Raw genomic sequence first — 191,204 nt, 5'->3', positions numbered from 1 at the left:
TCCGGTGAAAGAAAAAGCGTTCGACTTGCATGTATTAGGCACGCCGCCAGCGTTCGTCCTGAGCCAGGATCAAACTCTCATAAAAAGTGTTTGAAACAATCTTGCGATTGTTAAGCTCAATTTTAAAAATTGACTTGCTAGCATATTGCTTGCTATGTTTTGTTTGTTTCTATTAAAAGAAACGCTCTACACATTTGGTTTGTTTTATTCGTTCAGTTTTCAAAGGTCTACATTGTTTGTCGCTTTGTTTCAGCAACTTTTATATCTTAACAGATTTAAAAGTTAATGTCAACAATTTTTTAGAACTTTTTTTGAAGAAGTTTTTAAAATTGTCATTACTGCTTAATGCGACTTTGTTATCTTAACTTATAAATATTTTTTTGTCAATATTTATTTTAGGTGTTCCGAAAAGTTTTCAAAATGTTAACTTACTGTTTCAGAACATAGAATAATATATCAGTTTTAAGCTGATTGGTCAACAAAAACAACGCAATTTATTCATTTTTCTCAAACACGATGAATAAATATAATTTATGTTTTTTTGTTCGTTTTTTTTGAAAAATACTAGTGTAAATTAAGTTTAAAATCGAATTTTTTGGTATTTTATTTTTGATTTTTCATTAACTCGTAGCGTTGTTTTTCGCCTTCTATAGATTTCTTTGGTAAAATGAGGCGTAGTACCATTTATTTATACGGACGGAGGAACACCATATGAAAGTATTAGTTGCAGATGACGATAAAGAAATTGTCGAACTATTAAGTATTTACTTGCATAATGAAGGCTATGAGGTTATTAAAGCCTATGATGGAAAAGAGGCTTTGAGTAAACTTAGAACAGCAAATGATATTGACTTACTTCTATTAGATATTATGATGCCAGTTATGGATGGTATGCAAGTCGTTAAAGAACTTAGAAAAGAATCTCAAATCCCGATTATCATGCTAACCGCAAAAACTACCGATATGGACAAAATCAAAGGTCTGGTCGCCGGAGCTGACGATTATGTTACAAAACCGTTTAATCCTTTAGAAGTGATGGCTCGAGTAAAATCTTTGTTGCGTCGTACAAAGATGCAAGTAGCCGAAGATCAACCAGATATTTTAGAGATCCAATCATTGATCATCAATAAGGATTCTCATGAAGTTAAAACAATAGATGGAAAAGAGATCCAATTGACAGCTTTAGAATTTGGAATTTTGTATTTATTAGCCAGCCACCCTAACCGTGTTTTCAGTGCTGATGAAATTTTTGAACGTGTGTGGAAACAAGAAAGTATTGTATCTGCTAAAACAGTTATGGTACATGTAAGTCATCTACGGGATAAAATCGAAGAAGCTACAAATGGAGAAAAAGTGATTCAAACGGTTTGGGGTGTGGGTTATAAGATTGATGCAAAATAAAATCGAGAAAAAAAAAAGAATCACTCTTACATCAAAGGAAGTCAGTGAATTAATTGCGGAAGGAATCGTTACCGTTATCTTGTTGCTTCTATTAAATGTTGCAATTATGGTTCTTTTTAGCCAAATGCTAAATAATTCGCCTGACTTATCCGATGCTATCTACCGATCAAAAAATATTTTTGCTAACAATTTAGGTAGTGATATTTTTTGGAGTGGACGCAATTTTGTTATTCCCTTTTTCATTGTAATTGATGCCTTAATTATTTTTTGGCGGTTGATTCGTCGTTATCGTCAAATGCAGCTACGACATATCATTAACGAATTGCATTACATTGCTAATGGTAACTATGATTACCGGATTCCTTTTGAGCTTCGTGGTGACCTTAGTAAAGTCGTTGATAGCATTAATGGATTAGTTGACAGTACTGTTGCTGCCATTGAAGATGAACGAGCGATTGAAAAATCAAAAGATGAATTAATTACCAATGTCAGTCATGATATACGTACCCCATTGACTTCAATCATTGGCTATTTAGGGCTGATTGAAGATGGACAGTATCAAAACCCTGATGAATTACTTAAATACACTAGCATTGCCTACAATAAGGCTAAACAGATGAAGTCGCTAGTCGAAGATCTTTTTGAATACTCTAAAGTCCGGCAGCCATCTGTCCCTGTGAATACCGTTTCTTTTGATATGGTTCAGTTATTAGAACAGTTAGCGGCTGACTTTGAATTAGAAGCAAAAAAAAAGAATATCCAAATATTAGTTGAGACCCAAGAGCCATATTTAATCATGGATGGTGACACAGAAAAGTTAGTCCGTGTCTTCAATAATTTGATTACAAATGCGTTCAAATACGGAACTGATGCCGATAAAATCTTGATTGAAATCGAAAAAACTAAGAATGAAGCTGTTGTAACAGTTAGAAACAATGGAAAAGAAATCCCCCGTGAAGCGTTAGATCAATTATTTGATCGCTTTTATCGGGTCGACGAATCTCGCTCTCAAGAAATTAGCGGTACCGGGTTAGGTTTGGCTATTGCTCAAAATATTATCAATCTACATGGTGGCTATATCTATGCACAGTCTAATAAAGAGTGGACCTCTTTTATCATTCACTTGCCACTGTATAAAAACCAAGTGAAGACCCTTCCAGATAATCATTGACTTTAATTTTTTGATTGCTTATACTAAGCTTAATAAGAAATGCAGGAAACCAAGTACTTACGTTTGTTTTTTTAGAGAGTTGATGGCTGGTGAGAATCAACAAAACAACCTAAGGAAATCCAGTTTCATAATCTGCGTTTTTCGAAAGAAGAACCGGGTGACGTCGATAATCGTCTTTCAAGTGCAGCTACTATGCTGAATTTGGGTGGTACCGCGAAATTCAACACTGTTTCGTCCCTATTTACGGGATGAGACGGTGTTTTTTTATTTTAAAGGAGGAAAAAATATGCTAGATGTAAAAATGATTCGTAACAATTTTACCGAAGTAAAAGACAAATTAGTCACACGTGGTGTTAAAGAAGAAATTTTAAAACGCTTCTTAGAACTAGACGAACAACGTCGTCAATTATTAGTTAAAACAGAAGAGTTAAAAAAATATCGGAATGATGTATCAAATGAAATTGCACAATTAAAGCGTGAAAAAAATGATGCGGCTGATAAAATTGCTGAAATGAAAGAAGTCGGTGTTAAAATTAAAGATTTTGATGCACAAGTGGCTGCTATCGATGCACAGTTAACTGAAATTGCTACAACTTTACCTAATCTTCCTCATGATTCTGTTCCTGTCGGTGCTGATGAAGATGATAACGTAGAAGTCCGTCGTTGGAGTACACCACGCGATTTTGATTTTGAACCTCGCCCACATTGGGAAGTAGCTGAAGACCTAGATATTCTAGACTTTGAGCGTGGGGCAAAAGTTTCCGGTAGCCGCTTTGTTTATTACAAAGGTTTGGGCGCTCGATTAGAACGCGCTGTTTACAACTTTATGCTAGATGAACATATCTACGAACAAGGTTATACAGAAATGATTACTCCTTATTTGGTAAACAGCAAATCAATGTTTGGCACAGGTCAATTTCCTAAATTTAAAGAAGATGTCTTTCAAATAGAAGGTCGCGATTTAACGTTAATTCCAACTGCTGAAGTGCCATTGACCAATTATTATGCTGATGAAATCTTAGAAGGCAAAGATCTACCAATTTACTTCACTGCCCTTTCACCTTCTTTCCGTTCTGAAGCTGGAAGTGCCGGTCGCGATACTCGTGGCTTGATTCGTCTGCATCAATTCCACAAAGTAGAAATGGTAAAATTCAGCAACAAAGAAAATTCTTATGATGAATTAGAAAAAATGACGAACAACGCTGAAACAATCCTACAAAAATTAGGCTTACCATATCGTGTAATCACTTTATGTACTGGAGATATGGGCTTCTCTGCTGCTAAAACGTATGATATCGAAGTCTGGGTGCCGGCGCAAAATACCTACCGTGAAATCAGTTCATGCTCTAACTGTGAAGATTTCCAAGCACGTCGAGCAATGATTCGTTACCGCGATGAAGATGGAAAAGTACAATACGCCCATACTTTAAATGGCTCTGGTTTAGCTGTTGGCCGTACTGTCACTGCTATTCTAGAAAATTATCAAAACGAAGATGGAACAGTTACAATTCCGGATGCTTTAGTTCCTTATATGGGTAATGAAAAAGTTATTAAAAAGACTAACTAAGAATCACTACTTTTACTTTGATTTATAGTAAAGAAAAAAGACAGTCAAATGACTGTCTTTTTTTACTTTTATTGTTCTACCGAATAGTTTGGTGCTTCTTTCGTGATTTGAACATCATGTGGATGAGATTCTTTCAAACCATTGCCACTCATTTGAACAAATTGTGCATTCTCACGTAAGCTTTCCAAGTTTGCTGCTCCAACATAACCCATACCAGCTTTCAGTCCGCCGATCATTTGGAAAATGATATCTGCCGCAGTCCCTTTATAGGCTACACGACCTTCAATTCCTTCAGGAACTAATTTATTCGCTTCGTTGACCCCACTTTGGAAGTAACGATCACTCGAACCTTTTTCCATCGCGCCTAGTGAACCCATACCTCGGTATGTTTTAAAGCGACGACCTTGATAGATTTCAAACTCACCTGGAGATTCGTCTGTTCCAGCTAACATTGAGCCTAGCATAACTGCATAACCACCTGCTGCTAAAGCTTTAACGATATCGCCAGAATACTTAATCCCACCATCAGCAATAATTGCTTTTCCATATTGACGAGCAACAGAAGCAGCATCATAAATCGCTGTTAATTGAGGAACACCGACCCCTGCAACTACACGTGTCGTACAGATAGATCCTGGTCCAATACCTACTTTAACTACATCGACACCAGCATCGTATAAAGCTTTGGCACCCTCAGCAGTTGCGATATTTCCAGCAATCAAAGTCGCCTCTGGGAAGGTTTCGCGAATTTCACGAATTTTTCGTAAAACACCTGCACTATGACCATGAGCAGTATCGATCACGATTGCGTCAGCCCCAGCTTCTAACAAAGCTTCTGAACGTTCAAAAGTATCACTCGTAACACCAACTGCTGCAGCCACTAACAAACGGCCATGTTCATCTTTCGCAGCATTGGGGAATTCAATCACTTTTTCGATGTCTTTGATCGTAATCAAGCCACTTAAACGGCCTTCTTCATCTACGATCGGTAATTTTTCAATTTTATGTTTTTGAAGAATCTTTTCTGCATCTTTCAGTTTTGTTCCAACGGGAGCAGTTACTAAACCGTCTTTAGTCATTACTTCATCAATCGCCATTTCATAGTCCGTCACAAAACGCATATCGCGATTTGTAATGATGCCTACTAATTTACGATTTTCTAATGTTTCAACGATAGGCACACCACTGATACGGTAGCGGGCCATTAATTTTTCTGCATCTTGGACTTTATGTTCCGGAGTTAAGAAAAATGGATCAATAATGACACCACTTTCTGACCGTTTTACTTTACGAACCTCATCTGCTTGGGCAGCGATACTCATATTTTTATGGATAACTCCAAGACCACCTTGACGGGCCATCGCAATCGCCATTTTACTATCTGTTACAGTATCCATACTTGCACTCATTAACGGAATGTTCAATTTGATATTTTTAGCCAGTTGTACACTCATATCCACATCATTTGGCAATACGTGACTCTCAGCTGGAATCAATAATACATCATCAAACGTCAAACCTTTTTTCGCAAATTTCGTTTCCCAATTAGACATTATTCGTTACCACTCCTCAGAATTATTTTTAATAAAAAACTTAACAGAATGGCTGATTTAAGTCAATAACTTACGTTTAAATCCTCATCTAACCCTTATTTAATTATTAAGGAACCATGTTTTGATAATTGATTCAGATATCTCTGTTTCACTCTCAATAATTTGATAAGTGACATCCTCGGTCTCTATATCTCGAATCAAATAAAATCCTGCTCGATTTTTAAAGTCATCTAAATGAATAACAAGATAGCGATCAGCAATTTTTTCAATACTTTTGAATGTATCGCGCAAAATAAGTTTAGCTTGATGGATATTTTCTTGGCGTTCACAGGCTTTTGTTACTGCTACTGTCAGCGTATACCCTTCATCTAAAAAAAGTTTGATCATTTCTACTTTAACGACCATCGGTAACTTAAATTTACGATTTCCACTTTTTTCACCCGTTGAACGAATGTATCCCTTTTGTTCCCAATAGCGAATCTGACGTGGAGAAACACCCGTCATTTTACTTAATTCACTAATTCCTACTACGAATTCATCACTTTCTATGAGATGTTGGACTTTATTTTTCTTCAAGACAGATCCCTCTCTTCATCAAATAATTATACTTTCGTTGACGTTTATGTCAAGCAAGTTGACAAAAAATAAAAACAGCGGTAAAGTAGCTATCGGACATTCGTTGTTTCAGAAAATTTCAAAAAAAGAAAGAAGGCGTTAGATCGTGAGTAATAAACAAACGGTCGATATTTACGGTAAGCCTTACAACCGTTCCTTACTAGTCGCTGTGCTATTAATCGGAACCTTCTGTACAGTGCTCAACCAAACACTATTAACAACAGCATTTCCAACTCTAATGAAAGCTTTTGATATATCTGCTTCTAGCGTCCAATGGCTGACTACTGGATTTTTATTGGTAAATGGGATCATGATTCCCATCAGTGCCTGGTTAATCAATAAATTCAGTTCAAAACGTCTCTATATTACTGCTATGATCATCTTTTTGATTGGTACGATCACTTGTTTTGTAGCACCAAACTTTTCTACTTTATTAATTGGACGTTTAGTACAAGCAGCAGGTGTTGGGATCTCAATGCCACTTCTACAAAATATTATGCTTTCTATCTTCCCGCCTGAAAAACGCGGAGCAGCTATGGGTATGGCTGGTGTAGTTATCGGATTAGCTCCCGCATTAGGGCCTACTCTTTCAGGTTGGATCATCGACAATTATACTTGGCGTGATCTTTTCGGTATGGTTATTCCGATTGTAGTCCTAGTATTGGTTCTAGCTGCTTTCTTAATGAAAAGCGTTATCCAATTATCTAATCCAAGTATCGATGTACTTTCTGCTTTCTTATCGACTGCAGGTTTCGGTAGCTTGCTTTATGGCTTCTCTTCAGTCGGTAATGACGGTTGGGGTAGCGTGAAAGTAATCAGCTTCCTAATTGTTGGGATCGTCGTAATTGGTTTATTCGTATGGCGCCAACTACATTTAGAACAACCTTTCTTAGAGTTACGCGTATTCAAGTCTCCAGTATTTACAATTGCCGCGATCTTAAGTGGTGTTGTAAACATGGCAATGGTTGGAGCTGAAATGGTTTTACCATTATATATTCAAAACATTCGTGGCGAATCAGCTTTCCATTCTGGCTTAATGTTATTACCAGGTGCTTTAGTTATGGGGCTTATGATGCCGATTACTGGTGCAATTTTTGATAAACATGGGGCAAAACGTTTGGCAATCGGCGGTATGTTGATTTTAACTGCTGCTACTCTACCTTTTGCATTCTTAACAAAAGATACACCAGTAACAATGATCGTTATCCTGTATGCTATTCGTATGTTTGGTATTTCAATGGTCATGATGCCAGTCACAACTTCAGGTATGAACGCTTTACCAATGAACTTAATCAGTCACGGTACTGCTGTAAATAACACTTTCCGTCAAGTTGCTAGTTCTATCGGTACAGCCATTCTAATTAGCGTGTTGACTAATGTTACAAAAGATAATCTACCAAAAGCAAGTTTATTAAAGGAATTACCTTTAACCTATAAAGATCAAGCTATTAATGCTACTCTATCTGGTTACCATGCAGCTTTTTATGTAGCTGTCATCTTTAGTATTATTGGATTCTTTATCACCTTCTTCTTAAAGGCGAATAAAAAAGTTGAAGGAGGCGTTGCAAAATGATTTTTGCCGTAACAATTATTAGTGTTTTAGCATTTGCTTTAACCAATATATTTGCGAAAAAAATGTGGCATACTGCTCTTTCAATTGTTTTTGCGCTACTTTTTATTGTTAGTTTATGTCTAATTACTGCTAATGACCATTACCACTATGGGATGAAAAAAGTAACTGATACAACCACACAAGCTCTAACTTCAAGTGCTGATAATAAAAATATGAATATGTTACTTTATCAACCATTAGGTAATGGTACTGAAAAAGTTTATATCTATAAAACAAATGAAGCTCAGAAAAAAGCAAAAACAACTGGGACTGAACATGTAACAAATGTAGTCAAAGAAAATCAAACAAAATCACAATTAGAAACTAAAAAGACTTATTGGGTTTATACAAATGATACTGCCAAATTATGGTTTAGTCTTTCTAGCAAAGATCGTCAGCTAGTTAAAGAAAAAAATACTTTTAGCGTTGAAAAAGATTGGGTCGTTTTAAGTACGACACAAGCAAAAAAACTCGCTAAATTAGCAGAAGATCAAAAAGCTACGATGGAAACAGAAGCTAAAGCTTATGTTCAAGAACAAGTGAAAGCTGCTATGATGAAAAATCCTAAAATGGATCAAGCCGAACAACAAAAAGTGATCAAACAAGCTACTGCTGAATATCAACAACAAGCAATGGCTAAGATGATTGCCCAAGCAAAAAAATAAAAAAATAAGGGTCTCCTCATAATGAGGAGACCCTTATTTTTTTATTTACGTGGAGCAGTTGCTAAGCTACTGATAATTCCAAAGCGTTTCTTCAAGTAATAACGAGCAGCTAATGCCAATGCCGACAACACTACTAACACCATTGGATCAAGAATCGGGTTTAATGACTGTGGCAACAACGCCGCGCCATTGAAGACTAAGAACCATACGAGTGTCACTGAACCTAACATAACGATCGTTTTCCATGTTTTTGGTTTCTTTGATTTGTCTGCACCTGGTTGTTCATATTGATAAACAAACAAATACATCATATAAAAGACTAGACCACCAACAGCTGAGGCAATAACCAAAGCGGTCAAACCATAAGTTACTGCTTGTGTTCCACGTGGAACAAATAATCCCATAATTCCTGAAACGATCCCTAATAAACCAAACAACAATAAGAAGTTATCTAACCACATTAAAGAAGCAGTAGAAGATTTCTTTTGTTCTACAGGTTTATCGACGATGTATTCTAATCGTTCTGAGACAGTCCCAAATAATTGACGAGCCGTCTTTCCTGTCTTTTGCTCCTCAACTAATGTCGGAAGCATTTCATTTAAAGCAAGCGTCATCTGTTCATTTGATAAATTTGCCGCTCTTAACGCTTTTTTTAAGTCAAAAATATATTGTTCATTTCGTTTAGTCAATTTCTCTTCAAGCTGATCATTCTCTAAACTCAAAGCTTGCAACTTTTCTAACTCCATCTTATTTCCTCCCTAAACGTTGAAACGGAATAACATTACATCGCCGTCTTGAACAACATAATCTTTTCCTTCCAGTCTTACACGTCCAGCTTCTTTTGCTGCGTGCATACTGCCATATTTATTTAAGTCTTCAAAAGAAACAGTTTCTGCACGAATGAATCCGCGCTCAAAATCAGTATGAATGATCCCCGCTGCTTGAGGAGCCTTCATCCCTTTGCGGAATGTCCAAGCACGAACTTCTTGTTCACCTGCAGTGAAGTAAGTAGCCAAACCTAATAGATCATAAGCTGTACGAATCAATTGATCTAAGCCTGATTCTTCAATTCCCATTGCTTCTAAGAATTCAGCTTTGTCCTCTTCTTCTAATTCAGCAATCTCTTCTTCTGCTTCTGCGCACACAACGATCACTTCTGAGTGTTCACTTGCTGCAAAATTACGAACAGTTTGAACATAGTTGTTGCTTTCAGGATCGGCTACAGTATCTTCATCTACATTAGCTACGTATAAAACAGGTTTGCTTGTTAACAGGAACAGACCTTTGACAATTTGTTGTTCATCTTCTGTAAATTCAATCGTGCGAGCAGATTGGCCTTCTTCTAACACAGGTTTTAATTTATCTAAAACTGCTAGTTCAGCGACTGCATTTTTTTCTTTCGTTCTTGCAACTTTTGCCACGCGAGTATAACGTTTATTTACAGAGTCTAAATCAGCTAAAACTAATTCTAAATTGATCGTTTCGATGTCTTCTAACGGGTCCACACGACCTTCTACGTGTGTAATGTTTTCATTATCGAAACAACGAACAACATGACAAATAGCATCAACTTGTCGAATATGACTTAAGAATTGGTTCCCTAAACCTTCACCTTTGCTAGCACCTTTGACGATTCCAGCAATATCAGTAAATTCAAAAGTAGTTGGAACTGTTTTTTTAGGTTGAACTAGCTCTGTCAAACGTTCTAGACGCCAATCTGGAACTTCTACCATTCCTACATTGGGATCGATTGTAGCAAAGGGATAATTAGCAGCTTCTGCCCCCGCTTTAGTAATTGCATTAAACAAAGTTGACTTACCGACGTTTGGTAAGCCTACGATTCCGGCTGTTAAGGCCATAATTTACTTCACTCTTTCTCTATTAATTTAGCTTATTCTTACGGCTAATCCTCTTTTTTAACAAGGACTTTTTTCATTTTTTTATCAAAATCACGACGTGTCATCATTACAATATGTCCGCAATTAACACACTTGATTTTTATATCAGCACCCATGCGAATAATTTCCCAGCGATTTGTCTGACAGGCATGAGGTTTTTTCATTTCTACGATATCACCTAAATCATACATCTGGTAAATCCTCCTCTAGCTCGTTATAGATCACAACAATCGAATTATAACATTGGATTGTATGTGATTAATTATTTTAAGACTCATCGAAATGGATATTTAAGATATCTAGGATACGTGTCAAATCAGAAGGCGACAAATATTCAATTGCAATTTTTCCTTTGCCGTCTTTTTCAACGATTTCGACACCCGTACCAAATTTATCCATTAATCGATCTTCGCTTTCTCTTAAGTAATAAGGTTTTTCCTTAGTCAAACGTGGACCTTTTTTCTTGTCCTTAGCTTTTCCTTCATTGTATTCACTAACGATTTGTTCTAATTGACGAACGGTTAGATTTTCTTTCACTGCTCGATTAGCTAATTTTAGAATTTGATCTTTTTTCTTTAATCCTAATAATGTACGGGCTTGTCCCATCGATAAACGTTCATCTTGGACCATTTCTTTTACCAATTTAGGTAATGTCAATAGGCGTAAATAATTCGCGATATAGGGACGGCTTTTTCCTAGTCGGTTCGCAACATCCGCCTGTGTCAATTTCAGATTTTTCATCAGCATCTCGTAAGCTTCTGCTTCTTCTAACGGATTTAAATCTTCTCGTTGCAAGTTTTCTAATACAGCAATCTGCATCATTGCTTCTTCATCAAATTCACGAATAATAGCTGGAACTGTTTCTTTACCCGCTAATTTAGAAGCTCTGAAACGTCGTTCACCCGCAATAAGCTCGTAACCTTTTACTGCTGATTTTCTAACAATGATCGGCTGAAAGACACCAGATTGTTCAATCGAATTCGCTAATTCTTGTAAGCTGTTTTCGTCAAAAGATTTACGTGGTTGGTACGGGTTAGGACGTAAATCACTCAATGGAAGCTCAACTACTTGATCTCGTTTTACATCAACCTCTTCGATCTCTGAAAGATCTTGAAATAAAGCATCAATTCCACGACCCAAACCTTTATTTTTGCTCACGAACTAACACTTCCTTTGCTAAAGCTTGATAGACTTCAGCACCTTTAGAGCGAGGATCATAATCTATGATCGGCTTGCCATGACTAGGCGCTTCAGATAAACGAACATTTCTAGGAATAATGGTATCATAAACTTTTTCTTGGAAATAACGTCGAACCTCTTCTACTACTTCTGCGCCAAGATTCGTACGCGCATCGAACATGGTCAACAATACGCCTTCAATTTCTAATTCTGGATTAAAATGTTTTTGAACTAAGCGAACGGTATTCAACAATTGGCTCAATCCTTCTAGTGCATAATACTCACACTGAACAGGGATCAAAATAGCATCACTGGCCGTAAAAGCATTGATAGTCAAATGTCCTAACGAAGGTGGACAATCAATCAAAATGAAATCATACTCATCGTTCACATCTTCTAATGCACTTTTTAAACGGGATTCCCTCGCCATCATTGATGTTAGTTCAATCTCAGCACCTGCCAATTGTAATGTTGCCGGTACAATCGATAAATTTTCTCTTGTTGTTTCAAGGATTGTTTCTTTGATAGGAACTTCATTGACTAAAACGTCATAAATATCTTGTTTCACGTCTGGTTTACGTACGCCTAATCCGCTAGTAGCATTTCCTTGCGCGTCACTATCGATCAATAAGACTTTTTTACCGACATAAGCTAAACAAGCACCTAGGTTGACAGTAGTGGTGGTTTTACCTACACCGCCTTTTTGGTTTGCAACAGATATGATCCGTGCCATCTGATTTCCTCCTACTTCTTACTCATAAAATTTCCTTGATTATTTAGTAAAAATGAATAAATTTTCTATTATTTTAATGGTTGCTTATTAGGCAAACCTGGTTTACGAGGATATTTCTTTGGTGTCTCTTTTTTCTTCTGGATGGTGATAATATGACGAGTATCACCATTCGGTAATGAGACGTCTTCAGCTTGAATCAATTTTCCACCTAACAATGCAATTGCTGGCTTGGCTTCGACTAATTCCTCATCACTTTTTGCAGCTTTTAAAGCAAAGAAATAGCCATCTTTTTTTACTAACGGAACACAAAGTTCTGTTAATACATTCAGACGGGCAACAGCGCGAGCTGTCACGAAATCAAATGATTCACGATATTCTTTATTTTGTCCAAATGTTTCCGCACGATCATGATAAAGAGAAACACCTTTTAGTTCTAGTGCCTCAACTAATGTCGATAAAAACGTAATTCGTTTGTTTAAAGAATCAACAATCGTGATTTCCAAATCTGGAAAAACAATCTTTAATGGAATACTAGGGAATCCAGCCCCAGAACCGACATCACATAATTTGCCTTGGGGCTCAAACGTATCTGAAAAAGCCAAAGTAATCGAATCATAGAAGTGTTTCAAATAAACTTCTTGAAGTTCCGTGATAGCTGTAAGATTCATTTTTTGATTCCACTCAACTAATAATTCAAAATAAGTCGCAAATTGTTCCATCTGAAACTCCGAAAGCGGGAGTCCCAATTTCTCTAATTCAACTTGAAATTCTTCTGGTGTCATAAGAAATCCTTTCATTTTTGTGAAACAGAAAAATGTTTCACAGACTATCCTCTACTTTAACGCAAATTAGCGTTTCATGCAATGGCTTACGCATGTTTCACAAAGGGATTAAGAAAGAATTAATGCTAGATATCTTATCATCAAGTTAAAGCAAAAAATCCAATTACATATAGAGGTAATTAAAATATTTATATATACAGGTATTTGAGAATACAAAACTTCTTATCGCACTGCTACTAATCAATTTGCCTAAACTACACCTACCATTTGTGATTAAAGTAATTTAAAAAAAGCTTTTAAATAGACGTTTTTTTTAACAATATGTCTAATTAGTGATTTTTTAACAATCACGGCGTTGGAGAAAACGCTTAGATTGTTACTTTTTGAACAAATTTTATTTTTTGTATTCAGTAATTAATTAGTGTCAAAGATTCATACGTACAGTACAATAATAAAATATTCTATAGCAAATAGTTATAAAACCTAATTTGAAATCAGAGGTGTCTAAATGAATACCCTAACTATAAACGATGTAACTCTTGGAGAAGGATTACCTAAGATAATCGTTCCCTTAATAGCTGCGACTAAAAATCAGTTAATAAGTGATGCAAAAGAAGTTTGTCAGTCAAATTGTGATCTTATAGAATGGCGAATTGATTTTTTTGAAGATGTAAAACAGCCAAAAATCGTTGCTAACGTTTCTCATACTTTACGAAAAATAATCGACAAACCTTTACTTATAACTTTCCGTACCCATAAAGAAGGGGGAGAACTAGAATTAAGTAATGATGCGTATTTTGAGCTTTATCGCGTGTTGATCAATGAGGGGGCAGCAGATTTGATTGATTTAGAGTTATTTATGCCTGCTGAAAACATAAAAAAGACAATAAACTTAGCACACAAAAAAAATATAAAAGTTATTTTATGCAATCATGATTTCGATAGTACCCCTTCAAAAGAAGAAATCATTTCTCGATTAAGACAGATGCAGGATAAAGGAGCAGATATTTGTAAAATAGCTGTTATGCCAAATACTAGAAAAGATGTTTTAACCTTATTAGATGCTACTCGTGACATGTTTGAAAATTATGCAAAATGTCCTTTAATCACTATGTCTATGGGCGATTTAGGAATGATTAGTCGTATTGCTGGGCATACATTTGGATCAGTAGCAACATTTGGTTCTATAAGGACTGCTTCTGCCCCAGGACAGATCCCTGTCACAGAATTGCGTAATCTATTGCAAACACTCGCTTTACCAACTGAAAAATCAGATATATGATTGTATAAAACGATTAAAATGTTTCACATGAAACACCTATTTTTAGTTTTTCCCGCTTGATAAAAATTTTTTCATTTAATTCTCTTAATATGAACTATCAGCTATACTAAAGCAAATCTATAACAAGGAGTGTCAAATGAAAAAAATAGTCATTTTGATTGCTTTTATTTTTCTATTTTTAACAGCTTTCCCTTCGCATTCAACGGCAGTTGCTGGCGGCCATAGTGGAGGAAGTATCAGCCATGGTTCTAGCTCTCATGGTAGCAGAAGTACCAGCTTTGGAGGCTCCCATCGATCAAAAACTTATTATTCAAGCGGCATTAGTTTCCTTTCACCATTCCGAACCTTTTTTTTATATTTCCTTTTTATAGGAACTGTTGGCCTATCGTTAATTGGAAAAAAAGTACAATCTTATCGAGCAGCTACAACTGCTAAACAAGATTTTTTACTCTCTCTGCCTGGTAACAAACAAAAGAAACAACATTTGATTCAAGAAATCAAAAAAAATTTTTTAACCATTCAAAATGCTTGGAATCAGAGTAATTTAGCTATGGCCAAACATTGCTATAGTCCTACTCTTTATCAAAATCATTTAAGTATTTTAGAAACACAACAGAGTCAAGGGATTAGGAATCGAACAGAAAAGATCACATTAAAGAAACTATCTAATTTTCGTCTTATCCACGAGGATAGTTTCTCAGTCCAACTTTATTTCACTTGTTTGGATTATGAAGAATTAGTGGACACAGGTAGAGTAATCTCGGGCAGCAAGCGAAAAAAACAAGCTTTCTTACAAACTTGGTATTTTGATTATGATGCTATTGATGAATGTTGGAAAGCCGATTTTATCCAACCAATTAATTTGAATTAATTTAATAAAAAAAAGCGGTCAGTCCCTAACATTTAATTAGGTACTGGCCGCTTTTTTCACTAAGAATTATACGTTTTCACTATCTACTTTAGCAATCTTTCCTTGTTCAATATAAACCATTAAAATACTGATATCCGCTGGATTTACTCCGCTGATACGACTAGCTTGAGCTATTGTTTCAGGTTGGATTTTTTGTAGTTTTTGTTTTGCTTCTGTTGCTAATCCATTGATAGCTGAATAATCGATCCGATCAGGAATACGTTTTGCTTCCATCCGTTTCAATTTTCCTACCTTTTCCATCGCTTTTTTGATGTAGCCTTCATATTTTATTTGAATCTCTACTTGTTCAATTTCTTTATTATCCAGTTCATTATTTTCAGGGATGAATTGCAGTAATTCTTGATAAGAAATTTCCGGACGCTTCAAGAAATCATTAGCTAAAACACCGTCTTTTAATTCTGCGCTATTTTTAGCTCGTAAGAAGCTTTGAACGTCTTCGTTAGGTTTTATCCTAATTGTTTGTAATCGAGCCATCTCAGCCTCAATATGGCCTTTTTTGATTAGATATGCTTGATATTCTTCTTCTTCCACTAAACCAATCTTATGTCCGGTTTCTGTTAAACGTAAATCCGCATTATCATGACGCAAAATCAACCGGTATTCTGCTCTAGAAGTTAATAGACGATAAGGTTCATTAGTTCCTTTGGTTACTAAGTCATCGATCATAACACCAATATAGCCATCGCTACGTTTCATAATGAATGGTGCTTTTCCTTGGATTTTTAGAGCGGCATTAATTCCGGCCATCAATCCTTGACCTGCAGCTTCTTCATATCCACTAGTTCCGTTTGTTTGTCCCGCAGTATACAAATTTTCAATCACTTTTGTTTCAAGGGTTGGACGTAATTGATGTGGTGCGACCATATCATATTCAATAGCGTAGCCCGTACGCATCATCTCTGCGTTTTCTAGTCCTTCGATTGAGTGCAAAACGTCATTTTGTACATCTTCTGGTAATGATGTAGACAATCCTTGAACATATACTTCTTCTGTATTCCGTCCTTCAGGTTCTAAAAATAATTGATGACGTTCTTTGTCTGCAAAACGAACAATCTTATCTTCGATCGATGGACAATAACGAGCACCCACTCCATCAACAATACCCGTAAACATTGGTGCACGATGAAGGTTATTTTGAATGATTTCATGACTTTTTAGATTTGTATACGTTAGCCAGCAAGGAATTTGATCTTTCAAATACACGCTGTCCGGAGTTTGATAACTAAAGTGATTTGGCTTTTCATCGCCAGGTTGAATTTCTGTTTTATTATAATCAATCGACCCAGATTTTACTCGTGGTGGAGTACCCGTTTTAAAGCGATGAATTTCCAAGCCTAATTCTTGAAGATGATCCGCTAATTTGATTGAAGGTTGAGAGTTATTGGGACCTGATGAATATTTTAATTCTCCGATGATGATTTCACCTCGTAAAGCTGTTCCTGCAGTAATTATCACTGCTTGCGCGGAATAAACGGCTCCAGTTGAAGTGATAACCCCTTTACAAACACCATCCTCTACTACTAGACGATCCACTACACCTTGTTTTAAGGTTAAATTTTCTTCTTTTTCAATCGTATGTTTCATTTCCTCTGCATAAGCATGCTTGTCTGCTTGCGCTCTCAATGCACGGACGGCTGGGCCTTTACCCGTATTCAGCATTCTCATCTGAATATACGTTTTATCGATATTACGTCCCATTTCACCACCCAATGCATCAATTTCTCGTACTACAACGCCTTTAGCTGGCCCACCGATCGAAGGATTACACGGCATAAATGCAACCATGTCTAAATTAATCGTTATTAATAACGTTTTTTGTCCCATCCGCGCAGCTGCAAGAGCAGCTTCTGAACCGGCATGTCCGGCACCAACGACGATTACATCATAATTTCCTGCTTTGTATTCCATATTGTTGCTCCTCTTCTTCTATTTCCCTAGACAGAATTGACTAAATAATTGTGTGATCAATTCATCCTGAACACTATCTCCCACGATTTCTCCTAAATAATCCCAACAACGTGTCATATCAATTTGAACTAAATCGACAGGCATACCTGCTATGATGCCATTTCGAACCTCGCCCAATGATTGACCTGCTTTTTCAAGCAAGGCAATATGACGTGTATTAGAAACATAGGTTGCATCTTTTTCACCTGTTTGACCACCAAAAAATAGTTTCGCAATCGCTTCTTCTAATTGATCTAATCCAGCTTTTTCTAATACTGAGATTGCAAAAACTTCATCTCTGCCTAAATAGGCAGCTAAATCACTTTGAGAAAGCTGGCTTGGTAAATCAGTTTTATTAAGTAAAACAATCCGTTTCAAGCCATTCGTTGCCTCAAGTAATGCTTTGTCTTCTGCAGTCAATGCTTCGCTTTGATTTAAAACTAATAAAATTAAATCCGCTTCACTCAATGCTTTTCGACTACGCTCTACTCCGATTTTTTCAACAACATCATCTGTTTCACGGATTCCCGCTGTATCAATCAATTTTAGAGGCACACCGCGAACGTTCACATATTCCTCGATCACATCACGAGTCGTTCCAGCTATTTCGGTAACGATTGCCTTTTCTTCATGTAGTAGATAGTTCAATAAACTCGATTTCCCAACATTAGGACGACCTATAATCGCAGTGCTCAAACCTTCGCGTAAAATCTTTCCTTGTTTAGCATTCAATAATAAAGCATCGATCTGTTGACCCACTTGCTGCGCTTTTTCCAATAATAATTGAGTCGTTAATTCTTCGACGTCATCATATTCTGGATAGTCAATATTCACTTCGACTTGAGCAAGCGTTTGTAAAATTTCTTGACGCAAACTACGAATTAAGTGTGATAAATTCCCGTCTAATTGATTGATAGCGATATTCATTGCTTTATCTGTTTTTGCTCGAATAAGATCCATTACCGCTTCGGCTTGAGATAAATCTACTCGACCATTTAAAAAAGCACGTTTGGTAAATTCGCCTGGTTCAGCTAGACGTGCCCCCGAACGTAAAACCAATTGTAACAACTGATTGACTACTACGATCCCTCCATGACAGTTTATCTCAACGATGTCTTCACGGGTGAAGGTCTTGGGTGCACGCATTACGCTGACCATAACCTCATCAACAATTTGCTGATCGGAAGGATCAACAATATGTCCATAATGGATCGTATGTGACGAAACATCTACTAAACTTTTTTTTCCGCTGCGGTAAATGCTATCTGCAATTTGTACCGCTTGATCACCACTTAAGCGTACAATACTGATTGCACCCTCACCCGGCGGTGTTGAAATTGCTGCGATCGTATCAAATTCTAATGTGATCTCTGCCACTGTTATTCCTCCTATTAAATCCTTTTTGAACATAAAAAAAGTGCCTACTCCACCCCTTATCCTAAGGAGTAGATTGAGCACTTTGACTGCTTATTCTACAAAATTCTGGTGTTAGATTAGCATACTTTTCTCAACAATTCAAGCACACGTTCTGAAACCCTTGTATTTCCCAAATTTTTATGAAGAAAAAAAGAGTAAGCTTCACCTACTCTTTTCTCTTTCATTAAAAATATTTTTTAGCTGGTTCAACAACTAAATAGCGATAAGGATCTTCTCCTTCAGAATGGGTTTTGATGTAATCATCTTTACTCAAAGCTGCATGGATCATTTTCCGTTCAAAGGCAGGCATCGGCTCTAAAAAGACTGGACGACCTGTTTCTTTCACTTTTTCAGCAGTTCGTTTAGCCAATCGAGTCAATACTTCTTCTCGTTTTTGGCGATAGTTACCAACATTTACCACAACGGATAATTTTTCTTTGGCTACTCGATGCAAAAAAACTTGCGCCAAGTATTGTAAAGCATTTAAAATTTTTCCATGTTTTCCAATCAACATTCCTTGCTTGCTAGTTTCTAAATCCATTATAATCAAACCATTTGATTCATGTCGGATCTTAACAAGTGCGGGTACTCCCATTTCATTCGTAACATTGGTCAAATAAAGTGCTAGCTCTTTCACCGCTGCATCTCCATCCAAATCAACTAATAAATCCGTTGATTCAGCGGAATCAGTAGTTTCCGACACTCCAGCAAGCGGCTCTGGATCTACCGGAGTCTCTTCTGTCAATTCAGAAGTAACAATCGGTTCTTCTATTTCAATGGGTTCAATCGAAACACGTGCATCTTTTTTCCCCATACCTAAAAATCCCTTTTTAGCATCTGTCAAAATATCAATAGTAACTGCTTCTTTTTTCAACCCCAAGTCATTTAAACCTTGAGAAATGGCTTCATCAATTGTTGGCCCTTCATAAATAGGCATTTATTAAACCTCCTTACCTGTATTGAATGATTTTTTTAAATCATATAAATTAATAGTGAAATGTTTGAAAAACGGAGTGCTTTTAATTCTTGCGTTTTTTCTTTGGACGTTTAGCTTTTTCTAGTGCACGTTCTCTATCTCGGATTTGACGCGCTGCTTCCTCACGTTCGCGACGAATCTTAAATGGATTGTTGATCAATAATGTTTGGACAACTTGGAAAGCATTCGAGATCACCCAGTAAAGTGATAACCCACTAGCCAAATTCAAAGCCATTACAAAAATCATAACTGGCATTGCAAAATTCATGACTTTCATTGAAGCGTTTGATTCAATTTGACTCATGCTAGATAGATACGTACTTGCAAAAGTAAATACCGCGGCAAGAATCGGTAAAATAAAGTATGGATCAGATTGACTCAAATTCAACCATAAGAAATGACCTGAACGTAATTCAGGAATTCTTAAAATCGCTTGATACAAAGCCATCATTACTGGCATTTGTACTAACAGCGGCAAACAGCCCGCGTAAGGGTTAACATTATTTTCTGCGTAAAGTTTTTTCGTTTCTGCTTGAAGCTTTTGCTGTGTTTCTTGATCACGGGAACTGTACTGTTGTTGCAATGCCTTTAATTTAGGCTGGAGCTCCTGTGTTTTTCGCATACTTTTGGTCTGGAAATGCATTAAAGGCATCAAAATTACTCGAATGATAATCGTAAATAAGATGATTCCTATTCCGACATTACCAAATGATAAGCCTTTGATTGCTTGACCGAAGTAATAAACGATGTAACGATCCCACACGCCCGTACTGTGTGCACTTACTTGGCTTGTTCCACAAGCAGACAACAAGAAGACTAAACTTAACAATCCTGTCATCAATAATATTCTTTTGTATTTCTTCACGTACTTCTGTTTCCTTCCTAACTCAGTATTTTTGCTAATTTTAAAACATGTAGTAGATTTGAACGCATTTCAGCATGAGGTAAGTCTTTTGTAGCTGGGCGAGCAATCACAATAAAATCAATTGGTGGTAATTCTGTTTTAAATTCTTGTAATACGGCACGTATTTGACGCTTTACGTAATTACGCATCACAGCGTTGCCCACTTTCTTCCCTACAGAAATCCCTACTCGAAAATGTTTTTGACCAGAAGGCTCTAGACGATAAACTACGAATTTTCGATTCGCAAAAGAAACACCTTCTTGAAACACCTTTTGAAACTCTCGTTCTTTTTTGACCCGATATTTTTTCTTCATCTAGTTTCCTTCGTTTCTTTTCAATCTATACCTGACAATAATACCATATTTCAAAATAAGGAATCATCCTTATTAGTAGAAAAATTCTTAAATTCTCTATTATTGGATACAAAAAAAACCACTGACCAGCAGTGGCTTAAGCAGCAAGTACTTTTCTTCCTTTACGACGACGGCTTGCTAATACGCGACGGCCGTTTTTAGTGCTCATACGTTTACGGAATCCATGAACTTTTTGACGTTTACGTTTATTTGGTTGATAAGTTCTTTTCATTTAAAATACACCTCCATAACTAACTTTACATAGACATACCTGAATATTATAACGACTCACACCCTATTTTGTCAATCATCAAATATAAAAAAGAAAATTTTTTATCCACAATTTTTGGGGATAAAGCAGACCTTGTTGTGCATAATAGTTTTCCACAAAAAAATGAACTCTATTTTTCCGCTTGTTTTTCCACAAAAAAAGGGTGGATGGAAAACTTATCAACAAGGTGGATAAGTTTTGTGCATAACTCACCTAAGCCCTCTCATATCAACCCTTCATTTTTTAATATTCTGTGCTTATTTCAGAGAAAATCTCTCCTTTTCAAAATTATACACAAGACTTGCGTGGTGACTTTTCCAGCGTGTGTATATTTTTCTGTATTTTTATACATTATGTGGAAAAGTAATTTATTTATTTTATTCTAAGTTAGGTTGTGGAAAACTTATTGAAAAAATGATAAAGTAAGGCTATCTGAAATTTATTAAATTAGGAGGCGAATTATTTGACCTCATTAGACAATTTCTGGCAGGAATTAAAGGACCGCTATAAAGCCGACCTTAATCCTGCCAGTTATGATGCTTGGGTAGGCACAGCTAAACCATTAGCTTTAACAAATAATCAGTTAACAATTGAAGTAACCAGCGATTTACATAAGCGCTATTGGGAAAAACATTTAGCTGCTAAAATTGTAGAAATAGGGTTTAAAGTCACAGGGGATGAGATCATGCCTGTATTTGTGACACCTGATGAGGCACCTGCAGTTAGTATTACAGAAAAAGAAGAAGCTCCTAAAGTAGAAGTTACCAAGCGAGCAATGCTCAATCCTAAATATACATTTGATACTTTTGTTATCGGAAAAGGTAACCAAATGGCACATGCAGCTGCTTTAGTGGTTGCTGAAGAACCTGGATCTATTTATAATCCACTTTTCTTTTATGGGGGAGTTGGCTTGGGGAAAACTCACTTGATGCACGCGATCGGCCATCAAATGTTAGAGATTAATCCTGATGCTAAAGTAAAATACGTTTCTAGTGAAACATTTGCAAATGATTTTATTAATTCGATCAAAAATAAAACTTCTGAGGAATTTCGTCAAGAATATCGCAAGGTTGATTTGCTTTTAGTCGATGATATTCAATTTTTTGCTGACAAGGAAGCTACACAAGAGGAGTTTTTCCATACATTTGAGAATCTATATAATGATAATAAACAAATCGTTTTAACCAGTGATCGTTTACCGAATGAAATTCCTAAACTTCAAGAACGCTTAGTTTCTCGTTTTGCTTGGGGCTTGTCTGTGGATATTACACCACCGGACCTTGAAACAAGAACAGCTATTTTACGAAAAAAAGCACAAGCAGAAAATTTAGAAATTCCAGACGATACATTGAGTTACATTGCAGGGCAAATTGATTCTAATATCCGAGAATTAGAAGGTGCACTTGTTAGAGTTCAAGCATTTGCTACTATGAATAATGCCGATATTACTACAAGTATTGCTGCAGATGCCTTGAAGAGTTTGAAAGGCACAAGTAACTCACAACTAACGATTACTACGATCCAAGAAGAAGTAGCAAAATTTTATCATATCCAAGTAAAGGACTTAAAAGGGAAGAAGCGTGTCAAAGCAATCGTTGTGCCACGCCAAATCGCTATGTATCTTTCACGCGAAATGACTGAAAATTCGTTACCAAAAATTGGAGCCGAATTTGGCGGTAAAGATCACACGACCGTCATTCATGCTCACGAAAAAATTAGTCATCTAGTTAAAACCGATAGTAGCATGCAACAAGAAATATCAGAAATCAAGAATTTGTTATTAGGTTAGTCTGTGGAAAAAGAGAAAAACAAAACACTATTTTTCCACACTGTTTCCACAAGTGGAAAACTTATGATACCAATATTTACTTTCACTTTTCCACAAGATTAACAGGACCTACTACTTATATTACTTATATTACTTAACTAAATAAAAAGGAGTTTCACTATGAAATTTACAATTAATCGCGCTCGCTTCATTCAAGAATTGCAAACAGTACAACGTGCTATCTCAACTAAAACGACAATTCCAATTCTTACAGGAGTAAAAATTGAATTGAATAACGATGGTTTAAACTTAACAGGAAGTAACGCAGATATATCAATCGAGACTTTTTTAGCCACAGATGACGAAAAAGCCGAACTTCAGATTGCAGAAATAGGAACTATCGTTTTACAAGCTCGCTTCTTTAGTGAAATCATTCGTCGCTTACCAGAATCAACTTTCACATTAGAAGTTCAAGAAAATCATCAAGTTTTGATTTCTTCCGGAGCTGCTCATTTTACGGTTAATGGGTTAGACGCAGATAATTATCCACATTTACCAGTAGTGGAAGAGCAAAATCAATTAAAAATCCCTGTCCACATGTTGACAAAATTGATTAGTGAAACAGTTTTTTCGGTTTCACAACATGAAAGTCGTCCAATCCTTACAGGGGTTCACTTTACAATGAATAACGGACAATTACTTGCAGTGGCGACAGATTCACATCGTTTAAGCCAACGTATTGTCCCAGTAGAGAATGCAAGTAAAGATTTTGATATTGTTATACCTGGTAAAAGTTTGGTTGAATTATCTCGTTCATTGTCTGATGAAGAGGCAGAAGTTGAGATTAGTATCATGGAAAATCAAGTATTGTTTAAAACACCAACGATGTATTTCTACTCTCGCTTACTAGAAGGAAATTATCCGGATACAAATCGTTTGATCCCAACAAGTTTTAACACAGAATTGGTATTTTCAGTTCCAACATTTTTAGCTGCAATTGAACGGGCATCATTATTGTCTCATGAAGGTCGAAATAATATTGTACGCTTAGCTATCAGTGATAATTCTGTTATTTTGTATGGTAATTCACCTGAAATTGGTAAAGTAGAAGAAGAATTAGTCTACGAACAAGTTAGTGGTGATCCTTTAGAAATTTCTTTCAACCCAGATTATATGAAAGATGCCTTACGAGCTTTTGGTGATATGAATATCAAAATTCAATTTATTTCATCAATTCGTCCATTCACTTTGGAACCGAGTGAAGGAGATGTTTCCTTTATTCAATTGATCACACCAGTTCGTACAAATTAGAACGATAATCTATAAGTTTCATGAAAAGAATGAAAAATTATGTAAAAGTTAAATTTGCTGTAAAAGGTCTTAAAATCGATTTTAAGGCCTTTTACTTTTTTTTGAGTAATTTAAATAAAACCAGCTAAAACTTCTTATATCGTAAAATATAACGAGTTAATTTGTTTTATCCTTAAAAAAAAGGTATAATAAAGTAGTGTTTCTAGCATGAAAATGAGGGATGAATGTGAAACAGAAAGTTTTTTTAGAAACGGAGTTCATGACGTTAGGTCAACTGCTTAAAGAGGTCAATGTAATTTCTAGTGGTGGACAAGCGAAATGGTTTTTAGCGGAAGAAACAGTCTTTGTAGATGGTGAGTTAGAAAATCGCCGTGGCCGAAAGCTCTATCCGGGAATGATGATTGAAATTCCTGAGGTAGGAACTTTTTTTATGGTCAAAAATAGGACCGAAAATAATGAAGCTGAATAAGCTTGAACTAAGAAATTATCGCAATTATGAAGAGTTATTTCTGGAATTTCCTAATCGATTAAATATTTTCTTAGGAGAAAATGCTCAAGGAAAAACGAATCTATTGGAAAGTATCTATGTTTTAGCACTAACACGTAGTCATCGGACAAATAGTGAACAAGAATTGATCGGATGGAATGATGATTTTGCCTTAATAAAAGGTAGAATTGATCGGGGAACGAGTGAGTTAGAGTTAGAACTACAGTTAACAAAAAAAGGTCGGAAATCTAAAGTCAATCATATCGAACAGAAAAAATTAAGTAGCTACATAGGACAATTAAATGTCATTTTATTTGCTCCAGAGGATCTATCGTTAGTCAAAGGTAGTCCTCAGACAAGACGCCGCTTCATTGATATGGAATTAGGTCAGATCAATCCTGTTTATTTATACGACTTGGCTCAGTATCAGCAAACATTGAAACAGCGTAATCTTTATTTAAAACAATTATCTGAGAAAAAGCAGACAGATATGATCTACTTAGATATTTTGACAGAACAATTGGTGGAATTCGGAAGTAAGGTGTTAACCAGTCGTTTGCAATTTGTAAAAAAATTAGAGCATTGGTCAAATGAACTTCATGGGAAAATTACGAATCAAATGGAAAATTTGACGATTGAATACGAAGCTAGCCTTCCAATTGAGGACGAAGATGTGGCAGCTATTCGAACAATTTTTATGACGGAACTGCAAAAAAATCGTAAACGAGAAATTTTTAAAGGTAATACCTTTTTAGGGCCACATAGAGATGACCTGATTTTTAAAGTCAATCAAAAAAATGTTCAAACATATGGTTCTCAGGGACAACAACGAACAACTGCTTTGAGTGTTAAATTAGCAGAAATTGATTTGATGAAACAAGAAACCGGTGAATATCCCATTTTACTTTTAGATGATGTGATGAGTGAACTTGATGATAATCGTCAAATTCATTTATTAGAAACGATCGAGAACAAGGTGCAGACTTTTTTAACAACAACAACTTTGAATCATGTAAAAGGAAAAATGACGGTTCATCCAGATGTTTTTTATGTCCATCAAGGACAGATAGAAAGGAAAGAAACTGAATGACAGAAGAGGAAAAGAGTTTACAAGAACGTGCTCAAGAATATGATGCCAGTCAGATCCAGGTACTAGAAGGTTTAGAAGCTGTTCGCAAACGTCCTGGTATGTATATTGGATCTACAAGTACGGAAGGCTTACACCATCTTGTATGGGAAATCGTGGATAATTCGATTGATGAAGCTTTAGCAGGATTTGCTACTCATATTCATGTAGTGATTGAAAAAGACAATAGCATCACTGTCAGTGATGATGGACGCGGGATTCCAGTTGATATTCAAGCAAAAACAGGTCGTCCAGCATTGGAAACAGTATATACGATTTTACATGCCGGAGGGAAATTCGGCGGTGGCGGATACAAGGTATCTGGGGGACTTCACGGCGTTGGAGCCTCTGTTGTAAATGCATTATCTGTTAGCCTAGACGTACGTGTATTTAAAAATGGAAAAGTTTATTTCCAGGAATACCGTCGTGGAGCAATCGTAGATGATTTAAAAGTTATCGGCGATACAGAGCAACATGGGACAACTGTTCACTTTAGTCCTGACCCTGAGATTTTTACCGAAACAACGGTTTTTAGTTTTGATAAATTAGCCACTCGTGTTAGAGAATTAGCCTTCTTAAACCGTGGCTTGAAAATCTCGATTGAAGACAAACGTGAGGAAGAACCTGTTTTACGTGAATTCCATTATGAAGGTGGAATCAAAAGTTATGTAGAACATTTGAATCATAATAAAGCCGTGATTTTTGAAGAACCTGTTTATGTAGAAGGTGAGCAACAAGATATCACTGTAGAAGTAGCAATGCAATATACTGATGGTTACCATACAAACATCTTAAGTTTTGCCAATAATATCCATACCTATGAAGGTGGAACGCATGAATTTGGTTTTAAAACAGCATTGACACGTGTGATCAATGACTATGCTCGTAAACAAAAAATCATGAAAGACAATGATGAAAACCTATCTGGTGAAGATGTTCGTGAAGGTTTGACTGCAGTTATTTCTATCAAACATCCAGAACCGCAATTTGAAGGTCAAACAAAAACTAAATTAGGAAATTCAGAAGTAAGAACAGTAACGGATCGTTTGTTCTCAGAGAATTTCTTGAAATTCCTAATGGAAAATCCTTCTGTTGGTCGTCGAATCGTCGAAAAAGGGATTTTAGCATCAAAAGCACGATTAGCTGCTAAACGTGCACGTGAAGTTACACGTCGTAAAGGAACATTAGAAATCAGTAATTTACCAGGTAAATTAGCTGATTGTTCAAGTAACGATCCTGAAAAATGCGAATTATTCATCGTCGAAGGAGACTCTGCAGGCGGATCTGCTAAACAAGGGCGGAGTCGTGAGTTCCAAGCAATTTTACCGATTCGTGGAAAAATCTTGAATGTAGAAAAAGCTTCAATGGATAAAATTTTAGCTAATGAAGAAATTCGTTCATTATTTACTGCAATGGGAACTGGCTTTGGAGCAGATTTTGATGTATCAAAAGCTCGTTATCATAAATTAGTAATCATGACGGATGCTGACGTCGATGGTGCACATATTCGGACGTTGTTGTTGACCTTGTTCTATCGTTATATGAGACCAATCGTGGAAGCCGGTTATGTTTATATTGCGCAACCACCGCTATATGGAATCAAACAAGGAAAGAATATTACTTATATTCAACCAGGAAAAAATGCAGAAGAAGAATTAGCTCAAAAAATTGCTGAACTACCAGCGACACCAAAACCAAATGTTCAACGTTACAAAGGTTTGGGTGAAATGGATGATCATCAATTATGGGAGACAACGATGGATCCAGAAAATCGTTTAATGCTGCGTGTAAGCGTTGATGACGCGATTGAAGCCGATCAAGTCTTTGAAATGTTAATGGGAGATCGAGTAGAACCACGCCGTGCGTTTATTGAAGAAAATGCACACTACGTTAAGAATTTGGATATTTAGTGAGGAGGATCATTTTGGAAGATCGAAAAGAAAATATACATGACGTCAATCTAAGCAGTGAAATGCGAGAATCCTTCATTGATTATGCAATGAGCGTTATTGTGGCACGGGCATTACCGGATGTAAGAGATGGATTGAAACCTGTACACCGTCGAATTTTATATGGAATGAACGAATTAGGAGTTACACCAGATAAACCACATAAAAAATCTGCTCGGATCGTTGGGGATGTTATGGGTAAATATCATCCTCATGGTGATAGTGCAATTTATGAGTCAATGGTACGGATGGCACAAAGTTTTAGCTATCGCAATATGTTAGTGGATGGACATGGTAACTTTGGTTCCGTGGATGGTGATGGCGCCGCAGCTATGCGTTATACCGAAGCTCGGTTAAGTAAAATTGCGATGGAAATGTTGCGCGATATCAACAAAGATACTGTAGACTTTCATGGAAACTATGATGACAGCGAACGCGAACCTGATGTATTACCAGCTCGTTTTCCTAACCTATTAGTTAATGGTGCAACAGGTATTGCCGTTGGGATGGCCACGAATATCCCGCCGCATAACTTACGTGAAGTAATTGCCGGGATCGAATTGTTAGTGAATAATCCTGAAGCAACGACGCAAGAATTGATGGAAGTAATCCCAGGACCAGATTTTCCAACCGGAGGATTAGTCATGGGGAAATCAGGTATTCGTCGTGCTTATGAAACTGGGAAAGGTTCAATTACAGTACGAGCTAAAATTGAGATTGAAGAGCAAAAAAATGGCAAAGAGCGAATTATCGTGACTGAGTTGCCTTACATGGTAAATAAAGCAAAATTAATTGAACGTATCTCTGAATTACACCGCGACAAACGAGTAGAAGGGATTACCGATCTACGCGATGAATCTTCTCGCGAAGGTATGCGAATTGTTATCGAAGTTCGTCGAGATGTCAGTGCATCAGTGATTTTAAATAATCTATACAAAATGACTTCCCTACAAACGTCATTTAGTTTTAATATGTTAGCAATCGAAAAAGGTGTTCCACGTATCCTTAATTTGAAACAAATTTTAGAAAACTACGTAGAACATCAAAAAATCGTTATTACTCGTCGAACAATTTTTGATAAGAAAAAAGCTGAAGCACGTGCTCATATTCTTGAAGGTTTACGCATTGCTTTGGATCATATTGATGAAATTATTTCAACGATTCGTAGCTCTGCTTCTGACGATATAGCTAAAGCTACTTTGATTGAGCGTTTCGAATTATCAGATCGCCAAGCACAAGCTATCTTGGATATGCGTCTACGCCGTTTAACGGGCTTAGAACGTGAGAAAATTGAAAATGAATATCAAGAGCTCTTAAAAACGATTCGTGACTTAGAAGACATTTTAACACGTCCTGAGTGTGTAATAGAAATCATACTGACTGAATTAGCTGAAATTGCAGCTAAATTTGGTGATGATCGTCGAACAGAATTATTAGTCGGCGAAGTATTGAGTTTAGAAGACGAAGATTTGATTGAAGAAGAAGATGTCGTTATTACCTTAACGAATAATGGTTATATCAAACGGTTGGCTTCAACAGAGTTTCGTTCGCAACGTCGCGGTGGTCGTGGTGTCCAAGGAATGGGCATCCATAATGATGACTTCGTGAAAAAATTAGTATCATGTTCAACACATGACACATTATTATTCTTTACTAATAGTGGTCGTGTATACCGTGCGAAAGGATATGAAATACCTGAGTACGGCCGTACAGCTAAGGGAATACCAATAATTAATTTATTAGGTATTGATTCGAGCGAAACAATTCAAGCTGTAATTGCAGTGAATGGAAAAGCAGAAGATGGACACTTCCTATTCTTTGTTACGAAGAAAGGAACTGTGAAGCGAACAACTGTCACAGCCTTCTCTAATATCCGTGCTAATGGGTTGATTGCGATTGGATTACGTGAGGGTGATGAATTAGTAAACGTTATGTCTACTGAAGGCGATGAAACGATCATTATTGGAACACACGATGGTTATTCTGTTACCTTCAAGGAAGAGGCAGTTCGGGACATGGGCCGTACAGCTAGTGGTGTACGGGGAATTCGATTACGCGATGAAGATTATGTGATTGGATCGGCTGTCTTAAATGAAGAACAAGAAGTGCTAGTAATTACTGAAAAAGGGTATGGAAAACGTACTAAAGCTTCTGAGTACCCAATCAAAGGACGCGGCGGTAAAGGAATCAAAACTGCAAATATTAAAGAAAAAAATGGACCATTAGCTGGATTAACTGCTGTCAATGGAGACGAAGATATCTTATTGATCACAGATAAAGGTGTTATTATTCGATTTAATGTTGCTGGAGTATCTCAAACAGGTCGAGCAACATTGGGTGTCCGTCTAATGAAGATGGAAGAAAATACGAAAGTTGTTACTATGGCAATCGTAGATAAAGAAGATGAAGAAACTAATGTGGAAGAAGCAACAGTCGTTGAAGAAACACAAAATGATTCAGAAGCTTAATAAAAAGTAAAATGATGAAAAAGAGTTGAGAGTAATCTCAGCTCTTTTTCGTAGCTTAAGTAAAGAAATAGTTGATTTTTGAAAGGCGATTGTGTATAATCAGTATTTGTGAGTAGTCTAGAGAAAATTTTAGATCGCTCTCCTTGCTCTTAAGAAATTTGAGAGCCTATAGTCCATAGGGAGGTGAAAATCAATGAGTCAAAATACGAAGTATGAAATCACATACATCATTCGTCCGAACATTGATGAAGAAGCAAAAACTGCTTTAGTAGAACGTTTCGATACAATTTTGAAAGATAATGGCGCTGAAATTATCGATTCAAAAGATTGGGAAAAACGCCGTTTCGCTTACGAAATGAACGGATTCCGTGAAGGCATCTACCACATCGTCAATGTAACTGCGCCAACAACAGCTAGTGCAGTTAACGAATTCGATCGTCTTGCAAAAATCAATGACGGCATTATCCGTCACATGATCGTTAAGATTGAAGAATAATTGTTTCACGTGAAACAATTGACGAGAAAGGAGCTGGCTTTACTTTGATTAATAATGTTGTATTAGTTGGTCGTTTAACAAAGGATCCTGATTTGCGTTATACAGCAAATGGTACTGGAGTAGCTACGTTTACATTAGCTGTGAATCGTAATTTTACGAATCAAAGCGGTAATCGTGAAGCAGACTTTATCAATTGTGTGATTTGGCGTAAATCAGCAGAAACTTTAGCAAATTATGCGCGCAAGGGAACTCTTTTAGGTGTGACTGGCCGTATCCAAACCAGAAATTATGAAAATCAGCAAGGTCAACGTGTCTATGTGACAGAAGTTGTTGCTGAAAACTTCCAGTTATTGGAATCTCGTTCTGCAAACGAACAACGTCAACAGAACCCAAGTTCTAATGATGACAGTTTCCAAAGTGGAGGAAATAATTTTAACAACAATTATAATCAATCCTCTCAGTCAGCTAAGAACACTATGCCTGACTTCGATCGAGATTCAGATCCATTTAGTGGATCCTCAATCGACATTTCAGATGATGATTTACCATTCTAACAATTGAATAGGAGGGAAACGGAATGGCACAACAAAGAAGAGGTCGCAAACGTCGTAAAGTAGACTATATTGCAGCTAACCATATCGAATACATCGATTATAAAGATATCGAATTATTAAAACGTTTCATTAGCGAACGTGGTAAAATTTTACCTCGTCGTGTAACTGGAACTAGCGCTAAAAACCAACGTAAATTAACGATCGCTATCAAACGCGCTCGTATTATGGGCTTATTAGCATTCGTCTCTGAAGAATAAAATATTGTAATCAAAGACTTCATTTTTATGAAGTCTTTTTTTGTTCCACGTGAAACTTACGGAAAGTCGCTTGTAGAAGAAGAGTGTGATAAAATTAATTTGTTAACCAATATATTCTTTTTTATATAGGTATTTGATTAAATATATAAAAATGAGTGGGGAGGTTTTAAATGGAGAAAATTTCGCGAATGAAATGGTCTGCAATTTTTATCGGGCTATTAATTATTCAAGTAGGATCAATCTTTCTTTTGACAGCTAACTATTTGACAGCTGGAATTGTTATCTTAATCGATGTATTATTATGGATATATGTAATAGTCTTACGTAGACATATTGAGATAAGCAATCAACAAAGGATTCAGTATGCATCAAGAAGAGCGCAAGAAGCGCTTAAATATGTTTCTAATGATATGCCAGTAGGAATTATTACGTGGGATAAGGATCATTTATTTACGTGGATGAATCCGGCCATAAGCCAAAAAATTCAAAGCTTATCTGAAGCAGATCAGCAAGACATGGTGAATGAATTATTGCAACGGGCCGAAAAAGGAAAAACAGTTTATAAGATTGAGAGTACTCTTTATCATTTTGAGATAGATATTGAAAAAAAAATTGTCTATTTGATTGATGTAACAAAGGAATATGCTTTGGAGAATCGAGAGAAGCAACAGCAATCAGTAGTAGGGATTCTTTCAGTAGATAATTATGACGATGTTATTGATCGCAGAGATGATAAAGAAATCTCAAATTTAAATTCATTTATTACGACAATTATTTCTGATTGGATGGATTCTTATCAAATTTTTTATAAGCGTGTGAATGCTGAGCGTTTCTATATCTTCGCCCGCTATAATGATTTGGAAAAAATGATCGAGAATAATTTTGATCTCTTAGAACATATTCGAGCTTCTGCTGAAAAACAGGATATGTTAATAACCATTAGTATGGGAATCAGCTACGGTGATGAATCTTTAGAAATAATTGGTGATGAAGCACAAAATAATTTAGATATTGCTTTAGTACGTGGTGGGGATCAAGTTGTTGTAAAAAATGCAGTAAAAGATCAAAAACCTGTTTTTTATGGTGGTAATTCAGCTAGTGCTGCTAAACGGACACGCGTACGCTCTCGTGCAATGTCGACAGCATTAAAAAATGTCTTTAATCAAACAGGAAATGTCTATGTGATGGGTCATCGATTCCCAGATATGGATGCTATCGGTTCAGCTTTTGGCGTTGCCTGTCTTGGTCGCTACTATGATAAAAATGTTCAAGTGGTGATAAATGAAAATGAGACAATTCCTGATGTAGATCGTTGTTTAGCTGAAATTCATGAAAATAGTGAGTTAGAAAATTTAGTGATTTCACCAGACGTAGCTAAGAAGCAGCGTAAAGCTGGTGATTTATTAGTAATGGTAGATTACCATCGACCATCATTATCGATTGATCAAGAGTTATATGAACAATTTGAGAATATTGTAATTATTGACCATCATCGGCGAGGAGAAGAGTTTCCAGAGCAATCTTTATTAACATATATCGAGTCTTCTGCGTCTTCAACCTCAGAGCTTGTAACAGAATTGATTCAGTTTAAGAGCAATGAAGGTCGTCGAATGAGTAAGATGGAAGCGACTCTTTTATTAGCGGGGATCACGGTAGATACCAAAAATTTTGCTGTTCGAACGACGGCACGTACGTTTGATGTTGCTAGTTATTTAAAGACTTGTGGTGCAGATGCTTCTTTAGTACAATATTTACTAAGCACGGATATTCAATCTTATTTAGAAATTAGTAAGTTGATAGGGGCTAGTGATTATGTTAGAGATGATATTGTTGTTACTACAGGGACAGATGATCAAGGATATGATAGTGTAACGGCAGCTAAAACAGCAGATACCTTATTATCTATGGTTGATATAAATGCAGCATTCGTTATCATTAAAAGAACTGATGGTGTCATTGCTATTAGTGCAAGAAGTTCTGGGACGATAAACGTCCAGAGAGTGATGGAGGCATTAGGCGGCGGTGGACATTTTACAAATGCAGCGACACAACTTATGGATACTACGATCACAGAAGCCAAAGAGCAATTATTGCGCGCAATCAACAAACAGTTAACGGAGGGGACAGAAGAATGAAAGTAATTTTCTTGCAAGATGTCAAAGGTAAAGGTAAAAAGGGAGATGTCAAAGAAGTCCCAACAGGCTATGCACAAAACTTTTTATTGAAAAACAATTTAGCAAAAGAAGCTACTAAAAGTAGTATTTCTGAATTAAGCGGACAGAAAAAAGCCCAAGATAAAAAAGCTGCAGAAGTTTTAGCAGAAGCAAAAGAAGTCGCTGCATTCTTAGCAAAAGAAGATACTGTTGTTGAGATCAAAGCTAAAGGTGGCGAAGACGGCCGATTATTTGGGTCAATCCCTTCAAAACAAATTGCTGAAGGATTAAAAAAACAATACGATTTAAAAATAGATAAACGTAAAATTGAATTGGAAAATCCAATTCGTACATTAGGCTATACGAAAGTTCCGGTCAAACTTCATAGTGAAGTAGAAGGAATCATCAATGTACACGTAATTGAAGAATAACTAATGGTCCATCTGATAATTAAAGAGGGCAAGAGCGTTTTTTGAGATTTTCAACTAACACTCTTGCTCTTATTTTTATTGTATTTACTAAGTAGATTTTGTAAAATAGATGGACGAAGAGGAGCGTAAATAGACATGAGCGAAATGTTGCAAGATCGTGTGCCGCCTCAAAGTGTCGAAGCTGAGCAAGCTACATTGGGTTCCATTTTTTTAGACACAGATGCTTTGATTACGGCTATGGAATACATAGTTCCAGAAGATTTTTATCTTCGGGGACATCAATTGATTTTTCGAGGAATGATTCAATTAAATGACCGAAATGAAGCCATTGATGTCATTACAATCAAAGAGTTACTAGAACAGCAGAATCAATTAGAAGATGCTGGCGGTTTAAGTTACTTATCAGAATTAGCGCTAAGCGTTCCTACAGCAGCAAATGTAGGGTATTATGCCAAAATCGTTGAAGAGAAATCATTATTGCGAAATCTTATCCAAACAGCAACGAATATCGTGACGCAAGGTTTTGAGCAAAGAGACGACGTTCAGACGATTTTAGACACTGCTGAACGTAATATCATGGAAGTTTCTGAACGTCGAAATAAGAGTGGTTTTTTGACGATCAGTGAAGTCTTAAATACAGCAATTGAAAATATTGATCAGCTCGCTCGAAATGACGAAGAAATTACTGGATTGCCTACAGGTTACGCAGCATTAGATAAAATGACTGCCGGTCTGCAATCGGAAGAATTAATCATTCTAGCTGCTCGACCTGCAGTAGGTAAGACAGCTTTCGCGTTAAATATTGCTCAAAACGTTGGAACCAAAACAGATAAATCAGTTGCGATCTTTAGTTTGGAAATGGGTGCCGAATCATTAGTAAACCGGATGCTTTGTGCCGAAGGTTCTATAGAAGCTAGTCATTTAAGAACAGGTCAATTATCTGAAGAAGAATGGCAGAACTTGATTGTAGCAATGGGAAGTTTGTCACGTTCAAATATCTATATCGACGATACACCAGGAATAAAAATATCTGAGATCCGGGCAAAATGTCATAAACTTGCAAAAGAAAAGGGCAATTTAGGCTTGATCTTGATTGATTATTTACAGTTGATCGAAGGTACCGGAAGAGAAAATCGTCAACAAGAAGTTTCTGAGATTTCTCGTCAATTAAAGAAACTAGCGAAAGAATTGAAAGTACCGATTATTGCATTGTCACAGCTTTCTCGTGGTGTAGAACAACGACAAGATAAACGACCAGTTTTAAGTGATATTCGAGAATCAGGTTCTATTGAACAAGATGCCGATATCGTCGCTTTCTTGTATCGAGATGATTATTATGAGCGTGAGGGCGAAGAAGAGGAAGATTCTTCTGCTAATCGTAATGTGATTGAAGTGATCATCGAAAAAAACCGGAGTGGAGCTCGTGGGACGGTAGAGTTACTTTTTATCAAAGAATACAATAAATTTTCTTCCTTATCTCCTAGAGAAGAATTTTAGCGCAAGGTTGATCCTAGCGCTTTTTTTCTATTCAAAAAGAATTTTTCAAAAATAATGTTCGTGATTTACCTCTTAAAACACTTATTTTAAATTTAATATTCGAATTTAAGTTGAAAGATAGCGATATTCTTGATACAATAGTTCAGGATTAAAAAAATTAAATGAGGTGTTCAGATGTCATCTGTAGTAGTTGTAGGAACGCAGTGGGGCGATGAAGGTAAAGGAAAAATCACAGATTTTTTAAGTGAAAATGCAGAAGTCATTGCTCGTTACCAGGGTGGAGATAACGCAGGTCATACAATCAAATTTGACAATGAAACATATAAATTACATTTGATTCCTTCTGGGATCTTTTACAAAGAAAAGATAAGCGTTATTGGTAATGGCGTAGTCGTCAATCCTAAATCATTAGTAACCGAGTTAGCTTATTTACATGAACGGGGAGTTGCAACAGATAATTTACGTATTTCCGATCGTGCTCATGTCATTTTGCCATATCACATCAAATTAGATCAATTACAAGAAGATGCAAAAGGTGAAAATAAAATCGGTACAACAATCAAAGGTATCGGACCAGCATATATGGATAAAGCAGCTCGTGTTGGGATCAGAATTGCTGATTTATTAGATAAAGAAATTTTTGAAGAACGTTTGAAAATCAATTTAGAAGAAAAGAATCGTCAATTTGTCAAAATGTTTGATGACGAAGCTATTGATTTTGCTGATATTTTTGAAGAATATTATGAATATGGTCAACAAATCAAGAAATATGTAACAGATACTTCTGTTATCTTGAATGATGCATTAGACGAAGGCAAGCGAGTACTATTTGAAGGAGCACAAGGCGTAATGCTAGATATTGATCAAGGGACATATCCATTTGTCACTTCGTCGAATCCAGTTGCTGGTGGTGTAACTATCGGAAGCGGGGTAGGTCCATCAAAAATTGATAAAGTCGTAGGTGTTTGTAAAGCTTATACTTCCCGTGTCGGTGATGGTCCGTTTCCAACTGAATTATCTGATGCAATCGGCGATCAAATTCGTGAGGTTGGTCGTGAATATGGGACAACAACAGGACGTCCGCGACGTGTCGGTTGGTTTGACACAGTTGTAATGCGCCATTCAAAACGGGTTTCTGGGATCACAAATCTATCTTTGAATTCGATTGATGTATTGAGCGGTTTAGAAACGGTTAAAATTTGTACAGCTTATGAGTTAGATGGAGAATTGATTTACCATTATCCAGCAAGCTTAAAAGAATTGAATCGCTGTAAACCTGTGTATGAAGAATTACCTGGTTGGAGTGAAAATATCACAGGCTGTCGTGATCTAGCTGATCTTCCTGAAAATGCACGTAATTATGTTCGTCGCATCTCTGAGCTAGTCGGTGTTCGGATTTCTACTTTTTCTGTAGGTCCAGATCGTAACCAAACAAATATTATGGAAAGTGTTTGGGCGCAAATCTAACAAATCGTGAGACAAGCACTCAATAATTTAGTAAAATAAAGATACTATGATGTGGGTGTTTGGAGGAAAACAATATGTATCAAATTCTGACAGATTCTTGTTGTGATGTACCTTATGCATTACTAGAAGAAAATAATGTCGATTTTATTTCGATGTATGTTACCGTTGAAGGTAATGAAATCGCAGATGATTTAGGTCGAAATTTTAAGATTGATGATTTTTATCAAAAAATCAAAGAGGGCGCCATGCCAACGACTTCACAAGTCAATGTGGGACGCTATGTGGAATTTTTCCGTAGTTATGCAGAAAAGAATATTCCTATTTTGTATATTTGTTTTTCATCAGGTATGAGTGGCTCGTATCAAAGCGCACTACAAGCTGTTGAAATTTTAAAAGAAGATCTGCCAGATGCCGAAGTATATATCGTTGATTCTTTAGCAGCCAGTGGCGGTGAAGGATTAATGGTTTATGAAGCTGCTCAGAAGCAGCAAGCAGGAATGTCTCTGAACGCTTTATATAACTGGTTAGAAGAAAATAAATTAACCTATCATCATTGGGTAACTGTAGATGATCTACACCATTTACAAAGAGGCGGACGTATTTCCAGAACAAGCGCAGCGATTGGCGGGTTAATGAATATCAAACCAATTATTACTGTAGATGTAGCAGGTAAATTACAAAATGTTGAAAAGATCCGTGGTCGTAAAAAGGCATTGCAGTTAGTAGCCGATAAAATCAGTGCTGCCACAACAGACCCTGAAAATCAAACGATTTTTATTACCACGAGTGCTGATCAGGCGGGTGCCGAAGAAGTAAAACGTCATTTAGAAGAAAGTATTCATCCAAAAGAAATCAAGATCTTTCCATTAGGAACGACGATTTCTAGCCATACTGGATTAGGTTGTATTGCGGTATTTACCCGTGGAAATAAACGAACTTAATAAAAAACGAGGAAATCAGAATAGATTTCCTCGTTTTTTTTTTTTAATTTTTTTGTTGGCTAAATTCACGAATAAGGTCAATTAGTTGCCCTCGAACTACTGTATCTAAAACTTGTTCTCTTTGAACTAATGAAATCATAAAAGTTGGTTGAGGCTGATCTGTGATCGGAATCGTGACTAAATTATCTTCAGGAGATACTGCCAGTTCTGCTAAAAATCCGATACCTACTTTTTCTTGGATCATTCCTTTTAAAATATTCAAATTATTATTTTGGTAGATGATCTGAGGTTCAAAATGAGCTTGTTTAGCCATCATTTTAAAGGCTGTTGGGTGGACGTAATGTTCATTCAACAAAACAAAAGGTTCATCTTTAAGTTCAGCGAAGGAGAGTTCTTTACGTGTAGCTAAGTGATGATCAGGACTCACTACGATCATAAAGTTTTTTTCCACCAGCAATTCGCTAGTTAATTCGTCATCGTGAATTGGTTCGATTGTTCCCAATAAAGCTAAATCAATTTTACCGCGGCGCAATAGGCTGTAGAGATCTCGTGAACCGCCATCTACTAGATGGATATGACGCATAAGATTATTTTGAAAAAGATAAGAAGATAATTTTGGAAAATAAAAATTTCCAATAATCGGAGGTAGCCCAAAATCGAGTGTTTCATCCTTCAAGCGATCAATTTCAGTTACTGCGATCGTTAATTCTTTTAGGATATTAGAGATATGACGAGACAATACCATACCGGATTGAGTAATAACTAATTGTTTATGAGATTGGTCACGATAGACAAGTTCTGTTCCAAGCTCTTCTTCTAAGCGTTTGACTGCGTATGTAATGGTGGGTTGGCTGACATGAAAAGCTTTTGCCACTTTGGTAAAACTCTTTTCACGCACTAAGCGTTGAAAATATTCTAAGTCTTTAAAATTCATTTTAAGCTCCTTTATAGCTATTAGACTATCATATAAATAAAATTTATGCTAATAAAACTAACAATAGAGTAAGAGTGGTACAGCAGTAGTACAGATATGCAAAAATAAAAAAACTGCGCGAAAGACTCGCACAGTTTTTTTATTAGTAGAGAGTACTCATTTGTTTCTGTACTTCTGGATTTTCTAAAAACTCATCATAAGTAGTTTCAGCACGATCCACTACACCGTTACTTGAAACCGCGATGATCCGATTAGCGATTGTTTGAATGAATTGATGATCATGAGAAGCGAATAGGATCGAACCTTTATAAGCAATCAAACCTTCATTCAATGCTGAAATCGATTCTAAATCTAAATGATTTGTTGGATCATCTAATACTAAGACATTGGATTTCGAAAGCATCAATTTAGATAACATACAACGAACTTTTTCTCCACCAGATAAAACATTGACAGATTTCATGACTTCATCGCCTGAGAATAACATACGTCCCAAGAAACTACGTAAAAAGGTATTGTCATCTTCTTCTTTACTTGCATATTGACGCAACCAATCAAGAATTGGCATTGAGCTATCAAATTCTTTGGTCGTGTCTTTTGGCAAGTATGCTTGGCTAGTCGTAACGCCCCAGCGAACAGTACCTGTATCAGGTTTTAAATCACCCATGATTACTTTAAATAGCGTTGTTGTCACTAAGTCATTTTCAGCAACAAAAGCAACTTTATCATCACGATTCAGAGTGAACGAGATATTATCTAAAACTTTTTTGCCATCGATTGTTACGCTGACACCATCTACTTGTAACAAGTCATTTCCAATTTCACGTTCAGGTTTGAATTGAACGAATGGATAACGACGTGAAGATGGTTGAATGTCATCTAAAGTAATTTTGTCTAACATTTTTTTCCGCGAAGTTGCTTGTTTTGATTTTGAGGCATTGGCACTAAAGCGTGCAATAAATTCTTGTAGTTCTTTGATTTGTTCTTCTTTTTTAGCATTTTGTTGAGACTGTAATTTTGTAGCCAGTTGACTAGATTCTAACCAGAAATCATAGTTTCCAACATATAATTTGATTTTTCCGAAATCTAGATCAGCCATGTGGGTACAAACCTTATTCAAGAAATGACGGTCATGGGATACAACGATCACGGTGTTATCAAAATTAATCAAGAATTCTTCTAACCAGTTGATCGATTGGATGTCTAATCCGTTGGTTGGTTCATCTAGAAGCAAAACATCGGGTTTGCCGAAAAGAGATTGCGCTAATAACACTTTTACTTTTTGGCCAGCAGTCAACTCGCTCATTTTTTGTTGGTGTAGATCTTCGGAAATATTTAATCCTTGAAGCAAGACGGCTGCTTCAGGTTCGGCTTCCCAGCCATCAAGTTCAGCAAATTCACCTTCTAGTTCAGCTGCTCGAATGCCATCTTCATCAGAAAAATCTTCTTTCATATAGATAGCATCTTTTTCTTGCATCACTTCGTATAAACGCTCATGCCCCATGATGACTGTTTCCAGAACGGTGTATTCTTCAAAGTCAAAATGATTTTGTTTTAAAACAGCCATTCGTTCGTTCGGTCCTAAAGTAACAGAGCCAGTAGAAGGCTGGATATCGCCTGCTAAAATCTTAAGAAAAGTTGATTTTCCGGCACCATTTGCGCCGATCAACCCGTAACAATTGCCGGGAGTAAATTTAATATTTACGTCATCAAATAATTTACGGTCAGGAAACTGTAAACTAACATCACTTACTGTAATCAATGATTTTCCTCACTTTATCAGTATTGGCACAAGGCCTCTTTGCATTATATCGGGGAACATCTTAAGTTTCAAGCATCCTTAAGAATTTACTTGGGATTTAAAATAGGATAGACTTAGAATCGAAGGGATGTGTCAGAATGATCGGGATTATTATCGCGACCCACGACCATTTAGCAGAGAGTCTATTAAAAACGGCTGAAGCCATTTTAGGCGATCAAAGCTGTGTGGAAACATTAAATATTGAACCAGGAGCCACAGGCATTCAAGTAATGGTTGAAAATGTGGCAGAGCAAGTATTGAAGGAAAATGATGAACTTATTTGGCTAGTCGATATGTTTGGCGGAACACCATTTCGCTATGCTAGCTATTGCATGATGGATGATCCACGCCAAGCACTTGTAACTGGGGTGAATTTACCTATGCTATTGCAAGCATTAGTAAATCGAGAATCTACTGCTAAAGAGTTAGCCCAACAACTTGAATTAGAAGGGAAACAAACAATTCGTAGAATGTAAAAAAGGTGTTCCGATACATCCGGAACACCTTTTTAGTTCTTAATAATTTAATAGTTCACGCAAAGTAGGCATGTCATGAACTTGGTATTTTTCTTTGAAAGTCTGGATTTGTTCTGCTGAGAATTTTCCAGGCTCTAATTCTAACGCTTCAACTGGTAGCGGGCGTTCATCTTTGATTTTTACATCGATCACAACCGGTCGATTGCTGGCTTTCGCAGCAGTAAAGGCTGGTTCGAGTTGGCTATATTCTGTAATAGTAAAACCATCTGCACCAAGAGCTTCACCAACTTTACCAAAGTCAGCACCGTCCAAAAAGACGCCAAATTTTTGCTGTTCTGTATCTTCTTGTTCTGCTTCAATAAAACCAAAGGCATCGTTTGAGAAAACGACATTAATAACTGGTAATTGATATTTCACTTGGGTGATGATATCTTGCATCTGCATAGCAAAACCGCCGTCACCACTTAGAGTAAAGACTTGTTTTTCAGGATAACTTAATTGAGCAGCGATACCTCCTGGGACACCATTACCCATAGTAGCAAACCAGCCAGAAGTCGTAAATTGTTGTTCACCGTTCATTTCCAAATGTCGAATAGCATTTAGTGTGACATTTCCGACATCAGATACAAAGACAGCATCATTTTCAGCAATCCGATTGATTTCTTTAAAAACAGGTTCTGAACGTAAAGGTGTCGCTGAGTCATGATAGAAGCTTTTTCGCCACGCATGCCAATTACGAATGTTTTCTTGGTTTGCTTTTAGCCAATCATCGGCGGGACGTGCTACTCCAAGCTCGACCCAACGGCGCAATGTAGTTACACCATCACCGAGTATAGAATAATCAACTGTATGGCGACGTCCAAATTTAGCGGCATCGATATCTACTTGAATAAATTTGGCTTTAGGATTTAAGAACGAACGTCCAAAGGGAAAATCGCTACCGACAAAAACAATCACATCAGCATCAGCCAACGCTTCATTGGCAGGTTTGGTTGCTACTCGAGCAGCAAAACCTAAGAAATTTTCATACAAGTCTGGAATAATTCCTTTGGCTAATACTGCAGCTGCGATGGGCATAGAGAAATGTTCCGCAAAGGCTTTGATTTCTTCAAAACCACCACGTACACCTTGTCCAATATAAAGAACGGGTTGCTTGGCATTTTCGATCAAAGGCAAAGCCGCTTTTATATCTGTTTCTTCAGGTAATAATCGATTTGTCTTATAGGCATCAGCGGTGGCTTGTTCTGCGTTTTTTATTTCTTCAAATCCAAAATCAACTGGAATAGTAACGATTGCTACACCATGATATTTATAAGCTGCTTTAATTGCTTCATCGACTACGTGTGGAAGACTTTCTGGTGTCATAACGGTTCGGTTATAAACGCTAACATCTGCAAACATAGGATTTTCATTCAATTCTTGGAATGCATCATAATTCATTGAGGTTGAAGCAACTTGTCCTAAGAGAGCTAAAACGGGAACATGATCCATCTGTGCATCGTAGAGTCCGTTGATCAAGTGACTGGCACCAGGACCGGCTGAACCAAAAACAGCTCCTATTTTTCCTGTGAGTTTAGCATCTGCTGCGGCTGCTAATGCCCCGGCTTCTTCATGGCGAACTTGAATATACTTGATCGATTCACGTTCATGGTATAAAGCATCCATGGTTGAATTGAATGAACCCCCTGGTATTCCGTAGATGTGATCAATTTCCCAAGCTTCTAAAACATTGATCATTGATACTCCTGCATTGATTGTTGACATAGTGTTCCCTCGCTTTCTTATCGTAAGTTTCATATGTAAAAAGTATAACTCGGTGAAAAAAATGGAGCAAAGAAAGTGTCTCCAAAATAAGTTTACGAGCTTATATTACTTGTGTTAGAGTTAGTATAGACAAACGCTTTCAGGAGGGATATATGATTGATTGGTTACTAAGTTTAGATGCTTGGCAGCAAGCATTGATTGGGACACTATTTACTTGGGGAATGACGGCACTAGGAGCAGCGTTGGTTTTTTTCTTTAAAAATATCAATCGTAATGTATTGAATCTAATGTTGGGATTTGCTTCTGGTGTGATGATTGCTGCCAGTTTTTGGTCTTTATTAGATCCAGCAATCGCAACAGCAGAAGAAAATGGATCGATTCCATGGTTAGTAGTGAGTATCGGTTTTGGTTTAGGTGGCTTATTTCTATATATAGCAGATAAAACGTTACCTCACATGCATTTCGGACCCAACAAAGAAAAAGAAGGGTTACCTAGTCATTTAAAGCGAACGATACTATTAGTCTTCTCAATTACTTTACATAATATACCAGAAGGATTAGCAGTAGGTGTAGCTTTTGGAGCTGCGAATGAGGCAGCTAATCCAGCAGTTGCTGTGTTAGCTGCTATTTCTGTTTCTTTAGGTATTGGGATTCAAAATTTTCCTGAAGGTGCAGCTGTCTCAATTCCTTTAAGACAAGAAGGACTGAGTCGTACAAAATCCTTCTTCTATGGACAAGCGTCAGGGATCGTTGAACCCATTGCGGCTGTTATCGGGGCATTGTTAGTAACAAGAGTGGAGCCATTACTTCCGTATGCATTATCTTTTGCTGCAGGTGCGATGATCTATGTGGTTGTTGAAGAATTAATTCCTGAAGCGCAAGCAACAACAGATAGTAAACATCACTATGGTGTCTTTGGTGCGATGCTAGGATTTATGATCATGATGATTTTAGATGTTGCTTTAGGATAAAAAATGGTCGCAAGCATAACTGCTTGCGACCATTTTTTATTTAATACGTGCTGCGACGTCGTTTAGTTAACCAATTAACGAAGAAATAAACAAGTGCAACTGGAATCACCAATCTAAAGAACAGACCTACTAGTCCTGAAAGGATCGTTCCGACGATACTTAAAACAAAACCAGCAACTAAGAAGAAGCCGACTAAAGCTAATATGCGAACAATTAAGGGATACTTTTCTAACATTTAAAATTTCTTCTTTCTATGGATTTTTAAGATATATTAAGTGTAACAAATGTATTTTTCATTTACGTCCAACTTAAGATGTATTTAACTGGTAAAATAGAATTATTTTTGGTTAAATGTTAAATAAAAACGCTTATTAATAGTAAGTTTTGAACGGAGAAAATTGTATGCCTAAATCACGAATCGAAGCGTTTACTGATGCTGTTATTGCAATTATAATGACGTTGTTAGTTTTAGAATTACATGAACCCGGTGCACCGACCTGGTCTGCTTTTTTACAGATGGAACATAAATTTATTGTCTATTTAATTAGTTTTATCAGTTTGGCAATCTATTGGAATAATCATCATCATCTTTTTCAACTTGTCAAAAAAGTAGATGGATGGGTATTATGGGCAAATAATTTTTTGATTTTAATGATGACTTTGTTTCCGTATGTTACAGCATGGGTCGGGGATTACCCCTTTGATTGGCCACCACAAGCATTGTACGGTGTAGTCATATTAGGAACCGATATTGCCTATTATTTATTAGTTCGGACTTTGGTTCGAGCCAACGGCAAAAATTCGCAGATTGGACAAATGTTTCGCCACTATCCTAAGTCGTACTTATCAATTGGATTAGCTGTTTTAGCGTTGGTTTTAGGAAAATTGATTGCACCGATTACTGTATTGATTGTTAATGTATTAATATTATTAATGTGGATTATTCCAGAAAAATCAATCGAAAAAACTTTATAAGGACAGCTGATAGCTGTTCTTTTTATCTATCTATTTAGAAAGCGCTATATTGATCTTTGCTTATATGGTAGAGTGTAGTCAATTAGTTTAGGGAGGGTTTAGATGTTAGAAGCAGTATTATTTGATATGGATGGTGTTCTTGTTGACTCAGAGTATACATACTTTCAAAGTAAATCACGAATTCTAAAAGATGCGGGACATGAAGTAGAAGAAAGCTATCATTATCAGTTTATGGGAACAACTAGCGAATATATGTGGGAACAGATGAAACAGGAATTTTCACTTTTAGGTTCTGTTGAAGGGTATGTCCAGCAAATGACTTCATTGCGTCAAGCGATGATCCAGAAGGATGGTATCCGAGCGATTCCAGGTGCACAAGCTTTTGTTAAACGTTTATTTGATTCAGGTTTAACATTAGCAGTCGCTTCATCTTCATCATTAATAGAAATTAAAACGAATTTGATTGAATTAGGATTGTCAGAATATTTTACAGCTATTGTGAGTACAGAAGAGGTCAAACTTTCTAAACCAGCACCGGATGTTTATCTAGAGGCAGCGAAGCGAATCGGTGTAGAACCGCAAAATTGTTTAGGCATCGAAGATACAAAGAATGGTACTGGTGCAGTAAAAAATGCAGGTATGGTTTGTATTGGCTTCGCGAATCCAGCTTTCCCAGCGCAAGACTTATCAGTTGCCGATGAAGTGAAAACATCCTTTTCCCAATTAAGTAAATCAGAGTTGGTTAAGATATACACTGAGGTAAAAGAAAAAAATATTTGAAAGATAGCATTCATAATCACCGAAATTTGCTAAATTAATCAGTTATTTAGTTGAAAAAAGTCTAATCTAAATAAAAAAGTGATCCTGATAAGTGCGCTTATCGGGATTTTTGTTTTAAATCATGAAGAGTATCAGATGATTAAAGAACAGACAAAAAATGAGACTCATGGTAAACTATGAATTTTAATAGAGTATCATATTGCATAATTAGCAATAAAGTTTAGAGATGCAATAAGTAATTAGAGCTTTTAATTAGGTGTTTTATAGAAATAATATAATTTTTTTGCTCAAGTTTGTTTTTTAGAACACCAAGTTGCATAAAAAACACTGAATTAATTGGGAACAAAGAAGGTAGTAATGTAAGCGTTTTTCATTTAAATTAAAGATGTAAAGAGGGATGACAATGAATTTAGAAGAAAGAACCAATCAAATTTTTGTTGAGTTAATCAACAATCCACGAATCACTAGCAAAACGTTGTGTGAAAAATTTGATTTAACTAGAGGACAATTAAATTATGCGCTGAAAAAAATCAATGATTCCTTGCTAGAAGAAAAGATGAGTGAAATCAAACGAACAAAAAATGGGCACTTTCTTATTGCTAATGAAATTCTTTCAAATTTTAAAGGTGGTGGTGAAACGCTTGGAGAAAAAACAGAAAATTATGTTTTTTCGAGTACAGAACGAGCGGCAATCGTCGAATTAATGTTATTAAGTAAAGAAGATTATCTATCATTAAATCATTTTATCGATGAATTGAGAGTCAGTCGTAATACAGTTCTTCGCGATTTAAAAGAAGTCGATCAAGGACTGAAAAGCTATGATCTGCAGTTGAAATATACTCGCCAAAAAGGCTACTTCATCCAAGGCGATGAGTGGAATAAGCGCAACCTGCTGTCAGATGTATTAAATAATTTAGCTAGTATGTATAACGGAGTAAACGTAATTATCCAATTTGCTAATATCGATCATCAACAGGTTGAAACATTCCAGAAACGTGTCGAGTTAGTAGAAGAAGAACTAGAGGTCCAATTTACAGACGAACGGCTAAAAACATTGCCGTTATTGATTTTATTAATGATACGGCGGGCGCAAAAAGGAAAATTAATTTCGTATAGTTTTAAAGTTAATTATCGGGAACTAACAGATACGAAAGAATATTTAGCCGCTGACCGAGTGATTTGGGATGTCGAAGATTTGAGTGAAAATGAACGCGTTTACTTAACGATGCTTTTGTTAACAACAAATCTTTCAAGAGGCGATATTCTCTCTGTTAAAGCAATTAATAAAATGAAAGAAGCGCTAAAGCAAGTTATTGCAAACTTTGAACGAATCGCAGGAGTTAACTTAGAAGATAAAGAAAAATTATTAGATCGTCTACTTGTTCATATGCGACCAGCGTATTACCGAATTAAGTATCATTTAAATTTACAAACTCGATTTTATCAAGAAAATAAAGATGCGAATTTATTTTCACTCTTTTATTTAGTCAAAGAAGCTGCAGGTCCTTTAGAAACGTATTTTGAGCAGTCGGTTCCTGATGCAGAATTATTTTTTATTTCTTTGTTTATCGGCAGTCATATCGTAGAAAGTTCTGAAATCATTCACCCAGAAAACAGAAAAAAAGCTATTATTGTCTGTCCTAATGGTGTTTCTATTGCGGCATTATTAGAAAATACGTTACGCAATTTATTACCAGAAATCGACTTTATTACAACAATGTCTGCGCGTGAATTTTATCGAACTGATTACAAAGTAGATTATATTTTTTCAGCAGTACCATTAAAAACGGAAAAAAAAGTCTTCGTTGTCAATAATTTTCTAAATGAACAAGAAAAACGGCAATTAAGAGAGCGTGTTCTACGAGCTTCAGCAGTTATTCAAACAGAGGCTGTAACGCCAGAAAAAATCTTAGCCGTCGTTAAAAAACATGCAGATAATGTTGATGAAACGAACCTTTATGATGAACTGCTAACTTTATTTGCACCAAAAGAATCAAAAATTTTAGAAAAAAAACGGCCACATTTAATTGATTTATTGAAGGAAGAAACAATCCAAGTTTTTGAAGAAAAGATTAGTTGGACAGAAGTTTTAGAGAACCTAGCTAGACCTTTGGAACAAAAACAAGTGATCACACCTATGTATGTTGAAGCATTGAAAAAGGAAATGCCTCAGCCGCCAGTGTATTCAATTCTACGGCACAAAATCGCCTTGCCACACACAGTGGCAGAAGCTGGAGCTATCGGTGTAGGGATCAGTTTAGGAATCATTAAAAAAGGAATTTTAACAGAAGATGGACGCAAAGTTCATACAGTCATTTTATTAGCATCAAATGATAAAGAAGAACATTTGGATTTGATTTTTGAAATGATGAGTCTAGCTGGCGATGAACAGTTAATCAAAATGGAACAAGCCACAACAAAAAATGAAATTCGAACGGCATTGATGGAATTCAATGAGCAGTATTGGAGGCAGAAATGATGACAGAAGCAACCACGCTGAGTGCGTATGTAAAAGAACCATTAGTTTTTACTCAAGAAAATTATTTTTCGCAAGATGAATTATTTGAACAAGTCACTCAAAAAGCAACCGATCTTGGTTGGGTCAGAGAAGATTTTTTGGAAAGAATCAAAAAAAGAGAAGCAACATTTCCTACAGGTATCCAATTAGTCCATTATGGGGCGGCTATTCCCCACACAGATGCTGAATGTGTGCAGGAAGAATTTGTTGCAATCGTTACTTTACAAGATCCAGTAGTTTTTCAGAGCATGGAAGACAGTAATCAAGAAGTTAAAGCACAAATTATTTTTGTATTAGGATTGAACCAACCTCATGCACAATTAGAAATGCTGCAGTCGTTAATGGGGTTATTGCAAAATGAATCATTATTAGCAGAGTTGCTTTTAGCAACGACCCCATCAGAATTAATTGAAATCATCAAACAAAATAACTTATAAAAGGGAGCCAATTATAATGAAAAAAGTACGAGTATTAGTCGCATGTGGAGCAGGAATCGCAACATCAACAGTGGTAATGAGAAAAGTAGAGGATCTATTTGCAAGAAATGATATCCCAGTAGAAATTAATCAAATTAAAATTTCGGAAGCAGCATCAAAACAAGATGGAGCGGATATGCTGATTTCAACAACAATGTTGCCAACAGAGTATAAAATTCCAGCAATCAAAGCGATGGCATTTTTAACAGGGATCGGTACTGAAAAAGTTGAGAATGAAATTATCGAAGCCGCTAAAAGTATTCAATAATTTTGATTGACATGTATATCTTTCACTAACTAAAAAGAACCACTTAGATCTAATGATCCGTAGTGGAAGATATATGTGTTGAAGAAAGATTTATTTTTTCAAGAGAAAAATTAAATATATCAAAGCAAAACAGGAGGAATAAATTTATGGATGGTTTAACGGACGTAGTACAGAGTATATTAGGCGCCGGTCCAAGTGTGATGTTGCCGATCATTATTTTTATCGTAGGTATTATTTTCAGAGTTCCAGTCAAGAAAGCAATTATTTCGGGTATCACTGTAGGGATCGGGATGATCGGGATCAACCTAGTCATCAATGTATTGACAACGAATGTTGGTCCAGCCGCACAAGCAATGGTCGAGAGATTTGGCTTGAATTTAACAATCATCGATGCAGGATGGCCAGCAGTTTCAGCCGGGACATGGGCGCAACCAATCGCGGCTGTAATGATTCCAGTTATTTTAGTAGTGAATTTAATTATGTTGGCATTAAATCGTACAAAAACACTGAATATCGATATCTGGAACTACTGGCATGTTAGTTCTGTAGCGGCAACTGGTTATATTGTAACAGGAAGTTTCTTCTTTGGCATCTTGTGCGGGATTTTATTCTCAATCATTATTTTAGTGATTGCTGATAAGACTGCACCGAAAGTCCAAGAATATTATGGTCTTGAAGGAATCAGTATTACGACAGGTTCAGCCCAAGGGTATGCAATCTTAGCATTGCCAGTCGGATGGGTATTGGATCGAATTCCAGGACTAAACAAATTAGATGTAAAACCAGAAACGATCCAAAAACGTTTTGGTATCTTTGGCGAGCCGATGATCATGGGAATTATCATTGGTATGTTCTTAGGTTTATTAGGTGGTTATGATCTAATCGGTATTTTACAAATCGGTATGAACATGGGCGCAGTAATGTTCTTAATGCCACGGATGGTAAAAATCTTGATGGAAGGTTTGATCCCAATCCAAGAAGGAGCACAAAAATTGTTACAAAGTCGTTATGGTGACCGCGAAATCTATCTAGGAATGGATGCTGCATTAGCAACTGGCTCACCAGCTGCATTATCAACAGGACTTTTGATGGTCCCGATCACATTATTCTTAGCCGTAATTTTACCAGGAAATCACGTTTTGCCATTCGGAGATTTGGCAACGATTCCATTTTTCGCAGCTTTAGTTGTTCCAAGTCGCAGAGGAAATATCTTAACTTCAGTTATTTCATTAACAGTTGTCATGGCCTTTGCTTTATTGATGGCAACGAACTTTGCACCAGTATTGACTGAGATGGCTCAAGGAATCGTTAAATTCCCAGAAGGTGCTGCTCAAATCACCAATTTAGATACTGGTGGGAATTTCTTGAAATGGATCTTCTTAAAATTATCAGAATTAGTAGCACAAGTAATGTAGGGGGCTTATAAAATGAGTAATAAAATGATGAAGGGTGTTTCAAAGCAAGCACCCGGTTATGATCAAATGGAATTTATTGATTTACCTGTTCCTGAAGCAACTGAAGACAAAGTATTGATCAAAGTAGCTTACACTGGTATTTGCGGCTCGGATATCCATACATTCAAAGGGGAATATAAAAATCCGACAACACCAGTAGTATTAGGACATGAGTTTTCCGGTCAAGTAGTAGCAGTGGGAGAAAAAGTAACTTCAGTTAAAGTGGGCGATCGTGTAACGAGTGAAACAACTTTTTATGTGTGTGGTGAGTGCGATTATTGTCAAAATAAACAATACAATTTGTGCTCAAATCGAAAAGGGATTGGAACTCAACAAAATGGTTCTATGGCCAATTATGTATTAGCTCGCGAAGAAAGTATCCACATTTTGCCCGATCATTTAAGCTACGAGGGAGCAGCGATGAGTGAGCCGCTGGCTTGCTGTGTTCATGCAATGTATCAAAAGAGTCATTTAGAATTGCAAGATACAATTATTATCATGGGACCTGGGCCGATCGGTTTATTCTTACTGCAGATTGCAAAAGAAATTGGTGCTTTCGTCATCATGACGGGCATCACGAAAGATGCACATCGTTTAGATTTAGCTAAAAAATTAGGTGCTGATGTAGTTGTTGATACAATGCAAGAAGACTTAACTGCTATTGTTAATCAACTAACAGAGGGTTATGGAGTAGATAAAGTTTACGATGCGTCAGGTGCTGCTCCTGCCGTCAACGCCAGTTTACCGTTGATTCGGAAGCAAGGTCAGTTTGTTCAGGTAGGACTGTTTGCTAACAAGCTGGTTGAATTAGATACAGAATCGATCATCCAACGAGAAATCGAATATATTGGTAGTCGGTCACAAAATCCATACGATTGGCCAATTGCGATTCATTTATTAGCAAAAGGTGCCATTAATATCGATGAAATGATTACAAAGAAATACCCATTGGATGAGTGGCGAGAAGCCTTTGATAAAGTGATGGAAGGTAATGAAATCAAAGTAATGATCGAATCGAATTTGAACGAATTTTAAACAGAAAGAGGCTGTGCCAAAGCGGGCACAGCCTCTTTTATTAAATTTTTTATTTTATATATTTTGCTAGAAAATCGGTCATTTTTTTCTGATAGTTAGCTGGATCTTTGCTTAATGATTCAGCGTGTCCAGCACCGTGGACGACATATTTTTCTTTTGGTCCATTGGTAGCATTGTAGACTTTATCCAGCATTGAGAAAGGAACAAAATCGTCTTTATCACCATGGATAAAAAGCATCGGCAGCTGGTTCTTCTTTAATTGTTTAATAGCATCAGCCTCACCAAAGAAGTATCCAGCACGAATTTTTGTTACCAGACTAGTAACAGGAATCAATGGAAAAGCTGGTAAATTAAAGAGTTGCTTCAATTGGTAGGTTAATTCGCCATTGACTGAGCTATAGCCGCAATCTTCGATGATCGCTTTAACATTGGTTGGTAATTGCTCGCCGCTGGTCATCATGACCGTAGCTGCGCCCATACTGACACCGTGGAGAACAATTTCTGATTTTGAATCTTGTCCGACTACTCGATCGATCCATTGAACATAGTCTTTTCTTTCGTGCCAACCAAATCCTATGTAATCACCTTCGCTTTTCCCATGCCCTCTAGCATCAGGTATCAAAACATTATAACCAAGATCATGATAGATTTTAGCATATTGAGTCATATCGGTAGCTTGTCCCATATAGCCATGAGCCACGATGGCTGTTTTATGTTGATCTTTTTCTGCCGGTAAATAATAGGCAGATAATCTGAGATCATCTTTAGAGGTTAAGTGCCAAGTGGTACGATTATTTTCGTCATTAAACCAATTTTCGGCAGCAATCAATTCCGTAGACTTTTTATTTGATCCATTAGACAAAAAATCCTTCTTTGATGGGACAACAGCGTATGAATAGAAATAGTTTCCAGCAAAAGCTAAAGCAATAAGGATAATAAAAATAATTCCTAGGATAATTTTTGTTTTTTTATTCATCATTTCACTCCTATAAATATATCATAAGCAGTATAGATAAATTTTGTGATGATAGCAAGTGTGCGATTTGGTTGGTTTACAGGCAAGCCCTTTCGTGAGAGAATAAAACAGAATTTAAAGCAGGAGCGAATTAAATGGAAAATAAAAAAATTACGATCAAAGATGTAGCGAAACGATCAGGGGTCTCGATTGCGACTGTTTCTCAGATTCTAAATGGAAATGCACAAAAATTTAGTCTGAAAACGGTAGAAAAAGTACTGGCAGCCAAAGAGGAATTAAATTACGAACCTGATTATTTTGCTCGTCGAATGATCATGAAGGAAAGCAAGACGATCGGTGTGTTAGTACCGGATATAACCAATCCCTTTTTTAGTACGTTAGTCCGTGGAATTGAGGGTGTGTTATATCGTGAAAATTTTGTGACGATGTTATGTAATGCGGATTTGGATATGGAAAAAGAGACCAATTATCTAGCAGAATTAAGTCGGCGAGGAGTAGATGGATACATTATTGCAAGCTCTGCCATTTCCAACCAAGCGATCAACCAAACTTTGCGGAAAAAGAATTTGCCTTTTATTGTACTAGATCAAAAAAAGGCAAAGGGGTTTAGCGATGCAGTACTAACGGATGATTTTGCAGGAGGGAAAATAGCGGGAGAACATCTGTATGAATTAGGACATCGAAAAGTCGCGGTCGTATTACCCGAAGATGCTACAGAAAATATTCAAAACCGGTTAAAAGGATTTAACGAAATTTTTTCAAATCCTATTTTAATTCATAGCGAGCTTTCAAAAGAAGGTGGACGACAGGCAGTCGAATCAATTATTGCTTCGGAAGTTACAGCTATTTTTGCAATCAATGATGAGATCGCTTTTGGTATCTATCTAGGATTAGCAGAAGCAAGTAAAACAATACCCGATGATTATAGTGTGATCGGCTATGACAATGTAGATATGTGTGAATATATGACGCCGCAACTAACAACTGTAGCACAACCAATCTATGAATTAGGGCAAACAACCGCGGAACTGTTGTTGGAAAGAATTCATCAACCAAAGAAAGATTGGGAAGAAAAAAAACTTTCTGTTCAAATAAAGAAACGTTTTTCAACAGCACACTTGAAATAGCTTTCAAGCTGTGCTATATTTTTGGTGTCGAATTAAAACGTTTTACTAAAACGTTTTAAAAATAGTAACCGCTTAATTTTAAAGAAAACGAAATGGAGTGACTAAAATGAATACGATTACAATTATTGGTAGTATCAACTTGGACCGCACGATTCGTGTAAAACAGATGCCTAAACCAGGTGAGACAATGCATACTAAAGAAATTTTTTCAGCTGGTGGTGGTAAAGGTGCGAATCAAGCAGTTGCAGCGAAGCGTTCAGAAGCTAAAACTAATTTTATTGGTGCGATTGGAAACGATGAAGCCGGTGAAATGATGCATCAACTTCTTTCAGAAGAAGGAATCGATCTTTCAGGCGTTCAAACTCTTGAAAAACAAGCAACTGGACAAGCGTATATCATAGTAGATGATCAAGGTGAAAATAGTATTATGATTCACGCGGGTGCCAACAATGCTTTCACCCCTGAGCAAGTTCAAGCAAATGCCGATGTAATCAAAGCAAGTGATTTTGTAGTAGCACAATTTGAAAGTACTTTAGCAAGTACTGTAGAGGCGTTTAAAATTGCTCGTGAAGCTGGGGTAAAAACAATTTTGAATCCAGCACCTGCATTAGAAAAAGTTCCTGCTGAATTATTAGCCGTTACAGATATGGTCGTACCAAACGAAACAGAAACAGAAATATTAACTGGGATCAAAGTAACAGATGAAGCAAGTTTAAAAGCTGCCGCTGATTCACTACATCAGTTAGGAATTGAAGCAGTAATTATTACCATCGGCAGTAAGGGCGCATTTTATGATGTGAATGGCCGTAGTGGTATTATTCCCGCGTTTAAAGTAAATGCTGTTGATACAACGGCTGCAGGGGACACTTTTATCGGTGCAATGAGCAGTGTATTAGAAAAAGATTTCAGTAATTTAGAAGAAGCCATCAAATACGGGAACAAAGCATCTTCTATCACCGTCCAACGTTTTGGTGCGCAACCATCGATCCCTTATAAAAATGAATTGGATGAAAGAAAGGAAGTAGCAAAATGAAAAAAGGTAAAGTAATTAATTCAGATATTTCACGAGTAATCGCTCAAATGGGTCACTTTGATCAACTAAGTATTGGCGATGCTGGCATGCCAGTACCTGCTACAACAGAAAAAATTGATTTGGCGGTCGATAATGGTATTCCTAGTTTCATGGCCGTATTAAATAATGTACTAGAAGAATTAGAAGTCCAACACATTTATTTAGCTGAAGAAATAAAAACTGAAAATCCAGAGATGTTGAAACAAATCAAAGAACGTCTACCTGAGATGCCGATTACCTTTATCCCACATACAGATATGAAAGCTGCTTTACATGATAGCAAAGCATTTATTCGTACTGGTGAAATGACCCCTTATGCTAATATCTTATTAGAAAGCGGCGTCGTCTTTTAATTTTTTAAAACTCAAGGAGGAAGTATTATATGAATGCAACGGCAATTTTAATTGGATTAGGTCCATTATTAGGTTGGGGGCTTTTTCCAACTATTGCTTCTAAAATCGGTGGCCGGCCAGTTAATCAAATTTTAGGATCTACTTTAGGAACTCTAATCTTCGCTATCGTATTTGCGTTAGTGAATGGGATGAGTTTTCCCACAGGAATGGATTTATTCTTTTCAATTCTTTCAGGGATTGGTTGGGCAACTGCACAAATCATTACATTCCAATCATTTACATTGGTAGGATCATCAAGAGCAATGCCGATCACCACTGCTTTTCAGTTGTTAGGGGCATCCTTATGGGGCGTTTTGGCACTTGGCAACTGGCCTGGAGCTACTGCTAAATTAATCGGAGCTTTTGCTTTGGTATTGATCATCTTAGGTGCTTGGATGACTGTTTGGTCAGAAGAAAAGACACAAGAAAAAGCTAGTGTACTAAAAAAAGCAGTAATCTTATTAGCTTTTGGTGAAATTGGTTATTGGGCATATTCAGCCGCACCTCAAGCTACAAGCATTGACGGCATGCATGCCTTTTTACCGCAAGCAATTGGGATGGTCATTGTTGCTGTGGTTTATTCTGTGATTTTGACAGTGAAAGATAAAGAAAAATCACCTTTCGCAGAAGTTGTATCATATAAACATATTTTCTCAGGTTTCTTCTTTGCTTTTGCAGCATTGACATACTTGATCTCAGCTCAACCTGATATGAACGGATTAGCTACTGGCTTTATCTTGTCGCAAACGTCAGTTGTCTTAGCCACATTGACTGGAATTTGGTTCTTAGGACAAAAGAAAACCAAAAAAGAAATGACGATTACTATCATCGGATTAGTTTTGATATTAGTTGCCGCAACAATGACAGTCATGATATAAAAAAAACGCCAATCGGCGTTTTTTTTATTGAAATACTTTATTCGAAGGAATTATTAGTTGAGTGCTATAATTGCATCAGAAAAGGGGCGAATTTATGAAATTAACGATTTCATTAGATCTTTTAGAAGAGGCATTTTATTATGTGTCTCCTACAAAAACAGTATCTACCGTACCATTAGTGTACCTAACGTTCACAGCCGAGAAAGCTCAAATAGCTTATACGACAGATAATGAAGCAAAATTGGCACGTAAAGTTGAACGTTCATTTAAAGCGGCTTTCCATGAAATTTTGCAAGCAAATCAAACGTATCGCAGTGAGTTAGATCAGGATCAATTATTAGCCACACAAGATCATCTAATGAAACAAGGACAATTGATTGATTCAATCGTGATGGCGATCAAAGAATATCCTGAATTACAGTTGATTCGGGTTGAACTAGCGGGGAGTTGGCCACTGTATCAAACGCCCGCAGGTCATTTAGATTTAGCCGAGTAAGCGTGTTAGTTTTGGAAATACTTCAGAGATGGTACAGTTAAAAGGAAAGGGTGATGAAAAAATGGATATGATATTTTTTGAAGGACAAGCGGTCTTTTTAGAAGACTACAAAAAAGTCGCAAAGAATCAAACGATTGATGAACAACAAGTAATCTCTGAAGTGATGGATCAATTGAATCAACCAACACCAAATGATGAATTGTACTACATTTTACCTGGCGGCCAAACTACTAAAGGTCATGCCGTTCGTTTCCCATTTCGTAAAGAATTAATGGCGACTGATAACGAAGCGACTGTTTCCAAACAGTATTTCTATCAAGGCTCTCCTTATGAGTACGAAATCTACGAGGATGAACAATTATAAAAATAAAAAAGACGTGAAAGATTTTTCTTTCACGTCTTTTTATTAAAAAATAAGACCAGTGATAATGGCGCTTAAAAAGCTGACTAAACTAGCACTTAAAAGAATTTTTAGTCCATGTTTTGCAACTAAATTTCCTTTTTCTTCATTCAGACCTTTCATAGCACCTGAGATGATCCCAATGGAAGAAAAGTTAGCAAATGAGACTAAGAAGACAGAAACAATTGCTGTGGTACGTGTTGAAAAATGCCAAGTACCTTTAGATAATTCAGTCATGGCAACGAACTCATTCGTCACCAGTTTTGTTGCCATCAAGCTGCCGGCATGAACAGCTTCTTTCCAAGGTATACCTGTCAAAAAGGCTAGCGGAGCAAAAATATAGCCTAAAATTTCTTGGAATGTTAAACCAGTTATTTTCGCAAAAATAAAGTTGATCATCGCGATCAAAGCAACGAAACCGATCAACATCGCTGCTACTGTAATTGCTACTTGGAAGCCATCCAAAATATATTCGCCCAACATTTGGAAGAAGGTTTGATTTTTATCTTCTTCAATAACTAATTCATCGTTTTCTAATTGGTAAGGATTAACGATTGAGGCAATGATAAATCCACCAAATAAATTAAGTACGAGTGCCGTAATAACATAGCGCGGTTGGATCAATGCCATATAAGAACCAACAATCGACATTGACACCGTCGACATGGCTGAGATACTCATTGTTGTTAAACGTTTTTCAGAGATAGTAGGCAATTCTTTTTTGACCGAAATAAATACTTCAGACTGACCTAAAATAGCAGAAGCAATCCCATTGTAAGATTCTAATTTTCCCATGCCGTTGATTTTACTTAAGATGATCCCCACGCCTTTCATGAAGAGCGGTAGGATTTTGATATAACGTAGAATCCCAATAATTGCTGAAATAAATACGATTGGCATCAAGACATTTAAGAAGAACGGGAAGCTGCCTTTATTAGCGATCCCTCCAAAGACAAAATCAACTCCTGATCCAGCAAAGCTTAATAGTGCGTCGAAGACATTTGCCAAACCACCAACGATTTTTGTTCCTACAGAAGTTCGCAGTAAAATAAATCCTAATAAAAATTGCAAGACGAGCATCACTAAAAGTGGTGTATAACGAATCTTTTTACGATCATTACTAATCAAAAAACTTAATGCTAAAACGAGAACTAAACCAATAATACCGATTAAAAAATGCAAATAATCACTCCTATTTTTTATTTTTAGAATGGCTTTTCAATGAATTAAAAATAAGTATCTTTATCTCAATATGAGCTGCCATAAAAAATAATCTGAATTAGTCTAGCTTTTTTTTTGATAAAAAGCGATAAAAAAATATCAGAAAAATGCTTATATGAATAAATTCTAAAAGCGAAAGCACTAACAACTTCATTTAAATCTCCACAGAATGATTACAGCTTTTCTAAAAAAAATATGCTATGCTAAAAATGAATTTTGAGGAAAAGAGGCTTTGTGATGGAAGGCGAAAATAAAAAACACGTCATGCTTCCACGATACCAGCAAATAGCGGTAGAAATAGCAGAACGCATCGCAGACCAGCGTTATAAAGTAGGCGAAAAAATCCATGCACGCTCAACGTTGGCGAGTAATTTTAATGTTTCTCCCGAGACAGCGCGCAAAGCGATCAATGTCTTAGTTGATCTTGAAATTATGGAAGTTCGGCATGGCAGTGGTGCATATGTACTTTCAAGAGAAAAAGCTCGTGCATACTTTGAACAATATCAAGATGTGCAATCAGTTCAAGAAATCAAAAATGATATTCAAGAAAGTATTAATAATCAGCGCCAAGAACTAGATGCTATGAGTAAATTGTTGAATCAATTATTGGCTCAAACGAAACGGGTCCATAATGCAGCTCCGTTCGTTCCCTATGAATTGACTTTAACGAAAGCTGCTGCACATTTAGAAAGTACCGTTAATGATTTAAATATCTGGCATGAGACAGGGGCGACGATCATTGCAATTCAACAAAAAGAAGAATTGTTACTTTCACCAGGACCCTATGCCAAGATTTGTGCTGGAGATACGTTGTTTTTTGTCGGAAATGAATTAGGCTTGCAACGGATGCAACATTTATTTTATCCCAATGATTTGTAAAAAACAGACCATCACGATGGTCTGTTTTTTTGTTTGAATAGACAGATTATCTTTTTTTGCAGAAAATTTTCATCATCTTTTTTGACAAAGTGACCACATGATGTTAGTGTTGTATGGTCACTTTTATAAAAATAATTGTTTTGTTTCTTTTAATAAACGAAATGAACTATAAACAGAAAATAAGGAGGATATCTTTTGAGTAAAGTTAAGGTAGAGCATCTAACTAAAATTTTTGGTAAGAAGCAGCAACAAGCCCTTGAAATGATTCAAGAGAATCGCAGTAAAAATGAAATCGTAGAAAAAACGGGTGCAACTGTTGGGGTTTATGATGCAAGTTTTGAAGTCAACGAAGGTGAAATATTTGTCATTATGGGTCTTTCTGGTAGTGGAAAATCGACTATGATTCGTTTGTTGAATCGTTTGATTGATCCGACTTCAGGGGAGATCTACATCGATGGTGAAGATATCGCTAAGATGGATAAAGAAGCTTTGCGTGAAGTACGCCGCCATAAAATCAATATGGTTTTTCAAAATTTTGGTTTATTTCCTCATCGTACAGTTTTAGAAAATACGGAATATGGACTTGAAGTACGAGGCGTACCAAAAGCTGAACGTCAAGCGAAGGCTGAACAAGCCTTAGATAATTCAGGACTATTAACGTTTAAAGACCAATATCCAAATCAATTATCCGGTGGAATGCAACAGCGGGTCGGTTTAGCGCGAGCACTAGCAAATGACCCAGAAATCTTATTGATGGATGAAGCTTTTTCAGCCTTAGATCCACTAATTCGTCGGGAAATGCAAGATGAATTATTAGATTTACAATCTAACGTCCAAAAAACGATCATTTTTATCACACATGATTTGAATGAAGCGTTGCGCATCGGCGATCGAATTGCTCTGATGAAAGATGGACAGATCATGCAGATCGGTACGGGAGAAGAAATTTTGACTCATCCGGCCAACCAATACGTTCGTGACTTTGTCGAAGATGTCGATCGTTCGAAAGTATTGACTGCACAAAATATCATGGTACCGGCCTTCACGACTAATATTGAAGTCGACGGACCAAATGTAGCGTTAAATCGAATGCGTAAAGAAGAAGTCAGCATGTTATTAGCTGTTGATCGCAAACGAAAATTAAAAGGTAGTTTAACTGCAGAAAAAGCTTTGGAAGCTCGTAAAAATAATCTAACACTTAAAGAAGTGATCGATAAGAATGTTCGTCGAATTCCTAAAGATATGTTAGTCACTGATATCTTTAATTTGATTTTTGATTCACCGGCACCACTTGCTGTAGTTGAAGACGATCGCTTAGTGGGGGTTGTCATCCGCGGAAGTGTCTTAGAAGCTTTAGCAGATACAGACATCGAAACAGGAGAGGTGAATGCAAATGTCTAATATTTTACAACAAGCCTTGCCCGTCGCTGATTGGGTCGAAGGATTTACAGAATGGCTGACCAGTACTTTTGCAGGATTGTTTTCAGTCTTACAGCATAGCGGCCAATTTTTGATGGATGGAATGACTAGTATATTAACGATGATTCCACCATTACTATTTATTCTAGTATTAACAGTCATTGCCTTTTTTATCTCGAATAAAAAATGGGGACTAACGAGTTTTACGTTAATTGGTTTATTGTTTATTTATAATCAGGGATTGTGGACAGACTTGATGAGTACTATTACATTAGTCGTTCTATCAAGTTTATTGTCAATCATCATTGGTGTACCGTTGGGAATCTTGATGGCTAAAAATGAAACAGCCAAAAAAATTATCACTCCCATTTTGGATTTCATGCAAACTATGCCTGGATTCGTATATCTGATTCCGGCTGTTGCGTTCTTCGGTATCGGAATGGTACCAGGGGTTTTTGCCTCAGTAATCTTTGCCTTGCCGCCAACCGTCCGATTTACAAATTTAGGGATTCGTCAAATTCCTAAAGAATTGGTCGAAGCGTCTGATTCATTTGGCGGAACAGGTAAACAAAAATTATTTAAATTAGAATTGCCATTAGCTAAGAGTACGATTTTAGCAGGGATCAATCAAACCACGATGTTGGCATTATCAATGGTAGTCATCGCTTCAATGATCGGCGCACCTGGTTTGGGTCGTGGCGTGCTTTCTGCCTTGCAACGAGCTCAAGTGGGGAATGGCTTCGTTAATGGTTTGGCATTAGTTATTTTAGCGATCATTATCGATCGTTTCACTCAAAATTTGAATAAACCTAAACAACAAGCAAGTCAAAAAATGCCAAAAGCGAAGAAGAAAAAAATAGGAATCGCAGCAGGCATTATAGCTGTGATCGTAGTTGTCGCTTCTTTTGGTTTTGGCGGAGCAGCTGAAAAAAATAAAGGAACAATCAATCTTACTTATGTTGAATGGGATACAGAAGTTGCATCTACCCATGTAGTGGGGGAAGTTTTAAAAGAGATGGGCTATAAAGTCAATATGACACCATTAGATAATGCAATCATGTGGGAATCGGTAGCTAAAGGTGAATCCGATGCGATGGTAGCGGCATGGTTGCCAAATACACATCAAGCTCAGTATGCACAATACAAAGATCAAGTCGATGATTTAGGTGTCAACTTAAAAGGCGCTAAAGTCGGCCTTGTTGTACCGGATTACATGGATGTCAATTCAATCGAAGATCTATCTGATCAAGCAAAGAAAACCATTACTGGTATTGAACCAGGAGCAGGTGTTGTGAATGCGGCAGAAAATACACTTAAAGCGTATCCTAATCTAGCTGACTGGAAAGTCTCAACTTCTTCATCTGGGGCAATGACGATTGCATTAGGTCAAGCCATTAAAAAGAAAGAACCAATCGTTATCACTGGTTGGTCTCCGCATTGGATGTTTGCTAAATATGGTTTAAAATATTTAGAAGATCCAAAGGGAGCAATGGGTTCTGAAGAATCGATCCATACAATGGCACGCAAAGGCTTAGAAAAAGAGCAGCCTGAAGCTTATAAAGTCTTAGATAAATTCCATTGGAACCAAAAAGATATGGAAAGCGTCATGTTAGCAATCAATGAAGGGAAAGATCCTTCCCAAGCTGCAAAAGACTGGATCAAAGACCACCAAAATGAAGTCGAAGAATGGAAAAAATAAGATAAAATAAAGCACCCTTTCAAAGTGGAACGAAGAGATTCGTCCATCTTTGAAGGGTGTTTTTTATCTGGCTAATCTTTTTTATTCAATTCCTGATCTTTTTGAATCGTGGCGTCAATTCCTTTAATAACGGTTGAGATAAAGGCATTGTTTTCTAATTCAACGATTCCAGCAACTGTTGTACCGCCAGGTGAGCTGACTCGATCGATCAAAGTCCAAGGATTTTCTTGGCTGTCAGCCAACGTTTCAGCGCTACCTAAGATTGCTTGAGTCGCAATTTCTAAGGCTAAGTCTTTTGGCATCCCATTCTTCACAGCGGCCCGAGCAATCGAATCGATAAACAAGAAGGTATAGGCAGGCGAGCTACCGGCAATTGCAGTGAAGATCGAAAAATATTTTTCTTCTAACGGCCACGCTTTTCCGACAGCATTGAACAGATCAACAATCGTCTTTAAGTCCTTTTCTGAAGCATACTCGTTTTTGCAAACAGCTGCTGCACCAGATCCTACCATAGCATTCATATTCGGCATTACACGAATAATTCGAACGGCTTCGCTAGTTTGAAAGTTCTCATAAAGTGTTTCCGTACTTGTTCCAGCAGCGATGGAAACGATCAAAGGCTGAGTTTCCAAGATGGTTTTTTTAGCAGCTAATAATACTTCTTGAACAATATTGGGTTTAACCGCTAAGATGACGGTATCAACTTTTTGGATCAATGCTTGTAAATCAGCTACTGCTTGAATTTCTTTCTGTTTAGCAAAAGATTGAGCTTTTTCGATTGAAATATCGTATAAATAGATATCTTGTGGGTGACTAAAATGTTGTTGAAGGATTCCTTCAATAATTGCGCTAGCCATATTACCAGCCCCGATAAATCCAATTTTCATAATCGTTCTTCCTCCTAAAGGTGTCTAAATCAAATGTAAATAAATATAAGAAATGATACAATCAATAGATAGATTATAGTTTTATCTGCTATATTTTAAAATAGTTTTGCTAAAGTAAAAAGTGTCTGATTTTAAGGGGAGAAAGAATTAGCATTAGTACAGATCAATCTGCAGCCTTTTATCAATTTTTAGCTAACCTGGATTGTTATCTAACGCATCAATATCAGCTGGATGATGAAGTCCAATATTTTTCAGAGAATTCACAACGAGAGATCGCTGCGTTTGTTACCAGAAAAATGACTGGAAAAATAGTAGTTAGAAAAGGATTTATTCGTCTTTTATATGTGATTAAAGGGGAAATAACCTATCAGCTCAATGATAAAAAAAGCACTTTATTAGCTCAAGGGATGATTGTCACAAACGGAGATACCAGCTTTTCTTACGTTAGTTCAACTACAACAGAAGTAGTCATTTTTTATTTTAAACCAAACTATTTTAGTGCTTCATTATTGAGTCAATTTGTGGAGGAACCTTTACTGTATCGTTTTTTTGTGGATGCATTGAGCCAAGATTTTAGTGGAATCAGCCGATATTTAGTTTACGATTTTTCTAACCAAGTCGATCTTCATTTTTATCTGTTATTACTATTGAAACAAGTAGTAAAAATGGCTTATTTTAATAATAAAGTGACTAAAGCCGCTTTTGTTTTACTGATCGTTGAGATGAGCCAAGTAGAATATCAAAGTCTGATTGATAAGGATCTTTTTATTTCAAATCAGCAACTAGCAAAAGAATTAGTAGCATATATCGATTTACGTTTAGAACAAGTCACATTGGACGAACTCGCGGATAAGTTTCATTTTCATCCCAATTATTTATCTAGCTTACTTAAAGAGAAGACGGGGAAAACTTTTACGGAATGGGTCTTGATCCAACGAATTGAACGATGTAAAAACTATTTGATTCAGACCGATTTAACGGTACAAGCAATTATTGAACGTCTCGGTTATAAAGACAAAGCTTTTTTTTATCGTAGATTCAAACAAGTTGAAGGTATGACACCTCGACAATATCGTACCCTGAGAGAGGATGATTAAATATGTACGAAGATATCTTTGCTGACGTTCACCTGACCGTCGTAGAACAACCAATTGAATGGAAAGGCAACTTGCCTTTTTATCGAGGACATCTGAAAGAACTACCCTTTATTACGGGAGAAGGCACCTCAAAAAAAGTGCTGTATCGACAATTGGCAGAGCAATACCAAGAGTATGCTGCCTTGAATTTAGTTGAAGAAAAAGAAGAGGAAATGACTTCCTCTTTATTAACTGCAGATCAATTATTGAAATATTATGATGGTGAAACATTTGATGGATTTTCTTTAAGAGATTTACTAAAAGAAGACGAATAACTATAAGTGATTGATGAGTAAAAATCCTAAATGTCGATGGAAAAATTGAGCAGAACTCTATAGCACTAGTACATAGGTTGAGGATATTTCCCTTAGATATTTTCCCTATCATAGCGGTCTATTGTGTACGGACTAATGGCGACTATACAGGGATCATTTATATTTTTAAAGGTTTTCGTTAATATTAATAGATGAAGATCTAGAAATTTTCTAGGTCTTTTTTTTAAATCTTCATAATAAAGCTAGCTATCGGACTTTTTATGCAGGATAATAACGACAATCATTTATTTGCTAGGAGAATTTTATGGATCAAGAATTATTGATTATTGAGTTACTTTCTGCAGCAGAACCGATCTATAAACAAACAAAACAAAATCGGTATAAAAACTTGCTGACTGCTTTCTTGTTTTTAATCTTAACAACTGTTCTATTTTTTGGAATTGGAACGTTTGTGTATCAACATCTGCAGATTCGAGTCCGTTCGATTGATACTGGATATTGGTTACGGGGATTTTATCATCTTTCTTTTGTATTAGGGACCGTTGGTACAGCAATAATAGGCTTCTTTTTTTTAGCCAATCTTTTTCAAGGAATCCGAATTCGCTATAATTTTCAACGTTTTTTAGAACGGATGGTACAAAAGGCCAGTCGCTATCCGATTATTTATCAAGATAACAATGCCTATTACCTATTATTTAGCAGAAAAAAATGGCCGACCTAAAATTAAATTAGCGAAATCAGATTGTGTTGAATTAGCAACAACTTTTGATGAAGCTATAATTTATATGGGGATAAAGCAGGTAGGATTTGGTTTTATTACGTTGCAGTTGTTTGTTTTGGATGCTGAGCCAGCAAAAATGCCGGTGACTTTCCCCAATCAACGGGGACTAGATTCGAAATGGCTGATTGCATTACTGGCCATTGTTTTTATTAGTGCTGTCGGCGTTTTTATCCATGACGGTTTAAATCATCATCGTAATTTGAATGACACATCTAGTTCGATTTCAAGCAACACATCTTCTAGTACTCAGCAAACAACAAACCAATCTGATCTATTAGAACAACAAGGCAAGGCTCCAACTACTAAAACAGATCAAACAAATCAGTTGAAGTTAAACCAGCAAACGAACGAGTTGTATATGACGACGGATAGTGGGAATTCGTGGATTTTTGTCCCATTAAAACCAGACTGGTTACGAACAGGTAGTTATACATTAACGTCTGGAGAGATACCAATCGGTTATTGGATGGACAAGTCGTATAATATTTCTGCTGATTTTTCGTGGTTTATTTATTCTGATGACGACCAAAATCTATATTTTTTAACGTCTAAAAATAATGGGAAAACGTGGGATAAAGCATTAATCTCTAATTCTGCACAACGTATCCGTTATCGAAAAGCTCAATTTTTTGCAGATGGGAGCGGTATACTTGTATACTCAACGATGTCACCAGAAATGTCTTCAGAAGCTTTAGAAATCTATCAAACCAATGATTACGGAAAAACTTGGTCTAAAGGAAACGGAACTATGATCAATCAACCAGTTCAAAATGTCAGTTTTGTTAACTCAACGTTAGCATTTGTTTCTACACGTGAGAAATTGTATTACACAAATAATAGCGGCAGTTCATTTAAAGAAGCCGTTGTTACGATTCCAACAGAATACGCGACTGGAGGATTAGACTTGTTTCAATCACCAAATGAAGTGACCCAAGTTAGTTCTAATCAATTAGAAACTAAGTTTTATCTAGTAAAGACAAGTGGCATCGATCAAGGAAAAATGTTCGCTTGTTTATACCAGTCTTCTGATAACGGAGAAACTTGGCAATTCTCAGAACAGTTGTCACAGGTAGAGAATTCAGATTGAAAATTTTTATAAAAAGACGTTGCTCAGTGGAGGAGTAACGCCTTTTTTTGTTTGAATAACGAATAAAGAATACGTACAATAGGGACGGATAGAAAGAAGGTTGATTATGGAATTGTTGGAAAGTGACTTTCAAGTCCTTGATCGAGAGAGCTATGCGTTTAAACAATTAAAAGAGCAATATACTGGTGAAGAGCTGGATCAAATAAAACAAGTCTACAAAGAGCATTGGCAAAAGTGGAAAAAATTACAATTAGTAGTTGCACAATCATTACCCAAGGATCTTCGGATGGAAAAACCGAAAATCGAGAGTTGGACGAATGGGTGGAATTTAAGAAATCATTTTTGGAGTGCCTACCGAGACCCTCAGCACCCGAATCAAAATGCATGTTTAGCAATTTTATTAAACAAAAAACAAATTCAGATTTATCTGATGTTTCAACATTATAAAAGTGACGAACGCCCAGGAAGTTTGATTCGCTATAATGAATTACTGGAACAAATCAAAGAATGGAGTACTACAATTACGGTAGATGATTATTATATTTGGCCGCAAGTAGAACATGAACTAACAGATCATTTATCATTAAAAGAATTTTTAGCAGATCCTGAGCAACCATCAAAGCTGGAACAATCTTTGGAAGGTCGTAGCTTTCAATTAGGTAAATTATTCTTTAAAACAAACACGCCCCCAGCGATTGAAGAAATAATTAGTCAAACACTTCAAGAATTAGTGCCATTATATAATGCCTTAAATAAATAAATTCACAAAATTATCAATTCTTATATGTAAATAGCTATAAATCAAGCGTATAATTAATGCACATTCTAGTAAAGGAGCATTTCCTATGAAGGAGTTAGATCTATCTAAATCTTTATTTGAATTAGTTTTGTTATATCCCGAACTCAAGGATTTAATGTATAAATTGGGTTTTAAAGAAATTTCGAAACCTGGAATGCTACAAACGGCAGGCCGCTATGTCACGATTCCTAAAGGGGCACAGATGAAGCACATTCCAATGGAGCAAATTATTGAAACATTTAAAGCTCAAGGTTTCACGATAAAAGGAGAAAATTAATGGACCAAACTAAAAAACAACGCCAAGAAAGAATTGTTGAAATTTTAACTTTGCTTCATCAAGGCGGTTCTTTTGAAGAAGCTAAAAATCTATTTAATCAAGAATTTGAAGGAGTCGATGTTACAGAAATTACTGCCGCTGAAAAAGCATTAATCCAGGGTGGATTGAATCCACAGGAAATTCAAAAGTTATGTAACATCCATGCAGCAGTTTTTAAGGGGTCAATTAATGACATTCATCATTCAAATCTAGAACATGAACAGCCAGGGCATCCGATTCATACGTTAAAATTAGAGAACCAAGTGTTGCAATCACTGATTACTGATGAAATTGATGGATTATTGAGTAAAATGAAAGCAGGTGATTGGTCTCATAAAGAGCGCCTCTTACATGCATTGACTGACTTGCAACAGATTGATAAACATTATGTTCGTAAAGAGACCCTTATCTTCTCATACATGGAAAAATATGGAATATCTGCTCCTCCAAAAGTTATGTGGGGAGTTGATGATGATATCCGTGAGCAAATAAAAGTATTGATTCAACTGGTCAATTCTCCCAAAGTTGCTTACAATCCTATCGAAGAAAAGTGGACAGTTGCTAAGACGGAAATCGAAGAAATGATTTTTAAAGAAGAAGAAATCATGACTCCGATGACATTAGATGTTTTTAGCCTCAGAGATTGGGAAAAAATTGCTGGAGATAGCTTTGATATCGGTTTTGCTTTCATTCCGGATCCTTTGCCTTGGAAAGCAAGTAAAGAGGCTTTTGAAAAAGAAAAAGAACGTGAACCTGCTCGCCAATTAGCGATCAAGCAAGCGAAAGAAACGACTGATGGGATCGCTGCAGGTCTTGCAGCAGGAACAGTTCCTCCAGTAGAGGAACACTTTGAGTGGGAAGAACAATCTTCCAATGAAATGATTGTTTTGCCAACAGGTACAATGAAAATGGAAGAAATAATCGCATTGTTCCAAGTCTTGCCAGTTGATCTGACCTTTGTTGATAAAGATGATCGAGTTCGCTTTTTCTCAGAAGGAAAAGAACGCGTCTTCCCTCGAACCAAATCAGTGATCGGCCGTGAAGTTGTAAATTGTCATCCACCCAAAAGCATGCATATGGTTCAGCAAATTTTAGATGATTTTCGTTCTGGAGCTCGTTCAGAAGCTGATTTTTGGATCGATTTGCGAGGTAAAAAAGTTTATATCCGTTATTTTGCATTGAAAAATGAAGTTGGAGAATATCTAGGTTGTTTAGAAGTGACACAAGATATTACTGCAATTCAAGCAATCAAAGGTCAGAATCGTTTGTTAGAAGGACAGACAAGGTAATTTAATTAAAATAAAAAGAGCGAAGAGATTCGCTCTTTTTTAGATAGGTAGTATAAGCATCATTTTTTATATTAGTAACATTTTGAGCAAGCTGTCAGCCCACGTGCTTGGGCTTCTTCCAAAGTAGCTGGAGTGTAGGTACCATTTCCACATTTATGCGTATGATATTTGCTGCCAGTAGCCGTAACATAGACGGTTTGACCTTGTGTGGGCTCTGCAACTACTTGAGTTGCTTGTTGTTGATTTTGTTGTGCTTGAATTCCAGCTGCTTGTTTTGAAGCAGCTGTTTCTTGAGCTATTCGTTGCTCTTCGGATAATTTAGCTGCTTGTTGTTCTTCCAAAATTCGTTTTTCTTCTGCAGCTTTAGCTTCTTCTTCCTTTCGCTGTTGTTCTTCTTCTGCTTTTAAAGCCGCTACTTTTGCTTCTTCTTTATCCTTTTTAGCAGTTTCATCCGCTTGTTTATCTTTTTCAAAAGATTCAACTGTTTTTTCTAAAGAAGAGACGGTAGTATTTAGCTCTTCATTAGACAGTTTCAGTGACTCAATCGTTTTTGACTGACTACTGATCGTTTCTGACGAGTCATTACCACTACACCCTGTGACGAACAGACCTAAAGTTAATACCATTCCTAATTTGATAAATTTTTTCATTCTATATCCTCCCAATTTTCAGCACTTAAATGTTATACCAACAAACTTTTAAAGCGCTTTTATAATTAGATGATACTATAAAATTAATTATGATAATGTAAAAAAAAGAATAAATGATACTATAACATGCTTAATTTAATTTAAAAGTAATTAAGTACTTTTTTCTAATTTATTGTAAGTTAAATTTGGCGTATCAAAGTTTAGTAATTCTATTGTTAGAAATCTAAATATTAGAAATTAAGTATTTTTTATTGACATTCTTTTGTCTAGCGTGTATATTCTTTTCGAACAGTTAGGTATCTAACATTTAGCAAGGAGGGATTTTTATGGAAAGAATGGTTGTTTCAAGTTTACTACGTTCGATCATGTATAAATCACGTGAATCAATGAGCCAACGTGTCAAAGATATGGATGTCAGCCCTCAACAAGGCCGAATGATTTCTTATATTGCGCAATATGAAGAAAAAGGTTTGATTCAAAATGATTTAGCTAAGGCTTTCCAACGCCGGAGCGCTAGCATTACGAGTATGCTGCAAGGGTTAGAAAAAAAAGGCTATATTGAGCGCCGCATTCCTGCTGATAATGAACGACAAAAAAATATCTATGCACTCCCTAAAGGTAAAGCATTAGTCGATGAAACCAATCAGGCGTTTTATGATTCTGAAAAAGAATTGGTACATGCATTATCGGAGGAAGAAAAACAGCAACTTATCACCTTGTTAAAAAAAATTGACGATAGTCTCTAAGTAGCAAACAGGAGTAGTCTGTTTGCGGCTAAATAGTTAGAATTCTAATATTTATAAATCTAATAAAAGAAGGAATTATCATGGAAGAATTTGAAACAAACGAATCAAATATTTATTACTTAAAAGAAAGTCCAATCCGAAAGGCAATCGCTCATCTATCGATCCCGATGATGGTAGGAATCTCAGCGACAACTATTTATAATTTGATCAATGCGTATTTCATCGGATTGATCCATGATACGAATATGATGTCAGCTATTACATTAGCCATGCCGATCACGATTATTTTGATGGCTGTCGGAAATGTTTTTGGTGTTGGTGGCGGAACATTTATCACACGTTTACTTGGGAGCGGGGATAAAGAAAAAGGTAAAAAAGTTGCGGGTTACTCTTTTTATATGAGTATTATCGCTGGAATCATTATTGCTATTTTAGCAATGATTTTTATGACGCCTTTTGTCCACTTGCTTGGAGCAGATGGTCAAACGTTAATTTATACTAAACAATATTCAACAATTTTATTTGCGGGCGGATTTGGTATGATTTTGAACTTTGGTTTAGAACAATTGGTTCGTTCAGAAGGAGCTTCAAAAGAATCAATGTATGGCATGTTTATCAGTGTTGCGGTCAGCATTATTTTAGACGCTTTATTGATCTTAGTATTTAACTTGCATGTCATCGGAGCTGGTATCTCATTGGTTCTTGCTAATTTAGCAGCTACTGCATATTATGTTTGGTTTTTAGAAACAAAAAGTGAGTCTTTGAAAGGGTTTCTAAAGCATTTTCGGATTTCAATCAAAGATCAATTAGAAGTTTACAAAATTGGTATCTCTGAAATCTTCAAATCAGCATTTATGATTGTCACTACCTTATTACTAAATAATTTCTCTGTTGAATATGGCGATAACGTAGTAGCCAGTTTTGGAATCGCCGTTCGGATTACGCAATTACCAGAATTTTTGACTATGGGTCTATTTTTAGGTGCAATGCCATTATTTGCCTATAGTTTCTCAGCGCATAACACGAAACGATTAAAAGAAGCGTTGAGAGAAGTTTCATTATGGATCGGTGGAATTTCTATTCTCTTTGCACTGATCGTTTATGTTTTTCGGGTGCCTGTTTTAGGATTATTTACAAGTGATCCAAGAGTCATCCAAGTCGGATTGACGATTTTAGCTGCACAATTGATTTCATCCGTCTTTAATGGTTTTTCTGGCTTATTTACTGGGATCTTCCAAGCTTCAGGTTTTGGAGCCCAAACCGGTGTAATGTCAACGATCCAAGGAACTTTCTTCATTCCAGTTGTTTTATTGTTACATCATTTTTATGGATTAGATGGTTTGATCTGGTCAATGACTATCACCGAAGGCATCGCTTTTGTAGCGGGAGCAGTTATGATGGTCCCTTACTTGAACAAACTAAATAAAGATGAATTACCTGCGATGCAAGAACAATAAAAAAGTAGAACCAGCCGCCTTGGCTGGTTCTTTATTTAGCGGATAAGGTATAATCAAAAGAAAATCAGAAAAAGGTGATTCGATGGAATCTACGGATATTCAACAGCGAATCAAAAAATTTAAAGCATTTGGAGAATCTTTGACTGGCGCGACCGTTTATTTTCGATCAGATTGGGATGTCTTTTACTTTGATTTACAAGGAAAAATGTTTGGTCTGATGAATCATCAAGCTGAAAACCAAGCAATGATCACACTAAAAAATTTGCCAATAGTAAATGAGGAGCTTCGCGAAATGTATCCTGAGACCATCTTACCGGGATATCATACAAATAAAAATCATTGGAACTCAATCAAGTTGGCTAGTTTAGACTTAGATGATGAAGCAATTCAGTTTTTGATTCAACGGTCGTATCAATTGGTCTATCAAAAATTAACGAAGAAACAACAAGCTGATATTCACTAAAAAAGCTGTTGGAAAAATCCAACAGCTTTTTTTCTTAGTTCTTTTTTTCTGACCAATGTAGTGCTAAAAAATAACCGGTGATTCCCATGCCGATGAAGAAACACGCAGCATCAAAACTATTGAATTCAGGATTGATCAAGGCATAGATTATGACAACGATCAACCAATTGGTAACACCCCATAAAACGTTTGTCGGTGCTGAAGCCGGCTTTTTCCAAGGAACATCCCAACGTTCAGCAGTAATTCCTTTAGTAAAATGAGGAATTCCATTCGCAAAAATCATTCCTAATAAAATACAAATAATTGAATCCACTATAATCTTCTCCTCTATCTGGCTTTCATTGGTAGTATACCTGTTCCTAAGAGATTTTTCTGTAGATTTTAGAAATAATTTATCGATCAATTGAGCAGACTACTTAACAAGTCAAAGAACTTGGTGGTATGGTTGATAACGAAACAGGAAAAAATGAAGGAGGAATTTAATGATGAAAGCACCATTGATAACATTGAATGATGGTCACCATTTTCCAACGATTGGTCTAGGTACGTTCCAAATCCGTGGAGGGCAAGGAGTAGATCAAGTGTTGACTGCGATCCAAGACGGCTATCGTCTATTGGATACATCGACAAATTATGACAGTGAAGGAATCGTCGGAGAGGCTATCCGTCGCTCAGGAATTCCTCGTTCTGAATTTTTTGTAACAACAAAATTACCGGGCAAGTATCATCACTATGAGGATGCTTTGATGATGATCCAAGAATCTTTGTTCCGAATGGGACTAGATTATTTTGATTTATATTTGATCCATTGGCCATTACCTAAACGTGGGCTATACGTTGAAGCTTGGAAAGCACTAGTAACTGCTAAAAATCTTGGTTTGATCCGCTCAATCGGTGTATCGAATTTTGAACCAGAGCATTTAGATAAAATTATTGACGCAACGGGAGTTACACCTGCTGTCAATCAAATCGAAATCCATCCTTACTGGGTCCAAGAACGGATGCTAGCAGAAAATAAAAAGCGCGGAATCATTACGGAAGCATGGAGTCCTTTAGGCCGTGGAAGTGATGCGCTAAAAGAATCGACGATCACAGAATTGGCTGAAAAATATGGTAAGAATCCAGCTCAAATTATTTTGCGTTGGCATTACCAACGAGCAATCATCCCAATTCCTAAATCAAGAAACTTAGAACATCAACGAGATAATCTAGCTATTTTTGATTTTGAACTTACACCAGCTGAAATTGAAGCAATCAATAAATTAGAAAAACCAGATGGTCGAATAGATGGACAAGATCCAAATGAATATGAAGAGTTTGACTAAGAAAAAGACTGGAAATCAAAAATGATTTCCAGTCTTTTTTTATTATTTTTACGGTTAAAACAATAAAAATAATTTATTAATCTTTTTTATATAAAATTATTTCGGAGTATGGCATACTAAAAGTAACTAAATAAGTTATGGAGGATGCCGTGAAAAGAAAATATGGAATAATAATTTCTTTGATAGCCATAGTGCTAGTTTTCTTTTTGTTTATTCAAACAGGAAAGGTAGAAGATAATGAAACATCTGATTTTACAGAAGCATCATCAGTTGAACATCACTACGATTTTTTTACGAATAGAAATCTCAACGAATTGAATGCGGTAATCTACCCGAATTATTCAGAAATGAAAGCTGATTTAACAGAAGAAGCACCTTTTACTCACAAGACTACAAAAAAAGAATTTGTCGGCGGACGATCCGAGTCTGATGGTATTACTTGGACCGCTTATTTTGAAAAATAAACCAGCGTATCGCTAAAAAGATACGCTGGTTTTAGTTTAGCCGCCACCCATTAAGAAATCTAAGATATCCCAGCCATTAGAATTTTGGCTACGATAAAGTTCAGTATAGCCACAACGTGTACAGCTGATCGTTGTAAATTTTTTGTTTTGGACATCAAATATTTTGGCAAAATTTCCGCCAGTCGCTTGGAATTGATCCGAAACATAGTGTTGATTCCCACACTTATCACAAATGTATTGCTTTCTTTCCATCATTTTCCCTCCTTAAATGATTTGAACCAGTCATTGATTGAATTATAGCAATTTTATAGAAGGCAACATCCGTCTTTAGGAGTATCTCTTGAAATTATTTTTGACAGATCACTTTTTATCTGATTAAATAAGAACGTATGTTCGATTTGAGGAAGGCGGTTTCCAATGGAATTAGAAAGAAAAATTGAGATTTTAGCAGAAGCGGCCAAATACGATGTTTCTTGTTCCAGTAGCGGGGTAGAAAAAAATAAACGAACGGGGTCAATTGGAAGTACAAAGATTTCAGGTATCTGTCATTCATTTACGCCAGATGGTCGTTGCGTATCGCTTTTAAAATTATTATTTACGAATGCGTGTATTTTTGATTGTCATTACTGCATTAACCGTAAATCAAATGCGATTCCTCGAGCGACTTTTACGCCGCAAGAGGTTGCAGACTTGACGATTGATTTTTATCGTCGAAATTATATCGAAGGTTTATTTTTAAGTTCTGCCATTATTAAAAATCCTGATTATACGTGTGAACTACTAGTGAAAACACTAAAAATATTGCGCGAAGAAAAAGGATTTCGTGGCTATATCCATGTTAAAGCAATCCCCGGTGCTGATGAAACACTCATCGAAGAATTGGGCTTTTTAGCAGATCGAATGAGTGTGAATGTTGAATTACCATCAAAGGAAAGTTTAAAATTACTGGCTCCTGATAAAGATCCGTTTGATTTATATAAACCAATGAAACAAATTACAACAATAAAAAAAGAACAAGGATTACTGCCAACCATCCAACAGGGATCTAAGTTTGTTCCGGCTGGCCAATCAACACAGATGATTATTGGTGCTAGCCCGGAAAGTGATCGTTCGATCGTAAAAATATCAGAAAACTTGTATCAAAAGTATCAATTGAAACGGGTCTATTACTCTGCTTATATTCCTGTGAATCACGATAATTTATTACCAGCTGTAACAAGCGAGCCGCCGTTGTTACGAGAGCATCGCTTGTACCAAGCAGATTGGTTACTACGCTATTATAAATTTAGTGCAGATGAGATTTTATCAGAAGAAAAACCGAATTTTAATCTCTATTTAGATCCTAAAGCGAATTGGGCAGTTCAAAATTATCAGTTTTTTCCTGTCGATGTGCAAACGGCTAGTTATGATCAATTGCTGCGGGTACCAGGAATCGGTCCTAAAAGTGCACAAAATATTCTAAAAGCTCGTAAATATTATCGACTCCATCTAGTTGATTTAAAAAAATTAGGAATCGTTATCAAACGAGCACAGTATTTCATTACTTGTAATCAAGAAAGACCTTCAGGATTAATCAACAATCCCGAATGGGTCATTGCTTCTTTGATCTCTTCTAAACAATATGAAACATTAAAGCAATTCAATACGCAATCTATGTATGAGCAATTGACATTATTTGATGTGGAACGATTTGAGCATGCAAAAAAAGGAGGAGCATAATGGAAGAAACTCAGGCACAATGGGAATATGACGGCAGCTTTCTAGGTTTTTTGACAATTGTTGATCGAGGTTTTCGTGAAAAAAAATTTCCGGCTGTGATCGTATCAACGGGAAATTCTGTTGAAAATCTATTCTATTCAGAATGGATCAAAACAGACAAGGATCGGGGAACTAAAATCTATCATCGGTTAATCCAGCGACTTCGAACTGAAAATTATCAATTTATTCAACAAGGTTTTTATGCTTCCTTAGAAGGGAAAGAACGTTATTTGTTAGATGCCATTGAGATTGCTTTACAGACGACAGATTTATTGGAAAATCATTTGGGACACCCTTCGATCCTAGCTTTGCAGAAAAGTATCCGAGCCTTATTAAGTGAAACACATGCGTTTACCGGATTCGTTCGTTTTGAAGCAGTCGGGGCAGTGTTATTTAGCCAGATTAGTCCTAAAAATTATGTCTTACCCTATCTTTGTCCTCATTTTGCTGAACGTTATCCGCAAGAAAAAATCATGCTTTATGACACTACACATCGATTATTGGCTATGATCGATCACGGAAAGATTCATTTATTAGAACAAGCAACTTGTCCAGAGATAGCTCGTTCGCAGGAAGAACAAATAATAGAACAACAATGGAAAACTTTTTTGAAAGCTGTGACGATTAATGAAAGAACCGATTTGAAAAATCAAAGAAATCATTTGCCCCTCCGTTATCGTGAAAACATGACTGAATTCAAATTTCCGGCAAGATGATTCCTTTTTGGGCTAAGTTTAAGAGACATTCTTCTAAATAAGCCTCATCATGTTCAGGATAAAGTGGTGTAGTGATCGGTAAAACAGTGATTTGGGTCAAAGGTTCAAGGTGCTTACCGCGATAAAGTGGATCAAACCACAAAGGATCCGGAGAATAGCCTCGTCGAAGCATTTCTTCAAGGACCAATAAGTGAAATTGAAATAATTTGTAGTAGGGATGGGTAAAGACATAGTCAACGGTTGCGTGTTTTTTTCCCCAGCCTTTCCCTCTTAAAGCTGCGGCTTCGCGATGTTGACCCAATAACTGTTGGCGAGGTAAAAATGGGATCAGTTTTTCGTGCCAAAGACGCATGGTGGTTCCTCCAATCTGTATGTAACTAATTTTTTCATAAATATTATCTATTGACGAATGATTTGCTTGAGAGATTTACTTTCATGATTTATAAGATCTGTTTTATAATAGGAGTGATTAGGAAGCAGGTGAATGGAATGGAAGAGAAAAAAACAAAAGGATCGACCGCAGTAATTGCAGCTCTTTTTGCCAATATATTAGTAGCAGTCAGTAAATTTGTTGGTTTTATGATCAGTGGCAGTGCTGCTATGATGAATGAAAGTATTCATAGCGTGGTAGACTGCAGCAACCAAATCTTATTGTTGTTTGGTGATCGTCAAGCAGCGCGAGGGCAAAGTGAGTTGCATCAATTTGGTGAAGGTCGAGCAAAATATTTCTTCAGTACGATCGTTGCAACAATGTTGTTCTTTGGCGGTGGAGCTTTAGGTATCTGGGAAGCAGTCGAAAAATTATTTCATCCCAGTCATGAAGTAACTAACCCATTGATCGTATTGGGAATTTTAGTTTTTGGGATTTTGATTGAAGGGAGTTCTCTACGGGTCGCAGTCAAAGAAATCCATGAATTGAACACAGAAAATTTACCACTGTTTAAATTTTTGAAAGAAAGTCGCCACAGTGAGATCTTGATTATTTTTACAGAGGATTTTTGTGCCGTGATTGGTTTAGTATTAGCGATCATCGGAACATTATTAACAATGTTCACTGGAAATCCGGTCTTTGATGCATTGAGTGGTTTATTTATCGGGATGATGCTGTTATTTGCTTCGATCTTTTTAGCTCGTGAGTTTTATAGTCTCATCATTGGTGAAAGTGTATCTAAAGCGGACTTGGAAAAAATCAAAGATGCATTTAAACGAAATGAAGTCAAGAAAGTGATCGATATTAAAACAGTTCACTTAGGACCAACAGAGGTTATGATCGCAGCTAAGATCGATATCATAGACGCTTATGAAGGCGTCAGTTATGATGTAGTTAATGATATTGAGCGAGTCATCCGCAGAGCGTTACCAGATAAGAAAGCTTATATTTATATTGAAACGGACGAATTTGATCCAGAATATGATCAAAAACGACAAGTACAATCGGACACGTAATTTTTTGTGTCCGATTTTTATTCATCTACTTTTTGAAAGAAGGTGTTAACAATGTCTTCATTGCGCTTTTTCTTTACTTATTCACGTGAGTTTTTGCGCCATTGGGGCAGTTATATTTTATTAATTGTTGGAACCAATATCGTGTTAGAAATCATAGTGATCCCGATTTTTCAATTTTTGACGGCATTTATTTTAAAACGAGGCAATATTCCATATGTTTCCAATACGAATATTTTAACAATTTTAACTAAACATCCAGCGGTACTCATTGCTTTGCTGTTTTTATTAGCCTTGATTTTTGCCCTAGTATTTTTACAATTCACGTTTCAATTATTTGGTATACGAAGCATTCAAACGAAGAGCGAAGCTTCTTTATGGGAAGTATTGAAGCAATCAATTTATCAAATGCGAAAATTACGTCCAATGACGTTTGTATTCTTTCTGTTTTACTTTTTAATGATCTTACCGTTTGCTAATGCTATTTTTCGTACCCCACTTTTGAGTAAGGTAACGATCCCGGTGTTTATTATCGACTACTTAAACGAAAATATGTGGATTTCACTTTTGTTATCAGTTGTTTCACTTTTAGTTTGGTACGTAGGAGTTCGTTTGTTATTTGTGTTACCTCAAATGATTTTTTCAAATGAACGCCCTAAACAAGCAATTACTAAAAGTTTAGCATTAACGTATCGACGTTTTTGGCACTATGCGTGGCGTATTTTTATATTAACTCTTATTTTAACCGGTGTATCCTATATCGGTTATGGTATCAGCTACATTTTCCAATCTATTTTAGATTTATTTCCGCGCCCAATTCCAGCGGTTGGCGCGATGGTCACGTTGACCAGTATCCAATTTTTCAGCCAATTAATGTTAGCCTGGGCGACTGTTCTCTATTTCAGTATTTTAGTACAAAAGTTTCATCCTTTGATCATTAGCGGTGAGGGCCCTTTACAGATGATCCATCCTAGTTTTTGGACAAAATTGGCTGCGGGAATCGTCTGTATTATTTTGGGTGGTTCGCTTCTTTTCAATAATGTTCTGTATCTGGCAGGAGTAGGAGAATCAGAACCGTTAACGATTTCCCATCGAGGGGTAGATAATGGAAATGGTGTTCAAAACACGATTCCAGCGATGGCCGCTACGATTAAAGAAAAGCCTGATTATATCGAAATGGACATTCAAGAAACCAAAGATCACCAGTTTGTAGTGATGCATGATATCAATTTGAAAAAATTAACTGGGGTCAATAAGACGACTCATGATCTAACCCTAGCTGAATTACAAGATTTATATGCGACTGAGAATGGTCATGTAGCGTCTGTCGCCAGTTTTGATGATTATGTGGCCTTTGCAAACCGCCATCAGCAAAAATTATTAATTGAGATCAAGGTCACTTCAGCAGATTCCAAAGAGATGATTGATAATTTCATCACCAAGTATCAATCAATGATTTTAGAATATCATCATAAGATTCATTCATTAGATTATGATGTTGTAAAAGAATTAAAAGAAAAGGCGCCTAAGTTGTATGTCAGTTATGTATTGCCGTATAATTTAGTATTCCCACAAACTCCAGCGAACGCCTATACGATGGAAGAGACGACACTGACGAGTAATTTTATCCAACAGGCTCATCAAGAGCATAAAGGTGTTTATGCTTGGACGGTCAATAGTAGAGATGGCATGGATCGAATGATTGCGTTGAATGTTAATGGCATCGTGACGGACAATTTAAAAATGCTGAAAGAAGAAATCAGTATTTATGAGCAAAAACCATCTTATGCAAAACGAATTGAAATCTATATCAACCGTTTACCGGCACTAAATGCTAGGAGTAGCGAAAATTAATATCGTACTTCAAAGATTCATTAAATTTACATAGAGTTTTCTCAAAAGCTTTTCGAATAGCCTATTGCTCTATGGTAAAATAACTATATGTTTTACAAATGATACCTGAAGGTTAAGAAGGAGTTTGTTATGAAGAAAAGAGGCTTTGAAGTAGTTGCAGCATATAAAGAACAGGAAATCAATTTACCTAAACGAGCAACTAAAAACGCAGCCGGATATGATTTTGAAGCAGCAGCAGATATTGTTATCCCAGCTGTTTGGAAACAAGTGATCCAACACTTTACAAATGGTGCGGAAACAACTGGGAAAATATTGAAACCAGTTTTAGTTCCAACAGGAATCAAAGCGTATATGGGTACAGATGAATACCTACAGTTAGCCAATCGTTCAAGCAATCCTGTGAAACGATTCATTACGTTAAGTAATGGGATTGGTGTGATCGACAGTGATTATTACAATAACCCGGCTAATGAAGGTCACATCATGTTCCAATTTTCAAATTTTGGTTTAACAGATGTAACAATCAAAAAGGGCGAACGAATTGGTCAAGGAATTTTCTTGCCATTCTTAAAAGCTGATAATGATCAAGCAGATACTGAACGTACTGGCGGATTTGGTTCATCTGGAAAACAATAATTAAATCAACGAGTGAGGCGAAAACTTTGGCAAAAAAAACCAAATCGCAATTTATCTGTCAAGAATGCGGCTACGTTTCACCTAAATATTTAGGCCGCTGTCCTAATTGTGGCAATTGGAATACGATGGTGGAAGAGGTCGAACAAAATACAGAAGATCGGCGCAATCGTGTTAGTTTAACAGGTGAGCGGGCGCAACCAACAAAGCTGAAAGATGTCGTCTTTAAAAAAGAAACACGAGTCCAAACACAATTGACTGAATTGAATCGTGTTTTAGGCGGCGGTGTCGTTCCAGGTTCATTAGTATTGATCGGCGGGGACCCCGGAATAGGGAAATCAACATTGTTATTACAGGTTTCTCACCAATTGGCAGCGACTGGCGGAGAAGTATTGTATGTGTCAGGGGAAGAAAGCGCCCAACAGATCAAGTTGAGGGCAGAACGCCTAGGTTCTAGTGACAATGATTTTTATTTATATGCGGAGACGGATATGGGTGAAATCAGCCGAACGATTGAAAATTTAAAACCTGATTACGTTATTATCGATTCGATTCAAACAATGACGCAGCCAGATATCTCAAGTGTAGCTGGCTCGGTCAGCCAAGTAAGAGAAACGACTGCTGAATTACTAAAATTGGCAAAAACCAATGGTATAGCGATTTTTATCGTAGGGCATGTTACCAAAGAAGGAAACATCGCTGGTCCAAGAATGCTGGAACATATGGTAGATACCGTTTTATATTTTGAAGGTGAAAAACATCATAGTTTCCGTATTCTACGAGCAGTAAAAAATCGTTTCGGATCAACCAACGAATTGGGTATTTTTGAAATGCGTGAAGGTGGCTTAGTCGAAGTCGCTAATCCCTCGCAAGTCTTTTTAGAAGAACGTTTAGAGGGAGCGACGGGATCTGCCATTGTGGTGGCGATGGAAGGAAGTCGGCCTATCTTGGTTGAAGTCCAAGCTTTAGTGACACCAACGGCTTTCGGTAATGCTAAACGTACAACGACAGGTTTAGATTTTAACCGGGTGTCATTGATTATGGCTGTTTTAGAAAAACGGGCGGGACTACTTTTACAAAACCAAGATGCCTATTTGAAAGCAGCAGGCGGTGTGAAACTAAATGAACCGGCAATCGACTTGGCAGTAGCTGTTGCGATTGCTTCCAGTTACAAAGAAAATGGCACAGAAGCCACCGAGTGCTTTATCGGTGAAATTGGTTTGACTGGAGAAATTCGGCGAGTCAGCAGTATTGAACAGCGTGTGAAAGAAGCGAGTAAGTTAGGATTTAAAAAAGTGTATTTGCCTAAAAATAATATGGGCGATTGGACCCCACCAAAAGAAATCGAATTGGTGCCGGTCGCTACTTTAGGAGAGACATTAAGAAAAGTATTTCGTTAATAAGTGGATGTGTCAGAGTAGTTCTGGCACCCCTTTATTTTAAATTAAGCTCAATTTGAGGAGGGATGGCATGCAAAAACGTGTGTTAACAATAATCATAGTATTAATTGGTATTAGTTTAGGAATCACCTTTTTACCAATGGCGTGGTTTGCAATTGGTTATGCAGACAACATGTGGTTGAATAATTCAGTTACCGATGGCCTAATTGGTGCAATTATTTTTTATATTATTTCTTTGGCGATCGTGGGACCAATCACAGCTGGAGTAAAAAAACTTGAAAAACAATTGAATGAATTTAGTCTGACGTATATTGTCTTTGGTGTAGTAGGGGCAATTTTAGGATTAACATTAGGTCTGATTGGAACTTCTCCACTGTATCGTGTACCAGTTCCATTCATCAACAGCGGATTGCCAATATTGATCATGACACTGCTAGGCTATTTAGGTTTTCGGATGGGAACGACTCGAATCGATGAATTAAAAAAATTCTTTGGTGGTCGTAATAAGAAGGCGGAGACGAATGAAGGCGAAGTATTAGAACGCAAAGCCGATGATCATTTTCATAAATATAAAATTTTAGACACGAGCGTTATTATCGACGGTCGGATCTATGATATTGCAAAATCAGGATTCTTAGAAGGCGTTTTGATGATTCCAAATTTTGTATTGTATGAGTTACAATACATTGCAGATTCTGGTGATAGTTTAAAACGCGTACGTGGGCGCCGAGGATTAGATATTTTAAATTCATTGCAAAAAGAAGAAGGTATCTCAGTTGAAATGTACGATGGTGATTTTGAAGATATCAGTGAAGTCGACAGCAAATTAATTAAATTAGCAAAATTATTAGATGGTGTGATCGTGACTAACGATTACAACTTAAATAAAGTATCTGAGTTTCAAAATGTAGCTGTACTGAATATCAATGCCTTAGCTAATGCAGTGAAACCAGTTGTTATTCCTGGAGAAACGATGAATGTCTTATTAGTAAAAGCCGGAACTGAGCGTCAACAAGGGGTCGCTTATCTAGATGATGGTACGATGGTCGTTGTAGAAGATGGCCAACACTATATGAATGAACATATCGAAGTTGTCGTGACGAGTGCCTTGCAAACTGCTGCAGGACGAATGATTTTTGCGAAACCGGCACACTCAAGTCGGAATATCAAAGACGATTCACCAGAGAAAAAATTAGATTATGATCAAACAAAATCAACTAAATGATACTACAGCTTTACTAAATAGCGGTTTGATTGTAAACTTTAGTTTGTAAAGAACTTGGGTTCTTGAACTAAAAAAGTTGAAAGAGGAGCTAAATATGTCAAAAATTCGTGTGCGTTACGCACCAAGTCCAACTGGACACTTACACATCGGGAATGCCCGTACTGCATTGTTTAACTATCTATTTGCCCGTCATCACGGTGGAGAATTTATTATTCGAATCGAGGATACGGATTTAAAAAGAAACATTGAAGATGGTGAAAAGAGTCAGTTAGAGAATTTGGCATGGTTAGGTCTTGATTGGGATGAGTCTCCAGAAAATCCTGGCGAATACGGTCCTTACCGTCAATCAGAACGTCGTGAAATCTATCAACCATTGATCGATCAATTACTTGCTAGCAACTTAGCATATAAATGTTATTGTACTTCTGAAGAGTTAGAAGCTGAACGTGAAGCTCAACGTGCGCGTGGAGAAATGCCGCACTATTCTGGTAAATGTGCGAACTTGACACCAGAACAACAAGCTGAAAAAGAAGCACAAGGTTTAGAACCTGTGATTCGTTTCCGTGTTCCTCGCAACACAAGTTTTGCGTTTGATGATATGGTCAAAGGTGAAATCAGCTTTGAGTCTGATAACATCGGTGGCGATTTTATTATTCAAAAACGTGACGGTATGCCAACATATAACTTTGCTGTAGCCGTTGATGATCACTTGATGAAAATTACGCATGTATTACGCGGAGATGATCACATCGCCAATACACCAAAACAATTGATGATTTATGATGCGTTTGGTTGGCAACGTCCAACATTCGGTCATATGACACTGATCATCAATAGTGAAACAGGTAAAAAACTAAGTAAACGTGATGAAAGTATTCTACAATTTATTGAACAATACCGTGAATTGGGTTATTTACCAGAAGCGATGTTCAACTTCATTACATTATTAGGTTGGTCTCCCGTTGGAGAAGATGAAATCTTCTCTCAAGAAGAATTGATCAAGATGTTTGATACAGACCGTTTGAGCAAATCTCCTGCAGCATTTGACCAAAAGAAATTAGAATGGGTGAATAACCACTATATCAAAGCAATGGATTTAGATAAATTGACTGAATTATGCTTGCCTTATTTGATCAAGGCTGGTAAAGTCGAAGAAAATCCAACACCTGAACGTAAAGAATGGTTGAAACGTGTTGTTAGCTTGTACCAACCACAAATGAGTTATGCAGCTGAAATCACTGAAGTTTCTAGCTTGTTCTTCCAAGATAAATTAGAACTTGATGATGCAGCCAAAGAAGTTTTAGCAGGTGAAACAGTACCAACTGTCTTAGCAGCTTTCCAAGCACAATTAGAAGCGATGGAAACAGTGGATGCAGCAAGTGTTTTAGCAGCAATCAAAGCAGTTCAAAAAGAAACTGGTGTTAAGGGTAAAAATTTATGGATGCCGATTCGTGTAGCGGTTAGCGGTGTGACTCACGGTCCTGAATTACCAGAAACAGTTGAATTGTTAGGGAAAGAAAAAGCTTTATCACATATCAATCAAGTAAAATAAACACAAAGAAGAGAAGAAGTAACAAGGAAAGATTTTACAGAGAGGCTGTCATTGGTGGAAGCAGTCAAATCAAAACTTGCGAAATGCATCTCGGAGTGGCTTTAGCGATAGGTAGCTGAAGACGATTCACAGACGTTACCTGTATGTAAAAGGCAGAAATGCAAACAAAAGTGGGACCACGTTTAAGCGTCTTTTGAGGAAACTCAAAGGACGCTTTTTTTGTTGATAAAAAGGTAATCAAAAAGCTAAAGTTTGGATTATTTTGAAATAGAATGGCTGTCAGTTATGCTTACATAGAAATGTTTCAGGAAATCAATCATAAATATAGTACCAATAAAATTGTATTGACCACATAGAAGGAGTTGAGAGAATGGGATGGTGGCGAGAAGCGATCACCGCTGCAAAACGTAATGATCCAGCAGTTCGTTCAGGTATCGAAGTAGTATTGACCTATCCGGGAGTTCATGCGTTATTTTTTCATCGGATTTCACACTTTCTTTATCGACACGAACGATATGTACTTGCACGGATGCACTCCCAATTTTGGCGATTTTTGACAGGTATCGAGATTCATCCTGGAGCCACGATTGCTCCGGGAGTCTTTATTGATCATGGCATGGGTGTCGTGATCGGAGAGACAGCAGAGATCGAACGAGATGTTGTAATGTTTCATGGAGTCACCCTAGGCGGTACAGGAAAAGATACTGGCAAACGCCATCCAACTGTTCGGCAAGGTGCTTTTATTTCAGCAAATGTACAAATTTTAGGTCCGATCGAAATCGGCGCACGAGCCAAAATTGGCGCAGGTGCAGTCGTTTTGAATGATATTCCAGCAGATACTACAGCTGTAGGTGTTCCAGCGCAAATAGTTAAATTAAAAGGAAAGAAGGTCCAACATGATTAAAATACACAATACCTTGACGCGTGAAAAAGAAATTTTTACTCCAATTGAAGAAAATAAAGTTCGGATGTATGTTTGTGGTCCAACTGTTTACAATTATATCCATATTGGGAACGCTCGTAGTTCTATCGCATTTGATGTGATTCGCCGGTATTTTGAATATCGTGGCTATGAAGTTAATTATGTATCGAATTTTACCGATGTCGATGACAAAATCATTAAGGCGGCAAAAGAATTATCGGTCACGGCACCTGAAGTCGCCGATCGTTTTATTGCAGCATTTGAAGAAGATACTGCTGCATTAAATGTAAAACCAGCGACTTTATATCCACGTGTTATGGATCATATTCCTGATATCATTGAATTTATTCAAGTATTGGTAGATAAAGGATTTGCTTATGAAGCACAAGGCGATGTCTATTATCGGACACGGAAATTTGAGCATTATGGTGAATTGAGCGATCAATCAGTTGATGAGCTAGAGGTCGGTGCTAGTCAACGAACAGGTGCAGAACAAGCGATCAAAGAAGACCCGTTAGATTTTGCCCTTTGGAAAAGTGCGAAACCCGAAGAAATTTCATGGGAATCTCCATGGGGTGCCGGTCGACCAGGATGGCATATTGAATGTTCTGTGATGGCAACGAAACATTTAGGAGAGACCATTGATATCCATGGTGGCGGTCAAGATTTGGAGTTCCCGCATCATGAAAACGAAATTGCTCAAAGCGAAGCCAAAACAGGGAAACATTTTGCTAATTATTGGATGCATAATGGCTATGTAACGATCGGTGAAGATGATGTGAAAATGAGTAAATCACTAGGGAATTTTGTTACAGTCCACGATTTAGTCAAAGAAATTGATCCACAAATTTTACGTTTCTTTATGGCAACGACCCAGTATCGTCGCCCGATCCGTTATAGTGGAGCAACGATGAAAGATGCACAAGCAAATCTTCAGAAATTACGGACGGCATTTGAGAATGCCCTTTTCCGTCAATCGAATGCGGAAGCAAGTTTAGCGAATGATGCAGAAAAATTGATCGAATTACGTGAGTTGAAAGATCGTTTTATTGAAGAGATGGATGATGATTTTAATGCAGCGAACGGAATTACTGTCGTGTACGAAGTAGCAAAATGGCTGAATCATTATAATGAACAAACGCAAGTTTCTACAGAGGTTCTAACCGAAGCAGTCACTGAATTTACTAAAATGCTAACTGTATTTGGGATCGAATTTCAAGTAGCAGGTTTGTTGGATGAAGAAGTGGATCAATTGATCGAGGAACGTAATCAAGCGAGAAAAGATAAAAATTTTGCCCGTAGCGATGAGATTCGAGATCAATTGAAAGAGCAGGGAATTATATTAGAAGACACTCCACAAGGTGTCCGTTGGAGACGAGCATAATGACAGATTATAAACAATTAAATGCATTAGCATTGGCCTATGTTGGCGATGCAATCTATGAAACATATGTCCGAGACCATCTCGTACGTGAAGGACAAACACGTCCTAATAAGTTACATCATATGGCCACGCATTATGTTTCAGCTAAGGCGCAAGCAATGCTGATCCAAAAAATGTTGGAAGGTGATATGCTAACAGAAGAAGAACAAGGGATCTATCGACGGGGCCGTAATGCTAAGAGTTATACGTCGGCTAAAAATACCGATATCATGACTTATCGGATGTCGACAGGCTTTGAGGCTTTGATGGGATACTTACATCTACTAGAACGAAAAGAACGATTAGAAGAATTGATCGTGTGGTGTTTAAAGAAAGCAGGCGAAACAAATGAAAGATAAAAAACAGTGGCGTGGAAATGATCGTCGCAACCAAAGAAAAAACGATCGACCGAAAGAGCGTCGTAAAAAAGAAGAAGTAGAAGTAATCGAATCAGAAGAAAATAATTTTGTCTTTGGTCATCATGCAACAGTGGAAGCTTTACAAGCAGGTCGAGGAAATAAATTATTTTTACAAGAAGATGCACACGGAGACAAAATCGATCAATTAAAAAGTTTAGCTAAAGAACAAGCAGTTCCTGTAAAATGGGTACCAAAACAAAAATTGGATACACTAAGTGATGGTGGGGTTCATCAAGGAATCGTTCTAGGAATTACGCCCTATGAATATCTAACATTAGACGATCTATTAGTAAAGACCGCTGAAGTTGAAGCGCCATTTTTATTGATTTTAGATAGTTTAGAAGATCCACATAACTTTGGTTCTATTTTACGAACAGCAGATGCTAGTGGTGTTTCTGGTGTGATTATCCCAAAACATCGCTCGGTAGGAATTACACCGGTAGTAACGAAAGCCTCAACTGGTGCTGTAGAGTATGTGCCGATCGCTCGAGTAACTAACTTAGCTCAAAGTATCAAACAATTAAAAGAAGCTGGTTACTGGATATTTGGAACAGATATGGAAGGGACAGATTATCGTCAATGGAAGGTTTCTGGACCAATCGCTTTAATTATCGGAAATGAAGGCAAAGGCATGAGTGCTGGTCTTAAAAAGGATGTCGATGAAATGTTGACAATTCCGATGACTGGGCATGTTCAAAGTCTAAATGCAGGAGTAGCTGCAGGTTTATTAATGTATGAGGTCTTTCGGAAGCGAAGTGAGTTGTAATGAAAAAACAGCTGTTGATCGTTGATGGATACAATATGATCGGGGCTTGGCCTGAACTCACGTTACTAAAAAATCAAGACCGGTTAGAAGAAGCAAGGGAAGCTTTGTTATTTCGTTTATCAAATTATGCTAAATATCAAGGGTTAGAAACAATCATTGTTTTTGATGCTCAATTTGTTCCCGGTATTACTCAAAGTTATAAAAAATATCAGTTGACAGTTGTTTTTACCAAAGAAGATGAGACAGCTGACAGCTATATTGAGCGGATTGCTCGCGAGTTGACGGATCGTTTGACTCAAGTAACAGTGGCTACAAGTGATCTCGCTGAACAATGGACAATTTTTTCTCAAGGCGCATTACGAACTTCTGCTCGTGAATTATACAAATCTGTTCAACAAACGGAAGCCGTGATTACAGGGGATACAGAAGATACGCGATTTGAAAATTTTCGACGAAATTCGCCATGGGATAATGATCAATTGCAAAAATTGTCCCAAAAAATGGACGAATTAAGCAAAAAAAAATAAGTCCTTTTTTGTCGCCCCTCTCAAAGCTATTAGCGTGTATGCTGTAGTTGTTGAGAGGGGTGTTTTGAATGGAAAAAACAGAGAACTCAAAAAATTTTGATGATGAGTTTGAAGCGATATTCAGTAAGTATTTGCCGGTAGTTTATAAGATGCAATCTCGTTATTTGATCCGTGATTATGATTTTGATGATTGGCTGCAAGAAGGACGGATTGCCTTGTATGATGCTCTGAAAAGCTATCAAGAAGGTCGAGGCACAACATTTGGCTTGTATTACAAAATGGTTTTTGAAAATCGCATCCGTTCTTTGCTACGCCGCCAACAAGCGAAAAAGAGACTAGCTCAGCACCAAGCTGTATCTATTGAAAAAGTAGGTCACGATAGTTTTAGTGAGCAATTTCAATATCATGAACAAATCGAAGAAAACATGTATATCTGTGAATTACTATCCAATGATAATTTAGGATTATCTACTCTAGAGACATTGTCGTTGCATTATTATTTGCAAGGCAGGGAACCAGAAGATATCGCAGATTGTTTAGATGAATCAGAAAAGGCCATTCGTAATGCGATTAATCGTTCGAAGAATAAGTTGAAAAGACTATTGTACCAATCAAAAAAATAAATGAAAACGGATTCCCCAAGAAAATTATTCGATAGTTGCAATTCGTTTTATCTTATGATACATTGAAATTATTTTATATTTGTGCTATAATGTATGTTGAGGTGAACTGTATGCCAACAACTTTAGCGACTATCAAGAAAAACTTGGAAGATCGTATTGGTACTCCGATCATGCTTGTAGCTCAAACGGGACGCAAGCGCCAAACACAACGCAAAGGGATCTTGACCGAGACATACCCTTCTGTATTTGTAGTTGATTTGGACCAAGAAGAGAATTCTTTCGAACGTGTTTCATACAGCTATTCTGATGTATTAACGCGTACAGTAGAGATCGAATTTTTATCAGAAGCAATTTAAAAACCATGGAGCAACTGCTCCATGGTTTTTATTTTTCTTCATTTGGGAATGTTTCTTTAGTTGCTTTGTTTTGCTCAACTAATAAATCGCGAATATCCGCTAAATAATCTTCAGCAGTTGCCACAGGGACTTCTGGTTCTTCTTCAGTTTTACTAGTTGCATCTTTCGCTTTATTCGCGGCTTTAACAATCAAGAATAAAACGAAACCTGTAATGATGAATGTGATCAATGCACTGATTACATCACCAAAAGCAAAAGTTACCCCCTTGACGGGTGTCCAGTCTAAAACAGACATCGCCTCATTCAGGTCTTTGCCATTTGTAAATAAAGAAACGATCAATCCGACAAGCGGTGTGATCAAACCATTAACAACATTTGTAACAATAGCAGTAAACGCAGTACCAATAACTACACCAACGGCAAGATCAATGACATTACCGCGCATCAAGAACTCTTTGAACTCTTTTATCATCTTGTCACTCCTCTCTTTCCGTTCTTATTTTTTAGTATAACTAAAGAAGAATAAATTTTAAAATAAAACAGCCTAGAGCTTAGTTCTGAATCCAGTTCTTACTACTTACCTGTGCTATAATTAGCCTTAATGGCAAGATAAAAATCCTTTTTGAATAAGGATCATAAAAAAGATAAAGACATACATATAAGGAGCTTTGCAATGATCGAATTAAAGACCGGTGTGCGTTTGCATATCATTCCGACCAAAAAATATAAAACGATTCAAATCTATGGACGATTTACGACCCGTTTAACGAAAGAAGTTATGACTAAACGAGCCTTACTAGCAAATCTATTAGAAACAAATTCTTCCAGCTATCCTGATCAAAGTCAATTGAGTGGGAAATTAGCAGAACTTTATGGTGCTAGTTTTGGTTTTAATGTAGGTCGTAAGGGAAACTTACACTGGCTGAATGTAGGATTAGGGATTGTGAATGGAAAATATGTGGATGATGACTCACTATTGCCAGCAGCAGTGGAGTTCTTTCAAGAAGTTATCTTTAATCCGAATATTCAAGCGGATCATTTTGACGAGCAGACTTTCCAACTAGAAAAAGAAAATTTGAAAAGTTATATTGAGTCGCTGAATGAAGATAAACAAACTTTGGCCTCATTAAAAATCAAAGAAACATATTTTACGGATGAAGCGCAGCAACTTCCAAGCTTTGGGACTATAACAGATCTTGAACAAATAACGAGCCAAAGTTTAGCAGCGTATTATCAAGAAATGTTGACACAAGATCAAATCGATTTATTTGTTATCGGCGATATAGAAGAAGACCAAATTATTGCGTTGTTTAAGCAGCTGCCGTTCACTGATCGTGAGACTAGTTTCCCATCTATTTATTACCATCAAACAAGCGATAATGTAATTAGGGAACAACAAATCCAAGAAACTGTTACACAAGGGAAATTGAACCTAGCATATGCAACAGATATCTATTATGAGGATGCTGATCGCTTTGCTTTACTGGTCTTTAACGGATTATTCGGGGGCTTCCCGCATTCAAAACTGTTTATGAATGTAAGAGAAAAAGCTAGTTTGGCTTATTACGCTTCAAGTTCTTTTGATACTTTCCGAGGATATATGCAAGTTCAAACGGGGATTAACAGTGGAGATCGAGAAAAAGTTCTGCGTTTGATCCGTGAACAATTACAAGAATTACAAGCTGGAGATTTTACGGAATTAGCTTTCCAACAAACAAAAGCTATGCTGAAAAATCATTATCTATTAGGGTTAGACAGTATGCAAAATACAATCGAGACCACCTATCTAGTGCAATGGTTGCCACAAAGCGAATTGACCGATGATGAGTGGTTAGCACGCTTAGCTGCAGTGACTCCAGAAGAAGTTCAAAAAGTCGCACAAAATATTCAATTACAAGCAATCTTCTTTTTAGATGGAGGTCAACAAAATGGATAAGTTAGTCTATCAACAAATCAATGAAACATTATATACAGAAGTCTTGCCAAACGGATTAACTGTCTATTTATTACCTAAAGATGGTTATCATAAAACTTATGGCTTATTTAGTACAAATTATGGTTCAATCGATAATGAATTTGTACCGCGAGGCGGGAGTGAATTCATCAAAGTCCCTGATGGGATTGCTCATTTCTTGGAACATAAAATGTTTGAAAAAGAAGATGGAGATGTTTTCCAAAAATTTGGCGAGCAAGGTGCTTCAGCCAACGCATTTACTAGTTTTACTAAAACGAGTTACTTATTTTCAACGACTGATCAATTAGAATTGAATTTGGAAACATTACTAGATTTTGTTCAAGTACCTTATTTTACGCAAGAATCTGTCCAAAAAGAACAAGGAATTATCGGACAAGAAATTCAAATGTACCAAGATGATCCTAGCTGGCAACAATTTTTTGCGATTTTGAAGAATATGTATCCGAACCATCCATTACATATCGACATCGCAGGAACAGTGGAATCAATCGCAGAAATTACAGCGGAAGATCTATATACTTGTTACAATACATTTTATCATCCAAGCAATATGACATTGTTCGTAGTGGGGAAACTTGAACCTGAAGAATTGATGACCTTTATTCGTAAAAATCAAGCAGAAAAAGATTTTGTAAAACCTGAACCTATCAAACGTCGATTCCCACAAGAGCTGACTTCAGATATCATCAAACAAAGTGATGCTAAAATGCCAATCACGATTCCAAAAGCTATCGTAGGAATCAAAGGGGTGTCTGCGCTGCCTGAAGCAGACAAAGATCGGTTGGTATTTAAGCTTTCAACCGACCTATTATTCCAAATGTTGTTAGGTGCAACGTCACAAAATTATCTGCGTTTGTATAATGCAGGATTATTGGATGATAGCTTTGGCTATGATTTTTCGTTAGATCGTGGATTTTACTTTGCTGATTTTGGCGGTGACACCGAGGAACCTAAAAAACTGGCAGATCGCTTGGTTGAAATCTTACTTAATTTTGAGACAGATCCGGAAATCAATGAACAAAATCTAGTCTTGTTAAAGAAAAAAATGTTAGGTAAGTATTTCCAATCATTGAATTCATTGGAATACGTTGCCAATCAATTTACGCAGTCATTATTTGGTGAATGGACGTTATTCGATATGCCAGAAGTGATCCAGGAAATCCAATTGGATGATATTTTAGCTGCGGGCAAACAGTTGATCAAAGCAGAAGCCTTCACACGTTTTTATATGGAGAAGGAGGCATAAAATGCCTTATGCATTAGTGCTGGGAGCTAGTGGGGACATCGGTCAGGCTATTTGTGAAAAATTAGCAGATCAAGGATGGTCATTGTATTGCCATTATAATCAGCAAAAACAAAAAGTATTAAATTTCGTTTCAGACTTACAGGAACGTTATCCCCAGCAAGATTTTTTTATGGTATCCTTAGACATGTTAAAAGAAGCAACTATTCCAAGTTTTTTGGACCAGTTGTTCCAAGTAGATGGAATTGTTTTTGCCTCTGGTTTTACATTCTATGAGTTATTACCAGAAACAACAACCAAGCAGATGGATGCATTATGGCAGATCCATCTGAAGACGCCGTTGCTTTTATTGCAAGGGTTACAATCAAAATTAGCACAAAGTAAAAAGGGTCGAGTTGTCTTTGTCGGTTCTGTTTACGGACACCGTGGCAGCAGTATGGAGACTATCTATAGTGCGGTCAAGGGTGGTCAGGAAGCTTTTGCTAAGGCTTATGCAAAAGAAGTGGCAACATTGGGGATTACAGTAAATGTAATTGCACCGGGGGCTGTCCAAACGAAGATGAACGATACATGGACTGATCAAGAAATAGCTGAATTGAAAGCCGAGATACCGATGGGACGTTTAGCTGCTCCGGAAGAGATTGCTTCAGCTTGTTCGTATTTATTTTCAGCGCAAGCCAGTTATACGACCGGAATCATCTTGCCTGTAGCAGGTGGTTGGTTAGAATAATCTGGTATTTTTGATTGGAAAATAATTGATAGTTTGAATAAACAATAGAAATAGACGTAATGATATTACGATCATTAAATGAAATGGGAGTAGAGAAGCAAGTGGCGAGTATTAATATTGGAGAAACGTTGCGTAAAGCTCGTATCGATAAAACAATCAGTTTAGATGAATTGCAGCAGCGTACAAAAATTCAGAAACGTTATCTGCTGGCAATTGAAGAAAATGACTTTCAAGAATTACCGAGCGATTATTATTTGCGGACGTTTATTCGCCAATACGCAGACGAGGTAAATCTTGATGGAAATCATTTGATCGATGTATTGGATGGCAAAGATCAACCGAAGCCAACTTACCCCGAACTAGAAACTGTTGGGGAACTACGCAAAAATAAACATGCAGAAGATCCTAAAAAAATTCAATTCAGAGCAACGCTGCCAATGGTTGTCTTAGGATTGGTCGCTCTAGCGATCATTTCGGTAGTTGGTTATATGACGTGGTTAGATCATCAGTCTTCAGCAATGATTTCAGAGAATAGTTCAGTCCAAGTGGAACGTTCGGCGGTCTCATCTTCTTCAGTTGCAAAAGTGTCATCTTCACAACCAGCAGCAACGACGGAAACATCTAAAGAACCAGAAAAACCTAAAATGTCGATTGCGATGGAAAATAATGCAACAAGTGCCGCAACAATGAAAATCGAACATGCGGAAAAACCGTTGAAACTGACATTTACCGGAAAAGAGCGTGTGTGGGTCGGAGTTCAGGTCAATAATGCATTGATTTATCAATATACGTTACAAGCAAACGAATCACAAACCACTGAATTACCGGCAGATACAGCTCAAGCAGTCATCACTTTAGGAATTGCAAAGTATGGGGAAGTGAAGGTCAATGATCAAACACTAGACTTTCAACCAGCGGATTCTGCAACACAAAAAAATGTTACATTGAATATTGCTTACGCGTCTTAACTTTAAGACGAGGGAATAGAAATAGGGGGAACCATCAATGAACTTACCAAACAAATTGACGGTCTTACGGATCTTTATGATTCCATTATTTATGATCGTTGTTTTAGTACCTTGGGATTGGGGAACGATCCAAGCTGGAAATACTAATTTAGCTATAACGCAGCTAGTCGGAGCGATTATTTTTGCGATTGCCAGCTATACCGACCACTTAGATGGAAAAATCGCTCGTGCCCGCGGTTTAGTAACCAATTTCGGGAAATTTGCGGATCCATTAGCAGATAAAATGTTGGTTATGACCGCATTTATTGTTTTAGTTGAACAAGGAAAAGCACCTTCTTGGGTCATTGCGATCATCGTTTGTCGTGAACTAGCTGTGACTGGTTTACGTTTATTGATCGTAGAACAGGGTGGCGGTGTAATGGCTGCTGCAATGCCTGGGAAAATCAAAACTGCTACTCAAATGGTCGGAATCGTCTTGCTTTATTTGAATAATGTACCATTCAATTATGTTGGTATTCCGATGGATCAAATCATGTTGTATGTTTGCTTATTCTTTACTATTTACTCAGGGTATGATTACTTTGCTAAAAATACTTCGATTTTTAAAGGATCAATGTAATAGTAGTTGGAACGATACGAAAAGTATCGTTCTTTTTTTGTTTTTGAGCTAATAAATTTTGACGATTACTTACAAATATGACAGTCAATCATTCCTTAAATCAACGGTTTTCTGTTATAGTTGAAAAAAACAGCGTACCTTTAGAAAGAAGAGAATTCAATGAAAGCAGAAATTATTGCAGTCGGCACAGAATTATTATTAGGACAAGTGGTAAATACTAATGCCACATTTTTATCAGAAAAATTAGCTGATATGGGAATCGAAGTCTATTTCCATACAGTGGTTGGAGATAATCCAGCACGTTTAGAAGAATTACTTCAGTTAGCAGACCAACGTAGTGAATTGATTATTTTATGCGGTGGTTTAGGACCGACAGATGATGATTTGACTAAAAATGTTTTAGCCGATCATGTTGGTGTGCCATTAGTACAAAATGAAGCTGGATTAATAGCGTTAAATGAATTTTTTGCGCAACGTCAAACAACGATGACACCCAATAATTTACGTCAAATAGAAACATTGAAAGATGGGATTCCATTACCTAACCGTACTGGTTTAGCAATTGGCTGCTTGTATAAGGGAGAAAAAAATAATTATATTTTGTTGCCAGGGCCACCGAGTGAATTAAAACCTATGTTTATTGAACAAGCACGTCCGTTATTAGAAAAAGAATTTCCAACAATTGAAAAGTTAACTTCAAGAGTTCTACGGTTCTTTGGTATTGGAGAATCAAAATTAGTAACTGATTTAGCTGACCTGATTGAGAATCAGACAAATCCAACAATTGCTCCTTATGCCAAACCAAATGAAGTAACGTTGCGAATCACTGCGAAAACAACAGACGAAACTTCTGCAAAAGCATTATTAGACCAAGCAGAGTCAGAGATTTTAGCCACAGTCGGAGATTTTTTCTATGGTTATGGTGAAGAAAATAGTTTGGCGGAAGTCGTAGTAGATTTACTAAAAGAAAATCAGCTCAATCTAACAGCGGCAGAAAGTCTGACAGCCGGTGAATTCCAAGCTACTTTAGGAAACATCTCAGGAGTATCAGAAGTGTTTCCAGGTGGTTTTGTGACTTATTCTAAAGAAACTAAAGCAAATTTCTTAGGAATCGACCCTGAACTACTAGAACATGAAGGTGTGGTTAGTGAAGCTTGTGCCAAAGAAATGGCGGAAGCTGCTTTGGATTTGGCTAAAACAGATTTTGCACTCTCTTTCACCGGTGTTGCTGGTCCAGATGAATTAGAAGGGAAAGCTAAAGGTACGGTATTTATTGCGCTGGCTCAAAAAGGAAAAGCAACTATCGTTACCGAAAATCATTTCAGCCGTGACCGTGCGTATATCCGCCATAGTTCAGTGATGAAAGGCTTAGACATGGTTCGGCGAGCAATTCTAAACAAAATCTAAAAATGCGAATGTTTGTTCGTTTTTTACTTGCTTTTTTACTTCTAACCCGATAAACTGAGATTATTGAAAAAGCATTAATGATGTGAAAACATATTTAGTATAGAGATGTTTATCATGAATTTGGACGCCTGTAATACGGACGTCTTGATAGATAAACTATGGGAAATACATTGAGAATTATTTCTTGTCATCTTGAGACTGTGATGAATACATCAATAAGAATTAGGAGGATCAGCTATTGGCTAATGATCGTAAAGCAGCATTGGATGCTGCAATGAAGAAGATTGAAAAGAATTACGGAAAAGGTTCGATCATGAAATTAGGAGAAAAGGTCGACCAACAAATTTCTACGATCCCAAGTGGTTCGTTAGCATTGGATGTTGCATTAGGTGTAGGCGGATATCCCCGCGGTCGGATCATCGAAGTTTATGGGCCAGAAAGTTCTGGTAAAACTACGGTGGCATTACACGCTATTGCAGAGGTTCAAAAACATGGCGGAACAGCGGCCTTTATCGATGCTGAGCATGCGCTGGATCCTCAATACGCACAGCGTTTAGGTGTTAATATTGATGAATTGCTATTGTCACAACCAGATACAGGTGAACAAGGGCTGGAAATCGCTGATGCGCTTGTTTCTAGTGGTGCGGTAGATATCATCGTTATCGACTCCGTAGCGGCATTAGTACCACGTGCTGAAATCGATGGGGAAATGGGTGATGCTCATGTTGGGTTGCAAGCTCGCTTGATGTCACAAGCATTGCGTAAACTATCTGGTTCAATCAATAAGACTAAGACGATTGCAGTCTTTATCAACCAAATTCGGGAAAAGGTCGGTGTTATGTTCGGTAATCCAGAAGTAACTCCTGGTGGACGTGCATTGAAATTTTATGCGACGGTTCGTTTAGAAGTTCGTCGTGCAGAGCAATTGAAAAATGGTACGGATATCGTAGGGAACCGTACAAAAATCAAAGTAGTAAAAAATAAAGTTGCGCCCCCATTCAAGGTCGCAGAAGTAGATATCATGTATGGCCTGGGTATCTCGCAAGAAGGCGAATTATTAGATATGGCTGTTGAACAAGACATCATCGATAAAAGTGGTGCTTGGTATGGTTATAAAGAAGATCGTATCGGACAAGGTCGTGAAAATGCGAAGAAATACTTAGCAGATCATCCTGAAATGATGGCTGAAGTTGCCACTCGTGTACGTGCAGCTTACGGTATTGGTGACGAACTTCCAGAAGTAGAAGAAGTAGGCCAAGAAGAATTGCCGATTGAAGAATAAAAAACAAAAAGACGGTAATAATCGAGTGGATTCACTCAGTTATTACCGTCTTTTTTCGTCATATTTCACAACAATGCTAAGCGCTTTATTTCTTAGCCTGACAAAAGATAAATAAAGTTGACACGCTATCAGACAAACATTAGAATAAAGTTGTGTGGCAGACACACATATGCAAGTAGGCATATTGATAATTTAGCATTCGTTTATCAAAAAACTACAGATAAGTAAATAAGATAGTACGGAGGTGGATTTAATGTTAGTTCCTATTCTCCTCGCTATCATCGGTTTAATTGTCGGTCTTGGTTTAGGTTTAATGGTCGCGAAATCACGTCATGAAAAAGAAATTGATGGAGCACAAAACTCAGCTAGAGGGATCATCGCACATGCGAACAAAGAAGCAGAGACCTTGAAGAAAGAAGCTTTGTTAGAAGCCAAAGAAGAAAACCAGCAGTATCGCGCACAAGTTGAAAGTGAGTTGAAAGAAAGCAAACAAGAATTAAAATCACAAGAAAATCGCTTGCTTCAAAGAGAACAGACTTTAGATCGTAAAGACGATTCTCTCGAGAAGCGTGAGCACTCACTGGAAGAAAAAGAAACAAAAATCAGTGCTAGACAACAATTAATTGACGAGCGAGAAAAAGATGTAGAACAACTGATTACAGAACAAAAAACAAAATTGGAACAAGTTGCTTCATTGACTAAAGATGAAGCAAAAGAAATAATCATGAAGACGACAGAAGAGGAATTGAACCATGAGTTAACTGTTATGGTCAAAGAATCTGAACAACGTGCGAAGGAAGAAGCTGATCGTAAAGCGAAAAATCTTTTAGCGATGGCGATTCAACGTTGTGGGGCTGATGCTGTTTCTGAGACGACTGTGTCAGTCGTTACATTGCCTAATGATGAGATGAAAGGTCGTATCATTGGTCGTGAAGGTCGAAATATTCGAACGTTAGAAACATTGACAGGGATTGATTTGATTATTGATGATACACCAGAAGCAGTCGTTTTATCTGGTTTTGATCCAATTAGACGAGAAATCGCCCGCATGACATTGGAAAAACTGATTCAAGATGGTCGGATCCATCCGGCTCGAATTGAAGAGATGGTCGAAAAATCTCGTAAAGAAATGGATGAACGAATTCGCGAATATGGCGAGCAAGCTGCTTTTGAAGTTGGTGCGCATACGCTACATCCAGATTTGATCAAGATCTTAGGTCGTTTACATTTCCGCACAAGTTATGGTCAAAATGTATTGAACCATTCCGTAGAAGTTGCTAAATTAACAGGTGTCCTAGCTGCTGAGCTAGGCGAAGATGTTCAATTAGCGCAACGTGCAGGGTTATTGCATGATATTGGTAAAGCACTGGATCATGAAATCGAAGGTTCTCACGTTGAGATCGGTGCGGAACTTGCAGCGAAGTATCGTGAAAATCCAGTTGTTATCAATGCGATTGCTTCTCATCATGGAGATACTGAAGCAACTTCAGTTATTTCGGTTTTAGTTGCTGCTGCCGATGCCGTTTCAGCTGCTAGACCTGGTGCTCGAAGTGAATCATTAGAAAACTATGTTCGTCGTCTACAAAACTTAGAAAATATTTCAAATAGTTTTGATGGCGTAGAGTCAAGTTTTGCGGTTCAAGCAGGACGTGAAGTACGTGTCATGGTCAAACCAGAAGAAATTTCCGATTTGGATTCTGTTCGATTAGTTCGCGATATTCGTCGTAAGATTGAAGATGAGCTGGATTATCCAGGACATATCAAAGTCGTCGTTATTCGTGAGACACGAGCAACTGATTATGCAAAATAAAAGAAAAACCTCTTTATGAGGTTTTTTTTTATTTTCTAAAACTCTTATAAAGATGGAAAAGAATAGCGTCAAAGTACGATTTCATTTAAAATAGACCTTAAGTATAAGGAAGAGTGGAGAAAAAGAATGACGACTATTATTAGTTGGTTTAAACGCCATGGAACATTGCTTAAAATCATATTCTTTGGGATCGTTTTATTTTTTGTTGCAAATCAAGTAAAAAATATTGCCCACGGAATGAGCTGGCAAACAGTTTGGCAAACGATCAAACAACAAAATCAGCTTTCTTTATTCGCGATGTTTGTGATAGGACTTTGTGGAGTATTACCGATGCTGTTATATGATCATGTGGCGATTACTACTTTAGAAAGAGCGGGCCGCCCACGAATGGAGCGTAAAGAATGGTTTGTTTCAGCTTGGACGACGAATACGATCAATAACTTAGCTGGTTTCGGTGGAATTGTAGGAGTAAGCCTTCGATCTAGTTTTTACGGCAAAGGAATGGAAAAAAAGAAAGTTCTAGCCGTGATCTCAAAAATTGCTATTTTTATGTTAGCGGGCCTATCGATCATGGCGTTTTTTACAGCACTGGATTTATTTTTTTTCCGGACGCAGAATTCTTTTGTACGTTATCGGATTTGGTTATTAATTGGTGGACTTTTTGCACCGGTATTATTTGGGTTTGTCTATTCTCGCAGACGAACGCTGTTTAAAGAATTTCAGTTAAAACAGATCGTTGAATTATTTATAGCTTCTATCGGACAATGGTTGGGAGCTATGTTGGTATTTTTAGCGGTCGGTTTTTTGATGGGTGCTAGGATAAACATGGGCGATGTCTATCCGCTATTTGTGATAGCTATCGGTCTAGGAATGTTGACAATGGTACCTGGAGGCGCTGGGACATTTGATGTAATGATGATTTTAGGTCTTGGACATCTTGGACTTAATCAAAGTACTGCGGTAGTATGGATCCTTTTTTATCGGATCGTTTATTATTTGATTCCTTTTGTAACAGGCATCGTGATTTTCTTGACGAATACGAGCGTTAAGATGAATCGCTATTTTGATAATTTACCACGCTTGATTTCGCAAAAATTTGCTCATGGATTATTAGTAACGGCTGTCTATTTTGCAGCGATTATGATGATCTTATTATCGACATTGACGAATCTATCGAACATTAGTCGTTTGTTCCAAGTATTGCTGCCGTTTTCTTTTAATTTTTTAGATCAAACGCTAAATTTATTGATTGGCTTTTTATTGCTAGGCTTTGCACGGGGAATTTCACAAAAAGTTCAGCGCGCTTTTTGGCCAACGATCCTTTTATTGATTTTTGGGATTATCAATACCGTCGCTCGAACGGCATCGATTCGCTTGATTGTGGTATATCTATTGATTCTATTGATCGTCTGGATGTCGCGAAAAGAATTCTATCGTCAAAAGCTTGTCTATTCATGGGGCGCGATTTTATTTGATGGTACGTTGTTTGGTCTCCTATTTATCTTTTACGCGGTTGCGGGCTATCATCGAGGTCAAATTTGGAGCACTGAGCGATTAAGTAGTAAATATTTTGCCTTTCCTTCTGAAGAAATTTGGTTTTCAGGATTGATTGGTTTGATTTTATCGATCCTATGTTTAGCAATTTTGTACCACTACCTGACTCAAAGTGAAGAGCAACTAGGAGCTGTTTGGGATGAAAAACGATTCAATTATTTGATTCAGCGATATGGCGGGACGGCAGCAAGTCATTATTTAAGAGTTCCCGGGTACCATTACTACTATTATAAAGAGAATGGGAATGACCAAATCGTTTTTGGTTTCCAAATCAGAGCAGACAAATGTTTCATCCTAGGTGACCCAATCGGTAATCCTGATAAATGGCAAGCAGCGACGTTGGCATTTATGGAACAAGCAGATCGCCTAGGCTATCAATTAGCTTTTTATAAAATATCCGAAGATTATGTATTGTTGTTACATGATTTAGGATTTCACTTTGATAAAATCGGTGAAACAGGCGTGACCGATTTTACGAAACATCCAAATGATGTTTTCTCGGATCGTTTTGAATTCAAACGGTTGGCCAACGAAGGCTATCAATTTTCTTATTTTGAACAATTGCCTACAGAGATTTTTGATGAATTAGAAGAGATTTCTCGTGAATGGCTAAATGGCGAGAAAGAAAAATATTTCTCTGTTGGACGTTTTGATCGTGAGTATCTACGTACAAGTCACATTGGGATCGCACGAGATCCTGAGAATAAAATTATTGGCTTTATTACTGAACAACCCATGACTCAGGAAAAAGCTTCTTTCGATCTTTTACGCTTTAGAAATAATGTTCCTAATGAATTGCCGACTTTTTTGAAATTGCATTTGATGGATGAGTTAAAAAAACAAGGGTATCAAGAAGCCTTCCAAGGAATGGCCCCTTTTGCTAAAGTTGGGGAAACATCTTTTGCTTTTCTAGGTGAACGAATCATGAATTTGATTTATAAATATGGGAATTCTATCTACGCTTTCCAACAAGTAACGGAAGAGAAAACAATCTATGTCGATCAATGGAAGCCAAGATACTTTGCTTATATGAAGAGTAGTAGCTTTCTATTCTCCGCTATGCAATTATTGTTGCTGATTGGACGAGGGAAAAATAAAGGCGCCACTATCTCTGATGAAATGATCGAAGTTTAAAAGACGAGCATTGTGTTCGTCTTTTTTGTATAAATAAATCCACTTTTCTACTTGTAGTTATTCAAGACGAAAAATTCAACGAAACGAATGGAGCTATGCTAGAATGAAGTATCTATACTTTTGATAATGGCTATGTTAGAATTTTCTAGTGAAAAATTTGAATGGGTGAGAAAATGGAAATTATGGAGAAAGCCCCAGCTAAAATCAATTTAGGCCTCGATATTCTCGGAAAACGGTCGGATGGTTTACATGAGCTGGCAATGGTGATGGCCAGCATTGATTTGGCAGACCGCTTATATTTGGAAGAAATTCCTGAAGATAAAATCATTATTGAAACAAATAAGGCTTTTTTACCCACGGATAAAAAGAACCATGTCTATGAAGCATTGGAATTAGTTAAAGAACGCTTTGGGATAAAACAAGGTTTACAAGTTAAAATTCATAAAGAAATTCCCGTAGCAGCCGGCTTAGGTGGTGGATCTACTGATTCAGCTGCTGCGTTGCGAGCAGTTAATCGCTTATGGGATTTGGGTTTATCAATGGAAGAACTTGCGAGTCTTGGTGCTGAAGTCGGTTCAGATGTTCCCTATTGTGTGTATGGTCAGACTTCTTTAGTAGAGGGTTTCGGTGAAAAAGTTACCCCGATTGCCCCAATGCCGCAATGCTGGGTCGTAGTAGTTAAACCGCGGATGAGTGTTTCTACCCGTGCAATTTTTGCTCAGATCGTGATGGAAGATTTGTACCACCCTGATATTTCAGCGTTGGTTTCAGCTATCGAAGCAGGAGACTACCAAAAAATGACTCAAAATTTGGGTAACTCAATGGAAGTTGTTACGATCAGAAAGCATCCGGTGATTCAGCAATTAAAAGACCGAATGCTAAAATACGGAGCGGATGCCGCGATGATGAGCGGAAGCGGTCCGACTGTCTATGCTTTGTGTCATAAATATTCACGAGCAAAGCATGTGATGAATGCTCTAAAAGGTTTTTGTGAGGAAGTCTATCTGGTTCGGACATTGAAGTAGGTCCTAGTGATCTACTTTTTTTATGGTTAATAAAATAACGATTTTTCGACATTGAAGCGAATACAGGTACCGTTATTCATATGACTGCTAAGACATTTATTTTACGGTTTAACAAGTTTTTAGCGTTTTAAATCGTAAATTTTACGATTTGTATTGACGAATAGAAAAACATTTGTTAGATTTATTCTTGTCTTAAAAAAGAAGAGAAGGTGCTTAGAAAGATGAAAATGAAAAAAGGACTACTTCTAGCAGGAGCTGTGCTATTATCTGTAGTATTAACAGCTTGTGGTGGTCAAAGTAAAAAAGAAGCGTCATCTGATGATGGAAAAATTCAAGTAGAAACAACTTTTTATCCAATGTATGAATTTACCAAAGAGGTAGTTGGAAATAAAGGGGATGTAGACTTAATCATCCCGGCAGGAACAGAACCCCATGATTTCGAGCCTTCAGCTAAAGATTTAGCTAAAATTTCGAAAGCGGATGTTTTTGTATATAATAGTTCAGCTTTAGAAAAATGGGCTTCTGATATTGATTCAGTCGATAAAGATAAAACAGAAGTGATTGAAGCTTCAAAAGGTATTACTTTGATGAATGGTGTTGCTGAAGAAGACGGATCAGATGATTCATCATCTATCGAAGCTTCAACAGATGCGAATACAATGGACCCTCATGTATGGTTAGATCCTGTTTTAGCTATCAAAGAAGTTGAAACTATTCGTGATCAATTAAGCAAAAAATATCCAGATGATAAAGCAACCTTTGAAAAAAATGCGGCAAGTTATATCAAGAAATTAAAAGCATTAGATCAAGATTACCAAACAGCCTTTAAAGATGTATCAAATAAATCATTCGTTACACAACATGCGGCGTTCGGTTACCTAGCTAAACAATACGGCTTAACACAAGAAGCAATCGCTGGTATTTCACCAGACCAAGAACCTTCAGCAAGCCGTTTGAGCGAATTAAAAGAATATGTTGAAAAAAATAATGTTCAAGTAATTTACTTTGAAGAAAATGCGTCATCAAAAGTTGCTGAAACATTAGCATCAGAAACAGGCGTGAAATTAACTGTCTTAAATCCATTAGAAAGTTTAACCAATAAACAAATCAAAAATGGTGAAACATATCTTACTGTTATGCAAGACAACTTGAATGCTTTAAAAGAAAGTGTAAAATAAAAGTATTATACTTAGACAACACAAAATTTTAATATAAAATAGAAGTACTACTCGAGCCACATCAAAATTAATTAGTGGTTTGAGTAGTACAACTTTTTGTTTTAGTAAAATTTTTTTATCAGTAGAAAAGGAGAAACAACATGTCGTATATCGAGGTAAAAGATCTCTCGTTTTACTATGACAATGAACCGGTATTAGAAGATGTCTCATACCATGTAGACCCAGGTGAATTTGTCATTTTGACCGGAGAAAACGGTGCCGCAAAATCAACATTGATCAAAGCGACACTAGGATTGTTGAAGCCTAGTAGTGGAGAGGTAACTATCGCTAAAAAAAATGCAGAAGGTAAAAAGTTAAGCATCGGCTATATCCCCCAACAAGTAGCCTCATTTAACGTCGGATTTCCTAGTACCGTTTTAGAGTTAGTCGAATCTGGCCGCTATCCTCAAGGAAAGTGGTTTAAAAAATTATCTGCACGTGATCATGCTCATGTAAAAAAAGCATTGGAATCAGTTGATATGTGGAATATGCGTAACAAAAAAGTCGGTGAGCTTTCCGGTGGTCAAAAACAACGGATCAGCTTAGCGCGTTTGTTTGCAAAGGATCCCGATTTATTCATTCTAGACGAGCCAACAACTGGGATGGATGAAAAATCACGAAATGATTTTTATGAATTGTTGCGACACAGTGCCCATGCTCATGGAAAAAGTATTTTAATGATCACCCATGACCATGATGATACAAAAGAATATATTGATCGTCATATTCGATTGGTACGAAAGGAGAACTCACAATGGCGTTGCTTTCATATGAATTCATGAGACGTGCCTTTCTAGCGGCGATCTTTATTGCGGGAATCGCTCCAATGTTAGGTGTTTTTCTAGTGATCCGTCGTCAATCATTAATGGCGGATACATTGTCACATGTCTCTTTAGCCGGTGTAGCATTAGGCTTTTTCTTAAACTTAAATCCAACAGGAACGACATTGTTAGTCGTTGTGATCGCAGCGATCATTATGGAGTATCTCCAAAATATGTACAGCTCCTATTCAGAGATATCGATTGCGATCTTAATGGCAGCAGGGTTAGCTGTTGCCTTAGTCTTGATGAGTTTAGCACCGGGAAACTCTGCGGTCAGTATCCAATCGTATCTATTTGGCTCGATCGTAACGATTACATGGCAACAAGTTGTCTTTCTAGGAATTTTATTTGTCTTAGTCGGAATTTTATTTCTCTTGTTTAAACGACCAATGTACGTGTTAACCTTTGATGAAGATATTGCAGCAGTTGATGGCCTACCCGTTCGCACGATGTCAATGATTTTTAACATCGTGACTGGTGTAGCAATCGCAGTCATGATCCCGATTGCTGGTGCGTTACTGATTTCGGCTATCATGGTATTACCCGCAGCTGTGGGTATGCGAGTCGGAAAAAGTTTCAATATTGTGATTTTAGTTAGTGTTTTAGTCGGTTTTATCGGAATGATCGGCGGGCTGACTGGTTCGTATTATTTAGATACACCACCAGGTGCTACGATTACTTTAGGCTTTATCGTATTATTCTTGCTAGTCAACGGCGTTCGTCAGTTGAGAATCTTATTCCAACGAAAACAGTTACAAAAGTAGAGGAAAGCGAAAGCTTTTCCTCTTTTTTTGCTTAATAATTAATAAATTCCGAACTTTTTCACTTTAAAACAAGAAAATACTCGAATTTTATTGATTAAACCCTTATAATGAAAAACGATAAATCAGATTTGGTTACCCGGGCTTTGATAAAAGCAGCAGGGAGATAAATTGAACATCAAAAAATAATTACTTTAATATGAAATAGGAGTGGATTACGTGAAAGTGCGTCGAAGTGAACGTTTAATCGACATGACACAATATTTATTGGATCATCCACATGATTTGATCCCATTGACTTTTTTTGCCGCCCGTTATGGTTCAGCAAAATCTTCGATCAGTGAAGATTTAGCGATCGTAAAGAAAACCTTCAAGGAACGTGGAACAGGCTTGTTAGAAACGATCCCTGGAGCTGCTGGAGGGGTCGTCTTCACACCGAGTATCACGGATGAAGAAGCCAAAGAATATATTGCATCTTTAGCTGAACGTTTGTCAGAAGAAGATCGTTTATTACCCGGTGGATATGTTTATTTATCTGATATGCTGGGGCAACCAGATTTATTACGTAAAGTTGGCCGCATTATTGCCGCTCAATACTTGGATAAAAAAGTCGATGCTGTAATGACCGTTGCAACGAAAGGTGTACCGATCGCTCAGGCGGTATCTTATTATTTGAATGCACCATTCGTCATCGTTCGACGTGATTCAAAAATTACAGAAGGTTCCACAGTTAGTGTCAATTATGTGTCTGGTTCTTCTGAACGTATCGAGAAGATGGAGCTGTCTAAACGTAGTTTGAAACGTGGTTCAAGAGTCTTGATCGTGGATGACTTTATGAAGGGCGGCGGAACCGTCAACGGAATGAAGAGTTTGATCGAAGAATTTGAAGCTGAATTAGTCGGCATCACAGTTTTTGCAGAATCTAAATTCAAAGGCGAACGAGCAATCGACGATTACAATTCATTGTTATTCGTTCAAGATGTGGATACAAGTACAAAAACGATCACAGTTGTACCAGGAAATTGTTTTGATAAAGAATAATCGCCTCTAAAAGGTTAGTTTTCCATTGACTGCTCTGATAATTTTTATAGGGAGCAAAAATTGGAAGCTAGCCTTTTTTTTATTTAGCTAGTAAAATAGTAAGAGTATCTATCATAACTAGCAAAGCATTTTGACTTTAGCTTATGCATTTATCAACATAAAGTCAGATTTTCTTCTTTCAAAAAAAATATAATCAAACAATTAGGAGTGACTTCTTTTGGAAAATCGTTACGCGATTATTTTAGCAGCGGGTAAGGGAACTCGCATGAAATCAAAATTATACAAAGTATTACACCCGGTAGCCGGTAAACCAATGGTAGAGCATATCATTGAACGAGTGGTAGAAACAGAGCCGACTGAGATCGTTACGATCGTAGGTCACGGTGCTGAAATGGTAAAAGAACAATTAGGCGAACGGAGTCAATATGCGTTACAAGCGGAACAATTAGGAACAGGACATGCAGTGATGCAGGCCGCAGAATTCTTAAAAGGTAAAGAAGGAACGACGTTGGTCATTAGTGGTGATACACCATTATTAACGACACACACGTTAAACAACCTTTTTGATTACCATTTAGGTAAAAAAGCCAGTGCAACGATTTTAACTGCACACGCAGAGGACCCAACCGGTTATGGACGTATTCTTCGGGATCATGTGGGAATCGTTGAGAAAATCGTTGAACAAAAAGATGCGACGCCAGAAGAAGCACTGACACAAGAAATCAATACTGGAACTTACTGTTTTGATAATGAACAATTGTTTGCTGCTCTAGAAAAAATTGGGACTGATAATGCCCAAGGAGAATATTACTTAACAGATATTGTTGAGATCTTGAAAAATGAAGATCAAACAGTTGCTGCTTATCAAACAGAAGATTTTGAAGAATCACTTGGCGTGAATGATCGAATCGCTTTAGCCAATGCAAATGAGATTATGCGTCGCCGTATCAATAAACAACATATGGTCAACGGGGTAACATTTATTGATCCAGCTACGACTTATATCGATGCAGGAATCGAAATTGGTTCAGATACGGTGATTGAACCAGGCGTACAAATCCAAGGAAATACAGTAATTGGTGCGGATTGTGTGATTGGTGCTCATTCTAAAATTGTTGATAGCACTATTGAAGACAATGTAGAAATCAAATCTTCTGTCTTAGAAGAATGTATCGTCCGTAAATATGCTGATGTAGGACCAAATGCTCATTTACGTCCACAAGCAGATATCGGCGAGCATGCACATATCGGAAATTACGTAGAAATCAAAAAAGCAACGATTGGTGAAAATACCAAAGTCGGCCATTTGACCTATGTCGGTGATGCGACGCTTGGAAAAGATATCAATGTCGGTTGTGGAGTTGTTTTTGTTAACTACGACGGAAAAAACAAACATCATACAACTGTTGGTGATCATGTCTTTATTGGATCAAGTACCAATATCATCTCACCAGTTACTATTGCAGCAAATAGTGTGACTGCCGCAGGCTCAACGATCACTTCTGATATCCAAGAAGGTGACATGGCAATTGCTCGTGCTCGTCAAGTAAACAAAGCGGGTTACGCGGATCACTTGCCATTCTAAGGGAAATCTCTTGATTTCTTAAATGGAAATGACTAGTATTTTATTTGAAATGGTATATAATCGGTACGTATGCTTAAAAAGAAAGTGGAGGTCCCCATGTCGAAACATTATTTTGATCCAAGATTGAAAATTTTTGCTTTGAATTCTAATCGCCCATTGGCTGAAAAGATTGCTGAAGAAGTTGGTGTAGAACTAGGAAAGAGTTCTGTTACACAATTTAGTGATGGAGAAATTCAAGTAAATATTGAAGAAAGTATTCGCGGCTGCCATGTCTATGTCGTTCAGTCAACAAGTAGTCCGGTAAATGATAATTTAATGGAACTATTGATCATGATCGATGCCTTGAAACGCGCGAGTGCAAAAACAATCAATGTCGTAATGCCTTATTACGGTTATGCCCGTCAGGACCGTAAAGCGCGCGCACGGGAACCAATTACTGCGAAACTTGTAGCCAATATGATCGAAAAAGCAGGTGCAACACGTCTGTTAACATTAGACTTACATGCATCGCAAATCCAAGGATTCTTTGATATTCCTGTTGACCATTTGATGGGTGCACCATTGATTGCAGATTATTTCTTAGAAAAAGAAATTTGCGGAGATGATGTTGTCGTTGTTTCACCAGACCACGGTGGTGTAACACGTGCACGTAAATTAGCAGAATTCTTAAAAGCTCCAATCGCGATTATCGATAAACGTCGCCCTAAAGCGAACGTTGCAGAAGTTATGAATATCATCGGTAAAGTCGATGGCAAAACATGTGTGATCATCGATGATATGATCGATACCGCAGGTACGATCACGTTAGCTGCGAATGCCTTAAAAGAAGCAGGTGCTAAAAAAGTGTATGCTTCATGTACACATCCTGTTTTATCTGGTCCAGCGATGCAACGTATCCAAGATTCAGCAATTGAACATTTAGTTGTTACTGATTCTATCTATTTATCAGACGAACGCAAAATCGATAAAATCGATGAAATCAGTGTTGGTGAATTAATGGGTGATGCGATCAAACGGATCCATGAAAACAAACCAGTTAGTCCATTATTTGAAACACATAAAAAATAGAGCGCACAAAAAAAACTAGGACCTCAATCAGGTCCTAGTTTTTTTGTGTCTCAATAAATAAAAAGGAGCTCATCGGTGGGTAGCCGATGAGCGAAGGAGTTAAAAAATGAAAAAGTGTTAGGGTTGTTTGTTGGTATGAATATATAATAGCAACGAGTTGTGAATAAAGAATGAACAACAAGTGCATTAAAATCAAAGAAACAATAAAGAAAAATTAAGAATTTAAATGTAAAAAAAGTAGCTGAAAAAAAAAGGAGCTCATCGGTGGGTGGCCGATGAGCAAAGGAGTTAAAAAATGAAAAAGTGTTAGGGTTGTTTGTTGGTATGTCTATATAATAGCAACGAGTTGTGAAGAAATTGTGAACAACGATTATGCAAATATTGAAATTTATATAAAGAATTTGAAATTATATTATATTCGAAAAAATATTATAAATAAAAAGAGCTCACCGGTGGGTGGCCGATGAGCAAAGGAGTTAAAAAATGAAAAAGTGTTAGGGTTGTTTGTTGGTATGAATACATAATAGCAACGACTTATGAATTAAATATGATGAAAGAATAGCGAATTTATTAATTTTAATTATAGAAATAAATTATGTAGCAACTTGAAACTGGATTATCCGTTAATTTTCCCATAAACATTCATTTTTTTGCTATTGTAGTCGAAAGTGAATTCCTAATAAAAATAAAAAAATAGTTTTATTTGATTAAAAATTATAATATGTTGAAAAACAAAATAATCAGAATAATTAAAAAAAACACCACCAGATGAATGTTATTCCAGGATAAAAAAAACATGTGGAAAAAGCAATAAAATAGAAGGTTTTCATTGCTAAAAAAAACGTTTTTATACTATTGAAATAAAAAATAACTAGTCTATTATGTGTTTATTCATTTGTTTTTGTATAAAATAAATATTTATTATTTATTAGTAAACAAATGTGATTGCTAGTAAATGAAAGCAGTCATAAAATATATAGTGTTTTTAATAATACTATATTTTTTATGGAGGAAAAAAATGAATAGTCAAAGAAAAACATCGACATATTTTGTTACTTTGTTCACAATTTTAGTAACATTATTGCCGTTCATCAATTATGTAACAACTGGAATCAAAGCTGTTGCAGCAACGACTTCACCAGCAACGACACTATTTGAAAATCAATATGGAAGTGCAAAGGTGTCTTACGAAGAAGACCCTGATCAGAAGCATTTAGATTGGACTATTGAGTATTCAAAAATTACGAGCGAATTAGCAAGACAAATTGGTTTTCGTATAAATTCTGCCAATCAAATGTTAGTTCCTGAAAAGATCACCAGTGATCCTAGCAATCTATTCGCGTTGGATACTTCAAACGTGGATCAATCAACTATTCTTCAAACGAAAGCAACCAAAGAAGCTAGCCAAGGGAAAATCTTTTTTCAAACGGCATATATAACAAGTTTATCGATTCAAGCATTGGAAAATGAATTCCAAACAGATGGAACAAAAAATGATTTATTAGCTGATCAAGAACCTATTGTGGTTTCAATTCCAGCTAAAGAGACACAAACAACTGAAAGTAAAAGCAGCATTGCTAATAGCGTGAGTACAAATGCTGCTGATCAAACGACTGAAGTAAGCAGTGCTACTGTTGTTGAAAATAATCCAAAAAAATCTAAGACAGAAAATACTACAACTACTCTGCCCGCGAATTCAACCTCAGCTACTTCAAATTCAAGTGCTACAAGTGAAACAAAGACTCAAGAAACTACAGCAGATACTAAAGCAGCTGCAAAAGTAGAACGTAGAGTAAGAGTGGCAAGTGCAGCAGCCAGTGAAGAGACTGCGAGAGATATTACAACACTTCCAGGTTCCAATAAAATGGTAGTCAGCAAAACCGATGGGAAAACGATTTTTGACAGTGCTACTTTAACTAAAGATGGAAAAACGATTGATCAAGCCGATATCCAGTTAAATGATAATTTACTTTTACAGTATAACTGGAGCTTGCCAGAGGATTTACGCAAAAATATTAAGGCCGGCGATTATTTTAATTTTAAAATACCAGATAAATTTACGATCACCGCTGAAATGTTGTCAGGTAATTTGTCAGATAGCAATGGGAATACCTTTGGAACCTTTACTATCAATAAAGATGGTACTGCAAAAATTACTTTTACCAAGGCTGTAGAAACTAACTCAGGGATAAAAGGTACATTGAATGTAGCTGGTGTCGTTAATGAAATGCAAATTGATAATCCTGGTAAGACTGAAATCACTGTTCCATTTACAGACGATGATAAAGTGGTCGTACCAATTATTACTGTTCCTGATGCAAAAGCTTTGTCTAAAAGAGTAGTTAGTCAAACAGATAATAAGGATATTAAAGATAATCAAGCCGTTGTGACTTGGGAAATAACCGCTAATAAAACCGGAAATGTAATGACAAATGGTGTTTTGACGGACACATTACCAGCTGGAGTTACTTACAAAGGTAATTTGAAAGTTGTTTCCTATGATGTGTCATTAAAGGATGGAACCTTGATTAAAGAGACTGAAAAATCAGAGGACATAACTGAACCAGAAATAACTGATAAAAAAATAACTTTGAATTTACCAACTAGTAAAAAGGCGCATGTGATAACTTTCGATACAGATGTGGATTTGAATCAATATTCTTCTATCAAAGATCCAGAGCAATTAACAGCAGCGGTAAAAAATAGTGCAGATCTATCTTCAGTAGAAACAGGTGATGTAAATGCTGATGCTACAGTAACATTTAAATCTGCTAGTTCAATTGCTAAGTCCGGCACAGGCATTATTCCAGTTGGCGATAAATCAGTAGCTAATTGGACAATAGCATTCAGAAAATCAGGAATCGATCTTCCAGCCGGAACTAAATTTGTTGATCAAATCGGCCAAAGTCAGTCGTTGACAGATGAAAAAGGAGATACGATCAATGAAGAGGCTTTACAAACGCTACTTCAAGCAGAATTTACAGCAAATGGAAAGAACGAAGGAAAAACAATTAGTTTAACTAAAGATAATGACCAAACTTATTCTTTAGTCTTTCCGGAAGGTATTTCTGATAGTTTTGATTTGACGTTGCATACATCGGTAACTGGAACTGGTACAACATATAGTAACAAAATCAATTGGCATAATCAGGGGAATGAAGCTAAGAATAAATTTGAAAATCCTGGTTCAGGGATCGTAAAAACTTCGGATAAAGGAGGTAATGGAACAACCCTTTCTACCGATAAAAATGATGGAAAAGTGACTTGGACAGTTAAAGTGAATTCGGCACACCAGTCAATCGATAGTTGGCAAGTAGTCGATACATTGAAAAATGCTAAATACAATAAAGGTGATATCAAAATCGAAGAAGTCGAGAAAAGTGAAAGTACACCGAAAGAAGTATCGAAAGATTTTACTATTGACTACAGTGATACATCTTTTACACTCAATTATAAGAAAAAAACAACTAGTGAATTTATCATAACTTATAGTGGAACCTATGCTGCAAGTAAATTGGATCAGGATATTTCTAATACTGCGGTTTATCACTACACTCAAAATGGAAAAACATGGACTAATGATGCAAAAAACGACTTCAAAACGCCAGGTGATCAACGTCAAGCGATCTCGTTAAGTAAAGGTGGCACCTATAATGCTGTCAATAATACAGTCGGCTGGGAAATCAATGTTAATACCGGAAATGTGCCTTATGGAAAAGATGGCAAGTTAACTGATAAAATCCCTGCAGACCAAACATATAACAATGATGCTAAAGTAGAGGATAGTTCTGGCAAGGAAGTTACCGGACTTAAAACAGAGTATAAGGATGAGACTTTAACCGTTAGCGGATTTCCTGCCGGGGCAAAAGATAACTATAAAATCGTATTTACAACTAAGGTAAATACTGAAAAAGACCAGCTGGCAGTAGGTTCTGCTAAAAATACGGCAGAGTATACAGATAATCTAAACAAACCATCCTCAGCTGAGGCAACAGTTGAATATACAAAGAATGAAAATTATGTTTCGAAAAATCAATCATATGATCCAGCAAAGGATAGTAATACTGTCCATTATGCTGTAACGGTAAATCCTGGGAAATTACCTTTAAAGAATGTTCGCTTAGTCGATAGTGATTGGCACTATTTGAAAATGTTACCAGAAACATTGAAAATAACTAATAGTGCAGGCGAAGATGTTACTACACAATTTAAAACAAGTATCGCTGAGCAAGAATTCAGTATCGATTTTGGTGATATAACAGATCAGTATACAGTGACTTATGATATGTCACTTCTATTTATAGGAAACCCAAATGCTGATTTATCCGTATCAAACACGGCGACGATCACCGGTGACAATGTCAAAGCAGATACTGGTAAATCAAACGCAGCGATCACAGTTAAAGTGCCCGCTGCGGGAGGGACTGCTCAGGGGGAAGTACGATCTTTAAAATTAAAAAAAGTAAATAGTGACAAAAAAAATGCCCCAATCAAAGACGCTCAATTTTCATTATATCGAGGAGAAGTTGCAGCTGGAAATGCTGTTAGAGAGAATGTTTCTACGGACGAAAACGGAGAAATTCTATTTAGCAATTTAACCTATGGAGACTATTATATTGTTGAGACAAAAGCAGCTGATGGTTACTATATCAGTAATGAACTAAAAAAAGGTAAATTAGTAACGATTGATGAAAACACAGCAAAAGATAGTCCTAAAGAAGTAACATTAGAAAACACTAAAGTCGGAGCAATCACTTTAACTAAAGTCGATAGTACCGATCCAAGCATCAAATTAGCAAAGGCAACATTTGAACTTTATCAAGATGGTAAAAAAGTCACTCAAAATGCTTTAGGTGAATCTATTGATACCTTTGCGACGAATGACCAAGGGGTAGTAACTATACCATCATTGATCCCTGGCGATTATGTCTTAAAAGAAGTTGGCGCGCCAGAAGGTTATCATGTTTCAACGAGCGATACTGCAATCGCAGTGAAAGCTGGGGAAACGACAGAAACAACTGTCAAAAATACGATTAATCAAGGCAAAATCGAATTACAAAAAGAATCTGCTGATAATAAGAAGTTAAAAGGTGCAGACTTTACGTTAATCGATACAACTGATGCGTCCGAAAAAATAGTTAAAATAAAAACTACGGATGAACATGGATTAGTTGATTTTGAGTTGCAAGCTAATCATACGTATAAAATCAAAGAAACTAAAAATCCGACTGGCTATGAAGGCTCGTATGAATTGACCGGAATTAAGGTAACAGATGAAGGGAAAATTGTTTATACAGATCAATCAGGAAAAGAACAAACTTTTACAAGTTCAGATACACCGATTGTTGTTACCAATAATCGAATCGTTACAACGATCAAAGGAACAAAGACTTGGAAAGATGCGGATAATAAATTTGGCAGTCGTCCAAATAGTGTGAATGTTCAGTTGATGCAAGACGGTCAGGTGTATGCTACGAAGAACGTTATAAAGGCCGATAATTGGAGTTATGAATTTACTGATTTACCAGTGATCGCTGAAGGTGGTCATCGTTATAACTATACGGTAAAAGAAACCAACGTAGCTGCTAATTATCAAGCAGAAACTAACGGAAATAATATTACTAACACGCTAAAAACAACTTCTGTTTCTGGTGAAAAAACATGGAATGATAAAGACAACCAATATAATTTGCGTCCAAGCAGTATCAAGGTTCAATTATTACAAGACAAGACACCAATGACAGGTGCAGAATATACAAAAGAAGTAAAAGTTGATCAAAATGGTAAGTGGGATTACACGTTTACAGGATTACCAAAATATGATTCAGCAGGTCATGAGTATAACTATAGTGTTCAAGAAATTGAAGAGAATAAAAATTATACTTCTACAGTAACGGGGATGGATCTAGCTAATAAATTAGCAACAACTAAAGTTAGCGTAGATAAGACATGGAATGACCAAGACAATACGTATAAAACTCGCCCTAAAAATTTAACTGCTACTTTAATGGTCAAACAAGCAAATGGATGGAAAACTTTTAAAGAAGTATTTGGTTCAGACAAATCGATTGAATTAAATCAAGCGAACAATTGGAAAGGTGATTTTGATAATTTACCCGTTTACGATAAAGAACAAAATCAAGTTCAATATGGGGTGAAAGAAGAATTATCAACCAATACTTACACACCAAATGGTGCTAATGAGGGCGAACAGCAAGTAACGGTCGCTGCTGTAGCTGGTATCAGCCATTTGACGAATAACTTGAATACCGTCGCAGTAACAGTCAATAAAACATGGAAAGATTTTGATAATAAATTCAATACACGTCCTAATGAAATTACCTTCCAACTTTATGCATGGACCAAAGATGAAGCCGATGCTGAAAAATTTGGGACTGCCGATCGATCATCTGGAGAATATACGATCAAAGGTAATGAACAACATCAGTTTAGTCCGTTAACGATTAGTGGCTTACCTAAGTATGATCAAAACGGCAACGAGATGCATTACAAAGTTAAAGAAATAAATATTCAAAAAAACTATCAAGCAACACCAAATTATTCGGCGAAAGATAATAGCTTATCAATCGAAAACATCTTAGAAACTACCGATGTGACGATCAATAAGCAATGGGATGATCAAGGGAATCAAGCCTTTGAAAGACCAGAAGTTACATTACAATTGTTCCGTCAAGTTGCAGGATCTGATGCTGAAGCTATGCCGGGTGCTGATTATACTAAGACGATCAAAGCTGGTAGTAAAGCTGACAGTTGGTCATACACATTTAAAAACTTACCTAAAAAAGATAGTACTGGAAATGTGTATAGTTACTCAGTGAAAGAAACGTCTAAAGACAGCAATTATCAAGCTAGTCAAGTTGATCCACTAACTGTTAAGAATACTTTGATTACTAAACAAGTACGAGTAGTGAAACATTGGGAAGATTTTGATAATAAATATAATTCACGTCCAGATGAAATTGAATTTAATTTAATGTATAAACAAGATGGTCAAGAACGAGCATTTATGGATATCAATCAAAAAGCGGTAACCAAGTCAATTAAAGTTGCAGTTGGAAATGATTGGAGTTACACCTTTGATAAGTTACCAGTCAAAGATGCTCAAGGAAATGACTATACGTATGATGTCCAAGAAGTATTGAAAAAAGCTGGTAAAGTAATTACACCTAACTACACATCAGAAAATCTTGGAACAACTATGAATAATACGTTAAGAGTTATTACCGTTGATGGTAAGAAACAATGGGATGACCAAGACAATAAATTTAATAGTCGTCCAACAAGTATCAAAGTCCAATTACTACAAAATGGAAAAGCAATGTCGGGAGACGAATACATCCAAGAAGTTAAAGTGAACGAAGACGGAACATGGAGTTATGCCTTTGATAAACTCCCTGAACTAGATACAAAAGGTGAAAAATATGTTTATACCATTAAAGAATTAGATGTACCAAAAAATTATCAAGCCACAGAAGCTGGTATGGATATCACTAACAAATTAATTACAACTTCTTTTGCAGGAGATAAAGTTTGGGATGACCAAGATGATCGAGATAAAATACGGCCTACAAAAGTGACGATTGTTCTATTGCAAAATGGGAAGCAAATTGCTCAAACAGAAACTTCTGCTAAAGAGAAGTGGCACTATCGATTTGAGAAATTAGCTAAATATGATCGTAAGGGTGATCGTTACGATTATACAGTCAAAGAATTAAATGTTCCCAAAGGCTATCAATCATTAGTAGAAGGACATACGATTATTAATCGTCATACACCAACACCACCAACATCGGATACACCAAAGGATCATTTGCCAACTACAAAGGGTGGAACAGGTAAAACAGATGCTAAGATGTACCCACAAACGAATGATAAGAATCAAGCAATTTGGATGATTATAGGTGTAGTAATCATTCTTCTTGTAATTATGATTTGGTCTCGTAAAAGAAAGAGCGAATAATTAAAAAAGGCTGGATCGCATTTTAAGATCCAGTCTTGTTTTTCTATTCATATACACGGTTTTTCTTGTCGTAAATATTTCGTAATTCCATATATAGTGGAATTAATTCGTTTTTAGTATAAGGAAAATCTAGTTGATACAAAGGTAGATTGGGTTTCTCTTTTTTCAATAAGGATGACGAACTGATAATCAAGTCGTAATCTTCTTTTAGTGAGATGTCATAAGGCTCTGCATCAATAAAGCGCAAATCTTCTAAGAAGCGATACAAGTCACGAACAAAGATCGCATTATGTTCTAAAGCAATCCCTATTTTAAGATTATTCGCATAAGGGAATTGATTAAAGTAAGGTAGCAATAAACGATTAAATGCACGTGTAAGATAAGGATGCACAGAACTCATAAAGCTGTATGATGGATTATCTTTAGCCATTTGCATGAAGTTTTGAATGTTTTGGAAAAGAATGTACTCACCACGTGTTTGTTTTTCATGAGGATTCATCACTAATTCGATCATGCTAGGAAATGGTTGACGGAAAATGAAATAGCCAAATGTAATATTTAATAAATTAGCTACAACCAATGGATCATCCATTACTTCCGGACGGTCAGGGAACAAGGCTTTTTTAGCAAAGTTTCGGAATTCAACGACAAACTCATTGACAGGATTTGGTCGAGCATCAAAATCATGAATCGTTTGTTTCAGACTTTGATCGTCTCGTATCGTGTAAAATGGAGCATAATGAGCCAAGAAATAAATGAAACTAGATTCACCTTTCAATTGACGTGTCGTCATTGGTACATCGATAATGTCACGCAATGAAGTAAAATCGTAATAAGGATTATCCTTCATTAAGAAATTATAGCGCGGATCGTATTTAGCAAATTTCTTTTTCTTGATACGAATGATAAAAATACAAGTAAAGAGTTTCAGTTCTTGGTTACCAAAGTAAGTTCTTGATAATGGAAAATAATCTTTGTAGGTGTCAATCAGCTGGGTCATTAAGTGCTGGTCCACATTTAATGGACATTCGATTCCACGTGTTCCTAACCATAAAAGATCAAATAATGCTAATCGGATTAAACGTTCATCGCCAGACATCCCAGCTTCTGTATAAGTAAAACGAATGTTGAAACGTTTTAAATATTTTTTTAGCTTGTCGATCTTACGTGATACGGTTGAACGACTCACAAAATACTTTTCACAAAAATGTTCGATAGTCGGTTTTTCTTCGTTTAAAAAGTATAAGATAAATTGGAATGGAACTGCTTGTTGCAATAAATGATAGCGATACTCATCGACACTAGCATTCAGATTTTCTAGATTAACTTTTCCGGCACGCATCATGATCGATTCATGATTGGAACGGATCTCTGCTAATTCTTGATCAATTTCATTTAATTCAATCACACTCTGTTGATAATTTAAGTCTAAATCTTCTGACAATTGGTTGATGGCTAAGACTTGTTTTGATGATTGATTTAAGTATTTAAAAATGTTAAAACGTAAGAGGAGTGACGAATCAAACATAAGTTCCTCGTATAACATCTATATTCCTCCTTATTAATTTCATCCACTAATCTGAATTTTTTTAGTATATTCTCTCCTATATTGTACTTTATTTACATAAGACTGTCAGTTATAAACTGAAGAAATATGGCCAAATTTACATAAAGAAAAAATAAATTTCATGATATTTTAAGAAAGAAGTTGAAGAAAATGACAAAGTCACGTTTAGAAGCGTTTACAGATGGGGTAGTAGCAATTGTCTTGACAGTGCTGGTATTGAACATTCAAATACCTGACGCGCCGACGTTAGCTTCTCTAGTGAGCATCACAAATACATTATTTGCTTATATTGTTAGTTTTATTTTTGTAGCAGTCATTTGGGTCAATCATCATCGGATGATGCAATTGGCGAATAGAATCGATTATCGAGTGATTTGGGCAAACATCTTTTGGCTTTTTTGGCTAACATTGTGTCCAGCAGTGACGAGTTGGGTGGGGCGAAATCCAGAGTCTTTCTGGCCTGAATTTTCCTATGTGGTCATTTATATGATGTGGAGTTTTTCTTATGGTATCTTATCTAAACAATTGATTCAAGCAAACGAACCTGATAGCAAGGTCGCACAAGTTTTAAAAAAAGATCAAAGAAGTAAGCTATCGATCATCATCAATTTATTAATGTTAGCGGGTATTTTTATTTTTCCGCCGATCGGTATTATAGGACGTTTCTTAGTCTCTGGGATTTGGGTGATCTCATATCAAAAGGCTGATGAGTATTATCAAAAAATAATAAAGAAAAAGTCGTAGGATTTTATTCCTACGACTTTTTTTATTACGCTTGTGGATGTAAGACACGGTGCAAGAATTCTTTTGTTCGTTCTTCTTTAGGATGAACAAAGATATCTTCTGGTGTTCCTTCTTCTGCGATCAGGCCTTTATCCATAAAAATGACGCGATCGGAGACTTCCTTAGCAAAAGCCATCTCATGAGTAACAACGACCATGGTCAATCCACTCTCAGCTAATTTTTTCATAATTTGTAAAACATCACCGACCATTTCAGGGTCTAGAGCAGAGGTTGGTTCATCGAACAGCATCACTTCAGGATCCATCGACAGCGCACGCGCAATGGCGACCCGTTGTTTCTGTCCCCCAGATAATTGGGCTGGTTTAGCATCGATAAAGCGAGCCATGCCAACTTTTTCTAGGTTTTCAATAGCTACTTTGCGAGCTTCCGCTTCTTTACGTCCTAACACCGTTAGTTGTCCGCTCATACAGTTTTGCAATACATTCATGTTGTTGAATAGATTAAATGATTGAAATACCATTCCTAAATGTGTTCGATATTTTGGCAAGTTATAACCAGGAGTTAAAACATTTTCACCTTGGTACATAATTTTTCCATCGGTGGGTGTTTCTAATAAGTTGATGCAACGTAAAAAGGTAGATTTACCAGAGCCAGATGCACCAATAATCGTGACAACTTCTCCTTTGTTTACATTCATGTTGATATCTTTTAAGACGAGATTATCGCCGAAACTTTTTTTCAAATGTTCGATTTCAATAATACTACTCATAATGATCCTCCCTAATTGATACGAATTTCTGATTGATTTTTATTTGTCTTCGCCAATTGCAACATCTACGTCATCTAAACGTACATAAGCAGAAGGGCCGTCCATTTTTTTCTCAACGACACGTAAAATACGTGTTGCTGTGAAGGTCAAGATAAAGTAAATCACACAAATGATGAAGTACGTTTGGAAGAACAGATAGTTCGTTCCAGCAGCTGATTTCCCTTGGAAGAACAATTCAGAAACAGAGATGATACTCAATACGGAAGTATCTTTAATATTGATCACTAATTCATTCCCAGTTGCTGGCAAGATATTACGTAGTACTTGCGGTAAAACAACTTTCCGCATCGTTTGACCATGGGTCATCCCGATGGCATGTGCAGCTTCGAATTGACCTAGATCGACAGCGAAGATTCCGCCGCGAACGATTTCAGACATATACGCACCTGTATTAATAGAAACAATGAACAAAGCAGCTAATGTCCGATTTAAATCAATTCCGAAAGCCATTGCGATTCCGTAGTAGATAACTGCGGATTGAACGATCATCGGTGTACCACGGAAGATTTCAATGTAAGCATTTAAGATCCAACCAAAAAGTTTTTGGAAACCACGCTTAGCACTATTGTCAGAAACAGGCAGTGTACGGAATACACCGACTAACAAGCCAATCAGTGTACCAACAGTCGTACCAATGATTGCTAACATCAATGTCACACCTGTACCACGTAAGAACATCATACCGTTTTGTCTTAAGATGCGCACAAAGACATTTTCTTTCTTACCGCTTGAACTTTGAGTTTCATCTGAAGCAGGTTGATCTTTGATTGCTTGGTCCATAATTTTTACGCGTTCTTCTTTTGAAATTCCCGCTAAAATTTGATTGACTTGAGCAACATCCGAGTCGCCTTTACGCATCCCGACAGAGACTTGAACATCTTCTGGATTGGTTTGGAAACCATTTGCATCATCAAATTCGACCATTTTCAAATCAGAATTGACACTTTCGGCTGTTACACCTTCAGGGCGTTCACTGACATACCCATCAATAGTTCCTGACTCTAAGGCAACACGCATTGCTGGAAAATTATCCATCGCTTGTTGTTTGTTGACTCCAGGTATTTGTGAAATCACGTCGTAATGGAATGTACTTAATTGGGCAGTGACTTTCGCACCAGAGAAATCTTTGATCGAAGTCGCTTTTGCATATTTGGTATCTTTGCGTGTAACGATAACTAATTGTGATTCATAATAAGGATCTGAAAAATCAATTTCTTTACTACGTTCAGCTGTAGGAGACATTCCTGCGATGATCGCATCGATTTTTCCAGATTGTAATGCAGGTAGTAAGCCATCCCACTCAGTTTTTACGATGACTAATTTACGATTCATTTTTTCGGCGATTTTCTTTGCCATTTGGACATCATAGCCGCCGGCGTAAGATTTATCTCCTTGGATCTGTACAGCGCCATTGCGGTCATTGTTTTGGGTCCAGTTGAAAGGAGCATATCCGGCTTCCATACCGACTCTCAATTCTCCTTCAGGGGTTTTTTCGTCAGCATGGCTGACTAATGGTGCAGCAAAAAGTGAAATAAACAAAGCAATAAATGCGATAACTGAAAAGTTTCTTCTATTCATAATTTCTCCCTTTCTTGAAATTACGAGATTGGGTAATGCTGTCTTTGGGAAAATTTGCAACAAAAAAAGCCGCCAATAAAGTCTATAAGGCCGCTTGCAAATAATAAGAAGATGATGTTCCCTCTCACAAAAACATAGCGCAACTTAGCATCACTGCTAAGACAGTCCGCAAGTTCTTAGCTTGCGTCCCAACATACAGAATAAAGAGAATCCTATACATTTCGGCGAAACTTCCTAGACCTATTTCATCGTGTCTCTACACTCCATAGGGTTAATAAGGTTCGCGACCTCTACCTCATTGATTTGAGGCATCTCGTATTCAGTTATTATGTTTCACAGTCTAAAGCCTAAAAATACAAAAGTCAATAAAATCATTTAAATTAGCCAAAAATAATAGCTAATTGTTTTTTTATTTGCTAAATTCCCCCAACTTTTAAAATTTAAAATTGTTAATGAATATAAATATTTTATGATGAATAGATATAGTAATCTTTTATGAGTAATACTCTTAAAAATACTTCGGTACAAATAAACAATTTTTTATTTGCTAAATTGTACTGAAGTATAGTTGGTAATGAAACGTTTACAAATTATACTTTAGTTAGGAGGTGAGGAGAAAGTGAATTACAAAATAAGCTATCTCCTATCCAACAATTTTAACCGTTACGTAACGTTAGAAGAAGCAATACAACAGACTGGTCTTTCTGGGGATGTTTTACTAAAACAATTAACGGAATTGAACATGTTTGTAGAATCCAATGAAAAAAATGAACAACAAATATTCATTTCTCCTTTGTCGACAGAGGGATGGACACGAAAACTTGTAAATAGTTTACAGAATTGTTTTATCTATACAGAAGAACAAAGAAGATGGTTAATTTATTTGCTTAGCTTTTCTGATTTTGAAGAACTATCATTATTTCATTTCCAAGATTTTTTAGGGGTGTCTAAAGGGACAGTTATTGCGGATGTAAAAAAACTTCGAGCGCATTTAACAGTGCAAAAAATAGAATTAGTTTATTCGAGAAAGCGAGGTTTCTATTTAAAAGGAGAAGAATTAGAGATTCGGCGGTTTGCTCAGAATTGTGTTTCTTTTTTGCTACAAAAAAAATCTGGAGAATTTGGCTTAATGTATTGGTTAAATCAATTTGATCTATGCTTGTATGCTCGGGTTAGGGATACGATTCAAGAACAAACTAATCGTTTCGGTTTGAAAATTGTGCCTAGCAGAATAGAAGAAACAAGTATTTTTATTGGTTTGATGCATAAGCGTATTGAAAAACATTTTTTAAGCGATTTTGAAGAATTAACTAGTTTAAAATCATTAATGGCGTATCAAATTAGTGAAAAATTTGGCCAAACAATTTTTGTTGATGTTCATCCTGCTGATATTGGGTATATAACCATGATTATGATGACTATTTTACAAGGAGAGATCCGAGATTTTCAATTAGATTTTCTTTTAAATTGCTCTTCTGAAATTATTCATAAAATGGAAAATTATTCAGCCATTCAATTCTCAAATTTTCGCGAACTACTGATGAATCTATTTTATCATTTGGTTCCGGCATATTTTAGAATTTATAGCGGCTTTCATTTACCCAATGTTTTAATAGAAAATATCAAAATGGATTATCCTGAAATATTTAATTTTACAGAAAAATCATTAGCTCCTTTAGAGAAAGTAGTTGGTAAAAAGATTCCCATAGAAGAGGTAGGTTTCTTTTCAATACTATTTGGTGGAGCTATATCTAATCAAAAAGAGGAAATTAAGAAAGAAGAAATTCGTGCTTTAATTGTATGTCCAAGCGGGATAAGTTCTTCACTCATATTACAGACTGAATTAAAAAAAATATTTTCTACTATTCAGTTTAAAGAGGCGGGTTCAGTAAATCAATTGCAAAATGAACCAGAAGATACTTATGATGTCGTATTTTCAACGATTCCTCTAGACATAAGTAAACGAGTATATCTTGTACAGCCATTAATGTCACAATTAGAAAAAAGTCAATTGATTAAACAGGTTCAAGAAGAACTACTTATCCCTGGTTTTTCTTTACCAAGCGCTGAAGAAATTATAAATGTATTAATCCCGTATATTGAATTAAAAGAAAATGTAACTAAAGAGAAGTTATACAAGCTAATAAATAAGAAAATGAATCGATTAATTGAGCTAAAGGAGGACAAACGTCCAATGCTAACAGAACTTATTACTCCAGAAATGATTCAAATCAGTGATGAAGTATCTGATTGGGAAGAAGCCATCCGTTTAGCGGCACAGCCTTTGTTAGATACAAAAAAGATTGAGTCTCGTTATTCAGATGCAATGATTGAAAAAGTAAATCAGTATGGACCATTTATCCATATTGGTAAAGGAATTGCTCTACCACATGCGCGCCCAGAGGATGGAGTAAACGAATTAGGTATGTCTTTATTAAAAGTAAAAAAACCGGTATTACTACTGGATGATGAAAAACATGCAATACAAATATTTGTATGTCTAGCAGCAATTGACAATGAGGCACATTTACGTGCATTATCCAGCTTAACAAAATTATTATCAAACAAAGAAAATTTAGATGCTTTACTTACAGCGACAACAAAAGAAGAAATACAAAATATTTTAACTAGAGGAGAGAATTTATAATGAAATTTGCAGCAGTGTGTGGGTCAGGATTAGGATCAAGTTTTATGGTAGAAATGAACATCAATAGTTGTTTACAAGAATTAGGCGTTAATGGAGTTGAAGTTTCACATTATGATATGGGAAGTGCTACACCAGATTTAGCAGATGTATTTTTTGTTGGTACAGATTTAGCAGATAGTGCTAAGCACTTAGGCGAGGTTATTGTTTTAGATAGTATTATTGACATGGATGAATTAAAAACAAAAGTGAAAGCAGTATGTGAAGAAAAAGGATTAATTTAGATTATTTAATTGGGAGGGATATAAATGAAAGGGTTTTTAGATATTTTAATTGATATTGCTAGTACACCAGCATTGCTAGTCGCTTTGATAGCAGTTTTGGGAAATGTACTTCAAAAGAAAGATACTGCATCGATCGTTAAGGGCGGAATTAAAACTTTTGTGGGCTTCTTAGTTGTAACAGCTGGAGCAGGGGTTGTTGAAGGCTCCTTAGCTCCCTTTGGAGAAATGTTTCAAGCAGCTTTTAATATGCAAGGAGTCGTACCTAATAACGAAGCTATCGTAGCACTTGCTTTAACTAAATATGGCACTTATACAGCACTTATTATGTTAGTGGGTATGGCATTTAATATCCTAATTGCACGTTTTACAAGATTTAAATACATCTATTTGACAGGGCATGCAACATTATATATGTCTTGTATGATAGCAGTAATTTTAAGTGTTACTAAAATGGGAACAGTACCTTTAGTATTTTTTGGTGGATTAGCTTTAGGAATTGCCAATACTATTTTCCCAGCTATTGCGCAGCCTTTTACTAAACAAATTACAAAAAATGACACTGTAGCTCTAGGACATACTGGTAATTTTGGGTATGCACTTAGTGGATTAATTGGTAAATATGTTGGAAATAAAGAAAAATCAACAGAAGATATCAACTTTCCAAAGGGTCTATCTTTCTTACGTGATTCTACTGTAAGTATTACCATTACAATGGCAGTAGTATATGTAATTGTAGCATTATTTGCGGGAAATGAATTTGTTTCAACAAATTTGAGTGATGGTACAAATTATATTATCTATTCTTTACAACAAGCAGGTTCATTTGCAGCGGGAGTCTTTGTTATTTTAGCAGGTGTTCGTTTAATATTGGCAGAAATTGTGCCCGCATTTAAAGGAATATCAGAAAGATTGGTACCAAATTCTATTCCAGCATTAGATTGTCCAATCGTTTTTCCTTATGCTCCTAATGCGGTATTGATCGGATTTTTAACAAGTTTTGTAGGGGGAATTGTTAGTCTTATTATCATGGTAGTTACAGGTACTACCGTTATCATTCCAGGAGTAGTTCCACACTTCTTCTGTGGAGCAACAGCCGGAGTTTATGGAAATGCAACTGGCGGTTTAAGAGGAGCAGTAATTGGCTCTTTTGTCCACGGTGTAATCATCAGTTTTATGCCAATAGTATTGATGCCAGTAATGGGCGATCTAGGATTCCAAGGTTCAACTTTCTCTGATACTGATTACGGAGTAGTTGGAATATTTTTAGGAAACTTGGCTAATATGGGAGGGAAAATCGTTGTAATTTCAGGTATTATCGCTGTATTAGCAGTGCTGATTGGTTTAACTGTGTTCTTCAATAATAAAAAAGGCGAAGCTGTTTCTGAATAATAAGGAGAAAAATATGGATAAAGAATTACTAGAAAACCTAGAAGAACTTGCTACGAAGATACGTATTAACAGTATTGAAGCAATTCGTAAAGTAGGATCAGGACATATTGGTGGGTCGTTATCTATTGCCGATTTGTTAGCTGTATTATACGGAAAACAAATGCGATATAATTCTAAAAATCCATTTTGGGATAGTAGGGATCGCTTAGTATTATCCAAAGGGCATGCTGGCCCAGCTCTGTACAGCGCACTATCTGCAGTCGGGTTCTTTGATGAAGATTGGTTATGGACCTTAAATGAAGGTGGAACAAATTTACCATCTCATCCAGACAGAATGAAAACACCAGGAGTAGATGCCACTACAGGATCTTTAGGGCAGGGAACATCTATAGCAGCAGGGATTGCTACAGGATTAAAAATGAATCATAGTGATAATTATGTTTATTTAGTAGTTGGTGATGGAGAACTGAATGAAGGTCAGTGTTGGGAAGCATTCCAATACTTAGCTCACTTTAAACTGGATAATTGTATTGTGATTATTGATGAAAATAAAAAGCAATTAGACGGAACAACCAAAGATATTCTAAATCCTTTTGATATTGAGAAAAAAATGCAAGCTTTTGGATTTGCAACTCAAAAAGTTAAGGGAGATAATCTTTTAGCAATCGATCAGGCCATTAATAAATGTAAAGAAATTAAAAATCAAGCAGTTTGTATTGTATTAGATACAATTAAAGGTCAAGGGATAAAATTTTTTGAAGAAATGGATGCCAATCATTCAGTGAAATTTGATTCTGAATCAGTGCAGCTGGCAACAGAGCAAGCCTTATCTGAGTTAAGAAAGGGGCGTGCTGAATAGTATGTTTAATTTAGTAGATGAGCACCTAGTTGGAAAAGAATTACGTACAACAGTTGTAGATGCTTTAAAGAATATTATGGAAGTTAATGATAAGGTAGTTGCATTAGATGCTGATCTCGGTGGAGCGAGTAAATGGACAGACATTGGTAAAAGTTCGCCAGAACGATTTATAAATGTAGGAATTGCTGAGGCTAACATGGTTGGAGTTGCAGCGGGATTAAGTTTGACGGGATATATACCATTCATCCATACCTTTGGTCCTTTTGCTACACGTCGAGTATTGGATCAAATATATCTTTCTGGGGCCTATTCAAAAAATACCATTAATATTTTTGGTTCAGATCCAGGATTTGCAGCTGGTCATAACGGAGGAACACATACTACTTGGGAAGATGTGGCTTTATTAAGATCAATTCCAAATGTTACAATTTGTGATGCAGCTGATGAAACTCAAATGGACTGGATTATTAGAGAATTTGCAAGATTAGAAGGTATCCACTATGTTCGTGGAAATCGAAAGGGTGTAAAAAATATTTATGCTCCAGGTTCGACATTTGAAATTGGAAAGGGAAATTTACTATGTGAAGGAAAAGATCTGTTGATTGTTGCAGCAGGCCAGTTAGTTGCTGAGGCGTTAGAAGTTGCCAAAGCATTAGAATCAAAAGGTCAATCTGTGGAAGTTATTGATATGTTTACGATTAAACCACTAGATGAGGAATTGTTACTAGAAAGATTAGTAGGTAAGAAGAGTGTGGTGACTATTGAAAACCATTCAATAATTGGTGGATTAGGCAGTGCAGTTGCTGAAGTTTTAGCTGATAATGGATTAGCAATTCCGTTAAAACGAATTGGTGTAAATAATCAATTTGGACAAGTGGGAACACCAGAATTTTTACAAAATGAGTTTGGATTGACCACAGAAAAAATTTTAGAGCAATTAAGTTTGTAAAAAAACTATCCTGAGTAAGTTTACTCAGGATTTTTTTATGTTATTTTGTTAGTTATATTATACTGTTTTATGAGGTGACAAAAAATGGAGATTACAGTAGATCAAGCAGTTGAAACTATTAAAAAGAGTTCAAAAATCACATTTCTTACTGGGGCGGGAGTATCGACGCCTTCTGGAGTACCTGATTACCGTTCGTTGCAAGGTGTTTATCATGGAATCGAAGCGCCAGAGTATTTATTAAGTAATGAATGTCTGATCAATGAACCTGAAAAATTTTATACATTTGTCAAACACTTATATCATACAAAGGCTGAACCTAATGTGATTCATCGCATGATGGCAGAAATGGAACGTACAAAACAAGCATGGGTGATTTCACAAAATATCGATGGGCTTCATGCCGCTGCAGGAAGTCAGCGATTGGTAAATTTTCATGGCTCCCTTTATAATTGTTACTGTCGTCAATGTAGACAAACTGTCGCCTGGAGTGATTATCTAATAAGTGACCGTCATGTGACTTGTGGTGGTCAGCTTCGACCAGATATTGTTTTATATGGTGAGGGGTTTGACGACGACGTGATCCAACAAGCGGTTCAGGCAGTCCGACAGGCAGAATTGATCGTAATTGTAGGAACGAGTTTTCAGGTCCATCCATTTTGTGATTTGGTTTATGAAAAAAATAACAACACGCAAATAATCGTCATCAATAAAACGCCCATCTATTTAGCGGGCGACTATCAGTTTGTTCAAACAGATGGTACAACCGTCTTTCAACAATTAGATCAATGAACGGGATTTTTTTAATATATGAACATTCAAACAAGAACTACTAGGAGGAACTATACGTGGAATTAACAGAAAAAGAAAAGATGATCGCTGGAAAATTATATTTTGCCGGTGATCCTGAATTATCTGCGGATCGAAAGGATGCTCGAGTAAAATTGCGAGCAATCAATCAAGAAACGGATAAAACTAAACGAGAAATATTCGTGAAAGAGGCATTTGGTGGAACGAAAAACCATGTGTATATTGAGCCGTCGATTTCTTTTGACTATGGATACAATATTTTTGTAGGAGAGAATTTTTATTGCAATTTCCATAATGTCTTTCTAGATATTTGTCCGATTACGATCGGTGATAATTGTATGTTCGGACCAAACGTCCAACTATATACAGCAAGCCATCCCATTGAGCCAGTAAAACGCAATAGTGGTTTAGAATTAGGAAAGCCAATTACAATTGGCGACAATGTTTGGATCGGTGGAGCGGCTGTAATTGTCCCTGGGGTAACATTAGGCGACAATGTTGTAGTGGCAGCCGGATCAGTAGTAACAAAATCATTTCCTGATAATGTTGTCGTGGGAGGCAATCCTGCACAAATCATTAAAACGATTGAAGAAGAACCTAAAAAAGATCAATTGACTGAAGCACGTAAAAAAATTGATCAGATTGATCAAGAGCTGGTCAATCTTTTAGAAAAACGTATGTCCGCTGTATCAGAAGTGACAGCCTATAAAGCGCAAACGAAAAAGGCTGTTTTAGACACTAATCGTGAACAAGTTGTATTACAAAAGATCGCGGAGGCTGTAAAAGATGAAACCTACCGTGAAACAATCGTTGAGACGTTTAAAGATATCATGAAACAATCACGTAACTATCAAGAAGGGCGGTTAAACAAACATGATTGATGGCGATCACAGAAAAGCACAGATTTTAGCCGCATTGCAAGAAACCGAAAAACCGATCAGCGCTACGAGCTTCGCTAAGGAATTTGGAGTTAGTCGTCAGATCGTTGTTGGAGATGTGGCTTTGTTACGAGCAGCCGGTGAAAATATTGTCGCAACTGCTAGAGGCTATTTATTAGAAAGAGAATCAAAAAAATTAGTTAGTAAAATTGCCGTCCAACACGGTCGTTCACAGGCAGAAGAAGAGTTGCGTATCATCGTGGAACATGGCGGAGAAGTCATCGATGTGATTGTGGAGCATCCCTTGTATGGCGAGTTAGCTGGCGGACTCCACGTGGCATCGCAAAAAGATATTGACCGCTTTTTATTGGCAGCCCAAAAATATCAGGCCGCTTTTTTATCTGAATTAACAGATGGCATCCACTTGCATACGATTGCCTATGAAAGTATCGGAAATTTAGCTGAAATCGAGCAAGCCCTTGCTAAAGCAGGTATCTTATATGAAGAAAGAATTTAAAAAAACTGTTTAGAAACTAATCGCCTTCTGATCTTTATATAGGTAAAAAAAACAAGAACAAAAGTATTTTTACTTTTGTCCTTGTTTTTTTTGTAGTTAGTCGATGACTAGCACGCCATCTTTTAAATGTAATGGATTTTTATCATTGATATGATCGTAGAACATGATGCCGTTGATATGGTCGATCTCATGTTGAACTACGATTGCTTCATAGTTTTTAAGGCGAACTTTGTGTGCTTCACCTGCTGCATCAAAATAAGAAACGGTGATACGAGCAGCGCGTATAACGTAACCTGGTACTTCACGGTCAACGGATAAACAGCCTTCACCTTCGCCAAGGCAAGCTTCTTGAACAGAATGGCTCAAGACTTTTGGATTATACATAACCGTACTTAAACTACTTTCTGGCTTTTCTGGGTCAGTGCTTGGAACGTGAACAGCAATGATCCGTTTTGAAATATCTAATTGGGGAGCCGCTAAACCAACTCCACCACGTAAGTGTAATTCTTCTGCTTTTACGGGATCTTGACTATTTTTTAGAAATTGCAACATTTCATTACCAAGTTCCACGTCTTCAGCAGTTGGAGGGATTGGGACTTCTTTTGCGACTGCGCGCAAGGTTGGATTGCCTTCCCGAATAATATCATCCATTGTGATCATAAAAAAAGTCTCCTCTCAGACATGTTTTCATCACGTTAGTTTAACACAAAAAATAAGTAAGGTAAAAAAACTGTTTTTCTTTATCTGTTCTTTAAAAAATTTGTAATGATTTCAAAAGTAAGAGTTAAAATGTTGTATAGCTTGATTTTTCAAGCCGAATCGAGTAAAGTATTAGAGTGTGCATAGACACACCACCTATCACTTGGTTAGGCGAGTCACCAACGCTTTACTCAGTCATAGGGAAAAATCAGAAAGAGGTGAAAAACATGGCAATTTCAAAAGAACGTAAAAACGAAATCATCAATGATTTTGCACGCCATGAAGGAGATACTGGTTCTCCAGAAGTACAAATTGCTGTATTAACGGAAGATATCAATCAATTGAATGAGCATGCACGTACCCACAAAAAAGACCACCATTCATACCGTGGCCTTATGAAAAAAATTGGACATCGTCGTAACTTGTTAGCTTACTTACGTAAAACTGACATCCAACGTTACCGTGAATTAATCCAACGTCTAGGACTACGTCGTTAATTCGTACTACTATGAAAGTGAGGTTCCTAGGAATCTCACTTTTTTTGCTAGTTATGATTGAAAACTGAAAATGTCTGAGTTTCGCTCAGAAAAAATAAAAGCCCATTTGATTAGCGTGTTGTCACTCTACTAACCAAATGCAAGTAGCAGTTGAATTGTTCAACCGCTATTTCCATTTGTTTAGTAGCGTCGCACTGGTCAAAGGGAAAAGGAGAAATTATGTCAGAAAAACAAGTTTTTAAAACCACTTGGGGCGGACGTCCTCTGCAAGTTGAAATCGGTCAGCTTGCCAAACAAGCAAATGGTGCTGTATTGGTTCGCTATGGCGATACTGTTGTATTAAGCGCTGCAGTAGCTTCAAAAGAAGCAAAAGATACCGACTTTTTCCCATTAACAATCAACTACGAAGAAAAAATGTATGCAGTCGGAAAAATCCCTGGCGGCTTCATCAAGCGTGAAGGACGTCCAAGTACTGAAGCGACTTTGACTGCTCGTTTGATCGACCGTCCGATTCGTCCAATGTTTGCAGATGGTTTTCGTAATGAAGTCCAAGTAACAAACGTTGTAATGAGTGTGGAACAAGATTGCTCACCATCAATGGCTGCAATGTTTGGTTCTTCTTTAGCATTAGCAATTTCAGATATTCCATTCGACGGACCGATTGCAGGTGTCGATGTAGGTCGCGTGAACGGTGAATATGTTTTAAATCCTACAGTTGAACAACATGCACAGTCAGATATCGATTTAACTGTTGCTGGAACAAAACAAGCCATTAATATGGTAGAATCTGGTGCCAAAGAAGTATCTGAAGAAGATATGTTAGGTGCGTTATTATTTGGTTTCGATGCAATCAAAGAACTGGTTGCTTTCCAATCTGAAATCGTCGCTGCTGTTGGTAAAGAAAAAATGGAAGTTTCTTTATTGCAAGTCGATGCTGAATTGAAAAAAGAAATTTTTGCTGGCTACTATGAAACAATGAAAACAGCCGTAATGACAATGGATAAATTAGCGCGTGAAGACGAGATCGAAAAAGTAAAAGCAACAGTGAAAGAAGTTTACGCTGAAAAATTTGCGGATCACGAAGACGCAGCGCATTTAACAAAAGAAGTTAAGCAAATCGCTGAAGATCTTGAAAAAGATGTAGTTCGCGAGTTGATCACGATTGACAAGATCCGTCCTGACGGCCGTAAATTAGATGAAATTCGTCCATTAGCTGCTGAAACAGGTCTTTTACCACGAGTTCATGGTTCAGGTCTATTCACTCGGGGACAAACACAAGCACTATCTGCTTGTACATTAGCTCCGCTAGGCGAACACCAAATTATTGATGGATTAGGTTCGGTTGAAAGTAAACGATTCATCCATCATTATAATTTCCCTCAATTTTCTGTAGGTTCAACTGGACGCGCTGGTTCTCCAGGTCGTCGTGAAATTGGACACGGAGCATTAGGTGAACGTGCGTTAGCTCAAATTATTCCAAGTGAAGAAGATTTCCCTTACACAATTCGTTTAGTTGCGGAAGTATTGGAATCAAACGGTTCTTCATCTCAAGCAAGTATCTGTGCGGGTACTTTAGCATTGATGGATGCAGGTGTGCCAATCAAAGCCCCTGTTGCTGGAATCGCTATGGGACTTGTCTCTGATGGCGAAAACTACACGATTTTAACCGATATTCAAGGTCTTGAAGATCATCTTGGCGATATGGACTTTAAAGTTGCAGGAACAAAAGATGGTATCACAGCTTTACAAATGGATATCAAAATCCAAGGTATCACTGAACAAATCCTTTCTGAAGCCTTAACACAAGCGAAAAAAGCGCGGATGGAAATCTTAGAAGTCTTAACAGACACAATTGCTGAACCACGTAAAGAACTAAGTCAATACGCACCGAAAATCGAAATGATCAAGATCGATCCAGATAAGATCAAAACAGTTATCGGTAAAGGCGGAGACACAATCAATGGAATCATTGAAGAAACTGGCGTTAAAATCGATATCGATCAAGATGGCAATGTCAGCATCGCTTCATCTGACGCTGAAATGATCCAAAAAGCCATCAAGATTATTGAAGAATTAACAAAAGAAGTGAAAGTCGGCGAAGTTTACTTAGGTAAAGTTGTCCGCGTTGAAAAATTCGGTGCATTTGTTAACTTGATCAAAGGAAAAGATGCGTTAGTGCATATTTCTCAACTTGCAAATGAACGTGTGAATAAAGTAGAAGATGTAGTTAAACTAGGCGATGAAGTCTTAGTGAAAGTAACTGAAATCGACCGTCAAGGCCGTGTTAATGCATCTCGTAAAGCGATGTTAACCGAAGAAGACGGCAAAAAAGAAGAAAAATAAGCTTGAAAATGAATATTTTCTTTGACAAACCTATTATTAAGTCGGATAATACGGATAAGTTTTAGGGGAGTAGCAACATAGAATAATATTCTATGCTTTTAGATCAACAACTAGTGCTTGGCACTGGTCTAAGAGATAATTTGCAAGACCTAAACAATAGTGAAAGCTGTTGTTTAGGTCTTTTTTTGTATTCAATGTGCTTTCTTCATAAAACAGATACAGCCGAATAGGCGATTATTTATCTTAGGAGTGTGCAGAATGGAAAAGAAAAAAGATCATATGCGAAGGCTCTCAGCAGCAGGATTACTGATTGCGATGGGTGTTGTTTATGGTGATATTGGAACAAGTCCGTTGTATGTGATGAAAGCTATTTTAGAATCGAATGGTGGGTTAGAGACAGTCACTAAAGATTTTGTACTAGGATCGGTCTCATTGGTTTTTTGGACAGTCATGCTTTTAACAACAGTCAAATATGTTTTGATTGCTTTACGAGCAGACAATCATGGTGAAGGCGGGATCTTCTCTCTATACACCTTGGTACGTAAAGGTGGGAAATACTTGATTGTTCCTGCGATGATCGGTGGGGCTGCTTTATTAGCAGATGGTGTACTGACTCCAGCAGTGACCGTGACTACAGCGATCGAAGGTCTACGTGGAATTCCTGATTTTTATCAAAAATTTGGCAATAATCAAAATATCATTGTTATCATTACTTTAATTATTCTATTGTTCTTATTTTTGATTCAACGTTTTGGAACAGATTTTGTTGGAAAAGCCTTTGGGCCAGTCATGTTTCTCTGGTTTACATTTTTAGGTTTGATGGGGATCCTGAATATTCCTTATGATTTCAGTGTCATTAAAGCTATCAATCCTTATTATGCCGTCCATCTGCTGTTTAATCCAGATAATAAAATGGGTGTCTTTATTTTAGGAAGTATTTTCCTAGCGACTACCGGAGCAGAAGCACTTTATTCAGATATGGGCCATGTCGGTAAAAAGAATATTCATTTTAGTTGGCCTTACGTCTTAGTGTGTTTGATGCTGAATTATGCAGGACAAGCTGCTTGGATTTTGCACGCCAAAGGAGATGTTTCGATTGAAGCAATCGAAAATTTAAATCCTTTTTTCCAGATTTTACCTGACGGCTGGATGATTTTTGGAGTGGCATTTGCTACCGTTGCCGCAGTTATTGCATCGCAAGCTTTGATCTCTGGCTCGTTTACCCTAGTTTCTGAAGCAATAAAGTTAAAACTATTGCCAAGAATGCGCATCATTTATCCTGGTAAAAGTATCGGACAGATGTATATACCAGCAATCAATCTTATTTTATGGGCTGCTTGTTCGGTTATTGTTTTAACTTTCCGAACCTCTAGCCATATGGAAGCAGCCTATGGTCTTTCGATCACAGTGACTATGCTGATGACGACTTTCTTGTTATACCATTATTTGTTGCAAAACGGGACATCAAAAATAGTAGCGACGTTGATGCTTGTTTTCTTTGGTATTTTAGAAGGTTTCTTCTTTATCTCGAGTGTGACTAAGTTCTTCCATGGTGGTTTCGTAGCGGTAGCCATGGCAGTAATCATTTTAGGTGTGATGTATATTTGGCATCGTAGTAATCGGGTCCAAGAAAATGCGGGTCAAGATGTAAATTTAAGAGATTATCTGCCACAGCTGAAAGAACTGCGTGAAGATGATACGATTCCGTATTATCAAACGAATGTGGTTTTCTTAGTACCACGTTTAGAAGGAGATAATATTCCGCAACAATTTGTTTATTCGATTTTAGATAAACGTTTGAAACGAGCAAAAGTATATTGGTTTGTCAATGTGGAAGTAACAGATGAACCGTACACAGAAGAGTATAGTATTGATATGATGGAGACAGATTTTGTTGTAAAAGTTAAATTGTATCTAGGTTTCCGAATTGCGCAAGATGTGAATGTCTATCTGCGTCAGATCATCCATGATTTGATGAAACAAGAACGTTTGCCGAAACAACCGCAACATTACTCACTGACACCTGGTAGACAAGTCGGAGATTTCCGTTTCGTGATGATCCAAGAAGAATTATCGAATGTAACTAAAGTCGATAAATGGGATCGTCAAGTCATGCAAGCGCGTTTGGCGATTAAACACCACACTGTGGCACCAGAAAGATGGTTTGGGATCGAATACAGTGAAGTGACTTATGAGACTGTTCCTTTGATTGTTGGTGAAACAAGAAAAACTTGGCTAAAAGAAAGAAAAATATAAGCATCAAAGAAAAAGAGTGGAGCCCATAATCAGGCTTCACTCTTTATTTGTTGTAATTCAAATGTTTGCGATTGATCGAGTTTCTTTAATTTGCGCATTGCAGCAAAATAAGAAGCTAATAGTACAGCTGTTGATCCCATCCAAGCTAGAGGTGAAGCGAAAGACGCACCGGCAAAACCGAAGGAATGAGTCAAAATAATCGCTGCGAAAGAACGCATCACAAGTTCCATGATCCCGGCAAGTGTTGGGATTTTTGCTTGACCTAAACCTTGTAAGGTATAGCGTAAGACAAGCAAAATCGCTAAAATCCAGTACAACGAACCGTTGATGTTGAAATAAATTTGTGCTAACTCAAAGACACGTGTTTCGCTAGGACTAACAAAAAGTCCTACAAAGAAATGTCCGCATGTAACAACTAAAATTCCTGCAAAAATCCCAAAGCCGATACACATCATCAAACATTGTTTCACACCTTGCAAGATCCGACCGTATTCTTTTGCTCCTAAGTTTTGAGCGGTGAACGTAGCCATCGTGATACCGAATGACATCATCGGTAAAATAGCTAATTGATCGATTCGGCTAGCGGTTGTTTGAGCAGCAACGACGTCTGTTCCTAGTGTGTTCAAAGCCGATTGTAAGATAACGGCACCGATCGCGATGATCGATGATTGGAATCCCATTGGCAAAGCTGATTTTAAATGAATTTGAAATTCTTCTTTATCAAAAGAAAAATGTTTACGATTGATTTGCAACAAAGGGATTTTTCGACGAATAAACCAGATACACATCAAGCTAGAGAAGACTTGTGCAATAACAGTAGCAAATCCAGCTCCGGCAACGCCCATATGGAAGTACATGATAAATATCAAATCTAGTACAACATTGATGACTACGGCTAAAGCTAAGAAAAAGAGTGGTGTACGGCTGTCACCTAAAGCGCGTACCATATTCGACAAAAGATTAAAACTCATAGAAGCAAAAATACCGGCTAAAATAACTGAAATAAATTCTTGTGCTTGATTTAAAAGTTCGGGAGGCGTCTGCATTAATAATAGTAAAGGTCGTAAAAACAGTAAGCTTAGTGTCGTCAAAACAATCGTAACACCTAAACTAATCAAAATCGAAGTGGCAAAACTTTTGCGTACACCTTGAGCATCTTTCGCTCCAAAGCGCTGTGCTGTAATAATCGACAAACCAGAAGTCAAACCTTGGGCAAAACCAATAATCAAGAAACTAACACTACTAGTCGCACCAACGGCAGCTAATGCATCCTTGCCTAACGTTTGTCCTACGACAACCATATCAACCATACTATAAAATTGCTGAAAAACATTTCCTACGAATAATGGCAAAGCAAACAGAATAATCAATTTTGCGGGATTTCCACGAGTTAATTCTTTCATCTTTCTCCTACTTTCTAAATAAATTTTCTGAATGATATTACCATAAAATTTTCTGAAAGCAAGAGTATGGAACAAATTATTAAGAAAAAAAGACAACCCTTAAGAAAAGGCTGTCTTTATTACTAACGTTGACGAATTTCATTGGGTAATAAAATTGTTTGACGATGACCATCATCATATGCATAGACTTCTTGTGGAAATTCATATGAATAATTAAATGGCAAATCAATCCCCATTTCAACGTTGCTATCTTCTTGTGAGAAATGCATTGTGACATGACCGTTATTGTTGATCAAATCAAAACTTAAAATATTTTCTAATGGGATCAATCCCTTTAAGTCTAAGTCAATGATATACCAGATACTATCAATCAGCTCGCCTGGTAAGCTGGACACCACACCGACAGAGGCATAACGGCTTTTTTTTGAATCGAATGTTTCGAACATAGATGTTTCCCCCTTTAGTTGGAATCACTTACTTAAAGTGCAAATAAGCTTTGTAGTGATATATTGTAAATCTTTTTAGCTAAAAAAACCACTGATTGTTCTTAACTTATAAGAAAGTCTAAATAAGTATGTGACATAGTTTAATCCAAAAAGTGAGAAGATTCAATCCATCGATCGGATAAATAAAAAGAAAAAGGTATGCTGAAACCTCAGCATACCTCGCTAGTTCGTGCTTATTCTTCTGTTGATTCGCCGATAACTTCAGGTTCTGCACCTTCAGCAACTTCATCTTCTTCAGGAAGCTCTTGAGCTTCTTGAACAGACGCAATTTGTTCTTCTGCATCAGTGACGATTGAGTAGTCACTGTTTTTAGGGAGATCAGCAATAGAGATTGAATCGCCGATTTCTAATTTAGAAATATCAACGTCGATTCCTTCTGGTAATTTTTCTGGAGTTGCTGAAACAGTTACTGTATAAAGTGTTTGAGTTAACACACCGCCAGCTTTCACTCCTGCAGCTTCACCAACTAAATTCAATTCAGTTTCAGCTTCAGTTTCTTCTGACAAGTTTACGGATAATAGTTCCACGTGAGTTAAATGACGTGTAAAGGTGTCTGATTGTGCTTCACGCAATAATGTGTTCACTTTTTTTCCACCGATTTCAATAGCGAAAACAGTGTTGGCACCATTTTCACGCAATAGACGAGTAAATTCTCTTTCGTCAATTGAGATAGATGTGCTTTCGATCTTGTAGCCATTTACGACTGCAGGAACTTTTCCTTCGTGACGTAATTTGTTGCGTAGGGAACGGGGACGAGTTGCTCTTTCTTCTACTTTCAATGATACTGCCATAACCAAATTCCTCCTTAAAATGTGACTGTCTGTGGTTTATCAGACAGATTTTATTTAAGTGATGGGTTATTCTCAGCACAATGGCTTTGCGAAAAACGCAAAAAGACAGTCGTATACACAACTGTCCAAAAAAGTTTGAGTTCAACTTTCTCTACCAGGTCATAACGCTGTGTATGAGAAACCTTTGACACCGGAGTGTCGATTCACTTAATCATACGAATCTCTGACTCGTATATTAAAAGTGTAGAACTCTTGCAGATAAAATGCAAGGATAAACCCTTTTGCTTTTTTTCAAAAATAATAAAAAAACTATTCGTCTGTGAAGATAAAAATTGAAACAGTTGTTTTTTAAGGGGATTTCGGTATAATGAGTCCCGTATATTTTAAGGAGCGGGCCATGCGTTTAGATAAAGTAATCGAAGAAAATTTGAAGACCACACGAAAAGAAATGAAACGACTATTTTTAATGCGGAAAGTTCACGTTGATGGACTAGCGGAGATGAATCAGCAGCGCAATGTGGATAGTCGTTTGCATCAAATCGAAGTAGACGGAAAGGTGCTGCAAACAAAGCACGTTTATTATTTGCTGAATAAGCCAGCGGGCGTCGTGACGGCTAAAAAAGATTCTAAATTTAAAACGGTGACAGAATTAGTTTTACCAGAAGAGCGCCCGACGGAATTGTATCCTGTAGGACGTTTAGATCGTGATACGACAGGCCTGCTTTTACTAACAGACAATGGCCAATTAGGTTATGAGTTACTGCGTCCAGATTCCAAAGTAAATAAAACTTACCGTGCGACGATCAATGCATTAGTGACAGCCGAAGATGTTGAAGCATTTGCTGAAGGCATCGAATTTCATGGAGGGATTCGCTGTCGTCCAGCTAAACTGATTATTTTAACGGCTAATCCGATTTATTCGGAAGTGTTGCTGACGATCAAAGAAGGAAAGTTTCATCAAGTGAAAAAAATGTTTTTGGCTCGAGGGAAAAAAGTGATCAAATTAACTCGCTTAACCATGGGTCCATTACGCTTGCCAACAGATTTGAAACCAGGTAACTACCGCCAGTTGACGGCAACAGAATTAAATCAATTAAAAATTTATTTTAGATAGAAGGTAATTTTATGAATTATGACACACTTTTGTTTGATATTGATGACACATTATTAGATTTTAAAGCAGCCGAAGAGGCAGCGTTATCTAGTCTTTTTGAAGAATTAGAAGTAATACCATCGCTTGAGGTCAAGCAAAACTATAAACAAATGAACCAAGGGTTTTGGCGGGATCATGAAGCTGGATTATTATCAAGACAAGATTTATTGAATAATCGTTTCCGAATTTTCTTTGATCAATATGGTCGCAAAGTAGACGGACCAAAAACAGAAGCTCGTTATCGGTATTATTTGAATCAGGGTTACCAGTTGATGGATCACAGTTTAGAAGTTGTAGAGAAATTAAGTCAGAAAAAGGAGCTTTATGTCGTGACGAACGGTGTTTCGGAAACACAACATCAACGATTAACCCAATCAGGTTTAGCGCCTTTTTTCAAAAAAATCTTTATTTCCGAAGAAATGGGCGTCAACAAACCAATGAAGGAATTTTTTGACATTATCTTTTCAGAAATTCCTACTATAGATAAAACAAAAACTATTATTATTGGTGATTCTTTGACTTCGGATATCAAGGGAGGTCAAGTTGCGGGTATCGATACGATCTGGATGAATCCAAAACGTATCAAAACAACCGATATCAAACCAACATTTGAAATTAACCAGCTAACAGATCTCTATCAAATTTTAGAAGATTTTTGAGTTTTTAATAGTAATTTTAGATTGTTCCGCTATAATGGGACTAATGAAGAAACGAAAGAGGTTTTATTTGCATGAAAAACAAGCCGATTATTATTGGTGTAACGGGCGGTTCGGGAAGTGGTAAAACAAGTGTTAGTCGCGCAATCTACAGTCGTTTTCCCAATCATTCCATTATGATGTTGGAACATGATTCTTATTATAAAGATCAAAGCGGTATCAGTTTTGAAGAACGATTGGCAACGAATTATGATCATCCATTTGCTTTTGATACAGATTTATTGATTGAACATTTAAAACAGTTGACGAACTATCAATCAGTTGAAGTGCCGATTTATGATTACGTTGCGCATACTCGGAGTCAAGAAACATATGTCCAAGAACCGCAAGAAGTGATCATCTTGGAAGGTATCATGATTTTAGAGGATGAACGTTTACGCGATATGATGGATATCAAAATTTATGTCGATACAGATGATGATATTCGCATCATTCGTCGTATCAAACGTGACATGAATGAAAGAGGCCGGACATTAGACTCTGTGATCGAACAATATTTGACTGTTGTCAAACCGATGTACCATCAATTTATTGAACCCACAAAACGTTATGCCGATATTATCGTGCCAGAAGGCGGAGAAAATCACGTGGCGATTGATTTGATTGCTACGAAGGTTGCAAGTTTTTTGAATCATGATTAATTTTAAAGACGCTGAGTCTCTCTCAGGGTCTTTTTTAATTTAAAAGCAGAATATTTTATTGATCACATACTTTTTTATACTATTGATTAATATCAGGGAGAGGGAGTGAAGACGATAGAGACTAGAGAACTAAAAGGACCTTTTTATCATGGAACAAAAGTGAAGTTAGAAGTAGGAGACTATTTAACTGCGGGACATCATTCAAATTATCGGCCGAACGTGATTATGAATCATATTTACTTTACAGCTTTAAAAGATGGTGCAGGTTTAGCGGCAGCATTAGCTAGAGGTGATGGGGATGAATATGTTTATCAAATCGAGCCAATGGGCGATTTTGAAGACGATCCGAATGTAACAGATGATAAAAAATTTCCAGGAAATCCGACCAAGCCATATCGGAGTACTCAACCGCTTAAAATCATTGCTCAAGTGACTGATTATCGATCCTTGACGGAGAAGCGGAGCGTGCTGCTTGGAAAGAACGGCTGGAGGTCATTAATACTAGCGATAGTAAAATCATTAATTGAAAAGAAAAAAATCCCGACTCACCACAGTGAATCGGGAAATGTTTTTATTATAAGTAGTATTTTTTAGCTACTGTTAGGTCATCGTTCAAGTCATAAACAAGTGGTTGACCTGTTGGGATTTCTAAGTCCATGATATCTTCATCAGAAATACCTTCGATGTGTTTAGCTAATGCACGTAGTGAGTTACCGTGAGCAGCAACTAAAACGGTTTTGCCGTCTTTCAAAGCAGGCGCGATTTCATCTTGCCAGAAAGGTAAAGCACGTTCTAAAGTAACTTTTAAGTTTTCTCCTCCAGGAATATCACGAGGGTCTAACATTGCATAACGACGATCTTGAGCAGCTGAACCTTCGTCAGTAGCTTCCATCAATGGAGGCAATACGTCGTATGAACGGCGCCAGATATGAACTTGGTCATCTCCGTATTTTTCAGCAGTTTCTTTTTTGTTTAATCCTTGTAATTTACCATAGTGACGTTCGTTTAAGCGCCAAGATTTAACTGTTGGTACCCAAAGTTGGTCAGATTCTTCAAGAATATAGTTACAAGTTTTGATTGCACGAGTTAAAACTGATGTATAAGCTACATCAAATTCAATTCCTGCTTCTTTGATTTTACGTCCGCCTTCTTTTGCTTCTTCGACACCTTCTGGAGCCAAGTCAACGTCTGCCCAACCAGTAAATTGGTTCAATTTGTTCCATTCACTTAATCCGTGACGAGAAAAAACTAATTTTGGCATAATATTCTCTCCTTTGAAATTTCTGAAATTTTCAATTACTGAGTCATTGTACAATTTTTTTGCAATGATTTCCATAAAAATGAGCGCGTTTTTTCTCAAAACACGCTCATTAAAGGGTTTTCTATCAAATTATTTTGTAGGAACGATCAAAGTTTGCGGTCCTTCAGTAGTACCGACGATCACACGAGAAATCATATCGATGAATAGACCATGTTCTACTACGCCGACACATTCATCTAATTCTTTTGCTAAAGTGCGAGGATCGGCAATTTTTTCCAAGTGCAAATCAATGATATAATGTCCGCCGTCGGTTGTTAATGTTTGGCCAGCTTCATCCATGCGCCATGTTGGGTTATAACCGCGCGCTTCGAATAAACGGAAAATATTGTGACTGCCGAAAGGGACAACCTCTACTGGAAGAGGGAATTTACCTAAATGAGAGACCATTTTACTTTCATCAACGATCCAAATGCAATCTTTTGAATAAGTAGCGACAACTTTTTCAAATAGTAAGGCTGCGCCGCCGCCTTTGATACCTTGAAAATCTTCGCTGATTTCATCTGCGCCATCAATAGTTAAATCTACAGATTCTACATCGTCGATAGCTTTTAACGGTATTCCTAATTCTTTTGCTTGTGCTTCAGTTTTTGATGAGGTAACGACACCCGTGATCTTTAAACCTTCTTCATTTACTCTGCGGCCTAATTCTTTTACCAAATAGTAGGCAGTCGATCCAGTTCCTAATCCTACGGTCATCCCGTCTTTGACATATTTTGCCGCTTCGATCCCGACTAACTCTTTCAAATTCATTGATAATTCCCACCTTTAACTAAGTTAGGTTTATTGTAATCGGAAAAAAGAAAAAAAGATAGCCTTTTCAGTAAAAATAACCGAAAAAGAAAATCCTGATTTAAATGGTTTTTAGAACTTTAAAAATATAAAACGAAAGTTTAGCTCGAGTTTTAATTGAATTATAGTGACAAAAATAAAGTGAAACAAAACAAATAAAAAAGTTATTCTGTTTGTTGACACAGATATTTTATCGTGGTATGCTATCAAAGGTGCTTTGTGAACAGGTCTCTCGCTGAGACGTGCTGACTGTGTCAAGGTACGCTTGATAGGGAATGCAGGAATGCATTATTTTTTATCGCCGAAAAAGAACCACCAGGATGTGTGGTACTAGAAAGCGAATCGAGGAAGGAGGAAACAAGGGATGCCTACAATTAATCAATTAGTACGTAAACCTCGTAAATCAAAGGTGGAGAAATCAAATTCACCAGCATTGAACAAAGGATATAACAGCTTTAAAAAAGCTCAAACAAACGTTAACTCACCACAAAAACGTGGAGTTTGTACACGTGTGGGTACTATGACACCGAAGAAACCGAACTCAGCGTTACGTAAATATGCTCGTGTTCGTTTGTCAAACTTAATCGAAGTAACAGCTTATATTCCAGGTATCGGCCATAACTTACAAGAACATAGTGTTGTTCTTTTACGTGGTGGACGTGTAAAAGATTTACCAGGGGTACGTTATCATATCGTTCGTGGTGCACTAGATACTGCGGGTGTTAACGATCGTAAACAAAGCCGTTCTAAATACGGTACTAAAAAACCTAAAGCTTAATCAAACGAATAGATAAGACATATTTTCGGAAGGAGGAGTTACGTATGACTCGTAAAGGAACTATCGCAAAACGCGATGTTTTGCCAGATCCTATGTATAACTCTAAGTTAGTAACTCGTTTAATCAACCGTGTAATGGTTGACGGTAAACGTGGTACTGCTTCAAGTATTGTATACAACGCTTTTAGCACAATCAAAGAATCAACAGGAAATGACCCGTTGGAAGTTTTCGAACAAGCAATGGAAAACATTATGCCTGTACTAGAAGTTAAAGCTCGCCGTGTTGGGGGTTCTAACTATCAAGTACCAGTTGAAGTACGTCCAGAACGTCGTACTACTTTAGGATTGCGTTGGGTTGTAAACTTCGCTCGTTTACGCGGCGAACATACAATGGAAGAACGCTTAGCGAAAGAAATCATGGATGCTGCTAACAACACTGGAGCTTCTGTGAAAAAACGCGAAGATACACACAAAATGGCGGAAGCCAACCGTGCATTTGCTCATTATCGTTGGTAAGATTTTTTCTGCTGGCGAAGGTCAACAGAAAAATGGCCAAAAATGCTAAATTCAATATAAGAGAGGAGCAAACAAAGAAATGGCAAGAGAATTTTCTCTAGAAAACACTCGTAATATCGGGATCATGGCCCACGTTGATGCAGGTAAAACTACAGCAACTGAGCGTATCTTGTACTACACTGGTAAAATCCATAAAATTGGTGAAACCCACGAAGGCGCTTCTCAAATGGACTGGATGGAACAAGAACAAGAACGTGGTATCACGATCACTTCCGCTGCTACTACAGCACAATGGAAAGGTCATCGCGTAAATATCATTGATACCCCAGGACACGTGGACTTCACAATCGAAGTTCAACGTTCATTACGTGTACTTGATGGCGCAGTAACTGTATTAGACTCACAATCAGGTGTAGAACCACAAACAGAAACTGTTTGGCGTCAAGCAACAGAATACCAAGTTCCACGTATCGTATTCTGTAATAAAATGGATAAAATCGGTGCAGATTTCCTTTATTCTGTAAGTACTTTACACGATCGTTTACAAGCGAATGCTCATCCAATCCAATTACCAATTGGTGCTGAAGATGACTTCACTGGTATCATCGATTTAGTTAAAATGAAAGCTGAAATCTACACAAATGACTTAGGTACGGAAATTCAAGAAACTGAAATTCCTGCAGATTACCAAGAGTTAGCTGAAGAATGGCGCGAAAAATTAGTAGAAGCAGTTGCTGATACTGATGAAGACCTAATGATGAAATTCCTAGAAGGTGAAGAAATCACTGACGAAGAATTAAAAGCAGGTATCCGTAAAGCTACTCTAGCTGTTGATTTCTATCCTGTATTATGTGGTTCTGCCTTCAAGAACAAAGGTGTTCAATTGATGTTGGATGCAGTCATTGACTATCTTCCAGCACCAACAGACGTACCTGCGATCAAAGGTTTCAACCCTAAAACTGATGAAGAAACTGAACGTCCAGCTGACGATTCAGCGCCTTTCTCATCACTAGCATTTAAAGTAATGACTGACCCATTCGTAGGTCGTCTAACTTTCTTCCGTGTTTACTCAGGCGTATTGAACTCAGGTTCTTACGTATTGAATGCCTCTAAAGGCAAACGTGAACGTATCGGACGTATCCTTCAAATGCACGCGAACACTCGTAAAGAAATCGAAACGGTTTACTCTGGAGATATCGCAGCAGCTGTTGGATTGAAAGATACTACTACTGGGGATACGCTTTGTGATGAAAAAGCACCAGTTATCTTAGAATCAATTGAATTCCCTGATCCAGTTATCGAAGTTGCTGTTGAACCTAAATCAAAAGCTGACCAAGATAAAATGGGTGTTGCTCTACAAAAACTAGCTGAAGAAGATCCATCATTCCGCGTTGAAACTAACGTTGAAACTGGTGAAACTGTTATCGCTGGTATGGGTGAACTTCACTTAGACGTGTTAGTTGACCGCATGCGTCGTGAATTCAAAGTTGAGGCTAACGTTGGTGCGCCTCAAGTATCTTATCGTGAAACATTCCGTGCTGCTACTAATGCAGAAGGTAAGTTTGTACGTCAGTCTGGTGGTAAAGGTCAATACGGTCACGTATGGATCGAATTTACACCAAATGAAGAAGGTGCTGGCTTCGAATTCGAAAACGCGATTGTCGGTGGTGTGGTTCCTCGTGAATACATCCCAGCAGTTGAAAAAGGATTAGAAGATGCAATGGCAAACGGTGTATTAGCTGGTTATCCTTTAGTTGACATTAAAGCTAAGCTTTATGATGGTTCTTACCATGATGTCGATTCAAATGAAACAGCCTTCCGTGTAGCTGCTTCTATGGCGCTACGTGCTGCTGCTAAAAAAGCTAGTCCATCAATCCTTGAACCAATGATGAAAGTTACAATTACTGTTCCAGAAGATTACTTAGGTGATGTTATGGGTCACGTAACTGCTCGTCGTGGACGTGTTGAAGGTATGGAAGCACATGGTAACGCGCAAATCGTTAACGCAATCGTGCCGTTAGCTGAAATGTTCGGTTACGCTACAACGCTTCGTTCTTCTACTCAAGGACGTGGAACATTCATGATGGTATTTGACCACTATGAAGATGTACCAAAATCAGTTCAAGAAGAAATCATTAAGAAAAATGGCGGCAAAGCTGAATAATTCTTAAATGTCAATCTAAATTGATAGGTTTCCTTTAAAATACTGTATTTTTAATAATGAATCATGTAAAATAATTAACTGATGATATGGGCTCGCGCTGCTTATGCGGCGCGGACTTATCAGATAAAAAATAATCTCATTTACTTAGGAGGAACATTTTAAATGGCTAAAGAAAAATTTGACCGTTCAAAACCCCATGTTAACATTGGGACTATCGGACACGTTGACCATGGTAAAACTACTTTAACAGCTGCAATTACAACTGTACTTGCTAAACAAGGCGGAGCTCAAGCTATGGACTACGCTTCAATCGATGGCGCTCCTGAAGAACGCGAACGCGGAATCACAATCAATACTTCACACGTTGAGTATGAAACTGAAAACCGTCACTACGCTCACGTTGACTGCCCAGGACACGCGGACTACGTTAAAAACATGATCACTGGTGCTGCACAAATGGACGGAGCTATCTTAGTAGTATCTGCTGCTGATGGCCCTATGCCTCAAACACGTGAACACATCTTGTTATCACGTAACGTTGGTGTTCCTTACATCGTTGTATTCTTAAACAAAATGGATATGGTTGATGATGAAGAATTACTAGAATTAGTTGAAATGGAAGTTCGTGACTTATTGTCAGAATACGACTTCCCAGGCGACGACACTCCAGTTGTTGCTGGTTCAGCTTTGAAAGCCTTAGAAGGCGACGCTTCATACGAAGAAAAAATCTTAGAATTAATGGCTGCTGTTGACGAATATATCCCAACTCCAGTTCGTGATACTGACAAACCATTCATGATGCCAGTCGAAGATGTATTCTCAATCACTGGTCGTGGTACTGTTGCAACTGGTCGTGTTGAACGTGGACAAGTTCGCGTTGGTGACGAAGTTGAAATCGTAGGTATCGCTGAAAATACTGCTAAAACAACTGTAACAGGTGTTGAAATGTTCCGTAAATTGTTAGACTACGCTGAAGCAGGCGATAACATTGGTGCATTATTACGTGGTGTTGCACGTGAAGATATCCAACGTGGACAAGTATTAGCTAAACCAGCTTCAATCACTCCACATACAAAATTCTCTGCAGAAGTTTACGTTTTAACTAAAGAAGAAGGCGGACGTCATACTCCTTTCTTCACTAACTACCGTCCTCAGTTCTACTTCCGTACAACTGACGTAACTGGTGTAGTTGATCTACCAGAAGGTACTGAAATGGTAATGCCTGGTGATAACGTAACTATGGAAGTTGAATTAATCCACCCAATCGCTATCGAAGACGGAACTCGTTTCTCAATTCGTGAAGGCGGACGTACTGTTGGTTCAGGCGTTGTAACAACAATCAAAGCGTAATTAATATTACGATCTAAATTTGCTCGGACGTAAAGAGTTATCAGCTTGCTGATAACTCTTTTTTTTATTTTTTACAGAAGAGAATATTTGTCTGCGTACAAGAGAACGTTTAAGATATAAGAATAATAGGAGGAGAGAAAATGATTGTAATTCCTTTACCGCATTATGGTTTTGATCCAACAGAAGCAGCAATTCCTTGGAAGTACTTGAATGATCATTCTGTGGAGCTCGTGTTTGCTACACCAGATGGTCATGTTGCCGCGGCTGATAAATGATTGTTGACAGGAGAAGGTTTTGGTATTTTTAAATCAATGCTTATGGCAAATGATCAAGCTTTATCAGCCTATCAAGAAATGAGCAAGAGTGAAGCGTTTAATCATCCAATTAGCTATTCTGATATAGTGGTGGATGAATACCAAGGAATATTATTGCCAGGCGGACATGATAAGGGGATGAAAAGCTATCTTGAATCATCTATTTTGCAAAGAAAAGTAGTCGATTTTTTTGATAAGAAAAAAATAATTGGAGCCATCTGTCATGGGACGGTCTTGGCAGCAAGAAGTATTGATCCGATTAGTAAGAGATCGGTATTATTTGATTACAAAACGACTTCGTTATTGAAGCTTCAAGAAATGGGAGCTTATTATCTTACGGTTTTGTGGCTTCACGATTATTACCGAACATATCCGTTATCGGTAGAAGAGGAAGTAAAATCAGTTTTAAAAAATAGTAACCAATTTAAACCAGGAAGATTTTCTTCGCGTCGTGATACGTTCAGTGATGAAGGACCAGCTTTTGTTGTTGAAGATCGCAATTATATATCTGGACGTTGGCCAGGAGATGCCCATACATTTGCAAAAAAATTTTTTCAACATTTAAAAGGCTGAGATAATTTTTCTTCTATAATAATAATTTTATTGGTCTTTTTCTATTTTCAGAAAATAAAATCGAAAATCAAAAAAAGTCTGATAAAATCCTTGCAATAGTAGATGGAATATAATATAATCATAAAGGTGCTGTTTGCAGAAGTGTGAATGACACTGGGGGGTTCATAAATGAATCCGCCGGCTTTGAAACGAGAGGTTGCGACACGCCCGGACGCTTTGCCACGAACGAGCGTGACGGAGATTTTCGTGGAGCTATGTCTACTTTTAAAATAGGCGAAGGAGGGAACAAGATGGCAAAACAAAAAATTCGTATCCGTTTAAAAGCGTATGAACATGGTATTTTAGACCAATCAGCGGATAAAATTGTAGAAACTGCAAAAAGAACTGGAGCTAGTGTATCTGGTCCAATTCCATTACCAACAGAACGTAGTCTTTACACTGTGATCCGTGCGACTCATAAATACAAAGATTCACGCGAACAATTCGAAATGCGTACTCACAAACGTCTAATCGACATTGTGAACCCAACACCAAAAACAGTTGATGCTTTAATGAAGCTTGACTTACCATCAGGTGTTAACATTGAAATCAAACTATAATAAGAAAATGGAGGTGTAATCATGACCAAAGGAATCTTAGGGAAAAAAGTGGGAATGACACAAATCTTCACAGAATCTGGTGAACTTATTCCAGTAACTGTTATCGAAGCTACTCCAAACGTTGTTTTACAAGTTAAAACAGTGAAAACAGATGGCTACGAAGCTGTTCAATTAGGCTACCAAGATATGCGTGAAGTTTTGTCTAACAAACCTGCGAAAGGTCATGTTGCAAAAGCAAACACGGCTCCTAAGCGCTTCATTCGAGAATTCAAAGATGTTGAGCTAGGAGACTACGAAGTAGGACAAGAAGTGAAAGTTGATACTTTCCAAGCTGGAGACATCATTGATGTTACCGGAACGACTAAAGGTAAAGGATTCCAAGGCGTTATCAAACGTCACGGACAAAGCCGCGGCCCTATGGCTCACGGATCTCGTTACCATCGTCGTCCTGGATCTATGGGTCCTGTTGCACCAAACCGTGTATTTAAAAATAAACATTTAGCTGGCCGCATGGGTGGCAACCGTGTGACAATTCAAAATCTTGAAGTTGTTCGTGTTGACGCTGACCGCAATGTTATCTTAGTAAAAGGAAATGTTCCTGGCGCTAAAAAATCTTTAATCACTATCAAATCAGCTGTAAAAGCTAAATAATTAGTTATAGGAAAGGAGGAACTAAGGAATGCCAACTGTAGCATTATTCAAACAAGATGGAACTCAAAACGGTGACATCACTTTAAATGAAGAAATCTTCGGAATCGAACCAAATGAAAGTGTTGTTTACGATGCAATCATTATGCAACGCGCTTCATTAAGACAAGGAACACACGCTGTGAAAAATCGTAGCGCAGTTCGTGGCGGTGGCCGCAAACCATGGCGTCAAAAAGGAACTGGACGTGCTCGTCAAGGTTCTATCCGTTCACCACAATGGCGTGGAGGTGGCGTTGTCTTCGGACCTACACCACGTTCATACAGCTACAAACTTCCTAAAAAAGTTCGTCGCTTAGCAATCAAATCTGTTTTATCAGAAAAAGTTGCTGAAAATAAATTAGTTGCTGTTGAGGCTTTAAGCTTTGAAGCTCCTAAAACAAAAGAATTCAAACAAGTTTTAACTAGCTTGTCAATTGATTCAAAAGTATTGGTTGTATTAGAAACAGAAAACGAAGTTGCAGGCTTAGCTGCTCGTAACTTATCAAACGTAACTGTTACTACTTCAAACAACGTTACTGTATTAGATGTAGTCGCTAATGACAAAATCTTAGCAACGCAAACTGCTCTTACTCAAATTGAGGAGGTGCTTGCATAATGAACTTACTAGACGTAATTAAACGCCCGGTGATCACAGAAAAATCTATGTTAGACATGGACGAAAAGAAATATACTTTCGAAGTTGACACTCGTGCGAACAAAACTTTAGTCAAACAAGCTGTTGAAGCTGCTTTTGACGTTAAAGTTAAAAATGTAAACATTATGAATGCTAAACCAAAAGCAAAACGTATGGGTAAATACCAAGGCTTCACTAAAAAACGTCGCAAAGCTGTTGTGACATTAACTGAAGGTTCAAAAGACATCCAACTTTTCGACGCTGAATAATAAGCGTTAGAAATTCACTAGTAAATAGGAGGGAAACTAGACGTGGCGATTAAAAAGTACAAACCTACCTCAAATGGTCGTCGTAATATGACGAGTTCTGATTTCGCTGAAATCACAACTTCAACGCCTGAAAAGACGTTATTAGAACCATTGAAAAACAACGCCGGTCGTAACAACAACGGTCGCATCACTGTACGTCATCAAGGTGGCGGACATAAACGCCAATACCGTGTTATCGACTTCAAACGTAATAAAGATAACGTGGTTGCTACAGTAAAAACGATCGAATACGATCCAAACCGCTCAGCAAACATTGCATTAGTTCATTATACAGACGGAGTGAAAGCTTACATCTTAGCCCCTAAAGGCTTACAAGTAGGCATGACTGTCGTATCTGGAGCAGATGCAGATATCAAAATCGGAAACACTTTACCACTAGAAAACATTCCAGTTGGTACAGTTATCCACAATATCGAAATGAAACCAGGTAAAGGCGGACAATTAATCCGTTCTGCTGGTACAAGTGCTCAAGTACTTGGTAAAGAAGGAAAATACGTATTAGTACGTTTGAACTCTGGCGAAGTTCGCATGATCTTAGCTACTTGCCGTGCTACAATCGGTTCTGTTGGTAACGAACAACATGAATTGATCAACATCGGTAAAGCTGGTCGTTCTCGTTGGATGCACAAACGCCCAACTGTACGTGGTAGCGTAATGAACCCTAACGATCACCCACACGGTGGTGGTGAAGGTAAAGCTCCAGTCGGACGTAAAGCTCCAGTATCTCCTTGGGGACAACCTGCATTGGGTTACAAAACTCGTAACAAGAAAGCTGCATCAGATAAGCTTATTGTTCGTCGTCGTAAGACTAAATAGAACCATTGACTATGTGTCGCATATTTTGAGAGGAGGTACACCATGGGTCGTAGTTTGAAAAAAGGACCTTTCGTTGATGATCATTTGATGAAAAAGGTCGAAGCGCAACAAGGTGTTGAAAAGAAAAAAGTTATCAAAACTTGGTCTCGTCGTTCAACAATTTTCCCTAGCTTCGTAGGGTTTACAATTGCTGTATATGACGGACGCAAACATGTACCAGTTTACATCCAAGAAGACATGGTTGGACATAAATTAGGTGAATTTGCACCATCAAGAACTTATCGTGGACATGCCGCCGACGATAAGAAAACAAAACGCTAATTTTGAGGGGAGGATATCAACATGGCAGAACAAATTACATCAGCTAAGGCAACTGCGAAAACAGTTCGCACTTCTCCTCGTAAATCACGTTTAGTAATCGATCTTATTAGAGGAAAAAGCGTAGCAGAAGCAATTTCAATTTTGAAGTTCACACCAAACAAATCTGCTGGAATCATCGAAAAAGTTATGATGTCAGCCGTTGCTAACGCAGAAAACAACTTTGACTTAGATGTTGAAAACTTGGTAGTTTCTGAAGCATTTGTTAACGAAGGACCAACAATGAAACGTTTCCGTCCACGTGCAAAAGGTTCAGCATCACCAATCAACAAACGTACAAGTCATATTACCGTTGTGGTATCAGAAAAATAAGGAGGGATAATCAGTGGGTCAAAAAGTAAATCCTATTGGAATGCGTGTAGGCATCATCCGTGATTGGGATGCTAAATGGTATGCTGAAAAAGAGTATGCTGAATTTCTACACGAAGATTTGAGAATCCGTAAGTTCATCGCAACTAAACTTGCTGATGCCGCTGTGTCAACTGTTGAAATCGAACGCGCTGCAAATCGCGTCAACATTTCAATCCACACAGCCAAACCTGGTATGGTTATCGGTAAAGGCGGATCTGAAGTTGAGAGCCTAAGAAAAGAATTAAATAAATTAACTGGTAAACGAGTTCATATCAACATCGTTGAAATCAAAAAACCAGATTTAGATGCAAAATTAGTCGGAGAAGGAATTGCACGTCAATTAGAAAACCGTGTTGCCTTCCGTCGTGCACAAAAACAAGCAATCCAACGCACTATGCGTTCTGGCGCTAAAGGAATCAAAACTCAAGTATCTGGTCGTTTGAATGGTGCGGATATCGCTCGTTCAGAAGGATACTCTGAAGGAACAGTTCCTCTTCATACATTGCGTGCTGACATCGACTACGCTTGGGAAGAAGCAAACACAACATACGGAAAACTAGGAGTTAAAGTGTGGATTTATCGTGGAGAAATTCTTCCTACAAAGAAAAACACTGAGAAAGGAGGGAAATAATCATGTTAGTACCTAAACGTGTAAAACACCGTCGTGAATTCCGCGGAAAAATGCGTGGGGAAGCTAAAGGTGGAAAAGAAATTTCATTTGGAGAATATGGCTTACAAGCTGTTGATTCACATTGGATTACTAACCGCCAAATTGAAGCTGCTCGTATTGCAATGACTCGTTACATGAAACGTGGTGGGAAAGTATGGATTAAAATTTTCCCTCACAAATCTTATACTGCCAAAGCAATTGGTGTACGTATGGGATCTGGTAAAGGTGCTCCTGAAGGCTGGGTTTCACCAGTTAAACGCGGCAAGATCATGTTTGAAATCGCTGGCGTTCCTGAAGAAGTTGCTCGTGAAGCATTACGTCTTGCTTCTCACAAATTACCAATGAAAACTAAGATCGTAAAACGTGAGGAAATGGGTGGTGAATCGAATGAAGGTTAAAGAAATCAGAGAATTAACCACTGCCGAAATGCTAGATCAAGAAAAACAATTAAAAGAAGAATTGTTCAATCTTAGATTCCAATTAGCAACAGGTCAATTAGAAAACACTGCACGTATTAAAGAAGTACGTAAATCGATTGCACGCATCAAAACTGTGTTGCACGAACAAGCTGACAAATAGTGGAAGGAGGCCATTTCCAGTATGACTGAAGAAAGAAATCAACGTAAAGTTTATCAAGGACGTGTGGTATCTGACAAAATGGACAAAACGATCACTGTTGTCGTTGAAACCCAAAAGAACCACCCAATCTACGGTAAACGTATGAAATATTCTAAAAAATACAAAGCTCACGATGAAAACAATGAAGCAAAAACTGGTGATATCGTGAAAATCATGGAAACTCGTCCATTATCAGCTACCAAACGTTTCCGTCTGGTTGAAATCGTTGAAAAAGCAGTGATTATCTAATCACACGAGATTTTCCTATATAGATGTTTTTTAAATCTGAAAGGAGGATACACAAGTGATCCAAGCAGAAAGCCGTTTAAAAATCGCGGACAACTCAGGTGCACGTGAAATTTTAACTATTAAAGTTCTTGGTGGATCTGGTCGCAAAACTGCAAATATCGGTGATGTGATCGTTGCTACGGTTAAACAAGCAACGCCAGGTGGTGTTGTCAAAAAAGGTGACGTCGTAAAAGCCGTTATCGTTCGTACTAAATCAGGCGCTCGTCGTACTGACGGTTCTTATATTAAATTTGATGAAAATGCAGCTGTTATCATTCGTGATGACAAGAGCCCAAGAGGAACACGTATCTTCGGACCTGTCGCTCGTGAACTACGCGAAGGCAACTTCATGAAGATCGTTTCATTGGCACCGGAAGTATTATAATCGAGAGATTCAACTAAAGGAGGTGCGCAACAGTAATGTTCGTTAAAAAAGGCGATAAAGTAAAAGTTATCTCTGGTAAAGACAGAAATAAAGAAGGCGTTGTATTAGAAGCCCTTCCTAAACAAGATAAAGTCGTTGTTGAAGGCGTCAATATCGTGAAAAAACATAAAAAAGCCTCTCAAGAAGCCCCTCAAGGCGGAATCGTTGAGGTAGAAGCACCAATTCATGCTTCTAATGTTATGGTGATCGACCCTTCAAATGGAGAAGCGACACGCGTTGGCTATAAAGTGGTTGACGGTAAGAAAGTCCGCGTTTCTAAGAAAACCGGCGAAACACTAGATAAATAATTAAACAAGGAAGGAGGATCTTATAGATGAACCGCCTAAAAGAAAAATTTGTAAGTGAAATTACACCATCTTTGATGGAAAAATTTAACTATGATTCAGTAATGGAAGTTCCTAAAGTTGAAAAAATCGTCATCAACATGGGTGTTGGTGATGCGGTATCAAACACTAAAAACTTAGACAAAGCCGTTGAAGAATTAGCTTTGATTTCTGGTCAAAAACCACTTATCACAAAAGCTAAGAAATCAATCGCTGGTTTCCGTTTACGTGAAGGAATGCCTATCGGTGCGAAAGTAACACTACGCGGAGAAAGAATGTATGAATTCTTAGACAAATTAGTGACTGTGTCACTTCCTCGTGTACGTGACTTCCACGGAGTAAGCAAAAAATCCTTTGATGGCCGTGGTAACTTTACTTTAGGTGTTAAAGAACAATTGATCTTCCCTGAAGTAGATTTTGATTTAGTTGATAAAGTACGCGGTATGGATATCGTTGTTGTAACAACTGCTAAAACAGACGAAGAATCACGCGAATTATTAACACAACTTGGAATGCCATTCCAAAAATAAATCAAGGAGGCGAAAAAATTGGCTAAAAAATCAATGATTGCTAAAAACGAACGCCCTGCAAAACATTCTACGCAAGAATATACTCGCTGCGAACGTTGCGGACGTCCACATTCAGTTTATCGTAAATTTCATCTTTGCCGTATTTGCTTCCGCGAACTTGCCTACAAAGGTCAAATTCCCGGCGTGAAGAAAGCTAGCTGGTAAAACAAACTCGCAAAAAGGAGGTAAATAGTTCAATGGTCATGACAGATCCAATTGCAGATTTTCTAACTCGTATTCGTAATGCCAACATGGTGAAACACGATACAGTAGAAGTACCTGCTTCAACAATCAAACGTGACATCGCTGAAATCCTTAAACGTGAAGGTTTCGTACGTGATGTTGAATATATCGAAGATGACAAACAAGGCATGATCCGTGTTTTCCTTAAATACGGTAAAAATGACGAACGTGTTATCACGAACTTAAAACGTATCTCTAAACCAGGCTTACGTGTTTACGTTAAAGCTGACGAAGTACCACGTGTACTTAACGGTTTAGGTATCGCAATCATTTCTACTTCTGAAGGTTTATTAACTGATAAAGAAGCTAGAAACAAAAACGTCGGTGGCGAAGTGCTAGCTTACGTTTGGTAATATCAAACAATCCATGAGGAGGTGTCTTTAAGTGAGCCGTATTGGTAATAAATTAGTCGTTATTCCTGCAGGAGTTGAAGTAACTCAAAATGGAAATAATGTTACTGTTAAAGGACCTAAAGGTGAATTAACTCGTACTTTTTCTTCTGATATTACAATGAATATCGAAGGAAACGAAGTATCATTCACTCGTCCAAACGACAGCAAAGAAATGAAAACAATCCACGGAACTACTCGTGCAAACTTCAATAACATGGTTATTGGTGTTTCTGAAGGATTCCAAAAAGCATTAGAATTAATCGGGGTTGGGTACCGTGCACAATTACAAGGTTCAAAACTTGTATTGAACGTTGGTTATTCACATCCAGTAGAGATGGTAGCTCCAGAAGGTATTACAATCGAAGTACCTGCAAACACACAAGTAATCGTTAAGGGTGCAGACAAAGAAGTAGTCGGCGAATTAGCTGCGAAAATCCGCGGAACTCGTCCTCCAGAACCTTACAAAGGCAAAGGTATTCGTTATGTTGGCGAATATGTACGTCGTAAAGAAGGTAAAACTGGTAAATAGTAGGTCCTACCTACATGCGGCTTAGGCCAGCTTATATATAGAGGTGACAATTGTGATTACAAAACCAGATAAAAATAAAACACGCCAAAAGCGCCACATGCGTGTACGTAACAAAATCTCTGGTACTGCTGAGTGCCCACGCTTGAACGTTTTCCGTTCTAACAAAAACATCTACGCGCAAGTAATTGATGACGTAGCGGGTGTGACGCTAGCAAGTGCCTCTGCCTTGGATAAAGAAATTTCAGGTGGAACAAAAACTGAACAAGCACAAGCTGTTGGTAAATTAGTAGCTGAACGTGCTTCTGAAAAAGGTATCAAAAAAGTAGTCTTTGACCGTGGTGGATACCTTTACCATGGCCGCGTAGCAGCTTTAGCTGAAGCAGCTCGCGAAAATGGACTAGAATTTTAGGAGAAGGAGGAACACCATTCATGGTTTATATCGATCCAAAACATTTGGAATTAGAAGACCGCGTCGTAGCGATCAACCGTGTTACTAAAGTTGTTAAAGGTGGACGTCGTTTACGTTTCGCAGCATTAGTAGTTGTCGGTGACAAAAATGGTCACGTAGGTTTTGGTACTGGTAAAGCTCAAGAAGTACCAGAAGCTATTCGTAAAGCAATCGAAGACGCTAAGAAAAACCTTGTCGAAGTACCAATGGTAGGAACTACGCTTCCTCACGAAGTTATTGGTGTATTCGGCGGCGGCCGTATCTTAATGAAACCAGCCGTTGAAGGTGCTGGAGTTGCTGCTGGTGGACCAGTTCGTGCCGTATTGGAACTTGCTGGCGTTGCTGACGTAACTTCTAAATCTTTAGGTTCAAACACACCAATCAACGTTGTTCGTGCAACTGTTGAAGGTTTAACTCAATTGAAAAAAGCAGAAGAAGTAGCTGCATTACGTGGCATCTCTGTTGAAAACTTAGCTAAATAAGGAGGGCGAATGAAATGGCTGAATTAAAAATTACTTTAAAACGCAGTATTATCGGACGTCCTCAAAACCAACGTGATACTGTTAAAGCGTTGGGTCTTAAAAAAATGAACAGCACAGTTGTTAAACCTGCCAATGATGCGATCAAAGGTATGGTTAATACAGTGTCTCATTTAGTGGACGTAGAAGAAGTTTAATACAACAAAAAATGATGATTAAATTCTAAGGAGGTGCCCATAATATGAAACTTCATGAATTACAACCTGCAGAAGGCTCACGTAAAGTTCGCAATCGCGTTGGTCGTGGTACTTCATCTGGTAACGGTAAAACAGCTGGACGTGGTCAAAAAGGTCAAAAGGCTCGTTCAGGCGGTGGTGTGCGTTTAGGTTTTGAGGGTGGTCAAACACCTTTATTCCGTCGTTTACCAAAACGTGGATTTACTAACGTTAACCGTAAAGAATATGCTGTAATCAATCTTGATGTGTTAAACCGCTTTGAAGACGGAACTGAAGTAACACCAGTTGCTTTAGTTGAAGCTGGAATCGTGAAAAACGAAAAAGCTGGAATCAAAGTTCTAGGAAACGGATCATTAGATAAAAAATTAACCGTTAAAGCAGCTAAATTCTCTAAAAGTGCTCAAGAATCTATTGAAGCTGCTGGTGGATCTATCGAGGTGATCTAATGTTCAAACTTTTAAAAGATTCTTTCAAAGTTCAGAACATCCGCTCTCGGATCTTATTTACTGTTTTAATGTTGTTAGTTTTTAGATTGGGTGCACAAATCACTGTTCCTGGTGTAAATGCACAAGGTTTGCAAGGCTTGAGTGAAATGCCATTTTTCAGAATGTTGAATATGGTAAGTGGCTCAGCTATGCAAAACTTCTCAATCTTTTCTATGGGGGTTTCTCCATACATTACTGCTTCAATTGTTATCCAATTGTTGCAGATGGATATCGTGCCTAAATTTGTTGAATGGTCAAAACAAGGGGAAGTAGGTCGCAAAAAGTTAAATCAAGCAACGCGCTATTTAACTTTAGTCTTAGCTTTCATCCAGTCTGTAAGTATTACAGCTGGGTTTGACTATTTTGCACAATTTGGTTTCGTTCCAAATCGTAACGTTCAAACGTTCGTTACAATTGGTTTGATTCTTACTGCTGGTACTATGTTTGTTACTTGGCTAGGAGAACAAATCACTGAAAAAGGAATTGGTAATGGCGTTTCAATGATCATCTTTGCTGGGATCGTTTCTCGACTACCGCAAAGTATTAAAGATATCTATGAAGATTATTTTGTAAATATTGATTCAAGTGATATCTGGAAATCTGTGATTTTTGTCATTATTTTACTTATTGCTATTGTGGTCATTGTTGTTTTCGTAACATATTTCCAACAAGCAGAAAGAAAAATTCCTATTCAATATACAAAACAAGTCGTGGGTGCACCTACTAGTAGTTATTTACCTTTAAAAGTAAATGCTGCAGGGGTTATTCCAGTTATTTTTGCTAGTTCATTCATTGCAACACCAAATGCGGTGTTACAAGCATTAGCTAGTAAGTATAGTGGGGAGAGCTGGTATGACGTTGTAACTAATTTATTTAGTTATAATACGATTCCAGGAGCTGCGATTTATACTGTTCTGATTGTTTCATTTACTTTCTTCTATGCATTTGTTCAGGTCAATCCTGAAAAATTAGCAGAGAACTTACAAAAGCAAGGAAGCTATATTCCTCGTGTAAGACCAGGTAAAGGAACGGAAGAATATGTTTCCGCAATTTTAATGCGTTTAAGTGTTGTTGGTGCTATTTTCTTAGGGCTAATTGCTTTAATTCCGATCATTGCTCAAATGCTTTGGGACTTACCTCAATCAATCGGTTTAGGTGGAACAAGTCTTTTGATCGTTGTCGGTGTTGCATTAGAAACTGCAAAACAGTTAGAAGGACTCATGTTGAAACGACGTTATGTCGGCTTCATGGATGAAGAGTAGATTCGCGTGTTGAGGTTTTCCTCAACGCCGTTCTCGCTTCAATTACTTAGGAGGGAAATCAATGAACCTGATCTTAATGGGACTGCCAGGAGCAGGAAAAGGAACACAAGCAGAAAGAATTATTGCATCACACAATATTCCACATATCAGCACGGGGGATATGTTCCGAGAAGCAATCAAAAACGAGACTACACTCGGATTGAAAGCAAAATCCTACATGGACGCAGGGAATTTGGTCCCAGATGAAGTTACTAACGGTATCGTAAAGGAACGCTTAGCTCAAAAAGACACTGAAAAAGGTTTCTTATTGGATGGCTTCCCTCGTACTTTGGATCAAGCAAAAGCATTAGCTGAAATGTTGATTGACTTGAATAAAAAGTTAGATGCTGTGATTGAAATTCAAGTAGCAGAAGAAGTGTTAGTTGAACGTTTAGCTGGACGCTTCATGTGCCGCAATTGTGGCGCGACTTATCATAAAATCTTCAACCCTACAAAAGTAGAAGGAACTTGCGATCACTGTGGTGGTCATGAATTCTATCAACGTGAAGATGATAAGCCAGAAACAGTTAAAAATCGTTTGTCTGTTAACATTAAAAACAGTGAACCAATTTTAGCTTATTATGAAGAAGAAGGTTTGTTATATCCAGTTGATGGAGATCGTGAAATTGATGCCGTATTTGCGGATGTAGAAAAGATTATCGAAAAATAATTTGCCTACCGACTTGAAATGCAGTTTATCTTGCCAAGTTCGATGTTTTATGATAGAATATATCAGTCTGACTTCTAGGTTTTAGAAGTTAACTTTAGAATTAGGGTGGGAACTGCAGTTTCCGCCATTTTATCGTGTGAAAATGCGAAACAACTACAAGGAGGTACTCTGCGTGGCAAAAGAAGATATGATTGAAATCGAAGGAACAGTCGTCGAAACTTTGCCGAATGCAATGTTTAAAGTCGAATTGGAAAACGGACACGAAGTTCTTGCACACGTATCTGGTAAAATCCGGATGTATTACATTCGAATCCTACCTGGAGATAAGGTTACTGTTGAACTTTCTCCTTATGATTTGAGCCGTGGTCGCATTACCTATCGCTTTAAGTAAGTTGTACTCCGTAAAACTTCAGGAGGTATAATCATGAAAGTAAGACCATCAGTAAAACCAATGTGTGAACATTGTAAAGTAATTCGTCGTAATGGACGCGTTATGGTGATTTGCCCAGCAAACCCAAAACATAAACAACGTCAAGGATAATTGGAGGTGTAATTAAGTATGGCTCGTATTGCAGGAGTAGATATTCCTCGTGATAAACGCGTGGTAATTTCACTTACTTATATTTACGGTATCGGAAATACTACAGCAAAACAAATTTTAGCCGACGCAGGCGTTTCTGAAGATGTTCGTGTACGTGACTTAACGAACGAACAAACAGACGCTATCCGTGCGGAAATCGATAAATTAAAAGTTGAAGGCGACTTACGTCGTGAAACTAACTTGAACATCAAACGTTTGATGGAAATCGGTTCTTACCGTGGAATTCGTCATCGTCGTGGCTTGCCTACACGTGGACAAAACACTAAGAACAACGCTCGTACTCGTAAAGGCCCAGCTCGCGCTATTGCCGGCAAGAAAAAATAATTAGTGAAGGAGGTTTAAATCTTCATGGTAGCAAAGAAAGTCAATCGTAAACGTCGTGTGAAGAAGAATATCGAAACAGGTATCGCTCATATTCATTCGACTTTTAATAATACAATCATCATGATCACTGATGCTAGCGGTAACGCAGTAGCATGGTCATCTGCAGGTTCATTAGGCTTCAAAGGTAGTAAAAAATCTACTCCTTTCGCTGCTCAAATGGCTGCTGAAACTGCAACGAAAGCTGCAATGGAACATGGATTGAAAAGTGTTGAAGTAACTGTTAAAGGACCTGGTTCTGGTCGTGAAGCAGCGATTCGTTCATTGCAAGCAACTGGTTTAGAAGTAACTGCAATTCGTGACGTGACTCCAGTACCTCATAATGGATGCCGCCCTCCAAAACGCCGTCGTGTTTAATGAGTGCCCAACTCTATGAGTTTTACAAGGAATGTCATTGAACAAGACACTTTTCGTTTTGAAAGGGGTAAAAAATAAGAATGATTGAATTCGAAAAACCAAGAATCACAAAAATTGATGAAGACAGAGATTATGGCAAGTTCGTTGTTGAACCTTTGGAAAGAGGTTATGGAACTACTTTAGGTAATTCTCTACGTCGTATTCTACTTTCTTCTTTACCAGGTGCTGCCATTACTAATATTCAAATCGATGGAGCGTTACATGAATTCTCAACCATCAAAGGTGTGCGAGAAGACGTTGTACAAATCATCTTGAATATCAAAGGTCTGGCTCTGAAGTTATTTGCTGAAGAAGAAAAAACCCTTGAGATCGATATTACTGGACCAGCTACGGTAACTGCCGGCGATATTATCGTTGACAGTGACGTTGAAATCTTAAACAAAGATATGTACATTTGTACTGTTGCTGAAGGCGCGACATTCCATGCACGTTTAACAGTAAAACCTGGTCGAGGCTATGTTCAAGCAGACGAAAATAAAAAGGAAGATATGCCAATCGGTGTCCTTCCGGTCGATTCAATCTATACACCAGTACGCAAAGTAAACTACCAAGTTGAAAATACACGTGTTGGTCGTCGAGATGATTTCGATAAATTAACGATGGAAATTTGGACTGACGGATCTATCATTGCTCAAGAAGCATTGAGTCTAGCAGCGAAAATTTTAACTGAACATTTGGACATTTTTGTAAATCTTACTGATGAAGCAAAAAATGCTGAAATCATGGTAGAAAAAGAAGAAACACAAAAAGAAAAAATGCTAGAAATGACCATCGAAGAACTAGACTTGTCTGTACGTTCGTACAATTGCTTGAAACGTGCCGGAATTAATACGGTTCAAGAATTAACGAATAAGTCTGAACCTGAAATGATCAAAGTACGTAATTTAGGTCGTAAATCACTTGAAGAAGTGAAAGCTAAATTACATGATCTTGGTCTAGGACTACGTAAAGACGATTAATATTGTTGACAAAGGAGGGAAACCTACGTGAGTTATCGTAAATTAGGACGCACATCTAGCCAACGTAAAGCTATGTTGCGTGACTTAACAACTGACTTAATTATCAATGAACGCATCGTTACGACTGAAGCTCGTGCGAAAGAAGTTCGTTCAACTACTGAAAAGATGATTACCTTAGGAAAACGCGGGGATCTTCATGCACGTCGCCAAGCTGCAAGCTTTGTACGTAATGAAATCGCTGATGTTCGTGAAGAAAACGAAGCTATCGTTGTTGAATCTGCATTACAAAAATTATTCAACGACATCGCTCCTCGTTACGCTGAACGTCAAGGTGGATACACTCGTATCTTAAAAACAGAACCTCGTCGTGGCGACAACGCCCCTATGGTTGTTTTAGAACTTGTATAATAATCACTCGTCACTTTATAGATGATTCTTTTAGAGTGTTATGATGTTGGAGATTTTCTCCGAGTCTAGCTCAGCGCCGCTTCCCAGATGTCTGGGAAGCCGGCACTCATCATAAAGTGTTTTTTTATACCCAAATTTACTGTCAAGACAGATAGGTATACAAAAGCATTTTATTGAGTATCTAGGATTGATAAAACAACACTTTTTTGCTAGGCTTAGAACAGATTTGGAAAAGAACTAGAAAGGTATGACCATGAAGCCAATTATTGAGATCAATCAAATTGAATTTAGTTACCAAGAAGAATCAACTCCAGCGTTGAAAAATGTTAGTTTTTCAATTCAAAAAGGGGAATGGGTTGCAATCGTTGGGCATAATGGCTCAGGAAAATCGACTTTAGCTAAAACGATCAATGGCTTGCATTTACCGCAAAAAGGAAATGTTACTGTTGGCGGGATGGAATTGTCGTATGATTCTGTTTGGGACGTTCGCCGAATGGTTGGAATGGTTTTTCAAAATCCAGACAATCAGTTCGTAGGAGCAACTGTTGAAGATGATGTTGCTTTTGGTTTAGAGAATCAAGGGATCGAACGTGAAGAAATGCAGCGACGAGTGAAAGATGCATTGGAAAAAGTAAAAATGCAAGATTTTGCTACTCGGGAACCTGCTCGACTTTCTGGTGGACAAAAACAGCGCGTGGCAATTGCCGGCGTCGTAGCTTTACGTCCAGATATTATTATCTTAGATGAGGCAACAAGCATGTTAGATCCTGAAGGACGTGACGATGTGATCGCGACGATACGTAAAATCAAAGAAGAAAGTGATTTAACAGTCATCTCGATCACCCATGATATCGATGAAGCGGCCAGCGCTAATCGAATTTTAGTTATGCGTGAGGGAGAATTATTTCGCGAAGGAACACCAGAAGAAATATTTTCTGAAGGACCAGAATTAGTATCATTAGGCTTAGATTTGCCGTTTCCTGAAAAACTGAAAGCTGCACTTAAAGAGCGTGGCATCGAAGTGCCCGCAAATTATTTAGACGAAGAAGGGATGATGGATTGGTTATGGACATCCGTTTTGAAAAAGTAAACTATGTATATCAACCGAATACTCCCTTTGAACAACGAGCTTTGTATGATATTGATTTAGACATTAAACAAGGTTCTTATACAGCGCTGGTTGGCCATACAGGCAGTGGGAAATCAACACTGCTGCAGCATTTGAATGCTTTATTGAAACCAACTGAAGGACAAGTGATCATCGGTGATCGGAAAATTACGCCATCGACCGATAATAAAAATTTGAAGCCAGTTCGTAAAAAAGTTGGGATCGTCTTTCAGTTTCCTGAGGCACAATTATTTGAAGAAACAGTTGCGAAAGATATTGCCTTTGGGCCTAAAAATTTTGGTGTCAAAGAAGAAGAAGCCTTAATTTTGGCTAAAGAGAATTTGAAAATGGTCGGCTTAGACGAATCGTATCTTGAACGTTCACCGTTTGAGCTTTCCGGAGGTCAAATGCGACGTGTAGCAATTGCGGGGGTTCTAGCCATGGAACCTGAAGTTTTGGTCTTAGATGAGCCGACAGCAGGGTTAGATCCAATGGGACGTAAAGAAATGATGGATATGTTTTTGCGGTTACATCGTGAAAAAAATATTACCATCGTTTTAGTGACACACTTAATGGATGATGTAGCTAATTTTGCTGATTATGTTTATGTTTTGGAAAAAGGGCAAGTAGTGAAACACGGAACACCGCAAAATGTTTTTGATGATGTCGAATGGCTTAAAGAAAAACAATTAGGTGTGCCTCAGGCGAGTACGTTTGCTGAAAAGATGCAATTACGCGGAGCGAAGTTCACTGAGTTGCCATTGACTGAAAATGAATTGGCTGATTGGATCGTCACACATGCAGGAGGTCCTGCGAATAATGAATAAATTAATTTTTGGACGGTATATCCCAGGGGATTCATTGATTCACCGGTTAGACCCAAGAGCAAAATTGCTCGCAAGTTTTTATTTCATTGGGATTATTTTTTTAGCCAACAATTGGCAAAGTTATCTATTTTTGGCCATCTTTACTATGGTTGCTGTCTTAGCCTCTAAGATTAGTTTGAGTTTCTTTTTAAAAGGAATTCGCCCATTGATTTGGTTGATTATTTTTACTGTCGCTTTACAGATGCTCTTTACTCGTGGCGGTACGTTGTATTGGTCATGGGGAGTATTCAGTCTTTCCTCTTATGGGATCCAAAATGGACTGTTTATCTTTTGTCGATTTGTGTTGATTATTTTTATGTCAACATTGTTAACCTTGACGACCCCCCCGTTATCTATGTCAGATGCGATTGAATCGTTGTTGAATCCATTAAAAAGATTCCATTTTCCGGTTCATGAAATCGCATTGATGCTATCGATTGCCTTGCGCTTTGTTCCAACGCTGATGGATGAGACCGAAAAAATCATGAATGCTCAACGTGCACGAGGCGTTGATTTTAACGATGGTAGTTTGGTACAAAAAGTTAAAGCTATCGTTCCGTTATTGATTCCTCTATTTGTCAGCAGCTTCAATCGAGCAGAAGATTTGGCAACTGCTATGGAAGCTCGAGGCTATCGTGGTGGTGAAGGCCGGAGTAAGTATCGGAAGTTGCAGTGGATGAATCGTGATACGATCGTATTACTAGTTTTTGCTATTGTGACGGTCATTTTGATCTTTTTACGAAGTTAAGCTTGGAGGAATCCAAGCTTTTTTCTATTGGAATGGATAAAAAAAGCTGTTATAATGACACGAATTTACTGAGAAGGAGTTTTTTTAGCGGATGGTTAGATATAAAGCGGTAATCGCTTATGATGGAACAAATTTCAATGGCTTCCAACGTCAGCCGAATGGTCGAACGGTTCAAGGTGAAGTCGAAAAAACCTTACAAAAAATGAATAATGGAACGCCAGTCACGATTATAGGTTCTGGCCGAACAGATGCAGGTGTCCATGCGATTGGTCAAGTGATCCATTTTGATTATCCGCAAGAAAGACCTTTAGAACGTATGCGTTTTGCGTTAGATACACAAACACCAGATGATATAGCCGTTTCATCTGTAGAAATTGCTGCTGCTGACTTTCATGCGCGGTATCATGTAACTGAAAAAACGTATCATTTCAAAGTTCAAATCGCAAAACCACGAAGTCCGTTTCGTCGTTTTTATGCATCGTATTTTCCTTACCCGTTAGATCTTGATTTGATTCGTCGGGCCTTGCCAGATTTATTGGGTACACATGATTTTACTTCTTTTTGTGCTACGGGTGGAGCGATTGAAGACAAAGTACGGACGATCTATCAAGCCGATTTAGAAGTGGATGAGACGGGGACTGAATTGACCTTTATTTTTAGAGGTAATGGTTTTTTATATAAAATGATCCGAATTTTGGTCGGAACACTTTTGAAAATCGGAAATGGTCGGATGCCGGCGGATAGTATTCCAGCGATCCTTGAAGCGAAAGATCGTAATTTGGCAGGGCCGACAGCACATCCAGAAGGACTTTATTTAGCAAAAGTAAACTATGAATAGTAAAAAGCACGCTAAATTGATTTAGCGTGCTTTCTTTTTGCAAAATTGTACTACGAAAAATATAACTAGCTAAGGCTTACTGTTAATGACGATAAACTTTTTTTGGTTTTAGCATTCGTAAGTAGAGGATAAATAATCCAATCGAAACTACAAATGAAATAGCTCCTATAATAAAGCCTTTTGGCATATAACTAAAAGTGACAGTATGTTTTCCTTTAGGTACATGGATACTGATAAAAGCATCTTGGAAACCTTTAATATCGACTTTTTTTCCATCAACTTTCGCTGTCCAGCCTTCATCATAAGGGATGGTAGTGACTAAAGTTTGTTCTTCATTAGCATTGACGGTTCCTTGAGCGCTATTTTTACCAGTTTTTAATGCCACACCGTTTTCTTGGATCTTATCGACAGCCAATTGATAAGCAATCGTATCCAGAGCTAGTACTTGCGGATTTTGGAAGCTAATTGATTTTGTCCCATAGAAACTAGCAGTAAATGTTACAGTCGTAGCAGCTGGATAATACCCTAGATCATAATACTGACCACTGATACTGATTTGAGCTTGACGTGTCTGACCATTGGCAGTCACGGCTGCTGTAGAACTTTCTAATTCTGAAAAATTATAAGGATACAGACTTAGGTATGCTTGGGTGTTTGCAGGGACATGAACAGTCCAGGAAACATCTTTAGCGACATTGCTTTGTTTTTCGGCAATTGTCGTAATATTACCAGAATTTGTGACGGTTGCATTTTTAGTCGAAACTTGAGTCATCGGCAAGAATTTGAAATACTGAAGCTGTTCTTGTGACAAAGCATTGAACAATTGCATTTGGGTTCCAAGATTATCATTGGACAAAGCTTTTAAATTATCGACACTTGTTGGTGCCGTAAAGGCTAATGGTAAAGCGTTGCTATTTTCAAAAAGATTGTATTCACCGGAACTCTTAGTTTTAGTAAAGCCGTATTTATTCAAATTGGTCGTTTTAGCAATGTTGTACTTGATACCTGTAAAAGCATCTGCCAACAAGGTATTGTTTTGATAACGAATATTTAAATTTGTTCCGCGAGAACGGAAACCTAATTGATCTAAGTAACTGGATGAGTGGCGATTGCGAATCGAAGAAAACATGCTGACTCCGCTATAGCCATAATTAAAGGAATCATTCGACGAAACAGGATCTAAATTCTCCAACCGATAAAAACTTTTATTGTCACTTTTTGTCTTATCCACTAAATTTTTAATATCTGGATAGGGTGCAGTATACAGACTGCGAGAAGCATAATTCCAATCTTTTAAGATCCCGCGAACCATGAAGTCGCTGTTGACAGCTGCTTCGGAACACATAAGCAGTAATAACATGATGCTCAATGTTTTAAGCGGAAGTTTATTAAAATGATAGCCTGTCAGTAACAAGGCATATAAGGCTAAGAAACCTAATGTGATATATAGTGAAATGTCTTTTAAGTAATTATAATCTTTGCCTTTTGTTCCCCAGAAGATCGCAAAAACGGCAATTAGGAGTAACAAGGAGGCAACCAATTGTAAGAGATTCTCACGATCGAGTTGTTCCCAGCCCCAAGCAGCCAAAGTAATGACCAAGAAGGATAGAAGGTAAGCATAACGGAATAAAAACATATTCGGTGCATGCATACCATGCCAGAACAAATTCATTGGTTGAATATAAAAACTAGCAATCAAAATCGCAAAAATCATGCCGTAGGCCAATTTATTTTTCCAAGGAATCTTTTTACAGATAAAGAAAAACAAACAAAGTGCTAAAGGTAAGAGGCCAATATAAATAAACGGAATCGAACCATATTTGGTCGTATCGTACGAGCCGATCATATTTTTAGCGATGAAATCCCACCAACCAGTAGCTTCGGTCTTAAATGTTGTGATCTGTGTCAATTCTTCTCCGTTGGTTCGTAAATCTAAAACGGAAGGAAGAATCATGATCATCGATGCAAACCCTGCTAATAGCGAGGCGATCGCATAAGGCAAGATACTTTTTTTGTATTGTTTCCAATTAGTAGCTAAACGAGCAATAAAATATAAGACGGAGAAGATCCCGATCATAAAGCCCATATAAAAACTTGTTAAAAACAACATTAAATAGGAAACAAAAAGAACCGTCGGCTTTTTCAAATCCATCACCCGGTTGATTCCTAAAATAATCAATGGGAGATAAATAAAGGCGTCCAACCACATGATGATCTCTGAATGTGCGATAGCAAAAGACATCAAAGCGTAGGCGACACTCAATGCGACACGAGACCAATCCGGAAGTTTGAAGCTGCCTTTGGCGTAAAACCAAAAAGCTAGTCCGGCAGCACCGATTTTTAGGATAGTCAGAAAATACAAAGCATCCGGCATCAGCTGGTTGGGAAAGAAAATCACTAAAGGTGTAAAAAATCCGCCTAAATAATAGGAGACTAAGGATAGATAATTCAACCCTAGAGAAGTATTCCAGTTATAGAAAAGTCCTTGCTTTCCTAAAAGCATATTTCGAAAACTTGCATGGAAATTCGAAAATTGAGAAAAAGCGTCACTGGCTAAAACGCTTCGGCTTGATCCGGGATAAATCCCAATCGTCAAGTAGACGGCCACCATGATCAACGCTGGCAAGAAAAAGCTGGCTAATAAATACCATCGATTTTCTTTGAGATAGTTCTTCATAATAAAAATCACCCATCTTCTTTCAACAGACTACTCAAATTTTACCATAGAAGCGATTGGATTTTGTGAAGGAGCTATGAAACGCAAGCAAAGATTTATAAAATTATCCGCAAAAAGAAAAAGAGTCGACAGCGTCGACTCTTTTTGTGCGTTTTCAATTATAGAAATCATTGACCATAATGAAAAAAGTCAAAATAAAAAACCGCTCGTGATTGAACGGTTTGGTTTGATTGGATAATATTAAACGCGCTCAACTTTTCCAGATTTCAAAGCACGAGTTGAGACCCAAACTTTTTTAGGTTTTCCGTCAACTAACACGCGAACTTTTTGTAAATTAGGTTTTACAGTACGTTTAGTAGCGTTCATAGCGTGAGAACGGTTATTTGCACTTCTTGTTTTACGACCAGTAAAATAGCAAACTTTTGCCATGTGATGTTTCCTCCTTTTGCCTTGATGTTGGAGCGCTTCTTTGGCTCATACTAAAATAACTTATCACATATCATTAAAATTAGCAAGTGAATTTTTTTAGAAAGATTGACATTCAAGGCATTTGCGGGTAAATTATACTCTGTTAGCGTAAAGACTTTGAAAAAAGTTGCAAATACTTAAAGTGCAAGAAGAAAGATTGTGTAAGATGAGCCGGTCTTATCGATAAATCACAATGAAACTTTCTTTTATTTGTCGTAGGGCTATGATAAACTGTTATAGTAGAAAAAATGGGCGATTAGGCCTATTTAAGGAGGCTAACAACTATGGCTGTGAAAATCAATACACAGACAGGTATGATCGAAATTTCAAACGAAGTCATCGCGACGGTTGTCGGCGGTGCAGTTACTGACGTGTTTGGTATCGTCGGTATGGCTAGCAAAAATCAAATTAAAGATAATATCACAGAGATTTTAAGAAAAGAAAATTATTCACGCGGCGTTGTTGTACGTCAAGAAGAAAATGGAATCGCAGTCGACGTTTATACAATCGTTAGCTACGGCACAAAAATCTCCGAAGTATCTCGGAATGTCCAAGAAAAAGTAAAATATAACTTGGAAACGATGCTAGGGGTTACGGCTAATTCAGTGAATGTGTATGTTCAAGGTGTGCGTGTTCTGCCAGACTAAAGGCAGTGTTCTTAAGGAGGACTATGTAAGTGAAGGTAACAGAGATCAGCGCAAGTCAATTTCAAGAGATGGTTGAGGCTGGCGCTAAACGTCTGCAAGTCAATGCAGAGTATGTCAATTCATTAAATGTATTCCCAGTGCCTGATGGCGATACTGGTACCAACATGAATTTATCCATGACCAGTGGTGCAACTGCTGTTGTCAATTCTGCTTCAGATAAAGTTGGAGAATTAGCGAATTTCTTAGCGAAAGGATTGTTGATGGGCGCGCGAGGAAATTCTGGCGTTATCTTGTCACAATTGTTCCGTGGATTTTCTAAGGCTATTTTAGATGTGGAAACATTAAATGCTGAAGATTTAGCAAAAGCATTGGTTCACGGTGTGGAAACTGCCTATAAAGCAGTCATGAAACCTGTAGAAGGTACGATCTTAACGGTCGCACGTGAATCAGCAAAAGCTGGCGAACGTAAAGCCAAACAAACAGACGATGTGATCGAAGTGATGACAGACGTTGTAAAATTTGGTAAAAAAGCATTGGACAAAACACCTGATATGCTGCCCGTCTTAAAAGAAGTAGGCGTAGTCGACAGTGGTGGTCAAGGTCTGTTGTTTATCTATGAAGGTTTTTTAAGTGCGTTGACAGGTGAATTTCAAGCCGACGATACGTATGAACCAAGTCCAGCTGAAATGGACGAAATGGTCAATGCAGAACACCATCGCAGTGTCCAAGGTCAATTAGCGACAGAAGACATTACTTTTGGTTATTGTACAGAAATCATGGTTCGTCTTGGTGAAGGTCCAACGGTCGATAGCGCGTTTGACTATGATACATTCCGCAATTATTTAGACGGTATCGGTGATTCATTATTAGTTGTTAATGATGAAGAAATCGTAAAAGTCCATGTTCATACGGAACATCCTGGGGAAGTTATGAACTATGGCCAAAAATTTGGTGCGTTGATCAAAGTGAAAGTTGATAATATGCGTCTACAACACGAAACAATTTTGGAGCATGATGAAGAAGTAACTGCTTTTGAAGCAACTCCAGCTGAACGCAAACCCTTTGCTGTGATCGCGATTGCAGCTGGTGAAGGTGTTCAAGAATTGTTCAAGAGTTTAGGTGCTGATTATGTTATCAGCGGCGGACAAACAATGAACCCAAGTACTGAAGACATCTTGAAAGCAATCAAGGAAGTCAATGCTGACCAAGTAGTCGTATTGCCGAATAATAAAAACATCTTTATGGCTGCTGATCAAGCTGCCGAAGTTTCTGAGATTCCTGTAGTAGTCGTACCAAGTAAAACAGTATCTCAAGGGATGACAGCAATGTTGGCTTTCAATGGAGAGCAAAGTTTGGAAGACAATAAAACAGCGATGACAGATATGTTGGAATCAGTAATCAGCGGACAAGTCACTCACGCGATTCGCGATACATCAATCGATGGTGTTGAAATCCACGAAGGGGATTTCTTAGGAATGATCGATGGTAAAATCGTTCTTTCTGAACCAGATCAATATCAAACAACCCTTGATACATTAAATAAAATGATCAATGAAGATATTGAAATCATCACGATCATCGTCGGTGAAGATGGAAATCAAGCAGAAGCTGAAAAAATCAGTGAAGCATTAGAAGCAAGTCATCCGGACTTAGAAGTTGAGATCCACGAAGGAAATCAACCAGTTTATCCATACTTGCTTTCAGCAGAATAGTAATAAATTATAGTAGTAATAAAGTGAAGGGAGTGGGCCAAGTGAAGTTGGTGCGCTCCTTTTGTTAGTTTTGCATTACATAGATGAAAGAGAGGAGGAAGACTATGGGAATCCAAGAAGCTGTATCCGTATTACCTGGCGTCGGACCTAAAAGAGTTCAAACATTGGCTGAGTTGGGAATTGTAACTGTCGAAGATCTGTTGAGTTATTATCCTTTTCGCTATGAAGATATCCAAGAAAAGAATTTGTTAGAAATCAATGATCAAGAAAAGGTCACGTTAAAAGGAGTAATCGTTTCTGCACCAGTGGTTAGCCGTTTTGGTTATAAAAAAAGTCGGTTACAATTTCGAATGATGCAAGATCATGCGGTATTTATGGTGTCCTTCTTTAATCAGCCTTATTTGAAAGAGAAAATCGAAGTTGGGGAAGAATTAGCCGTTTATGGAAAATGGGATGCCAAGCGAAAATCGATGAATGGGATGAAAATCTTAGGCGGAAAACAAACGGAAGAGTATGCACCGATTTATCATGTGACGAAATCAATCCGTCAAAGTACACTAGTAGATTTAATCAAGGTGGCCTTTGAAAAATTTGGCGATCAAGTACCCGAAGACCTGCCAGAGTACCTGCTGGAAAAATATCGGTTGATGCCAAGAAAGCAAGCGATGCGTGCGATGCATTTTCCCAAAAATCCAGCTGAAAGCCACCAAGCCAAGCGGCGTGTTGTCTTTGAAGAATTTTTCTTATTCCAAATGCGGATGCAAGGGTTGAAAAAAAGTGAACGGAGCGAAAAGAATGGTATAGCGATCCGTTATGACGTGGAACGGTTAAAAACATTCACCCAGACATTGCCTTTTGAATTAACGGGTGCTCAAAAGCGTGTGACAAATGAGATCTGTTATGACCTGCGTAGTCAAAAGCATATGCAACGTTTATTACAAGGGGATGTCGGTAGCGGGAAAACCGTGGTTGCGGCCATTGCATTGTATGCTGCGATGACAGCTGGTTTCCAAGGAGCTTTAATGGTTCCAACTGAAATTTTGGCGCAGCAGCATTTAGAAAGTCTAACCCAACTATTTGATTCTTTAGAAATGAATGTGGCCTTACTGACAGGATCAACCAAAACTAAAGAACGACGTGCTATTTTAGCCGGTTTGCAGAATGGTGAAATCGATGTGATCGTAGGAACCCATGCCTTGATCCAAGACGATGTTCAGTTCAATAATTTGGGCTTGGTCATAACGGATGAACAGCATCGATTCGGGGTGAATCAACGGCGCGTGTTAAGAGAAAAAGGTTTGCATCCTGATGTTTTATTCATGACCGCAACACCGATTCCTCGGACGTTAGCAATTACTGCTTATGGTGAGATGGATGTTTCAGTTATTGATCAAATGCCGGCTGGACGAATCCCAATAAAGACTAGTTGGATCAAACCAAAGCAATTAGAACATACTTTGGATTGGGCAAAGCTTGAACTAAAGGCGGGACATCAATTGTATGTGATCTGTCCATTGATTGAAGAATCAGAAGCGTTGGATGTGAAAAATGCGACAGAAATCTATGAGCATTTGAGTGAGTATTACGCACCAGACTATCAAGTAAGCCTATTACACGGTAAGATGAAAAATGCGGAAAAAGAAGCGATCATGGAAGAATTCAAAGACAACCAAAGTCAGATTTTAGTTTCCACTACAGTAATTGAAGTTGGTGTGAACGTACCGAATGCGACAGTGATGTTTATCATGGATGCGGATCGTTTTGGCTTAGCTCAATTGCATCAATTGCGTGGCCGTGTCGGCCGTGGCTCCGATGCCTCTTATTGCATTCTAGTGGCAAGTCCTAAAAATGAGATGGGTAAAGAACGAATGAAGATCATGACTGAAACTAATAATGGGTTTGTTTTAAGTGAAAAAGATTTAGAATTACGTGGGCCGGGGGAAGTTTTTGGCTTCCGTCAATCAGGCTTGCCGCAATTTCTAATTGCGGATCTAGTCAATGATGCGAATGTTTTAGAAGTGGCTCGAGATGAAGCCAATCAGATCTGGCAATTAGAGGACTGGCGAACAGATCCAGCCTTTGCACCATTAGCTAAGATGCTCAAACCAACTGAAACAGGTGAAACCTACTTTGACTAATGCTATACTGGGTTGTGTGAAAATTATTAACTAGATAATAGAAACGGCTAGTTTAGATTGAAATATATATTTCGCTTGCGGAAAATAAATACATTGAAACGAAAAAGGATGCCAGTCCAACTATCTTGTTTAGTTAAGAAAATAAATTATTTTGAATTAACTAGTTGGATGGTATACGGCTTGAGAATTAGAATTATTTTCGCTTGCGGAAAATAAATACATTGAAACGAAAAAGGATGCCAGTCCAACTATCTTGTTTAGTTAGGAAAATAAATTATTTTGAATTAACTAGTTGGATGGTATACGGCTTGAGAATTAGAATTATTTTCGCTTGCGGAAAATAAATACATTGAAACGAAAAAGGAGAGAGTTTTTCATGAGAATCGCTGTAGATGCTATGGGCGGAGATTTTGCTCCCAAAGCTATTGTAGAAGGTGTAATGTTAGCACAAAAAAAACATCCGGAGATTGAATTTCAATTATATGGAAAAGAAGATGCCATTCGTCAATATCTAACGAATGAAAAAAATATTACGATCATTCATACTGATGAAAAAATCAATAGTGATGATGAACCAGTGAGAGCTATCCGTCGTAAAAAGAATGCCTCAATGGTCTTGGCTGCCCAAGCAGTAAAAGACGGCAAAGCTGATGCCATTTTTTCTGCTGGAAATACCGGTGCACTCTTAGCTGCAGGCTTGTTCGTAGTTGGCCGAATCAAAGGAATTGAGCGTCCTGGTTTGATGTCAACATTACCTGTTTTAAATGGAACAGAAGGTTTTGATATGTTGGATTTAGGTGCAAATGCTGAAAATAAAGCAGAACACCTTCATCAATACGCAATCTTAGGTTCTTTTTATGCAAAACATGTTCGTGGAATCGAAAATCCTCGTGTAGGACTGTTAAATAATGGGACGGAAGAAACAAAAGGCAGCGAATTAACAAAAGAAGCCTTCAAACAGCTACAAGCAGAAGAAAGTATCAACTTTATCGGTAATGTGGAAGCCCGTGAATTGTTAAATGGCGTGGCAGATGTCGTGGTGACGGATGGGTTTACGGGAAATGCCGTCTTAAAAACGATTGAAGGAACTGCTATGGGCTTGATGACATTATTAAAGGGCAGTATCAATGATGCCGGTGTAAAAGGAAAATTAGGCGCTGTGATGTTGAAAGATACTTTATACGGTTTGAAAGACAAGCTTGATTATTCTGCTCACGGCGGCGCAGTATTATTTGGTCTTAAAGCACCTGTCATCAAAACACACGGATCGACTGGTCCAGAAGCAGTAGCTAATACGATTGACCAAATCCATCTAATGTTAGAAACAGATGTTGTAGGTCAATCAGTGGAATTTTTTGAAACCCACCAAGGGTAAGACTGTCCAAACAGATTTCTGAAAAAAGGTGGACAAAGGGAACAAACATCAGTAAAATGAGTTGTGACCTTCTAGTAAAAAAACATACCCGAATATTAGTTGATCAAGTGGAGGTGAATGTTGTTGACTCGTGAAGAAGTATTTAGCAAAGTTGCTGAAATAATTTCAAATCACTTTGAAATCGATAAAGATAAAGTGACTCTTGAATTGAGTATCAAAGACGACTTAAATGCAGATTCAATCAGTATCATGGAATTCGTTTTAGAATTGGAAGATGAATTCGGAACAGAAATTTCTGATGATGACGCTGAAAAAATTGAAACTGTTGGAGCTGCAGTTGATTACATTATGCAAAACGACAAAGCTTAATAAAAAAGAGGCGTAGCGAACATTTGCTGCGCCGTTTGTATATCTTAAAAAGACCTGAAAGGGTCTTTTTTATTTAGATGTTAGTTAATCAAAGTTAAAAAGTGTTGCTTCCAAATGCGCTCATAAAACGAAGGCATTTCTAACGCATTGAGCAAAGAATTTTCATAGGCACTAACACATTTTCGATTAAAAAGTTAGTCAAAGGTTGAAAATTTGCTATGTTCATGACTTCTGATTTAAAAATCAGCAAAAAAACAGTATAATAAGGCGTGATGGAAATCTCAAAAAAAGGAATGAGCCCATGGATACACAGTTGATAAATGAATTGAAAGAAAACTATGGCATCGTCTTTCACGATGTGAACTTATTGGAGCAAGCTTTTACCCACTCATCTTATGTGAATGAACACCGTAACATGAATATTTCAGATAATGAACGGTTAGAATTTTTAGGGGATGCTGTCTTAGAAATTCAAGTATCGGACTACTTGTATCATCATTATCCAACGTTGCCAGAAGGTCGATTGACCCGTTTACGTTCGGCGATCGTAAGAGAAGAAAGTTTATCTAAATTTGCTAAAGAATGTCATTTTGACCAATATATCATGTTAGGTAAAGGAGAAGAAAATTCAGGCGGACGTCATCGCGCAGCGTTATTATGCGATTTGTTTGAATCTTTCTTAGGTGCTCTGTATTTAGATCAAGGATATGAAGCGGCATTAAACTTTATCAAGGCCGTTGTTTTCCCTAAAATCGAAGCCGGCGACTTTACCCGTGAGATGGATCATAAGACACGCTTGCAAGAAGTGTTACAAAAGAGCGGCGATGTTACGATCGAATACCGTCTAGTTAACGAAGAAGGTCCAGCCCATGAACGTATTTTTACGATCGATGTTTATTCAGACGAGCAATTGATCGGTACGGGACAAGGAAAATCTAAAAAATTAGCTGAGCAAGATGCAGCAGAAAAAGCATTACGCAAACTTGCTGCCAAATAGTATGAATTTCCTAGTGGAATTTTAGGAGGAACATTTTGCATTTAAAACGAATTGAGATCGCTGGTTTTAAATCTTTTGCGGATCGAACGAAAATCGAATTCGAAAAAGGTGTTACAGCGGTCATCGGACCAAATGGTAGTGGGAAAAGTAATATTACTGAAGCGATTCGCTGGGTTTTAGGTGAGCAATCAGCTAAAAGTTTGCGTGGCGGTAAGATGCCAGACATTATCTTTGCTGGTTCTGACTCACGCAAACAGTTGAATCTGGCAGAAGTAACGGTTGTTTTAGACAATACCGACCACTACTTACCTTTAGCATTTAGTGAAATCAGTGTTACTCGTCGCTACCGTCGGACGGGTGAGAGTGATTTCTTTATCAATAAAAAAGCTTGCCGTTTAAAAGATATCCAAGATCTTTTTATGGATTCAGGTTTAGGTAAAGAGTCGTTTTCGATTATTTCGCAAGGGAAAGTCGAAGCGATTTTTGCAAGCAAACCAGAAGATCGCCGTGGAATTTTCGAGGAAGCAGCGGGTGTTCTCAAGTACAAGCAACGTAAGCGTAAAGCTGAACAAAAATTATTTGAAACAGAAGATAATTTAAGTCGAGTTCAAGACATTATTTACGAATTGGAAGATCAGCTGACTCCTTTAGCGGCTCAGAGTGAAGCGGCGAAGGGGTTTTTGAAACTTAAAGAAGAATTGACAGCTACCGATATTAGTTTGACAGTCGCTAAGGTCAATGAAACGCGTGAAAAATGGGCAGCTTCAAAAACTGATTTTGAATCATTATCTAAAACGATCGAAGAAAAAAGTCGTTTTATACAACGAACAGAAAATCAGTTAGGACGTTTGCGTGAACAGCGTGGTGTCTTGGATGAGCAATTAGAAACGGGGCAACAACAACTATTACATTTGTCAGAAGCATTGAAACAAGCTGAAGGCCGGATAGAGTTATTGAGTGAGCGTTCTAAAAATACCCAAAAAACGAGTGCTGAATATCGAGAAAATTTAGTTGATCAACAAAATAAACGGACAGAATTAGAAAAAAATCTAAAAGCAGTCCAAGAACAGCAAGTCGAAAAAGAAGCTGAAAAAGTCGCATTGAATGAACGAATTCAACAATTAACACTTGAGGCGGAGAAATACAAAAAATCGCCTAAAGAGTTATTGGAAGATTTACGCGGAACTTATGTTGAGTTGATGCAAGAGTCAGCTAATGTCAGTAATGAATTGAAATATTTGGAGCGTCAGTACACGCAAGAAACAGCGAAAAACCAACAAAGTGTCACTCGTTTTGAAGCACTGCAGACACAGCTAGATGCTTTACTGACTCAAAAAGCGGATGCTGAGATCAAAGCTCAGACATTGAAAGCCCAATTAACAACTGAACAAACACAGTACCGTCAATCAGTAGAAGCTAAAAATAAGACGCAACAGCAATTGCAGAAAGAGCAACAGCTGATGTACGACTTGATGAGTCAGGTACAACAGGCACGTGCGCGCCAAAAAAGTTTGCAAGAAATTCAGGAAAATTATAGTGGATTTTATCAAGGTGTTCGCAGTGTCTTGCAGCATAAAAATCAGTTGAACGGGATCGTTGGTGCTGTAGCAGAGCTGTTGGAAGTACCAGCAGAATATACTTTAGCAATCGAAACTGCTTTGGGGGCTTCGGCGCAACATATTATTGTAGAAAATGAAAAAGATGCTCGCCAAGGGATTACTTTTTTAAAACAACAACGCAGTGGTCGTGGAACTTTTCTACCGTTGACAACGATCAAACCACGTAGTGTAGCTGCCCATCAATACCAAGCAATCAAAGAGATCGAAGGTTTTGTTGGTGTCGCTAGTGAGTTGGTTCAGTTTCCAGAAACCGTTGCACCGATAATGCAAAACTTATTGGGTGCAATCGTTATTGCCAAAGATTTGAATAGTGCCAACCAACTAGCACGTCAATTGCGTTACCAAGTTCGGGTCGTTTCTTTAGACGGGGATGTTATGAACGCTGGTGGATCAATGACTGGTGGCGCTACTAAGCAAGGAAATCGTGGCAATTTATTCAATCAAAGCCATGAATTGGCTGAGTGGACTAAGCGTTATGAAGAGATCAATCAAGCATTGCAAACTAAAGAAAAATTAGTACGTGAACTTCAAGCGCAAAATACTGAGCAAAATGAAACGATTGAAAACTTGCGAACACAAGGAGAGCAGACCCGTTTAGCTTATCAAGAAGCAAAAAGCAGTGAGGAACGGATTAGCTCAGAACACGTTCGTTTACAAAAAGAGCAATCATTGTTCTCTTATGAAGCAAAAGAGCTGAAAAGTTTCTTAACGGATTATCAAGTTCAAAAAGAAGCTTTAGAATTTCAGCAAGTTGAGTTGAAAACGCAGCAAGATCAAATCAATCAAGAGATTCGTCAATTGAATGAAGAAAGTGATCAGCTGGAAGCAAAACGCGTAGAAATCGCGGCGGCATTAAGTCGTTTGCAAGCAGACGCCGCCGTACTTGAAGAACGCTTAATGTATTTAGCAAGACAAGTGATAACGTTCAATGATCAAATCGAAGAAAGCTCGGTTCAAATCACAAGTTTGGAAAATCAGTTGTTAGCTCTTTCTAGTGATTCATCTGATCACGAGGAAACCGAAGAAAGTTTGAACCAGCGAGTAGCAGAATTGGCGACTGCTCGAGAACACTTGCAAGACCAGTTAGTTATCTGGAAAGAACAACGTCAAGCGTTACAGCAAGAAGTTGATCAATCTGATCTGGCATTGACCGAAGCCAATCGAGAACAAAAACAATTACTCTCACAGCAGTCACAAGCGGATGTGCAAAAAAACCGCTATGAGTTGAAATTAGATACTGCCTTGGCCTATTTGCAAGAAGAATACAATGTTACTTTTGAAGGGGCAGAGGCACAAGCAGATCCAGCAATTGATTTGGCAGAAGCAGAACGAGAAGTTAGCCGTCTGAAGCAAGCAATTGAAAAATTAGGCCCTGTTAATCTAAATGCGATCGAGCAATACCAACAAGTTGAAGAGCGTTACGATTTTCTGACTGCTCAAAGAGATGATCTCGTTTCAGCGAAAGAACAACTGTTTGAAACGATGGATGAAATGGATGATGAAGTGAAGACCCGTTTCCATACGACCTTCAAAGCGATTCGAGAACAATTCAATGTTGTTTTCCCGAATATGTTTGGCGGTGGACGCGCAGAACTTGTATTAACGAATCCTGAAGATTTATTGAATACAGGTATTGAGATCGAAGCACAACCACCTGGGAAGAAATTACAAAACTTGTCATTACTTTCAGGTGGAGAACGAGCATTGACTGCTATTGCTTTGCTGTTCTCAATTATCCAAGTTCGTCCAGTACCATTTTGTGTCTTAGATGAAGTGGAAGCTGCGCTAGATGAAGCGAATGTCACGCGTTTTGGTCGCTACTTAAGCTCGTTCCAAAACGGTACCCAGTTTATTGTAGTGACTCACCGTAAAGGAACGATGGAAGCCGCCGACGTTTTATATGGAGTGACCATGCAAGAATCCGGTGTGTCAAAAATCATTTCTGTTCGTCTTGAAGAAGTAAAAGAAGATGGGAAGTTTAAAGTTAAGGAAGGGGAACCTTTATAAATGATCAAATTAGTCGCAATTGATTTAGATGGTACATTGTTAACCGACGCTAAAACAATATCTGATACCAATAAAAAAATCTTAGCCGAAGCCAAAGCGCGTGGAGTCAAAATCGTTATCTGTACAGGACGCCCACTGATCGCGATCAAGAATTATTTGACCGAGTTGAATTTATTGGATGCGAACGATTATTCTATCACGTTTAACGGTGGATTGATCCAAACAAATACTGGAGAAATCTTAGGCAAAACAGCGATGTCTTTAGAAGATGTCCAACACTTACACCAATTATTAACCAAAATCGATTTACCGATGGATGTACTTTCAGATGCATTATGTTATCAAATCGCTACGGCACCTGAGCATCCTTCGATCTATCCAACATTGAATAAAGCACTGACTTATGTAGATAAAGATGCTGCTGAACTAGGAGAAACAACTTTGTATAATAAAGTTGTCTCCGCAACCGATGTGGATTACTTAGATCAACAAATCGCGAAGATTCCTGCGGAAGATTATGACCGATTTGAAATTTTCAAAACTCGTGCGAACCTACTAGAATTTATGCCAAAAGGTGTGACAAAAGCATTTGGTTTATCTGTTTTAGGTGAACACCTAGGAATCTTGCCAAATGAAATGATGGCATTAGGCGACGAAGCCAATGATCTTTCAATGATCTCTTATGCAGGCATGGGCGTCGCAATGGAAAATGCTACGGATGGTGTAAAATCAGCTGCTAATTTCGTTACGCGTACGAACCAAGCAGATGGTGTCGCGCATGCGATTCAAAAATTCGTTTTTAATGAAGACAAAGGAGGAATTTAGATGGGATTATTTGACCGCATAAAAAAAGCTTTTACTGGCGAACAAGCAGAAGAACCTGAAAAGAAAAACGATGTGGTAGAAGATACAGATGCCCCCTCAGAACCGGATGTCGAAAGTACGCAAGAAGAAGCTGCTGATTCTGTTGAAAGCTCTGTTGAAGAATCTGTTCCAACAGCTGCTGAATCCGAAGACCTTCCTGCAGTAGATGAAATCGAAGAAAAACATGAAGACGTAGAAACAATTGAAGAACCTATTACGGTGGAAGAACCGGTTACTGAAGTAGAAACGAATGAGTTAAGCACACCTGAAGTTCCGGTAACGATTGACGAAACGTTGGAAGAGACAACAGAAGTTGCACAACCAATCGAAACAGATTCCGAAGCACCCGTGGTCAATCCAATCGAAGCTGCTCCGACTCCAGTTGTAGAAGAAGAGTCAGTACAAAAAAAGTACGATAAAGGATTAGAGAAAACACGTAAATCCTTTGGTGATCGAATGAATGAATTATTTGCTCGTTTCCGTCGTGTGGATGAGGATTTCTTTGAAGAATTGGAAGAAACATTGATCGGTGCAGATGTTGGTTTTGATACAGCTATCAAATTGACTGATTCATTACGACAAGAAGTTAAATTGAAAAATGCTAAAAAACCTGCTCAAATCCAAAATGTCATCATTGAAAAATTAGTTGATATTTATGAAGCCGAAGGTGTAGATGAAAAGAATGAAATCAATTTACAGCCTGATGGTTTGAGTGTCATTTTATTTGTAGGGGTCAATGGAACTGGGAAAACAACCAGTATCGGTAAATTAGCCAATCAATATAAAAATGAAGGTAAAAAAGTTTTATTAGCTGCAGCGGATACTTTCCGTGCGGGTGCGATCGATCAATTAGTTGTTTGGGGAGAACGCTCTGGCGTCGAAGTAGTACGCGGAAATGCTGGCGGCGATCCAGCAGCTGTTGTATTTGATGCGGTTGACAAGGCAAAAAATGGGAACTATGACATCTTGTTGATCGATACAGCGGGTCGCTTGCAAAACAAAGTGAACTTGATGAACGAATTGGAAAAAATCAAGCGGGTAATTCAACGCGAGTTTCCAAGCGCCCCGCATGAAGTCTTGTTAGTTGTGGATGCAACAACAGGTCAAAATGCGTTAGTTCAAGCTCGTCAATTTAAAGAAACCACTGATGTGACTGGATTGGTCTTAACGAAATTAGACGGTACAGCGAAGGGCGGAATCGTCTTAGCGATTCGAAATGAATTGCATCTACCGGTAAAATTAGTTGGATTAGGTGAAGGGATCAATGATTTGGAAGCCTTCGATTCAAATGATTTTGCAGTGGGTTTATTCAAAGGTCTGTTAAAAGAGGAATAACGAACTCAAAAAAAAACTTATAGCGATGTGTTTACTGTATTTTACAGCGAGCACATCGCTTTTTTGTATGCTAAAAAATTAGAAATATATTTTTGACGTTTTTTAAGACAATATACAAACGAAATAACTTAAATTCCCATGCTACTATACAAATATACCAATGAGGAAGAGGTGAAGGAGGAATCAAAGGAAGGAAATAAATGAGTTAATTAAAAGGTACATAGCTAGATTATCTAGCCTTGGTATTTTAGTAATACGAACATAAGATGAATCATTACTTTGAGCAATAAAACGCTGATTGAATAAAAATTATAAGAAAAGAAAGAGGATGTGTATAACATGTGTACAAGTATTTTTACAGAAACAAAAGATCGGAAACACGTATTAGCGAGAACAATGGATTATTCTTTCCCACTAGATTTTGATGTCGTTTATTTACCAAGAGCGTATTCTTGGAAGTCATCAGCTGATAATGCTAGCCATGAATCAAACTATGGTTTTTTAGGTGCTGGTCGTTCACTGGGAACTTCTTATTTCGTAGCAGATGGGGTAAACGAACATGGATTGGCGATCGCAGAATTATATTTGCCGCAAAAAGCCGTTTATCAAAAACAAGCTGATGAAAATAAAATCAACTTAGCTCCCCATGAATTTATTACTTGGGCACTAGGTGAGTTCAAATCAATCGCAGATTTGAAAAAGAAATTATCAAAAGTAAATCTAATGGATGTTGCAGCACCATTGATCGATACGATCACTCCTTTGCATTGGATCATTACAGACACAACAGGGAATTGCATGGTGATTGAACCAACCCAAAAAGTTTTACATTTAAAGGAAAACCCAGTGGGCGTAATGACGAATACTCCGCTTTTAGAATGGCATATCGAAAATTTGCGGAACTATTTGAACGTACGACCAAAACAATATGAACCGCAACAATTTGGAAACTATACCACAAATCCATTTTCACAAGGAACAGGAACGATGGGCTTGCCGGGCGGATATACGCCACCAGAACGTTTTGTACGAGCTGCATTTTTTAAAGAACACATCGACCAAGCAAAAATCGAAACAGAAGCTGTGACAAATTCAATGAAAATCTTATCAACTGTACAGATTCCTAAAGGTATCGTAGTCACGAGCGATGATCATGAAGATTACTCTCAATATACAGGTATGATGTGTAATGAAAGTAAGACATATTATTATGCGGACTACAATAATACACGAATTTCTAAGGTTGAAATGACAAAAGAACTCTTGGCAAGAACGACTCCCAAAATTTTTGTAGTCAAAAAAGTTGAAGATATGGCAATTTTAAGTGCCGAAAAAGTATCACCTAAAGAAGTAGCAGCCGATTTATCTGACAAAGCCGAAACTGGTTCAACTTTATTAGATATGGTTGGTCAAGAAGTATTAGGTGGGCTGAAGTCAGCAAAACAAGGAACCTTGGATGAAGATACTCAGCAAACCGCAGATCAATTACTAGCAGAACTAGGTCAATTAAAAGACAAATTAGGTAAATAAGAGGCCTAACTATCCCTAAAACATATCTTTTGTATAGGTTTTTAGGGATAGTTTTTTTTATTTATTCCGAAAATCATTAATCAAAATAGGCGGATTATCAGACAAACTTTAAAATTTTTATCACGGCTATTTTGCTAAAGTTAAGGCATAAAGAAGAGGAATCTACAATGAAAAAAATTATTTTAGTAACATTTGATGAAGAAGCAAAAACATATGAAGGATTTTCACAACTCCAAAAAATCTCAAAGAGTAATACTTTCGATCTGAAGCAAGCCATGATTTTACAAAAACATGCGGATAAATCAACATTTGTTGTTAAAGACAGCGTTGATTATGAAAGCAACTCACGAGTGGCAAAAGGAGGATTCATCGGGATCATCGTAGGTATTCTAGGTGGACCGTTAGGAGTTTTGTGCGGCTGGGTAATCGGAGATACAGTTGGAGCAAGTGCTAATTATATCAAGAACAAACGGACGCATACTATTTTCGATTCGATCGCTAATAAATTAGACAATGATGAACTAGGTTTATTACTTTATGCTGATGAATCAGATGAAACGTTATTGAATACGATGATCGCAGAAAAATTAAACGGTACGATCGAACGCTTTGACTATGAAGCAGCAAAAGAAGATGTGGAAACAGCAAAAAAACATTTAAAACACAACCAAGACTAAAACAAAGAAAAAGGAGCAGAAACAATGTATAGAAGTAACGGAAATTATGAAGCTTTTGCACGGGCGGCAAAACCGGCAAAAACAGAAGATATCTCAGCAGTTTATTTAATCGGATCAGGACTGGCTTCTCTTTCAGCCGCAGCATTTTTAATCAGAGATGGTCGTATGGATGGCAGTAAAATTCATATTTTAGAAGAACTACCGCTGGCAGGTGGTTCATTGGATGGACGATACAAAGAAGAATACGGTTTTGTGATTCGCGGCGGGCGTGAAATGGAAAGTCATTTTGAGTGTCTGTGGGACCTTTTCCGCTCGATTCCATCACTAGAAGTTGAAGATGCCTCTGTTCTAGATGAATTTTATTGGTTGAATAAGAAAGACCCAAATTCTTCAAAATGTCGTTTAATCCATAACCAAGGTGAGCAAGTACCCACAGATGGTCAATTGACGTTGAGCGAGAAAGCAATCAAAGAAATTTTGGCTTTATGTTTGATGAAAGAAGACCAGCTAGATGATAAAAAAATTACGGATGTCTTTACGGACGAATTTTTCGACTCAAATTTTTGGACGTACTGGTGTACGATGTTTGCTTTTGAAAAATGGCATTCAGCGATGGAAATGAGACGCTACTTGATGCATTTTATTCACCATATTGATGCCTTAGCTGATTTTTCTTCCCTTAAATTTACTAAGTATAATCAGTACGAGTCATTGGTATTACCATTATTAGCATATTTAAAAGATAACGGCGTTCATTTCCAATACGATACTAAGGTTAAAAACGTGATCGTAGCTAATAAAAATGGCAAGAAACTAGCAGATAAGTTAATTTTAACGGTCGAAAAACAGGAAACGATCGTGCAATTAGCTGAGAATGATTTAGTTTTTGTTACGAATGGATCGATCACGGAAAGCTCAACTTATGGAAATAGTGAAACACCCGCTCCAGTTTCAAAAGAATTGGGCGGTAGTTGGAATTTATGGAAGAGCATGGCTGAACAAGATGCTAGCTTCGGTAAACCAGAGAAATTTTGTGAGAATCACCTGATTCAAGTTGGTTTGTTTCAGCAACAGTAACGACTTTAGATGAAAAAATTGCACCTTACATTGAAAAAATCAGCCATCGAGATCCTTATGCTGGAAAAGTAGTTACCGGCGGAATCGTTCACGCAACAGATTCCAATTGGAAAATGAGTTATACTCTTAATCGTCAACCTCATTTCAAAAAACAACCAAAGGATCAATTAGTTGTTTGGGTCTATGCCTTACTTTCAGATACAAAAGGAAATTACATTAAAAAACCGATTACTGAATGTACGGGAAATGAGATTGCTGCTGAATGGTTGTATCAAATGGGCGTACCAGAACATTTGATTGATGGTTTAGCCAAAGAATCATGTAATACGATCCCTTGTTACATGCCTTATATTACGTCTTACTTTATGCCTCGTGCGAAAGGTGATCGTCCAGCGGTGATCCCAGAAGGATATAGTAATTTAGCCTTTATGGGGAATTTTGCAGAAACCGAACGAGATACAGTGTTTACAACAGAATATTCTGTTCGTAAGGCAATGGAAGCTGTTTATACCTTGCTAGAAATCGATCGAGGGGTACCAGAAGTTTTTGCTTCTTCTTATGATATTCGAATGTTACTAAATGCTTCATATTATTTGAATGATCAAAAAGGAATCAAAGAAGTGAAAGTTCCATTATTAGAAGGTTTGATCGAGCGCAAAGGACTGAAAAAAATCAAAGGGACATTTATTGAAGAATTATTAGAGGATGCCAATCTATTATAGAATAAGATAAATAAGCGAAAAATATTTCAATAAAATATTTTTCGCTTATTTTTATAAAAAGGATTGACATAAATAATAAAAGGATTACAATATCATTAAATTATATCTAAACAATGAAGAGAAGAGTAATTGATGCTTCTAGTTACAGCGACCTCGGATGGTGAGAATGAGGACCAAGAAAATTCAATGAAGATGAACTCGGAGTATCTGACAGGTTAACGCTTGTTAGACGGTCGTGACCGTTATATCACCGAGTTTCAATAGGAACTGTCGAGGTATCTTTTGTGAGAAAGATATAAATTTGGGTGGTAACACGAATGATTTCGTCCCTTTGTCTAGTGAAGACAAAGGGACTTTTTTTGTTTTTAAGATTAAAGGAGTGAGTCGAGTGGATATAGAGACATTTATTCAAGCACATTATCAATCACGTAAGCAAACCAATTCGCTAAAGTGGGATGCGTTAAAGGAAAGGTATCAAGACGATACCTTACTGCCATTGTGGGTAGCAGATACAGAATTTTCAGTACCGCAAACTGTTCAGCAAGCATTAAGTGAACGGATTGCTCATGGAATATTCGGGTATTCGATTGTTCCGGAAACCTATTTTTCAGCTTATGCTGGCTGGCAAGCACGCCATGAACAAACGGCTTTTCAAGCAGAATGGCTAGAGTTTACGACCGGTGTTGTTCAAGCGTTGTATGATTTGATTGCTTGTTTTACTCAGGAAAGGGATCAGATATTGATTCAAACGCCGGTCTACTATCCTTTTTTTAATGCAATCAAAGATCAAAATCGAGAACTAATATGTTCTCCATTGAAAGCAACTGCCGAGGGGTATCAAATGGATCTGGAAAACTTTGAACAGCTATTGAAAGCTAATGAAGTGAAATTGTTCATTTTATGTTCTCCTCATAATCCAGTGGGGCGTGTTTGGACCAAAGAGGAATTGACGGCAGTCTTGAAATTATGTCATCAGTATCACGTACGTGTGATTGCTGACGAGATTCATTCGGATTTGATTTTGTCAGACCATCACTTTGTATCCGCAGTTACGGTAGCACAAGAGTTAGATATTTTAGAAGAAGTTATTGTCTGCAATGCGCCTTCAAAAACGTTCAATCTAGCGACTTTATTGAACGCACATATCTGGCTACCTGGGGAACGCACACATCAACACTATCGATGTTGGTGCAAAGCCCATCGACAAACCGAATATAGTTCATTAGGACAATTAGCCGCATTGACAGCTTATCAAACAGGAGATGAATGGCTCGCCGGCTTTTTGCAAGTAGTCGAGACGAATTACCAAACCGTTAAGCAACGATTGGCAGAAGCAATACCTGAAATCGGTGTGGCAGATTTACAAGGAAGTTACCTATTATGGCTGGATTTGCGTGAATGGATTTCAGAAGATCAGGTCAAAGAATATATTCAAGAAAAAGCCGGACTGGCAATTGATTTTGGAGAATGGTTTTCACCAGAAACGAAAGGATTTATTCGTATCAATTTAGGGACGCATCCAGCAACAATTGATTTAGCAATCGACAGATTAATCGCAGTGAATCAACAATTATTCAAGGAGGAAACAATAAATGTCTTATAAAACAGCCACTAAATTAGCTCAAATCGGCAATCGTTCAGATAAACAAACTGGAGCCGTTGCAGCGCCAATCTATTTATCCACAACTTATTCACATCCTGAATTAGGCGAAAGTACAGGGTATGATTATACGCGAACTAAAAATCCAACTCGGGATATTTTGGAGCAAGCATTGGCGGAACTCGAATTCGGTAGTCGTGGGATTGTAACGAGTTCAGGGATGAGTGCGATTCAATTAGTATTTAGTTCTTTTCCTTCAGGTAGTGAATTTTTAGTTTCTCGGGATCTGTATGGTGGCAGTTACCGTTATTTTGAAGAATTACAAAAATTAGCTATCGCAACATTTCATTATTTTGATGATTTTGAAAGTTTAACAGCCCAATTGACACCGGAAATTACAGCAGTCTTCTTAGAAACACCTACTAACCCATTGATGCAAGAAGTCTCGATCAAAAAAGTCGCTCAGTTGACCCAAGCACAAGAAACATTGTTGATTGTGGACAATACTTTTTCGACACCGCTACGTCAACAACCGCTAATTTTAGGAGCAGACATTGTTGTACATTCAGGGACCAAATTTTTGACCGGTCACAATGATATTTTAGCCGGTGTTGTTGTAGCAAAAGATCCTGAGATCGGTGAACGGCTTGCTTGGTTGGCAAATACAACAGGACCAACTTTAGGCAGTCTCGATTGTTGGCTGTTTATTCGAAGTTTAAAAACATTCAAATTACGTTTTGAGCAGCAAGAACGGAATGCACAAAGAATTGCTGAGATTTTAAATGATCAACCCCAGTTGAAAAAAGTTCTTTATCCAGGAATCGGAGGGATGATCAGTTTTTATGTAAAAGACGCCGCTAAAATCAAAGAATTTTTAGCAGAATTGAAATTGATTACTTTTGCTGAAAGCTTAGGTGGGGTGGAAAGTTTGATCACTTATCCAACAACACAAACCCATGCAGATATCCCTCAAGAGTTGCGAGAGTCGTATGGCTTAACGCCAGACTTATTACGCTTATCTGTTGGGATCGAAGATAGTGAAGATTTAGCCAATGACTTGATCCGCGCCTTGAGAGTCTTTGATTGATGCTAGAAGATTGATCAGTTAAGCTAGGTTGTTTGAAGCAAGTGAAAAATAGGAAATAAAAAGGGATTTGAGTTGATCAAATCCTTTTTTATAAAGAAGTGAGGGAAGCAAATGAACCTGCAACAATACCGGTATGTCGTAACGATCGCTGAGGTTGGGAGTTTTAGTCAAGCTGCTAAAGAGCTGTTCGTTACCCAGTCAAGCTTATCCATATCTGTCAAAGAAATTGAAAAAGAATTAAATGTCCGCTTATTTGAACGTTCAAAGGCAGGAGCAAAATTAACGGAAGCAGGTAGTGATTTTGTTGTTTATGCGCGACGTATCTTAGCTCAAGTCCATGAATTAGAACAGCATTACCAAGAATCGGGTAAAAAAAGTTTTACAGTCACAGCTCAGCATTATGATTTTTTGTATCAGCCCTTTCTCAAGATAATGGAAGATTATGATGATCAATACCAACAGTTTCATTTGATCGAAACAACCACTCAGCGCATTTTAGAAAGTGTCCGAAATTTTGAAAGTGAAGTAGGTATTCTGTATCTAAGTCCAGCTAGTCGTAAAATATTCCAACGGTATTTTGCGCAAGAAAATCTATCTTGGGAAGTTTTAGGTCATTTTCCAACGCAAATATTTTTAGGCAAACATCATCCCTTAACGAAAAAAGAAACGATCACTATCCAAGAATTACAGTCGTATCCACAAGTTCGTTTTTCCCAAGAAAATCATGGCTTGGCTCATTTAGATGAAGACCCGTTAACGATCCCCAGTCAACAAACCGTCTTGCATACTAACGATCGCGGGACATTACTTAATTTATTGAGTGCTTCGAATGCCTATGCTTCAGGTCTGGGTATCGTGACAAGTTTTGCCAAAGAACAAATCGAATTACGGCCATTAGCCCACTCGGCGCAACATGAGTTGATCGCTATTTTTAACAAATCACGAGCG

The 191,204-nt window shown here is 37.4% G+C and carries 187 protein-coding genes, 1 rRNA gene, 2 pseudogenes, 1 riboswitch and 3 other annotated features (1 of these 194 only partly in view); of the genes and pseudogenes, 152 read left to right on the top strand and 38 right to left on the bottom strand.

Translation table 11 applies throughout. From position 1 onward, the window contains the following. Positions 1 to 85, bottom strand: a 16S ribosomal RNA gene (locus tag ACKTSC_RS02995); the annotation flags it as partial. Positions 86 to 711: 626 nt separating this feature from the next. Here ACKTSC_RS02995 and croR point away from each other — a divergent pair. From croR to serS, 3 genes are all read left to right on the top strand, one after another. Then, entirely contained in the window at positions 712 to 1,401 is a 690-nt protein-coding gene (gene croR, locus ACKTSC_RS02990) for a response regulator transcription factor CroR (protein ID WP_332579949.1), read from the top strand. After that, a complete protein-coding gene (locus ACKTSC_RS02985) occupies positions 1,391 to 2,572 on the top strand; it encodes a sensor histidine kinase (RefSeq protein ID WP_407856772.1) in 1,182 nt (393 codons plus the stop codon). The genes croR and ACKTSC_RS02985 overlap by 11 nt, the downstream gene beginning before the upstream one ends. Before the next feature lie 30 nt (positions 2,573 to 2,602). After that, positions 2,603 to 2,814 (top strand) — a binding site (T-box leader). Positions 2,815 to 2,858: 44 nt separating this feature from the next. Further along, positions 2,859 to 4,139 (top strand): serine--tRNA ligase, encoded by a 1,281-nt coding sequence (serS, locus tag ACKTSC_RS02980; RefSeq protein WP_407856771.1) that lies wholly within the window; start codon positions 2,859 to 2,861, stop codon positions 4,137 to 4,139. Positions 4,140 to 4,207: 68 nt separating this feature from the next. Here the strand turns inward: serS and guaB are convergent, their stop codons facing one another. Together guaB and ACKTSC_RS02970 are read right to left on the bottom strand one after the other, a co-directional pair. Further along, on the bottom strand, positions 4,208 to 5,692 hold the full coding sequence (gene guaB / locus ACKTSC_RS02975; RefSeq protein WP_332579946.1) for an IMP dehydrogenase: 1,485 nt from the start codon (positions 5,690 to 5,692) through the stop codon (positions 4,208 to 4,210). A 99-nt stretch (positions 5,693 to 5,791) separates the two neighbouring features. Next, positions 5,792 to 6,268, bottom strand: coding sequence for a MerR family transcriptional regulator (locus ACKTSC_RS02970; protein WP_407855144.1), 477 nt, complete (start codon positions 6,266 to 6,268; stop codon positions 5,792 to 5,794). Positions 6,269 to 6,413: 145 nt separating this feature from the next. Between ACKTSC_RS02970 and ACKTSC_RS02965 the strand changes: the two genes are divergently transcribed. Continuing rightward, positions 6,414 to 7,880 (top strand): MDR family MFS transporter, encoded by a 1,467-nt coding sequence (locus ACKTSC_RS02965; protein ID WP_407856770.1) that lies wholly within the window; start codon positions 6,414 to 6,416, stop codon positions 7,878 to 7,880. Further along, positions 7,877 to 8,584, top strand: coding sequence for a DUF4811 domain-containing protein (locus ACKTSC_RS02960; RefSeq protein ID WP_332579943.1), 708 nt, complete (start codon positions 7,877 to 7,879; stop codon positions 8,582 to 8,584). Before ACKTSC_RS02965 ends, ACKTSC_RS02960 begins: the two co-directional genes overlap by 4 nt. A gap of 41 nt (positions 8,585 to 8,625) precedes the next feature. On the opposite strand, the gene ACKTSC_RS02955 is transcribed toward ACKTSC_RS02960, so the two are convergent. The 6 genes from ACKTSC_RS02955 to rsmG form a co-directional block, all read right to left on the bottom strand. Then, entirely contained in the window at positions 8,626 to 9,330 is a 705-nt protein-coding gene (locus ACKTSC_RS02955) for a DUF1129 domain-containing protein (protein ID WP_407855141.1), read from the bottom strand. Positions 9,331 to 9,342: 12 nt separating this feature from the next. Next, positions 9,343 to 10,443: a redox-regulated ATPase YchF gene (ychF, locus tag ACKTSC_RS02950; protein ID WP_332579941.1), complete on the bottom strand. Its 1,101-nt coding sequence runs from the start codon at positions 10,441 to 10,443 to the stop codon at positions 9,343 to 9,345. Positions 10,444 to 10,487: 44 nt separating this feature from the next. Continuing rightward, the gene (locus ACKTSC_RS02945) at positions 10,488 to 10,673 is read right to left on the bottom strand and encodes a DUF951 domain-containing protein (RefSeq protein WP_407855140.1); all 186 of its coding nucleotides are present in this window, start codon (positions 10,671 to 10,673) and stop codon (positions 10,488 to 10,490) included. A 76-nt stretch (positions 10,674 to 10,749) separates the two neighbouring features. Beyond that, entirely contained in the window at positions 10,750 to 11,640 is an 891-nt protein-coding gene (locus ACKTSC_RS02940; protein ID WP_071858406.1) for a ParB/RepB/Spo0J family partition protein, read from the bottom strand. Next, entirely contained in the window at positions 11,627 to 12,394 is a 768-nt protein-coding gene (locus ACKTSC_RS02935; protein WP_332579938.1) for a ParA family protein, read from the bottom strand. The genes ACKTSC_RS02940 and ACKTSC_RS02935 overlap by 14 nt, the downstream gene beginning before the upstream one ends. Positions 12,395 to 12,462: 68 nt before the next feature. Further along, positions 12,463 to 13,176: a 16S rRNA (guanine(527)-N(7))-methyltransferase RsmG gene (gene rsmG / locus ACKTSC_RS02930; protein ID WP_407856769.1), complete on the bottom strand. Its 714-nt coding sequence runs from the start codon at positions 13,174 to 13,176 to the stop codon at positions 12,463 to 12,465. 508 nt (positions 13,177 to 13,684) lie between these two features. Here rsmG and aroD point away from each other — a divergent pair. Then, on the top strand, positions 13,685 to 14,458 hold the full coding sequence (aroD, locus tag ACKTSC_RS02925; RefSeq protein WP_407856768.1) for a type I 3-dehydroquinate dehydratase: 774 nt from the start codon (positions 13,685 to 13,687) through the stop codon (positions 14,456 to 14,458). 136 nt (positions 14,459 to 14,594) lie between these two features. Then, entirely contained in the window at positions 14,595 to 15,329 is a 735-nt protein-coding gene (locus ACKTSC_RS02920; protein WP_407856767.1) for a Tim44 domain-containing protein, read from the top strand. A 66-nt stretch (positions 15,330 to 15,395) separates the two neighbouring features. Here the strand turns inward: ACKTSC_RS02920 and mnmG are convergent, their stop codons facing one another. From mnmG to rpmH, 6 genes are all read right to left on the bottom strand, one after another. Further along, a complete protein-coding gene (mnmG, locus tag ACKTSC_RS02915) occupies positions 15,396 to 17,297 on the bottom strand; it encodes a tRNA uridine-5-carboxymethylaminomethyl(34) synthesis enzyme MnmG (protein WP_407856766.1) in 1,902 nt (633 codons plus the stop codon). 18 nt (positions 17,298 to 17,315) lie between these two features. Further along, the gene (gene mnmE, locus ACKTSC_RS02910; protein WP_332579933.1) at positions 17,316 to 18,713 is read right to left on the bottom strand and encodes a tRNA uridine-5-carboxymethylaminomethyl(34) synthesis GTPase MnmE; all 1,398 of its coding nucleotides are present in this window, start codon (positions 18,711 to 18,713) and stop codon (positions 17,316 to 17,318) included. Positions 18,714 to 18,936: 223 nt separating this feature from the next. Beyond that, complete coding sequence (gene jag / locus ACKTSC_RS02905; RefSeq protein ID WP_332579932.1) at positions 18,937 to 19,689, bottom strand: RNA-binding cell elongation regulator Jag/EloR; 753 nt, start codon at positions 19,687 to 19,689, stop codon at positions 18,937 to 18,939. An 82-nt stretch (positions 19,690 to 19,771) separates the two neighbouring features. After that, complete coding sequence (locus ACKTSC_RS02900; RefSeq protein WP_332579931.1) at positions 19,772 to 20,593, bottom strand: YidC/Oxa1 family membrane protein insertase; 822 nt, start codon at positions 20,591 to 20,593, stop codon at positions 19,772 to 19,774. A 17-nt stretch (positions 20,594 to 20,610) separates the two neighbouring features. After that, positions 20,611 to 20,946: a ribonuclease P protein component gene (gene rnpA / locus ACKTSC_RS02895; protein WP_332579930.1), complete on the bottom strand. Its 336-nt coding sequence runs from the start codon at positions 20,944 to 20,946 to the stop codon at positions 20,611 to 20,613. A 136-nt stretch (positions 20,947 to 21,082) separates the two neighbouring features. After that, positions 21,083 to 21,217, bottom strand: a complete 135-nt coding sequence (gene rpmH, locus ACKTSC_RS02890) for a 50S ribosomal protein L34 (RefSeq protein ID WP_006703104.1) — start codon at positions 21,215 to 21,217, stop codon at positions 21,083 to 21,085. Between the two features lie 502 nt (positions 21,218 to 21,719). On the opposite strand from rpmH, the gene dnaA reads away from it, so the two are divergent. The 14 genes from dnaA (at position 21,720) to ACKTSC_RS02820 (ending at position 38,161) form a co-directional block, all read left to right on the top strand. Then, complete coding sequence (gene dnaA / locus ACKTSC_RS02885) at positions 21,720 to 23,045, top strand: chromosomal replication initiator protein DnaA (RefSeq protein ID WP_332579929.1); 1,326 nt, start codon at positions 21,720 to 21,722, stop codon at positions 23,043 to 23,045. 159 nt (positions 23,046 to 23,204) lie between these two features. Continuing rightward, a complete protein-coding gene (gene dnaN / locus ACKTSC_RS02880; protein WP_332579928.1) occupies positions 23,205 to 24,335 on the top strand; it encodes a DNA polymerase III subunit beta in 1,131 nt (376 codons plus the stop codon). A 226-nt stretch (positions 24,336 to 24,561) separates the two neighbouring features. Next, positions 24,562 to 24,804, top strand: a complete 243-nt coding sequence (yaaA, locus tag ACKTSC_RS02875; protein ID WP_071858417.1) for a S4 domain-containing protein YaaA — start codon at positions 24,562 to 24,564, stop codon at positions 24,802 to 24,804. Further along, positions 24,791 to 25,912: a DNA replication/repair protein RecF gene (gene recF, locus ACKTSC_RS02870; RefSeq protein ID WP_407856765.1), complete on the top strand. Its 1,122-nt coding sequence runs from the start codon at positions 24,791 to 24,793 to the stop codon at positions 25,910 to 25,912. The genes yaaA and recF overlap by 14 nt, the downstream gene beginning before the upstream one ends. Beyond that, the gene (gene gyrB / locus ACKTSC_RS02865) at positions 25,909 to 27,858 is read left to right on the top strand and encodes a DNA topoisomerase (ATP-hydrolyzing) subunit B (protein ID WP_332579926.1); all 1,950 of its coding nucleotides are present in this window, start codon (positions 25,909 to 25,911) and stop codon (positions 27,856 to 27,858) included. The genes recF and gyrB overlap by 4 nt, the downstream gene beginning before the upstream one ends. A gap of 14 nt (positions 27,859 to 27,872) precedes the next feature. Next, positions 27,873 to 30,365, top strand: a complete 2,493-nt coding sequence (gene gyrA / locus ACKTSC_RS02860; protein WP_407856764.1) for a DNA gyrase subunit A — start codon at positions 27,873 to 27,875, stop codon at positions 30,363 to 30,365. Positions 30,366 to 30,558: 193 nt separating this feature from the next. Continuing rightward, a complete protein-coding gene (gene rpsF / locus ACKTSC_RS02855) occupies positions 30,559 to 30,861 on the top strand; it encodes a 30S ribosomal protein S6 (RefSeq protein WP_071858420.1) in 303 nt (100 codons plus the stop codon). Positions 30,862 to 30,905: 44 nt separating this feature from the next. Continuing rightward, positions 30,906 to 31,415: a single-stranded DNA-binding protein gene (gene ssb, locus ACKTSC_RS02850; RefSeq protein WP_071858421.1), complete on the top strand. Its 510-nt coding sequence runs from the start codon at positions 30,906 to 30,908 to the stop codon at positions 31,413 to 31,415. A gap of 23 nt (positions 31,416 to 31,438) precedes the next feature. Then, positions 31,439 to 31,672 carry a 30S ribosomal protein S18 gene (gene rpsR, locus ACKTSC_RS02845; RefSeq protein WP_010742563.1) on the top strand — a complete coding sequence of 78 codons (234 nt, stop codon included), beginning with the start codon at positions 31,439 to 31,441 and terminating at the stop codon, positions 31,670 to 31,672. 170 nt (positions 31,673 to 31,842) lie between these two features. Continuing rightward, the gene (locus tag ACKTSC_RS02840) at positions 31,843 to 33,807 is read left to right on the top strand and encodes a DHH family phosphoesterase (protein WP_407856763.1); all 1,965 of its coding nucleotides are present in this window, start codon (positions 31,843 to 31,845) and stop codon (positions 33,805 to 33,807) included. Then, positions 33,804 to 34,256 (top strand): 50S ribosomal protein L9, encoded by a 453-nt coding sequence (gene rplI, locus ACKTSC_RS02835; RefSeq protein WP_332579924.1) that lies wholly within the window; start codon positions 33,804 to 33,806, stop codon positions 34,254 to 34,256. The genes ACKTSC_RS02840 and rplI overlap by 4 nt, the downstream gene beginning before the upstream one ends. 135 nt (positions 34,257 to 34,391) lie before the next feature. After that, positions 34,392 to 35,753, top strand: a complete 1,362-nt coding sequence (gene dnaB / locus ACKTSC_RS02830; RefSeq protein WP_407856762.1) for a replicative DNA helicase — start codon at positions 34,392 to 34,394, stop codon at positions 35,751 to 35,753. 174 nt (positions 35,754 to 35,927) lie between these two features. Next, positions 35,928 to 37,220, top strand: coding sequence for an adenylosuccinate synthase (locus tag ACKTSC_RS02825; protein ID WP_407856761.1), 1,293 nt, complete (start codon positions 35,928 to 35,930; stop codon positions 37,218 to 37,220). A gap of 74 nt (positions 37,221 to 37,294) precedes the next feature. Next, the gene (locus ACKTSC_RS02820) at positions 37,295 to 38,161 is read left to right on the top strand and encodes a DegV family protein (protein WP_407856760.1); all 867 of its coding nucleotides are present in this window, start codon (positions 37,295 to 37,297) and stop codon (positions 38,159 to 38,161) included. 43 nt (positions 38,162 to 38,204) lie between these two features. Here ACKTSC_RS02820 and ACKTSC_RS02815 read toward each other — a convergent pair whose 3' ends face one another. Together ACKTSC_RS02815 and ACKTSC_RS02810 are read right to left on the bottom strand one after the other, a co-directional pair. Beyond that, positions 38,205 to 39,095: a LysR family transcriptional regulator gene (locus ACKTSC_RS02815; RefSeq protein WP_332579921.1), complete on the bottom strand. Its 891-nt coding sequence runs from the start codon at positions 39,093 to 39,095 to the stop codon at positions 38,205 to 38,207. 142 nt (positions 39,096 to 39,237) lie between these two features. After that, positions 39,238 to 40,857, bottom strand: a complete 1,620-nt coding sequence (locus tag ACKTSC_RS02810; protein WP_332579920.1) for an ABC-F family ATP-binding cassette domain-containing protein — start codon at positions 40,855 to 40,857, stop codon at positions 39,238 to 39,240. Positions 40,858 to 40,994: 137 nt separating this feature from the next. On the opposite strand from ACKTSC_RS02810, the gene ACKTSC_RS02805 reads away from it, so the two are divergent. After that, positions 40,995 to 41,372 carry a PTS sugar transporter subunit IIA gene (locus ACKTSC_RS02805; RefSeq protein WP_407856759.1) on the top strand — a complete coding sequence of 126 codons (378 nt, stop codon included), beginning with the start codon at positions 40,995 to 40,997 and terminating at the stop codon, positions 41,370 to 41,372. Between the two features lie 39 nt (positions 41,373 to 41,411). On the opposite strand, the gene spxB is transcribed toward ACKTSC_RS02805, so the two are convergent. After that, positions 41,412 to 43,136, bottom strand: a complete 1,725-nt coding sequence (gene spxB, locus ACKTSC_RS02800; protein ID WP_407856758.1) for a pyruvate oxidase — start codon at positions 43,134 to 43,136, stop codon at positions 41,412 to 41,414. Between the two features lie 152 nt (positions 43,137 to 43,288). On the opposite strand from spxB, the gene ACKTSC_RS02795 reads away from it, so the two are divergent. After that, a complete protein-coding gene (locus ACKTSC_RS02795) occupies positions 43,289 to 44,107 on the top strand; it encodes a ZIP family metal transporter (RefSeq protein WP_332579917.1) in 819 nt (272 codons plus the stop codon). A 40-nt stretch (positions 44,108 to 44,147) separates the two neighbouring features. Here the strand turns inward: ACKTSC_RS02795 and ACKTSC_RS02790 are convergent, their stop codons facing one another. Beyond that, positions 44,148 to 44,342 (bottom strand): hypothetical protein, encoded by a 195-nt coding sequence (locus ACKTSC_RS02790; RefSeq protein WP_332579916.1) that lies wholly within the window; start codon positions 44,340 to 44,342, stop codon positions 44,148 to 44,150. A gap of 167 nt (positions 44,343 to 44,509) precedes the next feature. On the opposite strand from ACKTSC_RS02790, the gene ACKTSC_RS02785 reads away from it, so the two are divergent. From ACKTSC_RS02785 to ACKTSC_RS02755, 7 genes are all read left to right on the top strand, one after another. Next, positions 44,510 to 45,082, top strand: a complete 573-nt coding sequence (locus tag ACKTSC_RS02785; protein WP_332579915.1) for a TMEM175 family protein — start codon at positions 44,510 to 44,512, stop codon at positions 45,080 to 45,082. 102 nt (positions 45,083 to 45,184) lie between these two features. Next, complete coding sequence (locus ACKTSC_RS02780; RefSeq protein ID WP_407856757.1) at positions 45,185 to 45,862, top strand: HAD family hydrolase; 678 nt, start codon at positions 45,185 to 45,187, stop codon at positions 45,860 to 45,862. A gap of 403 nt (positions 45,863 to 46,265) precedes the next feature. Continuing rightward, the gene (locus ACKTSC_RS02775; protein ID WP_407856756.1) at positions 46,266 to 48,341 is read left to right on the top strand and encodes a BglG family transcription antiterminator; all 2,076 of its coding nucleotides are present in this window, start codon (positions 46,266 to 46,268) and stop codon (positions 48,339 to 48,341) included. Beyond that, on the top strand, positions 48,341 to 48,817 hold the full coding sequence (locus ACKTSC_RS02770) for a PTS sugar transporter subunit IIA (protein ID WP_407856780.1): 477 nt from the start codon (positions 48,341 to 48,343) through the stop codon (positions 48,815 to 48,817). Before ACKTSC_RS02775 ends, ACKTSC_RS02770 begins: the two co-directional genes overlap by 1 nt. A 16-nt stretch (positions 48,818 to 48,833) precedes the next feature. Continuing rightward, positions 48,834 to 49,124 carry a PTS sugar transporter subunit IIB gene (locus tag ACKTSC_RS02765; protein ID WP_407856755.1) on the top strand — a complete coding sequence of 97 codons (291 nt, stop codon included), beginning with the start codon at positions 48,834 to 48,836 and terminating at the stop codon, positions 49,122 to 49,124. Positions 49,125 to 49,270: 146 nt separating this feature from the next. Next, the gene (locus ACKTSC_RS02760; protein ID WP_407855122.1) at positions 49,271 to 50,539 is read left to right on the top strand and encodes a PTS galactitol transporter subunit IIC; all 1,269 of its coding nucleotides are present in this window, start codon (positions 49,271 to 49,273) and stop codon (positions 50,537 to 50,539) included. Between the two features lie 24 nt (positions 50,540 to 50,563). After that, a complete protein-coding gene (locus ACKTSC_RS02755; RefSeq protein WP_407856779.1) occupies positions 50,564 to 51,613 on the top strand; it encodes a zinc-binding dehydrogenase in 1,050 nt (349 codons plus the stop codon). A gap of 49 nt (positions 51,614 to 51,662) precedes the next feature. Here the strand turns inward: ACKTSC_RS02755 and ACKTSC_RS02750 are convergent, their stop codons facing one another. Beyond that, positions 51,663 to 52,589: an alpha/beta hydrolase gene (locus ACKTSC_RS02750; protein WP_407856754.1), complete on the bottom strand. Its 927-nt coding sequence runs from the start codon at positions 52,587 to 52,589 to the stop codon at positions 51,663 to 51,665. A gap of 134 nt (positions 52,590 to 52,723) precedes the next feature. Between ACKTSC_RS02750 and rbsR the strand changes: the two genes are divergently transcribed. From rbsR to ACKTSC_RS02720, 6 genes are all read left to right on the top strand, one after another. Next, positions 52,724 to 53,716, top strand: a complete 993-nt coding sequence (gene rbsR / locus ACKTSC_RS02745) for a ribose utilization transcriptional repressor RbsR (RefSeq protein WP_407856753.1) — start codon at positions 52,724 to 52,726, stop codon at positions 53,714 to 53,716. A 106-nt stretch (positions 53,717 to 53,822) separates the two neighbouring features. Further along, positions 53,823 to 54,749: a ribokinase gene (gene rbsK, locus ACKTSC_RS02740; protein ID WP_407856752.1), complete on the top strand. Its 927-nt coding sequence runs from the start codon at positions 53,823 to 53,825 to the stop codon at positions 54,747 to 54,749. Further along, entirely contained in the window at positions 54,746 to 55,141 is a 396-nt protein-coding gene (rbsD, locus tag ACKTSC_RS02735) for a D-ribose pyranase (RefSeq protein WP_407856751.1), read from the top strand. The genes rbsK and rbsD overlap by 4 nt, the downstream gene beginning before the upstream one ends. Before the next feature lie 29 nt (positions 55,142 to 55,170). Then, positions 55,171 to 56,058, top strand: a complete 888-nt coding sequence (gene rbsU / locus ACKTSC_RS02730; protein ID WP_332579905.1) for a ribose/proton symporter RbsU — start codon at positions 55,171 to 55,173, stop codon at positions 56,056 to 56,058. Between the two features lie 94 nt (positions 56,059 to 56,152). Next, positions 56,153 to 56,554, top strand: a complete 402-nt coding sequence (locus ACKTSC_RS02725) for a hypothetical protein (RefSeq protein ID WP_407855117.1) — start codon at positions 56,153 to 56,155, stop codon at positions 56,552 to 56,554. Positions 56,555 to 56,615: 61 nt separating this feature from the next. Then, positions 56,616 to 56,918 carry a hypothetical protein gene (locus ACKTSC_RS02720; protein WP_407856750.1) on the top strand — a complete coding sequence of 101 codons (303 nt, stop codon included), beginning with the start codon at positions 56,616 to 56,618 and terminating at the stop codon, positions 56,916 to 56,918. Positions 56,919 to 56,960: 42 nt separating this feature from the next. Here the strand turns inward: ACKTSC_RS02720 and ACKTSC_RS02715 are convergent, their stop codons facing one another. Then, on the bottom strand, positions 56,961 to 58,136 hold the full coding sequence (locus ACKTSC_RS02715) for a NupC/NupG family nucleoside CNT transporter (RefSeq protein ID WP_407856749.1): 1,176 nt from the start codon (positions 58,134 to 58,136) through the stop codon (positions 56,961 to 56,963). Between the two features lie 276 nt (positions 58,137 to 58,412). On the opposite strand from ACKTSC_RS02715, the gene ACKTSC_RS02710 reads away from it, so the two are divergent. The 3 genes from ACKTSC_RS02710 to ACKTSC_RS02700 all read left to right on the top strand — a co-directional run bounded on the left by ACKTSC_RS02710 (position 58,413) and on the right by ACKTSC_RS02700 (position 62,172). Next, positions 58,413 to 59,054 (top strand): GntR family transcriptional regulator, encoded by a 642-nt coding sequence (locus ACKTSC_RS02710; RefSeq protein WP_407855115.1) that lies wholly within the window; start codon positions 58,413 to 58,415, stop codon positions 59,052 to 59,054. Positions 59,055 to 59,249: 195 nt separating this feature from the next. Beyond that, entirely contained in the window at positions 59,250 to 60,455 is a 1,206-nt protein-coding gene (locus ACKTSC_RS02705; protein ID WP_407855114.1) for a quaternary amine ABC transporter ATP-binding protein, read from the top strand. Further along, the gene (locus tag ACKTSC_RS02700; protein WP_332579899.1) at positions 60,448 to 62,172 is read left to right on the top strand and encodes an ABC transporter permease/substrate binding protein; all 1,725 of its coding nucleotides are present in this window, start codon (positions 60,448 to 60,450) and stop codon (positions 62,170 to 62,172) included. Before ACKTSC_RS02705 ends, ACKTSC_RS02700 begins: the two co-directional genes overlap by 8 nt. Positions 62,173 to 62,243: 71 nt before the next feature. Here the strand turns inward: ACKTSC_RS02700 and proC are convergent, their stop codons facing one another. Continuing rightward, positions 62,244 to 63,059, bottom strand: a complete 816-nt coding sequence (gene proC, locus ACKTSC_RS02695; protein ID WP_407855112.1) for a pyrroline-5-carboxylate reductase — start codon at positions 63,057 to 63,059, stop codon at positions 62,244 to 62,246. Between the two features lie 146 nt (positions 63,060 to 63,205). Between proC and ACKTSC_RS02690 the strand changes: the two genes are divergently transcribed. From ACKTSC_RS02690 to ACKTSC_RS02660, 7 genes are all read left to right on the top strand, one after another. Further along, positions 63,206 to 64,156, top strand: a complete 951-nt coding sequence (locus tag ACKTSC_RS02690) for a helix-turn-helix domain-containing protein (RefSeq protein ID WP_407856778.1) — start codon at positions 63,206 to 63,208, stop codon at positions 64,154 to 64,156. Between the two features lie 2 nt (positions 64,157 to 64,158). Continuing rightward, entirely contained in the window at positions 64,159 to 64,470 is a 312-nt protein-coding gene (locus ACKTSC_RS02685) for a hypothetical protein (RefSeq protein ID WP_332579896.1), read from the top strand. A gap of 304 nt (positions 64,471 to 64,774) precedes the next feature. Further along, positions 64,775 to 65,191: a hypothetical protein gene (locus ACKTSC_RS02680; RefSeq protein WP_407856748.1), complete on the top strand. Its 417-nt coding sequence runs from the start codon at positions 64,775 to 64,777 to the stop codon at positions 65,189 to 65,191. Then, positions 65,148 to 66,338: a WD40/YVTN/BNR-like repeat-containing protein gene (locus ACKTSC_RS02675; protein ID WP_407856747.1), complete on the top strand. Its 1,191-nt coding sequence runs from the start codon at positions 65,148 to 65,150 to the stop codon at positions 66,336 to 66,338. The genes ACKTSC_RS02680 and ACKTSC_RS02675 overlap by 44 nt, the downstream gene beginning before the upstream one ends. 106 nt (positions 66,339 to 66,444) lie before the next feature. Beyond that, on the top strand, positions 66,445 to 67,098 hold the full coding sequence (locus ACKTSC_RS02670) for an HI_0552 family protein (RefSeq protein WP_407856746.1): 654 nt from the start codon (positions 66,445 to 66,447) through the stop codon (positions 67,096 to 67,098). Between the two features lie 85 nt (positions 67,099 to 67,183). Then, positions 67,184 to 67,414 (top strand): DUF1858 domain-containing protein, encoded by a 231-nt coding sequence (locus ACKTSC_RS02665; RefSeq protein ID WP_332579893.1) that lies wholly within the window; start codon positions 67,184 to 67,186, stop codon positions 67,412 to 67,414. Beyond that, positions 67,414 to 68,742, top strand: coding sequence for a DUF438 domain-containing protein (locus ACKTSC_RS02660; RefSeq protein ID WP_332579892.1), 1,329 nt, complete (start codon positions 67,414 to 67,416; stop codon positions 68,740 to 68,742). Before ACKTSC_RS02665 ends, ACKTSC_RS02660 begins: the two co-directional genes overlap by 1 nt. 71 nt (positions 68,743 to 68,813) lie before the next feature. On the opposite strand, the gene ACKTSC_RS02655 is transcribed toward ACKTSC_RS02660, so the two are convergent. After that, positions 68,814 to 69,392, bottom strand: a complete 579-nt coding sequence (locus ACKTSC_RS02655; RefSeq protein WP_407856745.1) for a hypothetical protein — start codon at positions 69,390 to 69,392, stop codon at positions 68,814 to 68,816. A gap of 326 nt (positions 69,393 to 69,718) precedes the next feature. On the opposite strand from ACKTSC_RS02655, the gene ACKTSC_RS02650 reads away from it, so the two are divergent. The 3 genes from ACKTSC_RS02650 (at position 69,719) to ACKTSC_RS02640 (ending at position 72,058) form a co-directional block, all read left to right on the top strand. Next, positions 69,719 to 70,138 carry a MarR family winged helix-turn-helix transcriptional regulator gene (locus ACKTSC_RS02650; RefSeq protein WP_332579890.1) on the top strand — a complete coding sequence of 140 codons (420 nt, stop codon included), beginning with the start codon at positions 69,719 to 69,721 and terminating at the stop codon, positions 70,136 to 70,138. 80 nt (positions 70,139 to 70,218) lie between these two features. Next, entirely contained in the window at positions 70,219 to 71,595 is a 1,377-nt protein-coding gene (locus ACKTSC_RS02645; RefSeq protein ID WP_407856744.1) for an MATE family efflux transporter, read from the top strand. 82 nt (positions 71,596 to 71,677) lie between these two features. Then, a complete protein-coding gene (locus ACKTSC_RS02640; RefSeq protein WP_407856743.1) occupies positions 71,678 to 72,058 on the top strand; it encodes an MmcQ/YjbR family DNA-binding protein in 381 nt (126 codons plus the stop codon). Between the two features lie 34 nt (positions 72,059 to 72,092). Here the strand turns inward: ACKTSC_RS02640 and ACKTSC_RS02635 are convergent, their stop codons facing one another. Next, a complete protein-coding gene (locus ACKTSC_RS02635; protein WP_332579888.1) occupies positions 72,093 to 72,371 on the bottom strand; it encodes a hypothetical protein in 279 nt (92 codons plus the stop codon). 172 nt (positions 72,372 to 72,543) lie between these two features. Here ACKTSC_RS02635 and ACKTSC_RS02630 point away from each other — a divergent pair, with 172 nt between their 5' ends. Then, entirely contained in the window at positions 72,544 to 73,383 is an 840-nt protein-coding gene (locus tag ACKTSC_RS02630) for an aldo/keto reductase (protein ID WP_407856777.1), read from the top strand. 149 nt (positions 73,384 to 73,532) lie between these two features. Next, a complete protein-coding gene (locus ACKTSC_RS02625; RefSeq protein ID WP_407856742.1) occupies positions 73,533 to 73,847 on the top strand; it encodes a hypothetical protein in 315 nt (104 codons plus the stop codon). 36 nt (positions 73,848 to 73,883) lie between these two features. Here ACKTSC_RS02625 and ACKTSC_RS02620 read toward each other — a convergent pair whose 3' ends face one another. Continuing rightward, complete coding sequence (locus tag ACKTSC_RS02620; protein ID WP_332579886.1) at positions 73,884 to 74,099, bottom strand: zinc ribbon domain-containing protein; 216 nt, start codon at positions 74,097 to 74,099, stop codon at positions 73,884 to 73,886. Positions 74,100 to 74,264: 165 nt separating this feature from the next. On the opposite strand from ACKTSC_RS02620, the gene ACKTSC_RS02615 reads away from it, so the two are divergent. Together ACKTSC_RS02615 and ACKTSC_RS02610 are read left to right on the top strand one after the other, a co-directional pair. Next, the gene (locus tag ACKTSC_RS02615; RefSeq protein ID WP_407856741.1) at positions 74,265 to 75,566 is read left to right on the top strand and encodes a putative DNA modification/repair radical SAM protein; all 1,302 of its coding nucleotides are present in this window, start codon (positions 74,265 to 74,267) and stop codon (positions 75,564 to 75,566) included. Then, positions 75,566 to 76,321 carry a TIGR03915 family putative DNA repair protein gene (locus tag ACKTSC_RS02610; protein ID WP_407856740.1) on the top strand — a complete coding sequence of 252 codons (756 nt, stop codon included), beginning with the start codon at positions 75,566 to 75,568 and terminating at the stop codon, positions 76,319 to 76,321. Before ACKTSC_RS02615 ends, ACKTSC_RS02610 begins: the two co-directional genes overlap by 1 nt. Here ACKTSC_RS02610 and ACKTSC_RS02605 read toward each other — a convergent pair. Next, a complete protein-coding gene (locus ACKTSC_RS02605) occupies positions 76,302 to 76,673 on the bottom strand; it encodes a TIGR02328 family protein (RefSeq protein WP_407856739.1) in 372 nt (123 codons plus the stop codon). The two genes, ACKTSC_RS02610 and ACKTSC_RS02605, sit on opposite strands and share 20 nt — an antisense overlap. 137 nt (positions 76,674 to 76,810) lie before the next feature. Between ACKTSC_RS02605 and ACKTSC_RS02600 the strand changes: the two genes are divergently transcribed. The 13 genes from ACKTSC_RS02600 (at position 76,811) to ACKTSC_RS02540 (ending at position 89,464) form a co-directional block, all read left to right on the top strand. Continuing rightward, positions 76,811 to 77,767, top strand: coding sequence for a cation diffusion facilitator family transporter (locus ACKTSC_RS02600; protein WP_332579882.1), 957 nt, complete (start codon positions 76,811 to 76,813; stop codon positions 77,765 to 77,767). A 51-nt stretch (positions 77,768 to 77,818) separates the two neighbouring features. Next, positions 77,819 to 79,618 carry a glycerophosphoryl diester phosphodiesterase membrane domain-containing protein gene (locus tag ACKTSC_RS02595; RefSeq protein WP_407856738.1) on the top strand — a complete coding sequence of 600 codons (1,800 nt, stop codon included), beginning with the start codon at positions 77,819 to 77,821 and terminating at the stop codon, positions 79,616 to 79,618. A 129-nt stretch (positions 79,619 to 79,747) separates the two neighbouring features. Further along, positions 79,748 to 80,254, top strand: a complete 507-nt coding sequence (locus ACKTSC_RS02590) for a dCTP deaminase/dUTPase family protein (protein ID WP_407856737.1) — start codon at positions 79,748 to 79,750, stop codon at positions 80,252 to 80,254. 26 nt (positions 80,255 to 80,280) lie between these two features. Next, on the top strand, positions 80,281 to 81,651 hold the full coding sequence (radA, locus tag ACKTSC_RS02585) for a DNA repair protein RadA (RefSeq protein ID WP_332579879.1): 1,371 nt from the start codon (positions 80,281 to 80,283) through the stop codon (positions 81,649 to 81,651). A 70-nt stretch (positions 81,652 to 81,721) separates the two neighbouring features. Beyond that, on the top strand, positions 81,722 to 82,876 hold the full coding sequence (locus tag ACKTSC_RS02580; protein WP_407856736.1) for a PIN/TRAM domain-containing protein: 1,155 nt from the start codon (positions 81,722 to 81,724) through the stop codon (positions 82,874 to 82,876). A gap of 94 nt (positions 82,877 to 82,970) precedes the next feature. Next, a complete protein-coding gene (gltX, locus tag ACKTSC_RS02575; RefSeq protein ID WP_332579877.1) occupies positions 82,971 to 84,428 on the top strand; it encodes a glutamate--tRNA ligase in 1,458 nt (485 codons plus the stop codon). After that, positions 84,425 to 84,625, top strand: a binding site (T-box leader). (Overlaps the previous gene by 4 nt.) A 173-nt stretch (positions 84,626 to 84,798) precedes the next feature. Continuing rightward, positions 84,799 to 85,332: a serine O-acetyltransferase EpsC gene (epsC, locus tag ACKTSC_RS02570; RefSeq protein WP_332579876.1), complete on the top strand. Its 534-nt coding sequence runs from the start codon at positions 84,799 to 84,801 to the stop codon at positions 85,330 to 85,332. Then, on the top strand, positions 85,325 to 86,734 hold the full coding sequence (gene cysS / locus ACKTSC_RS02565; RefSeq protein WP_332579875.1) for a cysteine--tRNA ligase: 1,410 nt from the start codon (positions 85,325 to 85,327) through the stop codon (positions 86,732 to 86,734). The genes epsC and cysS overlap by 8 nt, the downstream gene beginning before the upstream one ends. Then, positions 86,734 to 87,132 (top strand): Mini-ribonuclease 3, encoded by a 399-nt coding sequence (locus ACKTSC_RS02560; RefSeq protein WP_332579874.1) that lies wholly within the window; start codon positions 86,734 to 86,736, stop codon positions 87,130 to 87,132. Before cysS ends, ACKTSC_RS02560 begins: the two co-directional genes overlap by 1 nt. Beyond that, on the top strand, positions 87,122 to 87,958 hold the full coding sequence (gene rlmB, locus ACKTSC_RS02555; RefSeq protein ID WP_407855101.1) for a 23S rRNA (guanosine(2251)-2'-O)-methyltransferase RlmB: 837 nt from the start codon (positions 87,122 to 87,124) through the stop codon (positions 87,956 to 87,958). Before ACKTSC_RS02560 ends, rlmB begins: the two co-directional genes overlap by 11 nt. Next, a complete protein-coding gene (locus ACKTSC_RS02550) occupies positions 87,958 to 88,485 on the top strand; it encodes an NYN domain-containing protein (protein WP_332579872.1) in 528 nt (175 codons plus the stop codon). The genes rlmB and ACKTSC_RS02550 overlap by 1 nt, the downstream gene beginning before the upstream one ends. Before the next feature lie 68 nt (positions 88,486 to 88,553). Beyond that, entirely contained in the window at positions 88,554 to 89,108 is a 555-nt protein-coding gene (locus ACKTSC_RS02545; RefSeq protein WP_407856735.1) for a sigma-70 family RNA polymerase sigma factor, read from the top strand. Between the two features lie 110 nt (positions 89,109 to 89,218). Next, positions 89,219 to 89,464, top strand: coding sequence for a Veg family protein (locus ACKTSC_RS02540; RefSeq protein ID WP_332579870.1), 246 nt, complete (start codon positions 89,219 to 89,221; stop codon positions 89,462 to 89,464). A gap of 28 nt (positions 89,465 to 89,492) precedes the next feature. Here the strand turns inward: ACKTSC_RS02540 and mscL are convergent, their stop codons facing one another. Then, positions 89,493 to 89,936 carry a large conductance mechanosensitive channel protein MscL gene (gene mscL, locus ACKTSC_RS02535; RefSeq protein ID WP_332579869.1) on the bottom strand — a complete coding sequence of 148 codons (444 nt, stop codon included), beginning with the start codon at positions 89,934 to 89,936 and terminating at the stop codon, positions 89,493 to 89,495. A 201-nt stretch (positions 89,937 to 90,137) separates the two neighbouring features. Between mscL and yfmF the strand changes: the two genes are divergently transcribed. The 17 genes from yfmF (at position 90,138) to ACKTSC_RS02450 (ending at position 117,685) form a co-directional block, all read left to right on the top strand. Continuing rightward, positions 90,138 to 91,400: an EF-P 5-aminopentanol modification-associated protein YfmF gene (gene yfmF / locus ACKTSC_RS02530; protein WP_407856734.1), complete on the top strand. Its 1,263-nt coding sequence runs from the start codon at positions 90,138 to 90,140 to the stop codon at positions 91,398 to 91,400. Then, positions 91,393 to 92,685: an EF-P 5-aminopentanol modification-associated protein YfmH gene (gene yfmH / locus ACKTSC_RS02525; RefSeq protein WP_407856733.1), complete on the top strand. Its 1,293-nt coding sequence runs from the start codon at positions 91,393 to 91,395 to the stop codon at positions 92,683 to 92,685. The genes yfmF and yfmH overlap by 8 nt, the downstream gene beginning before the upstream one ends. 1 nt (position 92,686) lies before the next feature. After that, positions 92,687 to 93,412, top strand: coding sequence for an elongation factor P 5-aminopentanone reductase (ymfI, locus tag ACKTSC_RS02520; RefSeq protein WP_407856732.1), 726 nt, complete (start codon positions 92,687 to 92,689; stop codon positions 93,410 to 93,412). Between the two features lie 59 nt (positions 93,413 to 93,471). Further along, positions 93,472 to 94,380: a RodZ domain-containing protein gene (locus tag ACKTSC_RS02515; protein ID WP_332653715.1), complete on the top strand. Its 909-nt coding sequence runs from the start codon at positions 93,472 to 93,474 to the stop codon at positions 94,378 to 94,380. Positions 94,381 to 94,417: 37 nt separating this feature from the next. Beyond that, the gene (pgsA, locus tag ACKTSC_RS02510; RefSeq protein ID WP_332579864.1) at positions 94,418 to 94,999 is read left to right on the top strand and encodes a CDP-diacylglycerol--glycerol-3-phosphate 3-phosphatidyltransferase; all 582 of its coding nucleotides are present in this window, start codon (positions 94,418 to 94,420) and stop codon (positions 94,997 to 94,999) included. 159 nt (positions 95,000 to 95,158) lie between these two features. After that, positions 95,159 to 96,406 carry a competence/damage-inducible protein A gene (locus tag ACKTSC_RS02505; protein ID WP_407856731.1) on the top strand — a complete coding sequence of 416 codons (1,248 nt, stop codon included), beginning with the start codon at positions 95,159 to 95,161 and terminating at the stop codon, positions 96,404 to 96,406. A gap of 238 nt (positions 96,407 to 96,644) precedes the next feature. Then, the gene (recA, locus tag ACKTSC_RS02500; protein ID WP_332579862.1) at positions 96,645 to 97,688 is read left to right on the top strand and encodes a recombinase RecA; all 1,044 of its coding nucleotides are present in this window, start codon (positions 96,645 to 96,647) and stop codon (positions 97,686 to 97,688) included. A gap of 253 nt (positions 97,689 to 97,941) precedes the next feature. Then, a complete protein-coding gene (gene rny / locus ACKTSC_RS02495) occupies positions 97,942 to 99,498 on the top strand; it encodes a ribonuclease Y (protein ID WP_332579861.1) in 1,557 nt (518 codons plus the stop codon). 126 nt (positions 99,499 to 99,624) lie between these two features. Continuing rightward, positions 99,625 to 102,186: a bifunctional lysylphosphatidylglycerol flippase/synthetase MprF gene (mprF, locus tag ACKTSC_RS02490; protein WP_407856730.1), complete on the top strand. Its 2,562-nt coding sequence runs from the start codon at positions 99,625 to 99,627 to the stop codon at positions 102,184 to 102,186. Between the two features lie 173 nt (positions 102,187 to 102,359). Beyond that, the gene (gene ispE / locus ACKTSC_RS02485; protein ID WP_332579859.1) at positions 102,360 to 103,211 is read left to right on the top strand and encodes a 4-(cytidine 5'-diphospho)-2-C-methyl-D-erythritol kinase; all 852 of its coding nucleotides are present in this window, start codon (positions 102,360 to 102,362) and stop codon (positions 103,209 to 103,211) included. A gap of 221 nt (positions 103,212 to 103,432) precedes the next feature. Next, on the top strand, positions 103,433 to 104,389 hold the full coding sequence (locus ACKTSC_RS02480) for a metal ABC transporter substrate-binding protein (protein ID WP_407856729.1): 957 nt from the start codon (positions 103,433 to 103,435) through the stop codon (positions 104,387 to 104,389). A gap of 140 nt (positions 104,390 to 104,529) precedes the next feature. Then, complete coding sequence (locus ACKTSC_RS02475; protein ID WP_332579857.1) at positions 104,530 to 105,210, top strand: metal ABC transporter ATP-binding protein; 681 nt, start codon at positions 104,530 to 104,532, stop codon at positions 105,208 to 105,210. After that, on the top strand, positions 105,183 to 106,013 hold the full coding sequence (locus ACKTSC_RS02470; protein ID WP_407856728.1) for a metal ABC transporter permease: 831 nt from the start codon (positions 105,183 to 105,185) through the stop codon (positions 106,011 to 106,013). Before ACKTSC_RS02475 ends, ACKTSC_RS02470 begins: the two co-directional genes overlap by 28 nt. A 216-nt stretch (positions 106,014 to 106,229) precedes the next feature. Then, positions 106,230 to 107,051 carry a pur operon repressor gene (purR, locus tag ACKTSC_RS02465; RefSeq protein ID WP_332579855.1) on the top strand — a complete coding sequence of 274 codons (822 nt, stop codon included), beginning with the start codon at positions 106,230 to 106,232 and terminating at the stop codon, positions 107,049 to 107,051. 217 nt (positions 107,052 to 107,268) lie between these two features. Next, positions 107,269 to 108,636: a bifunctional UDP-N-acetylglucosamine diphosphorylase/glucosamine-1-phosphate N-acetyltransferase GlmU gene (gene glmU / locus ACKTSC_RS02460; RefSeq protein WP_407855094.1), complete on the top strand. Its 1,368-nt coding sequence runs from the start codon at positions 107,269 to 107,271 to the stop codon at positions 108,634 to 108,636. A 96-nt stretch (positions 108,637 to 108,732) separates the two neighbouring features. Then, complete coding sequence (locus ACKTSC_RS02455; RefSeq protein ID WP_071858651.1) at positions 108,733 to 109,704, top strand: ribose-phosphate diphosphokinase; 972 nt, start codon at positions 108,733 to 108,735, stop codon at positions 109,702 to 109,704. 1,018 nt (positions 109,705 to 110,722) lie between these two features. Then, positions 110,723 to 117,685, top strand: coding sequence for a Cna B-type domain-containing protein (locus tag ACKTSC_RS02450; protein ID WP_407856727.1), 6,963 nt, complete (start codon positions 110,723 to 110,725; stop codon positions 117,683 to 117,685). Positions 117,686 to 117,728: 43 nt separating this feature from the next. Here the strand turns inward: ACKTSC_RS02450 and ACKTSC_RS02445 are convergent, their stop codons facing one another. Further along, positions 117,729 to 119,231: a helix-turn-helix domain-containing protein gene (locus tag ACKTSC_RS02445; RefSeq protein WP_407856726.1), complete on the bottom strand. Its 1,503-nt coding sequence runs from the start codon at positions 119,229 to 119,231 to the stop codon at positions 117,729 to 117,731. 171 nt (positions 119,232 to 119,402) lie between these two features. Between ACKTSC_RS02445 and ACKTSC_RS02440 the strand changes: the two genes are divergently transcribed. Beyond that, the gene (locus tag ACKTSC_RS02440) at positions 119,403 to 119,996 is read left to right on the top strand and encodes a TMEM175 family protein (RefSeq protein ID WP_407855091.1); all 594 of its coding nucleotides are present in this window, start codon (positions 119,403 to 119,405) and stop codon (positions 119,994 to 119,996) included. 25 nt (positions 119,997 to 120,021) lie between these two features. On the opposite strand, the gene ACKTSC_RS02435 is transcribed toward ACKTSC_RS02440, so the two are convergent. Both ACKTSC_RS02435 and ACKTSC_RS02430 read right to left on the bottom strand, forming a co-directional pair. Continuing rightward, positions 120,022 to 120,765 carry an amino acid ABC transporter ATP-binding protein gene (locus tag ACKTSC_RS02435; protein ID WP_332579850.1) on the bottom strand — a complete coding sequence of 248 codons (744 nt, stop codon included), beginning with the start codon at positions 120,763 to 120,765 and terminating at the stop codon, positions 120,022 to 120,024. Positions 120,766 to 120,804: 39 nt separating this feature from the next. Continuing rightward, a complete protein-coding gene (locus tag ACKTSC_RS02430) occupies positions 120,805 to 122,403 on the bottom strand; it encodes an ABC transporter permease subunit (RefSeq protein ID WP_407855090.1) in 1,599 nt (532 codons plus the stop codon). Positions 122,404 to 122,530: 127 nt separating this feature from the next. Further along, a riboswitch (Lysine riboswitch) is annotated at positions 122,531 to 122,704 on the bottom strand. A gap of 318 nt (positions 122,705 to 123,022) precedes the next feature. Between ACKTSC_RS02430 and ACKTSC_RS02425 the strand changes: the two genes are divergently transcribed. From ACKTSC_RS02425 to ACKTSC_RS02390, 8 genes are all read left to right on the top strand, one after another. Next, positions 123,023 to 125,050 (top strand): BglG family transcription antiterminator, encoded by a 2,028-nt coding sequence (locus ACKTSC_RS02425; RefSeq protein WP_332654181.1) that lies wholly within the window; start codon positions 123,023 to 123,025, stop codon positions 125,048 to 125,050. Further along, on the top strand, positions 125,050 to 125,331 hold the full coding sequence (locus tag ACKTSC_RS02420; protein ID WP_407856725.1) for a PTS sugar transporter subunit IIB: 282 nt from the start codon (positions 125,050 to 125,052) through the stop codon (positions 125,329 to 125,331). Before ACKTSC_RS02425 ends, ACKTSC_RS02420 begins: the two co-directional genes overlap by 1 nt. 24 nt (positions 125,332 to 125,355) lie before the next feature. After that, positions 125,356 to 126,720 carry a PTS ascorbate transporter subunit IIC gene (locus tag ACKTSC_RS02415; protein ID WP_407856724.1) on the top strand — a complete coding sequence of 455 codons (1,365 nt, stop codon included), beginning with the start codon at positions 125,356 to 125,358 and terminating at the stop codon, positions 126,718 to 126,720. A gap of 13 nt (positions 126,721 to 126,733) precedes the next feature. Then, positions 126,734 to 127,579, top strand: coding sequence for a transketolase (locus ACKTSC_RS02410; protein WP_407855088.1), 846 nt, complete (start codon positions 126,734 to 126,736; stop codon positions 127,577 to 127,579). Between the two features lies 1 nt (position 127,580). Then, the gene (locus ACKTSC_RS02405; RefSeq protein ID WP_407855151.1) at positions 127,581 to 128,528 is read left to right on the top strand and encodes a transketolase family protein; all 948 of its coding nucleotides are present in this window, start codon (positions 127,581 to 127,583) and stop codon (positions 128,526 to 128,528) included. A gap of 84 nt (positions 128,529 to 128,612) precedes the next feature. Then, the gene (locus ACKTSC_RS02400; RefSeq protein ID WP_332579843.1) at positions 128,613 to 129,317 is read left to right on the top strand and encodes an NAD-dependent protein deacylase; all 705 of its coding nucleotides are present in this window, start codon (positions 128,613 to 128,615) and stop codon (positions 129,315 to 129,317) included. Positions 129,318 to 129,373: 56 nt separating this feature from the next. Next, the gene (locus ACKTSC_RS02395) at positions 129,374 to 130,216 is read left to right on the top strand and encodes a chorismate mutase (protein WP_332579842.1); all 843 of its coding nucleotides are present in this window, start codon (positions 129,374 to 129,376) and stop codon (positions 130,214 to 130,216) included. Continuing rightward, a complete protein-coding gene (locus tag ACKTSC_RS02390) occupies positions 130,209 to 130,730 on the top strand; it encodes a transcription repressor NadR (RefSeq protein ID WP_332579841.1) in 522 nt (173 codons plus the stop codon). The genes ACKTSC_RS02395 and ACKTSC_RS02390 overlap by 8 nt, the downstream gene beginning before the upstream one ends. A gap of 96 nt (positions 130,731 to 130,826) precedes the next feature. Here the strand turns inward: ACKTSC_RS02390 and def are convergent, their stop codons facing one another. Then, entirely contained in the window at positions 130,827 to 131,390 is a 564-nt protein-coding gene (gene def / locus ACKTSC_RS02385) for a peptide deformylase (RefSeq protein ID WP_407856723.1), read from the bottom strand. Positions 131,391 to 131,656: 266 nt separating this feature from the next. On the opposite strand from def, the gene rpsO reads away from it, so the two are divergent. The 3 genes from rpsO to ACKTSC_RS02370 all read left to right on the top strand — a co-directional run bounded on the left by rpsO (position 131,657) and on the right by ACKTSC_RS02370 (position 136,525). Continuing rightward, a complete protein-coding gene (gene rpsO / locus ACKTSC_RS02380; RefSeq protein WP_332579839.1) occupies positions 131,657 to 131,926 on the top strand; it encodes a 30S ribosomal protein S15 in 270 nt (89 codons plus the stop codon). Positions 131,927 to 132,145: 219 nt separating this feature from the next. Continuing rightward, complete coding sequence (gene pnp, locus ACKTSC_RS02375) at positions 132,146 to 134,269, top strand: polyribonucleotide nucleotidyltransferase (protein WP_332579838.1); 2,124 nt, start codon at positions 132,146 to 132,148, stop codon at positions 134,267 to 134,269. A gap of 258 nt (positions 134,270 to 134,527) precedes the next feature. Continuing rightward, positions 134,528 to 136,525 (top strand): KUP/HAK/KT family potassium transporter, encoded by a 1,998-nt coding sequence (locus ACKTSC_RS02370; RefSeq protein ID WP_407856722.1) that lies wholly within the window; start codon positions 134,528 to 134,530, stop codon positions 136,523 to 136,525. Between the two features lie 29 nt (positions 136,526 to 136,554). Here ACKTSC_RS02370 and ACKTSC_RS02365 read toward each other — a convergent pair whose 3' ends face one another. From ACKTSC_RS02365 to ACKTSC_RS02355, 3 genes are all read right to left on the bottom strand, one after another. Continuing rightward, positions 136,555 to 137,928 carry an MATE family efflux transporter gene (locus ACKTSC_RS02365; RefSeq protein ID WP_407855084.1) on the bottom strand — a complete coding sequence of 458 codons (1,374 nt, stop codon included), beginning with the start codon at positions 137,926 to 137,928 and terminating at the stop codon, positions 136,555 to 136,557. Between the two features lie 122 nt (positions 137,929 to 138,050). Beyond that, positions 138,051 to 138,374, bottom strand: a complete 324-nt coding sequence (locus ACKTSC_RS02360; RefSeq protein WP_332579835.1) for a DUF960 domain-containing protein — start codon at positions 138,372 to 138,374, stop codon at positions 138,051 to 138,053. Positions 138,375 to 138,607: 233 nt separating this feature from the next. Then, positions 138,608 to 139,225 (bottom strand): 50S ribosomal protein L25/general stress protein Ctc, encoded by a 618-nt coding sequence (locus ACKTSC_RS02355; protein ID WP_407856721.1) that lies wholly within the window; start codon positions 139,223 to 139,225, stop codon positions 138,608 to 138,610. A 397-nt stretch (positions 139,226 to 139,622) separates the two neighbouring features. Between ACKTSC_RS02355 and ACKTSC_RS02350 the strand changes: the two genes are divergently transcribed. The 4 genes from ACKTSC_RS02350 (at position 139,623) to ACKTSC_RS02335 (ending at position 142,329) form a co-directional block, all read left to right on the top strand. Beyond that, positions 139,623 to 140,339, top strand: a complete 717-nt coding sequence (locus tag ACKTSC_RS02350; RefSeq protein ID WP_407856720.1) for a pseudouridine synthase — start codon at positions 139,623 to 139,625, stop codon at positions 140,337 to 140,339. A gap of 11 nt (positions 140,340 to 140,350) precedes the next feature. Then, the gene (locus ACKTSC_RS02345; protein WP_407856719.1) at positions 140,351 to 141,037 is read left to right on the top strand and encodes a YjjG family noncanonical pyrimidine nucleotidase; all 687 of its coding nucleotides are present in this window, start codon (positions 140,351 to 140,353) and stop codon (positions 141,035 to 141,037) included. Positions 141,038 to 141,108: 71 nt separating this feature from the next. Then, the gene (udk, locus tag ACKTSC_RS02340; protein ID WP_332579831.1) at positions 141,109 to 141,735 is read left to right on the top strand and encodes a uridine kinase; all 627 of its coding nucleotides are present in this window, start codon (positions 141,109 to 141,111) and stop codon (positions 141,733 to 141,735) included. 105 nt (positions 141,736 to 141,840) lie between these two features. Beyond that, positions 141,841 to 142,329, top strand: a complete 489-nt coding sequence (locus tag ACKTSC_RS02335) for an NAD(+)--rifampin ADP-ribosyltransferase (protein ID WP_407856718.1) — start codon at positions 141,841 to 141,843, stop codon at positions 142,327 to 142,329. On the opposite strand, the gene ACKTSC_RS02330 is transcribed toward ACKTSC_RS02335, so the two are convergent. Both ACKTSC_RS02330 and rpiA read right to left on the bottom strand, forming a co-directional pair. Next, positions 142,310 to 142,996: a 2,3-diphosphoglycerate-dependent phosphoglycerate mutase gene (locus ACKTSC_RS02330; RefSeq protein ID WP_332579830.1), complete on the bottom strand. Its 687-nt coding sequence runs from the start codon at positions 142,994 to 142,996 to the stop codon at positions 142,310 to 142,312. The genes ACKTSC_RS02335 and ACKTSC_RS02330 overlap by 20 nt on opposite strands. 129 nt (positions 142,997 to 143,125) lie before the next feature. Beyond that, positions 143,126 to 143,806: a ribose-5-phosphate isomerase RpiA gene (gene rpiA / locus ACKTSC_RS02325; RefSeq protein ID WP_407855080.1), complete on the bottom strand. Its 681-nt coding sequence runs from the start codon at positions 143,804 to 143,806 to the stop codon at positions 143,126 to 143,128. Positions 143,807 to 144,209: 403 nt separating this feature from the next. On the opposite strand from rpiA, the gene rpsL reads away from it, so the two are divergent. The 38 genes and pseudogenes from rpsL (at position 144,210) to truA (ending at position 167,355) form a co-directional block, all read left to right on the top strand. Then, positions 144,210 to 144,623, top strand: a complete 414-nt coding sequence (rpsL, locus tag ACKTSC_RS02320; RefSeq protein WP_010742744.1) for a 30S ribosomal protein S12 — start codon at positions 144,210 to 144,212, stop codon at positions 144,621 to 144,623. A 44-nt stretch (positions 144,624 to 144,667) separates the two neighbouring features. Continuing rightward, on the top strand, positions 144,668 to 145,138 hold the full coding sequence (gene rpsG / locus ACKTSC_RS02315; protein WP_071857892.1) for a 30S ribosomal protein S7: 471 nt from the start codon (positions 144,668 to 144,670) through the stop codon (positions 145,136 to 145,138). A 79-nt stretch (positions 145,139 to 145,217) separates the two neighbouring features. Beyond that, on the top strand, positions 145,218 to 147,302 hold the full coding sequence (gene fusA, locus ACKTSC_RS02310) for an elongation factor G (protein ID WP_332654173.1): 2,085 nt from the start codon (positions 145,218 to 145,220) through the stop codon (positions 147,300 to 147,302). Positions 147,303 to 147,464: 162 nt separating this feature from the next. After that, entirely contained in the window at positions 147,465 to 148,652 is a 1,188-nt protein-coding gene (gene tuf / locus ACKTSC_RS02305) for an elongation factor Tu (RefSeq protein WP_332654171.1), read from the top strand. Between the two features lie 140 nt (positions 148,653 to 148,792). Further along, positions 148,793 to 149,539 (top strand): annotated as a pseudogene (locus ACKTSC_RS02300) (type 1 glutamine amidotransferase domain-containing protein). Between the two features lie 290 nt (positions 149,540 to 149,829). After that, the gene (gene rpsJ, locus ACKTSC_RS02295) at positions 149,830 to 150,138 is read left to right on the top strand and encodes a 30S ribosomal protein S10 (protein WP_010756438.1); all 309 of its coding nucleotides are present in this window, start codon (positions 149,830 to 149,832) and stop codon (positions 150,136 to 150,138) included. Between the two features lie 21 nt (positions 150,139 to 150,159). Beyond that, positions 150,160 to 150,789, top strand: a complete 630-nt coding sequence (gene rplC, locus ACKTSC_RS02290) for a 50S ribosomal protein L3 (RefSeq protein WP_407855078.1) — start codon at positions 150,160 to 150,162, stop codon at positions 150,787 to 150,789. A 28-nt stretch (positions 150,790 to 150,817) separates the two neighbouring features. Further along, on the top strand, positions 150,818 to 151,441 hold the full coding sequence (gene rplD, locus ACKTSC_RS02285; RefSeq protein ID WP_407855077.1) for a 50S ribosomal protein L4: 624 nt from the start codon (positions 150,818 to 150,820) through the stop codon (positions 151,439 to 151,441). Continuing rightward, on the top strand, positions 151,441 to 151,728 hold the full coding sequence (rplW, locus tag ACKTSC_RS02280; protein ID WP_407855076.1) for a 50S ribosomal protein L23: 288 nt from the start codon (positions 151,441 to 151,443) through the stop codon (positions 151,726 to 151,728). Before rplD ends, rplW begins: the two co-directional genes overlap by 1 nt. Positions 151,729 to 151,770: 42 nt before the next feature. Continuing rightward, positions 151,771 to 152,604 (top strand): 50S ribosomal protein L2, encoded by an 834-nt coding sequence (gene rplB / locus ACKTSC_RS02275; protein ID WP_407855075.1) that lies wholly within the window; start codon positions 151,771 to 151,773, stop codon positions 152,602 to 152,604. A 42-nt stretch (positions 152,605 to 152,646) separates the two neighbouring features. Continuing rightward, complete coding sequence (gene rpsS, locus ACKTSC_RS02270; protein WP_071857885.1) at positions 152,647 to 152,925, top strand: 30S ribosomal protein S19; 279 nt, start codon at positions 152,647 to 152,649, stop codon at positions 152,923 to 152,925. 21 nt (positions 152,926 to 152,946) lie between these two features. After that, positions 152,947 to 153,294, top strand: coding sequence for a 50S ribosomal protein L22 (gene rplV / locus ACKTSC_RS02265; RefSeq protein WP_071857884.1), 348 nt, complete (start codon positions 152,947 to 152,949; stop codon positions 153,292 to 153,294). A gap of 13 nt (positions 153,295 to 153,307) precedes the next feature. Beyond that, positions 153,308 to 153,964: a 30S ribosomal protein S3 gene (rpsC, locus tag ACKTSC_RS02260; protein ID WP_071857883.1), complete on the top strand. Its 657-nt coding sequence runs from the start codon at positions 153,308 to 153,310 to the stop codon at positions 153,962 to 153,964. Positions 153,965 to 153,966: 2 nt separating this feature from the next. Then, on the top strand, positions 153,967 to 154,401 hold the full coding sequence (rplP, locus tag ACKTSC_RS02255) for a 50S ribosomal protein L16 (protein ID WP_071857882.1): 435 nt from the start codon (positions 153,967 to 153,969) through the stop codon (positions 154,399 to 154,401). After that, entirely contained in the window at positions 154,391 to 154,582 is a 192-nt protein-coding gene (rpmC, locus tag ACKTSC_RS02250) for a 50S ribosomal protein L29 (protein ID WP_071857881.1), read from the top strand. The genes rplP and rpmC overlap by 11 nt, the downstream gene beginning before the upstream one ends. A 21-nt stretch (positions 154,583 to 154,603) precedes the next feature. Continuing rightward, positions 154,604 to 154,870 carry a 30S ribosomal protein S17 gene (gene rpsQ / locus ACKTSC_RS02245; protein WP_071857880.1) on the top strand — a complete coding sequence of 89 codons (267 nt, stop codon included), beginning with the start codon at positions 154,604 to 154,606 and terminating at the stop codon, positions 154,868 to 154,870. Positions 154,871 to 154,925: 55 nt separating this feature from the next. Beyond that, complete coding sequence (gene rplN, locus ACKTSC_RS02240; protein ID WP_010742760.1) at positions 154,926 to 155,294, top strand: 50S ribosomal protein L14; 369 nt, start codon at positions 154,926 to 154,928, stop codon at positions 155,292 to 155,294. Positions 155,295 to 155,329: 35 nt separating this feature from the next. Continuing rightward, positions 155,330 to 155,641, top strand: coding sequence for a 50S ribosomal protein L24 (gene rplX / locus ACKTSC_RS02235; RefSeq protein WP_332580457.1), 312 nt, complete (start codon positions 155,330 to 155,332; stop codon positions 155,639 to 155,641). Between the two features lie 26 nt (positions 155,642 to 155,667). Beyond that, on the top strand, positions 155,668 to 156,207 hold the full coding sequence (gene rplE, locus ACKTSC_RS02230) for a 50S ribosomal protein L5 (RefSeq protein WP_332580456.1): 540 nt from the start codon (positions 155,668 to 155,670) through the stop codon (positions 156,205 to 156,207). Positions 156,208 to 156,225: 18 nt separating this feature from the next. Further along, positions 156,226 to 156,411 (top strand): type Z 30S ribosomal protein S14, encoded by a 186-nt coding sequence (locus tag ACKTSC_RS02225; RefSeq protein WP_332580455.1) that lies wholly within the window; start codon positions 156,226 to 156,228, stop codon positions 156,409 to 156,411. A 32-nt stretch (positions 156,412 to 156,443) separates the two neighbouring features. Beyond that, on the top strand, positions 156,444 to 156,842 hold the full coding sequence (rpsH, locus tag ACKTSC_RS02220) for a 30S ribosomal protein S8 (protein WP_332580454.1): 399 nt from the start codon (positions 156,444 to 156,446) through the stop codon (positions 156,840 to 156,842). Positions 156,843 to 156,873: 31 nt separating this feature from the next. Further along, positions 156,874 to 157,410, top strand: coding sequence for a 50S ribosomal protein L6 (gene rplF, locus ACKTSC_RS02215; protein WP_332580453.1), 537 nt, complete (start codon positions 156,874 to 156,876; stop codon positions 157,408 to 157,410). Between the two features lie 52 nt (positions 157,411 to 157,462). Next, a complete protein-coding gene (gene rplR, locus ACKTSC_RS02210; RefSeq protein ID WP_010747204.1) occupies positions 157,463 to 157,819 on the top strand; it encodes a 50S ribosomal protein L18 in 357 nt (118 codons plus the stop codon). 20 nt (positions 157,820 to 157,839) lie between these two features. After that, complete coding sequence (gene rpsE / locus ACKTSC_RS02205; RefSeq protein ID WP_332580452.1) at positions 157,840 to 158,340, top strand: 30S ribosomal protein S5; 501 nt, start codon at positions 157,840 to 157,842, stop codon at positions 158,338 to 158,340. 14 nt (positions 158,341 to 158,354) lie between these two features. Then, a complete protein-coding gene (rpmD, locus tag ACKTSC_RS02200) occupies positions 158,355 to 158,534 on the top strand; it encodes a 50S ribosomal protein L30 (RefSeq protein WP_010747202.1) in 180 nt (59 codons plus the stop codon). Between the two features lie 44 nt (positions 158,535 to 158,578). Beyond that, positions 158,579 to 159,019, top strand: coding sequence for a 50S ribosomal protein L15 (gene rplO / locus ACKTSC_RS02195; protein WP_071857873.1), 441 nt, complete (start codon positions 158,579 to 158,581; stop codon positions 159,017 to 159,019). After that, the gene (gene secY, locus ACKTSC_RS02190) at positions 159,019 to 160,320 is read left to right on the top strand and encodes a preprotein translocase subunit SecY (protein WP_332580451.1); all 1,302 of its coding nucleotides are present in this window, start codon (positions 159,019 to 159,021) and stop codon (positions 160,318 to 160,320) included. Before rplO ends, secY begins: the two co-directional genes overlap by 1 nt. A 61-nt stretch (positions 160,321 to 160,381) precedes the next feature. After that, positions 160,382 to 161,029: an adenylate kinase gene (locus ACKTSC_RS02185; RefSeq protein WP_407855074.1), complete on the top strand. Its 648-nt coding sequence runs from the start codon at positions 160,382 to 160,384 to the stop codon at positions 161,027 to 161,029. A gap of 172 nt (positions 161,030 to 161,201) precedes the next feature. Beyond that, positions 161,202 to 161,420 carry a translation initiation factor IF-1 gene (gene infA, locus ACKTSC_RS02180; RefSeq protein ID WP_010742771.1) on the top strand — a complete coding sequence of 73 codons (219 nt, stop codon included), beginning with the start codon at positions 161,202 to 161,204 and terminating at the stop codon, positions 161,418 to 161,420. 33 nt (positions 161,421 to 161,453) lie between these two features. Next, on the top strand, positions 161,454 to 161,570 hold the full coding sequence (gene rpmJ / locus ACKTSC_RS02175) for a 50S ribosomal protein L36 (RefSeq protein ID WP_010742772.1): 117 nt from the start codon (positions 161,454 to 161,456) through the stop codon (positions 161,568 to 161,570). 18 nt (positions 161,571 to 161,588) lie between these two features. Then, positions 161,589 to 161,954 (top strand): 30S ribosomal protein S13, encoded by a 366-nt coding sequence (rpsM, locus tag ACKTSC_RS02170; RefSeq protein WP_071857870.1) that lies wholly within the window; start codon positions 161,589 to 161,591, stop codon positions 161,952 to 161,954. Positions 161,955 to 161,978: 24 nt separating this feature from the next. Further along, positions 161,979 to 162,368 carry a 30S ribosomal protein S11 gene (rpsK, locus tag ACKTSC_RS02165; RefSeq protein WP_010742774.1) on the top strand — a complete coding sequence of 130 codons (390 nt, stop codon included), beginning with the start codon at positions 161,979 to 161,981 and terminating at the stop codon, positions 162,366 to 162,368. A gap of 80 nt (positions 162,369 to 162,448) precedes the next feature. Then, positions 162,449 to 163,387 (top strand): DNA-directed RNA polymerase subunit alpha, encoded by a 939-nt coding sequence (locus tag ACKTSC_RS02160; RefSeq protein ID WP_071857868.1) that lies wholly within the window; start codon positions 162,449 to 162,451, stop codon positions 163,385 to 163,387. A 27-nt stretch (positions 163,388 to 163,414) separates the two neighbouring features. Continuing rightward, positions 163,415 to 163,795: a 50S ribosomal protein L17 gene (gene rplQ, locus ACKTSC_RS02155; protein ID WP_332580449.1), complete on the top strand. Its 381-nt coding sequence runs from the start codon at positions 163,415 to 163,417 to the stop codon at positions 163,793 to 163,795. Between the two features lie 253 nt (positions 163,796 to 164,048). After that, positions 164,049 to 164,885 carry an energy-coupling factor ABC transporter ATP-binding protein gene (locus ACKTSC_RS02150; RefSeq protein ID WP_407855072.1) on the top strand — a complete coding sequence of 279 codons (837 nt, stop codon included), beginning with the start codon at positions 164,049 to 164,051 and terminating at the stop codon, positions 164,883 to 164,885. Continuing rightward, a complete protein-coding gene (locus ACKTSC_RS02145; RefSeq protein WP_407856776.1) occupies positions 164,861 to 165,730 on the top strand; it encodes an energy-coupling factor ABC transporter ATP-binding protein in 870 nt (289 codons plus the stop codon). The genes ACKTSC_RS02150 and ACKTSC_RS02145 overlap by 25 nt, the downstream gene beginning before the upstream one ends. Then, entirely contained in the window at positions 165,720 to 166,517 is a 798-nt protein-coding gene (locus ACKTSC_RS02140; protein WP_332580459.1) for an energy-coupling factor transporter transmembrane component T family protein, read from the top strand. The genes ACKTSC_RS02145 and ACKTSC_RS02140 overlap by 11 nt, the downstream gene beginning before the upstream one ends. Positions 166,518 to 166,608: 91 nt before the next feature. Then, positions 166,609 to 167,355 carry a tRNA pseudouridine(38-40) synthase TruA gene (gene truA, locus ACKTSC_RS02135; RefSeq protein WP_332580447.1) on the top strand — a complete coding sequence of 249 codons (747 nt, stop codon included), beginning with the start codon at positions 166,609 to 166,611 and terminating at the stop codon, positions 167,353 to 167,355. Between the two features lie 82 nt (positions 167,356 to 167,437). Here the strand turns inward: truA and ACKTSC_RS02130 are convergent, their stop codons facing one another. Then, positions 167,438 to 170,032 carry a YfhO family protein gene (locus tag ACKTSC_RS02130; protein ID WP_407856717.1) on the bottom strand — a complete coding sequence of 865 codons (2,595 nt, stop codon included), beginning with the start codon at positions 170,030 to 170,032 and terminating at the stop codon, positions 167,438 to 167,440. 240 nt (positions 170,033 to 170,272) lie between these two features. Then, positions 170,273 to 170,461: a 50S ribosomal protein L28 gene (rpmB, locus tag ACKTSC_RS02125; protein ID WP_010747188.1), complete on the bottom strand. Its 189-nt coding sequence runs from the start codon at positions 170,459 to 170,461 to the stop codon at positions 170,273 to 170,275. Positions 170,462 to 170,784: 323 nt separating this feature from the next. Here rpmB and ACKTSC_RS02120 point away from each other — a divergent pair, with 323 nt between their 5' ends. The 15 genes and pseudogenes from ACKTSC_RS02120 to ACKTSC_RS02050 form a co-directional block, all read left to right on the top strand. After that, entirely contained in the window at positions 170,785 to 171,147 is a 363-nt protein-coding gene (locus tag ACKTSC_RS02120) for an Asp23/Gls24 family envelope stress response protein (protein WP_316401957.1), read from the top strand. A gap of 29 nt (positions 171,148 to 171,176) precedes the next feature. Beyond that, on the top strand, positions 171,177 to 172,859 hold the full coding sequence (locus ACKTSC_RS02115) for a DAK2 domain-containing protein (RefSeq protein ID WP_407856716.1): 1,683 nt from the start codon (positions 171,177 to 171,179) through the stop codon (positions 172,857 to 172,859). A gap of 104 nt (positions 172,860 to 172,963) precedes the next feature. Beyond that, a complete protein-coding gene (recG, locus tag ACKTSC_RS02110) occupies positions 172,964 to 174,997 on the top strand; it encodes an ATP-dependent DNA helicase RecG (RefSeq protein ID WP_407856715.1) in 2,034 nt (677 codons plus the stop codon). Positions 174,998 to 175,373: 376 nt separating this feature from the next. Further along, the gene (gene plsX, locus ACKTSC_RS02105; protein WP_332580443.1) at positions 175,374 to 176,372 is read left to right on the top strand and encodes a phosphate acyltransferase PlsX; all 999 of its coding nucleotides are present in this window, start codon (positions 175,374 to 175,376) and stop codon (positions 176,370 to 176,372) included. 123 nt (positions 176,373 to 176,495) lie between these two features. Further along, positions 176,496 to 176,741 (top strand): acyl carrier protein, encoded by a 246-nt coding sequence (gene acpP / locus ACKTSC_RS02100; protein WP_332580442.1) that lies wholly within the window; start codon positions 176,496 to 176,498, stop codon positions 176,739 to 176,741. Positions 176,742 to 177,042: 301 nt separating this feature from the next. Further along, positions 177,043 to 177,738, top strand: coding sequence for a ribonuclease III (gene rnc / locus ACKTSC_RS02095; protein WP_407856714.1), 696 nt, complete (start codon positions 177,043 to 177,045; stop codon positions 177,736 to 177,738). Positions 177,739 to 177,773: 35 nt separating this feature from the next. Further along, positions 177,774 to 181,364: a chromosome segregation protein SMC gene (smc, locus tag ACKTSC_RS02090; protein WP_407856713.1), complete on the top strand. Its 3,591-nt coding sequence runs from the start codon at positions 177,774 to 177,776 to the stop codon at positions 181,362 to 181,364. Beyond that, positions 181,365 to 182,189: a Cof-type HAD-IIB family hydrolase gene (locus tag ACKTSC_RS02085; protein ID WP_332580439.1), complete on the top strand. Its 825-nt coding sequence runs from the start codon at positions 181,365 to 181,367 to the stop codon at positions 182,187 to 182,189. Further along, positions 182,190 to 183,563, top strand: coding sequence for a signal recognition particle-docking protein FtsY (gene ftsY / locus ACKTSC_RS02080; RefSeq protein ID WP_407856712.1), 1,374 nt, complete (start codon positions 182,190 to 182,192; stop codon positions 183,561 to 183,563). It begins immediately after the preceding gene. Positions 183,564 to 183,902: 339 nt separating this feature from the next. After that, a complete protein-coding gene (locus tag ACKTSC_RS02075) occupies positions 183,903 to 185,093 on the top strand; it encodes a choloylglycine hydrolase family protein (RefSeq protein ID WP_407856711.1) in 1,191 nt (396 codons plus the stop codon). Positions 185,094 to 185,260: 167 nt separating this feature from the next. Further along, positions 185,261 to 185,770, top strand: a complete 510-nt coding sequence (locus ACKTSC_RS02070; protein WP_407856710.1) for a hypothetical protein — start codon at positions 185,261 to 185,263, stop codon at positions 185,768 to 185,770. 24 nt (positions 185,771 to 185,794) lie between these two features. Next, positions 185,795 to 187,569, top strand: a pseudogene (locus ACKTSC_RS02065) (oleate hydratase). A gap of 104 nt (positions 187,570 to 187,673) precedes the next feature. Further along, positions 187,674 to 187,903: a binding site (T-box leader), on the top strand. 54 nt (positions 187,904 to 187,957) lie between these two features. Then, complete coding sequence (locus tag ACKTSC_RS02060) at positions 187,958 to 189,172, top strand: MalY/PatB family protein (RefSeq protein WP_407856709.1); 1,215 nt, start codon at positions 187,958 to 187,960, stop codon at positions 189,170 to 189,172. Further along, the gene (locus ACKTSC_RS02055; protein ID WP_407856708.1) at positions 189,162 to 190,256 is read left to right on the top strand and encodes an aminotransferase class I/II-fold pyridoxal phosphate-dependent enzyme; all 1,095 of its coding nucleotides are present in this window, start codon (positions 189,162 to 189,164) and stop codon (positions 190,254 to 190,256) included. The genes ACKTSC_RS02060 and ACKTSC_RS02055 overlap by 11 nt, the downstream gene beginning before the upstream one ends. A 111-nt stretch (positions 190,257 to 190,367) precedes the next feature. Next, positions 190,368 to 191,204: the 5' portion of a LysR family transcriptional regulator gene (locus ACKTSC_RS02050; protein WP_407855062.1), read on the top strand. The gene runs 108 nt beyond the window's last position; only the first 837 of its 945 coding nucleotides appear in the window; it begins with the start codon at positions 190,368 to 190,370; its stop codon lies off the right edge, out of view.

Origin of the sequence: Enterococcus hailinensis, from assembly GCF_045862035.1 — a bacterium.
Taxonomy (GTDB): domain Bacteria; phylum Bacillota; class Bacilli; order Lactobacillales; family Enterococcaceae; genus Enterococcus_A; species Enterococcus_A hailinensis.
This window is presented reverse-complemented; position numbering and strand designations above follow the sequence as displayed.

Bases quoted from the DNA above. Each gene is read 5' to 3' on its own strand.
- croR (WP_332579949.1), top strand. From the start codon at position 712: ATGAAAGTATTAGTTGCAGATGACGATAAAGAAATTGTCGAACTATTA.
- ACKTSC_RS02985 (WP_407856772.1), top strand. From the start codon at position 1,391: ATGCAAAATAAAATCGAGAAAAAAAAAAGAATCACTCTTACATCAAAG.
- serS (WP_407856771.1), top strand. From the start codon at position 2,859: ATGCTAGATGTAAAAATGATTCGTAACAATTTTACCGAAGTAAAAGAC.
- guaB (WP_332579946.1), bottom strand. From the start codon at position 5,692: ATGTCTAATTGGGAAACGAAATTTGCGAAAAAAGGTTTGACGTTTGAT.
- ACKTSC_RS02960 (WP_332579943.1), top strand. From the start codon at position 7,877: ATGATTTTTGCCGTAACAATTATTAGTGTTTTAGCATTTGCTTTAACC.
- ACKTSC_RS02955 (WP_407855141.1), bottom strand. From the start codon at position 9,330: ATGGAGTTAGAAAAGTTGCAAGCTTTGAGTTTAGAGAATGATCAGCTT.
- ychF (WP_332579941.1), bottom strand. From the start codon at position 10,443: ATGGCCTTAACAGCCGGAATCGTAGGCTTACCAAACGTCGGTAAGTCA.
- ACKTSC_RS02945 (WP_407855140.1), bottom strand. From the start codon at position 10,673: ATGTATGATTTAGGTGATATCGTAGAAATGAAAAAACCTCATGCCTGT.
- ACKTSC_RS02935 (WP_332579938.1), bottom strand. From the start codon at position 12,394: ATGGCACGGATCATATCTGTTGCAAACCAAAAAGGCGGTGTAGGTAAA.
- rsmG (WP_407856769.1), bottom strand. From the start codon at position 13,176: ATGACACCAGAAGAATTTCAAGTTGAATTAGAGAAATTGGGACTCCCG.
- aroD (WP_407856768.1), top strand. From the start codon at position 13,685: ATGAATACCCTAACTATAAACGATGTAACTCTTGGAGAAGGATTACCT.
- ACKTSC_RS02920 (WP_407856767.1), top strand. From the start codon at position 14,595: ATGAAAAAAATAGTCATTTTGATTGCTTTTATTTTTCTATTTTTAACA.
- mnmG (WP_407856766.1), bottom strand. From the start codon at position 17,297: ATGGAATACAAAGCAGGAAATTATGATGTAATCGTCGTTGGTGCCGGA.
- jag (WP_332579932.1), bottom strand. From the start codon at position 19,689: ATGCCTATTTATGAAGGGCCAACAATTGATGAAGCCATTTCTCAAGGT.
- rnpA (WP_332579930.1), bottom strand. From the start codon at position 20,946: ATGAAGAAAAAATATCGGGTCAAAAAAGAACGAGAGTTTCAAAAGGTG.
- rpmH (WP_006703104.1), bottom strand. From the start codon at position 21,217: ATGAAAAGAACTTATCAACCAAATAAACGTAAACGTCAAAAAGTTCAT.
- dnaN (WP_332579928.1), top strand. From the start codon at position 23,205: ATGAAATTTACAATTAATCGCGCTCGCTTCATTCAAGAATTGCAAACA.
- recF (WP_407856765.1), top strand. From the start codon at position 24,791: ATGAAGCTGAATAAGCTTGAACTAAGAAATTATCGCAATTATGAAGAG.
- gyrB (WP_332579926.1), top strand. From the start codon at position 25,909: ATGACAGAAGAGGAAAAGAGTTTACAAGAACGTGCTCAAGAATATGAT.
- rpsF (WP_071858420.1), top strand. From the start codon at position 30,559: ATGAGTCAAAATACGAAGTATGAAATCACATACATCATTCGTCCGAAC.
- rpsR (WP_010742563.1), top strand. From the start codon at position 31,439: ATGGCACAACAAAGAAGAGGTCGCAAACGTCGTAAAGTAGACTATATT.
- ACKTSC_RS02840 (WP_407856763.1), top strand. From the start codon at position 31,843: ATGGAGAAAATTTCGCGAATGAAATGGTCTGCAATTTTTATCGGGCTA.
- rplI (WP_332579924.1), top strand. From the start codon at position 33,804: ATGAAAGTAATTTTCTTGCAAGATGTCAAAGGTAAAGGTAAAAAGGGA.
- dnaB (WP_407856762.1), top strand. From the start codon at position 34,392: ATGAGCGAAATGTTGCAAGATCGTGTGCCGCCTCAAAGTGTCGAAGCT.
- ACKTSC_RS02825 (WP_407856761.1), top strand. From the start codon at position 35,928: ATGTCATCTGTAGTAGTTGTAGGAACGCAGTGGGGCGATGAAGGTAAA.
- ACKTSC_RS02820 (WP_407856760.1), top strand. From the start codon at position 37,295: ATGTATCAAATTCTGACAGATTCTTGTTGTGATGTACCTTATGCATTA.
- ACKTSC_RS02815 (WP_332579921.1), bottom strand. From the start codon at position 39,095: ATGAATTTTAAAGACTTAGAATATTTTCAACGCTTAGTGCGTGAAAAG.
- ACKTSC_RS02805 (WP_407856759.1), top strand. From the start codon at position 40,995: ATGATCGGGATTATTATCGCGACCCACGACCATTTAGCAGAGAGTCTA.
- spxB (WP_407856758.1), bottom strand. From the start codon at position 43,136: ATGTCAACAATCAATGCAGGAGTATCAATGATCAATGTTTTAGAAGCT.
- ACKTSC_RS02795 (WP_332579917.1), top strand. From the start codon at position 43,289: ATGATTGATTGGTTACTAAGTTTAGATGCTTGGCAGCAAGCATTGATT.
- ACKTSC_RS02790 (WP_332579916.1), bottom strand. From the start codon at position 44,342: ATGTTAGAAAAGTATCCCTTAATTGTTCGCATATTAGCTTTAGTCGGC.
- ACKTSC_RS02785 (WP_332579915.1), top strand. From the start codon at position 44,510: ATGCCTAAATCACGAATCGAAGCGTTTACTGATGCTGTTATTGCAATT.
- ACKTSC_RS02780 (WP_407856757.1), top strand. From the start codon at position 45,185: ATGTTAGAAGCAGTATTATTTGATATGGATGGTGTTCTTGTTGACTCA.
- ACKTSC_RS02775 (WP_407856756.1), top strand. From the start codon at position 46,266: ATGAATTTAGAAGAAAGAACCAATCAAATTTTTGTTGAGTTAATCAAC.
- ACKTSC_RS02770 (WP_407856780.1), top strand. From the start codon at position 48,341: ATGACAGAAGCAACCACGCTGAGTGCGTATGTAAAAGAACCATTAGTT.
- ACKTSC_RS02765 (WP_407856755.1), top strand. From the start codon at position 48,834: ATGAAAAAAGTACGAGTATTAGTCGCATGTGGAGCAGGAATCGCAACA.
- ACKTSC_RS02760 (WP_407855122.1), top strand. From the start codon at position 49,271: ATGGATGGTTTAACGGACGTAGTACAGAGTATATTAGGCGCCGGTCCA.
- ACKTSC_RS02755 (WP_407856779.1), top strand. From the start codon at position 50,564: ATGATGAAGGGTGTTTCAAAGCAAGCACCCGGTTATGATCAAATGGAA.
- ACKTSC_RS02750 (WP_407856754.1), bottom strand. From the start codon at position 52,589: ATGAATAAAAAAACAAAAATTATCCTAGGAATTATTTTTATTATCCTT.
- rbsR (WP_407856753.1), top strand. From the start codon at position 52,724: ATGGAAAATAAAAAAATTACGATCAAAGATGTAGCGAAACGATCAGGG.
- rbsK (WP_407856752.1), top strand. From the start codon at position 53,823: ATGAATACGATTACAATTATTGGTAGTATCAACTTGGACCGCACGATT.
- rbsD (WP_407856751.1), top strand. From the start codon at position 54,746: ATGAAAAAAGGTAAAGTAATTAATTCAGATATTTCACGAGTAATCGCT.
- rbsU (WP_332579905.1), top strand. From the start codon at position 55,171: ATGAATGCAACGGCAATTTTAATTGGATTAGGTCCATTATTAGGTTGG.
- ACKTSC_RS02725 (WP_407855117.1), top strand. From the start codon at position 56,153: ATGAAATTAACGATTTCATTAGATCTTTTAGAAGAGGCATTTTATTAT.
- ACKTSC_RS02720 (WP_407856750.1), top strand. From the start codon at position 56,616: ATGGATATGATATTTTTTGAAGGACAAGCGGTCTTTTTAGAAGACTAC.
- ACKTSC_RS02710 (WP_407855115.1), top strand. From the start codon at position 58,413: ATGGAAGGCGAAAATAAAAAACACGTCATGCTTCCACGATACCAGCAA.
- ACKTSC_RS02700 (WP_332579899.1), top strand. From the start codon at position 60,448: ATGTCTAATATTTTACAACAAGCCTTGCCCGTCGCTGATTGGGTCGAA.
- proC (WP_407855112.1), bottom strand. From the start codon at position 63,059: ATGAAAATTGGATTTATCGGGGCTGGTAATATGGCTAGCGCAATTATT.
- ACKTSC_RS02685 (WP_332579896.1), top strand. From the start codon at position 64,159: ATGTACGAAGATATCTTTGCTGACGTTCACCTGACCGTCGTAGAACAA.
- ACKTSC_RS02680 (WP_407856748.1), top strand. From the start codon at position 64,775: ATGGATCAAGAATTATTGATTATTGAGTTACTTTCTGCAGCAGAACCG.
- ACKTSC_RS02675 (WP_407856747.1), top strand. From the start codon at position 65,148: ATGCCTATTACCTATTATTTAGCAGAAAAAAATGGCCGACCTAAAATT.
- ACKTSC_RS02670 (WP_407856746.1), top strand. From the start codon at position 66,445: ATGGAATTGTTGGAAAGTGACTTTCAAGTCCTTGATCGAGAGAGCTAT.
- ACKTSC_RS02665 (WP_332579893.1), top strand. From the start codon at position 67,184: ATGAAGGAGTTAGATCTATCTAAATCTTTATTTGAATTAGTTTTGTTA.
- ACKTSC_RS02660 (WP_332579892.1), top strand. From the start codon at position 67,414: ATGGACCAAACTAAAAAACAACGCCAAGAAAGAATTGTTGAAATTTTA.
- ACKTSC_RS02655 (WP_407856745.1), bottom strand. From the start codon at position 69,392: ATGAAAAAATTTATCAAATTAGGAATGGTATTAACTTTAGGTCTGTTC.
- ACKTSC_RS02650 (WP_332579890.1), top strand. From the start codon at position 69,719: ATGGAAAGAATGGTTGTTTCAAGTTTACTACGTTCGATCATGTATAAA.
- ACKTSC_RS02645 (WP_407856744.1), top strand. From the start codon at position 70,219: ATGGAAGAATTTGAAACAAACGAATCAAATATTTATTACTTAAAAGAA.
- ACKTSC_RS02640 (WP_407856743.1), top strand. From the start codon at position 71,678: ATGGAATCTACGGATATTCAACAGCGAATCAAAAAATTTAAAGCATTT.
- ACKTSC_RS02630 (WP_407856777.1), top strand. From the start codon at position 72,544: ATGAAAGCACCATTGATAACATTGAATGATGGTCACCATTTTCCAACG.
- ACKTSC_RS02620 (WP_332579886.1), bottom strand. From the start codon at position 74,099: ATGGAAAGAAAGCAATACATTTGTGATAAGTGTGGGAATCAACACTAT.
- ACKTSC_RS02615 (WP_407856741.1), top strand. From the start codon at position 74,265: ATGGAATTAGAAAGAAAAATTGAGATTTTAGCAGAAGCGGCCAAATAC.
- ACKTSC_RS02610 (WP_407856740.1), top strand. From the start codon at position 75,566: ATGGAAGAAACTCAGGCACAATGGGAATATGACGGCAGCTTTCTAGGT.
- ACKTSC_RS02605 (WP_407856739.1), bottom strand. From the start codon at position 76,673: ATGCGTCTTTGGCACGAAAAACTGATCCCATTTTTACCTCGCCAACAG.
- ACKTSC_RS02600 (WP_332579882.1), top strand. From the start codon at position 76,811: ATGGAAGAGAAAAAAACAAAAGGATCGACCGCAGTAATTGCAGCTCTT.
- ACKTSC_RS02595 (WP_407856738.1), top strand. From the start codon at position 77,819: ATGTCTTCATTGCGCTTTTTCTTTACTTATTCACGTGAGTTTTTGCGC.
- ACKTSC_RS02590 (WP_407856737.1), top strand. From the start codon at position 79,748: ATGAAGAAAAGAGGCTTTGAAGTAGTTGCAGCATATAAAGAACAGGAA.
- ACKTSC_RS02580 (WP_407856736.1), top strand. From the start codon at position 81,722: ATGCAAAAACGTGTGTTAACAATAATCATAGTATTAATTGGTATTAGT.
- gltX (WP_332579877.1), top strand. From the start codon at position 82,971: ATGTCAAAAATTCGTGTGCGTTACGCACCAAGTCCAACTGGACACTTA.
- epsC (WP_332579876.1), top strand. From the start codon at position 84,799: ATGGGATGGTGGCGAGAAGCGATCACCGCTGCAAAACGTAATGATCCA.
- cysS (WP_332579875.1), top strand. From the start codon at position 85,325: ATGATTAAAATACACAATACCTTGACGCGTGAAAAAGAAATTTTTACT.
- ACKTSC_RS02560 (WP_332579874.1), top strand. From the start codon at position 86,734: ATGACAGATTATAAACAATTAAATGCATTAGCATTGGCCTATGTTGGC.
- rlmB (WP_407855101.1), top strand. From the start codon at position 87,122: ATGAAAGATAAAAAACAGTGGCGTGGAAATGATCGTCGCAACCAAAGA.
- ACKTSC_RS02550 (WP_332579872.1), top strand. From the start codon at position 87,958: ATGAAAAAACAGCTGTTGATCGTTGATGGATACAATATGATCGGGGCT.
- ACKTSC_RS02545 (WP_407856735.1), top strand. From the start codon at position 88,554: ATGGAAAAAACAGAGAACTCAAAAAATTTTGATGATGAGTTTGAAGCG.
- ACKTSC_RS02540 (WP_332579870.1), top strand. From the start codon at position 89,219: ATGCCAACAACTTTAGCGACTATCAAGAAAAACTTGGAAGATCGTATT.
- mscL (WP_332579869.1), bottom strand. From the start codon at position 89,936: ATGATAAAAGAGTTCAAAGAGTTCTTGATGCGCGGTAATGTCATTGAT.
- yfmF (WP_407856734.1), top strand. From the start codon at position 90,138: ATGATCGAATTAAAGACCGGTGTGCGTTTGCATATCATTCCGACCAAA.
- yfmH (WP_407856733.1), top strand. From the start codon at position 91,393: ATGGATAAGTTAGTCTATCAACAAATCAATGAAACATTATATACAGAA.
- ymfI (WP_407856732.1), top strand. From the start codon at position 92,687: ATGCCTTATGCATTAGTGCTGGGAGCTAGTGGGGACATCGGTCAGGCT.
- ACKTSC_RS02515 (WP_332653715.1), top strand. From the start codon at position 93,472: ATGATATTACGATCATTAAATGAAATGGGAGTAGAGAAGCAAGTGGCG.
- pgsA (WP_332579864.1), top strand. From the start codon at position 94,418: ATGAACTTACCAAACAAATTGACGGTCTTACGGATCTTTATGATTCCA.
- ACKTSC_RS02505 (WP_407856731.1), top strand. From the start codon at position 95,159: ATGAAAGCAGAAATTATTGCAGTCGGCACAGAATTATTATTAGGACAA.
- rny (WP_332579861.1), top strand. From the start codon at position 97,942: ATGTTAGTTCCTATTCTCCTCGCTATCATCGGTTTAATTGTCGGTCTT.
- mprF (WP_407856730.1), top strand. From the start codon at position 99,625: ATGACGACTATTATTAGTTGGTTTAAACGCCATGGAACATTGCTTAAA.
- ispE (WP_332579859.1), top strand. From the start codon at position 102,360: ATGGAAATTATGGAGAAAGCCCCAGCTAAAATCAATTTAGGCCTCGAT.
- ACKTSC_RS02480 (WP_407856729.1), top strand. From the start codon at position 103,433: ATGAAAATGAAAAAAGGACTACTTCTAGCAGGAGCTGTGCTATTATCT.
- ACKTSC_RS02475 (WP_332579857.1), top strand. From the start codon at position 104,530: ATGTCGTATATCGAGGTAAAAGATCTCTCGTTTTACTATGACAATGAA.
- ACKTSC_RS02470 (WP_407856728.1), top strand. From the start codon at position 105,183: ATGGCGTTGCTTTCATATGAATTCATGAGACGTGCCTTTCTAGCGGCG.
- ACKTSC_RS02455 (WP_071858651.1), top strand. From the start codon at position 108,733: ATGTCGAAACATTATTTTGATCCAAGATTGAAAATTTTTGCTTTGAAT.
- ACKTSC_RS02450 (WP_407856727.1), top strand. From the start codon at position 110,723: ATGAATAGTCAAAGAAAAACATCGACATATTTTGTTACTTTGTTCACA.
- ACKTSC_RS02445 (WP_407856726.1), bottom strand. From the start codon at position 119,231: ATGTTATACGAGGAACTTATGTTTGATTCGTCACTCCTCTTACGTTTT.
- ACKTSC_RS02440 (WP_407855091.1), top strand. From the start codon at position 119,403: ATGACAAAGTCACGTTTAGAAGCGTTTACAGATGGGGTAGTAGCAATT.
- ACKTSC_RS02435 (WP_332579850.1), bottom strand. From the start codon at position 120,765: ATGAGTAGTATTATTGAAATCGAACATTTGAAAAAAAGTTTCGGCGAT.
- ACKTSC_RS02430 (WP_407855090.1), bottom strand. From the start codon at position 122,403: ATGAATAGAAGAAACTTTTCAGTTATCGCATTTATTGCTTTGTTTATT.
- ACKTSC_RS02420 (WP_407856725.1), top strand. From the start codon at position 125,050: ATGAAATTTGCAGCAGTGTGTGGGTCAGGATTAGGATCAAGTTTTATG.
- ACKTSC_RS02415 (WP_407856724.1), top strand. From the start codon at position 125,356: ATGAAAGGGTTTTTAGATATTTTAATTGATATTGCTAGTACACCAGCA.
- ACKTSC_RS02410 (WP_407855088.1), top strand. From the start codon at position 126,734: ATGGATAAAGAATTACTAGAAAACCTAGAAGAACTTGCTACGAAGATA.
- ACKTSC_RS02405 (WP_407855151.1), top strand. From the start codon at position 127,581: ATGTTTAATTTAGTAGATGAGCACCTAGTTGGAAAAGAATTACGTACA.
- ACKTSC_RS02400 (WP_332579843.1), top strand. From the start codon at position 128,613: ATGGAGATTACAGTAGATCAAGCAGTTGAAACTATTAAAAAGAGTTCA.
- ACKTSC_RS02390 (WP_332579841.1), top strand. From the start codon at position 130,209: ATGATTGATGGCGATCACAGAAAAGCACAGATTTTAGCCGCATTGCAA.
- def (WP_407856723.1), bottom strand. From the start codon at position 131,390: ATGATCACAATGGATGATATTATTCGGGAAGGCAATCCAACCTTGCGC.
- rpsO (WP_332579839.1), top strand. From the start codon at position 131,657: ATGGCAATTTCAAAAGAACGTAAAAACGAAATCATCAATGATTTTGCA.
- pnp (WP_332579838.1), top strand. From the start codon at position 132,146: ATGTCAGAAAAACAAGTTTTTAAAACCACTTGGGGCGGACGTCCTCTG.
- ACKTSC_RS02370 (WP_407856722.1), top strand. From the start codon at position 134,528: ATGGAAAAGAAAAAAGATCATATGCGAAGGCTCTCAGCAGCAGGATTA.
- ACKTSC_RS02365 (WP_407855084.1), bottom strand. From the start codon at position 137,928: ATGAAAGAATTAACTCGTGGAAATCCCGCAAAATTGATTATTCTGTTT.
- ACKTSC_RS02360 (WP_332579835.1), bottom strand. From the start codon at position 138,374: ATGTTCGAAACATTCGATTCAAAAAAAAGCCGTTATGCCTCTGTCGGT.
- ACKTSC_RS02355 (WP_407856721.1), bottom strand. From the start codon at position 139,225: ATGGCAGTATCATTGAAAGTAGAAGAAAGAGCAACTCGTCCCCGTTCC.
- ACKTSC_RS02350 (WP_407856720.1), top strand. From the start codon at position 139,623: ATGCGTTTAGATAAAGTAATCGAAGAAAATTTGAAGACCACACGAAAA.
- ACKTSC_RS02345 (WP_407856719.1), top strand. From the start codon at position 140,351: ATGAATTATGACACACTTTTGTTTGATATTGATGACACATTATTAGAT.
- udk (WP_332579831.1), top strand. From the start codon at position 141,109: ATGAAAAACAAGCCGATTATTATTGGTGTAACGGGCGGTTCGGGAAGT.
- ACKTSC_RS02330 (WP_332579830.1), bottom strand. From the start codon at position 142,996: ATGCCAAAATTAGTTTTTTCTCGTCACGGATTAAGTGAATGGAACAAA.
- rpiA (WP_407855080.1), bottom strand. From the start codon at position 143,806: ATGAATTTGAAAGAGTTAGTCGGGATCGAAGCGGCAAAATATGTCAAA.
- rpsL (WP_010742744.1), top strand. From the start codon at position 144,210: ATGCCTACAATTAATCAATTAGTACGTAAACCTCGTAAATCAAAGGTG.
- rpsG (WP_071857892.1), top strand. From the start codon at position 144,668: ATGACTCGTAAAGGAACTATCGCAAAACGCGATGTTTTGCCAGATCCT.
- fusA (WP_332654173.1), top strand. From the start codon at position 145,218: ATGGCAAGAGAATTTTCTCTAGAAAACACTCGTAATATCGGGATCATG.
- tuf (WP_332654171.1), top strand. From the start codon at position 147,465: ATGGCTAAAGAAAAATTTGACCGTTCAAAACCCCATGTTAACATTGGG.
- rpsJ (WP_010756438.1), top strand. From the start codon at position 149,830: ATGGCAAAACAAAAAATTCGTATCCGTTTAAAAGCGTATGAACATGGT.
- rplC (WP_407855078.1), top strand. From the start codon at position 150,160: ATGACCAAAGGAATCTTAGGGAAAAAAGTGGGAATGACACAAATCTTC.
- rplD (WP_407855077.1), top strand. From the start codon at position 150,818: ATGCCAACTGTAGCATTATTCAAACAAGATGGAACTCAAAACGGTGAC.
- rplW (WP_407855076.1), top strand. From the start codon at position 151,441: ATGAACTTACTAGACGTAATTAAACGCCCGGTGATCACAGAAAAATCT.
- rpsS (WP_071857885.1), top strand. From the start codon at position 152,647: ATGGGTCGTAGTTTGAAAAAAGGACCTTTCGTTGATGATCATTTGATG.
- rplV (WP_071857884.1), top strand. From the start codon at position 152,947: ATGGCAGAACAAATTACATCAGCTAAGGCAACTGCGAAAACAGTTCGC.
- rplP (WP_071857882.1), top strand. From the start codon at position 153,967: ATGTTAGTACCTAAACGTGTAAAACACCGTCGTGAATTCCGCGGAAAA.
- rpmC (WP_071857881.1), top strand. From the start codon at position 154,391: ATGAAGGTTAAAGAAATCAGAGAATTAACCACTGCCGAAATGCTAGAT.
- rpsQ (WP_071857880.1), top strand. From the start codon at position 154,604: ATGACTGAAGAAAGAAATCAACGTAAAGTTTATCAAGGACGTGTGGTA.
- rplX (WP_332580457.1), top strand. From the start codon at position 155,330: ATGTTCGTTAAAAAAGGCGATAAAGTAAAAGTTATCTCTGGTAAAGAC.
- rplE (WP_332580456.1), top strand. From the start codon at position 155,668: ATGAACCGCCTAAAAGAAAAATTTGTAAGTGAAATTACACCATCTTTG.
- rpsH (WP_332580454.1), top strand. From the start codon at position 156,444: ATGGTCATGACAGATCCAATTGCAGATTTTCTAACTCGTATTCGTAAT.
- rpsE (WP_332580452.1), top strand. From the start codon at position 157,840: ATGGTTTATATCGATCCAAAACATTTGGAATTAGAAGACCGCGTCGTA.
- rpmD (WP_010747202.1), top strand. From the start codon at position 158,355: ATGGCTGAATTAAAAATTACTTTAAAACGCAGTATTATCGGACGTCCT.
- rplO (WP_071857873.1), top strand. From the start codon at position 158,579: ATGAAACTTCATGAATTACAACCTGCAGAAGGCTCACGTAAAGTTCGC.
- secY (WP_332580451.1), top strand. From the start codon at position 159,019: ATGTTCAAACTTTTAAAAGATTCTTTCAAAGTTCAGAACATCCGCTCT.
- ACKTSC_RS02185 (WP_407855074.1), top strand. From the start codon at position 160,382: ATGAACCTGATCTTAATGGGACTGCCAGGAGCAGGAAAAGGAACACAA.
- rpmJ (WP_010742772.1), top strand. From the start codon at position 161,454: ATGAAAGTAAGACCATCAGTAAAACCAATGTGTGAACATTGTAAAGTA.
- rpsM (WP_071857870.1), top strand. From the start codon at position 161,589: ATGGCTCGTATTGCAGGAGTAGATATTCCTCGTGATAAACGCGTGGTA.
- rpsK (WP_010742774.1), top strand. From the start codon at position 161,979: ATGGTAGCAAAGAAAGTCAATCGTAAACGTCGTGTGAAGAAGAATATC.
- ACKTSC_RS02160 (WP_071857868.1), top strand. From the start codon at position 162,449: ATGATTGAATTCGAAAAACCAAGAATCACAAAAATTGATGAAGACAGA.
- ACKTSC_RS02150 (WP_407855072.1), top strand. From the start codon at position 164,049: ATGAAGCCAATTATTGAGATCAATCAAATTGAATTTAGTTACCAAGAA.
- ACKTSC_RS02145 (WP_407856776.1), top strand. From the start codon at position 164,861: ATGGACATCCGTTTTGAAAAAGTAAACTATGTATATCAACCGAATACT.
- truA (WP_332580447.1), top strand. From the start codon at position 166,609: ATGGTTAGATATAAAGCGGTAATCGCTTATGATGGAACAAATTTCAAT.
- ACKTSC_RS02130 (WP_407856717.1), bottom strand. From the start codon at position 170,032: ATGAAGAACTATCTCAAAGAAAATCGATGGTATTTATTAGCCAGCTTT.
- rpmB (WP_010747188.1), bottom strand. From the start codon at position 170,461: ATGGCAAAAGTTTGCTATTTTACTGGTCGTAAAACAAGAAGTGCAAAT.
- ACKTSC_RS02120 (WP_316401957.1), top strand. From the start codon at position 170,785: ATGGCTGTGAAAATCAATACACAGACAGGTATGATCGAAATTTCAAAC.
- recG (WP_407856715.1), top strand. From the start codon at position 172,964: ATGGGAATCCAAGAAGCTGTATCCGTATTACCTGGCGTCGGACCTAAA.
- plsX (WP_332580443.1), top strand. From the start codon at position 175,374: ATGAGAATCGCTGTAGATGCTATGGGCGGAGATTTTGCTCCCAAAGCT.
- rnc (WP_407856714.1), top strand. From the start codon at position 177,043: ATGGATACACAGTTGATAAATGAATTGAAAGAAAACTATGGCATCGTC.
- ACKTSC_RS02085 (WP_332580439.1), top strand. From the start codon at position 181,365: ATGATCAAATTAGTCGCAATTGATTTAGATGGTACATTGTTAACCGAC.
- ftsY (WP_407856712.1), top strand. From the start codon at position 182,190: ATGGGATTATTTGACCGCATAAAAAAAGCTTTTACTGGCGAACAAGCA.
- ACKTSC_RS02075 (WP_407856711.1), top strand. From the start codon at position 183,903: ATGTGTACAAGTATTTTTACAGAAACAAAAGATCGGAAACACGTATTA.
- ACKTSC_RS02070 (WP_407856710.1), top strand. From the start codon at position 185,261: ATGAAAAAAATTATTTTAGTAACATTTGATGAAGAAGCAAAAACATAT.
- ACKTSC_RS02055 (WP_407856708.1), top strand. From the start codon at position 189,162: ATGTCTTATAAAACAGCCACTAAATTAGCTCAAATCGGCAATCGTTCA.